General features: G+C 61.2%; 189 protein-coding genes, 2 tRNA genes, 6 pseudogenes and 1 riboswitch (1 of these 198 running past the window's edge). Of the genes and pseudogenes, 90 read left to right on the forward strand and 107 right to left on the reverse strand.

Going from position 1 to position 230,686, the window contains the following annotated elements:
* Positions 1-45: 45 nt before the first annotated feature.
* The 7 genes from dnaB to rnr form a co-directional block, all read right to left on the reverse strand.
* On the reverse strand, positions 46-1,443 hold the full coding sequence (dnaB, locus tag AC4PS6_RS14965; protein ID WP_003188079.1) for a replicative DNA helicase: 1,398 nt from the start codon (positions 1,441-1,443) through the stop codon (positions 46-48).
* 110 nt (positions 1,444-1,553) lie between these two features.
* Positions 1,554-2,000, reverse strand: coding sequence for a 50S ribosomal protein L9 (gene rplI, locus AC4PS6_RS14970; RefSeq protein ID WP_003171376.1), 447 nt, complete (start codon positions 1,998-2,000; stop codon positions 1,554-1,556).
* A gap of 18 nt (positions 2,001-2,018) precedes the next feature.
* Positions 2,019-2,912 (reverse strand): YybS family protein, encoded by an 894-nt coding sequence (locus tag AC4PS6_RS14975; protein ID WP_019818302.1) that lies wholly within the window; start codon positions 2,910-2,912, stop codon positions 2,019-2,021.
* A gap of 36 nt (positions 2,913-2,948) precedes the next feature.
* The gene (rpsR, locus tag AC4PS6_RS14980; protein ID WP_002551829.1) at positions 2,949-3,179 is read right to left on the reverse strand and encodes a 30S ribosomal protein S18; all 231 of its coding nucleotides are present in this window, start codon (positions 3,177-3,179) and stop codon (positions 2,949-2,951) included.
* A gap of 29 nt (positions 3,180-3,208) precedes the next feature.
* Positions 3,209-3,628 (reverse strand): 30S ribosomal protein S6, encoded by a 420-nt coding sequence (gene rpsF, locus AC4PS6_RS14985; RefSeq protein ID WP_003188075.1) that lies wholly within the window; start codon positions 3,626-3,628, stop codon positions 3,209-3,211.
* 294 nt (positions 3,629-3,922) lie between these two features.
* The gene (rlmB, locus tag AC4PS6_RS14990; RefSeq protein ID WP_003188074.1) at positions 3,923-4,684 is read right to left on the reverse strand and encodes a 23S rRNA (guanosine(2251)-2'-O)-methyltransferase RlmB; all 762 of its coding nucleotides are present in this window, start codon (positions 4,682-4,684) and stop codon (positions 3,923-3,925) included.
* Positions 4,681-7,308: a ribonuclease R gene (gene rnr / locus AC4PS6_RS14995; protein ID WP_333958332.1), complete on the reverse strand. Its 2,628-nt coding sequence runs from the start codon at positions 7,306-7,308 to the stop codon at positions 4,681-4,683. Before rnr ends, rlmB begins: the two co-directional genes overlap by 4 nt.
* A gap of 224 nt (positions 7,309-7,532) precedes the next feature.
* Here rnr and AC4PS6_RS15000 point away from each other — a divergent pair.
* From AC4PS6_RS15000 to AC4PS6_RS15015, 4 genes are all read left to right on the forward strand, one after another.
* Positions 7,533-7,619, forward strand: a tRNA-Leu gene (locus AC4PS6_RS15000).
* A gap of 154 nt (positions 7,620-7,773) precedes the next feature.
* Positions 7,774-7,860: transfer RNA gene (locus AC4PS6_RS15005), tRNA-Leu, on the forward strand.
* 144 nt (positions 7,861-8,004) lie between these two features.
* Entirely contained in the window at positions 8,005-9,030 is a 1,026-nt protein-coding gene (locus AC4PS6_RS15010) for an extracellular solute-binding protein (protein ID WP_492180871.1), read from the forward strand.
* Entirely contained in the window at positions 9,030-10,583 is a 1,554-nt protein-coding gene (locus AC4PS6_RS15015) for an ABC transporter permease (protein WP_014716671.1), read from the forward strand. The genes AC4PS6_RS15010 and AC4PS6_RS15015 overlap by 1 nt, the downstream gene beginning before the upstream one ends.
* Before the next feature lie 107 nt (positions 10,584-10,690).
* Here the strand turns inward: AC4PS6_RS15015 and AC4PS6_RS15020 are convergent, their stop codons facing one another.
* The 12 genes from AC4PS6_RS15020 to AC4PS6_RS15075 form a co-directional block, all read right to left on the reverse strand.
* On the reverse strand, positions 10,691-12,625 hold the full coding sequence (locus tag AC4PS6_RS15020; protein WP_014716670.1) for a methyl-accepting chemotaxis protein: 1,935 nt from the start codon (positions 12,623-12,625) through the stop codon (positions 10,691-10,693).
* A 139-nt stretch (positions 12,626-12,764) separates the two neighbouring features.
* Positions 12,765-14,054 carry an adenylosuccinate synthase gene (locus tag AC4PS6_RS15025; protein WP_020301628.1) on the reverse strand — a complete coding sequence of 430 codons (1,290 nt, stop codon included), beginning with the start codon at positions 14,052-14,054 and terminating at the stop codon, positions 12,765-12,767.
* Positions 14,055-14,108: 54 nt separating this feature from the next.
* Positions 14,109-15,296, reverse strand: a complete 1,188-nt coding sequence (locus AC4PS6_RS15030) for an ATP phosphoribosyltransferase regulatory subunit (RefSeq protein ID WP_003188066.1) — start codon at positions 15,294-15,296, stop codon at positions 14,109-14,111.
* A 293-nt stretch (positions 15,297-15,589) separates the two neighbouring features.
* Positions 15,590-16,456, reverse strand: coding sequence for a protease modulator HflC (gene hflC / locus AC4PS6_RS15035; protein ID WP_003188064.1), 867 nt, complete (start codon positions 16,454-16,456; stop codon positions 15,590-15,592).
* Complete coding sequence (gene hflK, locus AC4PS6_RS15040; RefSeq protein ID WP_003188062.1) at positions 16,456-17,631, reverse strand: FtsH protease activity modulator HflK; 1,176 nt, start codon at positions 17,629-17,631, stop codon at positions 16,456-16,458. Before hflK ends, hflC begins: the two co-directional genes overlap by 1 nt.
* A gap of 96 nt (positions 17,632-17,727) precedes the next feature.
* Positions 17,728-19,029, reverse strand: coding sequence for a ribosome rescue GTPase HflX (gene hflX, locus AC4PS6_RS15045; protein ID WP_003188061.1), 1,302 nt, complete (start codon positions 19,027-19,029; stop codon positions 17,728-17,730).
* 12 nt (positions 19,030-19,041) lie between these two features.
* Positions 19,042-19,302, reverse strand: coding sequence for an RNA chaperone Hfq (gene hfq, locus AC4PS6_RS15050; protein WP_003188059.1), 261 nt, complete (start codon positions 19,300-19,302; stop codon positions 19,042-19,044).
* 94 nt (positions 19,303-19,396) lie between these two features.
* A complete protein-coding gene (miaA, locus tag AC4PS6_RS15055) occupies positions 19,397-20,368 on the reverse strand; it encodes a tRNA (adenosine(37)-N6)-dimethylallyltransferase MiaA (protein WP_032904044.1) in 972 nt (323 codons plus the stop codon).
* Positions 20,368-22,284, reverse strand: coding sequence for a DNA mismatch repair endonuclease MutL (mutL, locus tag AC4PS6_RS15060; RefSeq protein ID WP_069868915.1), 1,917 nt, complete (start codon positions 22,282-22,284; stop codon positions 20,368-20,370). The genes miaA and mutL overlap by 1 nt, the downstream gene beginning before the upstream one ends.
* Complete coding sequence (locus AC4PS6_RS15065) at positions 22,284-23,705, reverse strand: N-acetylmuramoyl-L-alanine amidase (protein ID WP_003188054.1); 1,422 nt, start codon at positions 23,703-23,705, stop codon at positions 22,284-22,286. Before AC4PS6_RS15065 ends, mutL begins: the two co-directional genes overlap by 1 nt.
* A 15-nt stretch (positions 23,706-23,720) precedes the next feature.
* Positions 23,721-24,191, reverse strand: coding sequence for a tRNA (adenosine(37)-N6)-threonylcarbamoyltransferase complex ATPase subunit type 1 TsaE (gene tsaE / locus AC4PS6_RS15070; RefSeq protein ID WP_014716665.1), 471 nt, complete (start codon positions 24,189-24,191; stop codon positions 23,721-23,723).
* Positions 24,179-25,039 carry an NAD(P)H-hydrate dehydratase gene (locus AC4PS6_RS15075; protein ID WP_336826790.1) on the reverse strand — a complete coding sequence of 287 codons (861 nt, stop codon included), beginning with the start codon at positions 25,037-25,039 and terminating at the stop codon, positions 24,179-24,181. Before AC4PS6_RS15075 ends, tsaE begins: the two co-directional genes overlap by 13 nt.
* A gap of 63 nt (positions 25,040-25,102) precedes the next feature.
* On the opposite strand from AC4PS6_RS15075, the gene queG reads away from it, so the two are divergent.
* Positions 25,103-26,167 carry a tRNA epoxyqueuosine(34) reductase QueG gene (gene queG / locus AC4PS6_RS15080; protein ID WP_038448633.1) on the forward strand — a complete coding sequence of 355 codons (1,065 nt, stop codon included), beginning with the start codon at positions 25,103-25,105 and terminating at the stop codon, positions 26,165-26,167.
* Here the strand turns inward: queG and AC4PS6_RS15085 are convergent.
* Both AC4PS6_RS15085 and orn read right to left on the reverse strand, forming a co-directional pair.
* Positions 26,164-26,781, reverse strand: a complete 618-nt coding sequence (locus AC4PS6_RS15085) for a trimeric intracellular cation channel family protein (protein WP_169918769.1) — start codon at positions 26,779-26,781, stop codon at positions 26,164-26,166. The two genes, queG and AC4PS6_RS15085, sit on opposite strands and share 4 nt — an antisense overlap.
* A 182-nt stretch (positions 26,782-26,963) precedes the next feature.
* Positions 26,964-27,506 carry an oligoribonuclease gene (gene orn / locus AC4PS6_RS15090; protein WP_003171343.1) on the reverse strand — a complete coding sequence of 181 codons (543 nt, stop codon included), beginning with the start codon at positions 27,504-27,506 and terminating at the stop codon, positions 26,964-26,966.
* Positions 27,507-27,614: 108 nt separating this feature from the next.
* Between orn and rsgA the strand changes: the two genes are divergently transcribed.
* Together rsgA and AC4PS6_RS15100 are read left to right on the forward strand one after the other, a co-directional pair.
* Complete coding sequence (rsgA, locus tag AC4PS6_RS15095) at positions 27,615-28,646, forward strand: small ribosomal subunit biogenesis GTPase RsgA (protein ID WP_003188044.1); 1,032 nt, start codon at positions 27,615-27,617, stop codon at positions 28,644-28,646.
* A gap of 286 nt (positions 28,647-28,932) precedes the next feature.
* Positions 28,933-29,328: a type II toxin-antitoxin system PemK/MazF family toxin gene (locus tag AC4PS6_RS15100; RefSeq protein WP_014716661.1), complete on the forward strand. Its 396-nt coding sequence runs from the start codon at positions 28,933-28,935 to the stop codon at positions 29,326-29,328.
* A 58-nt stretch (positions 29,329-29,386) separates the two neighbouring features.
* Here AC4PS6_RS15100 and motB read toward each other — a convergent pair whose 3' ends face one another.
* Complete coding sequence (gene motB / locus AC4PS6_RS15105) at positions 29,387-30,406, reverse strand: flagellar motor protein MotB (RefSeq protein ID WP_014716660.1); 1,020 nt, start codon at positions 30,404-30,406, stop codon at positions 29,387-29,389.
* 3 nt (positions 30,407-30,409) lie between these two features.
* Positions 30,410-31,261, reverse strand: a complete 852-nt coding sequence (gene motA, locus AC4PS6_RS15110; protein WP_003188041.1) for a flagellar motor stator protein MotA — start codon at positions 31,259-31,261, stop codon at positions 30,410-30,412.
* A gap of 166 nt (positions 31,262-31,427) precedes the next feature.
* Here motA and AC4PS6_RS15115 point away from each other — a divergent pair, with 166 nt between their 5' ends.
* From AC4PS6_RS15115 to asd, 3 genes are read left to right on the forward strand one after another with little or no spacing between them, the layout of a single operon-like run.
* Positions 31,428-32,963: an HDOD domain-containing protein gene (locus tag AC4PS6_RS15115; protein WP_336826789.1), complete on the forward strand. Its 1,536-nt coding sequence runs from the start codon at positions 31,428-31,430 to the stop codon at positions 32,961-32,963.
* A gap of 57 nt (positions 32,964-33,020) precedes the next feature.
* Positions 33,021-33,836 (forward strand): rhodanese-like domain-containing protein, encoded by an 816-nt coding sequence (locus AC4PS6_RS15120; RefSeq protein ID WP_014716657.1) that lies wholly within the window; start codon positions 33,021-33,023, stop codon positions 33,834-33,836.
* 15 nt (positions 33,837-33,851) lie between these two features.
* Positions 33,852-34,712, forward strand: coding sequence for an archaetidylserine decarboxylase (asd, locus tag AC4PS6_RS15125; RefSeq protein WP_336826788.1), 861 nt, complete (start codon positions 33,852-33,854; stop codon positions 34,710-34,712).
* A gap of 134 nt (positions 34,713-34,846) precedes the next feature.
* On the opposite strand, the gene serB is transcribed toward asd, so the two are convergent.
* The gene (gene serB / locus AC4PS6_RS15130; protein WP_336826787.1) at positions 34,847-36,061 is read right to left on the reverse strand and encodes a phosphoserine phosphatase SerB; all 1,215 of its coding nucleotides are present in this window, start codon (positions 36,059-36,061) and stop codon (positions 34,847-34,849) included.
* Between the two features lie 133 nt (positions 36,062-36,194).
* Here serB and AC4PS6_RS15135 point away from each other — a divergent pair, with 133 nt between their 5' ends.
* Entirely contained in the window at positions 36,195-37,727 is a 1,533-nt protein-coding gene (locus AC4PS6_RS15135) for a histidine kinase (RefSeq protein ID WP_336826786.1), read from the forward strand.
* Between the two features lie 221 nt (positions 37,728-37,948).
* On the opposite strand, the gene AC4PS6_RS15140 is transcribed toward AC4PS6_RS15135, so the two are convergent.
* The 8 genes from AC4PS6_RS15140 to AC4PS6_RS15175 form a co-directional block, all read right to left on the reverse strand.
* Positions 37,949-38,662: a PqiC family protein gene (locus tag AC4PS6_RS15140; RefSeq protein WP_032873461.1), complete on the reverse strand. Its 714-nt coding sequence runs from the start codon at positions 38,660-38,662 to the stop codon at positions 37,949-37,951.
* Positions 38,663-38,835: 173 nt separating this feature from the next.
* Positions 38,836-41,100 (reverse strand): DNA topoisomerase IV subunit A, encoded by a 2,265-nt coding sequence (gene parC, locus AC4PS6_RS15145; protein ID WP_020301636.1) that lies wholly within the window; start codon positions 41,098-41,100, stop codon positions 38,836-38,838.
* 70 nt (positions 41,101-41,170) lie between these two features.
* The gene (locus tag AC4PS6_RS15150) at positions 41,171-42,166 is read right to left on the reverse strand and encodes an esterase-like activity of phytase family protein (protein ID WP_020301637.1); all 996 of its coding nucleotides are present in this window, start codon (positions 42,164-42,166) and stop codon (positions 41,171-41,173) included.
* Positions 42,166-44,070, reverse strand: a complete 1,905-nt coding sequence (parE, locus tag AC4PS6_RS15155; RefSeq protein ID WP_003188026.1) for a DNA topoisomerase IV subunit B — start codon at positions 44,068-44,070, stop codon at positions 42,166-42,168. The genes AC4PS6_RS15150 and parE overlap by 1 nt, the downstream gene beginning before the upstream one ends.
* A 46-nt stretch (positions 44,071-44,116) precedes the next feature.
* Positions 44,117-44,725 (reverse strand): YqiA/YcfP family alpha/beta fold hydrolase, encoded by a 609-nt coding sequence (locus AC4PS6_RS15160; protein WP_014716651.1) that lies wholly within the window; start codon positions 44,723-44,725, stop codon positions 44,117-44,119.
* Positions 44,726-44,903: 178 nt separating this feature from the next.
* Positions 44,904-45,716, reverse strand: coding sequence for a 3',5'-cyclic-AMP phosphodiesterase (gene cpdA / locus AC4PS6_RS15165; protein ID WP_014716650.1), 813 nt, complete (start codon positions 45,714-45,716; stop codon positions 44,904-44,906).
* 97 nt (positions 45,717-45,813) lie between these two features.
* On the reverse strand, positions 45,814-46,263 hold the full coding sequence (locus tag AC4PS6_RS15170) for a DUF1249 domain-containing protein (protein WP_003188022.1): 450 nt from the start codon (positions 46,261-46,263) through the stop codon (positions 45,814-45,816).
* Entirely contained in the window at positions 46,254-46,871 is a 618-nt protein-coding gene (locus AC4PS6_RS15175; protein ID WP_032893869.1) for an NUDIX domain-containing protein, read from the reverse strand. Before AC4PS6_RS15175 ends, AC4PS6_RS15170 begins: the two co-directional genes overlap by 10 nt.
* 193 nt (positions 46,872-47,064) lie before the next feature.
* On the opposite strand from AC4PS6_RS15175, the gene AC4PS6_RS15180 reads away from it, so the two are divergent.
* A complete protein-coding gene (locus AC4PS6_RS15180; protein WP_072434853.1) occupies positions 47,065-47,811 on the forward strand; it encodes an RsiV family protein in 747 nt (248 codons plus the stop codon).
* Positions 47,812-47,979: 168 nt separating this feature from the next.
* Here AC4PS6_RS15180 and thiC read toward each other — a convergent pair whose 3' ends face one another.
* A complete protein-coding gene (gene thiC / locus AC4PS6_RS15185; RefSeq protein ID WP_014716647.1) occupies positions 47,980-49,869 on the reverse strand; it encodes a phosphomethylpyrimidine synthase ThiC in 1,890 nt (629 codons plus the stop codon).
* Between the two features lie 149 nt (positions 49,870-50,018).
* Positions 50,019-50,124, reverse strand: a riboswitch (TPP riboswitch).
* 196 nt (positions 50,125-50,320) lie between these two features.
* Here thiC and AC4PS6_RS15190 point away from each other — a divergent pair.
* The gene (locus AC4PS6_RS15190) at positions 50,321-51,760 is read left to right on the forward strand and encodes a TolC family outer membrane protein (protein WP_014716646.1); all 1,440 of its coding nucleotides are present in this window, start codon (positions 50,321-50,323) and stop codon (positions 51,758-51,760) included.
* Between the two features lie 103 nt (positions 51,761-51,863).
* On the opposite strand, the gene waaA is transcribed toward AC4PS6_RS15190, so the two are convergent.
* Positions 51,864-53,141: a lipid IV(A) 3-deoxy-D-manno-octulosonic acid transferase gene (gene waaA / locus AC4PS6_RS15195; protein ID WP_014716645.1), complete on the reverse strand. Its 1,278-nt coding sequence runs from the start codon at positions 53,139-53,141 to the stop codon at positions 51,864-51,866.
* 23 nt (positions 53,142-53,164) lie between these two features.
* The gene (locus tag AC4PS6_RS15200) at positions 53,165-54,055 is read right to left on the reverse strand and encodes a LysR family transcriptional regulator (protein WP_014716644.1); all 891 of its coding nucleotides are present in this window, start codon (positions 54,053-54,055) and stop codon (positions 53,165-53,167) included.
* Between the two features lie 103 nt (positions 54,056-54,158).
* Between AC4PS6_RS15200 and AC4PS6_RS15205 the strand changes: the two genes are divergently transcribed.
* Genes AC4PS6_RS15205 through AC4PS6_RS15220 form a run of 4 tightly spaced genes read left to right on the forward strand, consistent with a single transcriptional unit; the run spans position 54,159 to position 57,535 of the window.
* Positions 54,159-54,494 carry a DMT family transporter gene (locus AC4PS6_RS15205; RefSeq protein ID WP_003188013.1) on the forward strand — a complete coding sequence of 112 codons (336 nt, stop codon included), beginning with the start codon at positions 54,159-54,161 and terminating at the stop codon, positions 54,492-54,494.
* 55 nt (positions 54,495-54,549) lie between these two features.
* Complete coding sequence (locus AC4PS6_RS15210; RefSeq protein ID WP_072434851.1) at positions 54,550-55,725, forward strand: NAD(P)/FAD-dependent oxidoreductase; 1,176 nt, start codon at positions 54,550-54,552, stop codon at positions 55,723-55,725.
* A complete protein-coding gene (locus AC4PS6_RS15215; RefSeq protein ID WP_336826785.1) occupies positions 55,722-56,534 on the forward strand; it encodes an aldo/keto reductase in 813 nt (270 codons plus the stop codon). The genes AC4PS6_RS15210 and AC4PS6_RS15215 overlap by 4 nt, the downstream gene beginning before the upstream one ends.
* A gap of 41 nt (positions 56,535-56,575) precedes the next feature.
* Entirely contained in the window at positions 56,576-57,535 is a 960-nt protein-coding gene (locus AC4PS6_RS15220) for a hypothetical protein (RefSeq protein WP_003188010.1), read from the forward strand.
* Between the two features lie 27 nt (positions 57,536-57,562).
* Here AC4PS6_RS15220 and hldE read toward each other — a convergent pair whose 3' ends face one another.
* Complete coding sequence (gene hldE / locus AC4PS6_RS15225) at positions 57,563-58,987, reverse strand: bifunctional D-glycero-beta-D-manno-heptose-7-phosphate kinase/D-glycero-beta-D-manno-heptose 1-phosphate adenylyltransferase HldE (RefSeq protein ID WP_014716641.1); 1,425 nt, start codon at positions 58,985-58,987, stop codon at positions 57,563-57,565.
* Positions 58,988-59,144: 157 nt separating this feature from the next.
* Positions 59,145-60,950 (reverse strand): lipid A export permease/ATP-binding protein MsbA, encoded by a 1,806-nt coding sequence (gene msbA / locus AC4PS6_RS15230; protein WP_014716640.1) that lies wholly within the window; start codon positions 60,948-60,950, stop codon positions 59,145-59,147.
* A gap of 158 nt (positions 60,951-61,108) precedes the next feature.
* On the opposite strand from msbA, the gene AC4PS6_RS15235 reads away from it, so the two are divergent.
* On the forward strand, positions 61,109-62,950 hold the full coding sequence (locus AC4PS6_RS15235; RefSeq protein ID WP_020301643.1) for a bifunctional O-antigen ligase/aminoglycoside phosphotransferase family protein: 1,842 nt from the start codon (positions 61,109-61,111) through the stop codon (positions 62,948-62,950).
* Positions 62,951-62,998: 48 nt separating this feature from the next.
* Here AC4PS6_RS15235 and AC4PS6_RS15240 read toward each other — a convergent pair whose 3' ends face one another.
* The 7 genes from AC4PS6_RS15240 to AC4PS6_RS15270 all read right to left on the reverse strand — a co-directional run bounded on the left by AC4PS6_RS15240 (position 62,999) and on the right by AC4PS6_RS15270 (position 70,053).
* On the reverse strand, positions 62,999-63,883 hold the full coding sequence (locus AC4PS6_RS15240; protein ID WP_019818309.1) for a glycosyltransferase: 885 nt from the start codon (positions 63,881-63,883) through the stop codon (positions 62,999-63,001).
* On the reverse strand, positions 63,880-65,028 hold the full coding sequence (locus AC4PS6_RS15245; protein WP_020301644.1) for a glycosyltransferase family 4 protein: 1,149 nt from the start codon (positions 65,026-65,028) through the stop codon (positions 63,880-63,882). Before AC4PS6_RS15245 ends, AC4PS6_RS15240 begins: the two co-directional genes overlap by 4 nt.
* A gap of 85 nt (positions 65,029-65,113) precedes the next feature.
* Positions 65,114-66,520, reverse strand: a complete 1,407-nt coding sequence (locus AC4PS6_RS15250) for a PIG-L family deacetylase (RefSeq protein WP_060767938.1) — start codon at positions 66,518-66,520, stop codon at positions 65,114-65,116.
* Complete coding sequence (locus AC4PS6_RS15255) at positions 66,517-67,413, reverse strand: GNAT family N-acetyltransferase (protein ID WP_014716635.1); 897 nt, start codon at positions 67,411-67,413, stop codon at positions 66,517-66,519. Before AC4PS6_RS15255 ends, AC4PS6_RS15250 begins: the two co-directional genes overlap by 4 nt.
* Positions 67,414-69,171, reverse strand: a complete 1,758-nt coding sequence (locus AC4PS6_RS15260; protein ID WP_014716634.1) for a carbamoyltransferase family protein — start codon at positions 69,169-69,171, stop codon at positions 67,414-67,416.
* A gap of 142 nt (positions 69,172-69,313) precedes the next feature.
* Positions 69,314-69,670: a YceK/YidQ family lipoprotein gene (locus tag AC4PS6_RS15265; RefSeq protein ID WP_014716633.1), complete on the reverse strand. Its 357-nt coding sequence runs from the start codon at positions 69,668-69,670 to the stop codon at positions 69,314-69,316.
* 56 nt (positions 69,671-69,726) lie between these two features.
* Positions 69,727-70,053 carry a YceK/YidQ family lipoprotein gene (locus AC4PS6_RS15270; RefSeq protein ID WP_020301647.1) on the reverse strand — a complete coding sequence of 109 codons (327 nt, stop codon included), beginning with the start codon at positions 70,051-70,053 and terminating at the stop codon, positions 69,727-69,729.
* Positions 70,054-70,242: 189 nt separating this feature from the next.
* Here AC4PS6_RS15270 and AC4PS6_RS15275 point away from each other — a divergent pair, with 189 nt between their 5' ends.
* Complete coding sequence (locus AC4PS6_RS15275) at positions 70,243-72,330, forward strand: TonB-dependent receptor family protein (RefSeq protein ID WP_058410301.1); 2,088 nt, start codon at positions 70,243-70,245, stop codon at positions 72,328-72,330.
* A 98-nt stretch (positions 72,331-72,428) separates the two neighbouring features.
* Here AC4PS6_RS15275 and AC4PS6_RS15280 read toward each other — a convergent pair whose 3' ends face one another.
* From AC4PS6_RS15280 to glnE, 8 genes are all read right to left on the reverse strand, one after another.
* On the reverse strand, positions 72,429-73,880 hold the full coding sequence (locus tag AC4PS6_RS15280) for a lipopolysaccharide kinase InaA family protein (RefSeq protein ID WP_020301648.1): 1,452 nt from the start codon (positions 73,878-73,880) through the stop codon (positions 72,429-72,431).
* Entirely contained in the window at positions 73,880-74,632 is a 753-nt protein-coding gene (locus AC4PS6_RS15285; protein WP_020301649.1) for a lipopolysaccharide kinase InaA family protein, read from the reverse strand. Before AC4PS6_RS15285 ends, AC4PS6_RS15280 begins: the two co-directional genes overlap by 1 nt.
* Positions 74,629-75,363: a lipopolysaccharide kinase InaA family protein gene (locus AC4PS6_RS15290; protein ID WP_003187993.1), complete on the reverse strand. Its 735-nt coding sequence runs from the start codon at positions 75,361-75,363 to the stop codon at positions 74,629-74,631. The genes AC4PS6_RS15285 and AC4PS6_RS15290 overlap by 4 nt, the downstream gene beginning before the upstream one ends.
* Entirely contained in the window at positions 75,363-76,169 is an 807-nt protein-coding gene (gene rfaP, locus AC4PS6_RS15295) for a lipopolysaccharide core heptose(I) kinase RfaP (protein ID WP_014716628.1), read from the reverse strand. The genes AC4PS6_RS15290 and rfaP overlap by 1 nt, the downstream gene beginning before the upstream one ends.
* Positions 76,166-77,290, reverse strand: coding sequence for a glycosyltransferase family 4 protein (locus tag AC4PS6_RS15300; protein ID WP_014716627.1), 1,125 nt, complete (start codon positions 77,288-77,290; stop codon positions 76,166-76,168). The genes rfaP and AC4PS6_RS15300 overlap by 4 nt, the downstream gene beginning before the upstream one ends.
* Positions 77,290-78,351: a lipopolysaccharide heptosyltransferase I gene (gene waaC / locus AC4PS6_RS15305; RefSeq protein WP_014716626.1), complete on the reverse strand. Its 1,062-nt coding sequence runs from the start codon at positions 78,349-78,351 to the stop codon at positions 77,290-77,292. The genes AC4PS6_RS15300 and waaC overlap by 1 nt, the downstream gene beginning before the upstream one ends.
* 1 nt (position 78,352) lies before the next feature.
* Positions 78,353-79,387 carry a lipopolysaccharide heptosyltransferase II gene (gene waaF, locus AC4PS6_RS15310; protein WP_019818313.1) on the reverse strand — a complete coding sequence of 345 codons (1,035 nt, stop codon included), beginning with the start codon at positions 79,385-79,387 and terminating at the stop codon, positions 78,353-78,355.
* A 221-nt stretch (positions 79,388-79,608) separates the two neighbouring features.
* A complete protein-coding gene (glnE, locus tag AC4PS6_RS15315; RefSeq protein WP_032904065.1) occupies positions 79,609-82,548 on the reverse strand; it encodes a bifunctional [glutamate--ammonia ligase]-adenylyl-L-tyrosine phosphorylase/[glutamate--ammonia-ligase] adenylyltransferase in 2,940 nt (979 codons plus the stop codon).
* A 383-nt stretch (positions 82,549-82,931) separates the two neighbouring features.
* Between glnE and aceE the strand changes: the two genes are divergently transcribed.
* The 4 genes from aceE (at position 82,932) to msrA (ending at position 91,065) form a co-directional block, all read left to right on the forward strand.
* Positions 82,932-85,577, forward strand: a complete 2,646-nt coding sequence (gene aceE / locus AC4PS6_RS15320) for a pyruvate dehydrogenase (acetyl-transferring), homodimeric type (protein ID WP_014716623.1) — start codon at positions 82,932-82,934, stop codon at positions 85,575-85,577.
* Between the two features lie 11 nt (positions 85,578-85,588).
* On the forward strand, positions 85,589-87,235 hold the full coding sequence (gene aceF, locus AC4PS6_RS15325) for a dihydrolipoyllysine-residue acetyltransferase (protein ID WP_014716622.1): 1,647 nt from the start codon (positions 85,589-85,591) through the stop codon (positions 87,233-87,235).
* Positions 87,236-87,651: 416 nt separating this feature from the next.
* Entirely contained in the window at positions 87,652-90,345 is a 2,694-nt protein-coding gene (locus tag AC4PS6_RS15330; RefSeq protein WP_020301653.1) for a putative bifunctional diguanylate cyclase/phosphodiesterase, read from the forward strand.
* A gap of 72 nt (positions 90,346-90,417) precedes the next feature.
* Positions 90,418-91,065: a peptide-methionine (S)-S-oxide reductase MsrA gene (gene msrA / locus AC4PS6_RS15335; RefSeq protein WP_014716620.1), complete on the forward strand. Its 648-nt coding sequence runs from the start codon at positions 90,418-90,420 to the stop codon at positions 91,063-91,065.
* A gap of 127 nt (positions 91,066-91,192) precedes the next feature.
* Here msrA and AC4PS6_RS15340 read toward each other — a convergent pair whose 3' ends face one another.
* From AC4PS6_RS15340 to putP, 4 genes are all read right to left on the reverse strand, one after another.
* Entirely contained in the window at positions 91,193-92,029 is an 837-nt protein-coding gene (locus AC4PS6_RS15340) for a 23S rRNA (adenine(2030)-N(6))-methyltransferase RlmJ (protein ID WP_014716619.1), read from the reverse strand.
* 97 nt (positions 92,030-92,126) lie between these two features.
* A complete protein-coding gene (locus tag AC4PS6_RS15345) occupies positions 92,127-92,852 on the reverse strand; it encodes a DUF4123 domain-containing protein (protein WP_058410298.1) in 726 nt (241 codons plus the stop codon).
* Positions 92,852-94,873, reverse strand: coding sequence for a type VI secretion system tip protein TssI/VgrG (locus AC4PS6_RS15350; protein WP_198833508.1), 2,022 nt, complete (start codon positions 94,871-94,873; stop codon positions 92,852-92,854). Before AC4PS6_RS15350 ends, AC4PS6_RS15345 begins: the two co-directional genes overlap by 1 nt.
* A 216-nt stretch (positions 94,874-95,089) precedes the next feature.
* The gene (putP, locus tag AC4PS6_RS15355) at positions 95,090-96,574 is read right to left on the reverse strand and encodes a sodium/proline symporter PutP (protein ID WP_105225518.1); all 1,485 of its coding nucleotides are present in this window, start codon (positions 96,572-96,574) and stop codon (positions 95,090-95,092) included.
* 461 nt (positions 96,575-97,035) lie between these two features.
* Here putP and putA point away from each other — a divergent pair, with 461 nt between their 5' ends.
* The gene (gene putA / locus AC4PS6_RS15360) at positions 97,036-100,989 is read left to right on the forward strand and encodes a trifunctional transcriptional regulator/proline dehydrogenase/L-glutamate gamma-semialdehyde dehydrogenase (protein WP_019818318.1); all 3,954 of its coding nucleotides are present in this window, start codon (positions 97,036-97,038) and stop codon (positions 100,987-100,989) included.
* Positions 100,990-101,230: 241 nt separating this feature from the next.
* Entirely contained in the window at positions 101,231-103,033 is a 1,803-nt protein-coding gene (locus AC4PS6_RS15365) for an acyl-CoA dehydrogenase (RefSeq protein ID WP_336826784.1), read from the forward strand.
* 3 nt (positions 103,034-103,036) lie between these two features.
* On the opposite strand, the gene AC4PS6_RS15370 is transcribed toward AC4PS6_RS15365, so the two are convergent.
* Together AC4PS6_RS15370 and AC4PS6_RS15375 are read right to left on the reverse strand one after the other, a co-directional pair.
* A complete protein-coding gene (locus tag AC4PS6_RS15370) occupies positions 103,037-103,330 on the reverse strand; it encodes a cell division protein ZapA (RefSeq protein WP_003187971.1) in 294 nt (97 codons plus the stop codon).
* The gene (locus AC4PS6_RS15375) at positions 103,327-103,557 is read right to left on the reverse strand and encodes a hypothetical protein (RefSeq protein WP_003187970.1); all 231 of its coding nucleotides are present in this window, start codon (positions 103,555-103,557) and stop codon (positions 103,327-103,329) included. The genes AC4PS6_RS15370 and AC4PS6_RS15375 overlap by 4 nt, the downstream gene beginning before the upstream one ends.
* A 344-nt stretch (positions 103,558-103,901) precedes the next feature.
* Between AC4PS6_RS15375 and AC4PS6_RS15380 the strand changes: the two are divergent.
* From AC4PS6_RS15380 to selO, 5 genes and pseudogenes are all read left to right on the forward strand, one after another.
* Positions 103,902-104,558 (forward strand): annotated as a pseudogene (locus AC4PS6_RS15380) (MCP four helix bundle domain-containing protein); the annotation flags it as partial.
* 303 nt (positions 104,559-104,861) lie between these two features.
* Positions 104,862-105,461 (forward strand): annotated as a pseudogene (locus AC4PS6_RS15385) (methyl-accepting chemotaxis protein); the annotation flags it as partial.
* A 241-nt stretch (positions 105,462-105,702) separates the two neighbouring features.
* Positions 105,703-107,445, forward strand: a complete 1,743-nt coding sequence (locus AC4PS6_RS15390) for a potassium/proton antiporter (RefSeq protein WP_014716612.1) — start codon at positions 105,703-105,705, stop codon at positions 107,443-107,445.
* Positions 107,446-107,494: 49 nt separating this feature from the next.
* A complete protein-coding gene (mscK, locus tag AC4PS6_RS15395; RefSeq protein WP_014716611.1) occupies positions 107,495-110,878 on the forward strand; it encodes a mechanosensitive channel MscK in 3,384 nt (1,127 codons plus the stop codon).
* 48 nt (positions 110,879-110,926) lie between these two features.
* On the forward strand, positions 110,927-112,390 hold the full coding sequence (gene selO / locus AC4PS6_RS15400; RefSeq protein ID WP_060767928.1) for a protein adenylyltransferase SelO: 1,464 nt from the start codon (positions 110,927-110,929) through the stop codon (positions 112,388-112,390).
* Between the two features lie 41 nt (positions 112,391-112,431).
* Here the strand turns inward: selO and AC4PS6_RS15405 are convergent, their stop codons facing one another.
* A complete protein-coding gene (locus AC4PS6_RS15405; protein ID WP_032904074.1) occupies positions 112,432-112,656 on the reverse strand; it encodes a hypothetical protein in 225 nt (74 codons plus the stop codon).
* Between the two features lie 81 nt (positions 112,657-112,737).
* Between AC4PS6_RS15405 and trxC the strand changes: the two genes are divergently transcribed.
* On the forward strand, positions 112,738-113,172 hold the full coding sequence (gene trxC, locus AC4PS6_RS15410; RefSeq protein WP_336826783.1) for a thioredoxin TrxC: 435 nt from the start codon (positions 112,738-112,740) through the stop codon (positions 113,170-113,172).
* Positions 113,173-113,303: 131 nt separating this feature from the next.
* Here the strand turns inward: trxC and AC4PS6_RS15415 are convergent, their stop codons facing one another.
* Both AC4PS6_RS15415 and AC4PS6_RS15420 read right to left on the reverse strand, forming a co-directional pair.
* Positions 113,304-113,522 carry a DUF6124 family protein gene (locus AC4PS6_RS15415; protein WP_336826782.1) on the reverse strand — a complete coding sequence of 73 codons (219 nt, stop codon included), beginning with the start codon at positions 113,520-113,522 and terminating at the stop codon, positions 113,304-113,306.
* Between the two features lie 485 nt (positions 113,523-114,007).
* On the reverse strand, positions 114,008-114,778 hold the full coding sequence (locus tag AC4PS6_RS15420) for a ParA family protein (RefSeq protein WP_020301660.1): 771 nt from the start codon (positions 114,776-114,778) through the stop codon (positions 114,008-114,010).
* 316 nt (positions 114,779-115,094) lie between these two features.
* On the opposite strand from AC4PS6_RS15420, the gene AC4PS6_RS15425 reads away from it, so the two are divergent.
* From AC4PS6_RS15425 to AC4PS6_RS15520, 20 genes are all read left to right on the forward strand, one after another.
* Entirely contained in the window at positions 115,095-115,814 is a 720-nt protein-coding gene (locus AC4PS6_RS15425) for a beta-ketoacyl synthase chain length factor (protein ID WP_336826781.1), read from the forward strand.
* A complete protein-coding gene (locus AC4PS6_RS15430; RefSeq protein WP_020301661.1) occupies positions 115,790-116,602 on the forward strand; it encodes a lysophospholipid acyltransferase family protein in 813 nt (270 codons plus the stop codon). Before AC4PS6_RS15425 ends, AC4PS6_RS15430 begins: the two co-directional genes overlap by 25 nt.
* Positions 116,580-116,849: a phosphopantetheine-binding protein gene (locus AC4PS6_RS15435; protein ID WP_032904077.1), complete on the forward strand. Its 270-nt coding sequence runs from the start codon at positions 116,580-116,582 to the stop codon at positions 116,847-116,849. The genes AC4PS6_RS15430 and AC4PS6_RS15435 overlap by 23 nt, the downstream gene beginning before the upstream one ends.
* A gap of 9 nt (positions 116,850-116,858) precedes the next feature.
* Complete coding sequence (locus tag AC4PS6_RS15440) at positions 116,859-117,113, forward strand: acyl carrier protein (protein WP_003187949.1); 255 nt, start codon at positions 116,859-116,861, stop codon at positions 117,111-117,113.
* Positions 117,110-117,655, forward strand: a complete 546-nt coding sequence (locus tag AC4PS6_RS15445; RefSeq protein WP_336826780.1) for a COG4648 family protein — start codon at positions 117,110-117,112, stop codon at positions 117,653-117,655. The genes AC4PS6_RS15440 and AC4PS6_RS15445 overlap by 4 nt, the downstream gene beginning before the upstream one ends.
* Positions 117,652-119,322 (forward strand): acyl-CoA synthetase family protein, encoded by a 1,671-nt coding sequence (locus AC4PS6_RS15450; RefSeq protein WP_106111097.1) that lies wholly within the window; start codon positions 117,652-117,654, stop codon positions 119,320-119,322. The genes AC4PS6_RS15445 and AC4PS6_RS15450 overlap by 4 nt, the downstream gene beginning before the upstream one ends.
* A 149-nt stretch (positions 119,323-119,471) precedes the next feature.
* Positions 119,472-120,206, forward strand: a complete 735-nt coding sequence (locus tag AC4PS6_RS15455; RefSeq protein WP_014716600.1) for a glycosyltransferase family 2 protein — start codon at positions 119,472-119,474, stop codon at positions 120,204-120,206.
* Positions 120,203-121,138 carry a lysophospholipid acyltransferase family protein gene (locus AC4PS6_RS15460; RefSeq protein ID WP_014716599.1) on the forward strand — a complete coding sequence of 312 codons (936 nt, stop codon included), beginning with the start codon at positions 120,203-120,205 and terminating at the stop codon, positions 121,136-121,138. Before AC4PS6_RS15455 ends, AC4PS6_RS15460 begins: the two co-directional genes overlap by 4 nt.
* Positions 121,122-122,663: an HAL/PAL/TAL family ammonia-lyase gene (locus AC4PS6_RS15465; protein ID WP_336826779.1), complete on the forward strand. Its 1,542-nt coding sequence runs from the start codon at positions 121,122-121,124 to the stop codon at positions 122,661-122,663. Before AC4PS6_RS15460 ends, AC4PS6_RS15465 begins: the two co-directional genes overlap by 17 nt.
* Positions 122,656-123,081: an acyl-CoA thioesterase gene (locus tag AC4PS6_RS15470; RefSeq protein ID WP_003187940.1), complete on the forward strand. Its 426-nt coding sequence runs from the start codon at positions 122,656-122,658 to the stop codon at positions 123,079-123,081. Before AC4PS6_RS15465 ends, AC4PS6_RS15470 begins: the two co-directional genes overlap by 8 nt.
* Entirely contained in the window at positions 123,078-123,761 is a 684-nt protein-coding gene (locus AC4PS6_RS15475; protein WP_014716596.1) for an outer membrane lipoprotein carrier protein LolA, read from the forward strand. Before AC4PS6_RS15470 ends, AC4PS6_RS15475 begins: the two co-directional genes overlap by 4 nt.
* A complete protein-coding gene (locus tag AC4PS6_RS15480; protein WP_014716595.1) occupies positions 123,733-126,063 on the forward strand; it encodes an MMPL family transporter in 2,331 nt (776 codons plus the stop codon). Before AC4PS6_RS15475 ends, AC4PS6_RS15480 begins: the two co-directional genes overlap by 29 nt.
* 33 nt (positions 126,064-126,096) lie before the next feature.
* Positions 126,097-127,344 carry an NAD(P)/FAD-dependent oxidoreductase gene (locus tag AC4PS6_RS15485; protein WP_103451929.1) on the forward strand — a complete coding sequence of 416 codons (1,248 nt, stop codon included), beginning with the start codon at positions 126,097-126,099 and terminating at the stop codon, positions 127,342-127,344.
* A complete protein-coding gene (locus AC4PS6_RS15490; protein WP_103451931.1) occupies positions 127,341-128,090 on the forward strand; it encodes a class I SAM-dependent methyltransferase in 750 nt (249 codons plus the stop codon). Before AC4PS6_RS15485 ends, AC4PS6_RS15490 begins: the two co-directional genes overlap by 4 nt.
* Complete coding sequence (locus tag AC4PS6_RS15495; protein WP_336826777.1) at positions 128,087-128,569, forward strand: hypothetical protein; 483 nt, start codon at positions 128,087-128,089, stop codon at positions 128,567-128,569. The genes AC4PS6_RS15490 and AC4PS6_RS15495 overlap by 4 nt, the downstream gene beginning before the upstream one ends.
* Positions 128,566-129,732 (forward strand): beta-ketoacyl-[acyl-carrier-protein] synthase family protein, encoded by a 1,167-nt coding sequence (locus tag AC4PS6_RS15500; protein WP_103451935.1) that lies wholly within the window; start codon positions 128,566-128,568, stop codon positions 129,730-129,732. Before AC4PS6_RS15495 ends, AC4PS6_RS15500 begins: the two co-directional genes overlap by 4 nt.
* A complete protein-coding gene (locus tag AC4PS6_RS15505; RefSeq protein ID WP_103451937.1) occupies positions 129,729-130,190 on the forward strand; it encodes a hotdog family protein in 462 nt (153 codons plus the stop codon). Before AC4PS6_RS15500 ends, AC4PS6_RS15505 begins: the two co-directional genes overlap by 4 nt.
* Complete coding sequence (fabG, locus tag AC4PS6_RS15510) at positions 130,187-130,915, forward strand: 3-oxoacyl-ACP reductase FabG (protein ID WP_014716589.1); 729 nt, start codon at positions 130,187-130,189, stop codon at positions 130,913-130,915. The genes AC4PS6_RS15505 and fabG overlap by 4 nt, the downstream gene beginning before the upstream one ends.
* Positions 130,915-132,141, forward strand: a complete 1,227-nt coding sequence (locus AC4PS6_RS15515) for a beta-ketoacyl-ACP synthase (protein ID WP_014716588.1) — start codon at positions 130,915-130,917, stop codon at positions 132,139-132,141. Before fabG ends, AC4PS6_RS15515 begins: the two co-directional genes overlap by 1 nt.
* A gap of 26 nt (positions 132,142-132,167) precedes the next feature.
* Positions 132,168-132,587, forward strand: a complete 420-nt coding sequence (locus tag AC4PS6_RS15520; RefSeq protein ID WP_020301670.1) for a hypothetical protein — start codon at positions 132,168-132,170, stop codon at positions 132,585-132,587.
* 101 nt (positions 132,588-132,688) lie between these two features.
* Here the strand turns inward: AC4PS6_RS15520 and AC4PS6_RS15525 are convergent, their stop codons facing one another.
* Positions 132,689-133,582 (reverse strand): LysR family transcriptional regulator, encoded by an 894-nt coding sequence (locus AC4PS6_RS15525; RefSeq protein WP_336826776.1) that lies wholly within the window; start codon positions 133,580-133,582, stop codon positions 132,689-132,691.
* 184 nt (positions 133,583-133,766) lie between these two features.
* On the opposite strand from AC4PS6_RS15525, the gene AC4PS6_RS15530 reads away from it, so the two are divergent.
* Positions 133,767-134,981: an MFS transporter gene (locus AC4PS6_RS15530; protein ID WP_019818333.1), complete on the forward strand. Its 1,215-nt coding sequence runs from the start codon at positions 133,767-133,769 to the stop codon at positions 134,979-134,981.
* A 100-nt stretch (positions 134,982-135,081) separates the two neighbouring features.
* On the opposite strand, the gene hemE is transcribed toward AC4PS6_RS15530, so the two are convergent.
* The 10 genes and pseudogenes from hemE to pilM all read right to left on the reverse strand — a co-directional run bounded on the left by hemE (position 135,082) and on the right by pilM (position 149,523).
* Positions 135,082-136,149, reverse strand: a complete 1,068-nt coding sequence (hemE, locus tag AC4PS6_RS15535; RefSeq protein WP_058410936.1) for a uroporphyrinogen decarboxylase — start codon at positions 136,147-136,149, stop codon at positions 135,082-135,084.
* Positions 136,150-136,372: 223 nt separating this feature from the next.
* On the reverse strand, positions 136,373-137,791 hold the full coding sequence (locus AC4PS6_RS15540; RefSeq protein ID WP_003187920.1) for an FAD-dependent oxidoreductase: 1,419 nt from the start codon (positions 137,789-137,791) through the stop codon (positions 136,373-136,375).
* A gap of 32 nt (positions 137,792-137,823) precedes the next feature.
* Positions 137,824-142,269 (reverse strand): glutamate synthase large subunit, encoded by a 4,446-nt coding sequence (gltB, locus tag AC4PS6_RS15545; protein ID WP_019818335.1) that lies wholly within the window; start codon positions 142,267-142,269, stop codon positions 137,824-137,826.
* Between the two features lie 352 nt (positions 142,270-142,621).
* Positions 142,622-144,196, reverse strand: coding sequence for an SPOR domain-containing protein (locus tag AC4PS6_RS15550; RefSeq protein WP_014716583.1), 1,575 nt, complete (start codon positions 144,194-144,196; stop codon positions 142,622-142,624).
* 9 nt (positions 144,197-144,205) lie between these two features.
* Positions 144,206-145,306 carry a 3-dehydroquinate synthase gene (gene aroB, locus AC4PS6_RS15555; protein ID WP_014716582.1) on the reverse strand — a complete coding sequence of 367 codons (1,101 nt, stop codon included), beginning with the start codon at positions 145,304-145,306 and terminating at the stop codon, positions 144,206-144,208.
* Between the two features lie 126 nt (positions 145,307-145,432).
* Positions 145,433-145,951 carry a shikimate kinase AroK gene (aroK, locus tag AC4PS6_RS15560; protein WP_003187914.1) on the reverse strand — a complete coding sequence of 173 codons (519 nt, stop codon included), beginning with the start codon at positions 145,949-145,951 and terminating at the stop codon, positions 145,433-145,435.
* Between the two features lie 4 nt (positions 145,952-145,955).
* Positions 145,956-147,212 (reverse strand): annotated as a pseudogene (locus AC4PS6_RS15565) (type IV pilus secretin PilQ); the annotation flags it as partial.
* Positions 147,213-147,350: 138 nt separating this feature from the next.
* On the reverse strand, positions 147,351-148,322 hold the full coding sequence (locus AC4PS6_RS15570; RefSeq protein WP_060767919.1) for a pilus assembly protein PilP: 972 nt from the start codon (positions 148,320-148,322) through the stop codon (positions 147,351-147,353).
* Entirely contained in the window at positions 148,319-148,870 is a 552-nt protein-coding gene (locus tag AC4PS6_RS15575; RefSeq protein ID WP_014716579.1) for a PilN domain-containing protein, read from the reverse strand. The genes AC4PS6_RS15570 and AC4PS6_RS15575 overlap by 4 nt, the downstream gene beginning before the upstream one ends.
* Complete coding sequence (gene pilM / locus AC4PS6_RS15580) at positions 148,867-149,523, reverse strand: type IV pilus assembly protein PilM (RefSeq protein ID WP_336826775.1); 657 nt, start codon at positions 149,521-149,523, stop codon at positions 148,867-148,869. The genes AC4PS6_RS15575 and pilM overlap by 4 nt, the downstream gene beginning before the upstream one ends.
* A gap of 233 nt (positions 149,524-149,756) precedes the next feature.
* On the opposite strand from pilM, the gene AC4PS6_RS15585 reads away from it, so the two are divergent.
* A complete protein-coding gene (locus AC4PS6_RS15585; RefSeq protein WP_370706139.1) occupies positions 149,757-152,219 on the forward strand; it encodes a penicillin-binding protein 1A in 2,463 nt (820 codons plus the stop codon).
* Positions 152,220-152,438: 219 nt separating this feature from the next.
* On the opposite strand, the gene AC4PS6_RS15590 is transcribed toward AC4PS6_RS15585, so the two are convergent.
* The 3 genes from AC4PS6_RS15590 to rpmE all read right to left on the reverse strand — a co-directional run bounded on the left by AC4PS6_RS15590 (position 152,439) and on the right by rpmE (position 154,941).
* Complete coding sequence (locus tag AC4PS6_RS15590; protein WP_014716577.1) at positions 152,439-153,707, reverse strand: malic enzyme-like NAD(P)-binding protein; 1,269 nt, start codon at positions 153,705-153,707, stop codon at positions 152,439-152,441.
* A 182-nt stretch (positions 153,708-153,889) separates the two neighbouring features.
* Complete coding sequence (locus AC4PS6_RS15595; protein ID WP_014716576.1) at positions 153,890-154,696, reverse strand: thermonuclease family protein; 807 nt, start codon at positions 154,694-154,696, stop codon at positions 153,890-153,892.
* Positions 154,697-154,710: 14 nt separating this feature from the next.
* On the reverse strand, positions 154,711-154,941 hold the full coding sequence (rpmE, locus tag AC4PS6_RS15600) for a 50S ribosomal protein L31 (protein WP_014716575.1): 231 nt from the start codon (positions 154,939-154,941) through the stop codon (positions 154,711-154,713).
* A 337-nt stretch (positions 154,942-155,278) separates the two neighbouring features.
* Here rpmE and AC4PS6_RS15605 point away from each other — a divergent pair, with 337 nt between their 5' ends.
* From AC4PS6_RS15605 to AC4PS6_RS15650, 10 genes are all read left to right on the forward strand, one after another.
* On the forward strand, positions 155,279-157,498 hold the full coding sequence (locus AC4PS6_RS15605) for a primosomal protein N' (RefSeq protein ID WP_492180872.1): 2,220 nt from the start codon (positions 155,279-155,281) through the stop codon (positions 157,496-157,498).
* A 204-nt stretch (positions 157,499-157,702) separates the two neighbouring features.
* Positions 157,703-159,439: an arginine--tRNA ligase gene (argS, locus tag AC4PS6_RS15610; RefSeq protein WP_014716573.1), complete on the forward strand. Its 1,737-nt coding sequence runs from the start codon at positions 157,703-157,705 to the stop codon at positions 159,437-159,439.
* Between the two features lies 1 nt (position 159,440).
* The gene (locus tag AC4PS6_RS15615; RefSeq protein ID WP_003187899.1) at positions 159,441-160,142 is read left to right on the forward strand and encodes an SPOR domain-containing protein; all 702 of its coding nucleotides are present in this window, start codon (positions 159,441-159,443) and stop codon (positions 160,140-160,142) included.
* A gap of 220 nt (positions 160,143-160,362) precedes the next feature.
* Positions 160,363-160,893 carry an ATP-dependent protease subunit HslV gene (gene hslV, locus AC4PS6_RS15620; RefSeq protein ID WP_003171209.1) on the forward strand — a complete coding sequence of 177 codons (531 nt, stop codon included), beginning with the start codon at positions 160,363-160,365 and terminating at the stop codon, positions 160,891-160,893.
* Positions 160,894-160,930: 37 nt separating this feature from the next.
* A complete protein-coding gene (hslU, locus tag AC4PS6_RS15625; protein ID WP_003171208.1) occupies positions 160,931-162,268 on the forward strand; it encodes an ATP-dependent protease ATPase subunit HslU in 1,338 nt (445 codons plus the stop codon).
* 160 nt (positions 162,269-162,428) lie between these two features.
* Positions 162,429-162,806, forward strand: a complete 378-nt coding sequence (locus tag AC4PS6_RS15630; RefSeq protein WP_019820036.1) for a gamma-butyrobetaine hydroxylase family protein — start codon at positions 162,429-162,431, stop codon at positions 162,804-162,806.
* Positions 162,807-163,055: 249 nt separating this feature from the next.
* Positions 163,056-164,735 (forward strand): class II poly(R)-hydroxyalkanoic acid synthase, encoded by a 1,680-nt coding sequence (gene phaC, locus AC4PS6_RS15635; protein ID WP_014716570.1) that lies wholly within the window; start codon positions 163,056-163,058, stop codon positions 164,733-164,735.
* Positions 164,736-164,900: 165 nt separating this feature from the next.
* Complete coding sequence (gene phaZ, locus AC4PS6_RS15640; protein WP_019820034.1) at positions 164,901-165,746, forward strand: poly(3-hydroxyalkanoate) depolymerase; 846 nt, start codon at positions 164,901-164,903, stop codon at positions 165,744-165,746.
* 90 nt (positions 165,747-165,836) lie between these two features.
* The gene (gene phaC, locus AC4PS6_RS15645; protein ID WP_019820033.1) at positions 165,837-167,519 is read left to right on the forward strand and encodes a class II poly(R)-hydroxyalkanoic acid synthase; all 1,683 of its coding nucleotides are present in this window, start codon (positions 165,837-165,839) and stop codon (positions 167,517-167,519) included.
* A 27-nt stretch (positions 167,520-167,546) separates the two neighbouring features.
* Entirely contained in the window at positions 167,547-168,167 is a 621-nt protein-coding gene (locus AC4PS6_RS15650) for a TetR/AcrR family transcriptional regulator (protein ID WP_019820031.1), read from the forward strand.
* Positions 168,168-168,174: 7 nt separating this feature from the next.
* Here the strand turns inward: AC4PS6_RS15650 and AC4PS6_RS15655 are convergent, their stop codons facing one another.
* Positions 168,175-168,870: a response regulator transcription factor gene (locus AC4PS6_RS15655; protein ID WP_014716566.1), complete on the reverse strand. Its 696-nt coding sequence runs from the start codon at positions 168,868-168,870 to the stop codon at positions 168,175-168,177.
* Positions 168,871-169,209: 339 nt separating this feature from the next.
* Here AC4PS6_RS15655 and AC4PS6_RS15660 point away from each other — a divergent pair, with 339 nt between their 5' ends.
* From AC4PS6_RS15660 to AC4PS6_RS15685, 6 genes are all read left to right on the forward strand, one after another.
* Complete coding sequence (locus AC4PS6_RS15660) at positions 169,210-169,788, forward strand: fimbrial protein (RefSeq protein WP_014716565.1); 579 nt, start codon at positions 169,210-169,212, stop codon at positions 169,786-169,788.
* 53 nt (positions 169,789-169,841) lie between these two features.
* Entirely contained in the window at positions 169,842-170,615 is a 774-nt protein-coding gene (locus AC4PS6_RS15665; protein WP_032901829.1) for a fimbrial biogenesis chaperone, read from the forward strand.
* Positions 170,616-170,621: 6 nt separating this feature from the next.
* Positions 170,622-171,380, forward strand: coding sequence for a fimbrial biogenesis chaperone (locus tag AC4PS6_RS15670; protein ID WP_073451950.1), 759 nt, complete (start codon positions 170,622-170,624; stop codon positions 171,378-171,380).
* Between the two features lie 144 nt (positions 171,381-171,524).
* Complete coding sequence (locus tag AC4PS6_RS15675; protein ID WP_492180873.1) at positions 171,525-174,224, forward strand: fimbria/pilus outer membrane usher protein; 2,700 nt, start codon at positions 171,525-171,527, stop codon at positions 174,222-174,224.
* On the forward strand, positions 174,221-175,177 hold the full coding sequence (locus AC4PS6_RS15680) for a fimbrial protein (RefSeq protein ID WP_336826773.1): 957 nt from the start codon (positions 174,221-174,223) through the stop codon (positions 175,175-175,177). The genes AC4PS6_RS15675 and AC4PS6_RS15680 overlap by 4 nt, the downstream gene beginning before the upstream one ends.
* Before the next feature lie 17 nt (positions 175,178-175,194).
* On the forward strand, positions 175,195-175,710 hold the full coding sequence (locus tag AC4PS6_RS15685; RefSeq protein WP_168223965.1) for a fimbrial protein: 516 nt from the start codon (positions 175,195-175,197) through the stop codon (positions 175,708-175,710).
* 93 nt (positions 175,711-175,803) lie between these two features.
* On the opposite strand, the gene AC4PS6_RS15690 is transcribed toward AC4PS6_RS15685, so the two are convergent.
* From AC4PS6_RS15690 to AC4PS6_RS15700, 3 genes are all read right to left on the reverse strand, one after another.
* Complete coding sequence (locus tag AC4PS6_RS15690; protein WP_014716559.1) at positions 175,804-176,745, reverse strand: phasin family protein; 942 nt, start codon at positions 176,743-176,745, stop codon at positions 175,804-175,806.
* 12 nt (positions 176,746-176,757) lie between these two features.
* Positions 176,758-177,180 carry a phasin family protein gene (locus AC4PS6_RS15695; protein WP_014716558.1) on the reverse strand — a complete coding sequence of 141 codons (423 nt, stop codon included), beginning with the start codon at positions 177,178-177,180 and terminating at the stop codon, positions 176,758-176,760.
* 104 nt (positions 177,181-177,284) lie between these two features.
* Positions 177,285-177,560, reverse strand: coding sequence for a polyhydroxyalkanoic acid system family protein (locus AC4PS6_RS15700; RefSeq protein ID WP_014716557.1), 276 nt, complete (start codon positions 177,558-177,560; stop codon positions 177,285-177,287).
* Positions 177,561-177,705: 145 nt separating this feature from the next.
* Here AC4PS6_RS15700 and ubiE point away from each other — a divergent pair, with 145 nt between their 5' ends.
* The 12 genes and pseudogenes from ubiE to AC4PS6_RS15760 all read left to right on the forward strand — a co-directional run bounded on the left by ubiE (position 177,706) and on the right by AC4PS6_RS15760 (position 187,882).
* Positions 177,706-178,476: a bifunctional demethylmenaquinone methyltransferase/2-methoxy-6-polyprenyl-1,4-benzoquinol methylase UbiE gene (gene ubiE, locus AC4PS6_RS15705; protein ID WP_003171186.1), complete on the forward strand. Its 771-nt coding sequence runs from the start codon at positions 177,706-177,708 to the stop codon at positions 178,474-178,476.
* Positions 178,476-179,099 carry a ubiquinone biosynthesis accessory factor UbiJ gene (locus AC4PS6_RS15710; RefSeq protein WP_019820017.1) on the forward strand — a complete coding sequence of 208 codons (624 nt, stop codon included), beginning with the start codon at positions 178,476-178,478 and terminating at the stop codon, positions 179,097-179,099. Before ubiE ends, AC4PS6_RS15710 begins: the two co-directional genes overlap by 1 nt.
* On the forward strand, positions 179,096-180,700 hold the full coding sequence (gene ubiB, locus AC4PS6_RS15715; protein ID WP_492180874.1) for a ubiquinone biosynthesis regulatory protein kinase UbiB: 1,605 nt from the start codon (positions 179,096-179,098) through the stop codon (positions 180,698-180,700). The genes AC4PS6_RS15710 and ubiB overlap by 4 nt, the downstream gene beginning before the upstream one ends.
* Positions 180,701-180,741: 41 nt before the next feature.
* The gene (hisI, locus tag AC4PS6_RS15720) at positions 180,742-181,134 is read left to right on the forward strand and encodes a phosphoribosyl-AMP cyclohydrolase (RefSeq protein WP_073451960.1); all 393 of its coding nucleotides are present in this window, start codon (positions 180,742-180,744) and stop codon (positions 181,132-181,134) included.
* Positions 181,135-181,136: 2 nt separating this feature from the next.
* Complete coding sequence (locus AC4PS6_RS15725; RefSeq protein ID WP_003187881.1) at positions 181,137-181,469, forward strand: phosphoribosyl-ATP diphosphatase; 333 nt, start codon at positions 181,137-181,139, stop codon at positions 181,467-181,469.
* Between the two features lie 27 nt (positions 181,470-181,496).
* Positions 181,497-181,775: a twin-arginine translocase TatA/TatE family subunit gene (locus tag AC4PS6_RS15730; RefSeq protein WP_003187877.1), complete on the forward strand. Its 279-nt coding sequence runs from the start codon at positions 181,497-181,499 to the stop codon at positions 181,773-181,775.
* Positions 181,776-181,785: 10 nt separating this feature from the next.
* A complete protein-coding gene (gene tatB, locus AC4PS6_RS15735) occupies positions 181,786-182,193 on the forward strand; it encodes a Sec-independent protein translocase protein TatB (protein WP_003187876.1) in 408 nt (135 codons plus the stop codon).
* Positions 182,190-182,981 (forward strand): twin-arginine translocase subunit TatC, encoded by a 792-nt coding sequence (gene tatC, locus AC4PS6_RS15740; protein WP_003187874.1) that lies wholly within the window; start codon positions 182,190-182,192, stop codon positions 182,979-182,981. Before tatB ends, tatC begins: the two co-directional genes overlap by 4 nt.
* A complete protein-coding gene (locus tag AC4PS6_RS15745; RefSeq protein ID WP_014716554.1) occupies positions 182,978-183,685 on the forward strand; it encodes a 16S rRNA (uracil(1498)-N(3))-methyltransferase in 708 nt (235 codons plus the stop codon). The genes tatC and AC4PS6_RS15745 overlap by 4 nt, the downstream gene beginning before the upstream one ends.
* 237 nt (positions 183,686-183,922) lie before the next feature.
* Positions 183,923-184,981: pseudogene (locus tag AC4PS6_RS15750) on the forward strand (methyl-accepting chemotaxis protein); the annotation flags it as partial.
* 144 nt (positions 184,982-185,125) lie between these two features.
* Positions 185,126-185,839 carry a methyl-accepting chemotaxis protein gene (locus AC4PS6_RS15755; protein WP_370712509.1) on the forward strand — a complete coding sequence of 238 codons (714 nt, stop codon included), beginning with the start codon at positions 185,126-185,128 and terminating at the stop codon, positions 185,837-185,839.
* 135 nt (positions 185,840-185,974) lie between these two features.
* The gene (locus AC4PS6_RS15760) at positions 185,975-187,882 is read left to right on the forward strand and encodes a methyl-accepting chemotaxis protein (RefSeq protein ID WP_137270855.1); all 1,908 of its coding nucleotides are present in this window, start codon (positions 185,975-185,977) and stop codon (positions 187,880-187,882) included.
* Between the two features lie 109 nt (positions 187,883-187,991).
* On the opposite strand, the gene AC4PS6_RS15765 is transcribed toward AC4PS6_RS15760, so the two are convergent.
* The 21 genes and pseudogenes from AC4PS6_RS15765 to hutC all read right to left on the reverse strand — a co-directional run bounded on the left by AC4PS6_RS15765 (position 187,992) and on the right by hutC (position 212,692).
* Positions 187,992-188,726 (reverse strand): amino acid ABC transporter ATP-binding protein, encoded by a 735-nt coding sequence (locus tag AC4PS6_RS15765; RefSeq protein ID WP_020302382.1) that lies wholly within the window; start codon positions 188,724-188,726, stop codon positions 187,992-187,994.
* A complete protein-coding gene (locus AC4PS6_RS15770; protein WP_014716550.1) occupies positions 188,719-189,678 on the reverse strand; it encodes an amino acid ABC transporter permease in 960 nt (319 codons plus the stop codon). Before AC4PS6_RS15770 ends, AC4PS6_RS15765 begins: the two co-directional genes overlap by 8 nt.
* A gap of 130 nt (positions 189,679-189,808) precedes the next feature.
* On the reverse strand, positions 189,809-190,606 hold the full coding sequence (locus AC4PS6_RS15775; RefSeq protein ID WP_032901820.1) for a transporter substrate-binding domain-containing protein: 798 nt from the start codon (positions 190,604-190,606) through the stop codon (positions 189,809-189,811).
* A gap of 219 nt (positions 190,607-190,825) precedes the next feature.
* Complete coding sequence (locus tag AC4PS6_RS15780) at positions 190,826-191,626, reverse strand: transporter substrate-binding domain-containing protein (protein ID WP_032901819.1); 801 nt, start codon at positions 191,624-191,626, stop codon at positions 190,826-190,828.
* A 178-nt stretch (positions 191,627-191,804) separates the two neighbouring features.
* Positions 191,805-194,383, reverse strand: a pseudogene (gene mdoH / locus AC4PS6_RS15785) (glucans biosynthesis glucosyltransferase MdoH); the annotation flags it as partial.
* Entirely contained in the window at positions 194,376-196,112 is a 1,737-nt protein-coding gene (locus tag AC4PS6_RS15790; RefSeq protein ID WP_014716546.1) for a glucan biosynthesis protein G, read from the reverse strand. The pseudogene mdoH and the gene AC4PS6_RS15790, both read right to left, overlap by 8 nt.
* A gap of 267 nt (positions 196,113-196,379) precedes the next feature.
* The gene (gene dtd / locus AC4PS6_RS15795; RefSeq protein ID WP_060764872.1) at positions 196,380-196,817 is read right to left on the reverse strand and encodes a D-aminoacyl-tRNA deacylase; all 438 of its coding nucleotides are present in this window, start codon (positions 196,815-196,817) and stop codon (positions 196,380-196,382) included.
* Positions 196,814-197,785 carry a prolyl aminopeptidase gene (gene pip / locus AC4PS6_RS15800; RefSeq protein ID WP_034125552.1) on the reverse strand — a complete coding sequence of 324 codons (972 nt, stop codon included), beginning with the start codon at positions 197,783-197,785 and terminating at the stop codon, positions 196,814-196,816. The genes dtd and pip overlap by 4 nt, the downstream gene beginning before the upstream one ends.
* Positions 197,786-197,888: 103 nt before the next feature.
* A pseudogene (locus AC4PS6_RS15805) lies at positions 197,889-198,008 on the reverse strand (alpha/beta hydrolase); the annotation flags it as partial.
* Positions 198,009-198,146: 138 nt separating this feature from the next.
* The gene (gene hutG, locus AC4PS6_RS15810; protein WP_019820006.1) at positions 198,147-198,947 is read right to left on the reverse strand and encodes an N-formylglutamate deformylase; all 801 of its coding nucleotides are present in this window, start codon (positions 198,945-198,947) and stop codon (positions 198,147-198,149) included.
* Between the two features lie 12 nt (positions 198,948-198,959).
* The gene (gene hutI, locus AC4PS6_RS15815) at positions 198,960-200,165 is read right to left on the reverse strand and encodes an imidazolonepropionase (protein WP_014716541.1); all 1,206 of its coding nucleotides are present in this window, start codon (positions 200,163-200,165) and stop codon (positions 198,960-198,962) included.
* A gap of 15 nt (positions 200,166-200,180) precedes the next feature.
* A complete protein-coding gene (locus tag AC4PS6_RS15820) occupies positions 200,181-201,590 on the reverse strand; it encodes an amino acid permease (RefSeq protein ID WP_014716540.1) in 1,410 nt (469 codons plus the stop codon).
* Between the two features lie 164 nt (positions 201,591-201,754).
* Positions 201,755-203,293 carry a histidine ammonia-lyase gene (gene hutH / locus AC4PS6_RS15825; protein WP_336826762.1) on the reverse strand — a complete coding sequence of 513 codons (1,539 nt, stop codon included), beginning with the start codon at positions 203,291-203,293 and terminating at the stop codon, positions 201,755-201,757.
* A gap of 26 nt (positions 203,294-203,319) precedes the next feature.
* Positions 203,320-204,828 (reverse strand): histidine ammonia-lyase, encoded by a 1,509-nt coding sequence (hutH, locus tag AC4PS6_RS15830; protein ID WP_058410923.1) that lies wholly within the window; start codon positions 204,826-204,828, stop codon positions 203,320-203,322.
* Between the two features lie 121 nt (positions 204,829-204,949).
* The gene (locus AC4PS6_RS15835; RefSeq protein WP_014716537.1) at positions 204,950-205,774 is read right to left on the reverse strand and encodes a quaternary amine ABC transporter ATP-binding protein; all 825 of its coding nucleotides are present in this window, start codon (positions 205,772-205,774) and stop codon (positions 204,950-204,952) included.
* Positions 205,771-206,622 carry an ABC transporter permease gene (locus AC4PS6_RS15840; RefSeq protein ID WP_020302389.1) on the reverse strand — a complete coding sequence of 284 codons (852 nt, stop codon included), beginning with the start codon at positions 206,620-206,622 and terminating at the stop codon, positions 205,771-205,773. Before AC4PS6_RS15840 ends, AC4PS6_RS15835 begins: the two co-directional genes overlap by 4 nt.
* A 71-nt stretch (positions 206,623-206,693) precedes the next feature.
* Positions 206,694-207,659 (reverse strand): ABC transporter substrate-binding protein, encoded by a 966-nt coding sequence (locus tag AC4PS6_RS15845; RefSeq protein ID WP_014716535.1) that lies wholly within the window; start codon positions 207,657-207,659, stop codon positions 206,694-206,696.
* Between the two features lie 69 nt (positions 207,660-207,728).
* Positions 207,729-209,174 carry a purine-cytosine permease family protein gene (locus AC4PS6_RS15850; protein WP_014716534.1) on the reverse strand — a complete coding sequence of 482 codons (1,446 nt, stop codon included), beginning with the start codon at positions 209,172-209,174 and terminating at the stop codon, positions 207,729-207,731.
* A 178-nt stretch (positions 209,175-209,352) separates the two neighbouring features.
* A complete protein-coding gene (hutU, locus tag AC4PS6_RS15855; RefSeq protein WP_336826757.1) occupies positions 209,353-211,023 on the reverse strand; it encodes a urocanate hydratase in 1,671 nt (556 codons plus the stop codon).
* A gap of 401 nt (positions 211,024-211,424) precedes the next feature.
* A complete protein-coding gene (locus tag AC4PS6_RS15860; protein ID WP_014716532.1) occupies positions 211,425-211,985 on the reverse strand; it encodes a HutD/Ves family protein in 561 nt (186 codons plus the stop codon).
* Positions 211,982-212,692 carry a histidine utilization transcriptional repressor HutC gene (gene hutC / locus AC4PS6_RS15865; protein WP_224796965.1) on the reverse strand — a complete coding sequence of 237 codons (711 nt, stop codon included), beginning with the start codon at positions 212,690-212,692 and terminating at the stop codon, positions 211,982-211,984. The genes AC4PS6_RS15860 and hutC overlap by 4 nt, the downstream gene beginning before the upstream one ends.
* 147 nt (positions 212,693-212,839) lie before the next feature.
* On the opposite strand from hutC, the gene AC4PS6_RS15870 reads away from it, so the two are divergent.
* Positions 212,840-214,204 carry a formimidoylglutamate deiminase gene (locus AC4PS6_RS15870; RefSeq protein ID WP_032901814.1) on the forward strand — a complete coding sequence of 455 codons (1,365 nt, stop codon included), beginning with the start codon at positions 212,840-212,842 and terminating at the stop codon, positions 214,202-214,204.
* A gap of 126 nt (positions 214,205-214,330) precedes the next feature.
* On the opposite strand, the gene AC4PS6_RS15875 is transcribed toward AC4PS6_RS15870, so the two are convergent.
* Both AC4PS6_RS15875 and AC4PS6_RS15880 read right to left on the reverse strand, forming a co-directional pair.
* On the reverse strand, positions 214,331-214,900 hold the full coding sequence (locus AC4PS6_RS15875; RefSeq protein ID WP_014716529.1) for a lipocalin family protein: 570 nt from the start codon (positions 214,898-214,900) through the stop codon (positions 214,331-214,333).
* Positions 214,901-214,930: 30 nt separating this feature from the next.
* Positions 214,931-215,185, reverse strand: coding sequence for a hypothetical protein (locus AC4PS6_RS15880; RefSeq protein WP_003187823.1), 255 nt, complete (start codon positions 215,183-215,185; stop codon positions 214,931-214,933).
* Between the two features lie 220 nt (positions 215,186-215,405).
* Between AC4PS6_RS15880 and AC4PS6_RS15885 the strand changes: the two genes are divergently transcribed.
* Entirely contained in the window at positions 215,406-215,678 is a 273-nt protein-coding gene (locus AC4PS6_RS15885; RefSeq protein ID WP_003171142.1) for a type II toxin-antitoxin system Phd/YefM family antitoxin, read from the forward strand.
* On the forward strand, positions 215,675-215,998 hold the full coding sequence (locus tag AC4PS6_RS15890) for a type II toxin-antitoxin system RelE/ParE family toxin (RefSeq protein WP_014716528.1): 324 nt from the start codon (positions 215,675-215,677) through the stop codon (positions 215,996-215,998). Before AC4PS6_RS15885 ends, AC4PS6_RS15890 begins: the two co-directional genes overlap by 4 nt.
* Positions 215,999-216,055: 57 nt before the next feature.
* Here the strand turns inward: AC4PS6_RS15890 and AC4PS6_RS15895 are convergent, their stop codons facing one another.
* Both AC4PS6_RS15895 and AC4PS6_RS15900 read right to left on the reverse strand, forming a co-directional pair.
* Complete coding sequence (locus tag AC4PS6_RS15895) at positions 216,056-217,066, reverse strand: class 1 fructose-bisphosphatase (protein ID WP_003187818.1); 1,011 nt, start codon at positions 217,064-217,066, stop codon at positions 216,056-216,058.
* Between the two features lie 216 nt (positions 217,067-217,282).
* Positions 217,283-219,733, reverse strand: a complete 2,451-nt coding sequence (locus tag AC4PS6_RS15900) for a glycogen/starch/alpha-glucan phosphorylase (RefSeq protein WP_020302392.1) — start codon at positions 219,731-219,733, stop codon at positions 217,283-217,285.
* Between the two features lie 237 nt (positions 219,734-219,970).
* Here AC4PS6_RS15900 and AC4PS6_RS15905 point away from each other — a divergent pair, with 237 nt between their 5' ends.
* Entirely contained in the window at positions 219,971-220,405 is a 435-nt protein-coding gene (locus AC4PS6_RS15905; RefSeq protein WP_003187815.1) for a YkgJ family cysteine cluster protein, read from the forward strand.
* Positions 220,406-220,614: 209 nt separating this feature from the next.
* On the opposite strand, the gene typA is transcribed toward AC4PS6_RS15905, so the two are convergent.
* The gene (gene typA / locus AC4PS6_RS15910) at positions 220,615-222,435 is read right to left on the reverse strand and encodes a translational GTPase TypA (protein WP_014716526.1); all 1,821 of its coding nucleotides are present in this window, start codon (positions 222,433-222,435) and stop codon (positions 220,615-220,617) included.
* A gap of 139 nt (positions 222,436-222,574) precedes the next feature.
* Positions 222,575-224,029, reverse strand: coding sequence for a tRNA uracil 4-sulfurtransferase ThiI (thiI, locus tag AC4PS6_RS15915; protein ID WP_014716525.1), 1,455 nt, complete (start codon positions 224,027-224,029; stop codon positions 222,575-222,577).
* Between the two features lie 334 nt (positions 224,030-224,363).
* On the opposite strand from thiI, the gene glnA reads away from it, so the two are divergent.
* From glnA to ntrC, 4 genes are all read left to right on the forward strand, one after another.
* Positions 224,364-225,770 carry a type I glutamate--ammonia ligase gene (gene glnA, locus AC4PS6_RS15920; protein WP_003187811.1) on the forward strand — a complete coding sequence of 469 codons (1,407 nt, stop codon included), beginning with the start codon at positions 224,364-224,366 and terminating at the stop codon, positions 225,768-225,770.
* 205 nt (positions 225,771-225,975) lie between these two features.
* Complete coding sequence (locus AC4PS6_RS15925; protein WP_014716524.1) at positions 225,976-226,512, forward strand: chorismate mutase; 537 nt, start codon at positions 225,976-225,978, stop codon at positions 226,510-226,512.
* 363 nt (positions 226,513-226,875) lie between these two features.
* Positions 226,876-227,961 carry a nitrogen regulation protein NR(II) gene (glnL, locus tag AC4PS6_RS15930; RefSeq protein ID WP_014716523.1) on the forward strand — a complete coding sequence of 362 codons (1,086 nt, stop codon included), beginning with the start codon at positions 226,876-226,878 and terminating at the stop codon, positions 227,959-227,961.
* A complete protein-coding gene (gene ntrC / locus AC4PS6_RS15935) occupies positions 227,958-229,394 on the forward strand; it encodes a nitrogen regulation protein NR(I) (RefSeq protein WP_003187806.1) in 1,437 nt (478 codons plus the stop codon). Before glnL ends, ntrC begins: the two co-directional genes overlap by 4 nt.
* 445 nt (positions 229,395-229,839) lie before the next feature.
* On the opposite strand, the gene AC4PS6_RS15940 is transcribed toward ntrC, so the two are convergent.
* Positions 229,840-230,280, reverse strand: a complete 441-nt coding sequence (locus AC4PS6_RS15940; protein WP_019819992.1) for a hypothetical protein — start codon at positions 230,278-230,280, stop codon at positions 229,840-229,842.
* Here AC4PS6_RS15940 and AC4PS6_RS15945 point away from each other — a divergent pair.
* On the forward strand, positions 230,279-230,686 hold the 5' portion of the coding sequence (locus AC4PS6_RS15945) for a tRNA (cytidine(34)-2'-O)-methyltransferase (protein WP_003171120.1). 48 nt of this gene lie beyond the right edge of the window; only the first 408 of its 456 coding nucleotides appear in the window; its start codon is at positions 230,279-230,281; the stop codon falls past the right edge of the window. The two genes, AC4PS6_RS15940 and AC4PS6_RS15945, sit on opposite strands and share 2 nt — an antisense overlap.

Here is a 230,686-nt window from a genome sequence, read left to right on the forward strand (position 1 = left end):
TGGGAGCTGGCTTGCCTGCGATGAGGCCCTTACAAGTGCTTGAAACTACTCGTCGTCGTCGAAGTTGTAGCTACCCGGCGCCAGGTTCTCGAAACGCGTGTACTTGCCGATGAACGCCAACCGGATAAACCCGATCGGGCCGTTCCGCTGTTTGCCGATGATGATTTCGGCAATGCCCTTGTGTTCCGTCTCGGGGTGGTACACCTCGTCGCGGTAAACGAACATGATCACGTCGGCGTCCTGCTCGATCGCTCCGGATTCCCGCAAGTCGGAGTTCACCGGACGCTTGTTGGGACGTTGTTCCAGGGAACGGTTGAGCTGGGACAACGCCACCACCGGGCAGTTGAATTCCTTGGCCAGCGCCTTCAAGGAACGAGAGATTTCAGAAATCTCGTTGGTACGGTTGTCACCACTGGAACCGGGGATCTGCATCAACTGCAGGTAGTCGATCATGATCAGGGCGATGTCGCCATGCTCACGCACCAGGCGCCGGGTACGCGCGCGCATTTCGGACGGGCTGATACCGGCGGTGTCATCGATAAACAGCTTGCGGTCGTTGAGCAGGTTGACCGCCGAGGTCAGGCGCGGCCAGTCGTCATCCTCAAGTTGACCGGAACGCACCTTGGTCTGGTCGATACGGCCAAGAGACGAGAGCATACGCATGATCAGCGATTCACCTGGCATCTCGAGGGAGTACACCAGCACCGCCTTGTCGCTGCGCAGAACGGCGTTTTCCACCAGGTTCATCGCAAAGGTGGTCTTACCCATCGACGGACGGCCGGCGACGATGATCAAGTCGGACGGCTGCAGGCCGCTGGTCTTTTCGTCGAGGTCGGTGTAGCCGGTGGAAATACCGGTAATAGCCGCGTCGGTGTTGAACAGGGTGTCGATGCGGTCGATGGCTTTGGTCAACAGGTCGTTGACGCTGACCGGGCCGCCGGTCTTGGGCCGTGCTTCTGCAATCTGGAAGATCTGCCGCTCGGCTTCGTCAAGGATCTCGGCAGCAGTGCGGCCTTCGGGGTTGAAGGCGCTGTCGGCGATTTCAGTGCTGATGCCGATCAACTGGCGCAGGGTGGCGCGCTCGCGGACGATCTGGGCATAGGCCTTGATGTTGGCGACGGACGGCGTGTTTTTCGCCAGCTCACCGAGGTAGCCCAGGCCACCCACTTGGGAGGTCTGGCCTTCCTTGTCCAACTGCTCGGCCAGGGTTACCACGTCGATCGGTGAGTTCTGGTCGGCCAGCTTGGCGATGGCGCGGAAGATCAGGCGGTGGTCATGACGATAGAAGTCACCGTCCGAGACTTGATCCAGCACGCGTTCCCAGGCGTTGTTGTCCAGCATCAAGCCACCGAGCACGGCCTGTTCGGCCTCGATGGAATGCGGCGGCACCTTCAGGGCAGCGGTTTGCAGATCGTATTGCTCAGGAGCGGAGATTTCGTTCATGGCCACTTGGAATTTGGGGTGTGTAGAAAAACAAAAGGCACGACCTGTAAACAGGATCGTGCCCGATGTTAACCGGCTGGCACGCGAGGTGCCAGTCAGTTAGGTGCGACTTAAGCTGCTACCACGACAACGCGTACGGTGGCTTCAACTTCGGCGTGCAGGTGCACGGCTACGTCGAATTCGCCTACGTTGCGGATGGTGCCGTTCGGCAGACGAACTTCGCTCTTCTGCACTTCAACGCCGGAGGCGGTCAGTGCATCAGCGATGTCGTGGGTGCCGATCGAACCGAACAGCTTGCCTTCGTCACCAGCGGTGGCAGTGATAGTCACTTCCAGCTCAGCCAGTTGGGCAGCGCGAGTTTCGGCCGACGCTTTTTTGTCTGCTGCGGCTTTTTCCAGCTCAGCACGACGCTCTTCAAACGCAGCCAGGTTGGCAGCGGTTGCAGCGGTGGCTTTGCCGTATGGCAGCAGGTAGTTACGACCGTAGCCGGCCTTAACGTTCACTTTGTCGCCCAGGTTGCCCAGGTTGGCGACTTTTTCCAGAAGGATCAGTTGCATGTGAAAATCCTCTAACTTTTAACCTTCACCGTTCGCGTTATCGGCGTCTTTCGACGCCAGACGACCGCGAAAATCAATCAGGCTGTCAACAATGGCCAAGACCACGAGTAACGGATAGATCAGCTGCATGAACAGCAACAGCGTGACGTACAACCCCACCAGCCAGAACCTGGCCAGGCGCTTTCGCGCAACCAGCCCATGAATCAGGGCCAGCCCGGCAAACACCAGCGGTACGCTGCAAATCGGCGCCAGCAAGGCCATCTGTGGGCCGAAGTTCGGCCCGACAACCATGCACGCCAGCAGCAACATCGCCGGCCCCGCTGGGATTCTGATACTGCGAAACTCGCGACCAAAACCACCCGGGTTGTACAACAACGCCTGCCAATAACGCCCAAGAATCAGGCTCAGCACGCTGACGACCTGCAACAAAGCCGCAATCAGGCCAGTCAGGACCGGGGCAATCAGTGACGCAAACCGCGCTCGCTCATCTACCGACAACTGCTGGTAGAGATCCCCGAGGGCCAACGGCAGGATCTTGACGATCTCCTGCGCCAGCGCCTCGATCTGCGGGCGGAAAGCCGCGCCAAGCATCACTGAGTACACCAACCCCAATGCCACGCTGACCAGCAGCGTACGGACCCAGGACTCACTTGCGCGCAAAACCAACGCAAGGCTCGATGACCCCAGCAGTACCAGAAGTACCCGTGGATCACCCATTTGCAGCCACCAGATCAAGGCCGGCAACAAACCCAGGGCAAGAACGCCAAGGGCGTCCTTCAAACCGCGCCGCAGCAGCACAAGGCAACCTGCGGCAGCACCCAACCAATAAAGCAACGGCAATGCCGCACATCCAGCCACTACCAGAGTGGCCTGCACGCGACCGCGCATGATGAACTCAGCTAAGGCGCGCATGCATTCAATCCCTTACTACTTGTCGACTGCCCGGTCTCAGCGGCCGTGGCTGTCGGTGTAGGCCAGCAGGGCCAGGAAGCGGGCGCGCTTGATAGCGGTGGCCAGCTGACGCTGATAACGTGCTTTGGTACCGGTGATACGGCTTGGAACGATTTTGCCGGTCTCGGATACGTAGGCTTTCAGAGTGTTGAGATCTTTGTAATCGATCTCTTTCACGTCTTCAGCGGTGAAGCGGCAGAATTTACGACGACGGAAGAAACGTGCCATTTGATAGGCTCCTTAATAAGGTCCGTGGATTACTCGTCAGCGTTATCGCTGTCGTTCTCTTCGCCTTCAGCGCTTTCAGCGCCTTCGTGCTCAGGACGATCGCGACGCTCACGGCGCTCACTGCGGTTTTCTTCAGCCTTGAGCATCTCGGATTGGCCGGTAACGGCTTCTTCGCGACGGATGACCAGGTTACGGATCACTGCATCGTTGTAGCGGAAGTTGTCTTCCAGCTCGGCCAGGGCCTTGCCAGTGCACTCAACGTTCAGCATCACGTAGTGAGCCTTGTGAACATTGTTGATTGCGTAGGCCAGTTGACGACGGCCCCAATCTTCCAGACGGTGGATTTTGCCGCCGTCTTCTTCGATCAGCTTGGTGTAACGCTCAACCATGCCGCCGACTTGCTCGCTTTGATCCGGGTGGACCAAAAAGATGATTTCGTAATGACGCATGAATGCTCCTTACGGGTTGTAGCCTGCCGCTCAAAAACGGTCAGACAAGGAGTGAATGACACTTATGGATCTTGCCGCAGGGGAGGCACATCGGTGCCTGCCAGGAAGGCAAGGGGCGCAATTGTAGAGAAGGGGGAGAAGCGGCGCAAGGCAATTGGTGATTATTTGAACAATCCTGAATAAACACCACAAAACCAATGTGGGAGCGGGCTTGCCTGCGATGACCATGGCACCGGCAACATCTCTGCTGACTGACACTCCGTCATCGCGGGCAAGCCCGCTCCCACATTTTGATCACTTCTTGGGCTTGGCCTTGGCTTTCGCACCACGCTGACGCTGGGCTTCAAACAGGCAAACACCCGTCGCAACCGACACATTGAGGCTGCTGACGCTACCAGCCATCGGCAGGTGCACCAGGTAATCGCAATGCTCACGGGTCAACCGGCGCATGCCTTTGCCTTCGGCGCCCATGATCAGGATGGTAGGGCCGGTAAGGTCTTGGTCATAAATGCTGACCTCAGCCTCCCCCGCCGTGCCCACGACCCACAGGCCGCGCTGCTGGAGCTTCTCCAGGGTACGCGCAAGGTTGGTCACGGCCACCAGCGGAATCACTTCCGCCGCACCGCAGGCGACCTTGCGCACCACCGGCGTCAGGGTCGCGGACTTGTCCTTGGGCACGATCACCGCCAGCGCACCGGCAGCATCCGCCGAACGTAGGCAGGCGCCGAGGTTGTGCGGGTCGGTCACGCCGTCCAGCACCAAGAGCAACGGCGCACCTTCGGTACGGTCGAGCAGCTCGTCGAGCATCGCCTCGCCCCACACCTGGCTCGGACTGACGTCAGCCACCACACCTTGGTGAACGCCTTCGACCCACACGTCCATTTCACGACGCTCGGCCTGGCCGATGGCAACCTTATTCTGCGTAGCCAACTCGACCAGCGCCTGTACGCGCGGCTCGCTGCGACCTTCGGCCAACCACACCTGCTTGACGCGCTTGGGATGGTGACGCAGCAGTGCTTCTACGGCGTGCACGCCGTAGATTTTTTCCAGACTCATGACTTGGCCTTAGGTTTGCGCGACCCGCCGCTTTTTGCGGGAGCCGAACCCGCTTTTGGCGGGCCTTTACGGTGTTTACTTGGCTTGCTCGACGGCTTTTCCGCCCCGTGAGACTTTCCCCCAGACGCCGCTTTACCACCGCTTTTGGCTTCGTTGAGCAACTGCTGCTTCAACTCGCGGCTCTTGCGCAGCTCGGCGTTTTTCGCCGCAGCGTCGCTTGGGCGGTAGGCTTCAGGGGCCTTGTCCTTGGCGGAAGAACGACGACCGGCCTTGGCAGGTGCAGGCTCGGCCGTGGTTTTTGCAGTGGTCGCTTTGCCTTTGGACGCAGGCGCTGTGGTTTCACCACGTTTTTTACGACCCGCAGGCTCTGCCGGCTTGTCAGGCATGCCGAAGTCGATCTTGCGCTCGTCGAGGTCGACACGCATGACCTGCACTTCAACGGTATCGCCCAGACGGAAGCTGCGACCGGTGCGCTCGCCCGCCAGGCGGTGATGCACAGGATCGAAGTGGTAGTAATCACCCGGCAAGGCGGTGACGTGCACCAGGCCCTCGACGTAGATGTCGGTCAGCTCGACGAACAGGCCAAAGCCGGTCACGGCGGTGATGACACCAGGGAACGACTCGCCCACGCGATCCTTCATGAACTCGCACTTGAGCCAGTTCACCACGTCGCGGGTGGCCTCGTCAGCGCGGCGCTCGCTCATGGAGCACTGCTCACCCAGCTGTTCCAGGGCCGCTTCGTCGTACGGGTAGATCCGTGCTTTCGGAATGGTCATGGCACCGGCGCGCTTGACGTGCGGGGTGTTCTGCTTGGAATGGATCACGCTGCGGATCGCCCGGTGCGTGAGCAAGTCCGGGTAGCGGCGAATCGGCGAAGTGAAGTGGGTGTACGCCTCGTAATTCAGGCCGAAGTGGCCCTGGTTATCGGCGCTGTACACCGCCTGGCTCAGGGATCGCAGCATCACGGTCTGGATCACGTGGTAATCCGGACGGTCCTTGATGCTGGCCAGCAGGGCCTGGTAATCCTTAGGCGTAGGACCATCCTTGCCTTTGTGCAGGGACAGGCCGAGTTCGCCGAGGAAGGCGCGAAGTTTTTCCAGGCGCTCCGGCGGCGGGCCGTCGTGCACACGGTACAACGCAGGAATTTCGTGCTTCTTGAGGAACTCGGCAGTGGCCACGTTGGCCGCCAGCATGCACTCCTCGATCAGCTTGTGCGCGTCGTTACGGGTGGTCGGGGTGATCGCCGCAATCTTGCGCTCGGAGCCGAAGACAATCCGGGTTTCCTGGGTTTCGAAATCGATCGCGCCACGGGTATGACGGGCACCCAGCAACACCTTGTACAGCGAGTACAGCTGCTTGAGGTGCGGCACCACGCCAGCGTACTCGGTACGCAGAGCCTTGGCTTCGCTGGTCTTCGGCGTTTCCAGGATGGTGCTGACCTTGTTGTAGGTCAGACGCGCCTGGGAGTGGATCACCGCTTCGTAGAACTGGTAGTCGGTCATTTCGCCGGTTTTGGAGATGGTCATCTCGCACACCATGGCCAAACGGTCGACTTTCGGATTCAGGGAGCACAGGCCGTTGGACAGCTGCTCAGGCAGCATCGGGATCACGCGCTCTGGGAAGTACACGGAGTTGCCGCGCACCTGAGCCTCGTTATCCAGGGCCGAACCGATCTTCACGTAACTGGAGACGTCGGCAATCGCGACGTACAACCTCCAACCGCCGGAGAACAGGCGCAGCTTGCCAGGCTTGGCTTCGCAGTAGACCGCATCGTCGAAGTCGCGGGCATCTTCGCCGTCAATAGTGACGAACGGCAGATGGCGCAGGTCGATACGTTTTTCTTTGTCTTTCTCTTCGACTTCCGGCTTGAGCTTGGCGGCTTCCTTGAGCACGGCATCAGGCCAGACGTGAGGAATATCGTAGGTGCGCAAGGCAACGTCGATTTCCATGCCCGGCGCCATATAGTTGCCGACCACCTCCACGATATCGCCCTGGGGCTGGAAGCGCGCAGTAGGCCAGTGGGTGATTTTCACCTCGACGAACTGGCCGACCTTGGCGGCGCCATTGCGGCCCGGGGTGATCAGCACTTCCTGCTGGACCTTGGGGTTATCCGGCACAACGAAGCCGATGCCGCCTTCTTCAAAGTAACGGCCGACGATAGATTCGTGGGCACGGGACACCACTTCGACGATCACGCCTTCACGACGACCACGGCGGTCGAGGCCAGAAACCCGCGCCAGGGCACGGTCGCCATCGAACACCAGACGCATTTGCGCCGGGCTCATGAACAGGTCGTCGCTGCCATCGTCCGGTATCAGGAAGCCGAAGCCGTCGCGGTGGCCGGCAATGCGGCCCAGGATCAGGTCGAGCTTGTCTACCGGCGCGTAAGTGCCACGACGGGTGTAGATCAATTGAGCATCGCGCTCCATCGCACGCAAACGGCGGCGCAGGGCTTCGAGCTGGTCTTCGGTGGTCAGACCGAATTCTTCGACCAACTGCTCGCGGCTAGCAGGCGAACCACGATCGGCGAGGTGCGCCAGGATCAGTTCGCGGCTAGGAATAGGGTTTTCATATTTTTCCGCTTCACGAGCGGCCTCGGGATCGAGGGACTGCCAATCGGCCATTAGAGAGTTTTCACCTTGTCTATATGTGGGTTAGTTTGGCATACGCGTATTGAAACGGGAAATTTCAGGTATCAACAAGCGTTTAAAAGACCTTTACGACCCCCGCCACGCACCTTGCACGACCGCTGGTGAAATTTTCCAGGCTTTTTTCATGGCAGGGGTTTACAGCTCAAATATCGCTCCGTATAGTGCGCGCCATCGACGACGGCAACGTTGTTGATGCTGCCCAGGTGGTGAAATTGGTAGACACGCCAGCTTCAGGTGCTGGTGATCGCAAGGTCGTGGAAGTTCGAGTCTTCTCCTGGGCACCAAATTCAGATCAAACCCGCGAAAGCGGGTTTTTTCGTTTCAGACCTTTGATTTTTAACGGAAAAATTGATTTATATTTTTCGAATCAGGGGTTTACAGATTAAAAACCCCGCCGTATAGTTCGCCCCATCAACAGCGGCAACGTTGTTAGATAATGCCCAGGTGGTGAAATTGGTAGACACGCCAGCTTCAGGTGCTGGTGATCGCAAGGTCGTGGAAGTTCGAGTCTTCTCCTGGGCACCAAATTCAGATCAAACCCGCGAAAGCGGGTTTTTTCGTTTCCGGGGTTTGAAAACTTCCCCAGTGATTTCCCCCTCATCCGCACTTGAGAAGATTTATCGTTTATCCTTGCAATGATTTGTTGCATATAAGCGAGGAACACTTCGGATGATGATCCGTGACAACCGACTCAAGACATCCCTTCTGCGCGGCCTGACCCTCACCCTACTCAGCCTGACCCTGCTCTCGTCCGCCGCCCATTCTGCCGACAAGGTCTCCCTGACCTTATACAACGGCCAACACAAAGAAGTCGGCGATGAACTCGCCAAGGCCTTCGAAGCCAAGACCGGCATCCACGTCAACGTGCGCAAAGGCAGCAGCAACCAGTTGGCCAGCCAAGTCGTCGAAGAAGGTGAGCGCTCCCCTGCCGACGTCATCTACACCGAAGAATCACCGCCCCTGAACAAACTCGGCGAGCAAGGCCTGTTGGCAAAAATCGATGCCAGCACCCTCAATGTGCTGCCCAAGGATTACGTGGGTAAAAACGGCGACTGGATGGGCGTGACCGCACGCACCCGCGTCGTAGCCTTCAACCCCAAATTGATTGCGGAAAAAAACTTGCCCAAGTCGGTACTGGATTTCGCCGGCCCCGAATGGCAAGGCAAGGTCGGTTTCGTGCCCACCAGCGGCGCGTTCCAGGAACAAGCCGTGGCAATCATCAAGCTGCACGGTCGCGAAGCCGCGGAAGAATGGCTGACCGGCCTGCGCGCCTTCGGCAAGGTGTACAGCAACAATATGGTCGCCCTCAAGGCCGTGGAAAACGGCGAAGTGGCTACCGTGCTGGTAAACAACTACTACTGGTTCGCCCTGAAAAAGGAAAAAACCAACCTGGACTCCCAGCTGCATTACTTCACCGATGGTGATGCTGGCGGCCTGATCACCGTGTCCTCCGCTGCCGCACTCAAATCCAGCAAGCATCCCAAAGAAGCTCAGCAATTGCTGGCATTCATGGCCAGCGAAGAGGGCCAGCGCGTGATCACCAACACGTCGGCCGAGTACCCGCTGCGCAAGGGCATGGAATCGAACCGCGGCCTCAAGCCATTTAGCGAGCTGCAGCCACCAAAGGTCACCCCCGCAGACCTGGGTAACGCCGAAGAAGCCCTGGAGCTGGAACGTGACGTTGGCCTGAACTGATGAACCCATCGCTTTCCGTCACGGGGTTCACCCCCCGTCGCAAACGCCCGTCAATCTGGCTGCTGCTGCCTGTGCTATTGCTGGTTGGCCTGAGCCTGTTGCCGCTCGCCTATGTCGGGCTCAAAGCCTGGCAGGCGGGCTGGACGGAGGCGGTGCATCTACTGTGGCGACCTTATGTGTTCGGGCTGCTGCGCAACACGCTGGCATTGATGGTCGGCGTGACCCTGACCTGCGGCGTGATCGGCCTGTCCCTGGCCTGGCTACTGGAACGCAGCAACCTGCCAGGACGGCGCATCTGGGGCGTGATCCTGTGCCTGCCGTTTGCGGTGCCGGCGTTTGTCAGCAGCTTTACCTGGGTGTCGCTGAGCGCTCAGTTCGAGGGGCTCGGTGGCGCGATCCTGGTGATGAGCCTGTCCAAATACCCGCTGGTGTTTTTGCCGGTGGCGGCAACACTGCGCAATCTAGACCCCTCCCTGGAAGAATCGGCCCGCACGCTGGGGCTCAACCGCTGGGGCGTGTTCTTTCGCATCACACTCCCGCTGCTGTGGCCATCGCTGCTGGCCGGCTCACTATTGATCGCACTGCACATGCTGGTGGAATTCGGCGCGCTGTCGATTATCGGGTTGCAGACCTTCACCACCGCGATCTACCAGCAGTTCGAACTGGAATTCAGCAATGCCAATGCGGCAATGCTCTCGGCAGTGCTGCTGGTGATGTGCCTGACCCTGCTGTGGCTGGAGCTGCGCGCACGCGGCAAAGGCCGGCATGTGCGCATTGGCCAGGGCGCGGCGCGGCACGCCGAGCAGGTTCGACTCGGCAAGTGGGCGCCATTGGGCCAGGTGTATTGCCTGGCATTGGCGATCATCGGCAGCGGCATCCCGCTGGGCATGCTCGGCTATTGGTTGGCCGTCGGTTCGTCAGCGGCGTTTCCGATGGCCGAGATCAGCGAGGCGCTGCTGTCATCCCTGGCGCTCTCCCTGGGCGGCGCCGCACTGTGCCTGGTACTGGCAGTGCCGGTTGGGCTGCTGGTGGTGCGCTACAAAGGACAGTTGGCAATCTGGGCCGAACGCTTGCCGTATCTACTGCATGCCCTGCCCGGCCTGGTGATTGCGCTGACCCTGGTGTATTTCGCCCTGCATTACATCCCCGCGCTGTACCAGACCTCTGCGTTATTGCTGATTGCTTATGCGCTGCTGTTTTTGCCGTTGGCACAGGCGCCGATTCGTACAGCACTGAACAAGGCGGCGCCACAGCTGGAAGAGGCTGCGCGCACGTTAGGCGCATCGTCCTTCAGTGCGTTTTGCCGGGTGACGTTGCCAATCATCTTTCCGGCGCTGGGGGCGGCGTTTGCCTTGGTATTCCTGGATGCGATGAAGGAATTGACGGCGACGTTGCTGCTCAGCCCGACCGGGTTGAATACCTTGGCGACGGCCGTCTGGGCACATACCTCGAATGTGGAATTTGCGGCGGCGGCGCCGTATGCGGCGTTGTTGATAGTGGTGTCGGGGTTGCCGGTGTATCTGCTCACGACTCGGATGTATCTGAGTCGCTGAAACAGCTATCGCAGGCAAGCCAGCCCCCACAGTGACCGAGTTCCAACTTTGGAATGCAGTTGAATGTGGGAGCTGGCTTGCCTGCGATGAGGCCAGTCCAGACAACCTCACGCCCTGAACTGCCCCAAACTCGCCTTCAACTGCGCCGCCAACCCATCCAACACCTTGCCACTGGCCGTCGTCTCCACCACCGCTTGCGCCGCACGCTCGGCCTGGGCATGAATCACCTCGACGCGCCCACGCACCGCATGCGCGCCCTGGGCTTGATGCTCGGCCGCGCGCGTCGCCAGGCCAATCGCCGCATGCACCTGCTCCACAGAAGCCTGCACCGTCTGCTGCAAGCGCACGCTATCGCGCAGCACCAGCAAGCCCTCACTGGCCTGGCGCCCCGCCTTGCCGATGGTTTCTACGGCCTCGCGCGCGCCCTGCTGCAACGCAACAATATGCGCCTGGATATCGCCAGTGGAGCTTTGAGTCTTGCTGGCCAGCGCACGCACTTCATCGGCCACCACCGCAAAGCCGCGCCCAGTCTCGCCAGCCCGTGCCGCTTCGATGGCCGCGTTGAGAGCGAGCAGGTTGGTTTGCTCGGCGATACCGTGAATCACGGTCAACACCACTTCAATTTGTTCGCTTTGCTGCGCCAGCCGTTCGATCACCTGGGAACCGGCCTGCACCTGCCCCGCCAACGCCTCGATCAAGCTGCCAACTTCGGCCGAGGTCCGTGAGTTTTCATCCGTGGCCTGGCGAATATCCACCACCTGCTGCAGGGCCGCCTGCATGGCGTGGCTTTCGGCCTGGGCCTCATCGGCCATTTGCGACAAAGCGCGCAAACTCTCGGCCACTTCATCACGCTGCAAGCCCGCCGCCGCATCGGCGCCAGCATTGCGCAACGTCATGGCGCCGATTTCCACACCAGTACGCTGGGCCACGTCGCCTGCCTCCCGCACGATGGGCTGCAACTTATCCACAAAGCGATTGACCGCCGAGGCCATATCACCGATTTCATCCTTGCTGTTGATCTGCACGCGCTTGGTGAGGTCGCCTTCGCCGGCCGCCAGGTCATCCATCGCGGCAATCAGCAGCTTCAGACGATTGACCACGCGCCGGCCCAGCACAATAGCGATCAGCAGCAAGACCCCAAGCCCCACCAGCGCCAGACCCATGCCGATACGCCAGCGCAGGGTGCCCGCCGCGTCTTGCACAGCGGCGGCCGTGTTGGCCGTCATTTGCGTGGCAGTGGCTTGCGCCGATTGCAGCCGGGCGCCCATGGCGTTGGCGCTGTCAGCAGCGGCTCCCTTGAGGCTGTCACCCACCAGCTGATCACCGCTGGCGATCAGCGCGGCAAAGCGCTTATCCAAGGCTTGCAGGTCGGCTTCAACCGTCGCGGTCGACACGCCCATGCGCACCTTGCCGATTTCCACACCGTTGGGGCTGATGGAGGCTTCGACGTAATACACGGAGGGGTCTGTCTTGGCCGCGTCCAGCACCTTGTCCAGGGCACGTTCCCCTGCGCCCTTTGCCAGCAGGGCTTGGTTGATCGGGTTTTCGCGGTTCAGGTATCGGGTCAGGTGCTCGCCTGCGGCGTCGTCATATACCACAAACAGCACATTGGGGTTGCGCTGGGCCCGGCGGGCAAACTCAGAAAGGGTCGGCACGTCACTGTCCCACATGGCACGGGGCGCGACCGAGGCCAGCAGTTGCGCCATGTCGTTGGCGGAGTCCTGCAGGTCTTTTTCCAGCGTCGCACGCAACTGCTTTTGCTCTTCCTGCAAGCGCGTGGAAAGCCCGGCTGTGAGGCGCTGGCGCGTGCTGGCGGAGAGGCTGTCCAGGCTGGACGTGACTTCCTTGCCAGCCTGGGCCAGTTCGCCAGACAACTTCTGGCTATCTATGCCCAGACGATTGCCCAAATCGGCTTCCAGCGCCGTCACCGTGCTCCGCGTCAGCGCGACGGCCACCAGCACTTGCACCAAAAGAGCGATACCAAGGGTAACGAACACCGGCCGCAACAGACGGCTTTGTAACAACGAGAGAACGGCAGACACTGGAAATCCCTCCACCACGGGTGCCACTAATTTGATAGCACCTCGAAAGAGGGAAACACAGCAAGGGTCGTGCCGTTTGCCAGGCAGAAACGACAAAGGGCTCCCGAAGGAGCCCTTTGCTTTTTACATCAACAGCTTATTACGCGAACGGGTGACGCAGAACGATGGTCTCGTTGCGGTCCGGGCCGGTCGAAATAATGTCGATCGGTGCACCGATCAGCTCTTCCACACGCTTGATGTAGGCGCGGGCGTTGGCTGGCAGTTCTTCCAGGGTCTTGGCGCCCACGGTCGATTCGGTCCAGCCTGGCACTTCTTCGTACACAGGCTGCAGGCCCACGTAGCTGTCAGCGTCAGTCGGGGCAACATCGTTGCCTTGGGCGTCTTTGTAGCCGACGCAGATGTTGATGGCTTCCAGGCCGTCGAGTACATCCAGCTTGGTCAGGCAGATGCCCGAGATGCTGTTCACATCGATAGCGCGACGCAGGATAACGGCGTCGAACCAGCCGCAACGACGAGCACGGCCAGTGGTGGCGCCGAATTCGTGACCTTGCTTGGCCAGGTGTGCGCCAACGTCGTCGAACAGCTCAGTCGGGAACGGACCGGAACCTACACGGGTGGTGTAAGCCTTGGTGATGCCCAGGATGTAGTCCAGGAACATCGGGCCAACGCCCGAGCCGGTGGCAACGCCGCCAGCAGTAGTGTTGGAGCTGGTCACGTACGGGTAGGTACCGTGGTCGATGTCCAGCAACGAACCCTGGGCACCTTCGAACATGATGTCCTTGCCAGCGCGACGCAGCTCGTGCAGCTCGGCCGTCACGTCCAGCATCAGCGGCTTGAGCAGCTCAGCGTATTCCTTGCACTCGGCCAGGGTCTTTTCAAACTCGATGGCTGGCTCTTTGTAGTAACCGACCAGCATGAAGTTGTGGTAATCCACCAGTTCACGCAGCTTGTCTTCAAAGCGCGGCATGTTGAGCAGGTCGCCCACACGCAGGCCACGACGTGCAACCTTGTCTTCGTAGGCCGGGCCGATGCCGCGACCGGTGGTGCCGATCTTCAGCTCGCCACGCGCCTTTTCACGGGCCTGGTCCAGCGCAACGTGGAAGGACAGGATCAGCGGGCAGGACGGGCTGATACGCAGGCGCTCGCGCACCGGTACGCCTTTTTCTTCCAGCTTGGTGATCTCGCGCAGCAGGGCGTCAGGTGCAACCACAACGCCATTGCCGATCAGGCACTGCACGCCTTCGCGCAGGACACCCGACGGGATCAGGTGCAAGACAGTTTTTTCGCCATCGATGACCAGGGTGTGGCCAGCGTTGTGACCACCTTGGTAGCGCACTACGGCGGCAGCATGTTCGGTCAGCAGATCAACGATCTTGCCTTTGCCCTCATCACCCCATTGGGTGCCCAGGACTACGACATTCTTACCCATAACACTTGTCCTCATTCGCGCAAACTTGGTGCCGGCGATGGCCGGCAGGAAAACTCAAGAAGCCAGTGGCGATACTTGCCAAAGCCCGTTCTGCTGAATCAATTGCCGGTCGCAGTCCGCTTCACGGGCGGCGGCCAATGGCTGCCCAGGCAAGGCCTGGACTACACGCTGACCCTCACGGCGTAACTGGCAAACCTGCTGCCAGAGCGCTGCGTCCGTACTGTCGGGCATCCAGATGCCACCAGACGGCAGCTCGACCTCAGCACGCCCCAGGGTCACCAGGGTTTTCAAATCGGTGGAAAAACCAGTGGCCGGACGCGCACGGCCGAAGTCGGCGCCGATATCGTCATAGCGACCACCTTGGGCGATGGCCTGGCCAACACCCGGGACGAATACCGCGAACACCACACCGGTGTGGTAGTGGTAGCCGCGCAATTCACCCAGATCAAAATACAGCGGCAGCTCCGGGAACCGTGCCGACAGGCGCTCGGCAATTGCCAGCACATCGTCCAGTGCTGCCAATACCGGTGCCGGCGCATTCGCCAGGCGCTCACGCGCAGCCACCAGCACTTCACGGCCGCCGCACAGGTCTACCAGCGCCCGCAGCATGCCAGCCAGCTCAGCAGGCACACCCTCGGTGAGAGCGATCACTTCATCGATCGCCTTGCGCTGCAGGGCATCGAACAACTGCTGCTCCACTTCACCGGACAACCCGGCAGCGCGCGCCAAGCCACGGTAGATACCGACATGGCCCAGGTCCATGTGCACATCCGGCACATCCGCCAGTTGCAGCATGGCCAGCATCAGGCTGATCACTTCAACATCGCTGCTCGGGCTGGCATCGCCGTACAACTCGGCGCCCAACTGGATCGGGCTACGGGAAGACGACAACGCACGCGGCTGGGCATGCAGTACGCTACCGGCGTAGCACAGGCGGCTCGGGCCTTCGCGCCGCAGGGTGTGCGCATCGATGCGCGCCACTTGCGGCGTGATGTCGGCACGGAACCCCATTTGCCGGCCCGATTGCGGGTCGATGACCTTGAAGGTGCGCAGATCCAGGTCCTGGCCCGCGCCGGTCAGCAGGGATTCCAGGTACTCGATATGGGGAGTCACGACAAACTCGTAACCCCAGCTCTGGAACAGATCCAACACCTGGCGACGCGCTACTTCAATGCGCGCAGCTTCTGGTGGCAGTACTTCTTCGATGCCATCTGGCAGCAGCCAGCGGTCTACCGTTGCCATTACGCCATTCCCCTTTGATCCGGGCGGCCAGCCCTCGGCCGAGCCTTGAGTGAAGCAGAAAATACCCGCCCCTTGCATAAACCACGCGCAAGAGCGACGTGACGAATGGCCTGCAAACGGCCTCGTCGGGCACTTTCCTCGAAAAACCTGTCACGCCTGCCGAATCAAACATGCAGACGCAAAAAAGCCGGGAATTTCCCGGCTGCCGCATCATACACCCGTTTTCTGAAAGGATCACCCCGCCAGGCATTTTAGCCGCCCGACGGAGTGCGCCTTACAGAATCACGGGCTGGTTACTTGGACTTTTCCAGGTAGCGGAAGAAGTCGCTGCTTGGGTCCAGCACCAGTACATCGGTTTTGTTCGCGAAGCTTTCACGGTAGGCACGCAGGCTACGGTAGAACGCGTAGAACTCCTGATCCTGGCCATAGGCCTTGGCGTAAATCGCCGCGGCTTGAGCATCACCGTCACCACGAGCCTCTTCAGACTCACGATAGGCTTCTGCCAGCAGTACACGACGCTGACGGTCGGCATCGGCACGGATACCTTCAGCCAACTCGTTACCCTTGGCGCGGTGCTCACGCGCTTCACGCTCACGCTCGGTGCTCATACGCTCGAACACGCTGCGGTTTACTTCCTTGGGCAGGTCAATGGCCTTGACGCGAACGTCAACCACTTCAATACCCAGCTCTTTTTCCGCCATGGTGTTCAGTGAGCGGGTGATGTCAGCCATCAGCGCATCACGCTCACCGGATACCACCTCGTGCAGGGTGCGCTTACCAAACTGGTCACGCAGCCCCGATTCCAGACGACGGGACAAACGCTCGTCGGCAATCTGCTTGAGGCCGGAAGTCGCGGTATAGAAGCGCTCGGCATCCTTGACGCGCCACTTGGCGTAGGCGTCAACCATCACGGCTTTCTTTTCCAGGGTCAGGAAGCGCTGTGTCGGTGCATCCAGGGTCATCAGGCGGGCGTCGAACTTGCGCACCTGGTTGACGTAGGGGACTTTCACATGCAGGCCCGGCTGGACATCCGCCTGGACCACGCGACCGAATTGCAGCAGCACCGCACGCTCGGTCTGAGCGACGATGTAGAAGCAGTTCCAGGCAGCGATGACCACGACGACGCCCACAATCAGGGCGGTCAGCGATTTATTGCTCATCAACGACTCTCCCTGGTACGTGTTTGCTGTTGCAGCAAGTCAGCGGCCGCACGGGCACTCGCTTCGTTGGCAGCGGCATTCGAACCGGTGGACGGTGCACTGGCGCCGCTACGACCACCTTCGATCATCTTGTCCAGCGGCAGGTACAGCAGGTTGTTCTGCCCACCTTTGCTGCCGGTCACGAGAACCTTGCTGGTGTTGCTGAAGACTTCCTGCATGGTGTCCAGGTACAGACGCTCGCGGGTCACTTCAGGAGCCTTGCGGTACTCGGCGACCAGCTTGGTGAAACGATCTGCCTCACCCTTGGCGCGGGAGACCACTTCATCGCGGTAACCGTTGGCATCTTCAAGGATGCGCTGGGCCTGACCACGGGCTTCCGGCACAACGCCGTTGGCATAGGTTTCAGCCTGGTTGCGCGAACGCTGCTCGTCTTCACGGGCACGGATCACGTCGTCAAAGGCTTCCTGCACTTCACGCGGTGCCGCTGCGCTCTGTACGTTCACCTGAGTGACGGTAATACCAGTGCGATAGGTATCGAGGAACCGTTGCAGACGCTCCTTGATTTCGCTGGCCATCAACTCACGACCTTCGGTCAGCACCTGATCCATGGCGGTGGAACCCACCACGTGGCGCAGGGCACTTTCGGTTGCGTGTTGCAGGCTGATTTCCGGCTGATCAACGTTCAGCACGAAGTCCTGCAGGTTGCTGATCTTGTACTGCACGGTCAGCGGCACTTCGACGATGTTCTCGTCTTCGGTCAGCATCTGGCCCTGCTTGGTGTACGCACGCTCACGCGTCACGTTCTCCATGTACTTCTTGTCGATCGGCGGGAAATAGATGTTCAGGCCTGGCCCGACAGTCTCGTAGTACTTGCCGAAGCGCAGCACCACGGCTTGCTCCTGCTCGTCCACCACGTAGACCGCGCTGTACAGCCATACGGCCGCGAGCACGACAAGACCCAGGCCCAGCAGGCCATAGCCACCGCCCTTGCTTGTGCGACCGCCGTCGTCACCACCACGTTTTTTTCCACCACCGAACAACCCATTCAGGCTTTCCTGCAGCTTTCGGAAGGCCTCGTCGAGATCCGGTGGCCCCTTGCGGTCGCCGTTATTGCGGCGCTTACCACCCCAAGGATCCTGATTATTCGAGTTGCCACCCGGCTCATTCCAAGCCATAGCGCTCTCCATCTGATAAAGCAAAGACGCACCCACGGCGCGCCGACCAATGCTACAGAATGCCTGCTACTGCGGCACAACCGCTTTCTCAGGCTTTTATTGCAAAGTGTGTTGTTCGATAAACTCTGCCGGTACAACACCCTCTCGGCTGACCAGCCGATTGAGTTCCGAGCGTGGCAATCGAACGGCCAGCAAGCTGACACCTTCTTCGTCGTGTTCTTCTTTCTGTACAGCGCCCAACTCGAAAAACTGTGCACGCAGTCGAGCAAAACGCTGCGGCAAGCGCAAGGTGCCGACGAACAAATCGCTGCCGAGCAATTCGGCAATGGCTTGTTCCAGCAACTCCAAGCCACTGCCATCTCGCGCCGACAACCAGACCCGCTGGGGCTTGCCGTTCTCGTCGCGCTGGATCTGTGGCTCAACGCCTTCAAGCAAATCGAGTTTGTTATAGACCTCGAGGATCGGCAAGTCCTGGGCACCAATCTCGCCCAGCACCACCATGACCTGTTCAATCTGCAACATGCGATCCGGTTCGGCCGCATCGATCACGTGCAACAGCAAGTCGGAATTGCTCGACTCTTCGAGCGTAGACCGAAATGCCTCGACGAGCTTGTGGGGCAGGTGACGAATGAAACCCACGGTATCGGCCAGCACAATCGGCCCCAGGTCGTCGATGTCCAGACGCCGCAGGGTCGGATCGAGGGTGGCGAACAGTTGGTCGGCCGCGTACACATCCGACTTGGTCACGTTATTGAACAGCGTGGATTTGCCGGCGTTGGTGTAGCCCACCAACGACACTGTAGGGATATCCGCACGGGAACGGCCACGTCGCGACTGCTCGCGCTGGCTGCGCACTTTTTCCAGGCGGCCCTTGATCTGGCGCAGGCGAACCCGCAGCAGACGCCGGTCGGTTTCCAACTGGGTTTCACCCGGGCCACGCATGCCGATACCGCCACCCTGACGCTCAAGGTGAGTCCAGCCGCGAACCAGGCGGGTGCTCATGTGATCAAGCTGGGCCAGTTCGACCTGGAGCTTGCCTTCATGGGTACGGGCGCGCTGGGCGAAAATGTCGAGAATCAGGCCGGTACGGTCGATCACGCGACACTCGAAAACACGTTCGAGGTTACGTTCCTGACTGGGCGTGAGGGTGTGATTGAAGATCACCAGATCGGCTTCTTCGGCATGAACCAGGTCGCGCAGTTCCTCGACCTTGCCGCTGCCAATCAGGTATTTGGCGGTTGGCCGATGACGCGGTACGTTAAAAAACGCAACGGTCTCGGCGCCGGCCGAATTTGCCAACTCCTGAAACTCCTGCGGATCTTCGCGCGCCTCAGGGTCCTGTCCATCCAAGTGAACGAGGATTACTCGCTCACCACCACCGTGGCGCTCAAAGAACAAAGGAGACTCCTATCAGGCGTTACCTGGCTCAGCGTCACCCTGTTCATCACCGGCTGCGCTAGGCAGACGGATTGGACGAACTGGAACGACTGTCGAGATAGCGTGCTTGTAAACCATCTGGCTGACGGTGTTTTTCAGCAGGATAACGAATTGGTCGAACGACTCGATCGTACCTTGCAGCTTGATGCCGTTGACCAGATAGATGGAAACCCCAACTTTCTCTTTACGTAAAGTATTCAAGTAAGGGTCTTGTAGCGAATGCCCTTTTGACATGTGCCGCACTCCTTTAAGGATCAATAATAAAAAATCGGAAAATAGATAGCTTATGGCCGTCACACCCCCAAGGATAGACGGCAATTGCAAGGACTCAGCTCAATATGGAGACCGTTCCCAAGTATTTCAAGGCGCGTGACAGATTGTCGCTGTCCAGGCTGTCCAACCAGTGCAAATCGCTCCAGCTGCGCAGCCAGGTGAACTGGCGCTTCGCCAACTGGCGCGTGGCGATGATGCCGCGCTCCTGCATTTCGGCTGACGTCAGCTTGCCATCCAGATGATCCCAGACTTGGCGGTAGCCTACAGCACGTATCGAAGGCAGCCCTGCATGCAGGTCACCTCTTGAACGCAGTGCTACGACCTCGTCCACAAACCCCTGTTCCAACATAATTGTGAATCTTTGTGCAATTCGTTCATGCAGCACCTGGCGATCTGCCGGAGCGATGGCCAGATTCGCCACAGTATAGGGCAATTGTGACTGTCCAGATGCGCCTGCATCAGTACTTTGCGCACTTTGTTTCAGCCGATGTTCAGTCATGGTCTGGCCACTGACGCGCCAGACTTCCAGGGCGCGTGTGAGCCGCTGGGGGTCATTGGGGTGAATACGTGCCGCAGACACCGGATCTACCGCCGCCAACTGGTCATGAAGGGCCTGCCAGCCAAGGCGCGCAGCCTCTTCTTCAAGTTCGGCGCGCACCTGGGTATCGGCAGGCGGCATATCGGCCAGGCCTTCCTGCAACGCCTTGTAGTAGAGCATGGTGCCGCCCACCAGCAGCGGGATATTGCCGCGCGCGGTGATCTCGGCCATGGCCGCCAGGGCGTCGGTGCGAAAATCCGCCGCCGAATAGCTCTGCGCCGGATCGATGATGTCGATCAACTTGTGCGGATACTGGGCTAACAGCGCCTTCGACGGCTTGGCCGTACCGATATCCATGTCCCGGTAAACCAGGGCAGAGTCGACGCTGATCAACTCGCAGGGCAGCACCTTGGTCAGCTCGATGGCCAGGTCGGTCTTGCCGGCGGCCGTGGGGCCCATCAGGAAAATGGCGGGGGGCAAGGCACTCATCAGCGGCCGCGCAAGAACAGTTTGTCCAAATCATCCAGGCCCATCTGGGTCCAGGTCGGTCGGCCATGGTTGCATTGGCCGCTGCGCTCGGTGTTTTCCATGTCGCGCAGCAGGCCGTTCATTTCCGGCAGGGCCAGGCGGCGGTTGGCGCGGATGGCGCCGTGGCAGGCCATGGTGCCGAGCAATTCGTTGATATGCGCCTGGATACGGTCACTGGTGCCGTACTCCATCAGGTCTGCCAGCACGTCGGCCACCAGGCGGTTGGCCTCGGCCTGCTTGAGCAGCGCGGGAATCTGGCGGATCGCCAGGGTTTCCGGGCCCAGGCGTTGCAGTTCGAAGCCCAGCTTCTGGAACACACTGTGATGTTCTTCTGCGCAGTCGGCTTCACGCTGGCTCACCGCCAGGGATTCGGGCACCAGCAGCGGCTGGCCGCTGAGGCCTTCGCTGGCCATGGCGATCTTCAGGCGCTCGTACATGATCCGTTCATGGGCAGCGTGCATGTCCACCAGCACTAGGCCATGGGCGTTTTCGGCAAGGATATAAATGCCTTTGAGCTGCGCCAGGGCATAACCCAGCGGCGGAATATCACCACCGCCTTCGGGCAACGCCACAGCAGCACCCGGCTCGGCACCCGGCAACGGCGCGAAAAACTCACGGTACGCCGCCTGGGCTTCGGCCACCGGCGCCGTCGATTGCGGGCGCGGTGTGTATTGGTACTGATAACCCGCACCGGCACCCGAATTCGGCGCCGTGTAGGCTGGCTGCGCCTGCGGCGATTGCAGCAGGTTGGCCGCCAGGCTCATTTCACCTTGCGGCCCGAACTCACCGGCCTCGGGACCGCTCGGGCGCACCACCGCGGTGACGATCGGCGCCGACAATTGATCATCCGGGCGCACATCACCCAGGGCACGGTGCAGCGTGCCATACAGGAAGTCATGCACCATGCGCCCGTCACGGAAGCGCACCTCGTGTTTGGTCGGGTGCACGTTGACGTCGACCACCGAAGGGTCAACCTCAAAGAACAGCACAAAAGTCGGGTGTCGCCCGTTGAACAGCACATCGCGATAAGCCTGGCGCACCGCATGGGCCACCAGTTTGTCGCGGACCGCCCGGCCGTTCACAAAGAAATACTGCAAATCGGCCTGGCTGCGGGAGAACGTCGGCAACCCGACCCAGCCCCACAACCTCAAGCCATTGCGCTCGATCTCAATCGGCAGCGCCTGCTCCAGGAACCCGCTGCCACACACCGCCGCCACCCGCCGAGCACGGGCGGCGTCGTCGTTGGCTTCGTGCAGGCTGAGGATGGTCTTGCCATTGTGGCGCAGGTGAAAGGCCACGTCGAAACGGGCCAGGGCCAGGCGCTTGATGACTTCTTGCAGGTGATCGAATTCGGTTTTCTCGGCTTTGAGGAATTTGCGCCGCGCCGGGGTATTGAAAAACAGGTCGCGCACTTCCACTGAGGTACCCACCGGGTGCGCCGCCGGCTGGACCCGAGGCGCCATGTCGCGGCCTTCGGTTTCCACCTGCCAGGCTTGCTCGGCGCTGCGGGTGCGGGAGGTCAGGGTCAGGCGGGCCACGGAGCTGATGGAGGCGAGGGCCTCACCACGAAAGCCCAGGCTCATGACCCGCTCCAGGTCCTCCAAGTCGCGGATCTTGCTGGTGGCGTGGCGGGCCAGGGCCAGGGGCAGGTCATCCGAAGAGATGCCACTGCCATCGTCACGTACCCGCAGCAGCTTGACGCCGCCCTGCTCCACATCGACATCAATGCGTTTGGCGCCGGAGTCGATGCTGTTTTCCAGCAACTCCTTGATTACCGACGCCGGGCGTTCAACCACCTCACCCGCGGCGATCTGGTTGGCAAGGCGCGGGCTGAGCAATTCAATGCGTGAGCCGCTGTTCAAGGTGGATTCGCTCATCACTGCGCCGCCAATGAAGTACCGGGGATGGTCAACACCTGGCCGATCTTCAACTCATCGGTTTTCAGGTTATTGGCGCTGCGCAAGGCTGCAGGCGTGACCTGGAAACGCACGGCCAGCATGGCAACGGTATCACCGGGCTGCACACGATGGTCACGCGGGCCCTGGGCGATTTTGCCGGAGTCGCGCAGCCAGGCGATATAGGTGCCCGGCGGCGGGTTCTGCTGGAAGAACTGGCGCACACCGGCGCTGATGGAGCGCGCCAGCGCTTGCTGGTGGCTGGCGCTGGCCAGTTTCGACGCTTCGTTGGCGTTGGAGATAAACCCGGTTTCCACCAGGATCGACGGGATATCCGGCGATTTCAACACCATGAACCCGGCTTGTTCTACGCGCTGCTTGTGCAGCGAGGTCACGCGGCCGATATTGCTCAGGACTTTCTGGCCCACGTTGAGGCTGGAGGTCAGCGAGGCGGTCATCGACAGGTCGAGCAGTACGCCTGCGAGCATCTTGTCCTTGTCATCAAGGGAGACGTTGCCGGCCCCGCCGATCAAGTCGGAACGGTTTTCACTGTCGGCCAGCCAGCGCGCAGTCTCGGAGGTAGCGCCGCGATCCGACAGGGCAAATACCGAGGCGCCAAAGGCAGCGGTTGAAGGCGCGGCGTCGGCGTGAATGGACACGAACAGGTCAGCGCCCTTCTTACGGGCAATTTCGGTACGGCCACGCAACGGAATGAAGTAGTCACCGGTACGGGTAAGCTCGGCGCGGTAGCCTTTCATGCCATTGACCTGGCGCTGCAGTTCACGGGCGATGGCGAGCACCACGTCTTTCTCATGCTGGCCGCGGGAGCCGGAAGCCCCAGGGTCTTCGCCACCATGGCCGGCGTCGATCACCACGATAATGTCGCGCTTGCCTGCAGGGGCAGGCGGCGGCGGTGGCAGCTTGACCTGGGGTTGCGAAGGGTTGACCGGCACCGCAGGCACCGTCGCCACGCTCGGCGTTGGCGCAGGCGGCGGTGCGGCGTCGGCGGGGTTGTCGAACAGGTCGACCACCAGGCGGTTGCCGTACTGGGCGTTGGGGGCCAGGGAGAAGCTTTTGGGGGTCACGGCCTTTTTCAGGTCGATGACCACACGCAGGTCGGTCGGCGTACGCTGGGCCGAGCGCATGGCGGTGATGGGCGTGTTGGCGGTGGAGACTTTCAGCGGCGCGGCCAGGCTGGCACCGTTGATATCGATCACCAGGCGATCAGGCGCCGTCAAGGTAAAGACGCTGTGCTGGACCGGGCCAGACAGGTCGAACACCAGTCGCGTGTTATCCGGCGCTCGCCACAGGCGAACACTTTTCACCTGTGAAGCAGCCAGAGCATTGACAGTCATTGCCGCAAGCAACACCCCCACGACAGCAACCAACGCGCGAAAGCGCATACCTAACCCCACCAATTATTTGAATTCCAATGCCAGAGCAGCACACCACGACTCAGCGCGTGGGCTCTGGGGCAACAACTTCAGCTGACGTCCGTGCTCATGCGGCGTAATGGTAATGGTCAGGTCCGGCTTTGGCAAAAAGCCTGTGCCTTTATTTGGCCACTCGATCAGGCACAGCGCATCATCGTCGAAGTAATCACGGATGCCCATGAACTCCAACTCTTCCGGATCGACCAGGCGATAGAGGTCGAAGTGGAAAGCACGCACGTCGCCGATCTCGTAGGGCTCGACCAACGTGAAGGTCGGGCTTTTTACCGCGCCGGTATGGCCAAGGCCGCGAATAATCCCTCGGGACAGTGTGGTTTTGCCTGCGCCCAGGTCACCCTCGAGAAAGATCAACCCGGCCCCTTGCGTGACCTGTGAAATACGCTGGCCCAACGCGACCATGGCCTCTTCATCTGCCAGGAAAAGAATTACTTCAGGCACGGCGACTGCTCCTCCAGCAATTGACGAATGGCGGGGATCAGGTCGCTGGCAGCCAAGCCGCGACCAAAACTGCCCTGGCGGTCTCCGGCGGTCGCGTGCAACCACACGGCCAGGCAGCTCGCTTCGTACGCGGGCATCCCCTGAGCCAATAGTGCGCCGACCAGGCCGGCCAAGACATCACCGAGCCCCGCTGTTGCCATCGCCGGGTGGCCTTGATCACACCGCGACACACTCCCATCAGGGCTGGCAATCAAACTGCCAGCACCCTTGAGGATAGTCACGGCATTGAATTTCTGACTCAACGCGCGCGCCACCTTACGGCGATCTGCCTGAACCTCGGCTGTCGATAGCCCCAACAAACGCGCAGCTTCGCCCGGATGAGGGGTAATCACACAGTTGGCCGGCAGCTCGACGCTGCCAGTGGCCAGTTGATTGAGCGCGTCGGCATCCCACACCTGCGGCACGCTGGCATTGGCCGCGACCGACAACAGGCTCTTGCCCCAGGCGTCATCGCCCAGGCCTGGGCCAATGACGATCACCGAGATTTTTTCCAGCAGGCCCATCAACTGGTTAGCCGAGCTCACGCCGACGGCCATGACCTCCGGCAGCCGAGCCAGAGCGGCCGGCACGTGTTCCGGCCGCGTCGCCAGCGAGACCATGCCGGCGCCGCTGCGCAAGGCACTTTCGCTGCTCAGCAACGCCGCGCCGCCAACGCCACGGTCACCACCGATGACCAGCAGGTGGCCGAACTGGCCCTTATGGGCGTCCGGGGAACGCGCAGCCAGTTGCGGCAAATGGCCGGGCAACAACAGCTGCACGTCGGTAATTGGGTGTTTTGTCTGAGGCATGCGTCTTCAAGCTCCGATGTCTGGCAGAATTATACGCATCTAACCTGTGGTTTCCCGTGTCTCATGCCTGCTATTACCTCCGATCTGCCCGCTCTCGCCCAATCGATCAAAGACTGGGGTCGCGAGCTGGGCTTTCAACAAGTGGGCATCAGCGGCCTCGACCTGGCTGAGCATGAACAGCACCTTCAACGCTGGCTCGACGCGGGTTACCACGGCGAGATGGAGTACATGGGCGCCCACGGCAGCAAACGCTCCCACCCGGACGAGCTGGTGCCCGGTACCTTGCGCGTGGTGTCACTGCGCATGGACTACCTGCCCGGCGACACCCAGATGGCGCAACTGCTCGGCCAGCCGGAAAAAGCCTACATCTCGCGCTACGCCCTGGGCCGCGATTACCACAAGCTGATCCGCAAGCGCGTGCAGCAACTGGCCGACCGCATCCAGGCGCAGATCGGGCCGTTCGGCTTTCGCGCCTTCGTCGACAGCGCGCCCGTGCTGGAAAAAGCAATCGCCGAACAAGCCGGTCTGGGCTGGATCGGTAAAAACACCTTGGTACTCAACCGCAAGGCCGGCAGTTATTTCTTCCTGAGCGAACTGTTTGTCGATTTACCGTTGCCGGTAGACCCACCCCACGCCACAGAACACTGCGGCCGCTGCACGGCGTGCCTGGACATCTGCCCCACCAACGCCTTCGTTGGCCCTTACGTGCTGGACGCGCGACGCTGCATTTCGTACCTGACCATCGAACTCAAGAGTGCCATCCCCGAAGATCTGCGCCCACTGATTGGTAACCGGGTATTTGGCTGCGATGACTGTCAGATCGTTTGCCCGTGGAATCGTTTCGCTCGACCTACCGCCGAAAGCGATTTCAAGCCACGGCACAATCTGGATAACGCAGAACTGGCCGAATTGTTTATGTGGGACGAGGATAAATTCCTCAGCAGCACCGAGGGCTCGCCCCTGCGCCGCGCCGGTTACGAGCGCTGGTTACGCAACCTGGCGGTGGGCCTGGGTAATGCGCCCTCCAGCATTCCAGTGCTGGAAGCCTTGAAGGCGCGGCGGGACTACCCGTCGGAGTTGGTACGCGAACACGTGGAATGGGCGCTGGAGCAACACGCTGCGCGCTAGTGCACATCGTCGTTGTAGACGAACTTGGGCATTTCCCAGTGAAACCGGATCGCCAGCAGGCGTAACAGGAAGCCACTGAACAGCGTCAGCAGAATCGCTTGCTCGCTGGGCAGCTTCAGGTACAGGCACAGCAAGTAGAACCAGGCAGCCAGGAACGACACGCTGGCATACAGCTCGCGACGGAAGATCAGCGGGATATCGTTACAGAAGATATCCCGCAGGATGCCGCCGAATACCCCGGTGATGACCCCGCTGACCGACGCCACCAACATACCGTGGCCCATTTCCAGGGCGGTCATGCAGCCGATCAGGGTGAAGGCCACCAACCCCACCGCATCCAGCGCCAGGAACAGCGAGCGCAGGTGGCGCATCAGCGGTGCGATAAAGATCGTCACCAGCGCCGCAACAGAGGTCAGCACCAAGTATTCCGGGTGTTTGACCCAGGTCAGCGGGTAGTGGCCGAGCAACACATCGCGCACCGAACCGCCGCCCAGGGCTGTCACGCAAGCGATCAGTACCACGCCAAACCAGTCCATGCCACGCCGACCCGCGGACAGGGCGCCAGTCATGGCTTCGGCGGTGATGGCGACGAGGTAGAGCATCAGCAACATGATGGCGATCCTGACAGAGAGGCCGGCAGTCTAATCATTTGCCGAGGGCACCAAAAGGGGGCACTTGGCGATAAACCGCGTCGCCTGTATCGCAGGCAAGCCAGCTCCCACACTTTGAATTTACGAATGCAGCCAAATGTGGGAGCTGGCTTGCCTGCGATGGCGCATTCACTGGCGCCGTAGAATCAAGCCTTGATGAAATGCTTGCGGTAATGCTGCAACTCGGCAATCGACTCGCGAATATCATCCAGCGCCAGGTGCGTGCTGCCTTTATGGAAGCTGTCTTTGACTTCCGGGGCCCAACGCGCAGCCAGTTCCTTCAAGGTCGACACGTCCAGGTTGCGGTAATGGAAGTAACTTTCCAGCCCCTTCATGTGCGTATAAAGGAAGCGACGGTCCTGGCAGATGCTGTTGCCGCAGATCGGCGATTTGCCCTTGGGCACCCATTTTTCCAGGAAGGCAATGGTTTCGGCCTCGGCTTCGGCCATGCTGATGCGGCTGTCGCGCACGCGCTGGGTCAGCCCGGAGTTACCGTGGGTGCGGGTGTTCCACTCGTCCATGGTGGCGAGTACGGCGTCGCTGTGGTGGATGGCGATCACCGGGCCTTCGGCCAAGGTGTTGAGGTTGCTGTCGGTGACAATGGTCGCCATCTCGATGATGACGTCGGTGTCGGGGTTCAGACCGGTCATTTCCAGATCGATCCAAATCAGGTTCTGTGGGTTTTGCATGGCTTGATTCTCTTGGCACCTTGGCGTAGCCGGGCAGTTTAGCAGGCGGGGGCGTGCTAGACTCGCGACCGTTTTACCCAACTTTTGCATTATCGACACGGAACACCAATGGCCAAACGCCAGCTCAACCGTCGCCAAAACTGGCGCATCGAAAAGATTCAAGGTGAACGCGCCGCCCGCGCCGCCAAACGTGAATCCTCCGCCGTGGAAGCGCTCGAGGGCGGCGACCTGGGGCCCGAACAAACCGGCTTGGTGATCGCGCACTTTGGTGTGCAGGTCGAAGTCGAGGCGCTCGAAGGCGAACTCGCGGGCCAGGTGTTCCGTTGCCACTTGCGCGCCAACCTGCCCGCGCTGGTCACCGGCGACAAGGTGGTGTGGCGTGCCGGCAACCAGGGCATCGGCGTCATCGTCGCCCAGTTGCCGCGCAGTACCGAGCTGCGCCGCCCCGACAGCCGTGGGCAGCTCAAGCCGGTGGCGGCCAACGTCGACATGATCGTGATCGTGTTCGCGCCACTGCCCGAGCCCCATGCCAACCTGATCGACCGCTACTTGGTCGCGGCCGAGCATGCTGGCATCCGCCCGTTGCTGCTGCTGAACAAATTCGACCTGATCGACGAGCAAAACGCCCCGGCGCTCAATGCGTTGCTGGCGGTCTACCGCACCCTGGGCTACCCGGTGCTGGAAGTGTCGGCTCACCACGGCAACGGCATGGAACAACTGCAACAGCAGTTGGACGGGCGGATCAGCGTGTTCGTCGGCCAGTCAGGCGTGGGCAAGTCGTCGCTGGTCAACAGCCTGTTGCCTGAAGTCGAAACCCGCGTGGGCCCGCTGTCGGAACTGTCCGGCCAGGGCACCCACACCACCACCACCGCGCGGTTGTTCCACTTCCCGGGCGGCGGCGAGTTGATCGACTCACCGGGTATCCGTGAATTCGGCTTGGGCCACGTCAGCCGCAGCGATGTGGAAGCGGGCTTCATCGAGTTCAACGACCTGATCGGCACCTGCCGCTTCCGCGACTGCAAACACGACCGCGAGCCGGGTTGTGCGTTGCTCAAGGCACTGGAAGATGGGCGCGTGCAGCAGCAGCGGATGAACAGCTATCGGTCGATTATTGCGAGCTTGCCTGAGAGCAGCTATTGACGGTCAATTTCTTGATACACATAAACCAGCGGGCTGAAAGCCCTAGCCCATTGATTTAGCAGGAGCAGGCATCAAGAATTCGAGTCAACTGGGTGGCTGATACGCACATGCCAGCTTGTATTCGGATTTCCTGATGCTCATAATTGCTCCGTCACCAGCGAAAGCTGGCAGGAGTCTGGATCCTTTTCGGAGTTGATCCAGCGGCGCAGAAGGGGCGAAGCAAGCTCCGCTGCGTGTCGAATGAAGCCGCCTTCGGGCGGCTTTGCTTTTTGTGGGGAATTAACATTTGGCTCTCTACTATCACCCCAAACAAGGCGACGTTTTGCTGTGTGACTTCACCCGAGGCTTTGTCGCCCCGGAAATGCTGAAGATCCGCAAAGTCGTAGTGATATCTCCTACCGCGACCCACAGTCGCAAGCTCTGCACCGTGGTGCCAATCTCCTCTACTGCACCAGCGACCCAATACGACTGGCACCATTTGCTACGCACCAATCCACTTCAATCCGATGGCTATAAAGAGCTATGGGTGAAGTGCGACATGATTTATACCGTCAGCTTTGAGCGCCTCGACAAGTTGCATAGAAAGACTCGCTCCAAAGGTCGAGAGTACTTCGTCCCACGCCTGTGCGCCGACGACATGCGAGGCGTAGTCAGTGGTGTCAAAGCATACCTCCCACTTTGAACACACATGAAAACGCCCCGAATGATCGGGGCGTTTACGTTTCCAGCGCTTAGATCAACTATGACCCCGGTGCAGGCGCCGTAGGATCCTTGACGCCCCCGTCATCAAACAGGTTCAGCTTCTGGCGCAGCTCATGGGCTGGCAGCGGTTCCTGCTCCGGAGGCAGCGCGTTCGGGTCGGCCGGCACTTCGCCTGGCGCACCGTCGCCCTGGGTCGGTGCCGGTAGCGGTGGTTGATCGCCCTCAATCGCACGCTGGGCTTTTTTGGTCAGCACCACGATGTCGATACGGCGGTTGACCGGGTTGTACGGGTCTTTGGGATCAAACAGCTGCGAGGAGGCAAAGCCCACCACCCGCGCCACTTGCGGGTCCGGGTAGCTGCCGGCCACTAGCGCACGCCGGGCAGCATTGGCGCGGTTGGCCGAGAGCTCCCAGTTGCCGAAATCACCCTGGCCCGCGTAGGGTTTGGCGTCGGTGTGCCCGCTGATGCTGATCTTGTTGGGCACCGCCTTGATGGTGTCAGCCATGGCCAGCAGGATGTCTTCAAAGTACGGCTTCAAGCGCGCACTGCCCGAGTCGAACATCGGCCGGTTGGCGGCATCGGTAATCTGGATGCGCAGCCCCTCGGGGGTGATCTCGAAGGAAATCTGGTCCTTGAACTTCAGCAACTGTGGGTTTTCTTCAACCTTGTTCTGCAATTCCTGCAGCAACAGTTCCAGTCGCTCCTGTTCGACCTGCTCGGCCATGGATTCGACAGTGTCGCGCTCGATCGGGATTTTTTCCTGAGGCGATTCAGTTTGCACTTCCGGGTTGATGGTGCGCTCGGGCGCCAGTTCCGGCGAGCCGCCCAGGTCAATGACAAACGGCGTACCGCTTTCAGAAAAGCCAATCGGGTCTTTGAAGTAGCCGGCGATGGCGATTTTCTGTTCTGGCGTAGCGGTGGACATCAGCCACAACACCAGGAAGAACGCCATCATCGCCGTGGCAAAGTCGGCGAAGGCGATTTTCCAGGCGCCGCCATGGTGCCCCGCAGCGAAGCGCTTGACGCGCTTGATGATGATCGGCTGGTTGTTTTCCATGGCTTAGCGACCGCGAACCGCTTGTTCCAGCTCGGAGAAACTTGGGCGGTGTTTCGGGTACAACACCTTGCGCCCGAACTCCACAGCCAGCGACGGCGGCATGCCCGAGGCCGATGCCACCAGGCACGCCTTAATCGCTTCGTAGAGGTTGATTTCTTCCTTGGCATCGTGGGCCAGGGAGGTGGCGAGCGGGCCGAAGAAACCATAGGCGGCGAGAATACCGAAGAAGGTCCCCACCAGCGCCGCACCTACGTGCATGCCGATGGCCGCCTGATCGCCTTCGCCCAGGGACGCCATGGTCACCACGATACCCAGTACCGCTGCGACAATACCGAAACCGGGCATGCCGTCGGCGATGCCGGTCACGGCGTGGGAAGGATGCTCCAGCTCTTCCTTGAGGCTGAACAACTCCATGTCGAACAGGCCTTCCAGCTCGTGGGGCGCCATGTTGCCGGAGGACATGATGCGCAGGTAATCACAGATATACGCGGTCATGCGCTCGTCTTTGAGCACGGCCGGGTACTTGGCAAAAATCGGGCTGGCCGCGGCGTCTTCGATATCGCCTTCGATCGCCATCATGCCTTCGCGGCGGCTTTTGTTGAGGATCTCGTAGATCAGCCCCAGCACTTCCAGATAAAACGTGTGGGAGAAGCGCGAGCTGAACATGCCCAGGGACTTCTTGACCACGTGCATGGTCATATAGCCTGGGTTGGCCTGCAAAAATGCGCCGAACGCTGCACCGCCGATAATCAGCACTTCGAAAGGCTGGATCAGTGCGGCGATTTTACCGTGGGAGAGGACGTACCCTCCGAGCACACTTGCGATGACGACAATGATGCCGATAATTTTAGCCATAGGAGAGGGGTACTTGCGCCGTCGGGTTCATGGACATATTGGGTGCAGCAGAAAACTCTTGTTCTACTTATCGGCAAAACTGCGCCAGACTATAGCCCGTTAAGGCGAAAAGCCAATTCGGCCCGTTCCGGGCGTGTTGAACGCAAGTGATGATCGCGCCCCAATCATGGCAATTGAAACGACAACCCCAACAAACCGCCCCAATACCCTCGCCGCTTGGATCAAGTGCCTGGACGACGTGCTGCTGCCCGTGCCCCAGGCCAGCCACGAACGCGTGTGCAAAGCTATTCGCGATAGCCGCAGTTCATTGCGAGATATTGCTGAGTTGATGCAAAACAGTCCGGCCCTGGTGCTGAGTGTGATGCGCGAAGCCAACAGCCAAGCCCACGGCAGCCTGGCCGAACCTGCGGAAAACCTTGAAGTCGCACTTAACCGTCTTGGCCTCAAACGTGCCGAAGAGCTGTTGGCGCGCCTGCCTTCGGTACCCGCCCGGGAAATCCCCGTGGCCTTGCGTCAACTGTTGCTAATCAGCCAGCACGCATCCCAGCAAGCTAACGGTTTGTTCGGCAGTCGCCTGGCGCGGTTGTGGCAGGACATCCACTGGGGCAGCCTGCTGTTTTTGTCGCCACTGTGGCCGATGGCCGTCGCCTACCCCAAGCTTTTGGAAGAGTGGGAGTTGCGGGTGATCCATAAAGGCCAATCGGCACGCCAGGTCGAGCAACAGCTGTTCGGCGTGCGCTTGCTCGACCTGTGCCTGGGCCTGACCGAAGCCTGGCACCTGCCGATCTGGGTTTCACAGGGCTACAAGTTGCTGTTGGCCGAGCAACGCCTGCTGGTCAAGGCGCTGCACATTGCCCGTCAAGACGATGCCCTGCGTCACCAGCAATTGCTCGATGCCGAGCCCAACCTGCGACGCTGGCTGAACCAGCCGGCCAATACCGTGTTGCTGGCCAATGGCTTGGCGATGTCGGCCCAGGAATCCTGGACCTGCCCGCACACAGAGCGCTGGCAATACCTGACGGCGCTGTACCTGCAAACGCCATTGAGCGATGTGCAACAGCAAGCCCACCAGCAAGCGGTGACCAGCGCGCGTACCACCTTGATGCCCGACCTCTGGCACCCGGCGCTATCGCTGATCTGGCCGTGGCATGTGCACAAAGTCCATCGCGGCTTGCTGCCTGCACCACCGCCCACGGCCGAAGCCTTGGCCGTGTGGCGCACGCGCTGCACCGAGTTGCTGGTGGAGCCGAGCCGCTTTGCCAACGCCATGCACCTGACCACTTGCGCCAAGGAAGCCCTGGTCGCCAGTGGCATGCAGCGGGTACTGATATTCATGGCAGATCGCGCCTTGAGTACCTTGCGTGTACACCAGGCCGACGGCCTGCCCAAGGACGCGGCTCACCTGAGCCTGGATGTGGTGAACAGCACATTGCTGCAACGCCTGCTGGAAAAGTCCGCCCAGGTACGCCTGAACCCCGACAACCATGCGCAGTTTTCCGCATTGCTGCCACCGATCCTGCGTCGTCTGTTTATTGGCGAGCATCTGCTACTGCGCTCACTGAGCTGCAACGGCCGTGTGGTCATGCTGATCGTGGCGGACCAGGGCGGCGGGCCGTTCTCGGAAACCACCGTGCAAGCGTTCGGCAAAACCGCCCAATGCATCGAGAAAGCCCTGCACAGCTTTACCAACCGCAGCGCCTGATGCTTGCGCTACAATCACCGGCCTTTATCGCCAACATTTGTGCCCAGGAGACCTCACATGCCTGACTTCTCTGGCTTGCCGCTGGTGATCGAATCCGCCGACCTGTTGGGTCGCCTCGATTCCAAGCACTTGATACTGGTAGACCTCACCAGTGTCGCCCGCTACGCCGAAGGGCATATCCCCGGCGCGCATTTCGTTGACCCCAAGCGCACCCAACTGGGACAGCCACCGGCACCCGGCCTGCTACCAAGCAAGGCCGACCTGGAAAAACTGTTCGGCGAACTGGGCCACACCCCGGACGCCACCTATGTGGTCTACGACGACGAAGGCGGCGGTTGGGCCGGGCGTTTTATCTGGATGCTCGACGTGATCGGCCACCAGAAATATCACTACCTCGACGGTGGCCTGCTGGCTTGGCTGGAGGAAGGGCACCCGCTTTCCACCGATGTGCCCCCAGCAGCCGGCGGCCCGGTCAGCCTTACGCTGCACGACGGCCCTACCGCCACCCGTGAATACCTGCAAAGCCGTCTCGGCGCGGCCGACCTGGGGATCTGGGACGCTCGTGGCCCGCTGGAGTATTCCGGCGAGAAAGTGCTCGCAGCCAAGGGCGGCCACATTCCCGGCGCGGTGAACTTCGAATGGACTGCCGGCATGGACAAGGCGCGCAACCTGCGTATCCGCCGTGACATGCCGCAAATCCTCGAAGACCTCGGGCTGACCAAAGACAAAGAAATCATCACCCACTGCCAGACTCACCACCGCTCTGGCTTCACCTACCTGGTGGCCAAGGCGCTCGGTTATCCGCGAGTCAAAGGTTATGCCGGTTCCTGGGGCGAATGGGGCAATCACCCCGACACCCCCGTTGAGATTTAAGGTTTAAGGACAGTTATGAAAAAGCAGTTGTTTATCCTCAGCCAGTACTTGCTGCCGCACCACTTGCTGTCGCGCCTGGCCGGTTGTATCGCCGAGTGCCGCGTGCGCTGGTTCAAGAACGCCTTCACTGCCTGGTTCGCCAAGCGCTACCAGGTGGACATGTCCCAGGCCCTGGTGGAAGACCTGACCGCCTACGAGCACTTCAACGCCTTCTTCACCCGTGCGTTGAAAGACGGCGCCCGCCCGTTGGATCCAACCCCAGGTGCCGTGTTGAGCCCTGCCGATGGCGCGGTCAGCCAGCTAGGCCCGATCGAACATGGCCGTATCTTCCAGGCCAAGGGCCACAGCTTCAGCGTGCTGGAACTGCTCGGTGGCGATGCCGCAATGGCTGCGCCGTTCATGGGCGGCGAGTTCGCGACAATTTACCTGTCGCCCAAGGACTACCACCGGGTGCACATGCCACTGGCCGGTACCCTGCGCGAGATGGTGTATGTGCCAGGGCGGATTTTCTCGGTCAACCAGACCACCGCCGAAAACGTGCCGGAACTGTTCGCCCGTAACGAGCGCGTTGTCTGCTTGTTCGACACCGAACGCGGCCCGATGGCCGTGGTGTTGGTAGGTGCGATGATCGTTGCGTCGATTGAAACCGTGTGGGCCGGTTTGGTAACGCCGCCGAAACGCGAGCTGAAAACCTTCCGCTACGACGAAGCGGCCCGCGCGCCGATTCATCTGGACAAGGGTGCGGAACTGGGTCGTTTCAAACTGGGCTCCACTGCCATCGTGCTGTTCGGGCCGGACCAGGTGAAGTGGGCTGAAGAACTGGCAGCGGGTACGCCGGTGCAGATGGGCCAGGGTATCGCCGCCGCTAAAGCCTGATATTGCAGTTGATCGTTCCCACGCTCCGCGTGGGAATGCAGCCCGAGGCGCTCTGCGCCCAAAGCGTGACGCAGAGCGTCACTGGAGGCGTTCCCACGCAGAGCGTGGGAACGATCAGTGACAGTGAGATCGGCTTATAGCTGACCGTCGCGGTCACGCAAGCCCAGCAGATACAGCACGCCATCCAGCCCCAGTGTCGAAATCGCCTGCTTGGCCGATTGCTTGACCAACGGTTTGGCACGGAACGCTACGCCCAACCCGGCAATCGCCAGCATCGGCAAGTCATTGGCGCCGTCGCCGACCGCAATGGTCTGCTCCAGGCGCAAGCCTTCCTTATGGGCCAATTCCTTGAGCAGGTCGGCCTTGCGCTGGGCGTCGACAATCGGCTCCACCGCGACGCCAGTCACTTTGCCATCCACCACTTCCAGCTCGTTGGCGAATACATAGTCAATGCCCAGCTTGGCCTGCAACTGCTTGGCGAAGTACGTGAAGCCGCCGGACAGGATGGCGGTCTTGTAGCCCAGTCGCTTGAGTTCGGCGAACAGGGTTTCGGCGCCTTCAGTCAGGCGCAGCGACGCGCCGATCGAATCCAGCACACCCACATCCAGGCCTTTGAGCAGCGCCAGACGCTCCTTGAAGCTGGCACGAAAATCCAGCTCGCCGGCCATCGCGCGCTCGGTAATCTCAGAAACTTGCTCGCCCACACCGGCCGCCTTGGCCAGCTCATCGATGACTTCGGCTTCGATCAAGGTGGAGTCCATGTCGAACACCGCCAAGCGGCGGTTGCGACGGAACAGGGAGTCTTCTTGGAAGGCGATATCGACATTCAGTTCCTGGGCCACGCTCAGGAAGTCGGCGCGCAGCGCTTGCGCGTCAGCCGGTTCACCGCGCACGGAGAACTCGATGCAGCCCTTGCCTTTGTCAGCCGGGGTGTCCAATGGCATGCGACCCGACAGACGGTCAATATGGTCGATATTCAATCCGTATTGCGCGGTGATCGAACTGACGCGCTGCAGCTGCTCAGCCGTTACCTTGCGGGTCAACAGGGTGACGATATGGCGTTTTTTACCCTGGCCTTCGACCCAGTGCTGGTAGTCAGCTTCGGACACCGGGGTGAAACGTACCTGTTGATCGAGCTTATACGCCGTAAACAGGATGTCCTTGAGTACCGAGGAGGCCTGCTCGGTGCTGGGGATCTCCACCAGGATGCCGAACGACAAGGTGTCGTGGATCACTGCCTGGCCGATGTCGAGAATGTTCACACCACCCTGGACCAGGACGCCGGTAATGGCTGCGGTGAGACCCGGTCGGTCTTCACCCGTGATGTTGATCAGGACAATTTCGCGCAAAGCGCACCCCCAGGCTGGAAAAAAACCGCATTCTACCCACTTTCAGTGACCATCGGGCACAGGCAGCGCTTTGCCGGCCAGGGGCCTGTCGCTATACTGCGCGTCAACTTCACGGACCAAGAGCCGAGCGCAAGTGAACCGGCCCACGCCAGTAAAAACCGATAACTTCTTCCTGCTGATCTTCCGGGCACTGCGCCATCGCCGTGTACCGATTGCATTGCGCATCGCCAGCCATAACGTGATCCTGGTCGCTCTGGCCCTGGTGATCTACGCCTGCGTGATGGGTTTGCAGTTCAAGCAGGCCATGCACGAGCAAGCTGACGCCCTGGGCGCGAGCCTGACAACCCAGACTGCCACTTCGGCGACTGAGTTGCTGGTGTCCAACGACATCCTCAGCCTCAACGTATTGCTCAACAACCTGACCAAGAACCCGCTGGTGGCCCACGCCGCCATCTATAGCGTGGACAACCGGATCATGGCCGAGGCCGGGCAGCGCCCGAAAAACGGCCTGCTCGGTGAGGCCGAGGGCCTGTATCAGAGCAATATCACGTTCCAGGACGTGAAGGCCGGCCAACTGCGTATCAGCCTTGATATGCAACAGTTCCAGCAGCCGATGACCATCAGCCTGCAAAGCATGGGCATCCTGAGCGCGATCCTGCTGGCCTTGGCCCTGGCCTTGAGTCTGCGCCTTGGTCGGCATATCTCCACGCCGTTGATGCAACTGCGCATCTGGCTGCGGGATATCGACGAACACACCCCGGCCACCGATCGCCAGGACGAAATCGGCGACCTCGCGCGCCAGCTCCACACCAGCTTTGCCCCGGAGCCGAAAGCGCCTGAAGTCGAACCTGAGCCTGAGTACGACGACACCGAGGACTACAACGACGTGCCTGAGTTTGAAGTGCGCGACCTGCGCGACCCAGGCTTCGACGAAAGCGCCCCGGTGGCCGGCCTCAAGCCTGCGCCGCGCCATGTGATCAAGGCCGAGGAAGACGAGCTGGACGACGAAGACCCGTTCGCCGACCTGCGCGACACCTCGGCAGCCGCCCCAGTCGCTGCGCCCAAACCGGTTGCGGTCAAGAACGCCGAGCCACAGCACAGTGCTGTACTCGCCGTGCAACTGGGTGCCCAGGAGCAACTGCGCCGCCTGCCCCGCGCCCGCCTGACCGAACTGCTCGAACGCTACCGTGACTGCCTCGACCAGGCCGCTTCGCTCTACCAGAGCGAACTGCACACCCTGAACGATGGCAGCACGCTGATGCTGTTCCACAGCGAAGACAGCGGCGAGGACTACCTGACCAATGCCATCTGCTGCGGCGAGCTGTTGCGCGCCCTGGGCCATGCCCTGCAGATCGAAGTAGCCGACAGCGGCATTACCCTGCAACTGCAGCTGGGTCTAACCGTGGGTGACGACCTGTTTGGCATCAGCCAGATCGACCTGCTGCTGACCGAAATCGCCCAGGATGCCCTGGCCTTGTCCCAGCACAGCCGTAACCTGCTGCTGGTGGAGCGCAAGATCAGTGAGGACACGCTGATCCGCCAACGCGCACGTATCCGCCCGATTGCCAGCCCTGAAGGGGCCAGTTGTGTGGAGCGGTTGATGGAGCCGTATCCGTCGATGCTGGAGCGTCAGTTGGCGCGGATGCATGAGACCCGTAAGCCCTGAGGCATAGCGTTATACCTACTGTGGAGCTGGGCTTATGTGGGAGCGGGCTTGCTCGCGAAGGCGGCGTGTCAGTCAGCTGATGCGCCCCTGACACACCTGATTCTCGAGCAAGCCCGCTCACACACAAGCCCCCCCCCATTTGGGTTGTGGTGCAGCTTAAATCGCAGCCCAACAAAAAGGCCCGCTTATTCAGCGGGCCTTTTGTTTGTGCGCCATTCAGATCAGAATCTGAACACTTCCAAGTCCGTACGAATCGGCGTGGCCATCGGCATCTTCGGTTTTTCCGGGGCCGCAGGCTTGGCCTGGGCGGGGGCCTGCTTACGCGGTTGCGCTTCGGCAATCGGCGGCTGGTTGGCCAATGGTTTGAGCGCCACCGACAACTGCTGTGCCAAGTGCTGCAACAGCACACCCTGGGCCTGGACCTGGGACGCAGTGGTGCCGGCGTGCTCTTCCTGCAGATGCACAATGCGGTTGTCCCGCACCTGCCCGCGACGGTCGATCAGGCGCCACTGTGCATCCAGGATCGCCGGTTGCGACTTGCCGGAATCCAGCCGCGTAATGGTCAGCAACACCTGTACATCCGGGGTGAACCCGGAGGGTCCCGGTGCCAGGACCACACGCTGGCTGTCCAGCTGGCCGGCGACCTGACGCAACATCAACTGGTTGATATCCGACGACAGGCTACCGGCCCAACGACCATCTGTGGAACCTTGCAGGCTGCCGTCGTTCTGACGTTGAAGCAGGGTTTCGCGTTGCAGGTAATCGGCAACCACTACCGGCCCCAGCAATACGGCCATGCCAGCGGTTTGGGCAGGCTGAGCCGGACTTCCGCTGTCCAGCTGGTACAGCGACACCGGTTGATGTGTGCTGCAACCCGCCAACCCCAAAAGGCCAGCGAGCATCAAAAATAGAGGAAGGCGTGGAGCAGTCATCATCCCATCCAAGTGGCTGCCACAAGGCGAACCACAATGTAATACTAAAAATAACCTGAACACGCTCGGCCACGCCGGCGCTGGAAAGGCCATATCATCCGTGAATATGCGCCATGACTCCAGCGCGAAAGCATCGATCTACGCGTTAAATCGTAGATCGAGGCCTCTAGTACCGCTTAAACCGGCGTTTCGACCAGCAAGGCATCCACTCGCTGGAAGCCTCGTGGCAGTTTGTTACCTCGCCGGCCACGCTCACCCTTGTAGTGTTCAAGGTCGTCAGGGCGCAATGACAACGTGCGCTTGCCGGCCTGGAGCACCAGGGTAGAACCTTCCGGGACCACGGCGATGTCAGTCACATACTCCTCGCGACTGGCCACCCGGTCACCGGGAATCCCGATGATCTTGTTGCCTTTACCCTTGCCCAGCTGCGGCAAGTCGCTGATCTTGAACACCAGCAAGCGCCCTTCGGTGGTCACCGACGCCAGCCAGTTACTCTCCCGATCCTCCACCGGCCTTGGCAGGATCACCTTGGCATTGTTCGGCAGGCTCAACAGCGCCTTGCCCGCCTTGTTCTTGGCCTGCAGGTCTTCACCCTTGACCACGAAACCGTAACCGGCGTCGGAGGCGATGACATACAGCGAATCATCGTCCGGCAACAGCACGCACTCGAAATTCGCCCCCGGTGGCGGCGTGAGGCGCCCGGTCAACGGCTCGCCCTGCCCCCGTGCAGACGGCAGGGTGTGGGCCGGCACCGAATAACTGCGCCCGGTCGAGTCGATAAACACCGCGAATTGATTGGAACGCCCGGCGGCAGCGGTCTTGAAGCCATCACCGGCTTTGTACGAAAGGCCGGTGGCGTCAATATCATGCCCTTTGGCGGAGCGAACCCAACCCTTTTCCGACAGAACGACGGTAATTTTCTCGTTGGGCAACAGCTCGGTTTCGGTCAGCGCCTTGGCTTCAGCGCGCTCGACGATAGGCGAGCGACGGTCATCGCCATAGGTTTCGGCGTCTTTGATCAGTTCGCTGCGCACCAGCTTCTTGAGCTTGGCTTCGCTGCCCAGCAGGGCTTGCAGCTTGGCTTGTTCCTTGAGCAGGGCATCCTGCTCGTCGCGCAGCTTCATTTCTTCCAGGCGAGCCAACTGGCGCAAGCGGGTGTCGAGGATGTAGTCCGCCTGGATTTCGCTCAGCTCGAAACGCGCGATCAGCTCGGCCTTCGGATGCTCGGCGGTACGGATGATATGGATCACTTCATCCAGGTTGAGGTAGGCGATCAGCAAGCCGTCCAACAGGTGCAAGCGGCGCTCGACCTTGTCGAGGCGAAATTGCAGGCGGCGACGCACGGTCTGCACGCGGAATTCCAGCCATTCCACCAGCAGATTGCGCAGGTTCTTCAACTGGGGCTTGCCGTCCAGGCCGATGATATTGACGTTGACCCGGTAGCTGGACTCCAGGTCGGTGCTGGCAAACAAGTGCTGCATCAGCACTTCATGATCCACCCGGCTGTTGGTCGGGATGATCACGATGCGGCATGGGTTCTCATGGTCGGACTCGTCACGCAGGTCGGCCACTTGTGGCAATTTCGACGGCTTGGCCTGCATCAACGCGGCGATCTGCTCCAGCACCTTGGCACCCGATACCTGGTGCGGCAGCGCGGTCACAATAATGTCGCCGTCCTCGATGTGGTACACCGCGCGCATACGCACCGAGCCCTTGCCCGTTTCGTACATCTTCAGCAGGTCCGCGCGCGGCGTGATGATTTCTGCTTCGGTCGGGTAATCCGGGCCCTGGATATGCTCGCAGAGCTGCTCGACCGTAGCTTTGGGCTCATCCAGCAAGCGCACGCAGGCAGTGGCGACTTCGCGCAGGTTGTGCGGCGGCACATCGGTGGCCATGCCGACCGCAATACCGGTGGTGCCGTTGAGCAGGATATTCGGCAAACGCGCCGGCAACACCAGGGGTTCGTCGAGGGTGCCGTCAAAGTTCGGCCCCCAGTCGGCAGTGCCCTGGCCCAGCTCGCTGAGCAGCACTTCGGAATAACGCGACAGCCGCGCCTCGGTGTAACGCATGGCGGCGAAGGATTTGGGGTCATCCGGTGCACCCCAGTTACCCTGCCCGTCCACCAGGGTATAGCGGTAGCTGAACGGCTGGGCCATCAGCACCATGGCTTCATAGCACGCCGAATCACCGTGGGGGTGGAATTTACCCAGCACGTCACCGACGGTACGCGCCGATTTCTTGTGCTTGGAATCGGCGTCCAGGCCCAACTCACTCATGGCGTAGATGATGCGCCGTTGCACGGGCTTCAGGCCGTCGCCGATATGCGGCAAGGCACGGTCCATGATCACGTACATGGAGTAGTTGAGGTAGGCATTTTCGGTGAATTCAGCCAGCGACCGGCGTTCTACGCCATCTAAGCTGTCTGCGAGGATGTCACTCATGCGGGCCTCATCATGGGGTAAGGCGCAGCGGAACTGCCGCTGCGCTGATTCAATTCAAAAAAATCTCGACTCATGGCTGGGCACTCCAGCCACCATCCGGAGCGGCAAAACGATAGACCATCGGACGCTTTTCACCATCGGCACGCGGGCCGAAATTGTTGTCGATCCCGACCCAGGCACCGTCGGCATCCACCAACAGGGCTTCAGCCAGGCCATACGACTGTGGGTAACGTCGCTGCGGCGTCAGGGCTTCGTCGGCAAACGACCAGCACAGCTCAACCTTGGCCGTGAGCGGGTCGCGCCGGCAGATCTGAAACGCATTGCGCTCCAGGGTAAACAGCTTGCCGTTGAACAGCGACAGGTCAGCAAAGTCCTTGGACACGGCCTTGGCGTTGGGGAACTGCGCCGGTTGCACTTCCTGGCCGGCCTCGCTCAACAATACACAACGGCCATCGCAATCCCATACGCTCTGCCCACGCTTGATCGAGACCAGGCCACGGCGTTCGCGCTCGGCAGCCAGCCAGATCTGATTGCCTTCAGGGTTTACCGCCAGGCCTTCGAACAAGGCATTAAAGTGCAGCAACATGCCACTGGCCCTGGCTTCACGCACCATGCCCGGCGCGATTTTCAACCACTCGGGTGCGCCCGTTGCGGGTACCTGCAACACCGCGGCATGGGCTTCGCTGACAATGTAGCGGTTGCCTGCGGCATCACAACTGATGCCTTCAAAGTCCAGGTCACCACCACGTATGAACGAAGCGGCCTTGGTGCGCGAACGCAAGCCCCAAGGCAGGCCGGACTCGGGCACGGGCGGCACGTCGATCGTCAGCGCTTGCGCGCTCCAGGTCGGCGCACGGGTATCCAGGCGGTAGATCTGGTCGTCATCGCGGTCCGAAACCGTCCACAGCTCGTTGCCACACAACGCCAGGCCCGACAGGTTCCCACCGCGCATGCCGTCAACCGGGTGTTCCGAGACCAGTTTGAGCTCTGCCACGCTGGCTGCGGCCACCTGGGTGACCGCCAGCCCGCTCAACATCAGGATCGCCAGGGCGACGCCTGTGCGCATCAGCCCAGTACCTCGGCCAGGTTGCCTTTGGATTCAAGCCAGGTCTTGCGGTCGCCGGCGCGTTTCTTCGCCAGCAGCATGTCCATCATTTCCGAGGTGGCGGCGAAGTCTTCCAGGGTCAACTGCACCAGGCGCCGGGTGTTCGGGTCCATGGTGGTTTCGCGCAGTTGCGGCGGGTTCATTTCACCCAGGCCCTTGAATCGCGTGACCTGTGGCTTGCCGCGTTTCTTCTCGGCCACCAGGCGGTCAAGGATGCCATCGCGCTCGGCTTCGTCCAGGGCGTAGAAAATTTCCTTGCCCAGGTCGATGCGGTACAGCGGCGGCATGGCGACGTAGACGTGACCGGCATCCACCAACGGGCGGAAATGCTGGACGAACAACGCGCACAGCAAGGTAGCAATGTGCAGGCCGTCAGAGTCGGCGTCGGCGAGGATGCAGATCTTGCCGTAGCGCAACTGGCTCATGTCTGCCGCGCCCGGATCGACGCCGATGGCGACCGCGATGTTATGCACTTCCTGGCTGGCCAGCACTTCGCTGCCATCGACTTCCCAGGTGTTGAGGATCTTGCCGCGCAACGGCAGGATCGCCTGGAACTCCTTGTCCCGCGCTTGCTTGGCGGAACCGCCGGCGGAGTCACCTTCCACCAGGAACAGCTCGGAACGCATCGGGTCTTGCCCGGCGCAATCGGCCAGTTTGCCCGGCAGTGCCGGGCCCTGGGTGATGCGCTTGCGCTCGACCTTTTTGCTCGCCTTCAAGCGCCGGCCGGCGTTGTTGATCGCCAGCTCCGCCAGGGCCAGGCCCAGTTCCGGATGCTCGTTGAGCCACAGGCTGAAGGCGTCCTTGACCACGCCAGAGACAAACGCCGCTGCCTCGCGGGACGACAGGCGCTCCTTGGTCTGCCCGGAAAATTGCGGTTCCTGCATCTTCATCGACAGCACGAACGCGATGCGCTCCCACACGTCTTCCGGCGCCAGTTTGACGCCGCGCGGCAACAGGCTGCGGTATTCGCAGAACTCACGCATGGCATCCAGCAAGCCTTGGCGCAAACCGTTGACGTGGGTGCCGCCCTGGGCCGTGGGGATCAGGTTGACGTAGCTTTCCTGCACGCTGTCGCCACCTTCGGGCAACCACAGCAGCGCCCAGTCCACCGCTTCTTTATTACCCGACAGGCTGCCGCAGAACGGCTCGTTTGGCAGGCGTTCGAAGTCGCTGACCGAGTCTTCCAGGTAAGAGCGCAGGCCGTCTTCGTAGTGCCACTCGACCTTCTCGCCGGTACCTTTGTCTTCAAAGCTGACCAGCAGCCCCGGGCACAACACAGCCTTGGCCTTGAGCACGTGCTTGAGGCGGCTGATGGAGAATTTGGGCGAATCGAAATACTTGGGGTCCGGCGCAAAGTACACGCTGGTGCCGGTGTTGCGCTTGCCCACGGTGCCGATCACTTCCAGGTCGGTGGCTTTGTAGCCATCGGCGAAAGTCATCTGGTACTCGTTGCCATCGCGCTTGACCTTGACCCGCACCAGGGTCGACAGCGCGTTGACCACGGAAATACCCACGCCGTGCAAACCGCCGGAGAACTGGTAGTTCTTGTTGGAGAACTTGCCGCCGGCATGCAGCTTGGTAAGGATCAGCTCGACGCCCGGCACACCCTCTTCGGGGTGAATGTCCACCGGCATGCCACGACCGTCGTCGGACACTTCCAGGGAATGGTCGGCGTGAAGGATGACTTGCACCGACTTGGCGTGCCCGGCCAAGGCTTCGTCGACGCTGTTGTCGATGACTTCCTGGGCAAGGTGGTTCGGCCGACTGGTGTCGGTGTACATGCCGGGGCGTTTGCGCACCGGGTCGAGGCCCGAGAGGACTTCGATGGCGTCGGCGTTATAAGAGCTAGCGCTGGGAGTGGCCATGGGGTCTCGTCGTGAGTCGTTCGATTAAAAAGTGACCTGCGATTTTCTACAGTGACGAAAAATCGAAGGATTGAAACTGATCTGCGCCAATGCCGGCAAAGCACAACAGTGCCGGCAATTGCTGGGCGAACCCCTGGTAACCATGGTCGCCACCGGCCTGGATGCGCAAGGCGCAGGCCCGGTAATACTGTTGGGCCAGGCGATAATCCAGGGTTTCGTCCCCGGTCTGCAACCACACCTGATAACGCGCGGCATCCTGGGGCGCCGGTACTTCCAGCTCGGCCAAGGCCGTGACGTGGTCCTGTGTCAACTCCCAGGTCTCATCGGTGTAGAGGTTCTTCTGGGTGCCCAGGTAACCGTCGAACATCCGATGGGGACTGACCGCCGGGTTGACCAGCAACGCCTTGAGGCCATGGCGTTCGGCAAGATGGGTTGCATAGTAGCCGCCGAGTGAGCTGCCGACCAGCAGTGGCCGGCCCAGTTGCGCAATCGCTTGCTCCAATTGAAGAATTGCCTGACGAGGGTGGTGATGCAGCGCCGGTACGCGTAACTGGTCGGACAGGCCGAGGGTGCCCATCACGGTGGTCAACTGGCTGGCCTTATTGGAAGCCGGCGCACTGTTGAAGCCGTGGATATACAGGATCGAAGCGGACATGCCGGGCTCTCCGTGCTGGGGCCAAAGAGGCGCAGTTTACAGGGAATGCAGGCAGAAGCGGACCCAATGTGGGAGCTGGCTTGCCTGCGATGGCGGCGATTGAGTCAACGAGTCAGCGCCAGGTACACCGTCATGGCAGGCAAGCCAGCTCCCACCTTTTGATCAGTGTTTGCAGGCCTTAATAGCCGTTGCTGCCGTAATCGACCGTAAAAGCGAAGCCTTTGACCCGCTCCACCCCCGTTTCCAACCGTCCGTCGCCATGCAAGCGCAACCAGCGATAACCCGGCGCTTGCTCGCTGACCTGGAAATCCTCACTTCCCGGCGCAAACTGGATACAGGTGGACGGCGAAGCCAGCAGTCGCACACCGTTGCGCTCGCCGTCGATTTCCTGATGCACATGGCCCCAAAGCAATGCCTTGGTCTGCGGGAAGCGCTCAAGCACGGCAAACAGAGCCTCGGGGTTGCGCAGGCCAATCGGCTCCATCCATGCACAGCCGATGGGCACCGGATGATGGTGGAAACACACCAGGTGATGGCGATCCGGCGCTTCGCTCAAGGCCTGCGCCAGCCGTTGCAGTTGCTCGTCTTGCAAGTAACCCGGCACCGACCCGGGTACCGCCGAATCCAGCAGGGTGATACGCCAGTTGCCGATATCCACCACCGGTTCGAGCAAATCACTGTGCATGGCAGCCTGGGCCATGACCTGCGGTTCGTCGTGGTTGCCGGGAATCCAGCGCGCCGGGGCGCCAAGGGGAGCGGTCAAATCGCGAAACTGTTGATAGGACGCCAGCGTGCCGTCCTGGGACAAGTCGCCGGTCGCCAGTATCAGGTCGATGGCCGGCTGTTGCGCACGCACCAGCTCGACCACCCGCTGCAGGCTTTCACGGGTGTTCATGCCCAGCAGCGTGGCGTCAGCGTCGGCAAACAGATGGCTGTCGGACAACTGCACCAGCAACACGGCATCAGGATTCACGGCGGATACGCTCGGCAAGGCGCTCTCCCTGGCAACTACAGGAATGGACATTTGGCGCGATTATGCTGGGGCAGGACACAAAGAGGAAACCCAAGGAAGCAGACGCAGTTCACCTCTACCGCACCACTTCAAACTCATGGCCCAAGGCCAGGCAGTGGCTGAGCCATTCACCGAGGAACACATTGAGCTGTGCTTTCTCATCGGGCTGGTGCATGAACACATTCGGGTAAGGATAGATGCTGCGAAAGCGTCGCGCATGCTCGGCGCTGATCACTTCGGCCATACGGGCGTCGTGGTAGACCTGTACTTCCAGTTGCGGCACCGGCAACCACGGCAGGCTGTGTTCCTGGCGCACCCGCAGGGTGGTGGTGTACGGGCAGGTGAGAATGACTTCCAGGGTCAGCACGCCGAGCATCTGGTCGCCATGGGTGACAGCAATGCGCCGCGCCTGGGGGGCGTGGCGCATGTCCGGGAGCAGGCGCATCAGCCGCGCATAGTTGGCCTCGCAGGCCGCTTGCAGCCCGATCAGGTCTACTCGATAACGTTCCCGTGCCTTTACTGCCATAACCCCCTCACTTCCGCGCGATTAAGCGCAAGCCATTGCAGGGCGATAATGCTGGCTGCGTTGGAAATCTTGCCATCGCGCACTGCCTGCAAGGCATCTTCGAAGGCCCAGGCGGTGACGCGGATATCTTCTGCTTCTTCTTCCAATCCATGGACGCCACCCGCGCCCGAGCTGTCGCAACGGCCCAGGTACAGGTGGACAAATTCGGTGCTGCCGCCCGGCGATGGAAAATACTTGGTGATCGGCCACAGCGCGGAGAATGTCAGCCCAGCTTCCTCCTCGGCCTCGCGGTGTGCAACCTCCTCGGGTTGCTCATCCTTGTCAATCAGGCCGGCGACCATCTCCACCAGCCAGGGGTTATCGGCGCGGCCCATGGCGCCGACGCGGAACTGTTCGATCAGCACCACCTCATCGCGCAGCGGGTCGTAGGGCAGCACGCATACGGCGTCATGACGCACGAACACCTCGCGGTTGATCACCCGGCTCATGCCGCCGTCGAATTTTTCGTGGCGCAGTTGCACGCGATCGAGCTTGTAGAAGCCTTTATAGGCATTGTCACGCTGAACAATCTCGATTTTGTTCGGCGTCGACTTCGCGATGTCCGTCATGGTGTCCCTCGTTAAGCTCGTGCAATGGGCGCCATCCTAACGCGCCGACGCCCGTTGATGCAGCCCCTTTGCGGTTGCCGGGAGAGGCGGCGAGCGTCAAACTCACTGCAATCAGTTTAGTGGCGAACTGGCGGCCACGTTGGCAGTCCAAGCGCTACTCTTTTCGCTTTCCATCGATTTACGAAGGACACACATGTCGCTTTTAAAAATCGCCTCCATGGCCTGTATTGCCTTGACCCTGGGTGCTTGCCAGAGCCTGTTCCAACCTGCCTATCTCAAGCCGCTGGACGTTACTACCGACAAATCGGAGCAGATCAAGCCCGGCTGTGATAGCCCGGCCTGCCCGCTGGTGAACATCGACACCGTGCATTTCCCCACCGAGCCACAACTCGACAGCCTGGTGGAACAGCGTTTGCTGCAAATGACCCGCACCACGCCTGGCGCCAGCGTACCGGCGAGCCTGACCGCCTACCGGAACACCTTCCTGCGTGAGTCGCCTGACCGCCACGGCATGTACTTGCAAGCCAAGGTACGTGACCAGCATGACGGACTGGTGATCGTTGAAGTGTCCAGCTACCTGGACACCGGCGTCGCCCACGGCGAGCCAGGCCGCGGGTTTATCAACTATTCACGGATTCTGCATAAGGAACTGACCCTGGCCGACATGCTGCTGCCCGGCCAGGAGCAGGCGTTCTGGAATACCGCTAAAGTTGCCCACAACAGCTGGTTGATCAGCACCAAGATGGATCGCGATCCGGAGTTCGTGAAGAGCTGGCCGTTTCAGAAAACCCCGAACGTGGCCCTGACCAGCGGCGGCGTGGTGCTCAAGTACAACGTCAGCACCATCGCCCCTTACGCACAGGGGCTGATCGAAATCACCCTGCCCTATACGCGCCTCACCGGCGTGATCAAGCCTGAGCTGATGCCGGCACGCCGCTGATCGGTTGTTATTGCAGGGGGAGATTGGGTGTTTGTCAGATCGCTATCGCGGGCAAGCCCGACTCCCACAGGGGACCGGCTGTGAACACAAAATCTGTGTCCACTTAGGCCAACTGTGGGAGCCGGGCTTGCCCGCGATGACGGCGGTGCAGGCACCGCCGCCTATGGATCAGACCTTTTTGTAGAGCTGGCTACCTTCCTGCTTGAACCGCTCAGCCTGCTCGGCCAAGCCCTTGGCCACATCCACATCCACCGCATCGATGCGCTGGTTGGCCGCGTACTCACGCACCTCCTGGGTGATTTTCATCGAGCAGAACTTAGGCCCGCACATCGAACAGAAATGCGCGACCTTGGCCGAATCCTTCGGCAAGGTTTCATCGTGATATGAACGTGCGGTATCCGGGTCCAGGCCGAGGTTGAACTGGTCTTCCCAGCGGAACTCGAAGCGCGCCTTGCTCAAGGCGTTATCGCGAATCTGCGCGCCGGGGTGGCCTTTGGCGAGGTCGGCCGCGTGGGCCGCGATCTTGTAGGTAATGATCCCGGTCTTCACGTCATCCTTGTTCGGCAAGCCCAGGTGCTCCTTGGGCGTGACGTAGCAGAGCATGGCACAACCGAACCAGCCGATCATTGCCGCGCCGATACCCGAAGTGATGTGATCATAGCCGGGCGCAATGTCGGTGGTCAGCGGGCCTAGGGTGTAGAACGGTGCCTCGTCGCAGCACTCCAGTTGCTTGTCCATGTTCTCCTTGATCAACTGCATCGGCACATGGCCGGGGCCTTCGATCATGGTTTGCACGTCGTGCTTCCAGGCGGTCTTGGTCAGTTCGCCCAGGGTTTCCAGTTCGCCGAATTGCGCGGCGTCGTTGGCATCGGCAATCGAACCCGGGCGCAAGCCATCGCCAAGGGAGAAGCTGACGTCATAGGCCTTCATGATTTCGCAGATTTCGTCGAAATGCGTGTAGGTGAAGTTCTCTTTGTGGTGGGCCAGGCACCACTTGGCCATGATCGAACCACCACGGGAGACGATGCCGGTCACGCGCTTGGCAGTCAGCGGCACATACCGCAGCAATACCCCAGCGTGGATGGTGAAGTAGTCGACGCCCTGCTCGGCCTGTTCGATCAAGGTGTCGCGGAACAGCTCCCAGGTCAGGTCTTCGGCGGCGCCCCCGACTTTTTCCAGGGCCTGGTAGATCGGCACGGTCCCGATTGGCACTGGCGAGTTGCGGATGATCCACTCGCGGGTTTCGTGGATGTGTTTACCGGTGGACAGGTCCATCACCGTGTCCGAGCCCCAGCGAATGCCCCAGGTGAGCTTCGCCACTTCCTCTTCGATGGACGAACCCAGGGCGCTGTTGCCAATGTTGCCGTTGATCTTCACCAGGAAGTTACGGCCGATGATCATCGGTTCCAGCTCGGTGTGGTTGATGTTGGCCGGGATGATCGCGCGGCCCCGGGCGATTTCTTCGCGTACGAATTCAGGCGTGATGATTTTCGGCACGCTGGCGCCGAAGCTGTGGCCGGCGTGCTGCTGATCCAGCAAGCCACTGGCACGGGCTTCTTCAAGCTTCATGTTTTCGCGGATGGCGACGTATTCCATCTCGGCCGTGATGATGCCTTTGCGCGCGTAATGCATTTGCGTGACGTTGGCACCGGCCTTGGCGCGGCGCGGGTTCTTTACATGGGCAAAACGCAGGGCAGTCAGTTCGGCGTCGCTCAAGCGCTGCTGGCCGAAGTGCGATGTGAGACCGGGCAGGCGCTCGGTGTCGTCGCGTACTTCGATCCACGGCGAGCGCACGTCGGCCAGGCCTTTGCGCACGTCGATAATCACATTCGGGTCGGTGTAGGGGCCTGAGGTGTCGTAGACGGTAACCGGCGCGTTGATTTCGCCGCCGAAATCGGTAGGCGTGACGTCCAGGCTGATCTCGCGCATCGGCACGCGAATATCCGGGCGGGAGCCCTGCACGTAGATTTTTTGCGAGCGGGTAAACGGCTGCACGGAGCCGGAGTCGACCTTGGCCGATTCACTCAGGTGCACGGTATTTTTTAGTTTTGTACTCATCACGGGCTCTCCAACTTATCCAGGCGGTGGATTTTTGTCGGAGCGAACCTGTGACGGACGGACGCACTGTAACCAGTGCTGTGCTTGGCGCACGAGGGCTGTTCGATTGTCGAACAACATCCCGGACGAAGCACAAGAGGACTCGCCGGGTGACGAGAAATCTTGTTCCCTACGCAGGCGCTAACCTGATCAGGTTCAACGGGATCCGGTATTTACCGATCTCAGCCTTCCAACAAGGCACCCCGACAAGAACGCGGCCAGTCTAGACCATGGCGTGGGCAAATTGCCAATAGCGGTGCATTCAGCGTGATGAATGGCGCGATCGTGGGATTGTTGTGCGCAGGTCCGGCCACTACACTCGGGCACTGCTTCAAGGCTTGACGCCAGGAATGGCCAGCCTTAGCCTTGAGCGCTAAATTATAGTCGTAATATTAAAATTAGGGATCGCCTCATGCTGCGCAAACTCTCACTGGCTGTTGCCGTGTCTTGTGCGACCAACGGACTGGTCTGGGCAGCTGAAGCGCCCTTGTCCGCCAACACCGACCTGGTCAGCGTCTATCAGGAAGCGGCGCACAACAACGCCGACCTGGCCGCTGCCCGTGCGCAGTACGGCGCGCAAAAAGAAGTGGTGCCCCAGGCCCGCGCAGGTTTGCTGCCGAATCTGTCGGCCGGTGCCGACAGCAATAACGTGCGCACCCAGATCGATCAACCGGCCGCCACGGCCAACCGTGACGCCCACTCCTGGCGCGCCACCCTGAGCCAGCCGCTGTTTCGCGCCGACCGCTGGTTCCAGCTGCAAGCCGCCCAAGCGGTCAACGAGCAAGCCTCGCTGCAACTGTCGGCCTCCGAGCAGAACCTGATTTTGCAAAGTGCCGAGAGCTACTTCGCCGTGCTGCGTGCCCAGGACAACCTGGCGTCGACCAAAGCCGAAGAAAATGCCTTCAAGCGCCAGCTCGACCAGTCCAACGAACGCTTCGATGTGGGCCTGTCGGACAAGACCGATGTGCTGCAATCCCAGGCCAGCTACGACACTGCCCGGGCCAACCGCATCCTGGCCCAGCGCCAGGTGGACGACGCTTTCGAAGCGCTGATCACCCTGACCAACCGCCAATACAATTCGATCCAGGGCATCGTTCATACGCTGCCGGTGCTGCCGCCGGCGCCGAACGACGCCAAGGCCTGGGTCGAAACTGCCGGGCGCCAGAACCTCAACCTGCTCGCCAGCAATTACGCGGTAACCGCCGCCGAAGAAACCCTTCGGCAGCGCAAGGCCGGCCACTTGCCGACCCTCGATGCGGTTGCGCAATACGAAAAAGGCGACAACGACGCCCTGGGTTTCAGCAACCCGAATCAGTTGCCCATCCCGTACGGTGGCGATGTGTCGCAACGCACCGTCGGCCTGCGCTTGAACATCCCGATCTATAGCGGCGGCCTCACCAGCTCGCAAGTGCGCGAATCCTATTCGCGCCTCGACCAGACCGAGCAACAACGTGAAGGCCTGCGCCGCCAAGTGGTGGAAAACACCCGCAACCTGCACCGTGCAGTCAACACCGATGTGGAGCAGGTGCAAGCGCGCCGCCAGTCGATCATCTCCAACCAGAGCGCGGTGGAAGCCACGGAAATCGGCTATCAGGTGGGTACGCGCAACATCGTCGACGTGCTGGACTCACAGCGCCAGCTGTACGCGTCGGTGCGCAACTACAACAACAGCCGCTACGATTACATCCTCGACAACCTGCGCTTGAAGCAGGCGGCCGGCACGCTCAACCCGGGGGATTTGCAAGATCTGGCGCGCTATCTCAAGGCTGACTACAACCCGGACAAAGACTTCCTGCCGCCGGACCTGGCCAAAGCCGCTGCCGAACAGCTCAAGGCCCGCCCCGGCTATTAAAATGTGGGAGCTGGCTTGCCTGCGATGCAGACACCTCGGTACATCAGGTACACCGAGGTGATGCTATCGCAGGCAAGCCAGCTCCCACATTGGGTTGGTGTTGTCAGTGTTTGATCAGTTTGTCCAAACCGTCCAGTAAACGCTTGAGCGCGCCCTGATTGGCCTGCATCACCTTGAGCCCCGCCTGCGCCATCTTGCGTGCGTCCTGGGGCAACTCAAACAACTGTCGCACCGCTTCGGCCAGCCCATCGGCATCGTCCACCTCTCGCAACGCCCCGGCGTCGCGCATCATCGCGGTGATGTCGAGGAAATTGAAGACATGCGGGCCCATGATCACCGGTTTACCCAGCGCCGCCGGTTCCAGCGGGTTGTGCCCGCCGGTCGGCACCAGGCTGCCGCCGACGAATGCGCTGTCGGCCAGGGCGTAAAGAAACAGCAATTCGCCCATGGTGTCGCCGAGCAGCACCGAGGTGTGCTCGGTAACCGGCTCGCCGCTGGAGCGACGCACGGTGGCAAACCCTTGCTGCACGCAGCGCTCAAACGTAGGGCCAAAGCGCTCCTGATGACGGGGCACCAGAATCAGCAGTGCATTGGGATAGTTCGCCAGCAACTGGCGATGAGCGGCCAGCACCACGTCGTCTTCACCTTCGTGGGTACTGGCGGCGATCCAGACCGGACGCTCGCTGGCGCCCCATTGTTCACGCAGGGCAGCGGCGCGGGCCGTCAACTGCGGGTCGATGCTCAGGTCGAACTTGATCGAGCCGGTCACTTCCACGGTTTCAGGACGTGCACCCAGGCTGCGCAAGCGTTCGGCCTCGGTCTCGGTCTGTACGGCGAACAGGCTCATTTCTGCCAGCATCGGCGCCGTCAGCTTGGCAAATCGCGCGTACCCCTTGGCCGAACGCGCCGACAACCGTGCATTGGCCAGCGCCACCGGGATACCGCGCTGGGCACAGGCGTGGATATGGTTGGGCCACAGCTCGGTTTCCATGATCACCGCCAGCGTAGGCTGCACGCGGTCGAGAAAACGCTTGGCGGCGCACGGTAAGTCGTACGGCAAATAGCAGTGCTGGATGCGCGGTTCGTTGGCGAACAACGCCTGGATCCGCTCGGAACCGGTGGGCGTCATGCAGGTGACGGTAATCGGCAGCTGTGGATAACGCTCCAACAAGCCGCGAACCATCGGGGCGGCGGCAATGCTTTCGCCGACCGACACCGCGTGCACCCAGATCCCGCCGGGCCGCATCACCGGAAAGCCATAGGAAAACCGCTCGCCCACCCGCTTGGCATAGGCCGGCGCTTTGCGCGCACGCAACCACAAGCGTAAAGCCACCAACGGCAGCGCCAGGTAAAACAGACAGCTGTAGAGAGTTCTATTCATGGCGGCGGAGTTTATCGGCTTTTTCAGTCGATCGCCTGCAAGCACTCGGCAAAACGTTTGGCCAGGAAGCGCGCGGCAGGCCCAAGGTGCTCGTCGCGGCGCCACACCAGTTCCACCACCAGGGCGGGCGGGGTCCACTCGCTGGCCAATTCGACCATCTGTTGCTGGTAGGTCGGGTATTGCACGATATGCCGAGGCAGCCAGGCCCAGCCCAGGCCACTCATCAGCCATTCGGCCAATACGTAGAAGCTGTCGGCGCGCCACACCAGGGGGCTGGCCGCCTCGCTGCCGGGGTAGACGCTGGTCTGGGTCGACATCAGCAACTGCCGAAACTGGGCCAGGTGTTGGCACGTCACGTACTGCTCCTTGGCCAACGGGTGATTGACTCCGCACACCGTGACCATTTCCACGCTGCCCACCACCCTTCGCTCCAGGGCTTCGGGAATCTGGTCGTGATAGAACAACAGCCCCAGGTCCGCCTTGCGCTCCACCAGCTTGCGCGCCACATCGCCCTGGGCCGCGCTGGACAACTGCACCTCCAGCAGCGGGTAGTGCACGGCCAGCGCCTCCAGGCTGTCGAGCACAGGCTGGAACAACATCGCCTCATCCTGAGCCAGGCGCAGGCAGGCTTCCTCGCCGCGGGTCAACGACAACGCCCGGCCCGTGAGGCGCTCACACTGGCGCAGCACCTCACGCGCTTCCTCCAACAACACACTGCCGGCCTCGGTCAGGCGCGGTTGCCGGCCGCTGCTACGTTCGAACAGGACAACGCCCAAGTCAGCCTCCAGCAGGGCAATACCACTGCTGACCGCCGATTGCGCCTTGCGCTGCCCACGCGCCACGGCAGAAAACGAGCGCTGCTCGGCGACGCTGACAAACAGGCGCATCTGCTCCAGATCCCATTGCACGCTCATGGCTCAACCCATCTCAATTCCAGATAGGTAATGACTTTACCCCATCTGGCGAACCTCTAGAATGCCGACCTTATCAAATGCGCATCACCTCGAGGATTGCCCCATGAATGCCGCCTACTACTACTTGGCCATCGCCATCTGCTCGGAAGTGATCGCCACCGTTTCCATGAAAGCCATCAAAGGCTGGAGCACCCCTATTCCGTTGTTGCTGGTGATCGTCGGTTACGGCGTGGCGTTCTGGATGCTGACTCTGGTGGTGCGCACCGTGCCGGTCGGCGTGGCATACGCGGTATGGGCCGGGATGGGCATCGTCATGGTCAGCATCGCGGCGCTGTTCATCTACGGGCAGAAGTTGGATGTGCCGGCGATGCTGGGGATGGGCCTGATTGTGCTGGGCGTGGTGGTGATTCAGCTGTTCTCGAAAACCGCCGGACACTGACCGCCACTCAACAGCCTGTATACTGCGCCTCTTGTCTTGAACACTGAGGTCGCCGATGCCATCCGTTATTTCCACCGACGTTCTGATTGTCGGCGCCGGGGTTGCCGGCCTCTGGCTCAATGCGCGCCTGCGCGGCCAGGGGTTTTCCACGGTACTGGTGGAAAGCGCCACCCTGGGCGGCGGGCAAAGCCTGAAGTCCCAGGGCATCATCCACGGCGGTGCGAAATACGCCCTGCATGGCGCCCTCACCGGCGCCTCCGAAGCCATTGCCGATATGCCGCGCCGCTGGCGTGAAGCCCTGGCCGGCAACGGCGAGCTGGACCTGTCCGGTGTGCGCGTGCTGTCCCAGGCACATTACTTGTGGTCGCCCGGGACGATTGCCGGCAACCTCACCAGCTTTTTCGCCAGCAAGGCCGTGCGTGGCCGCGTCGATCAGGTCAAGGGCGACGAACTGCCCCTGGCGCTGCAGGACCGTCGCTTCAAAGGCAAGGTCTACCGCCTGGCCGAGCTGGTGGTGGACGTGCCCAGCCTGATCAATCGCTTGGCGCAACTGGCCGGTGACAGTCTGCTCGCAGGTGTGCACATCGAACCGTTGCTGGAGGGCGACACCCTGGTGGGCTTGAAAGTCGATGGCCGTGAGATCCGCGCCCAGCGCATAGTCCTGAGCGCTGGCGGCGGCACGGCAGACTTGCTCGCCGCCCTGGGCCATAGCCAGCCGGCCATGCAAAAACGCCCGCTGCACATGATCATCGCCAAAGGCCCCGGCCTCAAGCCGCTGTACGCCCACTGCCTGGGCGGCGGCACCAAGCCACGGATTACCGTGACCACCCACCCGGCCGCGGATGGCAACTGGGTGTGGTACATGGGCGGTGATATCGCCGAGGCTGACGGCGTGGCGCGTACGCCGCAAGAACAGATCGCCACCGCGCAGAAAGAGCTGGCGCAACTGCTGCCCTGGATCGACATGAGCCAGACCCAGTGGGCCACCCTGCGGGTGGATCGCGCCGAGCCGCTGCAATCGGGGCTGAGCCGTCCCGATAACGCGTTCCTTGCCGAAGACGGCCGCCTGCTGGTCGGCTGGCCCACCAAACTGGCCCTGGCGCCGGACTTCGCCGACCGCGTACTGCACGCTCTGGAGCGCGACGGCATCCGCCCAGGCGCCAATACCCCGCTGCCCGAGCTGCCAGCACCGGCAATCGGCCAACCCGTCTGGGAGCACCTGTTGCCATGAGCCTGCCAACCCTGCACGACCTGCATCGCCCCCTGGGCAGCACCGGCCTGATGGTGTCGCCCCTGGGCCTGGGCACCGTCAAGTTGGGCCGCGACCAAGGGGTGAAATACCCCAACGGCTTTCAGATCCCTGGCGACGACGAGGCCCGCATGCTGTTGCGCCAGGCCCGCGAACTGGGCATCAACCTGATCGACACCGCACCGGCCTATGGCATGAGCGAAGAGCGCCTGGGGCCGCTGCTGCGTGACCAGCGCAAGGACTGGGTCATCGTCAGCAAGGTTGGCGAAGAGTTTGCCAATGGCGTGTCCCATCACGATTTCAGCGCGGCCCATACGCGGATGTCGATCGAACGCAGTCTGAAACGACTTGAAACGGATTTTATCGACCTGGTGCTGGTGCACTCCGACGGCAACGACTTGCATATCCTCAACGATTGCGAGGTTTACCAGACCCTGGCGCAGTTGAAGAAAGACGGCAAGATTCGCGGTTTCGGCTTCTCCGGCAAAACCGTCGAGGGCGGCGTGAAAGCGCTGGAACAGGGCGACTGCGCGATGGTCACCTACAACCTCAACGAACAGGCTGAGAAGGCCGTGATCGACTATGCGGCCGCCCAAGGCAAGGGCATCCTGGTGAAAAAGGCGCTGGCCAGCGGCCACGTATGCCTGGAACCGGGAATGGATCCAATTCAGGCCAGTTTCACCTTGTTGTTCGCGCAAACGGGCGTCGCCAGTGCTATTGTCGGGACCATTAATCCGCTGCACCTGGCCCATAACGTAGCAACTGCTGCCCGGGTCATTCGTCAACTCTGATGCCGCCCACGCGGCCGACCCCGTCGCAAGAAGGAGCCGACATGCCGCGTACGCTCATAAGAAAGAACCCCAGCAACTTCAAGACACTGCCGCTGCACGTCGAAGCCACCCCCGAAGGCCTGAGCTACCAGAGCGTCGGCATGCCGCTCAACTTCGCCCAGACCCTGCAACGGCGCAAGCCGGTCGAGGTACCAGATGCCGAACGCTTCGCCCTGGAACTGGCGAACCTCGGCGTCTCGGTACGCCTGACCCTGCACTGGCAAAACAAGGACTACTGGGTGCTGGTGCGCCAACGCCGCCAGGACCGTGGCGACGTGGTGCTCAAGCTGATCTCCGGCTACGTCCCGGCCCATGAACTGAACCTGCCGCTGCACACCGCCATCCAGGAAATTGCCGAAGAGTGCCTGCTCGAAACACCCGAAGGCTGGCTCGGCGGGCGCTTCAACGACACCTGGCTGCCGGCGCCCTACTCCGCCGCCCTGCATTACCGCGAAGCCCTACCGTTTCGGCTCAGCCCCTTGTCCGGCGCCGCACGCCCGGTACGCTGCGCCACCATGCAACTGATCGAGCGCCCACGGGCCTACGTGCACCTGCCGACCGCCTCGCTGCAATTGATTTATGACCTGCGCCTGGAAGTGCCGAAGGAGGCCAAGTCCCTCAGTTTGTTTCATGTGGATGAGCGTTTGGAGGGCGACCAACTGGTGGCACGCCTGGATCGTCAGCGTCCGGACCTGTACTTGATGCCGCTCAAAGACGGCGAGCCGCTTGCAGAGTTGTATACCGTCAAGAAGGATCAGCTGTACCCGGCCAGCACGCGCGGCCTGTATCTGGCGGAAAGTTTTGCCCAGCAAGAAGGCTGGCTGGTGCGCGATGAGCGCATTCGCTGGAAGGACTGGCTCAGGCAGCAGGGCCTGGCAGAGCCGGAAAAAGACTCCAAGCTCAAGCGCTTGACCGGCAAGGCGCGGCAGATGCTGCGCAAGATCGTGCCGAAGAAAAGCTAGGGGCGAGCAGGCTCGCCCCACGGGGTATCACTCGTTGTTGCGGATCTTCTCGACAATCGCGGTGGTGGAGCTGTTTTCAACCAACCCCAGCACTTTGACCGTGCCACCGTAGGCACTGACGATGTCCGCACCGACCACTTGGTCGACGCTGTAGTCACCGCCCTTGACCAGCACGTCGGGCTTGACCTGGGCCAACAGGTTTTCCGGCGTGCCTTCAGAGAAGCTGATCACCCAGTCCACCGCACCCAGGCCCGCGAGTACCGCCATGCGCCGGTCAACGCTGTTGATCGGGCGGCCAGGGCCTTTCAAGCGGCTGACCGACGCGTCATCGTTGACCGCGACGATCAAACGGTCGCCTTGGGCACTCGCCTGCTCCAGGTACGTCACATGCCCGGCGTGCAGGATGTCAAAGCAACCGTTGGTGAACACAATGCTTTCGTTGTGAGCCCGGGCATCGTCAATCGCCAGCAGCAATTGCTCCAAGCCTAGCACACCGCGCTCCGAGCCTTCCGAGCGCTGAATCGCACGGCGCAACTCCGGTGCGCTGATGGCGGCGGTACCCAGCTTGCCCACCACAATGCCCGCCGCCAGGTTGGCCAGGGCCACGGCGTGGGGCAGTTCTTCACCGGCAGCAATGGAGGCTGCCAGGGTAGAAATCACGGTATCACCGGCGCCGGTGACGTCGAACACTTCACGGGCACGCGCTGGCAGGTGCATCGCCGGATGGCCCGGACGCAGCAGGGTCATGCCGTGCTCGCCACGGGTCACCAGCAAGGCGCCCAAGTCGAGATCGGCCATCAGCGCCGCGCCCTTGCTCACCAGTTCGTGCTCATCAGCGCAACCGCCGACGATGGTCTCGAACTCACTGAGGTTGGGCGTGAGCAGGCTGGCGCCTCGGTAAACCGAAAAGTCCTTGCCCTTGGGATCGGCCAGCACCGGAATGTTGCGGGCCTTGGCGGCCTGGATCAACACCTGGTGATTCTGCAAGGCGCCTTTGCCGTAGTCGGACAACACCAGCACCTTGATACCTTCGAGCAGTGCCTCGACCTGGTCGCCAAGGGCCAGGGCGTCGGTGGCGAAGGGTTCTTCAAAATCGATACGCAGCAACTGCTGATGACGGCTCATGACCCGCAGCTTGACGATGGTCGGCTGATAGGCGATGCGCTGAAACAACGCACGCACGCCGGCGCCCTGCAGGCTGTTGGCCAGGCTTTCGGCCGCTTCGTCGTCGCCGGTCACCCCCACCAGGGAGGCCGGGGCGCCGAGGGCGGCAATATTGAGCGCGACGTTGGCAGCGCCACCTGGGCGGTCTTCGATTTGCTCGACCTTGACGACCGGTACCGGAGCCTCAGGGGAAATCCGTGAGGTACCACCATGCCAGTAACGGTCGAGCATGACATCGCCGACCACCAAGACAGCGGCTTGATTGAATCGCGGCATGGACAACTTCATGGAGCAACCCACATACAAAATGAACAGGGGCGCGATATTAGCACAGGGTTTGCGATGGCTTGCGACCGCCGCAGGGCAAATGTGGGAGGGGATTTGCTCTCTGTAGGAGCGAGCAAGCTCGCTCCTACATTTCATTTACCCCGTGATGCCGGGTGGATCAGGTGATATCAGCCTGCACCGGTGCATCCAGGCCCATGGCATGCAGGCGGGCGTAATAGCCGTTCTGCGCCAACAACTCGCCATGGGTACCACGTTCGACAATCCGCCCGTCGTCCATCACCAGAATCAGGTCAGCCTTCTCGATGGTGGACAGCCGGTGTGCGATCACCAGAGTCGTGCGGCCTTGCATGACCTTATCGAGTGCCGCCTGAATATGCCGCTCGGACTCGGTGTCGAGAGCGGAGGTGGCCTCGTCGAGAATCAGCAGCGGCGCATTCTTGAGCAAGGCGCGCGCAATCGCCAGGCGCTGGCGCTGGCCGCCCGACAACAGCACACCGTTCTCACCCACCTGAGTATCGAAGCCCTTGGGCAACTGATCGATGAAGTCCTTGGCATTGGCATCCGCCGCCGCCGCTTCGACGTCGGCGCGAGGCGCACCGGCCAGGTCGCCATAGGCAATGTTGTTGGTCACGGTGTCGCTGAACAGGGTCACATGCTGGGTGACCTGGGCAATATGCTTGCGCAGGTTGAGCAGCTTGTAGTCTTCGATCTCGATGCCATCGAGCAGAATTTCACCGCTTTCATGGTGGTAGAAGCGCGGGATCAGGCTGGCCAGGGTCGACTTGCCACTGCCCGAACGCCCCACCAGCGCAATCATCTGCCCAGGCTCGGCGGTGAAGCTGATGTCCTTGAGCACATGGCGATCGGTGCCAGGGTAGGTGAAGTTCAGGTGACGCACTTCCAGACGACCGCTGACCTTGTCGCGTTCGAGAGTGCCGTGGTCGACCTCAACGTCTTCGTCCAGTTGTTCGAAGATGCTTTCGGCGCCCGCCACGCCTTTCTGGATGGTCGAGCTGACTTCCGAAAGTTGGCGGATCGGCTTGGGCAGCAAGCCCGCCAGGGTGATGTAGGCCACCATGTCACCCGCCGAGGCGTCGCCACGCAGGTACAGCACCAGGAACATCAGCACGGCCATGGCGGAGTAGATCACCAATTGCAGCGCCGGGGTGTAGATCGCCCCGGTGCGGGTCATGCGCAGTTGCTTGTTGGTGTTGCTCTGGCTGGCCTTGAAAAAGCGCTTCTGTTCGTAGACTTCGCCGCCGAAGCTGCGCACCACGCGGTAGCCCTGGATGGTCTCCGAGGCCACGTGGGTCACGTCGCCCATGGCCACCTGGATCTTCTTGCTCTGCTTGCGAAATTTCTTGCTGGCGGTACTGACCATCACGGCAATCAACGGCAGGATCGCGATCATTACCAAGGTGAGGCGCCAGTTCATGTACAGCAAGGAAGCGAACAGGAAGATCACCGTCATGCCTTCGCGAATCACCACCTTGATGGCATCGGTCGCGGCACCCGTGACCATGGTCACGTTGAAGGTAATGCGGGAAATAAGGTGCCCGGAGTTGTGGTTATCGAAGTAACGGTTGGGCAGCGTCAGCAGGTTGTTGAACAGTTGCACCCGCAGGTCGTGGACCAAACCCAGGGAGACCTTGGCCAACAGGTAGTTGCCCAGGAATGAACCCAGGCCCTGCCAGGCCGCGATCAGGATAATCAGCAGCGGCACCGCCTGCAGCAATTGCAGGTCGCGCAAAAAGGGCACGGTCGGGAACAGCACAGCTTCCGGATTGGAAAGACCGTCGACAAAGTACTTGAGGATGTAACCCAGCATCGGTTGGGTCGACGCGAAAATCAGAAATCCAAGGATACTCAACGCGAACAAGCCCATATAGGGCTTAACGTAACTGAGCAGGCGGAAGTATATTTTCAAGCTCGAAGGGCTTGCGCTCGGACTGGAGTCGGTCATATCACGCGGCGTTTTGAAAAAGGAGGCTGACTTTAGCACAGCTTCTCTGTTGTACTTGCACCCGGCGTAAGCCGCGGCCCGGTTGGATCCTACCGGCGACATTACTTAGCCACTAGCTTAAGATGGTCGGCTTTCTCTTTCTGGAATGGCTTTACTGTATGCACTCCAAGCGCCTTACCTATGGCTCAAATCGCGTTTTCGACTTCCTGGTCCTATGGATTTTGCCTGTTGGCTTGTTGCTGCTCCTGAGTGCACTGTTCTTTGTCGGCAATCGCAATGTACTGCACCGAATTGTCTACATCCTGTTCAGCGTACCGACCTTGTTTCTGTTGTGCATGCGTCCTCGGGAGTTCAAGGACCTGCTGCGCGAACCCCTGGCGATCGCGTTCCTGGCGTTCTCCGCCTGGGCGTTGACCAGTCTGCTCTGGAGCCCCGCGCCCAGTTCCGATACCGACCTGTTCAAGCGACCGCTGAATACCTTCATGCTGTTTGGTGGCTGCGGGCTGTTGCTGCATTACCGCAACGAATTGTTCAAACCGATCTTCTTCAGCGCTGCGGTGATTGCGCTGGTGGTGAGCCTGGGTAATCTGGTGGCGTTCGCCAAGGGCTATCAACCTGGCATGCGCATGATCGGTGGTCTGGGCGCCCTCGACAACCCGCTGCTCAGCTCGCACCTGTTTGGCTTTTTCACGGTGTACTGGCTATACGTCTGCATGACCACCCAGCGTCTCAACGTGCTGTGGTTCAGCGTACCGTCCCTGGCGATCATGACCGCTGCGGTGCTGGCGACCGGCTCACGCACGCCGCTGGTGGCGCTGACGCTGGCCATACTTTGGATGAGTTTTGTCAGCCGTAACCGCCGTGCGGCATTGCTACTCAGTGGGATGTTCCTAGGAGCTGTCGCGCTACTACTGTTTTACCCTGAATTGATCACCGAGCGGGGCACCTCATTTCGGCTCGAGCTGTGGAGTATTTCATTGCAGCTTATCGCCGAGCACCCCTGGATCGGACATAGCTACGACTCCGAGCTGTACCTGACCCTGGCAGAAGGCTATCAACTGCGCGAACCCCACAGCTTCGCACTCGGCGTGCTCTATTACGTCGGCATCATCGGTTTCATCCCGTGGGCCTTCATGCTCGGCTGGGGCTTGTATAAAGGCCTGCAGCAACGTGCACAGCCGCTGTTCATTCTGGCATCGTCGCTGCTGGCTTACGGCATCGGCGCAGGCCTGACCGAAGGCGGCGGCATATTGTCGCGCCCCAAGGAACACTGGTTCCTGCTGTGGATTCCCCTGGCAATTATCACTGGCCTGAGCCTCGCCCAACGCCACCGCAGCCTGCTGCGCATGAAGGTGCAGAACCTCAAGCCCGCGGCGTTTGAACAGCTGTGCAGCAACGCCCACGTGATTGAAGCCGATGGCCTGGGGCCCAAAGTCCTGCGCCTGGAGGACGGCAGTTTCCTCAAACTGTTCCGCCCACGCCGCTGGTACACCTCCGGCAGTTTCAACCCGTACTCCGAGCGCTTTGCCAGCAACAGCGAGCAACTGCGCACCCTGGGCATTCCCACGCCGCACATCCTTGGGCTCTATCGCCTCAGCGATGCCAGCAGCGCCGTGACCTACACACCACTGCCCGGCCTGACGTTGCGCCAAGCGCTGCAAAGCCTGGACAGCAGTCTGCGTGAGTCACTGGTGGAGCGCTTTGGCCGGTTCATGGCGCAACTGCACGAGCGCGGCGTGTACTTCCGCTCGCTGCACCTGGGTAACGTGTTGTTGATGGACGACGGTGAGTTTGCCCTGATCGACGTGGCTGACCTGCGCATCTACCCGTCTTCACTGCGTCACGCCTTGCGCCAACGTAACCTGCGCCACATGCAGCGTTATCCGCAGGACCGCAGCTGGCTGTTCGAAACGCACTTCGAACAACTGCTCAAAGGTTACGCCTCGGTGGCAAGCCCAACCGCCACTGCGAAAATCCGCGAGCAGGTCCAAAGCCTGTAAACACCTGTAGGAGCGAGCTTGCTCGCTCCTACAGGGTGCGGTGCCGGTTCAGCTCTTCTTGAGCGGCGCCAGATACAACCGCACCAGCCCCCGCAAGGTCTTGCGCCCCCAGAACTTCATAGGGATCTGCTTGAGAATCTCCCGCGCCAACGGGCGGTCGCGGTCGGCGGTCTTGAGGAACATCGAGTTCAGGAAGTTGTAGCGAACCGCGTCATAGGCCGGGTGCTCGCTGAACTTCGCGTAGGTCTTGAGGATGTTCTGGATCATGTAGCGGTGGTTCTTGTACGTGTTGTTAGCGTGCTGGCGATACTTGGCCATCACCACGTCAAGGGCGTCGATGGTATAGCCCGCCGCCGTGATCTTCAGTTGGATCAGCAAGTCTTCCAGGGGAATCTGTGGGTCGAAACCACCGACCTCCTCCAGCACTTCGCGACGTATCAGCATGGTCGGCGCCGGTGGAAACGGCTTGCGGTCCAGGAACAGGTCGTCGAAATCCAGACAGCGAAACGGCACGTCGCGACGCTGTTTCTTCTCCGGGTGCAGGTTGCCATCCCCGTCGATCAGCTCGATATTGCCAGCACACATGCCCACCTTCGGCTTGCCGTCCATATACGCCACCTGGGTGGCAATACGGTCCGGCAACATGATGTCATCCGAGCCGAACGGTGCGATCAGGCTGCCCTTGGCGCGAGCAATCGCACCGTTCAAGGTGGCGCTGAGCCCTTGATTCTGCTGCACCTGGAAATCAAAGCCGTGCTCGGCCTGCAAGCGCTGGATGCGTTCGACGCTGTCATCCTTGGAGCCGTCGTCGACCACCAACAGCTCGATATTGGGGTAGGTCTGCCCCAGCACACTGAGAATACTTTGCTCGATGTACTGACCATGGTTGTAGGAAGCGATGATCACAGAGACCAGGGGTTGTGGCTGATTCATGCTCTACCTACTTCACGCAAACCGGTTTCAATCAGGGTCAGGTACTTGTGCTTGAACTCGTCGAGGGTGTGATTGGCCTCCAGATAGCGGAACACCCCCTCCCCCTTGGCGCGCAATTGTTCATCGCTCAAGGCCAGGTAAGTATCCAGGGCCGCAGCCAGTTGTTCGACATTGCCCGGGTCGTGGGACAAGCCGCCCGCGCCCTGCACCAGCGGCAGCATCGCCGGGCCGTTGGAGGCAATCACCGGCAGATGGCCGCTCATGCCTTCCAGCAAGGCCAGGCCCAGACCTTCGAACAGCGACGGCATGGTCCAGATATCGAAGCCACGCACGTACTTCATGCCGTCTTCGCGAAAACCCAGCAAGTGCGCACGGCCGGTCAGGCCCAGGCGCTCGATGTCGGCGCGCAGGTCGGCTTCGGCACGGCCGGAACCAATGATGCCCACCTGCGCCTCAGGGTATTTGTCCTTGAGCGTGGCGAAGGCTTGCAGCAGATGGGTATGACCCTTGATCGGCACGAGGCGGCCCAGGGCACCAATCATCCGTGCATCCATGGGCAGGCCCAAGGCCTTGCGTGCGTCTTCACGGGACAGCTGCAAAGCCTCTGCCTGGGGAATGTCGATCGCGTTGGTGACGTAGGTGGTGTTCTCACGGGTGAAACCGCAGTTGAGGTCTACCAGGTAGTCCTTGACCGCTTCGGACACACCGACAAAGCGCCACGCCGGGCTGACCCAGCGCTGGGTCTGACGTCGACGGTAACCACGGGCGTACTCGCCAAAGCCGTGGGAGATGCCGATGCACAGCGGGATCTTCAACCAGCGGTTGAGCGACAGCATCATGTTCACCGACTTGAACCGGTTACAGATGACCACGTCGAACTTCTGCTCACGGCAGTATTTGTAGATCTGCCACATGGCGCCAAAGCGAATACCCTTGAGAGACTTCTCCGGCAGCTCGAAATAGTGGGAGTGCTCGGCCACGCTCAGGGGCTGGCCGGGCAGCGGGCGCCCACTGAGAAATCCGGAGGTCACCTCGAAACGCTCAGCCGGCAGGGATTTGACGATTTGCTCACCCAAGTCCGCGAAGTCATGGGTCTTGACGTTGTAGTCCGGCTGTAACTGCAAAACCTTGAAACGAGGCTTCATAACTCTCCATGCAGCGATCTGGCTACGGGCACGCAGCCCGGTAAAAAGGGCGGCAGGCGCATAACGGCCCGCCTTCAATCGGCTCTCAGTCCTGCTTCAGGACCCACAACAGCTCGTGGCGGCGCACGGCCTTGCGAAAGAATTCGTTCTCGCCATAGGGCGATGGACTACGGCCCGCCAGCAGTTGCTGCAACCACCTACGCACTCGACGCTTGAACGGCGCTGGCGGCTGCAGGTCGTGCATCATGCCCAAGGCCATGGCCTTGTCCTGCTGCTGGCTCAAGGCGAGGGCGAAACTGCACGGCACCAGCTCCACAGCGCCATCGAAACGCGGCGGCAATGCTACGCCAGCGCCGGAATCGCCCATGGGCCAACGGTCGTTATCATGCAGGTGATTGGCGTAGCCGAGCAATGTGTCGGGCTGCCACGCCAGGCCCTGCAAGGCTTCCAGCACTGCCGCATGGGCGCAGATATGGTCGGCGTGGGGGTCCAGCAACGGCGTGGGCAACACGATGACCTGGGGCCGCGCCTTGAGCAGCAGCGCCCGCAGATCGGCGATCAGGTTGTGCCAAGTCGGCGCGCCATCAGCATCGCCAGGCAGGGCAAAACCATTGAACTGGCGAAACAGCCGCGTATCGGCCAAATCGGCTTCGCGCGAGGCTTGAGGCTGATCCGGCGCGACCTGCATGGCTTGCAACTGCATGCAAAAGTAGCCCAATTGCACGCACTGCGCCTCGGGCACGCCCGCCCAGCGGGGCACGGCGACGCTGTCCCAGGCGCGCAAACGGCCCTTGAGGCGCGCAGCTTCAGCCTTGGGCAGGCCCATGTGCTGATAATGCTCGGCTTCGATTTCACCGGCGGTCAGCGTGACGATCCAGCTTTCAGTCGCCTGGCTGTAAAGGCTGAACGCAGCCAGCTCGGCATCGTCGGCATGGGGCGCGATCACCATCACACGTTGCTGGCGATAGTCGGGCTGGCGAAAGCGCCACAGCGTCGGCTGCCCCTTGATCCGGCAAAAACGCCCGCGCAAGTGGAGCTTGCCCGCCGCCAAGTCTTCGGCGGCGCCGGTCAGGTTCAGATAACGCCGCCCAGCGACGCCGCGTTCGAAGGTTTGCCGGTCCGGGCTTGCCAGGCCCGACAGGTCTACCGCAGGGTCGAAGAAACGCCCCAGCCAGGTACTTTTCAACTCAATGCCGACGATCAGGGTTTCCTCCGCCGCCAACGGCGCATCCAGCAACAGTCGGCCCGCCTCCAGGCGCAAGCCGGGTTGTTCGCTGCCGGCCGGGAACGCGTACTCATAGCTGTCTTTGGGCGAGTAAAACAGGTGATCGGCAAACCAGGCCTCATGGGCGGCCCACAACAGCACCGCAAGGATCAGCGGCAACCACCAGGCAACCAGTACGCCGGTCGCGACCAACACCAGCACGCCGATCAGCAGCGCAATACGTTTGTTACGCCGATGGCGCTTGAGCAGTTGCTGTTTGCGGCTCATACGCTGAACACCGGCACCGGGTTGCACCAGCGCTCCTTGTATTCACGGTCGGAACGCCCGAAGGAGAAGCGCAGTGACTTGTTCGCCGCCCGCGCCTGTTCCCAGGCACTTTGGGTATTGAGGAAACTCAGCACACTGCCAGGGCTGAATGCACGGGTTTCAGGGTCGACGCCGCCGTTGACATACTCGGCGCTGAACCACTCGTTGGACTGCACCTGATACACCAATTGCACTGCAATCGGCGCGTCGTTCAGAAACAGCACCGAGCCGAACAGGAATTCCTTGAGCAACTCCAGCACCTCGGCCAGACGCGCCGCGCCCGCCGCCGGGAAGCCCCAACGACGCTGGAACAGGTCGCAATAAATCGCCGCCAGTTCTACGCTGGAAAACTCACTGACCGCCCGTACCACGCCGCCCGCCTCTTCCAACAGGCGCAGTTCACGCCGCTGGTTATAGCGAAACTTCTTCGACAGGTCTTCGGGCGTACGCGCCATGGCCAATTGCTCGGCCTGAGGCTTGAGGGTGCTCACGCGCCCCTCGTTCAGCGCCGAGAGGTAGCGCGCACGGTGCCGTAACGGTACCTGCGCATCGGCGGCAATCGGCAGGATGATCTCGGCGTTGCCCAGGTCAAACAGGCCTTTCTTGCCGCTGCGCTTGAGCACGTCCTTGGACAGCGCCAGGTCGCGCCCCCAGGTGGCGATCGCCCCCTTGAACTCACCCCCTTGCTCCCAGCCCAGGTAGCGCACGGGTATCTGCGCCAGGCCGGCCAGCCGCTCGATCACCTGGGGATGGGTCGCCACGCTGCCGCCGTAACGCTGCCAGGCCTGGGCGTAAACCTCGGCCTCGACAGGCGCCCAGCCACGTTCACGCCAGCCCTGGAAGCGGTTCAGCATTTAAACCACGGCGTCATAAGGGTCCACGCCGTCCTTGACCACCAGGATGTCTTCCATGATCAGGTACTGCAGGTCCGAGCCGAAGAACATGTTCAGCGCGTCGGTCGGCGAGCAGATCATCGCTTCGCCACGACGGTTGAGCGAGGTGTTCAGGGACACGCCGTTACCGGTCAGCACTTCCAGCTCTTTCATCATGTCGTAGTAGCGCGGGTTGTATTCGCGCTTGAGCACCTGGGCACGGGAAGTACCGTCTTCGTGCACCACTTCCGGTACACGGGTCTTCCACTCTTCGGCGACTTCAAAAGTGAAGGTCATGAACGGCGCCGGGTGATCGACCTTGATCATCTGTGGGGCCACGGTGTCGAGCATCGACGGGCAGAAAGGCCTCCAGCGCTCGCGGAACTTGATCTGGTGGTTGATGCGATCCGCCACGCCGGTTGCACTTGGGCAACCGATGATCGAACGACCGCCCAACGCACGCGGGCCAAACTCCATGCGGCCCTGGAACCAGGCTACCGGATTGCCGTCGACCATGATCTTGGCAATGCGCTTAGGCATGTTCTCGATCTTGCGCCAGTTCGGCTTGCTCTCGTGCTTGGCGCACGCGGCAATCACGTCTTCGTTGCTGTAGGACGGGCCGAGGTAGACGTGTTCCATCTTCTCGACCGGTACACCACGAGCATGGGACACGTAGGCCGCCGCACCGACGGCGGTGCCGGCATCGCCGGAAGCCGGCTGTACGAACAGCTCTTTGACGTCGTCACGGGCAATGATCTTCTGGTTCAGCTTGACGTTCAGCGCACAGCCGCCGGCGAAGGCCAGCTTGCCGGTGTCCTTGAGGATGTCGCCCAGGTAGTGGTCGATCATCTGCAAGGCCAGTTTCTCGAACAGCGCCTGCATGCTGGCCGCGTAGTGGATGTACGGCTCGTCGGCGATGTCGCCTTCGCGTTTCGGCCCCAGCCACTCGATCAGTTTCGGCGAGAAGTAGAAACCCTTGCCCTTCTCTTTGTAGCGGCGCAGGCCGATGACATTGGCGTAGTCGGTGTTGATCACCAGCTCGCCGTTTTCAAAGGAGGCCAGGCGCGAGAAATCGTACTTGCTGGCATCGCCGTACGGCGCCATGCCCATGACCTTGAACTCACCGTCGAGCATCTCGAAACCGAGGAACTCGGTGATTGCGCCGTACAGGCCGCCGAGGGAGTCCGGATCGTAGAATTCCTTGATCTTGTGGATCTTGCCGTTTTCGCCGTAGCCGAAGAAGGTGGTGGCGTACTCGCCCTTGCCATCGATGCCCAGGATCGCGGTTTTTTCCTGGAAGCCCGAGCAGTGGTAGGCGCTGGAAGCGTGAGCCAGGTGGTGTTCAACCGGTTCGATCTTGATTTTCTTAGGATCGAAGCCCAGTTGCTCCAGGCACCAGACGATCTTGTTGCGATAGCGTTTGTAACGACGGTTGCCCATCAAGATCGCGTCGAGGGCGCGGTCCGGGGCGTACCAGTAACGCTTGGCGTAGTGCCAGCGCGCCTCGCCGAACAGGCTGATCGGGGCGAACGGGATCGCCACCACGTCAACGTCCGAAGGCTTGATGCCAGCCTGCTCCAGGCAGAACTTCGCCGACTCGTAGGGCATGCGGTTCTTTGCATGTTTGTCGCGTACGAAGCGCTCTTCTTCGGCGGCCGCAATCAGCTTGCCGTCGATATACAGGGCTGCGGAAGGATCATGGCTAAGGGCGCCGGACAGGCCAAGAATCGTCAATGCCACTGGGGTCTAGCCTCTTTTAGTCTGCATGCAGGCGCATCGCGCCTGAAAAAAGTGTGCCTCTCGCCTGGGCGAGAAACAGCTAAAGGGCGGGATTATAGCTTAAAAGCAGAGGGAAGCTGTTAGCGGCAAGCGCCGAGAGGGGCTAGCGGAAGATCTCGATGCTGCCGTCCTTGTTCTGGCGGTAGATCGTGTAAGGCAGCATCAGGGTGTCCATGACACCAGAGGCGACAAATTCAATCGCGATGATCGGGAAAGCATTGCCTTGGCGATCCAGCAGGCTTTGGTCCTTCAGGCTTTTGTCCGGTGCGGGCTCGCCATTGAGGGTACAAAAGCCGTAGATCACCCCACTGTAGATACGCGGCACGTTTTCGCAGTGACTGCGCGACTCCTTGAGATTCTGGCTGGCCACGGCATCCGGACGCAAGACGGTATTGATCGTTCCGCAACCGGAGGCCATTAACAAGGTTGAAACCAGCAGTACTTTGAAACCACGACTCACGGACTACTCCTTTCGCCCAGTAAATGGGCTGGGCAGGTGCTTTTATACCCATAGGCTTATGAACGGCCTGGACGCCAATAGATGCTGATATTACCGTCGGCCGATTGTCGATAAATCGTATAGGGCAAAACCACCGTATCGGCAACCGCGGACACCGCAATATCTACGAGCACGAAGGGTATGAGGAACCCGGTGGGGTCCGGGGCCGCGTGCAGCATGCAGAAATCAAACGCCACGCCGCTGTAAGCGCGGGGAATGGATTGGCAATAGGTTTTTACGAGCCTGAGTTCACGCGCCGTGTCGCCCTCTTTGCGCATGACGCTATTAACGGTTCCACAACCGCTTAATAACAGCGCAACGACAGTTATACCCAGCGCAGCCATTCTTTTTCTTTTCATATCCGAGCCTCGCAAACGGTCAGCCACGCTAGCACCGAGAGATTGGCTCATTCATGCGAGAAGCACCGCCACATTGCGTGGGAAAAATCCGAAATGGTAAAACTTACCTGACTGTTTAAACTTGCGCACTTTTTGCGCGCCTTCACTATGCGTGCCCGAGACTCTGGCTGCCTCATGAAAAAAACGCACGCTCGCTTTTCCCTCTTGCTGCCTGGCCTGCTGGCCTTGAGCACCACAGCGCAAGGCGAGGACTCGCCACTGATACTTGACCCCAGCGTGGTCACCGGTTCGCGCAGCGCCAGCCCAACGTTTGATTTGCCCTACTCCGTGGACGGCATCAGCCGCGAACAGATCAGTGACGGCCAACTCGGCATCAACGCCTCCGAAGCCCTGTCCCGCGTGCCCGGCCTGGTGGTGCAGAACCGCCAGAACTATGCGCAGGACCTGCAAATTTCTTCCCGAGGCTTCGGCGCCCGTTCAGCATTCGGCGTGCGCGGCATCAAGCTGGTCGCCGACGGCATTCCCGCCAGTACCCCGGACGGTCAGGGTCAAGCCGCCACCTTCAACCTCGACACCGCCGAGCGCATCGAAGTGCTGCGCGGCCCGGCGGCGACGCTGTATGGCAGCAACGCCGGGGGCGTGATCCAGATGTTCTCCCGCGACGGCGAGGGCCCGCCGCGCATCGGCGCCGAAACCCTGGTGGGCAGCGACGGGCTGAACAAGAACCACCTGAGCGCCGAGGGCGCGGCGAATGGCGCCGGGTTTGTGCTCGACGCCTCGCGCATGGACACCAACGGCTACCGCGATCACAGCAGCGCGCGCCGCGACCAGACCTTCGCCAAGCTCAATTTCCAGCCCGATGACGACAGCAAGCTGGCGCTGATCTACAGCAGCCTGGAGCAGAACGGTACGCAGGATCCGCTGGGGCAGAAATGGGATGCATATAAGGCAGACCCTCGCTCGGTAGACACAGCTGCGTTGCAATACAACACGCGTAAAAGTATCGATCATCAGCAATTGGGGATGAATTACGAGCGGTATTTCGGTGGCGCCACCTTGCAGGTCAATGCCTACACTGGGCGCCGTAGTGTGATTCAGTACCTGTCGATCCCCAAGGGCACGCCCGCCAACGAACGCGGCGGAGGCGTGGTGCAATTTGATCGAAAGTTCTACGGCGGCAGCGTGCGCTGGATGCAGCCCATCGAAAGCGCGCCTGGCGAGCTGATGATCATTACCGGCCTGGACTTCGACCAAAGCGAGGACAGCCGCCATGGCTATCAGAACTACAGCGGCAATGCCCTGGGCGTGAAAGGCCAACTACGCCGCGACGAAATCGACACGGCTCGCAGCCTCGACCCGTATATCCAAGCCAACTGGGCCCTCGACCGCTGGACCCTGCAAGCCGGCGTACGCCACAGCACGATGCAGATGGACGTTGACGACCAGTTCCTCAGCAATGGCGACGCCAGCGGCAACAAGACCTACCAGAAAAACACACCGTCGATGAGCGTGATGTATGCGTTCACCCCCGACCTGCATGGCTACATCAGCGCAGGCAAAGGCTTTGAAACCCCGACCCAGGCCGAGCTGGCCTATGCACCGGGCAACGCCGAGGGCTTCAACTTCGGCTTGAAGCCGTCTGAAAGTACGCAATATGAAATGGGTGTGAAAGCGCAACTGAACAACACGCGGATCAACGCCGCCGTTTTCCAGATCACCACCGAGGACGAACTGGTGGTGCAGCAATCCATCGGCGGCCGTACCAGCTACCAGAACGCCGGTCGCACATTGCGCCGCGGCTTCGAACTGGGCGTTGAAAGCCAACTGAGCGAGCACTGGAGCACCAGCCTCGCCTACACCCGCCTGCACGCCACCTACGACAGCGACTTTGCCAGCGGCGCCAACACCATCGACAAAGGCAACTACCTCCCCGGCGTGCCACAAACTACCCTGTTCGCCGAACTGAACTGGAAACCACGGGACTGGGTCAGCACCGCCATCGAGGGCCTGTACCGCAGCAAAGTCTACGTAGAAGACACCAACCAGCAACATGCCGCACCGGCCTACAGCGTCTTCAACTGGCGCGCACGGTTTGAGCAGAAGGTAGAGCACTGGACCTTTCACCAGACCTTGCGCCTGGATAACCTGCTGGATCGCCAGTATGTGGGGTCGGTAATTGTGGGCGACGGCAATGGTCGCTATTACGAAGCCGCGCCGGGGCGGTCGTGGTATGCGGGGGCTGGGGCGCAGTACCAGTTCTGAATGCAGCGCCTGGACGGGCGCCATCGCGGGCAAGCCCGCTCCCACATTTTGACCGCGTTCACAGATCAACTGTGGGAGCGGGCTTGCCCGCGATAGATTTAACTGCCGACACCCGCCTCTTTGGGCAAGCGCTGGTCAATCACCTGGTACAGCGCACTGCCCTGCGGCCAGTTACGCATAAATCGCGCACGGTCTTTGGCATACGCAGGGGCGAAGCTGGACAGCGAACCGTGCTGGCACATCGCATCCAGGTCAATCATCGCCCAGCGCCCGTCGCTCCAGAACAGGTTATGGCCCTTGAAATCCCCATGGCTGATGCGCTCGCGGATCAGCTCGGCAAACAACTGGTCCAGCGCCTGCAATTCGCTCTCGGGCGCATCGCCGCTTTCAACATACGGCGCAAAGCGCTCGATGATGTCTGGCCCAGGCAGGTATTCGGTGACCAGGTAGGCACGGCTGCGCAACCACAGGAACCGTTTCTCCAGCACCGCCAGCGGCTTGGGCGTGGCGAAGCCCAGGAAGGCCAGGCGGTTGCCTTCGCGCCAGGAGTGCCAGGCGCGGCTCGGGCGCCAGAAGCGCTTGAGCCAATGGGCAAAGCCCTTGATGTTGTAGCGTTTGATAACCAGCGGCCGGCCAGCCACGTCGACCTTGGCCACGCTCGCCGCGCCACCGGTCTTGTACAGGTGACCCTGGTCGAGCAACGCATCGGCCTGCTCCAGCACCGGCACCATGGTGGCTTCTTCTTCGCGGCGGATCGCACGCAAGCCAAAAGCGCCGCGCACCACGCTGAACAGCGTGCATTCGCGGCCGGTCTTGTCCAGGTAGTCTCTCAAACGCCAGGCGCTGACTTTACGCACCTGCTTTTCCAAGGCTTGCATTGGCAAGGCGTGTTCGCCGTTGGCCAGCAAGTAATACACCAGCAACTCTTCGGTAAAGGGCTCGAGGTTCTTGGGCAGTTGGGCGAAGAACACACCGAGGTTCTCCAGCACTCGATTGCGCGACAACGGCTTGCCCGCCTCTTCGACACGAATACCGGCGCCATCGATCAAATACAGCTTGCCATCCTTGCGCAGCAGGTTGTCCAGGTGCAGGTCTTCTTGCCACAGGCCCTTGGCATGCATCTGGGCAATCGCGCCCAGCGCTTCGGCGAGCACAGCGGTTTGTTCGTCCGCCAACGGCGGCAGGTTTTCGACGGCGAGCCAAGCGTCGGACAGGCTTTGGGCCCCCTCGATAAATTCAAACAGCAGCCAACCGCCCTCGCCGTCCTGCAAGCCATCGGCCAGCAGCAACGGCGTGGTCAGGCCCTGCTCAGCCAACAGGCGCACCCCCGTAAGCTCACGCTGAAAATGCCGCGCCGCCTTGTTGCCCACCAACAACTTGGCCAACACCGGGCGACCCCGCCACACGGCGGCGCCCACATAGCGCTGCCCCGGCAACACCCGCAAAAGGCTCAGCAATTGCAATTGCCCAGGGCCGGCGGCATCCGCCAGGTCGAGGGTCAGTGGCAGGCCGGGGGTACGCCCAGCCGATTTCAGCTCGGATAAACGCATCAGCGGTTCTCCTTGTGGCTGCGGCGCGCGGTCAGGCGCTGGTGCCAAGTGGACACCAGGGCACCGTCCTCGGGCTGCTCAAGGTACGCCGCCAGCAATTGGCGCACCTGCGCGTCCGACCATTGCGGCGCGCGGCGCAGCAGCGGTTCCAGGTCCTTGACCCGGTCACGCCAGCCAAACAGCAGCGGGCGGGTTTTCTCCAGGTCGATCAACTGCGCGGCATAACCCTCACCGGCAGGCTGCAGGAAAATATGCTTGGGGTAAAAACAGCCATGCACTTGCCCGACGCTGTGCAGATGACGCGCCAGCTTGCCGCACGCCAACAGGATCGCACTGTGCTGGGCTGCGCTCAATTGCGACCACTGCTCCAGCAACGAGTCCAGGTCATTCCAGCCATCCAGCGCACGGGTGAGCAGCATCGCCCGGCGCTCGCCCTTGACCTTGCGTTCACCGAAGAACGCCGCTTGCAGGGCCGGTATACCGAGCTTTCGATACAGGCTGATGTTGCGAAACTCGCGGGCAAAACTCGGCTCGCCGAACGGGCGGTGCAAGGTGCGCGTGAGGTAGTTGCTCTGGCGCTTGAGGTAGTAACCCTGCCCCTCAAGCTCCAGGCGATACACACTGCTCCAACCGTCGCCGCTGGTGTTCGGCTCGTCCACTGCATCCAGTTGCTTGGCCCACAGCGCGTCGAAGGTCGCCAGGCCGTTGCGCTCAAGCAGAGCGCGGTCTTCGGCCGCCAGGAAGTCACTCATTCGCGTCCCTCGAAAAACTTCACCACATGGCGAATTCGCTGTTTGTCCGACGCGGTCAGGTGCGCGCGCTGACGATATTGCAGGTAGAAGCGCAGGCGCTGGGTGGCCGACAAGTGATACTTGGCGACTTTGTCCAGGCAGGCCAGGTCTTTGGTGATGCGGTACTTGAGCCAGAAACCGCGCCAGAAATCACCGTTGGGGCAGTCGATCAGGTACAGGGTGCGTTGGTCGTCCACCAGCAGATTGCGCCACTTCAAGTCGTTATGGGTGAAGCGGTGATCGTGCATGGTGCGCGTGTATTCGGCGAGCTGGCGGCTGATGCCATCGACCCACCTGGGGTCTTTGAGGCGCTCATCGTGACGCTCGGCCAGCACCGACAGATCTTCGGTCTTGGGCAGTTCGCGGGTGATCATGGCGCCACGGTTATAGGCCAGGCCCTTACGGTCCAGGCCCCAGGCCACCACGTCGGCGGTAGGGATGCCCCACTTGGCGAAGCGCTTGAGGTTCTGCCATTCGGACTTCACCCGCGGCCTGCCCAGGTAACGACGCAGGCCCTTGCCGGCACCTACGTAGCGCTTGACGTAATAATTGACCCCGCCACGCTCCACCCGGATCACTTCCGACAACGGGTCGCGGGTCAGCCGCTCGCCTTGCAGGGCGAACACCGCGTCCAGGCTTCCAAAGTCATCCGCCAGGGCGGCGTAGGCAGGTTCCAGATTCCAACCCGCCATCAGATCGCATCCCCATATCGCTGTTTACGCGCATACAGCTTTGCTGCCATGCGTTCCAGCGCAGACAACAGCGCGGTTTGCTCTGCCAGGATCTGGCGCAGCGGCTGCTGGAAGTAGGCCTTGAGAAAACGCAGCTTGTCGCGCTGGGTCAAGCCGATCTCCAACGCGGAGTAATACAGGCCGGCCAGGTCTTTGTTGCGCCAACGCACGGGGATCGTCGCACGTACCTGGGCACGGTGCAGGTCGATCACCGACAGCTTGAGGTTGTCGACGCTGATAGGCCGGTCGGTGTGCAGCAGGAAATGGCACAGGTAGCAGTCACGGTGGTTGACGCCGCCGCGGTGCATCGCGCCCACGGTACGCGCCAGCTCAAGGGTCAAGGCATGCTTGATGGCCGGCACGGGCGGTTGCTTGACCCAGTCCAGAGTCAGGTCTTCCAGGCTGATGATGGGGGTCAGTTCCTGGGTGATGATGAACGAATGCTGGTCGGCCGGGTTGCTGCCTTTTTCACCGAACGCCACGGCGGTCATGGTCGGTACGCCAAGCGCCTGCAAGCGCTGGATCGCCACCCACTCCTGGCCCGCGCCCAACACCGGTAATTTGGCGGTGACCAGGTTCTTGAGGATTTCGCCCCAGCCGATCCCACGGTGGATCTTCACAAAATAAGGCTGGCCCTCGACCACCGTACGCAACGTACGGCGAGCGGCCAGCTCGCGGAACACCTGGCCTTCCAGCTTCTCGACCTCGGCGAACGCATCGCGTCCGGCCCAGAGGGTCTTGAAGGGTTCGGCTAGAATCAACTTCATCGGTTTGGCTCCGCCAGAATCAGGTCCGCAGCGTACTGCGGCATGCTAAAGAGGTCGGCCGTCTCGGCGAAGGCCAGACCATTGCGACTCCAGGTCGCACGCGCTTGTGGGTCGTCGAGCATATCGACCAGATACTGGTTGAGCTGGGTTTGCTCGAACGGCTCGTCCAACACCCGGCCGCTCTGGGCCTTGTCGATGTAGAACGCATAGCCGCACACCTGGCTCACCAGTACAGGGAGGCCGGCGACCACCGCTTCGACCAGCACCATGCCGGCCGCCTCGTTGTACGCAGGGTGAATCAACAGGTCCGCCCCCAGCAGGAAACGCGGAATATCATTGCGGCCCTTGAAGAACTGCACCTGGTCGCCCAGGCCCAGCGCCGCGCTCTGCAATTGGAATACTTTGGGGTCGTCCTGGCCGATTACAAATAGCCGGGTGCGTTTCTTCAGCCGCGAAGGCAGAGCGGCCAGCGCCTTGAGGCTGCGGTCGACGCCCTTGGTCTTGAACCCCGAACCGATCTGCACCAACAGCAGATCATCCTCGGCCAAGCCAAATTCAGCGCGGAACTCGGCGCGGATTTCGGCGGCGTTCGGCGGGGCGCGGCGGTCGCGGGCAATACCCGGTGGCAACAGGTGAAAACGCTCGGCCTGGGTGCCGTAATACTGGGTAAACAGCTGCTGCTGATGCTCAGACAACACCATGATCTGCGTCTTGGCGTTTTTATCGAACACGGCGCGCTCGTATTCGGCAAAGTGCTTGTAGCGCCCGAACCAGCGATACATCGGGTTGCGCAGGGTCTGGGCCTTGTCCTCGAACACACCGTCGGCGGCAAAGTACAGATCCAGCCCCGGCATCTTGTTGAAGCCCACCACGCGGTCCACTGGGCGCTTGGCCAGGTCGGCCTGGATCCAGGCGTAGAGCTTTTCGTTGCGACGGTGGTTGACCAAGGCCTTGACCGGCGCCACCAGCACTTCAAAGCCTGGCGGGATATCACCTTCCCAGATCAGGGTGTACACCCGAATGCTGTGGCCGCGCTGCTGGCATTCCAGGGCGATGCGCATGAAGTCGCGCTGCAGGCCACCGAAAGGGAAGTACTTGTACAGAACAAAAGCCAGTTGCATCAGTGCTGCTCCTCGGCCAGTAACAACGTGCTCAGCCGGCTTGCAACACGCTCAGGGTTCAAGCGCGTGAAGCACAGGGGCGACTCGCGGGCGATGTCGAACCGCCGCAGGTCGTCGGCAGTGGGTTGATAAGTGCACTGTTTTTGCAGGCAAGGCGCACACGGCCAGTCGCTGGCCAAGTGAATCTGGCCTTTGCCGTAGGCACCGGTAAGGCCTGGGTTGGTGGGGCCAAACAGGGAAATGGTCGGCACGTCCAATGCCGCCGCCAAGTGGCCAAGGCCGGTGTCGACGGCCACGCAGGCACGGGCGCTCGCCAAGACACGGGCAACGCCCGCCAGGTTGAGCTTGGGCAACACTTCGGTGTTGGGCAGGCCGAGGGCCAGGCGTTCGGCCCGCGCCTTTTCGGCGGCGTTGCCCCACGGCAGCTTTACGTCCACGCCCAGGCGGCCCATGCGTTCGGCCAGCTCGCGCCAATAGGCTTCGGGCCAGTGCTTGGTGTCCCAAGTGGTGCCATGCAACAGCAATACGAACGGTTTTTTCGGCGGCAGGCCGAGCAGCTTTTCAACGCTCAGGCCGTAGTCGCCCAGGCGTTGGGGCAGGTCGTAGCCCAGGGCCACGGCAAACAGCTGGCGCAAGCGCTCCACCGCATGCTGCCCACGGGCCACGGCCAGGCGCCGGGAATAAAAGCGCGCAGCCAGGGGTTCACGCGCAGAGTCTTTGTCGAAGCCAGCGATGGGCGCCCGCACATAGCGCGTCAGCCAGGCGCTTTTGAGCAAGCCCTGGGCGTCGATCACCAGGTCATATTTGGTCGACTGCACCGCCTGCTTGAAGCGCCGCCATTCACCGCTCTTGACGGTTTGCCAGAGGTTCTTGCGCCAGCGGCGAATCGCCACCGGAATCACCTTGTCGACCGCCGGGTGCCAGGTGGGGATTTCGGCAAAGCCTTCTTCCACCACCCAGTCGAACCGAATGCCGGGAATCGCCCGCGCTGCGTCGGTGAGGGCCGGCAAGGCATGGATCACGTCGCCCAGGGATGAGGTCTTGATTACCAGAACCCGCAACTCAATGAACCTCGACCACGTCGCCCTGCAAACGCTGCAGGGCATCGGTTACCGGCTGGGGCAGCAACTGGCGCAGGCAGTTGTAGTGGCCGAAGCGGCAAGTACGGTCAAAGCACGGGCTGCAATCCAGGCCCAGGCGCACCACTTCGACCTTGTCGGCTAACGGCGGAGTGAAGCCTGGGGATGTGGAGCCGTACACGGCCACCAGCGGACGGTTCAGCGCCGCCGCCACATGCATCAGGCCGGAGTCGTTGGACACCACCGAATCGGCGCACGACAACAGGTCGATGGCCTCGGCCAGGGACGTGTCGCCACTGAGGTTCACCGCCTCTTCACGCAGGCCGGGGATCAAGCGCTGACGAATGTCTTCACCCACCGAATGATCGTTCTTGGAGCCGAACAACCACACCTGCCAGCCTTCGCGGATCTTGGTTTCGGCGACTTTGGCGTAATGCTCCGACGGCCAACGCTTGGACTCGCCAAATTCGGCGCCCGGGCACAAGGCCAATACGGGCCGATCCAGGGTCAGGCCGAACTTGGCCAGCGCCGCGTCGCGGGTCACCGGGTCGATCTGCAAGCTGGGGCGCGGGTACGGCTTGGGCAGTTCAGTGCCCGGCTCGTAGGCCAAAGCCATAAAGCGTTCGATCATCAACGGGTAACGGGCTTTATCCAGGGTGCGCACGTCGTTGAGCAGCACATAGCGAAACTCGCCGCGCCAGCCGGTGCGCTTGGGGATACCGGCAAAGTACGGCACCAGCGCCGACTTCAGCGAGTTAGGCAGCAGGATCGCCTGGTCGTACTGGCCCGCCATGGACTTGCCGATACGTCGGCGGGTCGCCAACTCAAGGGCGCCGTGGCCGAGCGGGAAGCTCAAGGCCTTACGCACCTCTGGCATGCGCTCGAGGATCGGCCGGCTCCACTCAGGGGCGAGCACGTCGATCTGGCAGTCTGGATAGCGCAGGCGCAGGCACTGAAACAGTGTCTGTGCCATCACCATGTCACCGACCCAACTGGGCCCAACGATCAGAATATTCATGTAGTTTCCACAAACGATGCGGGGAGGCCTATGCCTCCCCGCCTCGATAATAACTGTAGATCGCGGTGCGCCAGGGAGCATCTTTATGTGGGAGCTGGCTTGCCTGCGATCGCATCACCTCGGTATCCCTGATAAACCGAGGCGCCTGCATCGCGGGCAAGCCCGGCTCCCACATTAATCCGCATCCCATATAAAAATTGGCGTCGCCAATCAGTCGAGTTTCAATTTAAGCCCAGCGCCTGCCAGATTCGCATCACCTGTCGCCGCTCGTCGGCGAACTGGTCCCCGGCTACCGTACCGGCCTCGTTCTGCAAAGCCTGGCGGTGCGCGGCTGAGCGATAAGCCTTGTACACTTCACGCAGCAAATGGGCATCGGCGGCGGGCATCAGCCCGACCTGCTCCAGGCCCTCCAGAATGCGGATATTGTCGGTGTAGCGCAGCAACGATGGATGTTGCGCAGACCACGCCAAAGCCGCGTATTGCACCATAAATTCAATATCGACGATACCTCCGGCGTCCTGCTTGAGGTCGAACAGCGCCGTGGCCTCGAAGGCATTGGCGCCCCTGCCGGCAGTCGTGGCCTTGGTGCCCAGGTTGTCACGCATCTTGGCACGCATCTCGCTGACCTCCTGGCGCAGCTTCTCCAAGTCCCGCTCACGCCCCAACACGTTAGCCCGTACCTGCTCGAACGCCTGGCCCACATCCTGGCTGCCCACCAGTACCCGCGCACGAATCAGGGCCTGATGTTCCCAGGTCCAGGCTTCATTTTGTTGATAGCGATCAAACGCCCCCAGGGAACTCACCAACAAGCCGGATGCGCCGGAAGGTCGCAGGCGCATGTCCACTTCATACAGCTGGCCAGAGTTGGTCTGGGTGGTCAGCAGGTGAATGATGCGCTGGCCCAGGCGTGTAAAGAATTGTGCGCCATCGATCGGCTTGGCACCGTCCGTCTCGGCCTGGGGGTCGCCGTCATGGATAAACACCAAGTCCAGGTCCGAACCATGCCCCAGTTCGATGCCGCCGACTTTCCCATAACCGACAATGATGAACCCAGGATCGCACAGGGTGCCGTCCAGGCGCTGCGGCGAACCGTGGCGGGCGACCGTCTGGCGCCAGGCCAGGGCCAGCACTTGTTCAAGAATGGCTTCGGCCAGCCAGGTGAGGTAGTCGCTGACTTTCATCAACGGCAGGCTGCCGGCGATTTCGGAAGCGGCCACCCGCAGGCGGTGCGCCAGTTTGAAATGGCGCAAGGCCTCCATCTGCTGCTCAAGGTCATCTTCGGGAATGCGCGTGAGGCGCTCGCGCAACTCAGCGGCCAGTTCCGGCGCCAGCGGCGGCTTGAACAAGCGGCCTTCGTTGAGCAATTCATCCAGCAACAGCGGGAAACGGGTGATCTGTTCGGCGATCCACGGGCTGGCTGCGCACAATGTCAGCAGGCGACGCAGGGCGTCGGGGTTCTCGGTCAGCAACACCAGGTAGGCCGAACGCCGGGCCACGGCTTCCACCAGCGGCAACACGCGCTCCAGCACCAGGTCTGGGTTGGCATGTTCAACGGCCTGGGCCAGCAGGCGTGGGATGAACGCATCCAGGCGCTCACGCCCCAGGCGCTGCATGGCGCGCAACTGCGGGCTGGCGCGCAGGCTGGCCAAGGCCTTGAGGGCCTTGGGGGCATCGGCGAAACCGCCTTCACTCAGTTGGCGGCACGCGGCATCGTCATCCTGGGATTCCTCCCACAGTGGCAACCATTCACCGCCGACCACCAATTCGCTTTCTTCGCCCTCTTCTTCATCAGGGTCGGCAATCACTTGGCGAAAGTGCCAGTCCACACGGCCACGCCAGTACATCAGGCGCTCATGGAACGCGGCCCAGTCACTAAAGCCCAGCATAAAGGCAATGCGTGCCTGGTCTTCGGGGCCGTCCGGCAGCATTTGCGTCTGGCGGTCGGCAATCGCCTGGATCGCATGTTCGGTGTAGCGCAGGAACTCGTAACCGCTGCGCAGCTCGCTGATCACCGCCGCGGGCAAATAACCCTGGCCTTCCAGCGTGCCCAGCACGTTCAACAGCGGGCGTTGCTGCAGGCTGAGGTCGCGGCCGCCATGGATCAGCTGGAATGCCTGGGCGATAAATTCCACCTCACGAATGCCGCCCGCGCCCAGCTTGATATTGTCGGCCATGCCCTTGCGCCGCACTTCCTGCTGGATCAGTTGCTTCATGGTGCGCAGCGCTTCGATGGCCGAGAAGTCCAGATAACGGCGATAGACAAACGGGCGCAGCATGTCGAGCAGTTGCGCGCCAGCCGCCTGGTCGCCGGCCACCACCCGCGCCTTGATCATGGCGTAGCGCTCCCAGTCCCGGCCCTGGTCCTGGTAGTACTGCTCCAGCGCGTTGAAGCTGAGCACCAGGGCGCCGGCCGAACCGTAGGGACGCAGGCGCATGTCGACGCGGAAGACAAAACCGTCGACGGTCATCGGGTCCAGGGCCTTGATCAGTTTTTGACCCAGGCGAATAAAGAATTCCTGATTATCCAGGGCGCGCTTCACGCCCACCGTCTCGCCGCCTTCGGGGTAGGCGAAGATCAGGTCGATATCCGACGACAGGTTCAGCTCCACCGCACCGAGCTTGCCCATGCCGAGGATGACCATGTGCTGCGCCTCGCCACTGCGTGCGCCGGTCGGCGTGCCGAACTGGGCGCAGTGGCGTTGGTACAGCCATTGATAGGACTGGTCGATGCAGGCGTCGGCCATGTCGGACAGATCGCGACAGGTTTGCACCAGGTCGGCCTGGCGTGTGAGGTCGCGCCAGATGATGCGCACCTGCTGGCGCGTGCGTTGGCGGCGTAGCGCACGGCCCAGTTCATCTTCTGTTTCGGCCTGTTGCACGGCACCGGCTATCTGGCTGCACAGCTCGCCGGGCGCAAAGCCGCGGTCCAGCTCGCCCCAGGCCACCAGCTCCAGCAACATCAAAGGGTCACGAACACTCTGTTCAATGACGAAATCACTGGCGGCGCACACGCGGGCGAAGTCGGCCCACCGTTGCGGCGTCCACGCAGAAAGGCCATGATCGTCATCCAGCGCGGCCACCGCGTCACGAAATGACTGTTCGGCCCGGTTGGCGTAAGGCAACAGAATGGCCGGCAGTTCGGCCAGCGTTGGAAGGCTCATGGTCTATCCTTGATCGGCGTGTAAATGGCGTGTAGTTGTGAAGGCAAGAGCCATGCTCGGTGAAGGACTGTCGAACAAAGGTTAGAAATAGCTGAAATTAAATTAATCTTGGCAGGCAACATCAAAGTTTCACCTTTTCTTGTTCGCAATAGACCAACAATAACGATTATGCTCACCAGCAAGACCGAGCCATACGCTCAGTCTTGTGTAGTTTTACTACTCGTATATACATTCGAAAGGCTGAAATGGCCGACGATTTGTAGTAAAACTACAGGACGCCGAAGCAACCTTCGGCCATCCAAGAATTTATGTCGTCTGCCCACAAGGCCAGTCGCAAACTTCAGGCAACCGATTCTGGTAGCCTTTCCGCCCTGGAGCAAGCCATGCAAGACCTCGATCCCGTCGAAACCCAGGAATGGCTGGACGCCCTGGAATCGGTTCTCGACAAAGAAGGCGAAGACCGTGCTCACTACCTGATGACCCGTATGGGCGAACTCGCGACCCGCAGCGGCTCGCAACTGCCTTACGCCATCACTACGCCATACCGCAACACCATCCCCGTTACCCACGAAGCACGCATGCCTGGCGACCTGTTCATGGAACGCCGCATTCGCTCGCTGGTACGTTGGAACGCCATGGCGATGGTAATGCGCACGAACTTGAAAGATTCGGACCTGGGCGGTCACATCTCCAGCTTCGCTTCCAGCGCAACCCTGTATGACATCGGCTTCAACTACTTCTTCCAGGCCCCGACCGACGAACACGGCGGCGACCTGATCTACTTCCAGGGCCACACCTCGCCAGGCGTCTACGCCCGTGCGTTCATGGAAGGTCGCATCAGCGAAGAACAAATGAACAACTTCCGCCAGGAAGTCGACGGTCAGGGCCTGTCGTCCTACCCGCACCCTTGGCTGATGCCTGATTTCTGGCAATTCCCGACCGTTTCCATGGGTCTGGGCCCGATCCAGGCAATCTACCAGGCACGCTTCATGAAGTACCTGGAAGCCCGTGGCTTCATCCCCGAAGGCAAGCAGAAAGTCTGGTGCTTCCTCGGCGACGGCGAGTGCGACGAGCCGGAATCCCTGGGTGCCATTTCCCTGGCCGGCCGCGAGAAGCTCGACAACCTGATCTTCGTCATCAACTGCAACCTGCAGCGCCTCGACGGCCCGGTTCGCGGCAATGGCAAGATCATCCAGGAACTCGAAGGCGTGTTCCGCGGTGCTCAGTGGAACGTGACCAAAGTCATCTGGGGCCGCTTCTGGGACCCACTGCTGGCCAAGGACGTCGACGGTATCCTGCAGCGTCGCATGGACGAAGTCATCGACGGCGAGTACCAGAACTACAAAGCCAAAGACGGCGCGTTCGTTCGCGAGCACTTCTTCAACACGCCTGAACTCAAGGCGATGGTTGCCGACCTGTCCGACGACGAGATCTGGAAGCTCAACCGTGGCGGCCACGACCCGTACAAGGTCTACGCGGCGTACCACGAAGCGGTCAACCACAAAGAACAACCCACCGTCATCCTGGCCAAGACCATCAAGGGTTATGGCACTGGTGCCGGCGAAGCGAAGAACACCGCGCACAACACCAAGAAAGTCGATGTCGACAGCCTGAAGTTGTTCCGCGACCGCTTCGACATCCCGGTCAAGGACGAAGAGCTGGAGAACCTGCCGTTCTTCAAGCCGGAGCCAAACAGCGCCGAAGCCCGCTACCTGAGCGAGCGCCGCACTGCACTGGGCGGTTTCGTGCCACAGCGCCGCGCCAACAGCTTCAGCGTACCGACGCCAGACCTGAGCACCCTCAAGGCTATCCTTGACGGCTCGGGCGACCGTGAAATCTCCACCACCATGGCCTTCGTGCGTATCCTCGCGCAATTGGTCAAGGACAAGGACATCGGCCCGCGCATCGTCCCGATCATCCCGGACGAAGCCCGTACCTTCGGTATGGAAGGCATGTTCCGTCAGTTGGGCATCTACTCCTCCGTCGGCCAGCTCTACGAGCCAGTCGATAAAGACCAGGTGATGTTCTACAAGGAAGACAAGAAGGGCCAGATCCTCGAAGAAGGCATCAACGAAGCGGGCGCCATGAGCTCCTTCATCGCTGCCGGTACTTCGTACTCCAGCCACAACCAGCCAATGCTGCCGTTCTACATCTTCTACTCGATGTTCGGCTTCCAGCGTATCGGCGACCTGGCCTGGGCAGCAGGCGACAGCCGTACCCGTGGCTTCCTGATCGGCGGTACCGCCGGCCGCACCACGCTGAACGGCGAAGGCCTGCAACACGAAGACGGTCACAGCCACATCCTGGCTGCCACCATCCCGAACTGCCGCACCTTTGATCCAACCTACGGCTATGAGCTGGCGGTGATCATCCAGGACGGCATGAAGAAGATGACCGAAGAGCAGCAGGACGTTTTCTACTACATCACCGTGATGAACGAGTCCTACCAGCAGCCAGCCATGCCGGCCGGTGTGGAAGAAGGCATCATCAAGGGCATGTACCTGCTCGAAGAAGACACCAAGGAAGCGGCGCACCACGTACAGCTGATGGGCTCCGGCACCATCCTGCGTGAAGTGCGTGAAGCGGCGAAGATCCTGCGCGACGAGTTCAACGTCGGTGCCGACGTATGGAGCGTCACCAGCTTCAACGAACTGCGCCGCGACGGCCTGGCCGTGGAGCGCAGCAACCGTCTGCACCCTGGCCAGAAGCCAGCCAAGAGCTACGTCGAAGAGTGCCTGGCCGGCCGTAAGGGTCCAGTCATTGCCTCTACCGACTACATGAAACTGTTTGCTGAACAAATTCGCCAGTGGGTCCCGTCCAAGGAATTCAAAGTCCTGGGCACCGATGGTTTCGGCCGCAGTGACAGCCGCAAGAAGCTGCGTCACTTCTTCGAAGTCGACCGTCACTTCGTGGTGTTGGCAGCCCTGGAAGCCTTGGCTGACCGTGGTGAGATCGAACCTAAGGTGGTGGCTGACGCTATCGTCAAGTTCGGGATCAACCCGGAAAAACGCAACCCACTGGACTGCTGAGGAGATTTTTTGTGAGCGAACTCATTCGCGTACCTGACATCGGCAGCGGTGAAGGTGAAGTAATCGAGCTGTTTGTGAAAGTCGGCGACACCGTCGAAGCCGACCAGAGCATCCTGACCCTGGAGTCGGACAAAGCGAGCATGGAAATCCCTGCTCCCAAGGCCGGCGTGGTCAAGAGCCTGAAAGTGAAGCTGGGCGACCGCCTGAAAGAAGGCGACGAACTGCTGGAACTGGAAATCGAAGGCGCTGCTGATGCAGCCCCTGCGGCCGCGGCTCCGGCCGCCGCTGCACCTGCACCTGCTGCTGAAAAGCCTGCCGCTGCCGAGGCTGCTCCAGCCCCGGCCGCCGCACCTGCCGCCGCGACCGTCCAGGACATTCACGTCCCGGACATCGGCTCGTCGGGCAAGGCCAAGATCATCGAGCTGCTGGTCAAGGTCGGCGACACCGTCGAGGCCGACCAGTCGCTGATCACCCTGGAGTCCGACAAGGCCTCCATGGAGATCCCATCGCCGGCTGCCGGCGTAGTGGAAAGCATCGCGGTCAAGCTGGAAGACGAAGTCGGCACCGGTGACTTCATCCTCAAGCTCAAAGTACAAGGTGCTGCGCCAGCCGCCGCACCAGCACCGGCTGCTGCTCCGGCGGCCAAGGCTGAAGCGGCACCTGCCGCTGCTGCCCCTGCGCCGGCCGCAAAAGCCGAAGCTGCGCCAGCCCCTGCGGCGGCTGCACCTGCGCCAAGCGGTGCCAAGGTTCACGCCGGCCCAGCCGTGCGTCAGTTGGCCCGTGAATTCGGCGTCGAGCTGAGCGCTGTTGCAGCCAGCGGCCCGCACGGCCGTGTGCTGAAGGAAGACGTGCAGGTTTACGTCAAAACCATGATGCAAAAAGCCAAGGAAGCTCCGGCTGCCGGCGGCGCTACCGGTGGTTCGGGCATTCCGCCGATCCGTACCGTGGACTTCAGCCGCTTCGGCGAAACCGAAGAAGTGCCGATGACCCGCCTGATGCAAATCGGCGCGGCAGGCCTGCATGCCAGCTGGTTGAACATCCCGCACGTGACCCAATTCGACCAGGCCGATATCACCGACCTGGAAGCGTTCCGCGTTGCGCAGAAAGCCGTGGCCGAGAAGGCCGGCGTGAAGCTGACCGTACTGCCACTGCTGCTCAAGGCCTGTGCACACCTGCTCAAGGAACTGCCGGACTTCAACAGCTCGCTGGCGCCAAGCGGCAAGGCGATCATTCGCAAGAAGTACGTGCACATCGGCTTTGCGGTCGACACCCCGGATGGCCTGCTGGTACCGGTCATCAAGAACGTCGACCAGAAGAGCCTGCTGCAGCTCGCTGGCGAAGCGGCTGCGCTGGCTGCCAAGGCCCGCGACAAGAAGCTCACCCCGGACGACATGCAGGGCGCCTGCTTCACCATCTCCAGCCTCGGCCACATTGGCGGTACTGGCTTCACGCCAATCGTCAACGCGCCGGAAGTGGCGATCCTGGGTGTGTCCAAGGCCACCATCCAGCCTGTGTGGGACGGTAAAGCGTTCCAACCCAAGCTGATGCTGCCACTGTCGCTGTCCTACGATCACCGCGTGATCAACGGCGCCGCGGCTGCGCGCTTCACCCAGCGCCTGAGCCAGTTGCTGAACGACATCCGCACCATCCTGCTGTAAGTCGCAGGGCCTTCCTGTTACCGGGAAGGCCCCTGCCACACCGATTTCCGAGCGCCACGCTCGTACCTCAACCCCGCCACTTGGCGGGGCTTTTTTTGCCTGTATTTTGTAGGAGCGAGCTTGCTGTGGCGAGGGAGCTTGCTCCCGCTGGAGTGCGAAGCGCTCCCAAGATTTTGGGGCCGCTGCGCAGCCCAGCGCAAGCAAGCTTGCTCGCCACACGCAAGCACCCTACCTGCGTCAACGCACCACCGATCACCCCAATTACAGAAATCCCTCGCGCGGCCGATAACAGGCTTATAGCACTTAGCCTTCATCCTCTCTTGTCACTGCGTCCTGCATGATGCAACCTTGCCGCAGTCGACAGTCAAGAGGGCGTGAGCCCAGCGCAGTGCGCATTTTCCCAAGCGAGTTTCCCCATGAAAAGCCAACCCGATGTCGCCCGTATGGCGGCCGAGGTAGTGACGCAATTACCGGTGCCTTCGCGCCTCGGTATGCTGCGTTTCGAGCGGCTTAATGAGGCAAGCTGGGCCCTGCTCTACCTCGATCCCAATTGCGAACGCCAGTTCGGCCTGCCGGCGGTTGAACTCTGCGCCTTGATCGGCACGCCCTACGCCAGCCTGATGGAACCCCAGGCGCGCTACCAGTTGCACGATGCGATCCAGCAACAACTGGCCCACAGCCCCCATTATCTGGTGCGCTATACCCTGCACACCCATGACGGCCCGCTGAGCGTGCTGGAAATGGGCGAGGCCTACAAACAACACAACCGCCACCTGGTGCGCGGCTACCTGATGGTGGTCGAGGGGCTGTTCAGCGAGAACAGCGCACCCGCCCCGACGGTCGACCTGGAAAACCAGAACAGCCGCCTGCAAATTGCCCTGGAGCTCAATCAGCGAGCACAGCAGGAACAGTTGCAGCATCTGGAGCGAGTGCGCGCCCAGCAGGAACTGATCCTGCTGCTGGCGCGCCAACGCTACACCACGCCAAACTCCCTGCAAGAAGCCGCTGAACTGATCACGCGCAGCGCCTGCGACATTTACCAGATCGACTGCGCCAGCATCTGGAACCTCGAAGGCCATCACTTGGTACCGATCTCCGCCTATCACCGCGCCGATCAACAACACCACCTGCCTGAAGCCATCGATGCCAGCGGCTTCCCGGATTACCTGGAAGCCCTGCACTCCAGCCGCGCCATCGACGCCACCCACGCCATGCGCGACCCACGCACCCGGGAAATGGCTGAAAGCCTGCGCGCCAAGGACATCCACGCGATGCTCGACGCCAGCATCCGTGTCGACGGCCAGGTGGTCGGCGTGCTGTGCCTGGAACAAGGTGGCAGCCCGCGCGCCTGGCAGTCCGATGAAATCGCGTTCGCCGGCGAGTTGGCAGACCAGTTCGCCCAGGTCATCAACAACCACAACCGCCGCACTGCCACCAGCGCCTTGCACCTGTTCCAGCGCGCGGTAGAGCAAAGCGCCAACGCGTTCTTGCTGGTCAATTGCGACGGCGTGGTGGAGTACGTCAACCCCAGCTTCACCGCGATCACCCAGTACAGCGCCGAAGAAGTCCACGGCCATCGCCTGGCCCAACTGCCAGCCCTGGAGAACCTCAGCGAATTGCTGTTCGACGCGCCCTCGGCCCTGGCCAAAAGCAACAGCTGGCAAGGCGAGTTCAAGAGCCGCCGCAAGAACCTGGAACCCTACTGGGGCCAGCTGTCGATTTCCAAAGTGTATGGCGACAACCGCGAGTTGACCCACTACATCGGCATCTACGAAGACATCACCCAGACCAAGCTGGCGCAGCAGCGCATCGAACGCCTGGCCTACACCGACAACCTGACCAACCTGGGCAATCGCCCCGCGTTCATTCGCAACCTCGACGAGCGCTTTGCCCGCGACAGCGACAGCCCGATCAGCCTGCTGTTGGTGGACATCGACAACTTCAAGCGCATCAACGACAGCCTCGGCCACCAGACCGGCGACAAGTTGCTGATCAGCCTGGCGCGCCGCCTGCGCAACAGCTTGAGCAGCGGCGGCAGCCTGGCGCGTTTTGCCAGCAACGAATTCGCGGTGCTGTTGGACGACGCCGACCTTGAGACCGGCCAGCAGGTGGCCAGCCAGTTGCTGACCACCCTCGACAAGCCGATGTTCGTCGACAACCAATTGATCAGCGTCACCGGCTCCGTGGGCCTGGCCTGTGCGCCGCTGCATGGTCGCGACCCACAGACCTTGATGCGCAACGCCGGCCTGGCCCTGCACAAGGCCAAGGCCAACGGTAAACACCAGGTGCAGGTGTTCACCGAAGCCCTGAATGCCGAGGCCAGCTACAAGCTGTTCGTGGAAAACAATCTGCGCCGTGCCCTGACCCAGAACGAGCTGGACGTGTTCTACCAGCCCAAGCTATGCCTGCGCAGCGGTCGCCTGCTGGGCATGGAAGCACTGTTGCGCTGGAACCACCCGGAAAAAGGCATGATCCGCCCCGACCAGTTCATCAGCGTGGCTGAAGAAACCGGGCTGATCATCCCCATCGGTAAATGGATCGCGCGCCAGGCCTGCCGCATGAGCCGCCAATTGACGGCCGCAGGCCTGGGCAACTTGCAGGTGGCCATCAACCTGTCGCCCAAGCAATTCTCCGACCCGGACCTGGTGGCCTCGATTGCCACCATCCTCAAGGAGGAACAGCTGCCGGCCAACCTGCTGGAACTGGAACTGACCGAAGGCTTGCTGCTGGAAGCCACCGAAGATACGCGCCTGCAACTGGACCAGCTCAAGAGCTTTGGCCTGACCCTGGCGATGGACGACTTCGGTACCGGTTACTCGTCGCTGAGCTACTTGAAAAAATTCCCCATCGACATCATTAAGATTGATCGCAGCTTTATCCATGAAATCCCGGACAACCAGGACGACATGGAAATCACCTCGGCGGTGATCGCCATGGCCCACAACCTCAAGCTCAAGGTCGTGGCCGAAGGCATCGAGACCGCTGAGCAGTTGGCGTTCCTGCGTCGGCACCGTTGCGACGTGGGCCAGGGCTATCTGTTCGACCGCCCGATCCCCGGTGCCGAGCTGATGCAGAGGCTTAAACGCTACCCGCGCGGGCCAATCGCCTGACAGCGCTGTAACACTCGGGCACACTGGCTGTCTGACAATTTACTGTTACTCAACCTGACGAGAGGACTGATCATGGTCTTGCGCTCGGAAATTCTGGTGAACAAAAACGTGCTGCCTACTCAAGAACAAGCGTTGCCTGGTCGTGAAACCCCGATGAAGTTGCCCGAGACGCACTTCGTCAACGGCAACCCACTGCTGGGCCCGTTCCTGGATGACGTCGGCTTTGCGATCTTCGGCCTGGGCTGCTTCTGGGGCGCGGAACGCAAGTTCTGGCAACGCGACGGCGTGGTCAGCACCGTGGTCGGCTACGCCGGCGGCTTCACGCCTAACCCGACTTACGAAGAAGTCTGCTCGGGCCTGACCGGCCACAGCGAAGTGGTGCTGGTGGTGTATGACCAGGCCAAGGTGAAATACGAAGACCTGTTGAAGATGTTCTGGGAACTGCACAACCCGACCCAGGGCATGCGCCAGGGCAACGACATCGGCAGCCAGTACCGCTCGGTGATCTACGCCACCACGCCGGAGCAATTGGCGGCGGCCAAAGCCAGTGCCGAGGCTTATCAGCAAGAGCTGAGCAAGGCCGGCCTGGGTGAGATCACCACGGAAATCGAAGAGGCCCCGACGGTGTACTTCGCCGAGGCGTATCACCAGCAGTACCTGGCGAAGAATCCCCAGGGTTACTGTGGGATCGGCGGCACAGGCGTGACGTGCCCGATCTGACCCTTGTGCCATGATCATTCCCACGCTCCGCGTGGGAATGCCGCCCTGGACGCTCCGCGTCCGCTTTTAACATCGTGACGCGGAGCGTCACAGGCTGCGTTACCACGCGGAGCGCGGGAACGATCGGTTACTCGGCGATCAGCCAATCCATCTGCCAGCCACCCTGGGTCTGGCCCAGTTGCTTGGACAACCATGGCAGCAACTCACGCAATTCCTCTTCCAGGCCCCACGGCGGGTTGGCAATCGCCAGGCCCGAGCCGGTGAGGGTGTTGGGCGTGTCCAGCGGATGCACCAGCAACTCCACACGCAGCAGCTTCGGCGCACCGGTACCGGCCAGGTCCTGGTAGAAACGGCGCAACATGCGCTGGTCTTTCACCGGGTACCAGATCGCCGCGACCGTCTGGCGCATACGGCTGACGGCTTCCTTGAGGGACGCCGCGCAACGCTGCATTTCGTCGAGTTTTTCAAACGGCGGGTCGATCAGCATCAGCCCGCGCTTTTCCGGCACCGGCAGCAAGGCCCGTGGCACATGCCAGCCCTCGCCCAGATGCACTTTGACGCGGCGATCACCCTTCATGTTGTCCTTGAGCAGCACGCCATCTTCCGGGTGCTTCTCATTGAGCAGCACACGGTCCTGGGGCCGTGTGAGGCGGCGCGCCAGTTCCGGCGAGCCCGGGTAGTAGCGCAACTGGCCATCCGGGTTCATCTCGTGCAGCACGCGCATGTAGTCGGCGGTGAGCGGAGGCAGGTCGCTTGCGCCCCACAGGCGAGCGATGCCTTCCAGGTACTCACCGGTGCGGTTGGCCTGGTCGCCCTGCAAGTCGTACAAGCCAATGCCTGCGTGAGTGTCGAGGTAGGCGAACGGCTGTTCCTTGCGCGACATAAGGGCGATGAGGCGGGTCAAGGTCAGGTGTTTGAAGACATCGGCGTGGTTGCCGGCGTGAAAGGCGTGACGATAATTCATGGTTGCTCCTGCGCAGGGGGCGAAGTTTACCTCCTACCGACGCAAAGGTGCAGGGCCGCACGGCAGGCGGCACGGATGTCACGCTATCGCCAGGGGCTCAACTGAGTTGCGAGGCAAGGTAATCAGCCAACGCGCCATGGCTGACTTGCGGCCTGCGTACGAAGTAGGCGACCTTGTGCTGCAAGGTCGCTGGCGTAAACGCGGTGTAGAGGTCAGGGCGCTGTTCCTGGAGCCATTGCAACAGGTTGTCGACCAGCACCTGCGGTGACTGCTGGGCCATATGCATCAGCAACGATGCCGGTACCTGCCACCACGGGCTGGTTGGGGCCGCAGTGACTGATTTGGGCGCCACCGACAGCGGTTGGCCGTTGACCAGGTAGCGCTGGAACACCGGCAACACGCGCGCCGCCTCGTCGCCTAATGACTGCAACATCGGCAAAAGGTGCGCGCCGTCCCAGAAGCGCAAAAACACCGGCTGGCTTTCCGGCAGGTACACCTGGGTCAACCCCTTCAAATGCGCGATCACCACCTCCAGCGGGCTGGATGAGACCGCCAGCCAGCCCCAATCCGCCGCTTGGGTGGCGGCTATCCACTCGAGAAAAGCACTGCTCGGCTCAACGACGCCAACGTAGGGCATGACCTCATCCCAGTCGGCGTAGGCCGTGCCCACCCAGATCGGTCGCGGCATCTTCCCCGCAGCCGTGGCTTGCCAGGCGGCGAGCGGCTTGGCGTCGCTGGCATTGCCCAGCACGGCGTACAGCTGTTCATCTGGCTGCAACGGGTAGTGCGCCAGCCAGGCATTGGGCGTCAAGGGCGCGGGCATCAGGACGCACTCCGTGCATGGGCGCCGATGTCACACTGGCCGTTCTTGCAGCGCTCGCATTCTTCGCAGAACGGCGCGCTGCGTTTCAGGCTGACCACTTGTGCGCGGCTTAACGGCGCGGGAACCACGGTCAATAAAGTCTCGTTCAATCCAGGCATCAACGGTGCAGGTGTCGGAGCAGGCGCGCTGCCGAGCTGGATCGGCACACTGCTGAATATCCCGCCCGCTGACAACGTGATCGACTGCCCACCCGCCTGGATCGTCACGCTGGCACCCGCATCAATAATGATGTTTTGCCCGGCCCCCAACGCAATGGTCTGCCCGGCACGCATGTGCTGCGAACCGCCAACCACCAGATGGTCATCCTGCTTGAGCTGCGTCAAACGGTTGCCGTGGGTGATGCGCTGCTCTTCGCCCCGCAGCTCATGGCGCGACTCGCCGCCCACCTGCACGCGACGCTGGTTATCGACCTGTACCTGCTGGTCGTGCAACACATGCTGGGTCCAGTCCCGCTGGGCGCGCAGGTAGATTTCCTCAGCGCCCTTGCGGTCCTCGATACGCAGTTCGTTGTAGCCACCACCGCCAGGGCTGCTCTGGCTACGCCAGAGACTGCGGGTCTTGTCTGCGGGCAGGTCGAGGGGCACTGGCGTGGCGGCGTTGGGCAGGCACCCCACCACCAGCGGCATGTCCATGTCGCCATTGACGAACCCCACCAGCACCTCCATACCGACCCGGGGGATCAGCACCACGCCATAACGGTCATGGGCCCAGCCGCTGGCTACCCGCAGCCAGCAACTGGAATGGTCGTTGTGCTCACCGACACGATCCCAGGCCAGTTGCACCTTGACCCGGCCGTACTCGTCACAGTGGACCTCACTGTCAACCGGGCCGGTAACCACCGCGCTTTGATACCCCGACACCGTCGGGCGCGGCTGCTCTGGCAAGGGCGGACGAAACACCGCCTCCCATGGCGCGGCCACAAATGCGTTGCGATACCCCTGGTGCAGCTCCCCACCTTCTTCCTCGGTAACCGCCTCCTCCAGCACCTGAGGCTGTTTGCCTTCATGGCGCACCTGCGTCACCAGCCACAAATCATTCCAGTCCTCGCGGGGGTGCTCGCGCAACTGCAAAAACCGGCCACTGGCCAATGTCGGCTCATCGCCCTGGCCATGGGCACTGCGGTAGTCGCTGCGGTGCCGCTCCAAGCCACGCTGGGCGAGGTATCGGCCATGGGCTCGGTCGGAAAAATTGCCGGGGTAGTGCTGCGCTTCAAGCTTGGGCAAAGACTCATCGACGGCTGCGCTTTCCAGCTCGACATGGGGTTTGCGAAAGTCGTAATCGCGCAGGTTCAACGCCGTGGTCCGGGTCGCCAATTGCAAGGTGAAGCGCTTGATCCCAGGGGTATCGGCCACCATTCCCGAACCTGGCCGGTAAGGCGTAGGCTGATCCATCTGGGCAAACACCGTCTGGTCATCGCCAAACACCAGCAGATGCCCTTCGGGGGAATGCTGGAAGTGATAGTGAATCCCCAGTTCGGCACACAGGCGCTGAATGAACGCCAGGTCGCTCTCGCCGAACTGCACGCAATATTCACGCTCCGGGTAATCACCGCTCAACCGGAACTCAAAGCGATCACTGTGAATCCCCTGCCCGGCCAGCACCTGAGCAACAATCTGCGGCACCGTCTTATGCTGAAAAATACGCTGATGGCTGCTGTGCGCCAGGTACGCCAAATGCGGCGCAAGACTGAGTTGGTAACGCGTCAAGCGCCGGCCCGAGTCGCCCTGGGCTACCCGATACACCAGGCCATGAACGCCATGCCCCTGATCATCGAAGCCCAAGTACACCTGGCGATGCAGCAAGCCCTCCAGATCGATATCCGGTTGCTCGCAGACCAGCTCAAGTTCAAACCGGTAAGGCTGGCTGATGGCCTCGGTGCCGTTGAACGCGAACACCTTGAAGTCACTGGGCGACCCATCCAGGGCCAGGGTAAATGCGGGTTGGTTGGCAGGAGCGAACATCCGGTGTTTCTCTGCGAAGGGTGGGCGGCCGATTCTGCACCAGCCGTTCGCCTGGCCGAGCGCTGCCTCGGCAAATAAGTAAGGTCCTACGTGAGTACCGCTGGAATCCACGGGCATCGGCGGCTATTGCACCAATCAGCCCAGCAAAAAAAGGCCCAGCGTCCTTCGGACGTGGGCCTTTCTTGTTCGCTCAGCAGGCGTTAAACGCCCAGCGAATTACTTGTTCAAGTTGTAATCTTTTTCCGCCGCGTCAAAACGCTCGACCATACCCACCGTCGGTGCGCCCATCTTGCTCACGAAGTAGATCGCCAGGCTGGCGAAGATGAAGCCTGGGATGATTTCGTACAGGCCCAGCAATTCGAAGTGCTTCCACACGATCACGGTGATTGCGCCGACCAGGATGCCGGCCAGCGCGCCGTTGCGGGTCATGTGTTTCCAGATTACCGAGATCAGTACCACAGGGCCGAAGGCTGCACCGAAACCGGCCCAGGCGTAGCTGACCAGGCCCAGTACGCGGTTTTCCGGGTTGGCTGCCATGGCGATGGCGATCAAGGCCACGACCAGCACCATCAGGCGACCGACCCATACCAGCTCAAGCTGGGACGCGCCCTTGCGCAGGAACGCCTTGTAGAAGTCTTCGGTCAGGGCGCTGGAGCACACCAGCAATTGGCAGCTCAGGGTGCTCATCACAGCCGCCAGAATGGCCGACAGCAACACACCGGCAACCCATGGGTTGAACAGGATTTTGGCCAGTTCGATAAACACACGCTCTGGGTTTTCAGTCACCGGGCCTGCTACTTCCGGGTGCGCCGAGAAGTAAGCGATACCGAAGAAGCCCACTGCCACGGTGCCGCCCAGGCACAGGATCATCCAGGTCATGGAAATACGACGCGCCTTGGCGATCGATTTCACCGAGTCCGCCGCCATGAAACGCGCAAGGATGTGCGGTTGGCCGAAGTAGCCCAGGCCCCAGCCCATCAGCGAAATAACGCCGATGAAGGTGGTGTTTTTCAGCATGTCGAAGCTGGTCGGGTCCTTGGCTTCAATGGCCAGGAAGGTGGTGTCTACGCCGCCGGTGGCCAGCAGCACGATGATCGGCGTAAGGATCAGCGCGAAGATCATCAGCGTGGCTTGTACGGTGTCGGTCCAACTGACTGCCAGGAAACCACCGATGAAGGTGTAGGCAATGGTCGCTGCAGCACCGGCCCACAGCGCGGTCTCGTAGGACATGCCGAAGGTGCTTTCGAACAGGCGGGCGCCGGCGACGATTCCGGAGGCGCAGTAGATGGTGAAGAACACCAGGATCACCACGGCGGAGATGATCCGCAGCAGGCCGCTCTTATCTTCGAAGCGGCTGGAGAAGTAATCCGGCAGGGTCAGGGCGTCGCCGTTGTGTTCGGTCTGCACCCGCAGGCGGCCGGCCACGAACAACCAGTTGAGGTAAGCACCGACGATCAGGCCGATGGCAATCCAGCTTTCCGACAGACCGGACATGTAGATCGCGCCCGGCAAGCCCATCAACAGCCAGCCACTCATGTCGGAAGCACCGGCGGACAAGGCTGTCACCACGCTACCGAGGCTGCGACCGCCCAGGATGTAATCGGAAAGGTTGTTGGTGGAGCGATAGGCCATCAGGCCGATCAGCACCATTGCTGCGATGTAGATCACGAACGTGATCAGGGTTGGATTGCTAACGCTCATAGGAGTGACGCCCTGGCTTTGTTTTTATGTAGCGACGGTCATGGGGACGGCCACCCGTGGATAACCGGATAGACGAACCTGCATGCCGCGCATTTATGACTGGCGTTTCCCCAGGAAAGCCGCCAGCCGATGAACCCACCCTGAGGGTTGGTTGCACCTTGGTGCGCGAATGCTATTCAACAAAGCAAATAAGGTGCAACCAGTTTCTGCCGATTAAGTTGCACCCAAGTATGTTTTAGGACAAACGCGCTTTTTTTGCTCCTTTTCGGAGCAAGAACAGCCGATCTCAGAAGCAAATGCACCAGCGCGGAGCGGATTCGGTCGCCTGTTTATTTTTTTCCGATCAAGCGTCGAACATTTAACCAACAAAAGGGTTGCACCCGGTTGCACCTCGGGATGGGCAAAGCTAATCTTGCCGCCAGCAGATGCCACTCGGTAGTGGCACCCATGAGGATAAAAAAATGGCAACGACCACCCTTGGGGTCAAACTCGACGACCCGACCCGCGAACGCCTGAAGGCCGCCGCGACCTCCATTGATCGTACGCCACACTGGCTGATCAAGCAGGCGATTTTCAATTACCTGGAGAAACTCGAGGGTGGTGCAACCCTGTCCGAGCTCAATGGCTTGAGCAGCAAGGAGGCCGATGATGCCGGCGAGGTCCAGGCCGACCACGCCCACCAGTGCTTCCTTGAGTTCGCCGAGAGCATCCTGCCGCAATCGGTATTGCGTGCCGCAATCACCGCCGCTTACCGGCGCCCCGAGCCGGAAGTGGTGCCGATGCTGATCGAACAGGCGCGCCTGCCGGCGCCGATGGCCGAAGCCACCAACAAGCTGGCCGCGAGCATTGCCGAAAAACTGCGCAATCAGAAGAGTGCCGGCGGCCGTGCCGGTATTGTTCAGGGCCTGCTGCAAGAATTCTCCCTGTCGTCCCAGGAAGGCGTGGCGCTGATGTGCCTGGCCGAAGCGCTGCTGCGTATCCCGGACAAAGGCACCCGCGATGCGCTGATCCGCGACAAGATCAGCACCGGCAACTGGCAGCCACACCTGGGCAACAGCCCTTCGCTGTTCGTCAACGCCGCCACCTGGGGCCTGCTGCTGACTGGCAAGCTGGTGTCGACCCACAACGAAGCGGGCCTGACCTCGTCCCTGAGCCGCATCATCGGCAAGAGCGGCGAGCCGATGATCCGCAAGGGCGTCGACATGGCCATGCGCCTGATGGGCGAGCAGTTCGTTACCGGCGAAACCATCGCCGAAGCCCTGGCCAATGCGAGCAAGTTCGAAGCCAAGGGCTTCCGCTATTCCTACGACATGCTCGGTGAAGCCGCCCTCACCGAACACGACGCCCAGAAGTACCTGGCCTCGTACGAACAAGCCATTCATTCCATCGGCAAAGCCTCCCATGGCCGTGGGATCTATGAAGGCCCGGGCATCTCCATCAAGCTCTCCGCCCTGCACCCGCGCTACAGCCGTGCGCAGTACGAGCGTGTGATGGACGAGTTGTACCCGCGCCTGCTGTCGCTGACCTTGCTGGCCAAGCAGTACGACATCGGCCTGAACATCGACGCCGAAGAAGCCGACCGCCTGGAGCTGTCCCTGGACCTGCTCGAGCGCCTGTGCTTCGAGCCGCAATTGACTGGCTGGAACGGCATCGGCTTTGTGATCCAGGCGTACCAGAAGCGTTGCCCGTATGTGATCGACTACGTCATCGACCTGGCCCGCCGCAGCCGCCATCGCCTGATGATCCGCCTGGTAAAAGGCGCGTACTGGGACAGCGAAATCAAGCGCGCCCAGGTCGAAGGCCTGGAAGGCTACCCGGTGTACACCCGTAAGGTGTACACCGACGTTTCCTACATTGCCTGCGCGCGCAAACTGCTGTCGGTGCCGGAAGTCATCTACCCGCAGTTCGCCACGCACAACGCCCACACCCTGTCGGCTATCTACCACATCGCCGGTCAGAACTATTACCCCGGCCAGTACGAGTTCCAGTGCCTGCACGGCATGGGTGAACCGCTGTACGAACAGGTTGTAGGCAAGGTTTCCGAAGGTAAGTTGAACCGTCCGTGCCGTGTGTACGCGCCGGTCGGTACCCACGAAACGCTGCTGGCCTACCTGGTACGCCGCCTGCTGGAAAACGGCGCCAACACCTCGTTCGTCAACCGCATCGCTGACCAGTCCATCTCGATCCAGGAACTGGTAGCCGACCCGGTGGCCAGCATCGAGCAAATGGCAACCCAGGAAGGCGGTTTCGGCCTGCCGCACCCGCGCATCCCTTTGCCGCGTGACCTGTACGGCAGCGACCGCGCCAACTCGGCCGGTATCGACCTGGCCAACGAACATCGCCTGGCCTCGTTGTCCTGCGCCCTGCTGGCCACTGCTCACAACAACTGGAAAGCCGCGCCGATGCTCGGTTGCGCCGCCAGCAATGAAGCGGCACAACCGGTTCTGAACCCATCCGACCTGCGTGACGTGGTCGGCCAGGTACAGGAAGCCACCGTCGAAGACGTCGACAACGCCATCCAGTGCGCCATCAGCGCCGCGCCGATCTGGCAGGCCACCCCGCCCGCCGAACGTGCTGCCATCCTGGAACGCGCCGCCGACCTGATGGAAGGCGAGATCCAGCCGCTGATGGGCCTGCTGGCCCGTGAAGCCGGCAAGACCTTCGCCAACGCCATCGCCGAAGTGCGTGAAGCCGTGGACTTCCTGCGTTACTACGCGGTGCAGGCGCGCAACGACTTTACCAATGACGCCCACCGCCCATTGGGCCCGGTGGTGTGCATCAGCCCGTGGAACTTCCCCCTCGCCATCTTCAGCGGTCAGGTAGCTGCAGCGCTGGCTGCCGGTAACCCGGTGCTGGCCAAGCCTGCCGAGCAGACGCCGCTGGTGGCTGCCCAGGCCGTACGTATTCTGCTTGAAGCCGGTATTCCGGAAGGTGTGCTGCAATTGCTGCCAGGCCAGGGCGAAAGCGTCGGTGCCCGTCTGGTGGGTGATGATCGCGTCAAAGGCGTGATGTTCACCGGTTCCACCGAAGTGGCGCGCCTGCTGCAACGCAATGTCGCCGGTCGCCTGGATGCCCAGGGTCGCCCGATTCCACTGATCGCCGAAACCGGTGGCCAGAACGCGATGATCGTCGATTCCTCGGCGCTGACCGAACAAGTGGTGATCGACGTCGTGTCGTCGGCCTTCGACAGCGCCGGTCAACGTTGCTCGGCACTGCGCGTACTGTGCCTGCAGGAAGATTCGGCAGACCGTGTGGTCGAAATGCTCAAGGGCGCCATGGCTGAATGCCGCCTGGGTAACCCGGAACGCCTGTCGGTCGACATCGGCCCGGTGATCGACGCCGAAGCCAAGGCCGGTATCGAGAAACACATCCAGGCCATGCGTGACAAAGGCCGCAACGTTTACCAGGTGGCGATTGCCGACGGTGAAGAGATCAAGCGCGGCACCTTCGTGATGCCGACCCTGATCGAGCTGGAAAGCTTCGACGAACTGCAACGCGAGATCTTCGGCCCGGTGCTGCACGTAGTGCGCTACAAGCGCAAAGAGATCGACCAGCTCATCGGCCAGATCAACGCTTCCGGCTACGGCCTGACCCTGGGCGTGCACACGCGCATCGACGAGACCATCGCCAAGGTGATCGACAACGTCAATGCCGGTAACGTCTACGTCAACCGCAACATTGTTGGCGCCGTGGTCGGCGTGCAGCCGTTCGGCGGCGAAGGCCTGTCGGGCACTGGCCCGAAAGCCGGTGGCCCGCTGTACCTGTACCGCTTGTTGTCGACTCGTCCTACCGATGCAATCGAGCAATCCTTCGTACGCGGCGACAAGTTGGCCGCGCCGGATGTGCGCCTGCGTGATGCCATGAGCCAATCGCTGACCGCCCTGAAAACCTGGGCCGACGGCAATAAGTTCAGTGAACTGAGCGCCCTGTGCACGCAGTTCGCCGCCCAGTCGCAAAGCGGTATCACCCGCCAACTGGCCGGCCCGACCGGCGAGCGCAACAGCTACGCCATCCTGCCGCGCGAGCACGTACTGTGCCTGGCCGAAGTGGAAGGCGACCTGCTGACCCAACTGGCGGCGGTATTGGCCGTCGGTGGTTCGGCGGTATGGCCGGAAACCGAGCTGACCAAGGCCTTGTTCCCACGCCTGCCTAAAGAGATTCAGGCGAAGATCAAGCGCGTGGCTGACTGGACCAAGGACGACGTGGTGTTTGACGCCGTGCTGCATCACGGTGATTCCGACCAACTGCGTGCGGTGTGCCAGCAAGTGGCGCAGCGCGGTGGGGCGATTGTTGGGGTGCATGGCCTGTCGCAAGGCGAAACGGCGATTGCGCTGGAGCGTCTGGTGATCGAGCGTGCGTTGAGCGTAAACACCGCCGCGGCGGGTGGTAACGCCAGCCTGATGACCATCGGCTAACTGACACACCGCGGCTGATCGCGGCTGATCGTTCCCACGCTCCGCGTGGGAATGCAGCTTAAGGACGCTCTGCGTCCAGAAGCGTGACGCGGAGCGTCAAAAGAGGCGTTCCCACGCAGAGCGTGGGAACGATCTCGATGCCTCGCCAGCGTTCTGCCCTTCTATCACTTAAATCAATCTTGCTAGCCACCCTACATTCGCGCACTTAGACTCAGGCCAATTCCTTCAAAGGTACGCCGCCATGTCCGAGACGCTGCTCAGTTCCCGCAATCTGGCTTTCGAGCTGTATGAAGTCCTCGATGCCGAGGGCCTGACCCAGCGCGAGCGGTTTGCCGAGCACAACCGCGAAACTTTCGACGCTGCAATCAGCACGGCGCGCAGCATCGCCGAAAAGTACTTCGCCCCCCACAACCGCAAGAACGACGAAAACGAACCGCGTTATGAGAACGGCCAAGCGATCCTGATCCCGGAAGTCAAACCCGCCGTAGACGCCTTCCTGGAGGCCGGCTTCCTCAACGCAGCACGTAGCTTTGAAGCAGGTGGCATGCAACTGCCGACCCTGTTGTCCCAGGCCTGTTTCGCGCACTTCCAATCGGCCAACGCCGCCTCGACGTCCTACCCGTTCCTGACCATGGGCGCCGCCAACCTGATCGAAAGCTTCGGCACCGAGGAGCAGAAACAACGCTTCCTGCAGCCAATGATCGACGGGCGCTTCTTCGGCACCATGGCCCTGACCGAGCCCCATGCCGGTTCTTCCCTGTCGGACATTCGTACCCGTGCAGAACCCGCGGCTGACGGCAGTTATCGGCTCAAGGGCAACAAGATCTTTATCTCCGGTGGCGACCATTCGCTGTCGGAAAACATCGTGCATATGGTGCTGGCAAAATTGCCGGACGCTCCCGCAGGCGTGAAGGGCATTTCGCTGTTTATCGTGCCCAAGTTCCTGGTCAACGAGGACGGCAGCCTGGGCGCTCGCAACGATGTGCTGCTGGCAGGGCTGTTCCACAAGATGGGCTGGCGCGGCACCACGTCCACGGCGCTTAACTTTGGCGATAACGGCAACTGTGTCGGCTATCTGGTGGGCAAGCCGCACCAGGGGCTGAGCTGCATGTTCCAGATGATGAACGAGGCACGCATCGGCGTGGGCATGGGCGCGGTGATGCTCGGTTACGCCGGCTACCTCTACTCCCTGGACTACGCCCGCGAACGGCCCCAGGGGCGCCTGCCTGATAGTAAAGACCCGAGCACCGCACCGGTGGCGATCATCCAGCACGCCGACATCAAGCGCATGCTACTGACCCAGAAAGCCTATGTGGAAGGCGCCTTTGACCTCGGACTCTACGCGGCGCGGCTATTCGACGACACCACCACCCTGCAAACCGACACCGAGCGCAAGCAAGCCCACGAACTGCTCGACCTGCTCACGCCCATCGTCAAATCCTGGCCGTCGGAGTTCTGCCTCAAGGCCAACGAGCTGGCGATCCAGATTCTCGGCGGCCACGGCTACACCCGCGAATACCCGGTGGAGCAGTACTACCGCGACAACCGCCTGAACCCCATCCATGAAGGCACCCACGGCATCCAGTCCCTGGACCTGCTCGGGCGCAAATTGGCGCAGAACGGCGGCGCCGGTTTAAAGCAGTTGATTCGCCTGATCGCCGAAACCGGAGCCCGGGCGCAAAAGCACGCTTCACTCACGGCACTGCGAGAGCCTCTGGAGCAACTGGTAAACCGGCTGCAAAGCGTCACGATTGGCCTGCTGACCGATCTCGCCCAAGGCAAGGTCAACAGCAGCCTGGCGAACTCGGCGCTGTACTTGAAAGTGTTCGGGCACACGGTGATTGGCTGGCGCTGGCTGGAACAGGCGATCCGCGCCGAAGAAGGGCTGGCCAAGGGGGAAGCGGCTGACGCGGCCTTTTATAAGGGCAAGCTCCAGGCCGCCCGGTACTTCCTGACCTGGGAAGTACCGAGCTGCCATCATGAACTGGCGATTCTGGAAGCACGCGACGATACGTGCCTGGGCATGCAAGAGGAATGGTTCTAGCCCTCAGGGCTGACCGATCACCTTAGAGATCACATCGACCGTGGCGCTGACTTGCTCTTGGTAACGGTCGAGTTCCTGCTGGTGCGCCTGTTGCATTTCAATCTGCTCGGCGCACAGGTTCAGCGCGGCCAGTACCAATAGCTTGTCACCGATCAGGGTCGGGTACTTTTTCTTGGTAACCGCCAGGGAGGCTTTGAGCATGGTCACTGCATGCATCAGGGTCTGATCTTCGCCGGCCGGTGCCTTGATCGAGTAATCCTCTCCGAGAATCGAAACGACCTTTATGCCCTCACTCATGCGCTGACAGGCCCTGCACTTACACGCTCAACCAGCGCCTGGATGCGGGCGGCGGTGGCGCCGTGCTTTTCTTCCTGTTCCATCAGGTTCAGTTGCAGGCTGTCGTTTTCGTCCTTGGCGCGGGCCAGCTCGGCCTTGAGGGATTCGTTGCTGCCCAGCAGTTCTTGATTCTGCTGTACGAGGTCGCTGACCAGTTGTTCCAATTGGCTGAGGGATGCTTCTAACATTTTGATTTCTCGGGCGTTTAAAAAGGGCGGTGACGATAAAGAAAATTCACCTCGGATGCCAGGGTTATCCCCGGCCGCGCAGCCCGATGTTGCAAGGCCGGGCCGCACTTTCGAGCCTTAGTGACTGCATTTACCCGATCTGGTTCCTGAACTCACCCAACCCCTGGTCCGATGCGACAAAAGCGCGCGCCCCCCTTAAGACTTTAGTCGCATGGCCGATAAGGCGGGCACACCTCGTCTCATGGCCGCATGGATAGCGCCTCCCCCAGGACTCCAGCATGTCTCTTCGTAATATGAATATCGCCCCGAGGGCCTTCCTCGGCTTCGCGTTTATTGGCGCCTTGATGTTGTTGCTCGGTGTGTTCGCCCTGAACCAGATGAGCAAAATTCGTGCAGCCACCGAAGACATCACCTCGGCCAGCGTGCCCAGCATTCGCGCCCTGGATGAATTCACCCAACTGACCCTGCGCCTGCGCGTGCTGTCGTACCGCTTGCTGACCAACCGCGAGCCGGATGTACAGCAAAAGACCCTGGAAGCCTTTGAACTGCGCAATCAGCAGATTCGCACAGCCCAGGACATCTACGAAAAACTGATCACCAGCACCGAAGAGCGCAACGCTTACAACGAGTACGTGCGCTTGCTGGGTCAGTACCGCCAGATTGAAGAGCGCATGAAGAGCCTGTCTCGCGCCAATCAGGTCAACGAGCTGCGCAGCCTGCTCAACACCGAGTTGCTGGACAACTCCGAGCAGGTCAATGCGGTCTTGACCCGCTTGCTGGATATCAATAACGACGACGCCAACGCCACCAACCAGCGCGCCAAAGACCAATACGACATGGCCTTTGACCTGGTGGTAGGCCTGCTGGTGGTTGCCACGGCGCTGACCTTGCTGTTCGCCTGGCTGCTGACCCGCAGCATCACCCTGCCCATCGCACAGGCGCTAGAAGCCGCCGAAGAAGTGGCCGAAGGCAACCTGACGCGCCCGATCACCGTGGACGGCAACGACGAAGCCGGACGCCTGCTCGCGGCCATGGCCAAGATGCAACACAAACTGCGCGACACCCTGCAACGTATCGCCGGCTCCGCTACCCAGCTGGCGTCTGCCGCTGAAGAGCTGAATGCGGTCACCGACGAAAGCGCCCGTGGCCTGACCCAGCAGAACAACGAAATCGAACAGGCCGCCACTGCCGTCAACGAGATGACCAGCGCGGTGGAAGAAGTCGCACGCAACGCGGTGAGCACCTCCGAAGCCTCGCGCAACGCCACCACCTCTGCCGGCGACGGCCGCGACCTGGTGCAGGAAACCGTTAGCGCCATCGAACGCATGAGTACCGATGTGCAGGCCACAGCGTCCCTGATTGGCGATCTGGCCAATGAATCGCGGGATATCGGCAAAGTGCTGGACGTGATCCGTGGCCTGGCTGACCAGACCAACCTGCTGGCCCTGAACGCCGCGATCGAAGCAGCGCGAGCCGGGGAAGCCGGGCGTGGTTTCGCCGTGGTGGCTGATGAAGTGCGGGCGCTGGCCCATCGCACCCAGCAGTCCACCAGCGAAATCGAGCGCATGATCGGCAGCATCCAGACAGGCACTGAGCACGCGGTGGATTCGATGCGCAACAGCACCGAGCGCGCCGAATCGACACTTAACATCGCACGAGGCGCGGGCCTGTCGCTGGACACCATCAACACGGCGATTGTGGAGATCAACGAGCGCAACCTGGTGATCGCCAGCGCGGCGGAAGAACAGGCCCAGGTGGCGCGGGAAGTGGACCGCAACCTGGTGAATATCCGTGACCTGTCGGTGCAATCGGCCACCGGCGCCAGCCAGACCAGTGCGGCGAGCGGCGAATTGTCGCGGTTGGCGGTGGACCTGAACGGGATGGTCGGAAGGTTCCGCCTCTGAAATAAGCCTTTGCTCACACCGCATACCCTGTGGGAGCTGGCTTGCCTGCGACAGCAATCTATCAGCTAACGCCCCTGGCGCCTGGCACACCGCAATCGCAGGCAAGCCAGCTCCCACATTTGATCGATGCGCAGCCACAAAAGCTTTTTGACAGCGCAGCAATTCAACAGGTTAGAATCCCTGGCACGCAGACTGCATGGTCAGTTTGCGTCCTGTCTTCCCCTGCCCTGGAGTACTGCCTTTGAATGCGACGACCATCAACAGCCTGTTCTTGATCGGCGCGTTGCTGGTGACTGCGAGCATTCTGGTGAGTTCGCTTTCGTCACGCCTGGGGATCCCCATCCTGGTGATTATCCTGGCCGTGGGCATGACCGCCGGGGTCGATGGCGGTGGCATCATTTTCGATAACTACCCGACCGCCTACCTGGTGGGCAACCTCGCCCTCGCCGTGATCCTGCTCGACGGCGGTTTGCGCACCCGGGTGGCGAGTTTCCGCGTGGCGCTGTGGCCGGCATTGTCCCTGGCCACGGTGGGGGTGTTGATTACCACCGGCCTCACCGGCATGGCCGCGGCCTGGCTGTTCGACCTCAATATCATCCAGGGCCTGCTGATTGGTGCCATTGTCGGCTCCACGGACGCCGCGGCGGTGTTCTCACTGCTGGGCGGCAAGGGCCTCAACGAGCGGGTCAGCGCCAGCCTGGAGATCGAATCCGGCAGTAACGATCCGATGGCGGTGTTCCTCACCGTCACCCTGATCGACATGCTCGCCAGCGGCCAGACCGGCCTGCACTGGAGCCTGCTCACGCACCTGATCCGCGAATTCGGCATCGGTGGCCTGGTAGGCCTGGGTGGCGGCTGGCTGATGTTGCAGCTGGTCAACCGTATCAACCTGGCCAACGGCCTGTACCCGATCCTGGTGATCGCCGGCGGCCTGTTCGTGTTTGCCCTGACCAACGCCCTGCACGGCAGCGGCTTCCTCGCCGTGTACCTGTGCGGGCTGGTGATCGGCAACCGCCCGGTGCGCAGCCGCCATGGCATTTTGCATATGCTCGACGGCATGGCTTGGCTGGCGCAGATCGGGATGTTCTTGGTGCTGGGCCTGCTGGTCACGCCTCACGATTTGCTGCCCATCGCCCTGCCCGCCCTGGGCCTGGCGCTGTGGATGATCCTGTTTGCCCGGCCGCTGTCGGTGATGGTTGGCTTGCTGCCATTCAAAGCGTTCCACGGGCGCGAAAAGGCCTTTATCGCCTGGGTCGGCCTGCGCGGCGCGGTACCGATCATCCTCGCGGTGTTCCCGCTGATGGCCGGTCTGCCCCATGCACAGCTGTACTTCAACCTGGCGTTCTTTATCGTGCTGGTCTCGCTGTTGGTGCAGGGCACCAGCCTGCCGTGGGTGGCCAAGTTGCTTAAAGTCACCGTACCGCCGGACCCGGCGCCGATTTCCCGGGCAGCGCTGGAAGTGCACGTTACCAGCGAGTGGGAGCTGTTCGTCTACCGCCTGGGCGCAGAAAAATGGTGCATCGGCGCGGCCCTGCGCGAGCTGAAAATGCCCGAAGGCACGCGCATCGCCGCGCTGTTTCGTGGCCAGCAACTGCTCCATCCGTCGGGTAGTACGGTGCTGGAAGTCGACGATTTGCTCTGTGTGATCGGCCACGAACACAACCTGCCGGCTCTGGGCAAACTGTTCAGCCAGGCACCGCAACGGGGCCTCGATTTGCGCTTCTTCGGCGACTTCGTCCTCGAAGGCGACGCCCAGCTGGGCGCGGTTTCCGCCTTGTACGGGCTCAAGCTTGAGGGTATCGACCCGGACATGCCGCTGAGCCGTTTCATCACCCAGAAGGTGGGCGGTGCACCGGTAGTCGGCGACCAGGTGGAGTGGAACAACACCATCTGGACCGTCGCGGTCATGGACGGGAACAAGATTGGCAAAGTCGGCGTCAGATTCCCCGAAGGAAGTCGCCCGGGCCCCGGACTCTTCCTCTAAACTGCGGGACAACGACGCCCCGATTCTTCACTTTGCAAGACCGGTCTCTATGCCAACCCTGCGTACTTTTCTCGCCACTGCCCTGCTGGGCCTGACCCTTTGTGTTGGCAGCGTATACGCCGCCGACCCGCCCAGCGCCGAAGCCGTCCAGCAAAGCCTGGATAAACTGCCCGACCGCAAGCTGCCTGACGCCGACATGAAGGCGCTGCAGGCGACCCTGCAACAGACCCTGACCTACTTGGGCAATCAGCAGGACTACGAGCAGCGCCTGGCCGACCTCAAGCGCCAGCTGGAAGAGGCCCCGCGCCAGACCAATGAGAACCAGCGTGAGCTGGCGCGCCTCAAGGCCACCAAAATCATTCCGGTGGCCCAACGCTACGCCAGCCTGCCGGTGCCGCAGCTTGAGCAGTTATTGGTGCAACGCAGCACCCAGCAAGGCGACCTGCAAAAAGAACTGGCCGACGCCAACAGCCTGACCATCGCCGCCCAGACCCGCCCCGAGCGCGCTCAGACCGAAATCAGCAGCAGCCAGACGCGCATCCAGCAAATCAACGCGACGCTCAAGCTTGGCAAAGACAACGGCAAGCCCCTCAGCAGCGACCAGCGCAACCAGCTCAACGCCGAACTGGCGGCCCTGAATGCCTTGATTCCCCTGCGCCGCCAGGAATTGGCCGGCAACAGCCAGCTGCAAGATTTGGGCAACAGCCAGCATGACCTGATCCAGGAAAAAACCGCACGCCTGGAGCAGGAAATCCAGGACCTGCAAACCCTGATCAACCAGAAACGCCTGGCCCAGTCCCAGCAGACGGTGACCCAACAGTCCATCGAAGCGCAGAAAGCCGGCGGCAGCAGCATCCTGGCCAAGGAAAGCGCAGACAACCTGAAGCTGTCCGACTACCTGCTCAAAAGCACCGACCGCCTCAACGACCTGACCCAGAAAAACCTGCAGACCAAGCAGCAACTGGACACCGTGACCCAAAGCGATTCGGCCCTGGACGAGCAGATCAACGTGCTCAAGGGCAGCCTGCTGCTGTCCAAGATTCTCTATAAACAAAAGCAGGCCCTGCCGCGTCTGACCGTGGACAAAGACCTGGCCGACGACATCGCCAACATTCGCCTGTACCAGTTCGAGGTCAACCAACAGCGAGAGCTGATCACCTCCCCCAGCGCCTATGTGGACAACCTGCTGGCCAACCAGCCGCCAGATGAAGTCACCCCGCAACTGCGCCGCACCCTGCTGGAAGTGGCGATCACCCGCAGCGACCTGCTGGAACGCCTGAGCCGCGAACTGAGCGCACTGCTCAACGAATCCATCACCCTGCAACTGAACCAGAAACAACTGCTCAGCACCGCCAGCACCCTGCGCGCCACGCTCGACGAGCAAATGTTCTGGATCCCCAGCAACAAGCCGCTGGACACCGAATGGCTGGAAACCGTACCGGCGCACCTGAGCAAGCAGGTCACCACCCTGCCCTGGGCGTCCAGCGTCAGCGAGCTGTATGACGGCCTGACCCAACGCCCGCTGCTGTTCCTGCCGTTGCTGTTGCTGATCGGCGCGCTGCTGTGGCGGCGCAATGCGCTGTATGTGCGCCTGAAAAAGGTTCACCAGGACATCGGCCACTTCAAGCGCGACAGCCAGTGGCATACGCCGCAGGCCATCCTGATCAACATCCTGCTGGCGATGCCCGTGGCCCTGGGCCTGGCGCTGTGCGGCTACGCGTTGCAGATCGACGCCCGCGGGCAAAACGCCAACCTGGGCGCGGCCTTGCTGCAGATCGCCCAAGCCTGGCTGGTGTTCTACACCGCCTACCGCATCCTCGCGCCGGGCGGCGTGGCGGAGCTGCACTTTCGCTGGGAGAGGCCGCAGGTCGAATTCCTGCAAGGCTGGATACGCAAGCTCGGGCTGGTGGTACTGGCGTTGGTGGCCGTGGTCGCAATTGCCGAACATCAACCGGCCGCGCTGGCTGACGACGTGTTGGGTATCGCCGTGGTATTGACCTGTTACGGGCTGATGGCCTGGCTGCTGGGCCGCCTGCTGCTGAACAGCCCAACCCACGAAAAGGCCTCATTGTTTCGCAAAGCGATCGGGGTGGTGTTCACCGCCCTGCCCATCGCGCTGTTTATTGCCGTGTGCTTTGGCTATTACTACACCGCGCTGAAACTCAGTGACCGGCTGATCAACACCCTGTACCTGCTGATGTTCTGGCTGGTGATCGAAGCCACCTTCGTGCGCGGCCTGGGTGTTGCCGCACGGCGCCTGGCCTACGCCCGCGCCCTGGCCAAACGCCAGGCAGCCAAGGAGGCCGGTGACGGCGAAGCGGTGATCGAAGAGCCGACCCTGGACATCGAGCAGGTCAACGAACAGTCCATGCGCCTGATCCGCCTGGCCCTGCTCGGTGGCTTTATCGCGGCGTTGTATTGGGTGTGGTCGGACCTGATCTCGGTATTTTCCTACCTGGACAACGTCACGCTGTACGAATACACCAGCGGTACCGGTGCGAATATCAGCATGGTGCCCATCAGCATCGGCGACCTGCTGGGGGCGTCGATTATCATCGGTATCACCTTCGCCCTGGCGCGCAACCTGCCCGGCCTGCTGGAAGTGCTGGTGCTGTCCAAGCTGGACTTGGCCCAGGGCAGCGCCTACGCCACCACCACCTTGCTGTCCTACATCATTGCCGGCGTGGGGTTTGTCACCACGCTGTCTACCCTCGGCGTGAGCTGGGACAAGCTGCAGTGGCTGGTGGCGGCGCTGTCGGTGGGCCTGGGTTTCGGTATGCAGGAGATCTTCGCCAACTTCATCTCCGGCATCATGATTTTGTTCGAACGCCCGGTGCGCATCGGCGACACCATTACCATCGGCAACCTGTCGGGTACGGTGAGCAAGATCCGTATTCGTGCCACCACCATTACCGACTTCGACAATAAAGACATCATTGTCCCCAACAAGACCTTCATTACCGGGCAGTTGATCAACTGGTCGCTGACCGACACCATCACTCGGGTGACCCTCAAACTCGGCGTGGACTACGGCTCCGACCTCGACTTGGTAAAGGAACTGTTACTGAAGGCCGCTCGGGAAAACCCTCGGGTCCTGAAAGAACCGGAACCCCATGTGTACTTCCTCAACTTCGGCGAAAGCACACTGGACCACGAGCTGCGCATGCACGTGCGCGACCTGGGCGACCGCAACCCGGTGCTCGACGAGGTCAACCGCTTTATCAACCGTGAGTTCAAGAAACAGCACATCAACATCTCGTTCCGGCAGATGGAGATCTACCTGAAAAACCTCCACGGCCAGGAATACAAACTGGTGCCGGCCGAGGATGAGCGCAAGACCATCGTGCAGCCCGTCGACCAGCCCGACGCCCCAGAGCCACCTGCGGGCAAAGTAGTGGATGCGCCGGAGCCGCCACCCAGCAAACTCGACTAAATGCCCTATCCCCAGCAGAATGCTCGGACATTCTGCTGGAGATGGCCGGTGAAAGCCCTCGACGAACTGACCTTCGACAATCGCTTCGCACGCCTGGGCGATGCGTTCTCAACCCACGTTCTGCCCGAACCCCTGGACGAACCGCGCCTGGTGGTAGCGAGCAAGGCCGCCATGGCGCTGCTCGACCTCGACCCGGCCGTGGCCGAAACCTCCGTGTTTGCCGAACTGTTTGGCGGCCACAAACTGTGGGCCGAAGCCGAGCCACGGGCGATGGTGTATTCCGGGCATCAATTCGGCGGCTACACCCCGCAGTTGGGCGATGGCCGCGGGTTATTGCTGGGCGAGGTCTATAACGAGGCCGGCGAGCATTGGGATTTACACCTCAAGGGCGCCGGGATGACGCCTTACTCGCGCATGGGCGACGGGCGTGCCGTGTTGCGCTCTTCGATTCGTGAATTCCTCGCCTCCGAGGCCCTGCATGCGCTAGGCATCCCCACCAGCCGCGCCCTGTGCGTGATCGGTTCCAGCACGCCGGTATGGCGGGAGAAACAGGAACGCGGGGCGATGGTTTTACGCCTGGCCCACAGCCATATTCGCTTCGGGCACTTCGAATATTTCTATTACACCAAGAAGCCTGAGCAACAGGCCGAACTGGCCGAGCACGTGCTGAACCTGCACTACCCCGAATGCCGCGAGCAACCCGAGCCTTACCTGGCGATGTTCCGCGAGATCGTCGAGCGCAACGCCGAAATGATCGCCAAGTGGCAGGCTTATGGTTTTTGCCACGGCGTGATGAACACCGACAACATGTCGATCCTGGGCATTACCTTCGACTTCGGGCCCTTCGCGTTTCTCGATGATTTTGACGCGCACTTCATCTGCAACCATTCCGATCATGAAGGCCGCTACTCCTTCAGCAATCAGGTGCCGATCGGGCAATGGAACCTCAGCGCCTTGGCCCAGGCGCTCACGCCGTTTATCAGCGTTGACGCACTCAAAGAAGCCCTCGGCCTGTACCTGCCGCTGTACCAAGCGCACTACCTGGACTTGATGCGCCGCCGCCTGGGCCTGACCACCGCCGAAGACGCCGACCAGCAGTTGGTGGAGCGCTTGCTCAAGCTGATGCAGAACAGCGGCGTGGACTACACGCTGTTCTTGCGCCACCTGGGCGATGAACCCGCTGCTCTGGCCGTGGCGCGGCTACGTGATGACTTTGTCGACCTGGCCGGGTTCGACGCCTGGGCCGAGCAGTACAAGGCCCGCGTGGCGCGGGACGGGGATTACACCCAGGAACAGCGCCGTGAGCGCATGCACGCGGTCAACCCGCTATATATCCTGCGCAACTACCTGGCCCAAAACGCCATCGCCGCCGCCGAATCAGGCGACTACAGCGAAGTCCGGCGGCTGCATGAAGTGTTGACCAGGCCGTTTGAGGAGCAAGCAGGGATGGAGCAGTACGCGCAACGGCCGCCGGATTGGGGCAAGCATTTGGAGATTAGTTGTTCGTCGTAAGTCCTAAAGACGGTCGGATTATTCTGCGGTGAGTAGGCTCATCAGATCTGAGGCATACGCTGATGCTCCAGATCATAGGCCTCCACCCAGTCAGAAATGATGTCAAGTAGCCCACTCATTGGATGGTCTTCATCTTCTCCTGTGATATCGAGCAGCTCATCAATCGCCTCGACCAGGACGCCATAATCATCCTCGGTTTGGGGTTTGCGCAGCAGCGTTGCAACGTAAGGCCAATGTTCAATGGCCAGTTTTAGAGCGTGGTTCATGCTTTGTCCTTTTTTCGCGTGTTGATAAACCGCGTCGCCGACACCAGATTGAAGCCAATAGCCGCCCCCAAGGAGCCCCCGATGTCCGAATCTCTTGTAATCCCCTGCCCACATTGCAACGGCCTCAACCGCATCCCCGGCGAACGCCTGGCTGATGCGCCCAAGTGCGGGCGTTGCAAGCAGTCGGTGTTGCTGAACAAACCCTTTGATTTGAAACAGGGTGACTATGCCAACCAGATCAAGGGCGACCTGCCGCTGCTGGTCGATGTGTGGGCCGACTGGTGCGGGCCGTGCAAGTCGTTTGCTCCGATATTCGAACAGGCCGCCGGGCAGTTGGAAGGCAAGTGCCGGCTGGCGAAGCTGGACAGTGAGGCTAACCAGCAGCTGTCGGCTCAGCTGGGGATTCGCTCGATTCCCAGCTTGATCCTGTTCAAGAACGGCCGCGAAGTGGCGCGCCAGAGTGGGGCGTTTCCGTTGCCGCAGTTGATGAGTTGGTTGCGTAGCCAGGGGGTGTAAACATCCCCCTCCATCAACTCGGTCAATGTGGGAGCTGGCTTGCCTGCGATGCAGGCGACTCGGTCGGCCTGATACACCGAGGTGATGCCATCGCAGGCAAGCCAGCTCCCACATTAGATGCATTTCATGCGTTAGGTCAGCGGGGCTTCGCGGTCCATCATCTGGCTGACCAGCATGACGCCCAGTTCGCTTAACTGGTGGATGGCCAGCGCTACGTCGCGGTGTTCGCCGGTGAGGTCGTTGGACAGGTTGAGCAGCAAGGTGCGCACCGAGGAGAAGGTTTCGTAGCTGTTGAATACGAGGGTTTCGGTGGGGAGGTTGGGTGAAACATTGAAAAGACGGATAGACATGCATTTGTTCCCTGATAGGGCCACTACCGTTTCGCTACTAAACGAAGGGTGGAAGCTGTACGCAGGTTAGTAGACCGGGGAACAAAGCAAAGACCGGCGCACCCGAAGGTGCCCTGCGCACAGCCACCATCAGATAGGCGATAAACGCCATGCTTTTGGAGCAGGTGCACATGCTTTGGTCGGTCGGGCTACTAAACCCGATCACTGAACATTCAGCGACCGGCAAACCTTAGAGACGCCCATCCAGACGCACAAGCCGGCGGATTCTGGCGTAGCTGTAGGCAAGGTTACAAGGCACAAGCCCCATTGCCAGCCCCTTCCTACATACCTTGTGGGACAAATCCAACTCACCTGCCGACATGCAATCCAAACTGTGGGAGCTGGCTTGCCTGCGATAACGGTGTTCCAGGCGACACATTGACTCAATGTGCCGCCCTCATCGCGGGCAAGCCCGGCTCCCACAGTGTTCGGTGTTGCCTGTGGGGTCAGGCGTTCTCAAGTAAGTTATGCAACTCCACAAACTGCTGCGTCAGCTTATGCCGTGGGTCCAGATGAATCAGCGGCTTGCTCTCCTGGTGCGACTCGCGCATACGCACGGAGCTGGCCAGGTACACCGGCAGTACCGGCAGCCCTTCGGCAATCAACTCATCGAGAATCTGCTGCGGCAGGCTCGCCCGTGCCTGGAATTGGTTGACCACGATGCCTTCCACTTCCAGGCCTTCGTTATGGTCGTCCTTCAATTCTTCGATCTCTGCTAGCAGGCCATACAAAGCCTGGCGCGAGAAGCTGTCGCAGTCGAAGGGGATCAGCACCCGATCAGCGGCAATCAGCGCCGAAACCGCATAGAAGTTCAAGGCCGGAGGCGTATCCAGGTAAATGCGGTCGTAATCCTCGCTCAGCTCATCCAGCAGCTTTCGCAGCTTGTTGATTTTGTGCTTGGCTTCGAGCTTGGGCTGCAGGTCTGCCAGCTCGGCGGTGGCGGTGATCACGTGCAGGTTGTCGAACGGCGTTTCGTAGATATCCACCTTGTTCTTCTTCGAAAACGGCCCGGAAGACAACGTCTGCTTGAAAAAATCCGCGATCCCCATGGGGATGTCGTCACCCGTCAGCCCGGTGAGGTACTGGGTTGAGTTGGCCTGTGCATCGAGGTCCACCAACAGGGTTCGATAACCTTCGCTGGCGCTGACCGCCGCCAGGTTGCAGGCGATGCTGGACTTGCCCACACCGCCTTTTTGATTGAACACCACGCGCCGCATGGAAAAACCTCCGTGTATCAATGAATCCCCCGAGTGTAGAGCGCAAAAGCGCCGGTTAGCTACCTTGTTCATCCTTGCGCGCTGTCTGGCTCACAAATGAATGGAAACCGCGTAACGATCGAGTCCGGCCTTTGATCGCCGATAATCTGCAAATTCTTCCAACTTATTTGTGATCAATAGTGAACAAACTTTCACCACTATTTGCTAGAACCCCACGGCACCGGGATAATGCGCGCCATACGGCCATTGCTCCCTGTCCCGGAATCCGGGGCCATTGGCCGCACATGGAAGCCCGCAGGGGCGGGATAACTTCTCAGTGATCAACTTCAGCATCGCCCAATGGCGCGCCTGGGCTCCTGGCCTTGCGAGTGCGGACGACTGGTACGCCTGGTGCCGGGACCCGGTGTTGCCGCCTGTCAGCGAAGCGTCCCCCGATGTGTCATTTTTGCCAGCCATGCAGCGCCGCCGTCTGAGCCGGCTGGCGCGCATGGCGTTCAGCGTCGGCTGGCCGCTGGCCGAGGGCCTTGAAGACCTGCCACTGGTGTTTATTTCCCGCCACGGCGAAACCCCGCGCACCCTGGACATCCTCAGTGACCTGGCCAACGAGCAGCCGCTGTCGCCCACTCAGTTCAGCCTGTCGGTGCATAACGCGGTGATTGGCCTGTGGTCGATCCTGCGCAATGAAACCAGCGAGATGACCGCCCTCGCCGCCGCCGGCGATGGCCTCGAACACGGCCTGCTCGAAGCCGCCGCATTGCTCAACGAAGGCGCCGCCGCCGTATTGCTGGTGATCACCGAAGAACAACCGCCCCACGCCTACGCCAGCTGGATTAGGGATGTGCCCTTCCCCTACGCCCTCGGCCTGTTGCTCACGCCGGGCGACGAGTGGCAACTGGAACTCACCACCGGCACTGTCCAACTCACTCAAACCCAGTGGCCCCACGCCCTGAACCTGCTGCGCACCCTGCTGACCGAACAGGGCGCCTGCCAACATGCCTGGAAGAACCGAGTATGGAACTGGCAACGCAAGCCCTGACCCACAAGCCACGGCAGGCCTATTATTGGCGCCTGTTCGCCACGGCCCTCAGCTTTTGCCTGTTTGGCATCGGCGGGCTGTGCCTGCGTTTGCTGGTATTTCCGTTGCTCAGTTGCCTGCCGGGCGACGCCAGCCAGCATCAACGGCGCGCACGCCACACCATCAGTTGCCTGTTCTGGTTTTTCATTCGCCTGATGAAGGGCCTGGGCATTCTCACGTACCGCGTCGAGGGTGCCGAAAAGCTTGGCCGCCCTGGCCAGATGATCGTCGCCAACCACCCGTCGCTGATCGACGTGGTGTTCCTGATCGGCCTGATGCGCCAGACCAACTGCGTGGTCAAGCAGAGCCTGTTCCAGAACCCGTTCACCCGCAGCCCGGTGCGCGATGCCGGCTATATCAGCAATGACGGCAGTGCCGACATGCTCGATGCCGCAGCCGACGCCCTGCGCGCCGGCCAGACGCTGATCATCTTTCCCGAAGGCACCCGCACCACGCCGGGCGCGGCGCCGGCCTTTCATCGCGGCGGTGCGGCCATTGCGCTGCGTGGTGCGACAATCATCACGCCAGTGGTGATCAAGGTCAGCCCCACCACCCTGACCAAGGCCGAACCCTGGTATCGCATCCCCCACCGTCGATTTCACTTCAGTTTGCGCGTGGGCGCCGATATAGAGCCACAAGCGTTTGCCGCAGTCGGGCCCGCGCCCCAGGCTTCACGCAAGCTCAACGATCACCTGCATCACTATTTCATTAAGGAGCTCGCCGAAGATGAGCGACCAACACCGCCTTGAGCACGACATAAAGACGCTGATCATCGAGGCCCTGGGCCTGGAAGACATCAGCGTCGACGATATTGGCAGCGACCAGACCCTGTTTGGCGAAGGCCTGGGCCTGGATTCGGTCGATGCGCTGGAATTGGGCCTGGCGATCCAGAAAAAATACGGCATCAAAATCGATGCCGACGCCAAGGACACCCGCAATCACTTCACCAACGTGGCCAGCCTTGCGGCGTTCGTCACGGCCCGACAGGCAGCTTGAGACCGTACCATGCAAACTCGTGACGATATCTTCAACACCCTGCGCGACGCCTTGGTGGAACTGTTTGAACTGCCCCCGGAACGCGTCACCCTCGACGCCAACCTGTACCAGGACCTGGAAATCGACAGCATCGACGCCGTGGACCTGATCGACCACATCAAGCGCCAGACCGGCAAGAAAATTGCCGCCGAAGAGTTCAAGGCGGTACGCACGGTGAACGACGTGGTAGAGGCGGTGTACCGTCTGGTCCAGCCCGCCGCATGAGCCGGCTGATCGGCCTTGGCCTGTTATTGGCGGGGCTGCTGTACCCCTTCGCCGTGTATTACGGCACCGAGCATTTTGCACCCTGGCAGTTCGGCTTGCTGCTGGGCAGCCTGTGGCTGTTGCGCGCGCTCACCGCTGCGCGGCGCCCGGGCAGCCGTTGGATGGCGGTGGTGGTGATCGTGTTTTGCCTGGCACTGGCATGGTTCGATAACCCGCAGTGGCTGCGCTGGTACCCGAGCCTGGTCAGCGGGTTCATGCTGGCGCTGTTCGGCCTGAGCCTGAAATACGGCCCGCCGATGGTCGAGCGCCTGGCACGCATGACCGACCCGCACCTGCCGCCCCACGGGGTGGTGTATACCCGCCGGGTCACCCTGGTGTGGAGTGTGTTTTTTCTCTGTAATGGCCTGCTCGCCGCCGCGCTCACCCTGTGGGCGCCGCTGAGCTGGTGGACGTTGTACAACGGCCTGATCGCCTACGGGCTGATGGGGCTGTTGTTTGCCGTGGAATGGCTGGTACGACAAAGGGTTCGAGGCCGCGTATGAAAGGGTTGAAACTTGAGCATTTGCTGCTTGAGCCACTGCAAGATCGCGGGGTGACCACCGAGCCCCTCATGAACCACGCGCAACTGTGGGAGCAGTCGCTGAGCCTGGCGGCGGGCCTGCAAGCCCGGGGTATCCGGCGCCTGGCCGTGCACCTGGAAGACGCCGGGCTGCTGGCGATTGCGCTGCTGGGCGCCTGGCGCGCAGGCGCGAGCGTGCTGCTGCCCGCCGACCTGCAACCCCAGACGCGCCAACGCTGGGCCACTGCCGTGGATGCCTGGCTGGTCGAAGCCAGCGACCTGGACGCGCTGTATCAAGTGCCCTTGAGCGCCGCCGCCCTCGACCTGGACACTTGCCAACTGAGCCTGTGCACCTCCGGCTCCAGCGGCGAGCCCAAGCGCATCGACAAGTCCCTGCGCCAGTTGGCCAATGAAGTAGAGGCGCTGGAGGCCCTGTGGGGCAAAGACCTCAAGGACGCCTGCATCATCGGCAGTGTCGCCACCCAGCATATCTACGGCTTGCTGTTTCGCGTGCTGTGGCCGCTGTGCGCAGGTCGCACCTTTGTGCGCAAACAACTGGCGTTCCCCGAAGACATGCAGCGCGCCAGCCGAGAGCACCGGCAATTTGCCTGGGTGGCCAGCCCGGCGTTGCTCAAGCGCATGGGCGACAACCTCGACTGGCCGGCACTGAGCCAGGTTGCGCGAGTGTTTTCCTCCGGCGGTGCATTGCCGATTGAAGCTGCCGGCAGCCTCTACGACCGTTTACAGCAATGGCCGACGGAAATCCTCGGCAGCTCGGAAACCGGCGGCATCGCCTGGCGCCAGGGTGCGCAACCCTGGCAGCCGTTTGCCGATGTACAACTGAGCCAGGATGCCGACGGCGCTCTGCGTATCGCATCAAAATACCTGCCCGAAGGGCACATCGAACAGACTGCCGACGCTGCACGCATCCATGCCGATGGCCGTTTTGAGTTGCTGGGCCGCCTGGACCGTATCGTCAAGCTGGAAGAGAAACGCATCTCCCTGCCGATGCTCGAACAGGCGTTGATGACCCACCCGTGGGTCGCCGAAACCCGCTTGGGCGTGGTGCAGGAAAACCGCGCCTCCCTCGGCGCGCTGGTGGTGCTCAGCAGCGATGGCTTGCATGCCCTGCGCAACCAGGGCCGCCGCACGCTCACCCAAACCTTGCGCCAGCACTTGAGCCAACATTGCGAGGCCCTGGCCTTGCCGCGCCGCTGGCGCTTGCTGCGCCAACTGCCGCTGAACAGCCAGGGCAAGCTGCCTCAGGCCGATGTCGAAGCCTTGTTGCTGGCGCCTCGCCCCAAGGGCCCAGAGGTGTTGGCGCAAGTCGAAACCGAAGGTGAATGGACCTTGCAACTGAGCATCCCACCGGACCTGGCCTATTTCAGCGGGCACTTCCCGGTCACCCCAGTATTGCCGGGGGTGGTGCAGGTGGAATGGGCGTTCAACCTGGGCCAGCAATTGCTCGACCTGCCAACCCGGTTCGCCGGCATGGAAGTGCTCAAGTTCCAGCAACTGGTGCGCCCGGGCGATCACATCGAACTGCACCTGCGCTTTGATCGGGAGCGTAGCAAACTGTACTTCGCCTATCGCAATGGGGTTGCGGCGTGCTCAAGCGGGCGGATCGTGCTGGAGGCCGCGCATGCATAAGCCGGGTGAGCACTTCGTGCTCAATCGCGGGCAAACCCGCTCCCACACTGGATCAGTGTCGGCCAACAATCTTGTGTGCACAGCAAATCCAATGTGGGAGCTGGCTTGCCTGCGATGCAGGCGGCGCGGTGTATCGGTTGCCCCCCATCATGCATAACCCCTGCGCTTTAATCCCGGTGTACAACCACGAAGCCGCCGTGCCGGCCGTGGTCCACAGTGTGCTGAAAAGCGGCCTGCCCTGCCTCTTGGTGGACGATGGCAGCAGCGCCGCCTGCGCAGCCGTGCTGGCGCACCTGGCGACGCTGGACAACGTCACCCTGCTGACCCTGCCCAGCAACCAGGGCAAGGGCGCCGCCGTGATGGCCGGCTTTCGCGAGGCAGCGCGCCTGGGCTACACCCACGCCCTGCAAGTGGACGCCGATGGTCAGCACGACCTGCGCGAAGTCGAGACCTTTATCCACACCTCACGCCAGCATCCCGACGCCGTTATCTGCGGCTACCCCGAATACGACGACAGCGTGCCCAAGGGTCGCCTGTACGCACGTTACCTGACCCACGTGTGGGTGTGGATCAATACCCTGTCGCTTGAGATTCGCGACTCGATGTGCGGCTTTCGCGTGTACCCGCTGGCGCCGACCCTGGCGCTGATGGACTCGGCCTACATCGGCACGCACATGGATTTCGACTCGGACATCCTGGTACGCCTGGCCTGGCGCAACCAGCCTATGCGCTGGCTGCCCACCCAGGTGCACTACCCCGCCGACGGCCTGTCGCACTTTCGCTTGTTGCGTGACAACCTACGCATCAGCGCCATGCACACACGGTTGTTCTTCGGCATGCTCGTGCGTGCGCCGATGATCCTGTGGCGACGGTGGCAAGCATGAACGACAGCACCAAACATTGGGCCGACCGCGAGGAACGCGGCAGCTTCTGGCTGATGAAATTCACCGCGGTCGCGGTCAAAGTCCTCGGCCGTCGCCTATTGAGCCCGTTGCTCTACAGCATCGTCTTTTACTTCTTCCTGTTCGGCCGCACCGCACGCCACAGCGCGTGGCAATACCAGCAGCGGCTGGCGCAATGGAGCGGGCGCGATGACTTGCTGCCGAGCCACCGCACCGTCTTTGCCCAGTTCATGGCCTTCGCCGATTCGCTGCTGGACAAGCTGGACGTGTGGAACGGCAAGCTGCGCCTGGAGCAAATCGAGATCAACGACCCGGCGCAGTTGCGCAGTCAACTGCGTGGCGAGCGCGGGCAGATGTTGGTGGGTGCGCACCTGGGTAACCTGGAAGTGTGCCGCGCCCTCGCGGAGATTGGTGAGCAGGTCACCATGAATGTGCTGGTGCACACCAAGCACGCCGAGCGTTTCAACCGCCTGCTGGGCGAGGCCGGCGCGACCCATTTGCGCCTGATTCAGGTGAGCGAACTGGACCCGGCCACCATGCTGCTGCTCAGCCAGCGCCTGGACGATGGCGAGTGGCTGGCGATTGCCGGCGACCGCATCCCGCTGCACGGCGGGCGTACGGTGCGCGTGGACTTCCTCGGCCATACGGCGGCATTTCCCCAAGGCCCATGGCTGCTGGCGGGCTTGCTCAAGTGCCCGGTCAATCTGCTGATGTGTCTTAAGCACCAGGGCCGCTATCGCCTGACTATCGAGCCCTTTGCCGATTTGATCGAGTGGAAGCGCAGTACCCGCGAGCAGGTCATCGCCCTGTGGACCGCCCGCTACGCCGCACGCTTGGGCCAGTTCTGCCTGCAAGCGCCCCAACAATGGTTCAACTTTTACCCTTTCTGGAAGACCGATGACGACGCCTCTTGAGCCCATCACCTTTGGTGAACGCCCCCTGCGCATCGAAGACGTGCTGGCCCTGGCCAACCGCCAGGTACCCACTCGCCTGCAGGACGATGCCGCGTACCGCCAACGCATCGCCAAGGGCGCGCAGTTCCTCGACTCGCTGCTGGACAAGGAAGGCGTGATCTACGGCGTGACCACCGGCTACGGCGACTCCTGCGTAGTGGCGGTGCCGCTGGAGCACGTCGAAGCCTTGCCGCGTCATCTGTACACCTTTCACGGTTGCGGCCTGGGCACGTTGCTCGACGCCCAAGCCACCCGTGCCGTGCTGGCGGCGCGTTTGCAGTCGCTGTGCCATGGCGTATCGGGCGTACGCGTGGAGCTGCTGGAGCGCTTGCACGCCTTCCTCGAACACGATGTGCTGCCACTGATCCCGGAAGAAGGCTCGGTGGGTGCCAGTGGTGATCTGACGCCGCTGTCCTACGTGGCCGCGACCTTGTCCGGCGAGCGCGAGGTGCTATTCCGTGGTGAACGCCGTCCGGCGGCCGACGTGCACCGCGAGCTGGGCTGGGAGCCGTTGGTCCTGCGCCCCAAGGAAGCCCTGGCACTGATGAACGGCACCGCGGTGATGACCGGCCTGGCCTGCCTGGCCTTCGCCCGCGCCGACTATCTGTTGCAACTGGCCACGCGCATCACCGCGCTCAATGTGGTGGCCCTGCAAGGCAACCCGGAACACTTCGACGAGCGCCTGTTCGCCGCCAAGCCACACCCTGGGCAGATGCAAGTGGCCGCGTGGCTGCGCAAGGACCTGGCCATCGACGCGCCCACCGCCCCCCTGCATCGCCTGCAAGACCGTTATTCTTTGCGCTGCGCGCCCCACGTGCTCGGCGTATTGGCGGACAGCCTGAACTGGCTGCGCGCGTTCATCGAGATCGAACTGAACAGCGCCAACGACAACCCGATCATCGACGCCGAAGAAGAACGTGTGCTGCATGGCGGGCACTTCTACGGCGGGCATATCGCCTTCGCCATGGACAGCCTCAAGACCTTGGTCGCCAACGTTGCCGACCTGCTCGACCGCCAGCTCGCACTGTTGGTGGATGTGCGCTACAACCATGGCCTGCCGAGTAACCTGTCGGGCGCCCCGGCTGATCGTGCAATGATCAACCATGGCTTCAAGGCCGTGCAGATCGGCACCAGCGCCTGGACCGCCGAAGCGCTGAAAAACACCATGCCGGCCAGCGTGTTCTCACGCTCTACCGAGTGCCACAACCAGGACAAGGTGAGCATGGGCACCATCGCTGCCCGCGATGCGATCCGCGTGCTGGAGTTGACCGAACAGGTGGCCGCCGCGACCCTGCTCGCCGCCAACCAGGGCGTGTGGCTGCGCGCCCAGGCCGAGGATGCCCGCCCACTGCCACCGGCACTGGCCGCGATGCACGCGGAACTGGCCCAGGATTTTGCGCCGGTCATCGAAGACCGCGCCTTGGAAGGCGAACTGCGCCTGTGCCTGCAACGCATCGCCGCGCAACACTGGAGGCTGCATGCGTAGCCCCGGCGTGTTGCACAGCGACACTGAAATCCTCGTGCCGTTTTTCGACATCGACACCATGAACGTGGTGTGGCACGGGCACTACGTGAAGTACCTGGAAGTGGCGCGCTGTGCGTTGCTGGACAAGATCGGCCATAACTACACGGCGATGCTCGAAGCCGGCTACGCCTGGCCAGTGATCGACATGCAGCTACGCTATGTACGCGGCGCGACCTTCGGCCAGACCATCAATGTGCGCGCCAGCCTGGTGGAATGGGAGAACCGTTTGAAGGTGAACTACCTGATTACCGACCTGGCCAGCGGCGAACGCTTGACCCGCGCCAGCACCGTGCAAGTAGCGGTGGAAATCGCCAGCCGCGAAATGCAGCTGGCCTCGCCCAAAGTCTTCACCGACGCCGTAGAGAGAGCCTTGAAATGAGATCCCCTGTGGGAGCGGGCTTGCCCGCGATGGACGTTAACGATAACGCAGGTCGCCTGACGCTGCGCAGCGCCCTCAGGTTCTTCGCGGGCAAGCCCGCTCCCACATTGATCGCGTTGTTGCTGAGCTTCAGCGCCCACGCCTTCGACCTCCAGCAGTTGAGCGATCAGCTTGCCAAACCCTCCGTGATCCACGGCAACTTCATCCAGGAAAAACACCTGCGTGCCCTGCCCCAGCCACTGGTGAGCAAAGGCACCTTCGTGCTCGCCAAGGATCACGGCCTGCTGTGGCTGTTGAAAACCCCGCTGCAACAGGACTACCGCATTACAGCCCAGGGCATTGCCCGCCGCGATGCCAATGGCTGGCAACTACTGCCAAACAAGAGTGCCGGCGCCGAACAGAATCGTTTGTTCCTGGCAGTACTGCAGGGCGACAGCAGTGGCCTGCAGCGCGACTTCGACCTGCAACTGCAAGGCGAGGCCCAACAATGGAAGCTCACGCTGACCCCACGCTCACTGCTGCTCAAGCAAGTCTTCACCCAGATCAATATCGACGGCGGCGCACTGGTGCGCACCATTGAACTGCTGGAAACCCAAGGCGACAGCACGCTGTTGCGCATGCAGGACAATACCGCCGACCAGCCGTTGAGCAATGCGGAGCAACACGACTTTGCCCAGTGAGCGCCTGCTGCCGCGCCTGTTCCTGACCTTGCTGGTGGCCGTGCTGGCCCTGGCAGGCTGGCAGTGGCGTGATGGCGCGCCGTTGTCGGCCAACCTGATGGAACTGGTGCCCGGCAGCACGCCGGACGCCTTGGAACTGCAAGCCGAACAGCGCATGCAAGAGCCGCTCAACCGCGAAATGCTGGTACTGGTGGGGCATGCCGACCGCCAGCAAGCGGTGGCCGTGGCGCAGCAACTGGGTGAGCGTTGGCAGGCCAGCGGCCTGTTTGAAAAGGTGCAGTGGAACCTGCAAGCCGACTTGCCAGCGTTGCGCGAACAACTGCTGCGTGGGCGTTTGTCGATGCTCTCGTCCAAGGACCGCGAACAACTGATCCAGCAGCCTGAGGCGTTCATCCAGCAACGCGTGCAATCGCTGTTCGACCCCTTCACCGGCTTCAGCCTGGTGTCAAGCCAGGACGATTGGCTCGGCCTGACCGGGCGCATCCAGAACAGCCAGCCGCAACACGGTGCGGTGCAAATGGACATCGGCAGCGGCGCCTTGATCGCCGATGCCGACGGCAAGAGTTGGGTGCTACTGCGAGCGCGCACTACCGGCAACGCCTTCGACATGAAGCTGCCGCTGCAAGTGGCGGACTTGCTGAAGGCCAGCCGCGAGCAAGCCAGCGCACACGGCGCGCAACTGCTCGCCGCCAGCGGTTTGCTCTATGCGGCCAACGGGCAACAGCAGGCCACGCGGGAAATGACCTGGGTCGGCGGCGGCGCCACCCTGGGCATCCTGTTATTGCTGCTGCTGGCGTTCCGACGCTGGCGGGTGCTGCTGGCGTTCGTGCCGGTACTGGTGGGCATGCTGTTTGGCGCGGTGGCATGTGTGGCGCTGTTTGGGCATATGCATGTGATGACCCTGGTGCTGGGTTCCAGCCTGATCGGCGTGGCGGTGGATTACCCACTGCACTACCTGTCCAAAAGCTGGAGCCTGCAGCCGTGGCGCAGTTGGCCGGCGTTGCGCCTGACCCTGCCAGGGCTGAGCCTGAGCCTGGCCACCAGCGCTATCGGCTACCTGGCGCTGGCCTGGACGCCGTTCCCGGCGCTGACCCAGATTGCGGTGTTTTCGGCTGCCGGTTTGGTCGGTGCCTATTTGTGTGCCGTGTGCCTGTTGCCCGCGCTGCTCAAGGGCGTGGAACTGCGCCCGGCGCAATGGCCGCTGCGTGTCGCCCAAAGCCTATGGCAGCTGCGCACGGCCTTGCTCAAACGCGTGCCCAGTTCGGTACTGCTGGTGGGGGTGCTGCTGTTCTGCGCGGCGGGCCTCTGGCAACTGAACACTAAAAACGATATCCGCCAATGGATCGGTGCGCCGCCGCAGTTGCTGCAGGAAGCCCAGGCCGTGGCGCGCATCACCGGGTTCCAGCCCACCAGCCAGTTTTTCCTGGTGCGGGCGGACAATCAGCAGCAGTTGCTGGAACGCCAGGCCGCCCTGGGCAAACGCTTGGACCAGTTGGTGCAGATGGACAAGCTTCAGGGCTACCTGGCGCTCAATCAACTGGTCAACCTCCCCGCAGAACAACAACAGTTGCGCGAGGCGCTGAACAACCTGGCGCTACACTGGCAACCGCTACTGGACCTCGGCGTGCCCCTCAGTGCCCTGCAAGCCGAAGTGGCGCAATTGCAGGCGCTGCCTACCGCAGACATCGACGCCGCACTGCAAGGCCCGCTGGCCGAGCCGTGGCGCACGCTGTGGCTGGGCCCGGTGGACGGTGGCGTAGCGGCCATGGTCAGCCTGCAAGGCTTGAACAACCCGGCGCTGCTGCGGGTGCAGGCGCTGGACTTGCCCGGTGTGCAACTGGTCGACCGCCTGGGCGACTTGAACCGCGTATTTGCCGACACGCAGATCAGCGCTGCCGAATTGAAGTTGCTGTCTTGCGTGCTGATCGTGCTATTGCTGATTGCGCCCTTCGGCGTTGGCGGCGCCTTGCGTATCGTCGCCCTGCCGCTGCTGGCCGCGCTGTGCAGCCTGGCGAGCCTCGGTTGGCTGGGCCAGCCACTGACCCTGTTCAGCCTGTTTGGCCTGTTGCTGGTGACGGCCATCAGCGTCGACTATGCGATTTTGATGCGCGAGCAGATCGGCGGCCCTGCCGTCAGCCTGTTGGGAACACTGCTGGCAGCGCTGACGACTTGGTTGTCGTTCGGCCTGCTGGCGGTCTCCAGTACACCGGCCGTGAGTAATTTCGGCTTGTCGGTCAGCCTGGGCCTGGCGTTCAGCTTTATGCTGGCGCCCTGGGCCGGCCGGCAGAAACACGCCTTATGAATGTGATTAGCGCCTATGCGGCAAGGAGCCCTCGTGCCCACAGTTGAAATGGAACGTCGCCAGGTAGTGGTGATCGGTGCCGGGCCTTCCGGTGCCATCGCGGCCGCGCTGTTAAAGCGCAAAGGGCATGATGTATTGATCATCGAGCGCGAGCATTTCCCGCGTTTCTCGATTGGCGAAAGCCTGCTGTCGCACTGCATCGACTTTATCGAAGAAGCCGGCATGCTCGACGCTGTGCAAGCTGCAGGCTTCCAGGTAAAAACCGGCGCGGCCTTCGCCTGGGGCGAGCGCTACAGTGCCTTTGATTTCAGCGACACCTTCAGCAACGGCAAGCCCACCACCTTCCAGGTGCAGCGCGGCGAGTTCGACAAATTGCTGGCCGACCAGGCGGCACTGCAAGGCGTGGAAATCCGCTATGGCCAAACCATTGTCGGCGTGGATTTTTCTGCCGAGAGCCGGTATTTGCATGTGCGCCGCCAGAATGGCAGCGAGTACCACCTCAAGGCGAGGTTCGTGCTCGATGCCAGTGGCTATGGCCGTGTGTTGCCACGCCTGCTGGACCTGGAAGCACCGTCGAATTTCCCGCTGCGCCAGGCCGTATTCACCCACGTCGAGGACCGTATCGAACACCCAGGCTTTGACCGCAGCAAAATCCTGGTGACCACTCACCCGACCCAGCGCGACATCTGGTTCTGGACCATCCCGTTCAGTAACGGCCGTTGCTCGGTGGGCGTGGTCGCGGCCAAGGAGCATTTCGAGGGTGCCGACAGCGACCTCGACGCCTGCCTGCGCGACTTTATCGAGCAAACCCCAAGCCTGTCCGGCGTGCTGCAAAATGCCGTCTGGGACACCCCGGCGCGCACCATCGGCGGCTACTCGGCCAACGTCAAATCCCTGCACGGCCCAGGCTTTGCGCTACTGGGCAATGCGGCCGAATTCCTCGACCCGGTGTTCTCTTCCGGCGTGACCATTGCCATGCGTTCGGCGAGCATGGCCGCAGGGGTGCTGCACCGCCAATTGAGCGGCGAAACGGTGGACTGGCAAACCGAGTTCGCCGAACCGCTCAAGCGCGGTGTCGATACCTTCCGTTGCTACGTCGAGGGTTGGTATGCGGGCACGTTCCAGGACGTGATTTTCCATCCTGGCAGTTCACCGGAGATTCGCCGCATGATCAGCTCTATCCTGGCCGGTTACGCCTGGGATGAACGCAACCCGTTTGTCAGCGAGCCGAAACGGCGCTTGCGGATGTTGTCGGATATTTGTGCGAGTGAAGCGGTATGAGCAGCCCGGGCGTCGAAAAAAACTACCTGAGTCAAAACTACGTCGAAGAAACCAAGTTCGGTTTCTGGTTCCTGCGCAGCCATACCTGGCAGCATCACGTGTTGCGCGTGGCGATCAATGACCTGCGCAGCCTGTTCAGCGAGCCGCTGCCGGTGGCGCCGGTGTTGCTGGATGCCGGTTGCGGCCAAGGCAAATCCTTCCAGTTGCTGCATCAGGTATTTGCGCCTTCGCGCCTGATCGGCCTGGATGCGGACCCTCACAGCCTGGCACTGAGCCGCGAAGAAGCCGCGCGGCTGGGCCTGGACGTCGAGCTGATCGGCAGCGACTGCGCGACCCTCAACCTAGCGGATGCCAGCGTCGATATCCTGTTCTGCCACCAGACCTTCCATCATCTGGTGGAACAACATCGCGCACTCAAGGAGTTCTATCGGGTGCTCAAGCCGGGCGGCTATCTGCTGTTTGCCGAATCCACCGAAGCTTACATCGACACCTGGGTGATTCGCTGGCTGTTCCGCCACCCGATGCATGTGCAAAAGAGCGCCGAAGAATACCTGGAGATGCTGCGCGAGCAGGGCTTTGAGTTCGCTGCACAGAACATTTCGTACCCTTACTTGTGGTGGAGCCGTTCCAGTGACTTCGGCCTGCTGGAACGCTGGGGCCTGCGCAAGGCACCGCCTGTGGGCCAGCGCGAGGAAACCCTGGTCAATTGCGTGGCCCGTAAACCTGTGGAGAATGCGGTCCCATGATGCGCCTGCTGTTGATAAGTTGCCTGTTGCTGCTCGGTGCCTGTGCCAGCCAGGCGCCGCTGCCGGAAAAAATGCCGGCCCTGGCCTTGCCGATGCAATTGCATGTGCAGCGCCTGGCAGACGGCCAGAGTCAGGACTGGCTGCTGGTGATCCAGCGCGAAGGCCGCACGATTCGCTGGTCGATGATGGACCCGCTGGGCATTCCCCTGGCCCGGCAAAAACTGCTTGATGGGCAGTGGCAGGCAGACGGCTTGCTGCCGCCCAACCCCCAGGCGCGCACGCTATTTGCCGCGCTGCTGTTTGCCCTGACCGCGCCCGGTGACGTACCAGCGTTGTATCCCACGGCCCAGGCCATGGACCTGACGCGCACGCTGCCGGGCCACTGGCAGATCGTCTATCAGTCTTCGGAGGTGTTCACTGTGAACATAGCCGACCCGCCATTGAGTTACCGCATCACCCCGTTGGGTGTGAGCCGATGACCGCCTACCTCAATGCCCTTGGCGTGATCTGCGCCCTTGGCCGTGGCCAGCCGCAAGTCAGCCGCAAGCTGTTTGCCGGCGACTGCTCGGGCATGCGTGCCGAAAGCGGCTGGGTGCCGGAGCGCGTCGTGCCGGTGGCCGCCGTACACGGCGAACTGGCGAGCCTGCCCCCGGAACTGGCCAAGCAAAGCAGTCGCAATAACCAGTTGCTGTTGGAAGCGGCGCTGCAAATTGAAGATCAGATTCGTCAGGCCATCCAAACCTACGGCCCTGGCCGGGTCGGGGTTGTGCTCGGCACCAGCACCTCGGGCATTGACGAAGCCAGCCGTGGCATTGCCCATTACCTGCAAAACACGCAGTTCCCCGCCGACTACGATTACCAGCAACAGGAACTCAGCGCCCCGGCCAACTTCCTCGCTGACTGGTTGAACGTGAGCGGCCCGGCCTATGTGATTTCCACCGCCTGCACCTCCAGCGCCCGAGCATTGATGAGCGCCCAGCGCCTGTTGGACCTGGGGGTGTGCGATGCGGTGATCTGCGGCGGCGTGGACAGCCTGTGCAAGCTGACGCTGAACGGGTTTACCGCGCTGGAAGCCGTGTCTGCGGAGCGCTGTAATCCGTTCTCGGTGAACCGCAACGGCATCAATATCGGTGAAGCGGCGGTGCTGTTCCTGATGAGCCGCGAGCCGGCCCCCATCGCCTTGCTGGGCAGCGGCGCCAGTTGCGACGCGCACCATATCTCTGCGCCCGAGCCCAGCGGCAAGGGCGCGTTGCTGGCCATGCGCAAGGCCCTGGCCAGTGCAAAGCTTTCGCCCGAGCAGATCGGCTACCTGAACCTGCACGGCACCGCAACCCAACACAACGACGCCATGGAAAGCCTGGCGGTCGCCAGCCTGTTTCCAGGCGGCGTCGCCTGCTCATCGACCAAGCCCATGACCGGCCACACCCTCGGCGCTGCCGGGGCACTGGAAGCCGCGTTCTGCTGGCTGAGCCTGACCCATCGCCTGCTGCCACCCCACGTATGGGACGGCCACCCCGACCCGGCGCTGCCCGCGTTGCAATGGGCGCGCAGCGGCGACAGCTTGAAAAAACCCTGCCTGATGAGCAACTCGTTTGCCTTCGGCGGTAACAATGTCAGCCTGATAATCGCAGAGGCCCCATGATCGATTGGCCACTTGCCGAACTGCTGCCCCATGCGGGCGACATGATCCTGATCGACCAGGTGCTGTCGTTCGATGAAGAGCAGATCCACACCCGCGTCACCGTCAAGCCCGGCGGCCTGTTCAACCGTGCTGACGGTAGCCTGCCCGCCTGGGTCGGCATCGAGCTGATGGCGCAAAGCGTCGCCGCCTATGCCGGTTGCCATGCACGCCAGCAAGGCAAGGCCGTGGAACTCGGTTTCCTGTTGGGCACACGTAAGTTCGAGTGCAACGTGGAGCACTTCCCGGCCGGTGCCGAGCTGAATATCCACGGCCTGCGCTCCCTGGAAGACGACAACGGCATGGGCGTGTTCGAATGCCACCTCACCGGCGACGGTATCCAGGCCAGCGCGCGCTTGAACGTATTTCGACCGCCCCAGGCGGCCAACTATTTAGATGAATCGAAGGACGAAACGCCATGACTGAATCCGTACTGGTCACCGGCTCCAGCCGTGGCATCGGCCGCGCCATTGCCCTGCGCCTGGCTCAGGCCGGCCATGACATCGTGCTGCATTGCCGCAGCGGCCGTGCCGAAGCCGACGCGGTACAGCTCGAGGTCCAAGCCCTGGGGCGCGAGGCACGCGTGCTGCAGTTCGACGTGGCCGATCGCGCTGCGTGCAAAGAGATCCTTGAGGCCGATGTGGAGCAGCATGGCGCCTATTACGGCGTGGTGCTCAATGCCGGCCTGACCCGCGACGGCGCCTTTCCTGCGCTGTCGGAAGACGATTGGGATGTGGTGATGCGCACCAACCTGGATGGTTTCTACAACGTGCTGCACCCGGTGATGATGCCGATGATTCGGCGCCGCGCCGCCGGGCGTATCGTGTGTATCACCTCGGTGTCCGGGCTGATCGGCAACCGCGGCCAGGTCAACTACAGCGCCTCCAAAGCCGGCTTGATCGGTGCGGCCAAGGCGCTGGCCATTGAATTGGGCAAGCGCAAGATCACCGTCAACTGCGTGGCGCCGGGCCTGATCGACACCGCGATGCTGGATGAAAACGTGCCGGTAGAAGAACTGATGAAAATGATCCCGGCCCAACGCATGGGCACGCCGGAAGAAGTCGCTGGCGCCGTGAACTTCCTGATGTCGGCCGAAGCCGGCTACATCACGCGCCAGGTGCTGGCCGTGAACGGGGGCCTGTGCTGATGAAGCGCGTTGTCGTCACCGGCATGGCCGGCGTGACCTCCCTGGGCAGCGACTGGGACACCATCGCCGCGAACTTTCGCGCCAACCGCAGCGGCATTCGGCGCATGGATGAGTGGGACCGTTTCACCGAACTGAACACGCGCCTGGCCGGCCCTATCGACGATTTCGTCGTGCCCGCTCACTGGACGCGCAAACAACTGCGCAGCATGGGCCGCGTCTCGCGCCTGGCGGTGTGGGCGGCGGAGCAGGCGTTGCGGGACGCCGGCTTGCTGGGTGACGAGTCGATCAAGGACGGGCGCATGGGCGTGGCCTGTGGCTCGTCCACCGGCAGCACCGATGAGATCAAGGCGTTCGGCAATATGCTGCTCAACTCGGTGGCCGAGGGGCTCAATGCCAACTCCTATGTGCGCATGATGCCGCACACCACGGCGGCAAATATCAGCATCTTCTTTGGCCTCACGGGCCGGCTGATTCCTACCTCCAGCGCCTGCACCAGCGGCAGCCAGGGCATCGGCTACGCCTATGAGGCAATCAAGTTCGGGCGCCTGCCGTTGATGCTTGCGGGCGGCGCAGAAGAACTGTGCCCCACCGAAGCCATGGTGTTTGATGCGCTGTACGCCACCAGCCTGAAAAACGATGCGCCGCAAACCAGCCCTCGTCCCTACGACAGCGGCCGCGACGGCCTGGTGATCGGTGAAGGTGGCGGCATGTTGGTGCTCGAAGAGTTGGAACACGCACTCGCGCGAGGCGCGCATATTCATGCGGAGCTGGTCGGCTTCGGCAGCAACGCCGACGGCCAGCACACCACCCGCCCGGAACAGAAAACCATGCGCCGCGCCATGGAGCTGGCCCTGGAAGACGCAGGTCTTGAACCGTCCGCCATCGGCTACGTGAACGGCCACGGCACGGCTACCGACCAGGGCGACATCGCTGAAACCCTGGCCACCAGCAGCCTGTTTGGCAGCCGTATGCCGATCAGTTCGCAGAAAAGTTTCCTGGGGCACACCTTGGGCGCGTGCGGGGCGTTGGAATCGTGGTTCAGCATCGAGATGATGAACCGCGACCAGTACGTGCACACCTTCAACCTGGACGCGGTCGACCCGCAATGCGGCGAGCTGGACTACCTGCAAGGTGGCTTTCGCCAGATGCACAACGACTACGTGATGAACAACAACTTTGCCTTCGGCGGGGTCAACACCTCGTTGATCTTCCGCCGCTGGGCCTGACTTTTTAATCGATTGGAGAAAACGGAATGTCTTCCCTGCTACGCGCTGCCCTGATCACCCTGGCCCTGCTGACCACGGCTGGCTGCACCAGCAAACCCGTGCTCAACACCCAGCATGAGTTACCGGCCACAAGCCAGGTCAGCGAAGAAAAAATGAAGCAAGTGATCGTCGCCGCCCTGCAAAAACGCGAGTGGACGGTACAACGCCTGAGCCCACAACTGGTGCAGGCCGAGATCACCGTGCGCGGCCAGTTCTACGCCGCCATCGACATCCGCTACACCCGCAACAGCTACGCCATCACCTACCGCGACAGCCGCGACCTGGGCTACAAGGACGGTAAGATCCATCGCAACTACAACCGCTGGGTGAGCATGCTGGATCGGGATATTCTGGCGGGGTTGCGTACGTACAGCGTGAATGAAGCAAATACTTCGCCCCAAAACTGACCCCCTTGTGGCGAGGGAGCTTGCTCCCGCTGGACTGCGCAGCAGGCCCATTTTTTAGGGCCGCTACGCGACCCAGTGGGAGCAAGCTCCCTCGCCACAGGTTATTGAGCGGCCTTACGCGTCAACAACTCCACAAACCCTTTCGCCATCGGCGTTTGCGCGCCCTTACGCTGCACCAGCCACACCGCCGTCACCGCCTGTGGGTCGAGCAAGGTGCGATAGACCACGCCATCAATGCGGATGCGCTGGTAAGACGCCGGCAGCACCGATACCCCCAACCCCGCCGCCACCAGGCCGATGATGGTCATTGCTTCCCCTGCTTCCTGGGCAAAGTGCGGGCTGAACCCGGCGTCGCGGGCCAGGTTGAGCAACTGCGCGTACAAGCCGCTGCCGTAACTGCGCGGGAAGAACACAAAAGGCTCCTCGGCCAATTGCTCCAGATACAAGCCGCGCTCGCTGCCTTGCGCCAACGGGTGGCCGGCGCTCAGTACCGCTACCAAGGGTTCGCGCATCAACTCGACCACGCTCAGTGAGTCGGGCAAGGGCAAAGGCCGCATCAGCCCCACCTGAATCGACTCATCCACCAGCGACTCGGCCACTTGGGTGCTACTCATTTCTTGCAAGTTCAGATGCACCGCCGGGAATGCCTGGCGGAAGGCAAAGATCGCCTGGGGAATGCTGGCGTTGAACGGCGCAGACGAGGTAAAGCCGATCTTCAATTCACCCAGTTCCCCCAACTGCGCACGCCGCGCCACATCTGCCGCCTTGTCGACCTGGGCCAGCACCAGCCGTGCCTCTTGCAAGAACAAGCGCCCGGCCTCGCTCAGCTCGACCCGACGATTGGTACGCTCGAACAAGCGTGCGCCCAGCTCGTGTTCCAGCGCCTGTATCTGCTGGCTCAGGGGCGGCTGCGAGATGCCCAGCACCTGCGCGGCGCGGCCGAAGTGCAGCTCTTCGGCAACGGCGATGAAGTAGCGCAAATGGCGAAATTCCATGCAAGCCTCATTAGGTCGTAAAAGCTATCAAACAGGTCGAACAATATATTGGAAAGAATCATTAGCCAGCTATATTCTTTTTCGTATTGTCAGTCCTGGCAGACTTTCCTCCCCGAGGTCCCCCGTGAATCCTGCTGTTGCCCCACTTGCCCAACACACCTCGCCCTCAGCCCTTGATGACGTAGTGGCGCAGCTCAACGACGCGTACATCGAAAAAGGCACGCCGATGTTCATGCGCACCGTGCTGGCGCTGTTCTCCGGCGGGTTCGCCACCTTTGCGCTGTTGTATTGCGTGCAGCCGATGATGCCGGCGCTGTCCCACGAGTTTTCCATCAATGCCGCGCAGAGCAGCCTGATTCTATCCGTCGCCACCGCGATGCTCGCCTGCGGCCTGCTGATCACCGGGCCGATATCCGACAGGCTGGGGCGCAAGCCGGTGATGGTTGCCGCGTTGTTCTGTGCGGCGCTGGCCACCATCGCCAGCGGCCTGATGCCGAGCTGGGAGGGCATCCTGTTGATGCGCGCACTGGTGGGCCTGTCCTTGAGCGGCCTGGCCGCCGTGGCCATGACCTACCTGAGCGAAGAGATCCACCCACAACACATTGGCCTGGCCATGGGTTTGTACATCGGTGGCAACGCGATTGGCGGCATGAGCGGGCGCCTGATCATCGGCGTGTTGATCGACTTCGTCAGCTGGCACACCGCAATGCTGATCATCGGTGCCCTGGCATTGATCGCCGCCACAGTGTTCTGGAGGATCCTCCCCGAGTCGCGCAACTTCCGCGCCAGCAGCCTCAAGCCGCGCAACCTGGTGGACGGCTTCGTCATGCACTTCAAGGACGCCGGCCTGCCGTGGCTGTTCCTTGAAGCCTTCCTGCTGATGGGCGCCTTCGTGACGATGTTCAACTACATCGGCTATCGCCTGCTGGCCTCACCCTATGAGCTGAGCCAGGCGGTGGTTGGCCTGTTGTCAGTGGTGTACCTGTCGGGCATCTACAGCTCGGCCAAGATCGGCTCCCTGGCCGACCGCCTCGGCCGCCGCCGAGTGCTGTGGGGCACCATCGTGCTGATGCTCGCCGGCATGGCGCTGACACTGTTCACCCCGCTGTGGTTGGTGGTGCCGGGCATGCTGATCTTCACCTTCGGCTTTTTCGGCGCCCACTCGGTCGCCAGCAGCTGGATCGGGCGCCGTGCGGTGAAAGCCAAGGGGCAAGCGTCGTCGCTGTACCTATTCTGCTACTACGTGGGGTCGAGCATTGCCGGGACGGCGGGTGGGTTCTTCTGGCACTTTGCCGGGTGGAACGGGATTGGCGGGTTTATCGTCGCGCTGCTGATTGGCGCGTTGCTGGTGGCGTTGAAGCTGGCGAAGTTGCCGCCACTGGGAAATATGCAGACCTGACGCGATTGGCTTTATGTGGGAGCTGGCTTGCCTGCGATGGCGGTGTTGAATTCGCCGCCGCCATCGCAGGCAAGCCAGCTCCCACAGTTTGTTTTGCGTTTTACTCGTGGTACTGCGCCGACAGTTCGTGCACTGCGCGCAAGAACGCTCCCGCGTGCTCCGGGTTCACTTCCGGGGTGATACCGTGGCCAAGGTTGAACACGTGGCCACTGCCCTTGCCATAGCTGGCCAGGATGCGTCCGACTTCGGCACGGATCGCTTCCGGCTTGGCGTAAAGCACGGTGGGGTCCATGTTGCCTTGCAGCGCGACCTGGTTGCCCACGCGACGGCGGGCTTCGCCGATATCGCAGGTCCAGTCCAGGCCCAGGGCATCGGCCCCGGCATCGGCGATGCTTTCCAGCCACAGGCCGCCGCCCTTGGTGAACATGATCACCGGCACTTTACGGCCTTCGTGTTCGCGGATCAGGCCGCTGACGATCTTGCGCATGTAGGCCAGGGAGAACTCCTGGTACGCCGCCGCCGACAGGTTGCCGCCCCAGGTGTCGAAAATCTGTACCGCTTGGGCGCCCGCCATGATCTGGCCGTTGAGGTAGGAGGTGACCGACTGCGCCAGCTTGTCCAGCAACAGGTGCATGGCTTGCGGGTTGTCGTAGAGCATGGCCTTGGTCTTGCGGAAGTCTTTCGACGAGCCGCCTTCGACCATGTAGGTGGCCAGGGTCCATGGGCTGCCAGAAAAGCCGATCAGCGGCACACGGCCGTTAAGCTCGCGGCGGATGGTGCTCACGGCGTCCATCACGTAGCCCAGGTCTTTGTGTGGATCAGGGATCGGCAGGGCTTCGATATCGGCCAGGGTGCTGACGACTTTCTTGAAGCGCGGGCCTTCGCCGGTTTCGAAGTACAGGCCTTGGCCCATGGCGTCGGGGATGGTGAGGATATCGGAGAAGAGGATGGCCGCGTCCAGTTGTGGGTAGCGGTCCAGCGGCTGCATCGTGACTTCGCAGGCGAACTCCGGGTTCATGCACAGGCTCATGAAATCGCCCGCATTGGCGCGACTGGCGCGGTATTCCGGCAGGTAGCGACCGGCTTGACGCATCATCCACACCGGGGTGACGTCTACGGGTTGCTTGAGCAGGGCACGAAGGAAACGGTCGTTCTTGAGGGCAGTCATGTCGGCATCCGCAAAAAAAGTGCGGGCATTTTCTCAGAGCGCGACGCAAAAGGCACGGAATGCACCGTGCCTTTTGTCTATCGGGTCAATTTGTCGCGGCAATGCCGCCGCAGGATCGTTCCCACGCTCCGCGTGGTAACGCCTCCTGTGACGCTCCGCGTCATGCTGTTCGGGACGCGGAGCGTCCCTGGCGGCATTCCCACGCGGAGCGTGGGAACGATCATCAGACTTGCAGGTAGTCCAGGATACCTTCGGCGGCGTTACGGCCTTCGAAGATCGCGGTGACCACTAGGTCCGACCCACGCACCATGTCGCCACCGGCGAAGATCTTCGGGTTGCTGGTCTGGTGCTTGTACTGGCCTTGCTCCGGGGCGACGACGCGGCCCTGGCTGTCGGTCTGGATCTCGAACTGCTCGAACCACGGTGCCGGGCTTGGGCGGAAACCGAAGGCGATGACCACGGCGTCAGCCGGGATGATTTCTTCGGAACCCGGGATCGGCTCGGGGCTGCGACGGCCACGGGCATCCGGCTCGCCGAGACGGGTCTCGACCACCTTCACACCTTCGACGCGGTCTTCACCGACGATGGCGATCGGCTGGCGGTTGTAGAGGAATTTCACGCCTTCTTCCTTGGCGTTCTTCACCTCTTTGCGCGAGCCGGGCATGTTGGCTTCGTCACGGCGATACGCGCAAGTCACCGACTTGGCGCCCTGGCGGATCGAGGTGCGGTTGCAGTCCATCGCGGTGTCGCCACCGCCCAGCACCACGACCTTCTTGCCCTTCATATCGACGAAATCTTCCGGCGACTTTTCAAAGCCCAGGTTGCGGTTGACGTTGGCGATCAGGAAGTCGAGCGCGTCATACACGCCTGGCAAGTCCTCACCGGCAAAGCCGCCCTTCATGTAGGTGTAGGTGCCCATGCCCATGAACACCGCATCGTATTCGGCGAGCAGTTGCTCCATGGTGATGTCTTTGCCGATTTCGGTATTGAGACGGAACTCGATACCCATGCCGGTGAACACTTCACGACGGTGGCTCAGTACGGTTTTTTCCAGCTTGAACTCGGGAATGCCGAAGGTCAGCAAGCCACCGATTTCCGGATTCTTGTCGAACACCACCGGAGTCACGCCGCCACGCACCAACACGTCGGCACACCCTAGGCCAGCAGGGCCCGCACCGATGATCGCGACGCGCTTGCCGGTTGGCTTGACCTTGGACATGTCCGGGCGCCAGCCCATGGCGAACGCGGTGTCGGTGATGTACTTCTCCACCGAACCGATGGTCACCGCGCCGAAGCCGTCGTTGAGGGTGCAGGCCCCTTCACACAGCCGGTCTTGCGGACACACCCGGCCGCAGACTTCCGGCAGGGTATTGGTCTGGTGAGACAGCTCGGCGGCGGCGAGGATGTTGCCCTCGGCCACCAGCTTGAGCCAGTTGGGAATGAAGTTGTGCACCGGGCACTTCCATTCGCAATACGGGTTACCGCAACCCAGGCAGCGATGGGCCTGGTCGGCCGAGTGCTGGGGTTTGAAGGGTTCGTAGATTTCCACGAACTCTTTCTTGCGTTGACGCAACAGTTTCTTCTTCGGATCTTTGCGCCCGACATCGATGAACTGGAAGTCGTTATTCAGACGTTCAGCCATGTTAAAACCTCATCAAACTGTTCAGGCGCATATCACTGCGGGTTGGCACGGATGCTGGAAAGCAACGATTTCAGGTTGGCAGCCTTGGGCTTGACCAGCCAGAAACGACGCAGGTAATCATCGAGGTTTTCGGCGAGGTTACGACCCCATTCGCTGCCGGTTTCCTCGACGTACTCGTCCAGCACGTGCTGCAAGTGGTTCCGGTAGGACTCCATGGCTTCGCCGCTGATGCGCTGGATCTCGACCAACTCGTGGTTGACCTTGTCGACGAAGGTGTTGTCCTGGTCGAGCACGTAGGCGAAACCGCCGGTCATGCCCGAACCGAAGTTGTAACCGGTCTTGCCCAGTACCGCGACAAAGCCTCCGGTCATGTACTCGCAGCAGTGATCGCCAGTACCTTCCACCACGGTGTGGGCACCGGAGTTACGCACGGCGAAACGCTCACCGGCGGTACCTGCGGCAAACAGCTTGCCACCGGTGGCGCCGTACAAGCAGGTGTTGCCAATGATGGCGCTGTCCTGGGTCTTGTACACGCTGCCAGCCGGCGGGACGATGACCAGCTTGCCGCCGGTCATGCCCTTGCCCACGTAGTCGTTGGCGTCGCCTTCCAGGTACATGTGCAGGCCGCCGGCGTTCCACACGCCGAAGCTTTGGCCCGCAGTGCCCTTGAAGCGGAAGGTGATCGGCGCTTTCGCCATGCCCTGGTTGCCGTGCTTGCGCGCGATTTCACCGGAAATGCGAGCACCGATGGAACGGTCGCAGTTGCAGATATCCAGCGCGAATTCGCCACCGCTGGCGTCGTTGATCGAGGAGCCGGCCATTTCGACCATTTTCTCGGCCAGCAGGCCTTTGTCGAACGGTGGGTTGCGGTCCACCTGGCAGAACTGTGGCTTGTCTGCCGGGATGTGATCGCTGCCCAACAGCGGGGTGAGGTCCAAATGTTGTTGCTTGGCGGTCTGGCCTTCGAGGATATCCAACAGGTCGGTGCGACCGATCAGCTCTTCCAGCGAACGTACGCCCAGCTTGGCCAGCCACTCACGGGTTTCTTCGGCGACGTAGGTGAAGAAATTCACCACCATGTCGACGGTGCCGATGTAGTGATCCTTGCGCAGTTTTTCGTTCTGAGTCGCTACGCCGGTAGCGCAGTTGTTCAAGTGGCAAATGCGCAGGTATTTGCAGCCCAGGGCGATCATGGGCGCGGTGCCGAAGCCGAAGCTCTCGGCGCCGAGGATCGCGGCCTTGATCACGTCGAGGCCGGTTTTCAGGCCGCCGTCGGTCTGTACTCGCACCTTGCCGCGCAGATCGTTGCCGCGCAGGGTCTGGTGGGTTTCGGCCAGGCCGAGTTCCCACGGTGCACCGGCGTACTTGATCGAGGTCAGCGGCGACGCGCCAGTGCCGCCGTCGTAGCCGGAGATGGTGATCAGGTCGGCATAGGCCTTGGCCACGCCAGCGGCAATGGTGCCGACGCCGGCTTCTGCCACCAGTTTCACCGAGACCAGGGCCTGAGGGTTGACTTGTTTGAGGTCGAAGATCAGCTGCGACAAGTCTTCAATCGAGTAGATGTCATGGTGCGGCGGTGGCGAGATCAACGTCACACCCGGTACGGCGTAACGCAGCTTGGCGATCAGGCCGTTGACTTTGCCGCCGGGCAATTGCCCCCCCTCACCCGGCTTGGCGCCTTGGGCCACCTTGATCTGCAGCACTTCGGCGTTGACCAGGTACTCGGGGGTCACACCAAAGCGGCCGGTGGCCACCTGCTTGATTTTCGAGCTTTTGAGCGTGCCGTAGCGCGCCGGGTCTTCACCACCTTCGCCGGAGTTGGAACGCGCACCCAGGCGGTTCATGGCTTCGGCCAGGGCTTCGTGAGCTTCCGGCGACAAGGCACCCAGGGAAATACCGGCGGAGTCGAAACGCTTGAGGATCGATTCCAGCGGCTCGACTTGGCTGATGTCCATCGGCGTGTCCAGGGTCTTCACCTTGAACAAGTCGCGGATCATCGACACCGGGCGGTTATCCACCAGGCTCGTGTATTCCTTGAACTTGGCGTAGTCGCCCTGCTGCACAGCGGCTTGCAGAGTGTTGACCACGTCGGGGTTATAGGCATGGTATTCGCCACCGTGCACGAACTTGAGCAGGCCACCTTGCTGGATCGGCTTGCGCGCGCTCCAGGCCTCCAAGGCCAGGGCTTTTTGCTCGGCTTCGATGTCGACGAAACGCGCACCTTTGATGCGGCTCGGTACGCCACGGAAGCTCAGCTCGCAGACTTCTTCGGACAGGCCGATGGCTTCGAACAACTGAGCGCCACGGTACGAGGTGACCGTAGAGATGCCCATCTTCGACAGGATCTTCAGCAGGCCCTTGGTGATGCCCTTGCGGTAGTTCTTGAACACTTCATAGAGGTCGCCCAGCACTTCACCGGTACGGATCAGGTCACCCAGCACTTCGTACGCGAGGAACGGGTACACCGCCGAGGCGCCGAAACCGATCAGCACCGCAAAGTGGTGCGGGTCGCGGGCGGTGGCGGTTTCCACGAGGATATTGGAGTCGCAGCGCAGGCCTTTTTCGGTCAGGCGATGGTGAACCGCGCCGGTCGCCAGGGACGCGTGGATCGGCAACTTGCCCGGCGCGATGTGGCGGTCGGTCAGTACGATCTGGGTACGGCCGGCGCGCACGGCTTCTTCAGCCTGGTCAGCAACGTTACGTACAGCCGCTTCAAGGCCGAGGCTCTCGTCGTAGTTCAGGTCGATGATCTGGCGGTCGAAGCCTGGACGCTCCAGGGTCATCAGCGAGCGCCATTTGGCCGGAGAAATGACCGGCGAGCTGAGGATCACGCGGGACGCATGCTCAGGCGATTCCTGGAAGATGTTGCGCTCGGCACCGAGGCACACTTCCAGGGACATCACAATGGCTTCGCGCAGCGGGTCGATCGGTGGGTTGGTCACCTGGGCGAACTGCTGGCGGAAATAGTCGTACGGCGTGCGCACGCGCTGGGACAGCACGGCCATTGGCGTGTCGTCACCCATGGAGCCTACGGCTTCGTAGCCTTGCTCACCGAGTGGGCGCAGCACCTGGTCGCGCTCTTCGAACGTGACCTGATACATCTTCATGTACTGCTTGAGCTGGTCGATGTCGTAGAAAGCCGAACCGTGGTCGTTGTCTTCCATGGTCGCCTGGATGCGCAGGGCGTTCTTGCGCAGCCATTGCTTGTACGGGTGACGCGACTTCAAACGGTTGTCGATGGCGTCGGTGTCGAGGATCTGCCCGGTCTCGGTGTCCACGGCCAGGATCTGGCCAGGGCCCACACGGCCTTTGGCGATCACGTCTTCAGGCTTGTAGTCCCACACGCCGATTTCCGAGGCGAGGGTGATGAAACCGTTGGTGGTGGTCACCCAACGCGCCGGGCGCAGGCCGTTACGGTCGAGCAGGCACACCGCATAGCGGCCGTCGGTCATGACCACGCCGGCCGGGCCGTCCCACGGTTCCATGTGCATCGAGTTGTACTCGTAGAACGCACGCAGGTCCGGGTCCATGGTCTCGACGTTCTGCCACGCTGGCGGAATGATCATGCGCACGCCACGGAACAGGTCGATGCCGCCGGTGACCATCAGTTCGAGCATGTTGTCCATGCTGGAGGAGTCGGAACCCACGCGATTGACCAGCGGGCCGAGCTCTTCGAGGTCCATCAAATCGTTGGCGAACTTGGTGCGACGGGCCTGGGCCCAGTTGCGGTTGCCAGTGATGGTATTGATCTCGCCGTTGTGGGCGAGGAAGCGGAATGGCTGGGCCAGTGGCCATTTCGGCAGGGTATTGGTGGAGAAGCGCTGGTGGAACACGCAGATTGCGGTTTGCAGGCGCTCATCGCTCAGGTCTGGATAGAAGGCGGTGAGGTCCGCCGGCATCATCAGGCCTTTATAAATGATGGTCTTGTGGGAAAAGCTGCAGATGTAATGGTCGGTGTCGGCGGCGTTGAGCACCGACGAACGACGACGGGAGGTGAACAGCTTGATCGCCATGTCCTGGTCGCTCAGGCCATCGCCGGCGATGAACACTTGTTCGATCTGCGGCAGGCGCTCCAGGGCCAGACGGCCGAGTACGCTGGTGTCGATGGGCACTTTGCGCCAGCCGACGATCTGCAGGCCGGCGGCAACGATCTCGCGGTTCATGTTCTCGCGAGCGGCCTCGGCTTTTACCGGGTCCTGGTTGAAAAACACCATGCCCACGGCGTACTGCTTGGGCAGTTCGACCGCAAATTGCTCTTTGGCGACAGCACGCAGGAACTGGTCGGGCTTTTGAATCAGCAAGCCACAGCCGTCACCGGTCTTGCCGTCGGCGTTGATCCCACCGCGGTGGGTCATGCAGGTCAGGGCCTCGATGGCCGTTTGCAAAAGGGTATGACTGGGTTCGCCCTGCATGTGGGCTATCAGGCCGAAACCGCAGTTATCCTTGAATTCATCGGGTTGGTACAGACCTGCTTTCATAGACACTTTCTCACCAGGCTGCCTCTTATATCGAGGCAAATTTCTTTTCAATTCAACCGGTTACCTTCCACGCCGAACGTACGCCGGCTTAGCGGGGGCAAAAGGGAGGTCATTGTACACACCGACACAGACGCTCACAAATTTAGCGACGAAATGTCGCAAATCTATGTCGCATTTATGAAAGGTTTAAAGCGATATGCTGTGCTAGTCAAAACTTTTTTAATTCTGACCGCTACGACTCAAAAGCCACTGTGACGCAGACACCACAAAGCGCGCGGTCTCGGAAGACTGCACGCACTTGCGGATTTTTTTGAGGTGCCGGGAGGGCGGCCTGGGTAAGGCCGCCGGATCTTCAGCGAGTTGCTGCCAGTTCTTGTTGAACGCTGGCAACAGTGCGAGGCCAAGGTTTACCAGCCTGAACCTTCGCTGGCAAGGCTTTGATAGCAGAATCGGCTGCGGCGCGGCTTGGGAAGCTGCCGTAGGTGATCACGTAGAGAGGCTTGCCGTTGAGCACTTTCTTGAAATAACGGTACTGACCGCCCTGCTCTTTGACGAACGCCTGGGCGTTGGCTTCGGAGCTGGTGCCGAGGATCTGTACCACAAAGTTGCCGGTAGGCTGGCTGCTGTACCAGCTGCTGCCGGCGGCACCGGCCTTGGCCACGGTGGCGGCTGGTTTTTCAGCAGGCTTGGCGGCTGGCGCTGGAGCCGGCGCTGGTTTTGCTACCGGTGCCGGCTTGGCGGTGGCAACGGTCGGCGCAGGCGTTGGCTTGGCCGCTGGCGCTACCGGTGTGACTGGCGCTACCGGAGTGGCTGGCGTGCCAGCCGGTACGCCCGCAGGTGGCGCGGTGGTGGTCACAGTCGGCGGCGTGGCGCTGGAGCCTTCCACCGGCACTCCGTCGTCGCCTTCGGAGATGCCACCGGCTTCTTCTGCCAGCGGGCCGCGCATCACCGGTTGGCCGACCATCGGCAGGTTGGTCGGTTGGCCGGAGTTGGCAAATTCGACGTTTGGCGTGGGCTTGCCCAATGGCAACTGCGCCTGCTCAGTTGGCGCGCCGGTGGTTGTCGGTGCCTTGTTGCGACCCGGGATCAACCAGGCGGCGGCTACAGCGACCACGACAACGGCGGAAATAGCCAATACGTGCTTCTTAGGCATAGTGAACCCCATCTTTGGACGCTTGACCGCAGAGCGGCTGGCAATCATGGCTTCGATCATCGCATCGCGGGCAACCTGGTTGATGTTTCCAGGCCAGCCATCGGAGCTTTCGTGAATATCAGAGATCTGCGCAGCGGTGAAAAGTTCGATACCCGCCCCGGCGCCTTCAAGGCGTTGTGCCAGGTATTCGCGGGTTTCTTCCTCTTCGTACGGCTGCAACTCGATGACGTGGAACAGCTCCTGCTCACCACTGATCTGCTCCAGATCGGCGATCAGCGACGACTCACCGAACAGGAACACATGCGGGCGACCTTCCGGCGTGCCCGCCGCGAGCGCCAGCAGCGCTTCGAGGGCGGATTCGTCGAGCTGCTCGGCGTCATCTACCAGCAGGTAGACTTCCTGGCCGGTCAGGCCCAACTGCACCACTTGCTTGAGAATCGCGTTCGGCTCGGCATTGGAGACGTCCAACGCCTGCGCTACCTGGCGCAATACGCCGGCCGCATCACCGGCACCGCGGGCCGATACCACCACGCTCTGCACCGATTGCTTGTTGGTGCTGGCCACCAGCGCCTGGCGCAGCAAGGTCTTGCCGCTGCCCAGAGGGCCGGTGACCACCAGCAGCAACTGGCTGTAGCGCGCGAGGTGATGCAACTGCCCCAGTACCGGCTTGCGCTGGGCGGGGAAGAATTTGAAACCCGGCACCCGTGGAGCAAAGGGGTCGTGGCTCAAGTGGTAATGGCCGAGGAACGCCTCGTCGGCATGCAAACTAGTCATCGGGTCTTATTAACCTTTGAGCTGGGCCAGGGCGCGGTAATCCGCTCCCAGCGTGGCCTGTAGAATCTCTTTTGGATAATCGTCGGTCACCACGGCTTCGCCGATGTGGCGCAGCAGTACCAGTCGAAGTCGACCGTCGATCACTTTCTTGTCTATCGCCATATGTTCAAGGAAATCCGCCTCGGTCATATCCGTGGGCGGAATAACCGGCAAACCGGCGCGCTGGAACAGGCGGATACCGCGATCACGCTCTTGGGCGCTGATCCAGCCCAGGCGCTGCGACATGTCCAATGCCATCACCGTGCCAGCCGCTACGGCTTCCCCATGCAACCACACACCATAGCCCATGTGCGTTTCGATCGCATGGCCGAAGGTGTGGCCCAGGTTCAGTGTGGCCCGCACACCGGACTCGCGCTCGTCGGCATTGACTACCAGCGCCTTGGCCGCGCATGAGCGGGAAATCGCCTCGGTAAGCGCCACCTGGTCGAGGCCGCGCAAGGCGTCCATGTGCTCTTCCAGCCAGGTCAGGAACGGCTCATCGCAGATCAGCCCGTACTTGATGACTTCCGCCAGGCCGGCCGACAGCTCACGCGGTGGCAGGGTGTTGAGGGTAGCAGTGTCGATCAGCACAGCTTGGGGCTGATAGAACGCGCCGACCATGTTCTTGCCCAGCGGGTGGTTGATACCGGTCTTGCCGCCCACCGACGAATCGACCTGGGACAGCAAGGTGGTCGGCACCTGGATAAAATCCACGCCGCGCTGGTAGCAGGCCGCGGCAAAACCGGCCATGTCGCCAATCACACCGCCGCCCAGGGCGACCACAGTGGTTCGACGGTCATGGCGTGCGGTCAGCAGGCCATCAAAGATCAGCTGCAGGGTTTCCCAGTTTTTGTGGGCCTCGCCGTCAGGCAACACCACGGAGATCACCGAGTACGCCGCCAGGCTGCGGCTCAAACGCTCAAGATACAGCGGCGCGACCGTTTCGTTGGAGATGATCGCCACCTGTCGGCCGGCAATATGCGGCGCAAGCAGTTCGGGCTGGTCCAACAGACCTGCGCCAATGTGGATCGGGTAGCTGCGCTCGCCTAGATCGACCTTAAGTGTCTGCATGTGTCCCCGCGTTGAAGATGTATTGACGACCGGCACTGTCGATATCTCGACACCGCCTAGTGGCTCTACGCCATACCTTACAGGGTGATGGCGCGCCGCCGAGAATAGCGCATTTCGGGCCAGGCTTTAACGGGGTGGCAACCGTTGCAAGCGCTCGAGGATGTCGAGCACGACCATCCGAGGTGGCCGCTCATCGGTTTCCACCACTAGATCGGCGATTTCCCGGTACAGCGGATCGCGCAGCGCCAGCAGGTCACGCAGGGTTTTGGCCGGGTCGGCAGTGCGCAACAACGGGCGATTGCGATCACGGGCGGTACGGCCCACCTGCTGCTCGACCGACGCGTGCAAATACACCACTCGACCACCGGCATGCAGCGCCCGACGGTTTTCATCGCGCATGACAGCGCCACCACCGGTCGCCAATACCACGCCATCGCAGCCGCACAGCTCGGCAATCATCGCCTGCTCGCGGTCACGAAAGCCCAGCTCGCCTTCTTTATCGAAGATCCATGGGATATTGGCACCCGTGCGCAATTCAATTTCCTTGTCGGAATCTTTGAACGGCAGGCGCAGCTCTTTGGCCAGCAAACGGCCGATGGTGCTTTTTCCAGCCCCCATCGGCCCTACAAGAATCAAATTTCGCACAGAATCAACGACTCACAGCAATCGCCTGGTTATTCATGATACGCGGAGTCAGGAATACCAGCAGCTCGGATTTTTTCTCCGCCAGCACATCGCGCCGGAAAAGGCGGCCAAGATACGGCACATCGCCCAAAAATGGCACTTTATCTACCACTTTGCTCTGGGTGTTGGAGAAAACCCCGCCAATGACGATGGTCTCGCCATCCCTGACCAGAACCTTGGCGTTGACCTCGTTTTTCTTGATCGGCGGCACGTCATTGAGGCGATTCAGGTAGTCAGGCTCATCCTTGGTGACCTTGACCGCCATGATCACATGGTCGTCGGGGGTGATTTGCGGCGTGACTTCAAGCGACAGCGAAGCCTCTTTGAACGACACCGAGGTGGCGCCCTGGGAGGTGGATTCCTGGTAAGGAATCTCGGTGCCCTTGAGGATGCGTGCAGTCTCTTTGTCGGAGGTGACGACCTTGGGCTGCGAGACGATCTCACCGTTGCCGGTTTTTTCCATGGCGGTCAGCTCAAGGTCCAGCAACAGGTTGTCGGTGATATAGGCGATCCCCAGGCCCGAGGTTCCGGCCAGCGCCCCCAAGTCGACAAAGGGTGAACTGGGTGGGTTTTGCGGCGGCTCGGCACCCTCCGCCGGCGGCTTGGCAATACCGCCAACGCCGCCGTTGCCGCGGGTGAGCCGCCCACCCCAGCGCACACCCAGGCTTTTGTCGTAGTCGACATTGGCCTCCACAATCCGCGCCTCGATCATGACCTGGCGTAACGGGATATCCAGCTGCGCCACGATGCGCCGCAGCTCTTCGAGCCGCTCGCCAGTCTGGTAGGCGATGATGTTGTTGGTGCGGTCATCCACCGCCACCGAACCGCGCTCATCGGTGGCGCCCTCAAAGCCGGTCACCGACTGAAACAGCTTGGCCAGGTCGGCGGCCTTGGCGTAATTGACCTGCAGCAGCTCCCGACGCAAGGGCGCCAGCTCGGCCATCTGCTTGCGCGACTCCAGCATCAACAGCTCTCGGGCAGCCAATTCATCGGCGGGCGCCACCAGCAGCACGCCCGCCTTGACTCGCTTGTCCAAGCCCTTGGTTTGCAGTACCAGGTCCAGAGCCTGGTCCCAGGGCACATCCTTGAGCCGCAGGGTGATCGAGCCCTGCACCTCATCGCTGGTCACCAGGTTGAGCCCGGCGACATCGGCGATTTGCTGCAATACCGCACGCAAGTCGATGTCTTGGAAATTCAGGGTCAGTTTGGCGCCTGTATAGCTGACCGGCGGGGCGCTGTCGGGCGGCGGCAGTTGGATAAGGTCGAGGCGATTGGGCACAGCAGCAGCCATCGGTGCCGTGAACGCTATCCATAGCGCCACACCGAAGGACGAGAAGGTCCTTTTCATTGTTTGGTTCCGTTATGAGTTGACGTTCAGCACAAGGGTTCGCGGGCGTTCCAGCCAGGCACCCTGTCCATCGGGAAACAGCTCCACCAGCTCGACAGCAGCGTCTTGAATGGCCGTGACCTGGCCATGGTCCAGCCCCAGGTAATCACCCACCGCCAGCCGATACACCCTGGCCCCAGCCCGCAACAAGGCAAAGGCCTGCGCACCACGGGACAACGTGCCGACCATTTCGAACTGATCGAGGCGCATACCCTCCAACAGTCCCCGTGGCCGGGTGAAATCCGGGGCATGGGCCGGGCGGCCCGGAACGTGGGCTGCCTGCAAGGCGGGCGGCGTGAACGGGTCGCGCAAGGACGAGGGCTCGTAGACAAACAGCGGCCCTGGGTCGAGCACCGGACGGGCCTTGCCGTTTTGCAGGGTGCTGCGATAGGTCTTGGCGAGCATGCTCAGCCGTAACAAGGCGCCCTGATGCCCAAGCGTAACGTCCTGCACGGTGACTACCCGCGGCAGCCCACCCAAGGCACTGACAAACGTCGCCAGGTCGTGGTAAGCCCCGGAGGCGCTTACCTGCATGGGTTGTTCGATATAAAGCTGCCGAGGCGCTTCATCCAGCACGGTGATGCCGTCGACCCACACCCCATGGGCAGCCGCCAGCCGGGCAATGTCTTCCAGCACGGCAGGCACCTCGGACTCGCCGGGTAAATGCCCTAGAAGGCTGGCAAGGTTGTCTTCCATGCTCCGGACTTGCCGGGTGCGCAGCTCAAGGCTCGCGGCCAGGTCGGACTTTTCTGTGAGTTGCTGCTGCAGCGCCTGCTCCCGCGCCTCAAGCCCGTGCAATCGCTCCCGCTGCGGCCCCCCATGCGAAACCTCGCCCAGCACCAGCACCAGGCCGGCCAGCGCACAGCCAAGCAGCACCTTGCCCGGCAGGGACCATTTAGCAGCGTTGTAAGAGAGCGTGGAAAAATCGAGCCTGGGCAGGCTCATGGTTGCGCCTCGCTGGATTCTCCCTGGCGCACCATCAGCTGAAATTCGCTTTCGCCGCGCGCACCTTCGGCCTGCACGCGCTGCAGACGGGTCGAACTGGAACCCTGGGTTGGCTTGAGCTGCTGCATCAAACGGGCGATATCCTGGTTGCTTTCAGCCGTGCCGCGAATGCTGATGGTGTCGCCGTTTGCGACCACCTCATGCAGATGGACACCTTCAGGCACCGCACGCGCCAATTGCTCGAACAATCGAGCCCCGGAAGAGCGGGCATCGTGCAGGTCCTGAACCACCTTCATGCGTTCGGCCAGTTGCTGGCTTCGCTCCTGAAGATCGTCGATCGTCTTGATGCGCGAGTCCTGGGTGGCGATGTGCTCTTCCAGGCGGCTGTTGCGGCTTACCTGCCGGTCTATCGCCTGGTCGATCACTTGATCAGCCAACCACAATGCCGCGAGCGCCATGCAGGCAAACGCCAGCAATAGCACCAACAGGTATTTGCGCCTGCGCTCCGCCAGGGCCTGGCGCCAAGGCAAAAGATTGATTCGTGTCATCCAGCGAAACTCCTCAGGGCCAGCCCGCAAGCCACTCCCATCCCTTGGGCATCCAAGGCCCATTGTGCACCATCGACTCTGTGACCCGGCGTGAAGCTGGCAAAATCCTGAAGGCAAGCGCGCTGCAATGCAAACCCTTCTACATCAACCACCCGCGGCACCAGCCCCGCCAGGGCCAAAACCGCCTCGCGCGCTTCGACCTGCTCGCGCAGGCACGCCGCCAGCATCACCTTCACCCACTGTGGGCCTTGAGCCGATGGCCCTTGAACCTGAAAGTCGATGGCCACTTCATCCAATGGATAAGGGATGAACTGGTCGGCTTCCATCTGGATCTTCCAGGCCATTTCCTCGTCGCTGAGGCCTGCGTCCATGTCAATCAGCCGGGTAATTACCGACGGGCCCGCAACCGCCACGGCGGCGTACCGGGCCGAGGTACCCAGGCGCGACAGCGCCTGTTGCAGCCCCCGGCCCACACCCTCAAGGTCCAGCAGGGTGCCGTCGACCACCGCGTGGGGCGCCAGCACTTGCGTGGCGTAGCCCTGGACGCTGAAACCGCCGGATGAACGGCCCAGTTCGATCAGCTTGATGCCACTGTCATTGATATCGACCCCCAACACCGTGTCGACTTTTCGCCTGAAAAATCCCTTTCCCATAAAACTCCCCAAAACTTTCCCTGTCATACCGGCTGTCATCTCGCCTGATTGCTGCCAGGCACCTTGCATTCGGTCGGCTTGTTCAAGGCTCGCGAATGACGCCCCAAGCCGAAAAATGCTTTAATGCCCAGCGTTTTTTCCCGCTTTTTATCTGCTGCCCGGGTCGATCCATCGTTTGCCATGCATGCCCCGACGCGTAACTCTTTCTTTTCTCTGGAAATCCAAAAGCCTTGATTCGTCTGCTGAAGTTTTTCGGGTACTCCATTGTCGCCATCGTCTGCGGGCTGCTGCTCGTGTTCAGCGGGGCCTACCTCTACCTTAGTCCGGGTTTGCCCTCCGTAGAGGCCCTCAGAAGTATCCAGTTGCAGATTCCTTTGCGGGTCTACAGCAGCGATGACAAGTTAATCGCGGAGTTCGGCGAAATGCGCCGCACACCGATCCGTTTCGCCGATATTCCACCCAATTTCATCAGCGCATTGCTGTCCGCCGAAGACGATAATTTCGCCAACCACTACGGCGTAGACCCCAGCAGCCTGGTGCGTGCAGCCACACAACTGGTAAAAAGCGGACACATTCAATCGGGCGGCAGCACCATCACCATGCAGGTGGCGAAGAACTTCTTCCTCACCAGCGAGCGCAGCTTTTCCCGCAAGGCCACCGAAATCCTGTTGGCGCTGCAGATCGAACGCCAGCTGACCAAGGATGAAATCCTCGAGCTGTACGTCAACAAAATCTACTTGGGCAACCGCGCCTACGGCATCGAGGCCGCGTCCCAGGTCTATTACGGCAAGTCGATTCGTGACGCCAGCCTGGCGCAGATGGCCATGATTGCTGGCCTGCCCAAGGCACCTTCGCGCTTCAACCCGCTGGCCAACCCGGCGCGCAGCAAAGAACGCCGCGACTGGATCCTGGGCCGCATGTACAAGCTGGGCAAGATCGACCAGGCCGCTTATGAAAGCGCCGTGGCCGAGCCGCTGAATGCCAGCTATCACGTGCCGACGCCCGAAGTGAATGCACCCTATATCGCTGAAATGGCCCGCGCCGAGATGGTTGGCCGTTATGGCAGCGAGGCCTACACCGAAGGTTTCCGCGTCACCACGACGGTGCCGAGCAACTTGCAGGAAATCGCCAACCATTCGGTACATGAAGGCCTGATTACTTATGACCAGCGTCACGGCTACCGCGGTCCCGAGTCGCGCCTGCCGGGCAAGACCCTGAGTGCCTGGACCACCGAATTGAGCAAACAGCGTTCGATCAGCGGCCTGGACCCGGCCATCGTTACCCAGGTATCGAAAGACGGCATCCAAGTGCTGACCCGTTCTGGCGAAGCCCATGTAGCCTGGGACAGCATGAAGTGGGCGCGCCCGTTCCTGAACACCAACAGCATGGGCGCGATGCCCAAGCAGCCCTCCGACGTGGCCCAGGTGGGTGATCTGATCCGCGTGCAACGCCAGAAGGATGACAGCCTCAAATTCAGCCAGGTGCCGCTCGCCCAGGGCGCCCTGGTGTCCCTGGACCCGCAGAACGGTGCGATCCGTGCGCTGGTCGGCGGTTTTGCCTTTGAGCAGAGCAACTACAACCGCGCTACCCAGGCCAAGCGCCAGCCAGGCTCCAGCTTCAAGCCGTTCGTCTACAGTGCGGCACTGGACAACGGCTACACCGCCGCCAGCCTGGTCAACGACGCGCCAATCGTGTTTGTCGACGAATACCTGGACAAGGTCTGGCGCCCGAAAAATGACACCAACACGTTCCTCGGCCCGATCCGTATCCGCGAGGCGCTGTACAAGTCGCGCAACCTGGTGTCGATTCGCCTGTTGCAGGCGATGGGCGTAGGCAAGACCATCGACTACATGACGCGCTTTGGCTTCGCCAAGTCGGACCTGCCGCCGAACCTGTCCCTGGCCCTGGGTACCGCAACCCTCACGCCGATGGAAATCGCCACCGGCTGGAGCACCTTTGCCAACGGCGGCTACAAGATCGCGCCTTACCTGATCGACAAGATCGAAAGCCGCAATGGCGACACCCTGTTTACTGCCAATCCGCCACGGGTACCGGGTGATGTGGTCAATGGCGTGGCGGCAACCGACGGCCTTGCGGCACCGAGCAACGGCGGTATCACCATCGAGCCGACGCCAGGCACGCCGTCGGCCGCAAACGCCAGCGCACCGGCCGAACCGCAAGCGCCAGCGGTTGCCGAGCGCATCGTGGATGGCCGTACTACCTACATCCTCAACAGCATCCTGCAAGACGTGATCAAGAAGGGCACCGGCCGCCGCGCACTGGCCCTGGGCCGCGCGGATATCGCTGGCAAGACCGGTACCACCAACGAATCCAAGGACGCCTGGTTCTCCGGCTACAACGGCGACTACGTGACCACCGTGTGGACCGGCTATGACCAGCCTGAAAGCCTGGGCCGCCGCGAGTTTGGTGGCACCGTCGCCCTGCCGATCTGGATGAGCTACATGGGCGCAGCGCTCAAGGACAAGCCGCTGCATACCCAGCCAGAGCCGGAAGGCATCCTCAGCCTGCGCATCGACCCGATCAGTGGCCGCGCAGCTTCACCGAGCACGCCGAATGCGTACTTCGAGCTGTTCAAGAGCGAAGACACACCGCCGTCGGTCAACGAACTGGGCAACGGCGCAGTGCCGGGCAGCCCACTGCCGGCGGATGAAGGCGCGCCGATCGATTTGTTCTGACCTGATCACGCTGATCGGCCGATCGTTCCCACGCTCCGCGTGGGAATGCATCCTGTGACGCTCTGCGTCACGACCTCAAAAGCAGACGCGGAGCGTCCAGGTGGGCATTCCCACGCAGAGCGTGGGAATGATCAGCCAAAGCCTCTCGTGAATCGCTACCCACAAAAAAGCCCCGACTGATCACTCAGCCGGGGCTTTTTGTTGGTGCGCTATAACGGCTTAGCCGTTGAACACATCATCCACGCTCTGCAGCGGGTAGTTCTTTGGATACGGCAGGGTAGCCACACCAGTCTCGATCGCGGCCTTGGCCACGGCATCGGAGATCAGGGTGATCAGGCGCTTATCCATTGGTTTTGGAATGATGTACTCACGACCGAATTCCAGCTTGGCGCCACCGTAGGCGTCGCACACGTCCTGAGGTACCGGCAGCTTGGCCAGTTCACGCAGGGCGTTGGCAGCGGCCACTTTCATTTCTTCGTTGATACGCTTGGCGCGAACGTCCAGGGCACCACGGAAGATGAACGGGAAGCCCAATACGTTGTTGACCTGGTTCGGGTAGTCCGAACGGCCGGTGGCCATGATCACGTCGCTGCGAGTGGCGTGGGCCAGCTCAGGAGAAATTTCCGGATCCGGGTTGGAGCAGGCGAACACGATAGGGTTCGGCGCCATGGATTTCAGGCCTTCAGCGCTCAGCAAGTTCGGGCCGGACAGGCCAACGAACACGTCGGCACCGTCGAGGGCGTCAGCCAGGGTGCGCTTGGAGGACGGATGGGCAAACATCGCCTTGTACTGGTTCAGGTCGGTACGCTCGGACTGGATCACGCCCTTGCTGTCGACCATATAGATGTTTTCCAGCTTGGCGCCCATGCTGATGATCAGCTTCATGCAGGAAATGGCCGCGGCACCGGCGCCCAGGCAGACGATTTTCGCCTCGCCCAGGGTTTTGCCAGCGATTTCCAGGGCGTTGATCATGCCGGCTGCGGTAACGATCGCGGTGCCGTGCTGGTCATCGTGGAATACCGGAATGTCGCACTGCTCGATCAGGGCCTTTTCGATCTCGAAGCACTCAGGTGCCTTGATGTCTTCCAGGTTGATGCCACCGAATGTGATGGAAATGCGCTTGACGGTGTCGATGAACGCCTGCGGGCTTTCGGAATCGACTTCGATGTCGAAAACGTCGATGCCGGCAAAGCGCTTGAACAGCACGCCCTTGCCTTCCATGACTGGCTTGGAAGCCAATGGGCCGAGGTTACCCAGGCCCAGAATCGCGGTGCCATCGGAAATCACTGCAACCAGGTTGCCTTTGCCGGTGTACTTGTACGCCAGCTCTGGGTCACGGGCGATTTCACGTACGGGTTCGGCAACACCAGGGCTGTAGGCCAGCGACAGGTCGCGGGCAGTGGCAGTGGCTTTGGTGAGCTCTACACTCAGCTTTCCTGGACGAGGATTGGCATGGTATTCGAGAGCGGCAGTTTTCAAATCAGACATATCGGCATTCCGCTTTTACTGTTGGTCGACGGACCGCCGAGGATACGCGTGTCGTAAAGTCCCTACAAGACTGGGCAGTCACAGGTGTCAAGGGTCCTGGGCTACGACTTTTGGCCAAGAGCCACGGGATACAAGGGCTCAACTGTTCACAATCGAAATAAAAAATGTCTACAATTTTTTATTCAAAGCGTCGATTTCAGCATGCGAGAGTCGGTTATTGGCAACAGCCAGCGTGCTTGGCCTTTTTTCAGGCCGCCACGGCGGGAACGATCCTGCACCCAGCCACGCGCCTCAAGGGTGCGGCCTTGCAGACCATTGAGCATGGCCGTATCGAACTGGCTGATCAGCTCGGGCGCAATGCGTAATACCAGTGAACCCTGCAGTTCAATCCAGATTCCGCCGCGATTGCGCTCGATCTTGCTGACCCGACCAGCCACCAGGGCAAACCCGGAGCGCTTGAGATTGGCCACGTTTTGCACCGGCGATTGGCGCCACAGGCCGAGCCGTGACTGGCGGGCGCTGTTTTCGGCCGCCTGCTGGCAGGCCACCAGGTCCACGTTCGGCGCCACGCCCACCTGGTACCCCAGGCCCTCGGCCAGCAGTTGCGCCTCCAGGTTCTCGCCATTGGCGCCGTAGAGGTAAGCCAGGGTGCGCCCGTAATGATCTTTGCCTTCGCGCCCCGGCACCAGGCCGACACGCCCATCACTGGCCTTGACCAACGCCTGCAGGCGCTGGCGTGCGGCGACGGCAAATGGCTCGTCTGGACGGCCCTTCTTGCCGGTTTCCGGCGCATTGAGGCCGATCATACGTACGCTGCGACCATCCTTGAGGCGTACTGTGTCGCCATCCACCACACGCTGCACCTCAACGCGGGCGATAGCTGCCGGGGCGGGGCAGAATGCATCGGCCTCAGCGGTCACCAGCCAAATTCCAGGCACAAAAAAGGCGCCCACAAGGGACGCCTTTTTCAACAGCGGGTAAAAGCCCATAAGGCTCTTGAACCTTACTCTGCTGGAGTAGCAGGCTTCTTGCCGAAAGCACCAAAGCGATCTGCGAAGCGCTGTACGCGGCCGCCGGTGTCCAGAGTTTTCTGCTTACCGGTGTAGAACGGGTGGCACTCGTTGCATACGTCAGTACCCAGTGGCTTGCACAGGTTCGAACGAGTTTCGAACTTGTTGCCGCAGCTGCAGGTGACTTGGATGGTTTCGTACGCTGGATGGATATCGGCTTTCATGGCACTTCCTCAGGCTAGCGTGCCGCCACTCGACACTATTGTCGAATACCGCACGTAATTAGGCCGCGGATTCTACCAGACCTTTTTAATCGCGCAAGCGGCGGTAATGGCCGAAAGCTCCCTTTCATCAGATATTCCTGACACACCGCCGTCAATGTGGGAGCCGGGCTTGCCCGCGAAGGCGGTGTGTCAGTCACTGCATCTGTTACTGCACTAGCGCTTTCGCAGGCAAGCCAGCTCCCACAAGATCCGGTTCCAGTACTGGAGACGTGACAACCCCGGTCTGCTAGGCTCCCGCCCCTGCGCCACCGCTGCCTTAATAGATGAGACTCCTCGCGTGCCCGACGCCATTTTGCGCCTAGCCCTGCCCTCGCCCCTGCGCCGCCTGTTCGATTACCGGGCCCCGCCCGGCGTGTCGCGTGCGCAGTTGCAGCCAGGCATGCGCGTGCGCGTGCCGTTCGGGCGCAGGGAAATGATCGGCATTCTGGTGGAAGTTACCGACCACAGCGAAGTGCCTGCCGAAAAGCTCAAGCCGGCTATTGCCCTGCTCGACGCCACACCGCCGCTGCCGCCCGCGCTGTTCAAGCTGTGCCTGTGGACCGCGCAGTATTACCAACACAGCCTGGGCGATACCTTGAGCTGGGCGCTGCCGGTGCTGCTGCGCCAGGGCGAACTGGCTGAAGCGCGTCAGGAGCGTTTCTGGTCGATGGCGCCCGGCGCACGCCTCGAAGACCCGCGCATCGCCCGCGCCCCGCGCCAGCGTGAGGCCCTGGCCACCTTGGCGCAGCATCCACACGGCGTGGCCCATCAGCTATTAAGCAAGCTGATGCTGAGCAAAGACAGCCTCGACCTGCTGCTGGCCAAGGGCCTGGTGCAGGTGGAAATCCGCAAGCACGCCCCGGACCCGCGCCACGAACACTGGCTGGCCCAGCCGGAGTTGCCGCTGAACCCCGAGCAACGCGCCGCGTATGAGGCGATTCGCGCCGGCTTCGACAGTTTCCACGCGTTCCTGCTAGCCGGCGTCACCGGCAGCGGCAAGACCGAAGTCTATTTGCAACTGATCCGCGAAACCCTGCAGGCGGGCAAGCAGGCACTGGTGCTGATCCCCGAGATCAATCTGGGCCCGCAGACCGTGGCGCGTTTCGAGCAACGCTTCAATGCCCGGATCGCCCTGGTGCACTCAGCGGTCAATGACCGTGAACGCCTGGAGTCGTGGCTGGCGGCGCGGGACGGCGAGGCCGACATTATTATCGGCACGCGCTCAGCACTGTTCACGCCGATGAAAAACCCCGGGCTGATCATCGTCGACGAGGAGCACGATGGCTCCTATAAACAGCAGGAAGGTTTGCGCTACCACGCCCGCGACCTCGCGCTGGTGCGCGCCCGCCAGGAAGACATCCCGATTGTGCTGGGCTCGGCCACGCCGTCCCTGGAAAGCCTGCACAACGCCTACACCGGCCGTTACGGGCTGCTGCGCCTGAACGAGCGTGCTGGCGGCGCCAAACTACCGCGCTTCCTGCGCCTGGACGTGAAAAGCCGTCCGCTGGACAGCGGTATTTCCGGCCCGATGCAACAGGCCATTGGCCAGACCCTGGCCGCCGGCCAGCAGGTATTGGTATTTCTCAACCGCCGCGGCTTTGCCCCGACGCTGCTGTGCCATGACTGCGGCTGGATGTCCGGCTGCGAGCGCTGCGATGCGCGCATGACCGTGCACCAGCGCCACGGCGAGTTACGCTGCCATCACTGCGGCCATGTGGAACGGGTACCGCGCCATTGCCCGCAGTGCGGCAAGGTGGACCTGCGGCCCGTGGGCGCCGGCACCGAGCGCGCCGAAGAACGCCTGGGCATTCTGTTCCCGGATTACCCGGTGCTGCGGGTCGACCGCGACAGCACGTCGCGCAAAGACGCTATGAACCAACTGTTCACCACCATCCACAAGGGCCAACCGTGCATTCTGGTGGGCACGCAGATGCTTGCCAAAGGGCATCACTTCCCACGGGTGACCCTGGTGTCGATCCTGGATGCCGATGGCGGGCTGTTCTCCGGGGATTTTCGCGCCAGCGAACGCATGGCGCAGTTGATCGTGCAGGTGGCAGGGCGCGCCGGGCGGGCCGAAGAGCCAGGCAGGGTGATTATCCAGACGCACCTGGCCGACCACCCGCTGCTGATTCAACTGACGGAACAAGGCTACTTTGCCTTCGCCGAGCAGGCCTTGAGCGAACGCCGCGCCGCCGGCCTGCCGCCCTTTGCGCACCTGGCGCTGCTGCGTGCCGAAGCCCACAAACCCGGGCAGGCCGAGGGCTTTCTTGATGAGGCCTGCAGCGCCGCCGAACGTTTATTGGGCGAACTGGCCCTCAGTGGCATCGAACTACTCGGCCCGGTGCCAGCGCCCATGGAGCGGCGCGCCGGGCGTTATCGCGCTCAGCTACTCTTGCAGGCAACCTCCCGCGCGCCGCTGCATCGGCTATTAAGTCGCTGGATGCTTGAGCTGGAGCAACTGCCCAGCGGTCGGCAGGTGCGATGGTCGTTGGATGTAGACCCGGTAGATTTGTATTGAGGGTAATTACGTCATCGCAGGCAAGCCAGCTCGCACATTATGAAATGTGAATACCCTTAAATGTGGGAGCGGGCTTGCCCGCGAAGAGGCCCGCAGGTCCGCCATATAGTCTGAACGGTTGGCAAGCCCGCCCTCGCCACGGATAATGCCCAGTTTTTCCACCTGCGCATCGCGCGCCGCCGCTTGCGGTCGAAAGAGAACACCATGAAAGACACCATTCGCCAGCTGATCCAACAAGCCCTCACCCAACTCGTCCACGAAGGTGTGTTGCCTGAAGGCCTGTCGCCGGCGATCCAGGTGGAGAACACCCGCGACAAGACCCATGGCGACTTCGCCAGCAACATCGCGATGATGCTGTCCAAGCCGGCCGGCATGAAGCCGCGTGACCTGGCAGAAAAAATCATCGCAGCCCTGCCGGCTGACGCCAGTGTCACCAAGGCCGAAATTGCCGGCCCAGGCTTTATCAACTTCTTCCAGAACACCCAGGCCCTGGCGTCGCGCCTGGATGCCGCCCTGGCCGATGCGCGCATCGGTGCACGCAAGGCCGGCGACAGCCAGCGCGTGGTCATCGACCTGTCGGCGCCGAACCTGGCCAAGGAAATGCACGTGGGCCACCTGCGCTCCACCATCATTGGCGACGGCGTGGCACGGGTGCTGGAATTCCTCGGCGACACCGTGATCCGCCAGAATCACGTGGGCGACTGGGGTACCCAGTTCGGCATGCTGATGGCCTACCTGCAGGAAAACCCGATCACCAGCAACGAGCTGGCCGACCTGGAAAACTTCTACCGCGCCGCCAAAAAGCGGTTTGACGAGTCTGAAGAGTTCGCCGACCGCGCACGGGGCCTGGTGGTCAAGCTGCAAGCCGGCGACGAAGAGTGCCTGGCGCTGTGGAACCGCTTCCGTGAAATTTCCCTGTCCCATTGCCAGGAAATCTACGAGCTGCTCAACGTGAAACTGACCATGGCCGACGTGATGGGCGAAAGCGCCTATAACGACGACCTGATCAACGTGGTCAACGACCTCAAGGCCAAAGGCCTGCTGGTCGAAAGCAACGGCGCCCAGTGCGTGTTCCTCGAAGAATTCAAGACCGCCGACGGCGAGCCGCTGCCGGTGATCATCGTCAAGGCCGATGGCGGCTACCTCTACGCCACCACTGACCTGGCCGCCGTGCGTTACCGCAGTGGCGTGCTCAAGGCTGACCGTGCGCTGTACTTCGTCGATCAGCGCCAGGCCCTGCACTTCCAGCAGGTGTTCGAAGTGGCCCGTCGCGCCGGTTTCGTCACCCACCCGATGCATATGGAGCACATGGGCTTTGGCACCATGAACGGCGCCGATGGCCGCCCCTTCAAGACCCGCGACGGCGGCACCGTGAAGCTGATCGACCTGCTGACCGAAGCCCAGGAACGTGCCTACAACCTGGTGAAGGAAAAGAACCCGGAGCTGGCCGAGGCCGACCTGCGTAATATTGCCCGCGTGGTGGGCATTGGCGCGGTGAAATACGCCGACCTGTCCAAGCACCGCACCAGCGACTACAGCTTCAACTTCGACCTGATGCTCAACTTCGAAGGCAACACCGCGCCGTACCTGCTGTACGCCTACACCCGCGTGGCCGGGGTATTTCGCAAGCTGGGCAAGGACTTCAGCGAAGTCGAGGGCCAGATCGCGCTGGACGCCGCCCACGAACAGGAACTGGCGGCCAAGCTCGCGCAATTTGGCGAAGTGCTCAACAGCGTTGGCGAAAAAGGCACGCCGCACATCCTGTGCACCTATTTGTACGAAGTGGCCGGCCTGTTCTCCAGCTTCTACGAGAACTGCCCGATCCTGACCGCCGACGACGAAGCCCAGAAACAAAGTCGCCTGCGCCTTGCCGCATTGGCTGGACGCACCCTCAAGCAAGGCCTGGAACTCTTGGGCCTGGAAACTCTGGAGCGTATGTAAGTTGGCTGCCAAGAAAAAACCTGCACCCAAGCGCGGCGCCAGCCGCTACCAGGCCCCGGCGAAGCAACCGATTCCGGGTTGGTTGTGGATGGCCATCGGCCTGACGGTCGGCGCATTTATCGTGTTTCTGATGAAGCTGGAGCCCGGCCAGGGCGATGACGTCAAGCGCGTCAAACAGGAGCAGCAAAAGGCCACGAAAATCGCCGAAGCCAACAAGACCGCGCCGAGCCCGACCGCACCGGTAAAGCCCAAGTACGACTTCTACACGCTGCTGCCGGAATCGGAAGTGATCGTGCCGCCTGACGCCGTGCCGGAAAAAACCCTGCCGACGCCACAAGTGCCGACCACGCCGGTAACCCCAGCGGAAGCGGCGAAAATCGACACGGCGCGCGCCCAGGCCGCGCTGGCCGGTATCACGCCGCCGCCAGCACCGCCGGTGGCTGCAACCAAGGCGGCGCCGGTGACCAAGTTCTTCCTGCAAGCGGGCTCGTTCCCGAAACAGGCGGATGCGGACCGTGTACGCGCACAGATCATTCTGTTGGGCCAATCGGTATCGGTTGAGTCCGGCACGGTGAAGGACGCGACCTGGTATCGCGTATTGGTGGGGCCGTTCAGCAACCGCGAACAGCTGACCGTGGCGCAAAAGCAATTGGCCGGCGCCGGGTTTAGCAACCTGTTGTTACAACAACGCCAGAGCCGCTGACGCATACCCACTGATCGTTCCCACGCTCCGCGTGGGAACGTGCCCCTTGACGCTTTGCGTCACAGAGCAGGCGCAGAGCGCCCAAGGAGGCATTACCACGCGGAGCGTGGGAACGATCACCACTCGTCCGCACTGCCTCCCTACGGTTGAAATCCCCCTCGCCACCCCCATATGAGTTTCCATCAGGGCATTTTCGCCCCGCTGCGTGGAGACTCTCCCCTTGACCACCATCGTTTCAGTACGTCGCCACGGCAAAGTTGTCATGGGCGGCGACGGCCAGGTTTCCCTGGGCAACACCGTGATGAAAGGCAACGCCAAGAAAGTGCGCCGCCTGTACCACGGCCAGGTGCTTGCCGGCTTCGCAGGCGCAACCGCCGATGCCTTTACCCTGTTCGAACGCTTCGAAGGCCAGCTTGAGAAACACCAGGGCCACCTGGTGCGCGCCGCTGTAGAGCTTGCCAAAGAATGGCGCACCGACCGCTCCCTCAGCCGCCTGGAGGCTATGCTGGCGGTTGCGAACAAAGACGCTTCCCTGATCATCACCGGCAACGGCGACGTGGTTGAACCCGAGCATGGCTTGATCGCCATGGGTTCAGGTGGCGGCTACGCCCAGGCTGCGGCCAGCGCGCTGCTGAAGAAAACCGACCTGTCGGCCCGTGAAATCGTCGAGACCGCCCTGGGTATCGCTGGCGATATCTGCGTGTTCACCAACCACAATCAGACCATTGAGGAGCAGGACCTCGCCGAATAAGCCCTAGGCTTATTCAGGCTTGAGGCCGCCAAACACTATGTCCATGACTCCCCGCGAAATCGTCCATGAACTCAACCGCCATATCATCGGCCAGGACGATGCCAAGCGCGCCGTTGCCATTGCGCTGCGTAACCGCTGGCGCCGGATGCAACTGCCAGAAGAACTGCGCGTTGAAGTAACGCCCAAGAACATCCTGATGATCGGCCCTACCGGCGTCGGCAAAACCGAGATCGCTCGGCGGCTGGCCAAACTGGCCAATGCACCGTTCATCAAGGTCGAAGCGACCAAATTCACCGAAGTCGGTTATGTGGGCCGCGATGTCGAGTCGATCATTCGCGACCTGGCTGACGCCGCCCTGAAGATGCTGCGCGAACAGGAAGTGACCAAGGTCAGCCATCGCGCCGAAGACGCCGCTGAAGAGCGCATCCTCGACGCCCTGCTGCCACCGGCACGCATGGGTTTCAACGAAGACGCCGCACCTTCGTCGGATTCCAACACCCGCCAGCTGTTCCGCAAGCGCCTGCGTGAAGGCCAGTTGGATGACAAGGAAATCGAGATCGAAGTGGCCGAAGTGTCCGGCGTGGATATCTCTGCCCCGCCTGGCATGGAAGAAATGACCAGCCAGTTGCAGAACCTGTTCGCCAACATGGGCAAGGGCAAGAAGAAAAGCCGCAAGCTCAAGGTGAAAGAAGCGCTCAAGCTGGTGCGCGACGAAGAAGCCGGGCGCCTGGTCAATGAGGAAGAACTCAAGGCCAAGGCCCTGGAAGCGGTCGAGCAACATGGCATTGTGTTTATCGATGAGATCGACAAGGTGGCCAAGCGTGGCAACTCCGGCGGCGTGGATGTCTCCCGCGAAGGCGTGCAGCGCGATTTGCTGCCGCTGATCGAAGGCTGCACGGTCAACACCAAGCTGGGCATGGTCAAGACTGACCACATCCTGTTTATCGCCTCCGGTGCCTTCCACCTGAGCAAGCCGAGCGACCTGGTGCCCGAGCTGCAAGGCCGCCTGCCGATTCGGGTGGAGCTCAAGGCACTGACGCCGGGCGACTTCGAGCGCATCCTCAGCGAACCGCATGCCTCGCTCACCGAGCAGTACCGCGAGCTGCTGAAAACCGAAGGGCTGGGTATCGAATTCCAGGCAGACGGTATCAAGCGCCTGGCGGAGATCGCCTGGCAGGTCAATGAAAAGACCGAGAACATCGGTGCCCGTCGCCTGCATACCTTGCTTGAGCGCCTGCTTGAGGAAGTATCCTTCAGCGCCGGCGACATGGCCGGTGCGCAGAATGGCGAAGCGATCAAGATCGATGCCGATTATGTGAACAGCCACCTGGGCGAATTGGCGCAGAACGAAGATCTGTCTCGTTATATCCTGTAAGCCTCACTCAATGTGGGAGTGGCTTGTGTGGGCGCTGGCTTGCCTGCGATAGCATCACCTCAGTGTTCCTGAAACACCGAGGTGCCGGCATCGCGGGCAAGCCCGGCTCCCACATTGGTCCCTCCCACATTTGGGGCCGGTTCCTTCAGGGTTATCTCCAATGTCGAAATTTCCTACCGCAGTAAACCTGCATAAAACTTCCAACACCCTCGGCCTTACCTACGGGCCCGACGAGGTTTACCAACTACCCGCCGAATTCCTGCGGGTGCACTCCCCTTCCGCCGAGGTCCAGGGCCACGGCAAACCCATCCTGCAATTCGGCAAGCTCAACGTCCGGTTGATCAAGCTGGAACCGGCCGGCCAGTACGCACTGAAATTGACCTTCGACGACGGTCATGACAGCGGACTGTTCACCTGGGACTACCTCTATCAGTTGGCCGTACGTCAGGACGCTTTGTGGGCCGACTACCTGGCCGAGCTCAAAGCCGCTGGTAAAACCCGCGATCCGAGTGAGTCGGTCGTGCGGCTGATGCTCTAGCTCAACGGTCTTGCTGTTTAGAGCGCATTTTCTAATTTCATCTGCTTGAATGCCCTGTCGCGTGGCCAACGATTGGCCCGCTTGCGAAAAAAAATAAACTCGGGTAACCAATGGAGCTGGCAAGTTCCCTGCATTTGACGATGCGGTATCAACGGTCACCCGAGTCGCAGTACCAGGCTGGTGTCGTGTATCGAAATTGGGTGCGCAGCAATCGCCGGTACTCGTCTTTCGGACAATGGAGCGTCGTAGATGAGTAACAAGAATAACGATGACTTGAAACGCCAGGCCTCGGAAAACACCCTGGGGTTGAACCCGATCATCGCGTTACGCAAAAAGGATTTATTGGCCTCGGCCAAGATGGTGCTGACCCAAGCCATCAAGCAACCGTTGCACAGCGTCAAGCACGTCGCCCACTTTGGCGTTGAATTGAAGAATGTGATGTTCGGCAAATCCGCACTGGTGCCCGAGGGCGACGACCGTCGTTTCAACGACCCAGCCTGGAGCCAGAACCCGCTCTACAAACGTTATTTGCAGACTTACCTGGCATGGCGCAAGGAACTTCACGACTGGATCGACGACAGCAACCTGTCGGCACAAGACATCAGCCGGGGCCACTTCGTGATCAACCTGATGACCGAAGCCATGGCCCCCACCAACAGCGCGGCCAACCCGGCGGCGGTCAAACGCTTCTTTGAAACCGGCGGTAAAAGCCTGCTCGACGGTTTGTCTCACCTGGCCAAGGACATGGTGCACAACGGCGGCATGCCCAGCCAGGTCAACATGGGCGCCTTTGAAGTCGGCAAGACCCTGGGCACCAGCGAAGGCGCGGTGGTGTTTCGCAACGACGTGCTGGAGCTGATCCAGTACAAGCCCATTACCGAGCAGGTGCATGAGCGCCCGCTGCTGGTGGTGCCGCCGCAGATCAACAAATTCTACGTCTTCGACCTGTGCCCGGATAAAAGCCTGGCGCGCTTCTGCCTGCGTAATGGCCAGCAGACCTTTATCGTCAGTTGGCGCAACCCCACCAAGGCCCAGCGCGAATGGGGGCTATCCACCTATATCGAGGCGCTGAAGGAAGCGGTCGATGTGGTCACGGCGATTACCGGCAGCAAAGACGTGAATATGCTCGGTGCCTGCTCAGGCGGCATCACCTGCACGGCGCTGTTGGGCCACTACGCGGCGCTGGGGCAGAAGAAGGTCAACGCCCTGACTCTGCTGGTGAGCGTGCTGGATACCACCCTGGACACCCAGGTGGCGCTGTTTGTCGACGAGCAGACTCTGGAAGCGGCCAAGCGCCACTCCTATCAGGCCGGCGTGCTGGAAGGCCGCGACATGGCCAAGGTCTTTGCCTGGATGCGCCCCAACGACTTGATCTGGAACTATTGGGTCAACAACTACCTGCTGGGCAACGAGCCGCCGGTGTTCGACATCCTGTTCTGGAACAACGACACCACACGCTTGCCGGCCGCGTTCCATGGCGACCTGATCGAACTGTTCAAAAACAACCCACTGGTACGGGCCAACGCCCTGGAAGTGTGCGGCACGCCCATCGACCTCAAGCAGGTCACTGCCGATATCTATTCCCTGGCCGGCACCAACGACCACATCACGCCGTGGCAGTCCTGTTACAAGTCAGCGCAGTTGTTCGGCGGCAAGGTCGAGTTTGTACTGTCCAGCAGCGGGCATATCCAGAGCATCCTCAACCCGCCGGGCAACCCCAAAGCGCGCTACCAGACCAGCGAGGGTCTGGCCGGCAGTGCGCTGGAGTGGCAAGAAGATGCGACCAAGCACACCGATTCGTGGTGGCTGCATTGGCAGGTGTGGCAGGCGGAGCGGGCGGGAAAATTGAAAAAAGCCCCGACGACATTAGGCAATAAAACCTATGCAGCCGCTGAAGCGGCGCCGGGTACCTATGTACATGAACGCTAGGCATTCTTGTGATTGAAATGAGATCAGATGTGGGAGCTGGCTTGCCTGCGATAGCAATGGGCCTGCTCACTAATCGCGGCCTGAAAGAATGCCATCGCAGGCAAGCCAGCTCCCACACTGACCGAGTTCCTACAGACCAATAGCACCACTTCACAGGGCTTGAGCATGGCGCAACCGTTCATCTTCCGTACCATCGACCTGGATGGCCAGACCATCCGCACGGCGGTACGCCCGGGCAAGCCGCACTTGACCCCGCTGCTGATCTTCAACGGCATCGGCGCCAACCTTGAGCTGGTGTTTCCGTTCGTCCAGGCCCTGGACCCGGACCTGGAAGTGATCGCCTTCGACGTGCCCGGCGTGGGCGGTTCCTCGACGCCGAACCGGCCCTACCGCTTTCCCGGCCTGGCCAAGCTCACCGCCCGCATGCTCGATTACCTCGACTACGGCCAAGTGAACGCCGTGGGTGTGTCCTGGGGCGGAGCGCTGGCCCAGCAATTTGCGTATGACTACCCCGAGCGCTGCAAGAAATTGATCCTGGCGGCCACCGCAGCCGGGGCTTTCATGGTGCCGGGCAAGCCCAAGGTGTTGTGGCTGATGGCAAGCCCCAGGCGCTATATCCAGCCGTCCCACGTGGTGCGCATTGCACCGATGATTTATGGCGGTTCGTTCCGCCGAGATTCCAAACTGGCCGCCGAGCACGCCAGCAAAGTGCGCTCGGCCGGCAAGCTGGGTTACTACTGGCAACTGTTTGCCGGGCTGGGCTGGACCAGCATTCACTGGCTGCACAAGATCCGCCAGCCCACCCTGGTGCTGGCCGGGGACGATGACCCGCTGATCCCGCTGGTCAACATGCGCATGCTCGCCTGGCGCATCCCCAATGCGCAGTTGCACATCATCGACGACGGCCACCTGTTCCTGATCACCCGGGCCGAAGCCGTGGCGCCGATCATCATGAAGTTTCTGGAGGAGGAGCGCCTGCGCGCCGTGATACATCCGCGACCGGCGGTGTGAAGGACCACACCACCGCGCAACTTGCCAGGAACCGACTATGGTTCTGGATTGGCGTGCCTGCTTGATGACTTGACGAAGGAGTGTTGGCTCATGCGAGAAAGACCCGTGACGAACCCGGCGCCCACCCCCGCTGCGTTCATCAACGCGCAAAATGCGATCACCGGCCTGCGCGGCCGGGACTTGCTGTCGACCCTGCGTACCGTCGCCGCGCACGGCCTGCGCAACCCGGTGCACACCGCTCGCCACGCCCTGGCCCTGGGCGGCCAGCTGGGCCGTGTGCTGCTGGGTGAGACCGTGCACGAACCCAACCCCAGGGACCATCGCTTCAGCGACCCCACCTGGAAGCTCAACCCGCTGTACCGCCGCAGCTTGCAAGCCTATCTGAGCTGGCAAAAACAGACACGGCAGTGGATCGATGACAGCGCCCTCAGTGACGATGATCGCGCCCGCGCGCAGTTCGCCTTCGCCCTGCTCAACGATGCCGTGTCCCCTTCCAACACCCTGCTCAACCCGCTGGCGATCAAGGAGTTGCTCAACTCCGGCGGCAACAGCGTAGTGCGTGGCGTGAGTAATTTGTTCGAAGACCTGCTGCACAACAACGGTTTGCCGCGCCAGGTCAGCAAGCACGCTTTCGAAGTGGGCAAGACCGTGGCGACCACCCCCGGTTCGGTGGTGTTTCGCAATGAGCTGCTGGAGCTGATCCAATACAAGCCCATGAGCGAAAAACAGTACGCCAAGCCACTGCTGGTGGTGCCGCCGCAAATCAACAAGTACTACATTTTCGACCTGAGCCCGGCCAACAGCTTTGTGCAATACGCGCTCAAAAACGGCCTGCAGACCTTTATGGTCAGCTGGCGTAACCCGGACGTGCGGCATCGCGAATGGGGCCTGTCCACCTACGTGGCGGCGCTGGAAGAAGCGCTCAACGTGTGCCGGGCCATCACTGGCGCCCGCGAGGTCAACCTGATGGGCGCCTGCGCCGGGGGCCTGACCATCGCCGCGCTGCAAGGCCACCTGCAAGCCAAGCGCCAGTTGCGGCGCATCTCCAGCGCCAGTTACCTGGTAAGCCTGCTCGACAGCCAGATCGACAGCCCCGCAACCCTATTCGCCGATGAACAAACCCTGGAGGCCGCCAAGCGCCGCTCTTACCAGCAAGGCGTGCTGGATGGCCGCGACATGGCCAAGGTGTTTGCCTGGATGCGCCCCAACGACTTGATCTGGAACTACTGGATCAACAATTACCTGCTGGGCAAGGAACCGCCGGCGTTCGACATCCTGTACTGGAACAACGACAACACGCGCCTGCCCGCCGCATTGCACGGCGACCTGCTGGACTTCTTCAAGCACAACCCCCTGAGCCACCCTGGCGGCCTGGAGGTATGCGGCACGCCCATCGACTTGCGCAAGGTCGCGGTGGACAGCTTCAGCGTGGCCGGCATCAACGATCACATCACGCCGTGGGACGCGGTGTACCGCTCCACGCAACTGCTGGGTGGCGAGCGGCGCTTCGTGCTGTCCAACAGCGGGCATATCCAGAGCATCCTCAACCCACCGGGTAACCCCAAGGCCAACTACGTCGAGAACCTCAAGCTGAGCAGCGACCCGCGCGCCTGGTATTACGACGCCCAGCACGTCGAAGGCAGTTGGTGGCCGCAGTGGCTGGAGTGGGTGCAAAAACGCTCCGGTGTACAACGCGAAACCCTCACCGCTCTGGGCAACCAGAATTACCCACCGATGGAAGCGGCGCCGGGCACTTACGTGCGCGTGCGATGAGCTCAAACATCACATTAAGAAGACTGGATGAAGACCCGCGACCGTATCCTTGAATGTGCCTTGCAGTTGTTCAACCACAAGGGCGAACCGAACGTGTCGACCATGGAGGTGGCCAATGAAATGGGGATCAGCCCCGGTAACCTCTACTACCACTTCCATGGCAAGGAGCCGTTGGTACTGGGGCTGTTCGAGCGCTTTCAATGCGAGCTGGCGCCGCTGCTCGACCCGCCTGCCGATGCGCAACTGGAGGCTGAGGACTACTGGCTGTTTTTGCACCTGATTGTCGAGCGCATGGCCCACTATCGCTTCCTCTTCCAGGACCTGTCGAACCTGGCCGGGCGCCTGCCGAAGCTGGCCAAGGGGATCCGCAATCTGCTTACCGCGCTCAAACGTACCCTGGCCTCCTTGTTGGCGCGGTTGAAGGCTGCGGGGCACCTGGTCAGTGACACCCAGGCACTGGGGCAGTTGGTGGAACAGATCACCATGACTCTGCTGTTCTCCCTCGATTACCAACGCGTACTGGACCGTGAAGGCGAGGTACGAGTGGTGGTGTACCAGGTCATGATGCTGGTAGCGCCGCACCTGCTGTCACCTGCACGCCAGGCCACCGAACGCTGGGCCTTGCGCTACCTGGATGATCCGCTTTGACCGGTGCTTACTCAGGCCCGCCGAATTGCTGAATGAATTTGAAAAGTTCACTGTCATTGCGCACGCCCAACTTCCGATAAGCCGATTGTTTCTGCGTACTGATAGTACTTGCACTGCGGGAGAACTTTGCCGCAATCGAACTGACTGACATGCCATCGAGAAAACAGCGCAACACTTCGCGCTCTTTGGGTGTGAGCCCGGAAGTCAATGACAGCGTCGCTGAAACATTGACCGTCGACTTCACGGTGACGAGATCAAACGCAGAGTGTTTGCCCTGTAATGTCGCCAACATACAAGGTTGTATATAAAGCCGCCCTTGAGCGACAGTTCGGATAGCCGTGATCAGCTCGGTCAGATTCTGAGTCTTACCCAGAATGCCCCAACATCCAGCCTTGAGCGCCAGCGAGACTGTCGCAGGCGAATAATCCGAGGAAACGATCAATGCCCGGCACTGGCTGAAACGCCTGCCCAGCGTCTGGAGCAGACTGAGGCCGTCGATGTCTGACGGCGCCAGCACGAAGTCCATGACGACCACATCGACCCGCTGACGGGCCAGCGCCTCCAGCAGTTGCCGGCCCGTACCGTAGGAGCCGGTCACCTGAATGTCGGCCTCGGCATTCAATCCCAGTGCGATACCTTGGCGAACCATCTCGTGGTCATCCAGCAGCATGACGGTACAGATGGCCAATGGTGAAGTTGTCATAACGAGCCCCGCATAAATCAATGCAGTACTGCACGCTATAGACCAGCCTTATGCAGGGTTCAATAAGCGGACACAACAGTACTACATTTACTTACGGCAACTTCCTACAGAAACAACTGAGGAAACTTTACCCAACCAAAAATCCATACGAAAAAAACTAAACAAAACAAAACGCTTTCGAACAATCACGAACCAAAACTCGAGACTTCGCTATAGAGCGCATTCACTTTTAGATACAAATTACGCCAGCCCGCCCCATGAAAAAAATTCGACAAGAACCTCAGGCACTGCGCTTAAACCTGCGGCGGATAACTTCAATAACTCGAGATCGAAAACAGAATGAAAGCCAACGTTTTACCTGCCGTTGCAACCGCCCTGGCCTTGAGCGCCACGATGACGTCATCGGTGTACGCCGCGGACGGCGTGATCAACTTCAGTGGACTGGTGACCGACGTGACCTGCACCGTCGAAGGCGCGGCTCCGGGCACGGGGGCTGTGGTCAAGGACGTGAACCTGGGTGGCGTCTCTGCTGCACGCCTGGCCACGGCAGGCAGCCGTGCCAACCTGACCGGCTTCACCATTCGCATCGGCGCACCGGGTGAGGGCAGTTGCACCAACGGACGCACCGCCATGGTTGCCTTCGATCCGACCAGCCCGGCCATCGACGTGGCCACTGGGCGCTTGAACATTGATGGTTACGACGATCCATCGGATACCACCAACGCCAAAAACGTCCAGGTGGAGGTCACCAGCCGCAGCGGCACGCCGATCAACGTGTACACCGAAAAATCCGAAGGCGTGGTGATCGCCGATAACCAGGCAACCATCCCATTGGCTGCACAACTGTACGCCAGCGGCCCGGCCACCGAAGGCAAGGTCAACACCCGGGTCGGGTTCATGATCGAGTACGCCGAGTAAAGCGCGAGCGAGCCTGCGAAGGCGGGCTCCTCCCTGGGTAAAGAGACCAGACGATGAAAACGAAGGCCCGTCTTACATTTGTCGCCGGTGTGTCTGGTGCAATGCTGCTGTTCATACTTGCCGCCGAGGCAGGCGTCATCATCCACGGCACACGGGTGATCTACCCTGCCGAACGGCAGGAAGTGATCGTACGCCTGGAAAACAAGGGCAATCGCCCGGCATTGGTGCAAACCTGGCTGGACGACGGCGACCGATACTCAACAGCCGCCACTGCAAAAGCGCCGCTGAGTACGTCCCCCCCAATCTTCCGCATTGAGCCGCACCAGCAACAGGCGTTGCGCCTGCGCTACTCGGGCGAGCCTTTGCCTGCCGATCGTGAAAGCCTGTTTTGGCTCAACGTACTGGAAGTGCCGCCGAGTGCCGCAAAGGGTGACGAGAATAACCAGATCGAATTGGCATTTCGCACCCGCTTGCGCGTATTCCTGCGCCCGCAAGCGTTGCCTTATGCGGTGGCAAACGCAGCCTCGAAACTGCAATGGAAACTGATCGCCCACGATCGCGGCTACGCCCTGCAAGCCACTAACCCGACGCCCTATCACGTCTCGCTTGCCTCTATCGAACTGCTCAGCGCCGGCCAGCGTTTTGCCAAAGCGCCGAACCAGAGCGCCAACGACAGCCTGCTGCTGCCGGCCGGCGATGTAAAGCGCTTTGCGTTGCCGCTGTTGCGCGAATGTCCGCGTACCCCGGCCAAGGTTGAGTTCACCAGCGTCAGCGATTTCGGTGCCCGCGTACGGCATTCGGCAGCGCTGCCTGGCTGCACGGGATAAACCACCATGAATGTATTTTCGATTTTTGCGCAGACCACCTTGCTGACCTGCACGCTGGTGGGCGCAACGGCGCTGCAGGCGAGCGTGATCATCAACAGCACGCGCGTGGTTTATCCGCAGAACGACAAAGAGGTCACCGTCAGGCTGGAGAGCAAGAACCAGGCACCGGTATTGGTCCAGACCTGGCTGGATAATGGCGATGAGCAGTCGACGCCACAGGTGGGCGGCATTCCTTTTGTGGTGACCCCGCCCATCTTCCGTATGGAACCGGGCAAGCAACAGGTGGTGCGCGTGGCCTATACCGGCGAACCCTTGCCGACCGCACAGGAAAGCCTGTTCTGGTTCAACTTGCTGGAAGTGCCTGCGCAATCTCCAAATGCGCAACAGGGCAACCAACTGCAGCTGGCGTTTCGCTCGCGGATCAAACTGTTCTTCCGTCCGCATAACCTGCTCTACGGAGTCGAAACGGCACCCGGAAAACTGCAATGGCGACGCATCTCAAGCGCACAGGGCCAGGGCCTGGAAGTCTTCAACCCGACGCCCTATCACGTGACCTTTGAAGCCGTCGAGGTGCTGGAGTCCGGGCAACGACATGCGCGTAAAACCGCGTCGTCGGGCAGCGAAAACATGGTACTGCCCGGCGGCCGCCTGCGCTTTGAGCTGCCCACGCTCAAAGCATCGGCCAATACCGAGGCGACCGTAGAGTTCCAGACACTCGATGACTATGGCGTGAAGGCCGTCCATAGCGCCAAGGCCCCGCCATGACAGCCCCCAGAACAGACCTTCCAGCGTAGGGCGCCCTGACTGGCGCTACCACGCCCCTACTTTTTCATGTCGATGCCCACTGACGCGGGTAGGGACGCCCTATGCCGACAGTCGACCGACACCTGTTTTTCGAGAATGCTGAACATGAGTTTCAACACGCCAACCGGCGTAAAAGCACGTCATCGCTTCAAGCGGACCCTGCATAGCCTGCTGTTGATCAGCGGCGCTCAAGCCGTCAGCGCCCAGAGTGCCGAACAGGTCGAATTCAATCCGGCTTTCTTTCCGGGTGGCAAGGCGGGCTTGCAGGTCGATATCGCCAAGTTCAACCAAGGCAACGTCGTCCTGCCTGGCAGCTATCGCGCCGATGTGCACCTTAACGGCCAGTGGATCGGGCGTGAAACCCTGTCCTTTTCCAAGATCGCGGGCCATGACACCGCCCAGCTGTGCCTGGAGCCCCAGGCGCTGCTCAGGTTTGGCGTTATCGTCGATAGCGTCGAGGCAGCAGCCCTTTCCAGCTGTGCCGACATCGCCAGCTACCTGCCCGGCGCCAGCAGCCAGTTCGATTCGGGTGAAAGTCGCCTCGACCTGCAAGTTCCGCAGATATACCTGGCGCGCCAGCCACGCGGCTACGTCGACCCGCAACACTGGGATGGCGGCGTGGATGCCGCGTTTGTGCGTTACAACACCAATACCTTCACCACGCGGACCGGCGGGCGCACCCAGGGCTCCAGCTACCTCGGCCTGAACACCGGCCTCAACCTGGGGAACTGGCACTGGCGCCACAACGGCAGCTACAGCCGCACCCATACCGCCTCGGGGTACCAAAGCAGCGCCACCTATGTGCAGCGGGATTTGAGTGCCTTGAAGTCCCAACTGGTGCTTGGCGAACTCTATACCCCCGGCGAACTGTTCGACAGCGTGCGTCTGCGCGGCGCCAGCCTGTCTTCCGATGACCGGATGCTGCCCGATTCACTGACCGGCTTTGCCCCGGTAGTGCGCGGGGTTGCCGAGACCAACGCACGGGTCACTGTGCGCCAACGCGGTGTGTTGCTGGATGAAGTCTCCGTCGCGCCCGGCCCGTTCGTGCTCAAGGACCTGTTCCCCACCGGTTACGGCGGCGACCTGAATGTCACCGTCACCGAAGCCGACGGTCGTACCCGTGAGTTCATCGTACCGTTTGCCGCCAACGCCAACCTGCTGCGCCCCGGCTACAGCCGCTATTCGCTGAGTGCCGGCCTGCTCGATGAAGTCGGCCTGCACCACCCGCCCAGGCTGATGCAAGCGACTTACCAGCATGGCCTGAGTAATCTGCTGACCGGTTATACCGGTGCCGTGATGGGTGAGGATTACCGTTCACAGTTGCTGGGGGCCGCGTTCAACACGCCGTTGGGCGCACTTTCTCTGGACTTGACCCAGTCGAACGCGCATCTGCCAGGGCATGGTTCACGCGCGGGTCAAAGCGTACAGCTGCGCTACAGCAAGAACTTCGCGAATACGGGCACCCACTTCGCGCTGGGCGCCTACCGCTACTCCACCGAAGGCTTCTTGAGCGTGAGCGACGCAGCACACATCCGCGACCTTGCGCTGGACGGGCTCAAGCTCGACACCGTTTCGCGCCTGCGTGACCGAATGGACATCAGCCTCAACCAAAGCGTCGGCGACGGCTCGGTGTACCTGACCGGCTCCTCGCAAAACTATTGGAACCGCAACAATGGCAACCTGACGTTTACCGCCGGCTACAGCAGTACGTGGAAGGGTTTGCATTACACCGTCAGCGCGCAGCGCACCCGGGACTTGCTGAGCGAACGCGTCGACAAGCAATTGGACTTTACCGTCAGCCTGCCACTGGGCAGCGGCGCACGCTCGCCCACACTGACCACCACCGTCTACCGTGGCGATCAAAGCAGCGGCGAGCGCCTGAGCCTGGGCGGTACGCTTGGCGGGCGCAATGAATTGAGCTACGGCCTGAGCAGCAGCCGTGCTCAAGGCAGCGGCTATGCCACTAGCGCCGACATGAAATACCAGACCTCTCAAGGCGTGCTGTCGGCAAGCTACGGCCAAAGCAACGCGTACCAATCGACCTCCCTGGGCATGACCGGTGGCATCGTCGCCCACCGTGGCGGTGTGACCTTCGCCCCAGAGTTGGGCGACACCATCGGCATCGTCCAGGCTCCCGACGCCCTCGGCGCACGGATCAATGGCAACCACAGCGCGCAGATCGGCAAAAGCGGCTTCGCCGTGGTGCCGAATCTCACGCCTTACCGCCAGAACGTGGTCGAGTTGGACCCCAAGGATCTGTCCTCGGATGTCGAGCTCAAGACCGCCGCTCAGAACGTCGCGCCACGAGCCGGCTCGGTGGTGCAGTTGCAATTCGAGACCGTCAGCGGGCAGGCCATGTTGATCACGGCGCTGCGGGAGGATGGCACGCCATTGCCGTTCGGCGCGGATGTGTTCGATGAAAGCGGCGCCAGCGTCGGGATCGTTGGCCAGGGTGGCAAAGCCTTTGCGCGTGTGTCACGCGGGCAGGCCATGTTGATCACGGCGCTGCGGGAGGATGGCACGCCATTGCCGTTCGGCGCGGATGTGTTCGATGAAAGCGGCGCCAGCGTCGGGATCGTTGGCCAGGGTGGCAAAGCCTTTGCGCGTGTGTCACGCGGGCAGGGGCAGTTGACGGTCAAGTGGGGCCCGGACGCCACGACCCTGTGCACGCTGCGCTATGACGTGAGCACAGGTTTCACTGCCGAGAACACCAACCGCTTGCGCCACCTGAACGCAGGTGCCTGCCAGCATGCGCCGCAAGCGCCTACCGCCAAAAGCCCCATGACAATACGGAGTTCACAATGAAGCCGTCGATCTCGCGCCTCTTGACCCTGCTGGTGCTTGGCCTGCCCATCGCGGCCCAGGCGGAGTGCGATAGCTATATGGACTCCGAGCACGGCCTTTCCCTTCCGGCCACTATTACGGTACCGGCCAACCTGCCCGATGGCAGCATCATCACCCAGCAGCCATTCAGTGGAGTGGTTCCCGGCCGTTTCTTCAATTGCCACAGCTTGACCCTCAGACAGGTCACCTCCCGCAGGTACCCGCAACTATTGCCAAGCCTGATCTATTCCACTGAGGCTCCTGGCATCGGCATCCGCATAAAAATTACCGATGCCCGAGGAGTGACCAACTTCTACGCGCTTGAAAATATTACCAATCAGCTGCCCACTGGACGCCATCCCATCTTCACCAATGCCGAGGCGATCTTCTACAAAACCGGCCCGGTGACCGGAGGGGTAGTGCCGGCGGGAAGCATCTACAAATACACAATGATGACCCGTATAGGCCAGCGCCTGGGCCGCTTTGAGCTCAACCTCAACAACTCGGTCAGGTTCGTAAGCCCTGTTGCTACCTGCAACCTTGAGGCAGGCGACGTCAACCGCTCCATCGCCCTCGACCCGGTGCAGGTCAGTGCTTTCAACAGCAGCCCCTACGCTGGCGCACACAACTTTGAGCTGACGGCCAATTGCAGCGATGCCGCCAACGTCACCTTTCGTTTTTCCGGCCCGCCCTCGCCTGAAAATGACCTGCTCTTCGCCAATACAGGCACCGCTGGAGGCGTGGCGCTGTGGCTGTATTCACGTATCAACGGAACGAATCAAACGATCCCTGCCAATGGCAGCGACAACGAACGCACGCCGGTTGTGAGCGGCAATCGCGCGGTACTGCCACTCGGCGCTGCGTACCACAAAAGCGGCACGGTCGGCCAAGGCACGCTGATCAGTACCGCTACCGTCAACATCACCTACAACTGAAACCCTGAGGATTAACGATGCGTCTCTCAACACTGCCCCTGCTATTGGCGTTCACGGCCAGCCTGGGCGCTCCTGTCGCCTTCGCTGCTACCACCGGCACCCTGACCTTCCAAGGCGTGGTCAACGCGGGCACGTGCAACCTGATCGCCGGCGATGTAAACCGCACCATCACTCTACCGCCCGTCAAAGTGTCGGACTTCGATAGTGCCGACTCCGCTGGAGAACACGATTTCGAGCTTGCCGCCGACTGCGACTCTGACGTCAAGAACGTGATCTTTCAATTCGCTGGCACACCCTCCGCCGGCAACGCAGAGCTCTTTGCCAATACGGGAACTTCGGGCGGCACCGCTCTTTGGCTGGCCAGCGCAGGCATCATCCCCGCCAACGGTACTGAGGCCCAGCGTAGCCGTACGGTTGCAACGAGCAGCAGCAAGGCGGTACTGGCGCTCAAAGCGGCTTACCACAAAACCGGCGCGGCGATTTCCCACGGCACGCTGGCCAGTGCCGTCACCGTTTCTATCACTTATAACTGATGGGCTTGGTGTAGCGCCCGCGACGCCTGATTGCTGTGGCCCATAAAAAATGCCCGACCTTTATAGGCCGGGCATTTTCTGGTCCCGCAAAAATCAGGACTGACTGGATGGCGTCGGGGTTACCGGCGTTGCAGTCGGGGTAGCAGCGGTGGGCGACGGCGCGGACACCGAATTGGCTGCAGAAGCAGTCGGAGCCGGCTTGGCCGCCACGGCAGGCTTTGGCGCTGCTGGCTTTTTCGCCGCGGCAGGTTTTTTGGCCACCGCAGGTTTTACCGCCGGTTTGGCTGCTGCTGGTTTCGCGGCGGATTTTGCCGCAGCTGGCTTGGCAGCGGGTTTGGCGGAAGCTGGCTTGGCAGCGGATTTGGCAGCAGCCGGTTTAGCCGCAGGTTTCGCTGCTGCTTTAGCAGCCGCTGGCTTGGCGGCAGGTTTGCTGGCCGGTTTGGCAGCAGCTGTTTTGGCCGCTGGCTTGGCCGCAGGTTTCGTCGCGGCTTTGGCTGGCGCCTTGGCCGCAGATTTTGCAGCCGGTTTAGCGGCAGCTTTAACCAGAGGCTTGGCAGCGGCTTTGGCTGCTGGTTTTGCAGCTGCAGTTTTGGCCGCTGGTTTTGCCGCAGGTTTTGCCGCGGCAGTCTTGGCTGGAGCCGCTTTGGCGCCAGTGAGTTTTTCGATTTGCCTGGTCAAGGTATCGACCTTGCTGTGCAACGTCTTCAACTCAGCCTTGCTAGGCACGCCCAGTCGCGAAATAGCACTGTTGAGGCGCTTGTCGAAGGTTTCTTCCAACTTGCCCCACGTGTCAGAAATGCTCGACTTGGCGGAACCGGCCGTTGCCTTGGCCGCATCAACTTTTTTCCCCACTGTACTCTTGGTCAACTTCTCGGCCTTCTCGCCGTCCTTGACCAGAGTCTCGAAGTATTTACCGCCGTCACTGCTAACCTTCGAGTACACGCCTAAACCAGCAAGCCAGATTTTGCGGGAATATTTTTCAACTTCCCCGACCCACGAGCTGCCTTCTTTCTGAGTAGTCTTTTTAACAGCCATCCCGATGTCTCCTTAGTGTTTACGCGCGACACGTTCGAGCAATGCCGTCAGCTCTTCGAGCTTAGCAGAGAGTGTCTCCACGTCATGTTTAGACGCAATGCCGATTCGATTCAAGGCACTTGCAACACGCGTGTCAAAAGCTTTTTCAACTTTATCCAGCTGAACTTCAACCAGGCTCCTGACGCCGGAGACATTACTCTTTACCTGGTCAATCTGACTGTTGGCGGCATCAAGTTGTTCAACTACAACTTTTTTACCTTTACTTTCAACATGTTGGCCGCTCTTAACCAGCTCTTTGAAGTACTCGCTGCCCTCACTGCCGACCTTCGCATAGGCACCAAGACCCGCCAGCCAGATCTTGCGGGCATAGCTTTTAACCTCACTCAGGGGAGTGGTTTGAACGTCGATTTTTTTCTTCAAAATAACTTTGGCCATGGTGCACCTCACACAAAAAGGGGGGGAGGACGGCCCGCAGGAGTTGAGGGCTTGGGCACAAAGTAGGGTTTAAAATTAGAATCGGCACCCTAAGAGCAGCCAGGTCAGGCCAACGCTTTATCCAAGGCCTTTTCGATTTCGGACTTTATCGTGCCACTCATGGCCGACATCAACAGGCCGAGTTCGACATCGATGCGCAGTGAGTTGTCGGCCACCGCAACCGTGCCTTTAACCCCGGAGCGCTTGAGCTTCAGGGTGTCGCCAGCCCATGAAGACTCCACCCCATATTTATCCTCGAGTTTGCGCGCCAATTGCTCAGCCTTGGCCCGCGCCTGTTCTTTTCCCAGGGTATGTTCACGCTCAACGGTAATACGGGCCATTGCAATGACTCCTCTATATAACGACTCAGAACACCCGCCATGCGGCAAAAGGTCTCGATGAGCGCCTATCTTACCTGCAGCCTTGCCAAGACAAAGTAGGCCTTGGGGATTATCATGTCCCGCATTCTCTTTTGGTGACAGCGATATGACTGATCAGCGCAAAGGCAGCGATGCCGAACCCACCACTCACTTCGGCTTCAAGAACGTCCCGGAAAGCCAGAAAGCGGAAAAAGTCGCTGAGGTGTTCCACTCCGTGGCGGCCAAGTACGACCTGATGAACGATGTGCTCTCCGGCGGCATGCACCGCCTGTGGAAGCGCTTCACCATCGAGTTGTCGGGCGTACGCACCGGCAACCGGGTGCTGGACATCGCCGGTGGTACAGGCGACCTGGCGGCCAAGTTCTCCAAGCTGGTTGGCCCCACCGGCCAGGTGGTATTGGCCGATATCAACGGTTCGATGCTCAAGGTTGGCCGCGACCGCCTGCTCGACAAAGGCGTGGCCGGCAATATCGAGTTCGTTCAGGCCGATGCCGAGAAGCTGCCCTTCCCCGACAACCATTTCGACTGCGTGACCATCGCGTTCGGCCTGCGTAACGTGACTCACAAAGAAGACGCGATCCGCTCGATGCTGCGCGTACTCAAGCCGGGTGGCCGCCTGCTGGTGCTGGAATTCTCCAAGCCGACCAACGCGCTGATGTCCAAGGTCTACGACACCTATTCGTTCGCCTTCATGCCACTGATGGGCAAGCTGATCACCAACGACGCCGAGAGCTACCGCTACCTGGCCGAGTCGATCCGCATGCACCCGGACCAGGAAACCCTGAAGTCGATGATGGTGGAGGCCGGTTTCGACCGCGTGACCTACCACAACATGACGTCCGGCATCGTCGCCCTGCACCGCGGCATCAAGCCCTGATGCTGCTGCAAGGTCTTCTCGCCAGCGTCGAGCACGGCCTCAACCGTGTACTGCGCCTGGACAGCACCGCCCTGGCGCGGCTCGCGCACCTGACCGGCAAAGTCATTGCCGTCGACTGCCGAAGCCCCGCCTTGCAGCTGTTTATCCTGCCCAGCGATGAAGGCCTGTTGCTCGCCACTCAATGGGCCGCTGAGGCCGATTGCACTCTGCGTGCGCCAGCCTCAAGCCTGTTGCACCTGGCACTGAGCCGCAACAAGACCGCCATCCTCCACAGCCCCGAGGTGGAACTGGAAGGCGACAGTGCGGTGCTGATGGACCTGGCCGCCGTGCTGCAAGACCTGGAGCTGGACTGGGAATACGAACTGTCGCGCTGGATTGGCCCCGTCGCCACCCAGTTGATCAGCGGGCACCTGCGCAGCCGCTCGCGCTGGTACCAGCAAGGGTTCGCCAGCCTCAACCAGAACCTTGCCGAATACCTGAGCGAAGAATCGCGCACCCTGGTCGGGCAACGGGAAGCGCAAGCGCGCTTTCGCGAGCTCGACAAGGCCAAAATCGACCTGGAACGCCTCGAGGCCCGCTTCGAGCGCTTGAGCCGTTCCCTTGATCCAAGCGATAACGCATGAAGCTGCTCGCCGTCCGCCGTTTGTTTCGTATCCAGCGCGTCGTAATCCGCTACCGTCTCGATGACCTGCTGTTTGCCCTGCCTTTGCCATGGTTCCTGCTGGCGGTGCGTTATGTGCTGCCGTGGCGCTGGTTGCCGCGCAAACCGTCACCGTTGAGCCGTGGCGCCAGCCTGCGCCTGGCGTTGCAGGATTTGGGGCCGATCTTCATCAAGTTCGGGCAGATCCTCTCCACCCGCCGCGACCTGTTGCCCGAAGACATCGCCGACGAGCTGATGCTGCTGCAAGACCGCGTGCCGCCGTTCGATTCGCAGCAATCGATGGCGCTGATCGAAGAACAGCTGGGCCAGAAGATCAGCGAGGTGTTCAGCCGCTTCGACGTCGAGCCCCTGGCCTCGGCGTCGGTGGCGCAAGTGCACGCCGCGCAGCTCAAGACCGGCGAAGAAGTGGTGGTGAAAGTCATTCGCCCAGGCCTCAAGCCGATCATCGGCCAGGACCTGGCATGGCTGTTCATCCTGGCCCGCGCGGCCGAACGCTTCTCTGCCGATGCGCGCCTGCTGCACCCGGTGGACGTGGTCGCCGACTACGAAAAAACCATCTACGACGAACTCGACCTGCTGCGCGAAGCGGCCAACGCCAGCCAATTGCGACGCAACTTCGAAGGCTCGCAACTGTTGCACGTGCCGCAGGTGTATTGGGACTGGTGCCGGCCCAAAGTGCTGGTGATGGAGCGCATCTACGGCGTGCAGGTCACCGACCTTGCGACCCTGGCCGACCAACGCACCGACATGAAGATGCTGGCCGAGCGCGGTGTGGAAATCTTCTTCACCCAAGTGTTCCGCGACAGCTTCTTCCACGCCGACATGCACCCGGGCAACATCTTCGTCAGCACCGTCAACCCGTGGAGCCCGCAGTACATCGCCATCGACTGCGGCATCGTCGGCAGCCTCACCCCGGAAGACCAGGATTACCTGGCGCGCAACCTGTTTGCCTTCTTCAAGCGCGACTACCGTCGTGTGGCGCAGCTGCACATTGATTCGGGTTGGGTGCCGGCGGAAACCAAGCTCAACGAATTCGAAGCGGCGATCCGTACCGTCTGCGAGCCGATCTTTGAAAAACCGTTAAAAGATATTTCCTTCGGTCAGGTACTGATGCGTCTGTTCCAGACCGCGCGGCGTTTCAATATGGAAGTACAGCCGCAGTTGGTGTTGTTGCAGAAGACCCTGCTGAACATCGAAGGCCTGGGCCGCCAGCTGTACCCGGACCTCGACTTGTGGAACACCGCGCAACCCTTCCTGGAACGCTGGATGCGCGAGCGCATGAGCCCCAAAACCATGCTGGGCAACCTGCACAGCCAGTTCGAACAGCTGCCGCACCTGGCCAACATGACCCGCGACCTGCTGGAGCGCATGTCCCAGCCCCATGCCAAGGACCCTGAGCCACCGTGGCGCAAGCGCAAGGACGACTGGTTCCTGCGCCTGCTCGGCGCCGCGCACCTGGTGGGCGGTGTGATGCTGGCGATTGGTGGGCCATTGAACCAACTGGGCCACTGGCCAGCCGGCATCATGGTCGCCGTGGGTGTTTATCTGATCGTGCGTCGATAGCCCATCCGGTTATACACTGTCGCAAATTGCCGGAGCCGAACATGAAAGACTGGCTGGATGAGATCAAGTGGGACAGTGACGGCCTGGTGCCGGCCATTGCCCAGGACTACAAGACCGGGCGCGTGCTGATGATGGCCTGGATGAACCGCGAGGCCCTGAGCCTCACCGCCGCCGAGCAGCGCGCCATCTACTGGTCACGTTCGCGTGGCAAACTGTGGCGCAAGGGCGAAGAATCCGGGCACGTGCAGACCCTGCACGAGCTGCGCCTGGACTGCGATGCCGACGTGGTGATCCTCAAGGTCGAGCAGATCGGCGGCATTGCCTGCCACACTGGCCGCCACAGTTGCTTCTATCGCGTGTTCGAGAATGGCGAATGGAAGGTCGTGGAGCCGGTGCTCAAAGACCCGCACACCATCTACCCAGCAGGACACTGAACATGAGCGATACCCTGAACCGTGTGGCCCAGGTGCTGGAAGACCGCAAAGGCGCGGATGCCGACAGCTCCTACGTCGCCAGCCTGTACCACAAGGGTCTGAACAAGATTCTGGAAAAACTCGGCGAAGAATCCGTCGAGACCATCATTGCGGCCAAGGACGCGCAAATCAGCGGTGATTACAGCGATGTAATCTATGAGACCGCAGACTTGTGGTTCCATAGCCTGGTGATGCTCGCCCAACTGGGGCAGCACCCACAGGCCGTGCTGGATGAACTGGACCGTCGCTTCGGCTTGTCCGGGCACGCCGAGAAGGCCTCGCGCCCGTCCGCCTGAATAACGTAAGACTTGAGGATTTGAAGCATGGGCATTTTTGACTGGAAACACTGGATCGTCATTCTGGTGGTGGTGGTATTGGTGTTCGGCACCAAGAAGCTCAAGAACCTGGGCACCGATGTGGGCGAGTCGATCAAGGGCTTTCGCAAAGCCATGAACGATGATGAAAAGCCAGCCGAGCCAAGCGCCAACCCGGTGCCACCGGCCCAGCCTGTTCACCCGCAGGCCACCCAGCCGATCACCGAGCGCCGTACCTTCGACGTGCAGGCTGAAAAGGTCCAAGAGCCGACCCGCAAAGACTCGTGAGCACTGACTAATGTTTGGTATCAGCTTCTCTGAACTGCTGCTCGTCGGCCTGGTGGCCCTGCTGGTACTGGGGCCGGAACGCCTGCCCGGTGCCGCACGCACCGCCGGCTTGTGGATCGGGCGCCTCAAGCGCAGTTTCAACGCGATCAAACAGGAAGTTGAACGGGAAATCGGTGCCGACGAAATCCGTCGGCAATTGCACAACGAGCACATCCTCTCGTTGGAGCAGGAAGCCCGCAAGATTCTTTCCCCGGTGCAAGAGCCGGCCAAGCCGGTAACGCCGGTGGCCGAGCACAGCATCGCGCCAGCCCCTGTGGCCGACGCCGCACCGGCAGCGCCCGCTCCTACGACGCCCGCGCCGACGCCCGTTGCGTCGCCCGCACCCCATGACCCTACATTGCCGCCGCGAGCCCCATGAGCGCTGATAAACCGGAAAACGACCAGCATATGCCGCTGGTCTCGCACCTCACCGAGCTGCGTACCCGCCTGCTGCGTTGCGTGGCGGCGATCTTCATCATCTTTGCCGGGCTGTTCGCCTTTACCCAGCAGATCTACACCTTCGTCTCGACGCCCCTGCGCCAGTACCTGCCGGCCGGCGCGACGATGATCGCCACCGATGTGTCGTCGCCGTTCCTGACGCCCTTGAAGCTGACCATGATGGTCTCGCTGTTCCTGGCGATCCCGGTGATCCTGCATCAGATCTGGGGTTTTATCGCGCCAGGCCTCTACAAGCATGAGAAGCGCATCGCCGTGCCGTTGCTGGTGTCGAGCATCCTGCTGTTCTACACCGGCATGGCCTTCGCCTATTTCCTGGTGTTCCCACTGATCTTCAAGTTCTTCGCCGCCGCGACTCCAGCCGGTGTGGAAATGATGACCGATATCACCAGCTACCTCGATTTCGTGATGACGCTGTTCTTCGCCTTTGGCGTGGCGTTTGAAATTCCGGTAGCGGTAGTGTTGCTGGTGTGGATCGGCGTGGTCGACGTCAAGTACCTGAAGAAGATCCGCCCGTATGTGATCATCGGCTGCTTCGTGGTCGGCATGATCCTCACGCCACCGGACATCTTCTCCCAGACCTTGTTGGCCGTGCCGATGTGGATGCTGTTCGAAGTGGGCATCCTGTTCAGCGGCTTGATCAGCAAGCGTGGCGAACACCCGGATGACGCGCCTGTCGACGACGACCAGCCGCCTGCGACCCAGCCGTGAACCTGCTGCTGCTCGAAGAGGCCGACTTTATCGCGGCCGACCGCGTAGTGCTGCGTGATCGGCGCCTGGTGCATATGCAGGAGGTTCACCGCGCCGCCGTCGGTGACTCCCTGCGCGTGGGCCGGATTGGCGGGCTGATGGGCAATGCCCAACTGCTGCGCCTGGAAGCCGCTGAAGCCGAACTGCAAGTGAGCTTCGACCAACCGCCACCGAGCAAATTACCCCTGACCTTGCTGCTGGCCCTGCCCCGCCCGAAGATGCTGCGCCGGGTGTTGCAAACCGTGGCGGCCATGGGCGTGCCCAAGGTGGTGCTGGTCAACAGCTACCGGGTGGAAAAAAGCTTCTGGCAAACCCCGTTCCTGGAGCCGGAAGCGGTGCGCGAGCAATTGATCCTCGGCCTGGAACAAGCGCGGGACACGGTGCTGCCCGAGATCATTATCGAGAAACGCTTCAAGCCGTTTGTGGAAGATCGGCTGCCGGCCATGGCGGCTGGCACCCTGGGCCTGATCGGCCATCCGGGCGATTACCCAGCCTGCCCCCGAGCCCTCGAGGAACCGGTGACCCTGGCGATCGGCCCGGAAGGCGGCTGGATTCCCTATGAAGTGGACTTGCTGGCCAAGGCCGGTTTGCAGCCGGTGCAACTGGGTGCACGTATTTTGCGCGTCGAAACCGCCGTAACGGCCCTGCTCGCCCGCCTGTTCTAACCCCCCGACTGATCGTTCCCACGCTCTGCGTGGGAATGCCGCTCAGGACGCTCTGCGTCCGCCCTTGTGACGCAGAGCGTCACGCCATTCATTCCCACGCAGAGCGTGGGAACGATCAGCAGAGCGTGAGAATGATCAGCAGAGCGTGGGAACGATCATGTGCATAGCTACAGAATCTCGCGCCCGTGCCGATAGCCTTTGAATAAGTCCAAGCCTTGTTCCAGGGGAGTTCGCAGCATGTATCGTTGGTTAGCCGAGAAGTTGGGGAATGTAAGCGTCAACCGCAAGCTGAGCGTCGGCTTTGGCCTGGTATTGGTCCTGACGCTGTTGATCACCTTTACCGGCTGGACCGGCCTGGGGGATGTGATCAGCCGCGGCGACAAGCTGGGCTTCATTTCCAGCCTCAATGGCCTGACCAAAGACCTGCGCCTGGCACGTCTGGACTTCGATATGCGCCGTGGCGAGCAAGGCACGGACAAGGTCGACGGCCTGCTCGCCCACCTCGACAGCGGCCTGAAGACCGCCGCCGAGCTGATCGAGCAACCTGACGACAAAGCCCTGGTCGAGCAACAGCAGGAAGCCTTGAACCAATACAAAAAGGCCTTCGCGGCCATGGTCCAGGCGGGCCTCAAGCGTGAGGGTGCTCGCAGCAAGCTCGGCGACACTGCCGACAATGCTGTCGCCAAGATCAATGAAATCGAAAAAGCCCTGCTGCAAGGTGACAGCGTCACCCAGTTCAACAGCGTGGTGGAGCAGAGCAAGCTGATCCAGCAATCGCGCTTCCAAGTACGCGGCTACACCTACAGCGGCAAGGTCGAAGCCGAGCAACCGGCCCTGGATGCTATCGACAACGCCCTGAAGAAAATCACCGAACTGCAAGGCCAGCTGCCGGCCCAATACCAGGCCAACCTGCAAGAAGCCGGGGCTTCACTGCAAGCCTACCGCGCCGCCGTCAGCCAGTATCGCGATTCCCAGGTCGCCAGCGCGGCTGCGCTGAAAACCATGATCGCCCAAGGCGACATCCTGCTGGGCCACAGCGAAAAACTCACCGTCTCCCAGACCGCCGTGCGTGACGCAGATGCCGCGCAGGCCAAATACCTGTTGCTGCTTGCCACCGTGCTGGCGCTGATCGTCGGCATCTTCGCAGCCTGGGCCATCACCCGCCAGATCGTCATCCCCCTGAACCAGACCCTCAAAGTCGCCGAGCGTGTGGCCTCCGGCGATCTGAGCCACAACCTGGAATCGGGCCGCCAGGACGAACTGGGTCAATTGCAGCGTGCCATGCAAAGCATGACCGTAGGCCTGCGCGAGTTGATCGGCGGGATCAGCGACGGTGTCACCCAGATCGCCAGCGCCGCCGAGCAGTTGTCGGCCGTGACCGAACAAACCAGCGCCGGGGTCAACAGCCAGAAGGTCGAGACCGACCAGGTGGCCACCGCCATGAACGAGATGGCGGCCACCGTGCAGGAAGTGGCGCGCAATGCCGAAGAGGCCTCGGAAGCCGCCGTGGCTGCCGACCAGCAAGCCCGTGAAGGCGACCAGGTGGTGGGTGAAGCCATCGCCCAGATCGAGCGCCTGGCCACCGAGGTGGGTAATTCCACAGTGGCCATGGGTGAACTCAAGCGCGAGAGCGACAAGATCGGCAGTGTGCTCGACGTGATCAAATCCGTGGCCCAGCAAACCAACCTGCTGGCCCTTAACGCCGCCATTGAGGCCGCGCGTGCCGGTGAGGCCGGCCGTGGCTTTGCCGTGGTGGCCGACGAGGTGCGCAGCCTGGCCCAGCGCACGCAGAAGTCCACTGAAGAGATCGAAGAGCTGATCGTCGGCCTGCAAAGTGGTACCCAGCAGGTGGCAACCATCATGGACAACAGCCGCGGGCTGACCGAGAGCAGTGTTGAGCTGACGCGCCGCGCCGGCCACGCGCTGGGCAATATCACCCGCACCGTCTCGACCATTCAGGCCATGAACTCGCAGATCGCCACCGCCGCTGAGCAACAAAGCGCCGTGGCTGAAGAGATCAACCGCAGCGTGTTGAATGTGCGCGACATCTCCGAACAAACCTCGTCGGCCAGCGAAGAAACTGCGTCCTCCAGTGCCGAACTGGCGCGCCTGGGGATCTACCTGCAGACCCTGGTTGGGCGCTTCCGGGTCTGAATTACCCTACACGGCGGCTTACCAAAGCCGCCGTAACTTGTGAAATTTCCTACGCAGTTATCAGCCCTCCACGGCCCCGAATCGAATTAGCGTTTCATGTGTTGCGAAATGCTTTCTCTGATTCGGAGGTTCACCATGTTTTCTCGGCTAACCCGCGTGCTGGTCAATGCCAGCGTCCGCCTCAAGCTCGCCCTGGGTTTTGGCCAAGTGCTGATCCTCAGTTTCCTGATCGCCGCTACGGGCTGGCAAGCCTTGAACGCCGTGCTTTACCGATCCAATAGCCTGACGACCCTGGGTCAATTGGCCGTCGACGCCGAGGCCATGCGCGCCGACCGCATCGTGTACCGCACCCTGACAGACAGCGATAGCCTGAGCAAAATGGCCGCGAAGATTGAACGGATGGACCAGCACTTGGCCGACCTATCAAACCGCCTGAAAGACCCGGCTGACCTGCAGCGGCTTGAGGAAGCCAAGAGCCTTGCAAGCCACTTCAAGGCGGCCCTGACGCAACTTCCGCCCTTGGTCGAACAGCGTGAGCGCATCCGCCCGGTGCTGAAAAAAGTCGCCCTGCAAGCCAGCGATACCCTCGCCCAATTTGCCAGTGACCTGCCTGATCAGAACGACGAAAAGGCCCTTGATGCCATTGAGCAACTGCGGCAGGCCATGGAGCTGGCCGAAGATCGCGCCCAGAGCCCCGCCTGGGCCGCGCAATCGCTGGCAATGTATACAGAGGCCATCGGCAAGGCCCTTGACGCCCTGGAGACCGCGCAACTGGCAGTCACAGCGCTGCCCGTGGACTCAGCACTGCTCAAGACCGACCTGGCTAACTATCGCGAGCAGTTGATCGAGCTCAAGGAAGCCCAGCTCAACGTGGAGACCGTGCAAAACCGCTTCGAACAGCAACTCGATGACCTGCGCGACAACAGTAACCAGTTGAGCCAAAGCCAGAACACCAAGCGCAACAGCGAGGCAGACCACACCCGCACATTGCTGATGAGCGTGACAGTGGCCGCCCTGGCCCTGGGCGCGCTGGCCGCCTGGTGGATCGCCCGGCAGATTGCGGTACCACTGCGAGAGATCCTTGGCGCCGCACGCCGCATTGCCGAAGGCGACCTCAGCCACGACATGGCGGTCGACCGTCGCGATGAACTCGGCCAGTTGCAGCAAAGCATCGGGCAAATGACCCGCAGCCTGCGTAGCCTGATCAGCAGTATCGGTGACAGCGCCCGGCAGATCGCCGGAGCGGCCACGCAGTTATCCACCGTCACCGAGCAGACCCGCAGCGGGCTCAACGAGCAGAAAGATGAAACCGACCAGGTGGCGACGGCAATGAATGAAATGCTCGCCACTGCCCAGGAAGTGGCGCGCCACGCCGAACGCGCCTCGCTGGCGGCCCAAGAAGCCGACCATCAGGCCGGCGCCGGTGAGCAGGTGGTCACCCAGGCTATGGAGCAGATTGGCAACCTGGCCAGTGAAATGGCGCTGTCGGGCCGTGCGATGCTCGCGCTGCAACAGGAGAGCCAGAAGATCGCCAGTGTGCTGGATGTGATCAAGTCTGTTTCTCAGCAGACCAACCTGCTGGCCCTGAACGCAGCCATTGAAGCGGCGCGTGCGGGCGCTGCCGGCCAAGGCTTTGCGGTGGTCGCCGACGAAGTGCGCAGCCTGGCCCAACGCACTCAGGAATCGGCCGAGGAGATCGAAGGGCTGATCCTCGGCCTGCATAGCGGCACCCAGCAGGTGGCGGATATCATGGACAGCAGCCGTAACCTGACCGATAACAGCGTCACCCTGACCCGCGACGCCGGCGACGCCCTGATCGCCATTGCCCGCACGGTGTCGATCATCCAGGAAATGAACCCGCAGATCGCCGCCGCAGCGGAACAGCAAAGCGCTGTGGCCGAGGAGATCAACCGCAGTGTGCTGAAGGTACGGGACGTATCGGAACAAACCGCCGCCGCCAGCGAGGAAACGGCGGCGGCGAGTGTTCAGTTGGCGAGGTTGAGCCTGGACTTGCAGACGCTGGTCGACAAATTCAAGCTTTGACCTGTGGCGAGGGAGCTTGCTCCCGCTGGGCTGCGCAGCGGCCCCAAAATCTTGGGAGCGCTACGCACTCCAGCGCGAGCAAGCTCGCTCGCCACAGAGGCAAATATTTCTACAGGACTTGGCGCAGGAAGGCCTGGGCACGCGGGTCTTTTGGCGCATTGAAGAACTCCGCCGGCGCGGCGTCTTCCAGCAATTTGCCGTGATCGAAAAACAACACCCGGTCTGCCACTTCCCGGGCAAAGCCCATCTCGTGGGTGACGCACACCATGGTCATGCCTTCCAGGGCCAGGGTCTTCATCACGTCCAGCACTTCACCGACCATTTCCGGGTCGAGGGCCGAGGTGGGCTCGTCAAACAGCATCACCTTAGGCTCCATCGCCAGGGCCCGAGCAATGGCAACCCGCTGCTGCTGGCCGCCAGACAGGCGCGATGGAAACTCGCGGGCTTTCTGCGCTATACCGACCTTTTCCAGCAGCGCCAGGGCCTTGGCCTCCCGCTCTTGCTTGCCGCGCTTGCGCACGACCTTTTGCGCCAGGCACAGGTTTTCCAGCACGGTCATGTGAGGGAACAGGTTGAAGTGCTGGAACACCATGCCGACTTCACGGCGGTAGGCATTCACGTCGGTCTTCGGGTCGGCCAGTTGCAGGCCGTCGATGCTCACCGAACCCGAGTCGAATTCCTCCAAGCCGTTAAGGCAGCGCAGAAAGGTGGACTTGCCGGAACCCGAGGGACCGATCACCACCAGCACCTCGCCCTTGGCCACTTGGGTGGTGACATGATCCACCGCGCGCACCACCTGCCCACGGGTATCGAAGACCTTTACCAGATCGCGTACTTCAATCACTTTGGGCAAGCCTCCGCTCAAGCCGGCTGGCCATCTTCGACAGCGGCAGGTTGATCAGCAGGTACAAGCCCGCCACACAAAACAGGATTTCAAACGGCGAGAACGAGGTGGTGATCACTTCGCGGCCGCTCTTGAGCAACTCGGTAATCGCGATCACCGACACCAGGGACGTGTCCTTGACCAGGCTGATAAATTGCCCGGCCAGGGGCGGCAGCACGCGCTTGAAGGCCTGCGGCAGCACCACGTGGCGCATCGACTGGCTGGCACTCAAGCCCAGGGAGCGCGCCGCTTCGTCCTGGCCACGGGTGATGGACTGCACGCCGGCGCGCACGATTTCTGCCACGTAGGCACCCGTGAACAACGACAGCGCGGCAATCCCGGCAAACTCCCGGGACAGGTTGAGCACCGTGCCGATAAAGAAATAGAAAATGAAGATCTGCACCAGCAGCGGCGTGCCCCGCACCAGCTCGACGTAGATTGTCGACAGGTCGCGCAAGGTGGGGTTTTTCGACAGCCGGCACAGCCCGGTCGCCAAGCCAATCGCCAAGCCCAGGATGCCGGACACCACCGACAGCCACAGCGTGGTCCACAAGCCCCACATCAACGGCCCCAGTGCCCATTGCCGAGTCACGCCGACCACATCGCCTTCAGCCACATCATCGCCGCGCGCCACTTGCAGGCTGTTATCGGCGACTGTGAGCTTTTGTTCCACTCCGGCGTCGTTGCGCAGGGTGACTTCGGCCATATCGCCTTTGCGCACCAACTCGACCACGGTGGAAATATCCGCGGCGCGCTGGGAGGTTTCGGCTTGATAGGCGAAGTATTGGGGGACGCGGTTCCAGCGCCACTCGTAGGACATCAACGACGTGGCGTAGTACAAGGCACCCGCCAGGCCGACCAGCACCACCACCGTCAGCAGGTGCCAGGGCCATTGGGCTTTTTTATGTTTCATTTCACTTTCCGCATAGGTGTCGCCTGATAGGCCGCCATCGCGGGCAAGCCCGCTCCCACAGGTTGATGTGTGAATACAGTCAAATGTGGGAGCTGGCTTGCCTGCGATGCAGGCAACTCGGTGTCAGGCCTTATTCCATGTCCTTGAGCCACTCGGAGCTCTTGAACCACTTGTCATGGATGCGATCGTAGGTGCCGTCGTTACGGATCTGGTGCAGGAAGTTGTTGATGAAGTTGATGCTGTCGTAATCGCCTTTCTTCAAACCGAACGCCAGAGGTTCAAAGGTGAAGGGTTCTTCCAGGAACACCAGCTTGCCGTTCCCGACCTTCTTTTCGGCCACCACGTTGTACGGTGCGTCGTAGACGAACGCATCAGCCTTGCCGTTGACCACGTCGAGCACGCCTTCCTGCTCGTTGTCGTAGCCGTGGTACTTGGCCTTGGAGATCAGCTTCTTGGCAACCATCTCACCGGTGGTGCCGAGCTTGGAGGTCAGGCGGTATTTCTCGTCGTTCAGGTCTTTGTAGGACTTGATGGTGCCTTCCAGCTCCTTGCGGATCAGCAGCGTCTGGCCGACCACGATGAAGGGTTCGCTGAAGTTCAGGCGCAGGTTGCGTTCCTGGGTCAGGGTCATGCCGCTGCCAATCATGTCGAACTTGCCGGTCAGGAAGGCCGGGATGATGCCGTCGTACCCGGTGGACACCAGCTCCAGCTTGACGCCCATGGACTTGGCCATAGCCTTGAGGATGTCCACTTCGAAACCGATGATTTCGCCGCGCTTGTCGGTCATTTCGAACGGCATGTAGGTGGGGTCCATACCGACTTTCAACGTGCCGCGCTTGACCGCCTCATCAATGGCGCCGGCTTGGGCCGCAGTGGCGGCGACCAGCGCGGTGACACCGAGCATCAGCATCGAAAGATACTTTTTCATCATCAAGACCCCTGAACGATTCTTATAAGGTGGGCGCACAGAAGGGCTGCGCCATTTCGGGGTGCGATCCTAACCCACTCGTTGTCCGCCACAAAGGTTTCACCGGTAAATGTTATCGGCGTGTGTCGCAAAACACTGACAGCGAGCCGGCCAGGCACAGAGGCAGACGCTTGCGCGCGACCTCTCGATTAGGGATTGATGTGTAAGCAGTTATGACGATCAGTCGATCTCGGCTATCCAGGCCGTGTCCCTGAACCACTTGTCATGGAGGCGATCGTAGGTGCCGTCCTGGGCGATCTGGTTGAGAAAATGGTTGATCCAATTGAGGCTGTCGTAATCGCCTTTTTTCAGGCCAAACGCCAAAGGCTCAAAGGTGAAGGGTTGCTCCAGTACCAACAATGCACTGTTCTGCGGCCGACTCATCGCGATCAGGTTGTAGGGCGCATCATGGATAAAAGCATCGGCCTTGCCTTCAACGACCTGCCGCACGCCTTCTTCCGGGTTGGCCACACTGTTGAGCCGCGCTGATAGGAGAAAGCGCTGTGCCGCGGCTTCGCCGGTGGTGCCTTGGGTTGCAACGACGCGGTAACTGGGATCGTCCAGCTCTTCAATACTGGACACTTTCCCGCCCAGGCGCGGATGCAGTAGCACAGTCTGGCCCACCACGATAAACGAGTCACTGAAGTTGAGCTTGAGGTTGCGCTCCTGAGTGACCGTCATGCCGCTGCCAATCAGATCAAAGTTGTTCGCCATCAGCCCCGACAACAACTCCGTGTAGGGCACCGCTACCAATTCAAGCTCTACGCCCAGCGCGCGGCTCATGGCGTGGAGCAAGTCAATTTCAAAGCCGACGATGCGCCCCTGCTTATCGAGCATTTCGAAGGGCACGTTATTGGGGGTGGTGCCGACCTTAAGCACGCCGCGGTGCACAGCATTGTCCAGCGCGCCGGCGTAAAGCAGGCCTGCCTGTCCCCCCAGGAAAAAGCCCATCAGCAATGCCAAACAATACCTTTTGATCATGAATGCCCCCGTAGCGAGTCCAATTTGGGGGGCGATCCTAACCCAGCCGCAGGCACGGCAATACGCTTCGAACAAAGGTCTTTTGTTTCGAAATAACAAGGAGTTAGCGATAAAAGGAAGAGGCTAAAAACGCTGTAGGACCAACGTTTGAAACACCCCCGAAGTGAGCCTTCGGGGGTGCCTGAATCAGGCCGGCTGGGCCTGGGGCGACTGTGGTTGCAGGGGCAGCAATGGCGCGTGCGGATCGGCCTTGATCGAGGCACGCCAAGCGCCTAGCCACTCGGCGTGACCTTCGCTCCATACCTGCTCATGCAGACGAGCCAAGGCCACCGGATCGCTGAGCAAGGCCAGGCGTTCGCTGTTGTTGAGGCCAGCCGGGCCGACTTTCAACGCGTGGCGAACACGCTCCATGCGCAGGTACTCGATGGGCTCGGCCTCACGGTGCCGCGAGGTCGCCAAGGCGCAGGCCAGAGCGTTCTGCTGCGGGTCTACCACCGAACGCACAAAGCCGTCGTTGAGGGCGTGCCAACGGTTTTCGTGGGTGTACTTCTCGGTCGACAGCAGGGCCTGCGGCGGGTTGTATTCCTCAGGGATCAGGAACAGGCTCTCGTCGCGGGACTTGAGGCCCAACTTGACCCGGCTGGAAATCACCGACACCGGGATCGACAGCATCAGCGAGCCGACAATCGGCACCAGCCACCACAGGAAGCTGGGGTTCAGCCACACCACCAGCAGCGCCCACAGGAAGCCCAGCACGGTTTGCGGACCGTGGCGCTTGACCGCTTCGCTCCAGGGCGTGGAGTCGTCGTCACGTTGCGGCGAGTTCCAGGTAGCGGCCCAACCGAGGAACGCGGCGAGGACGAAACGGGTGTGGAAAATCATCCGCACCGGCGCCAGCAGCATGGAGAACAACATCTCCAGCAGCATCGACAGGGTTACCTTGAACTTGCCACCGAACTCTTTGGCGCCCTTGGCCCAGATCAAGATGATGCTGAGCAGTTTAGGCAGGAACAGCAGCACGATGGTGGTGGAGAACAGCGCCACCGCCTTGTCCGGGTGCCATTGTGGCCATAGCGGGTACAACTGGCGCGGGGCCATGAAGTACTGCGGCTCCATCAGCGTGTTCACCGCCAGCAAGGCCGTGGACAGCACCAGGAAGAAGAACCACAACGGCGCCGACAGATAAGACATCACGCCGGTCAGGAACACCGCACGGTGCACCGGGTGCATGCCTTTAACCAGGAACAGGCGGAAGTTCATCAGGTTACCGTGGCACCAGCGACGGTCACGCTTGAGTTCGTCCAGCAGGTTCGGCGGCAGTTCTTCGTAGCTGCCCGGCAGGTCGTAGGCAATCCACACGCCCCAGCCGGCACGGCGCATCAGCGCGGCTTCAACGAAGTCGTGGGAGAGAATCGCACCGGCAAACGCGCCTTTACCGGGCAGCGGCGCCAGGGCGCAGTGCTCGATAAACGGCTTCATACGGATAATGGCGTTGTGGCCCCAGTAGTGGGATTCACCCAACTGCCAGAAGTGCAGGCCGGCGGTAAACAGCGGGCCGTACACGCGAGTGGCGAACTGCTGCATGCGCGCATACAGGGTGTCCATGCCCGACGCACGCGGCGCGGTCTGGATAATCCCGGCATCCGGCGTGGCTTCCATCAGGCGCACCAGGCTGGTCAGGCACTCGCCGCTCATCACGCTATCGGCGTCGAGAACGACCATGTACTTGTAGTCACCGCCCCAACGACGGCAGAAGTCGTCGAGGTTGCCGCTCTTGCGCTTAACGCGGCGGCGGCGACGGCGGTAGAAGATCTTGCCGAAGCCACCGGCTTCGCGGCATACGTCGAGCCAGGCTTGCTGTTCGGCGATGCAGATGTCGGCGTCGTTACTGTCGCTGAGCACGAAAAAATCGAAGCGATCCAGGTCACCGGTCGCGGCCACCGATTCGAACGTTGCACGCAAGCCGGCGAATACACGCGGCACGTCTTCGTTACAGATCGGCATCACCAGGGCGGTGCGCGCATCTTTCGGAATCGGCTCGTCACCGGCACTTTTACCGGAAATACGGTATTTATCGTGACCGGTCAGCAGCTCCAGGAAGCCCATGAGCGCAGTCCAGAAACCGGCCGACACCCAGCAGAACAGAATCCCGAACATGATCAGGATGCTGGTTTGCAGCGCGTAAGGCAGTACCTGGGTAGCGGTTTGCAGCAGGGTCTGGTTGCGAATTTCGTCGAAGTCGACCAGCGACCAGCCCTGGTACGGCATGATGCCTTTCATGTACCAGCCGGCCACGATGGTCTGGCCCAGCATCAGCACCAGCAGGATGTAACGACGGATCGAGCCCACGGTACGCCAGCGCGCAGCCGGCAATACCCGCTCATCTTTCGGTGGCTTGGGCGGGTTGGTGCGGCCGGTCATCCGGCGCCAACCGCGCACCAGGATGTTGGTGCGCCAAGGCTCGGGCACCACTTTGGTCCGACGAATCGGCGGCGTGGCCTTGAGACACACACGACCGCTGGCATCGAGCGCCAGCATCTCGGCGTCTTGCAGCTCTTCGGCGCTGTTGAGGGTCAAGCGGCGGCCGACCGACGCTTGGGCAGCGTCGGTCGGTGCGTCGAAGGTCTTGGACGACAGACGTTCGTGCAACTCGCTGAAGGACTTGCAGCCCGCCAGCTCGGCGCGCTGCTCAGCCGTCATGGGTAGATGCGCCAGGTACTCGGACAGAGTCTCTGGCTTGACTTGAGAATTACTCATCGGCAGGCAACTGATAGCTCCAGGTTTCGGTCAGGACTTGCTCGGTCTTGATCGGCTCCGGTGTGGCTGGGGCAGCCTCAGGCTGTTTGGCTTCCTTGTCCTTGGCGTCTTTCTTGGCCTGCTTCTCATGCTGCTTGGCCAAGACTTTGTCGGCCTTGAGCACATGGTTGGAAACCGACTCAGGCTCAGGCTGCACGATATCCTGCACCAATGCCGCACGCATTTCGGTCGGTTTGCTTGCGTCCTTGATCTTCATACGCAGGGTCAGGCGCCAGCCTTTGGTGTGTTCGTTGTAGCGCACGCTGTTTTCAACCAGTTCAGCGTTATCACCCACGCTCACCTGGCTACGTACCGGAGCGTCCGGCAGCAGTTTCTTCAGGGACGGGCCCTCGAAATCTACCAGGTAGGCCACGCTGCCATCGGGCTGACGGATCAGGTTCGATTGCTTCACGTCACCGGTAGAACGCAGGGTCTGCTTGACCCAGGCACTGTCCGGCGAATGGAAGGCCGCGTCGTCCAATGTCCAGTGCAGACGGTAAGCCACGTCCAGCGGCTTGCCGACTTCCGGCAGCTCGGCCGGGCTCCAGAAGGCCACGATGTTGTCGTTGGTCTCATCGGCGGTCGGAATTTCGACCAGGTCGACGGAGCCTTTGCCCCAGTCACCTTCAGGCTCGATCCAGGCGCTTGGGCGCTTGTCGTAGTTGTCGTCCAGGTCTTCGTAGTGGCTGAAGTTGCGGCCACGCTGCAGCAGGCCGAACCCACGCGGGTTCTCGACGCTGAAGTTGCTGACCGACAGGTGTTTAGGGTTGTTCAGCGGACGCCAGATCCACTCGCCATTGCCGGCGTGAATCGACAGGCCGCTGGAATCGTGGAGCTCGCGACGGTAGTTGAGGACCTTGGACGGCTGGTTGGCGCCGAACAGGAACATCGAGGTCAACGGCGCAACGCCCAGCTTGCTGACCTTGTCACGCAGGTACATCTGGGATTTGACGTCCACCACGGTGTCGGTGCCAGGGCGCAGGATCAGACGATAAGCGCCAGTGGCGCGTGGCGAATCCAGTAGCGCGAAAATCACCAAATGCTTGTCACCCGGCTTTGGACGCTCGATCCAGAACTCGGTGAAACGCGGGAATTCTTCGCCAGACGGCAACGCGGTGTCGATTGCCATGCCACGGGCAGACAGGCCATACACTTGGTCCTTGCCTACGACGCGGAAATAGCTGGCGCCGAGCATGGTCATGATTTCGTCTTGCTTGTCGGCCTTGTTGATCGGGAAAAGCACACGGAAACCGGCGTAACCCAGCTGTTCGGTGGCTTTAGGATCAAATTTCACGTCGCCGAAATCGAAACGCGTCGGGTCGTACTTGATTTCGTGCACGCTATCGGCGGTGACTTCATTGATTTTCACCGGGGTGTCGAAATGCATCCCCTGGTGATAGAAGGACAGCTTGAACGGGGTGTTCTGATCGGCCCACTCGGCTTTTTCATTGCGGAAACGAATTTTCTGGTAATCCGCAAATTTCATTTCGCGGAATTCGTTCGGCAGATTGCTGCGCGGAGCTTCGTACTTCTGCCCAGCCAGCTCTTTTGCCTTGGCCGACACATCATCCAGACTGAACGCCCACAGTTGACCCGCGCCGAACAGGCAAAACAGGGCAGAGCCCGTCACCAGTGCGTTTCGTAACCGTTTGGCAGACAATTTTGGTGCATTACAGGGACTAACAATCACGAGCAACCCTCGCCGAAAACAGATCAAAAAACCAACGGCCAGCTATCTATATGCCAGGTTGGCGAGCAATGTTCCGACTCCTCTGGGGCAAAATGATTCCCCATGCGGTTGTCGGACAAGGCTCTACCTAAGTCAAAAATGGACCAAACAACGCTGATCCCCGTAGCGCGCGATTATCTAGTAGCCCGCGAGACAACGCATCAGGGACAGTGAAGTATTTGTAGCGAAACCCTGCGTTTTTAGGCATTAACGTCGTTTTTCATACATTCATGTCTGTAAGAGGAAGGTCACAGGGCCATCATTGACCAAGTGCACCTGCATATCCGCGCCAAAACGCCCCGAAGCCACCTTGCCATGCAATTGTTGCGCTTGTAACAACAAGTGCTCAAAAAGCGCCGCTCCCAGGGCCGGAGGAGCCGCTGTGGAGAAGCTGGGCCGTAGCCCGCTTTTGGTATCCGCCGCCAGGGTGAACTGCGACACCAGCAGCAAACCGCCGCCGATGTCCTTGAGGGACAGGTTCATCTTGCCCTCCTCGTCACTGAACACCCGATAGTTAAGCAGCTTGTGCAGCAGTTTGTCGGCGCTTTCGGGCGTATCTGAAGGCTCGACGGCCACCAGCACCAGCAAACCCTGGTCAATCGAGCCTACCACCTCCCCTGCGACCTCAACCCGGGCGCCACGCACCCGCTGCAACAGGCCCTTCATGCTTCTTCAGGCGGCAGGTCGAGCAGGCGCCGGGCCATTTCGCCGGTCGCACGCACCAGCGCGTCGGTAATGCCCGGCTCGGACGCCGCATGCCCGGCTTCGCGGATCACCTGCAACTCGCTGTTGGGCCAGGCCTGATGCAGCTCCCAAGCGTTATCCAGCGTGCAGATCATATCGTAGCGGCCATGGATGATGACGCCAGGCAGATGGGCGATCTTGTGCATATCGCGAATCAGCTGGTTGGGTTCCAGGAAGGAGTTGTTGGTGAAGTAATGGCACTCGATACGTGCGATGGACAAGGCGCGCTGCGGCTCGGAAAACCGTTCCACATGCTGCGGGCTCGGGCACAGGCCCAACATACGGCCTTCCCAGCCCGACCAGGCTTTGGCCGCATGCATCTGGGCGATCTGGTCGTTGCCGGTCAGGCGCTTGTGGTAAGCGGCAATCATATCGTGGCGCTCTTCCACCGGGATCGGTGCCACATAGTCCTGCCAGTAATCCGGGAACAGGCGGCTCGCGCCCTCCTGGTAGAACCAGCGAATATCCTGCGGGCGGGCGAGGAAGATGCCGCGCACGATCAGGCCATGCACACGCTCGGGGTGGGTTTGCGCGTAGGCCAGGGCCAGGGTCGAACCCCAGGAGCCGCCGAACAGCACCCACTTGTCGATGCCCAGGTGCTCGCGGATGCGTTCAAGGTCGGCGACCAGATCCCAGGTGGTGTTGTTCTCAAGGCTGGCCCTTGGCGTAGAGCGGCCGCAGCCACGCTGGTCGAAGGTGACAATATGGTAGAGGTTCGGGTCGAAATAGCAGCGGCTCTGGGCGTCGCAACCGGAGCCGGGACCTCCATGGATGAACACGACAGGCAAGCCTTCGGGGGAGCCACTTTCATCGACATACAGGGTGTGGGTGTCATCGACAGCCAGATCGTGCCGGGCGTAGGGTTTGATCTGCGGGTACCAAGTCTGCATTGCGTGCTCCGTAGGGTGTCGGGTTCATCCCTGGGGGGACGTCTATTATTTTGCCGTCTGGCATCATAAACCCGAATTGTGCAATGAGCATGTCCTTGAGCACTTAGACCTGTGTCAGCAGTTCGCACCTCAGATAACCGAGCAGATAGTCATACAGCCGATCCACCTCCGGCACCTGGCCGCGTGCCCGCAAACAACCGTGGGCCAGCCCTTTGCCGGGATGGCGGTGTGTCAGTTGATAAAAGTGTTGCTGAACCACCGTTATCGCAGGCAAGCCAGCTCCCACATTTCGAGCGCATTCTCATGATAGAGCGCGGTCAAGCGGGCTTGCTCGCGAAAGCTATTGCAGCAGCACCAACAATTACCGGTAGTGCTTCTGTCCCCAAGCCAACAGCCCTTCAAGCAACTGCCTCAACACCACCCGAGTCGGCTCGGCCAAATCCGGGCGATAACGGAACGGTTCGAACTCCTCCATATAGGTGCTCTGGCACAACTCCAGCTGCACCGCGTGGATATCCTGCGCGGGGTTGCCATAATGACGGGTGATATGGCCGCCCTTGAAGCGCCCGTTCAGCACATGGGTATATTGCGGATGCTGAGCGCAGATGGCTTCCAGCTGGCTGGCTAGCTGCGGGTCGCACGCAGCGCCGTTGAAGGTACCCAAATTGAAGTCCGGCAATTTGCCGTCAAACAGGTGTGGGATCACCGAGCGGATCGAGTGCGCGTCGAACAGCAGCGCATAGCCAAACTCGGCCTTGAGACGTGCCAGTTCTTCTTGCAGTTGACGGTGGTACGGCCCCCAGATTTTTTGCAGGTAACTGGCCCGCTCCTCCTCGGAGGGCGTTTGCCCTTCCCGGAACAACGGCACGCCATCGAACAGCGTCTCGGGGTACAGGCCCGTCGTAGCGCCGGCATACAGCGGCGTGTTGTCGGAGGGCCGGTTGAGGTCGATGACAAACCGCGAGTACTCCGCAGCCAGGGTGCTGGCGCCCAGTTCTTCGGCAAAGTCATACAACAGGGGGATATGCCAGTCGGTGTCCGGCAGGCTTTGCGCCTCGGGGATCAACCCAGTCTCCACCGCAGGGGTGAGGCGCAGGCCGGCGTGGGGCATGCTGATCAGCAGCGGTACGCGGCCTTGCTTGAATGTCAGAACCTTATCCACAACTGCATCCTCTCAAACAGTGACGTCGGCGCCGTGGCGCACAACGCGTTTATCCAGCTCGCCACCCAGCCAGTAGGCCAGGTCGGCGGGGCGGTCGATCTGCCAGGCGACAAAGTCCGCGACCTTGCCCACTTCCAGGGAACCATGGGTATCGCCCAGGCCCAACGCGGTGGCCGCGTGTTGCGTGGCACCGGCCAGGGCTTCTTCCGGGGTCATGCGAAACAGGGTGCAGGCCATGTTCAGCATCAGCCGTACCGACAGCGCCGGTGAAGTACCGGGGTTGAGGTCGCTGGCGATGGCGATCTTCACGCCGTGCTTGCGCAGGGCCTCCATCGGCGGCAGCTGGGTTTCACGCAGGAAGTAGAACGCGCCCGGCAATAGCACGGCGACGGTACCGGCCGCAGCCATGGCGATGGCGTCCTCTTCAGTCATGAATTCCAGGTGGTCGGCCGACAACGCGTGGTAGCGCGCCGCCAGGCTTGATCCATGCAACGACGAGAGTTGCTCGGCGTGCAGCTTCACCGGCAGGCCAAGTTGCTGGGCGACCTTGAATACCCGCTCAACCTGCTCGGGGGAAAACGCCAGGTATTCACAGAAGGCATCGACCGCATCCACCAACCCCTCAGCGGCCAGGGCCGGCAGCATCTGGCTGCAGATGTGCTCGATGTAATCGTCGGCGCGGTCCTTGTACTCCGGCGGTAACGCGTGGGCGGCCAGGCAGGTGGCGCGCACGCTGACCGGCAGTGCTTCACCCAGGCGTCGGGCCACACGCAGCATCTTGCGTTCGTTGGCCAGGTCCAGGCCGTAGCCGGACTTGATCTCCACCGTGGTCACGCCGTCACGCAGCAAACTGCGCAGGCGCTTTTCAGCGCTCGAGAACAGCTCATCTTCGCTCGCCGCACGGGTTGCGCGCACCGTGCTGGCAATGCCGCCGCCCTTGGCCGCGATCTCGGCGTAGCTGACACCTTCGAGGCGCTGCTCGAATTCGCCACTGCGATTGCCACCAAACACCGTATGAGTGTGACAGTCGATCAGCCCGGGGGTGACCCACGCGCCTTGCAGGTCATGCACCTGGGCGTAATCCGCGGTTGGCGCCTGGCTGCGGGGGCCGACCCACTCGATGAGCGAGCCGGCAGTCACCATGGCGGCATCCTCGATGATCGAGTATTTGCCGTTGGCCATGGTTGCGACGTGGCAGTGTTGCCAAAGCGTTTTCATCAACGCCTCCCTAAGTTATCGATGAGACAAAACCGGGTCGTAATCGACCTTGGCCGTTTGCCCGGCGGCAGGCTTGACCCACAGCCAGTAGGCGATGATCAGCAGCACGATCCACACGGCGCCCACCATCAACGCCGCCTGGGTATCCGGGAAGTAACCGAGTACACCAAACACAAACAGCATGAACACAATGGCCGCTGCCGGCGCATAGGGCCAGAACGGCACCGGGAATTTCAGTTCGGCGACCTGCGCCTTGGTCATCGAGCGGCGCATGGCGACCTGGGTAAACAGGATCATCAGCCATACCCACACCGTGGCGAAGGTGGCAATCGAAGCAATCAGCAGGAACACGTTTTCCGGGATCAGGTAGTTGAGCACCACACCGCCGAGCAAAGCGGCGCCCATGACCACCACGGTCATCCATGGCACGCCTTGTTTGGACAATTGCGCGAAGCCCTTGGGCGCCTGCCCTTGTTGAGCCAGGCCGTACATCATGCGGCCGGCGCCGAAAATGTCGCTGTTAATGGCCGACACCGCCGCCGAGATCACCACAATGTTGAGGATAGTCGCCGCCGAGCCAATCCCCAGGTTGCTGAAGATCTGCACGAACGGGCTGCCCTGGCTGCCAATCTGCGGCCACGGGTAGATGGCCATCAACACGAACAGGGTCAGTACGTAGAACAACAGGATACGCAGCGGCACCGCGTTGATCGCCTTGGGGATCACCCGCTGCGGGTCCTTGGCTTCACCGGCGGTGATGCCGATGATTTCGATGCCACCAAAGGCAAACATGACCACGGCAAACGAGGCGATCAGCCCACCGATGCCGTTGGGCATGAAGCCGCCATGGGCCCACAGGTTACTCAGTCCGCTGGCCTGGGTTTCGCCCGCCGAGTGAATGCCGAACAACATGATGCCAAAGCCGCCGAGGATCATCGCCACAATGGCACCGACCTTGAGCAACGACAGCCAGAACTCCATCTCGCCAAAGACTTTGACGTTGCACAGGTTCAGGCCGCCGATCAAAAACACGATGCCCAGCACCCAGACCCAACGGGCCACTTCGGGAAACCAGAAGCCCATGTAGATGCCGAACGCGGTGACGTCGGCGAGGCAGACGATGATCATTTCAAAGGCGTAGGTCCAGCCGAGGATAAACCCGGCCATGGGCCCCAGGTAGGTGCTGGCATAGTGGCCGAAGGAGCCAGACACTGGGTTGTGCACGGCCATCTCACCGAGGGCGCGCATCACCATGAATACAGCAGCGCCGCCGATCAGGTAGGCCAGCAGCACGGCAGGGCCAGCCATTTGGATGGCGGAGGCGGAGCCATAAAACAGCCCGGTGCCGATCGCGGAACCCAGGGCCATGAAGCGAATATGTCGGGCGTTGAGCCCGCGTTTCAAACCTTTTTCTGGCTGGTGCATTTCTCGTCCCTAATTATTCTTATGAGGAGAAGATCGTTCCCACGCTCGGCGTGGGAACTCCGACCTGGACGCTCCGCGTCCGCTTTAAGAGCGGTGACGCAGAGCGTCACAGGATGCATTCCCACGCGGAGCGTGGGAATGATCAGGCACAGACCGAGTCGCGGTCAGAGACTTGGCAGCAACTTGGCCGGCACCAGCTCATTCAGGCAGCGGCTGGCGAGCAGTTCGCTGGCGGCGTTGATGTCCGGGGCGAAGAAGCGGTCCTTGTCATAGAACGCCACCTTGTCGCGCAGGATGCCACGGGCTTTTTCCAGCTTGGGCGAGGTCTTCAGGCCGTCGCGCAGGTCCAGGCCCTGGCACGCCGCGAGCCATTCCACCGCGAGGATGCCCCGGGTGTTCTCGGCCATTTCCCACAAACGCTTGCCCGCAGCCGGGGCCATGGACACGTGGTCTTCCTGGTTGGCCGAAGTCGGCAAGCTGTCGACGCTATGGGGATGGGCCAGCGCCTTGTTCTCGCTGGCGAGCGCGGCGGCGGTCACCTGGGCGATCATGAAGCCGGAGTTCACCCCGCCATTGCCCACCAGAAACGGCGGCAGTTGCGACATATGCTTGTCCATCATCAACGAGATCCGGCGCTCGCTCAGGGAGCCGATTTCGGCAATGGCCAGCGCCATGTTGTCGGCGGCCATGGCCACGGGTTCGGCATGGAAGTTGCCACCGGAAATCACGTCACCCTCGGCGGCAAAGACCAGGGGGTTATCCGACACTGCGTTGGCTTCTACCACCAGCACCTCGGCGGCCTGGCGCAATTGAGTCAGGCACGCACCCATGACCTGCGGCTGGCAACGCAGGGAATACGGGTCTTGCACCTTGTCGCAGTTCTGGTGCGATTGGGACACCTGGCTGCTCTCACCGAGCAGGTCGCGATAGGCCGCTGCCGAGTCGATCTGGCCACGCTGGCCACGCGCTGCATGAATACGCGCATCGAACGGCGAACGCGAACCCAGTACCGCCTCCACAGTGAGGCCGCCGCAAGCGAGGGCGCCGGCGAACAGGTCTTCGCCTTCGAACAGGCCACGCAGGGCATAGGCCGTGGACACCTGGGTGCCGTTGAGCAGGGCCAGGCCTTCTTTGGCGGCCAGGGTCAGCGGCGTGAGGCCGGCGATTTTCAGCGCCTCGGTGGCTTCCAGCCATTGGCCCTTGTGGCGTGCCTTGCCTTCGCCAAGCAGTACCAGGGACATGTGCGCCAACGGCGCCAGGTCACCGGAAGCACCCACTGACCCCTTGAGTGGGATGTGCGGGTACACCTCGGCGTTGATCAGCGCGATCAACGCGTCGATCACCTGGCGACGAATCCCGGAGAAGCCACGGCTCAGGCTGTTGACCTTGAGCACCATGACCAGTCGCACCAGCGCATCGCTGATCGGCTCACCGACGCCGGCGGCGTGGGACAGCACCAGGGAACGCTGGAGGTTTTCCAGGTCTTCGCTGGCGATGCGGGTCGAGGCCAACAGGCCAAAACCGGTGTTGATGCCATAGGCGGTGCGGTTCTCGGCGAGAATCTGCTCCACGCAGGCAACGCTGGCTTCGATCTGGGCCGAGGCGCTGTCATCCAGGTTGAGGGTTACTGGCTGCTGGTAGATGGCACGCAGTTGGGCGAGGCTCAGTTGGCCTGGAATCAGGTTTAGCGCAGTCACATTCATTCTCCTTGTGAATTGTTCTTAGGTGTTCAGTGCAAATTCGGTAATGCGGTGTCTTTAAGCAGCTGGGCAGCGGCGGCAATATCCGGCGCCAGCCAGCGGTCCTGTTCATAAGCAGGGACCACTTCGCGCAGCAAACGCCAGGCGCGGTCGGTACCGGCACCGAAGCGCTGGTCCTTGAGAAACTCAAAAGCCTGGGCCGCCAGCAGGTACTCGATGGCAAGAATCTGGGTGACGTTGACCAGCACCTGGTGCAGCTTGAGCGCGGCGTTGGTGCCCATGCTCAAGTGGTCTTCCTGCAGGCCCGAGGTGACGAAATTGTCGAGCACCGCGGGTTGCGCCAACTGGCGGTTCTGCCCGCACAAGGACGCGGCGACGTACTGCACGATCATCATCCCGGAGTTGACCCCCGGGTTGCTCACCAGGAAGGCTGGCAGGCCGCTGACATGCGGGTTGACCAGGCGGTCCAGGCGACGCTCGGCCACCGAACCGATCTCGGCCATGGCGATGGCGAGCATGTCGGCCGCCATCGCGACGGACTGCCCGTGGGGGTTGGCCTGGGACACCACGCGGTAGCTGTCTGGCGTGCCCAGCACCAGCGGGTTGTCGGTGGCGCTGTTGAGTTCGGTCTCGATCTGGCGCGTGGCGTGTTCCACCTGATCGCGGGCCGCGCCGTGAATCTGCGGGATCGAGCGAATGCTCAAGGCATCCTGGGTGCGAATACCTTTACTGCTGGCAATCACCTCACTGCCGTCGAGCAAGGCACGCAGGTTGATACCCACTTGCTGCATGCCAGGATGCGGCTTGAGAGCAATGATTTCTTCGTCAAAGGCGTCGATCTGGCCGCGCTGGGCTTCGAAGCTCATGGCACCGATCACGTCGGCCCATTGCAGCAAGTGATGTGCATCGGCCAGGGCCAGGCAGCTCAGGCCGGTCATGCACGGCGTGCCATTGACCAGGCACAGGCCGTCCTTGGCGCCGAGCACCATCGGCTGCAAGCCTTCAGCCTGCAACGCGTGTTGCGCCGTGACGATCTGGCCGCGATAACTCACATTGCCGACGCCCAGCAGGGCCACGCCGATATGGGCCATGTGGGTCAGGTACCCCACCGAGCCTTGGGACGGCACTTGCGGTGTGATGCCGTGGTTGAGCAACGCCAGCAGCGCGTGCACCACCTGCGGATGCAGGCCGGACTTGCCATGGCTGTAGTTGATGATCGCCGCGCAGATGATCGCGCGGGTTTGCTCATCGCTGAGCACCGGGCCGACACCACAGGCATGGCTCAACAGCGTATTGCGCGACAGTTGGCTCAGTTGCTCGGTCTTGAGCGAGACGTTGCACAGCGCGCCCAGGCCGGTGTTGACACCATAGGCACGCTCGCCGCTGGTGACGATGCGCTGCACGATGGCTTGGGCATTGTCGATGCGCGCCCAGGCGTGGCCCGACAGTTCGAGCATGGCGCCGTGGCGGGCGACGGCGACCACGTCCTGCCAGCGCAGTGGGGTGTCGGCGATGATGATTGTTGTTGCCTGGGACATCGTTGACCTCTTCATAATCTCTACAGCATTGCCGGCGTCATCGGGGGCAAGCCCGGCTCCCACATTTGAACTGTGTGAACCCCATCAAATGTGGGAGCTGGCTTGCCTGCGATGGCGTCCGTCAGACCACCGCCGCCCGCCGCTGAACAAAGCGGTCCACATATTCATCCGCCGGCGAATGCAGGATCTCCCGCGGCGTGCCGACCTGGATCAGCTTGCCGTCCTTGAGGATCGCAATGCGATTGCCGATGCGCACGGCCTCGTCGAGGTCGTGGGTGATGAACACGATGGTCTTGTGCAGGGTCTTTTGCAGCTCGAGCAATTGGTCTTGCATCTCGGCGCGGATCAGCGGGTCGAGGGCGCTGAAGGCTTCGTCCATCAGGATGATATCGGTGTCGGCCGCCAAGGCGCGGGCCAGGCCCACGCGCTGGCGCATACCGCCAGAAAGCTGGTGGGGATATTTGTTTTCATAGCCTTTGAGGCCCACTGTTTCGATCCAGTGCAACGCACGTTCGGCGCAGACTTGCTTGGTTTCGCCACGCACTTTCAGGCCGTAGGCAACGTTGTCGAGCACGCTCTTGTGCGGCAGCAGGCCGAAGCTCTGGAACACCATGCTGATCTTGTGCCGACGGAATTGGCGCAGGGCTTCCATGTCCAGTTGCAGGATGTCTTCGCCGTCCACCAGGATCGCGCCGCTGGTGGGGTCGATCAGGCGGTTGAAGTGGCGCACCAGGGTGGATTTGCCCGAACCCGACAAGCCCATGATCACAAAGATCTCACCGGTGCCGATGCTCAGGGACAGGTCATTGACGCCGACCACGCAACCGGTCTCGGCCAGTACCTGGTCCTTGGTCTTGCCCTGGCCGACCATGGCCAGCGCATCCTTGGCGCGTGCGCCGAAAATCTTGAAGACGTTTTTGACTTCGATTTTGCTGACAGTCGTCATTTGCTCGCCTCATGCCGTGGGCGGCCATAAGCCTGGGTAATGCGGTCGATGACCACTGCGAGAATCACGATCGCCAGCCCGGCTTCAAGGCCGCGGCCGACGTTAAGGGTCTGGATGCCGACGAGCACGTCTTCACCCAAGCCACGGGCGCCGATCATCGAGGCGATCACCACCATCGACAGCGCCATCATGGTGGTCTGGTTAATCCCGGCCATGATGCTCGGCAACGCCAGCGGCAATTGCACGCCGAACAGTTGCTGCCAGCGGTTGGCGCCGAAGGCGTTGATGGCTTCCATGACTTCGCCATCGACTTGGCGAATACCCAGGTCTGTCAGGCGAATCAGCGGCGGCGCGGCGTAGATCACCGTGGCGAAAATCGCCGGGACCTTGCCCAGACCGAACAGCATCAGCACCGGGATGAGGTACACGAAGCTGGGCATGGTTTGCATGATGTCCAGCAGCGGCATCAACACTGAACGCAGGCGATTACTGCGCGCCGAGAGGATGCCCAGGGGGATGCCGATCAACACCGAAATCACCGTGGCCACCATCATCAATGCCAGGGTTTGCATCAGCTTGTCCCACAGGCCAACCGCGCCCACCAGGAACAGCAGACCGACAATCACCGCCGTGGTCACCACCTTGCGGGTGGCATGCCAGGCAATACCGCCGACGATGGCCAGCATCAGCCACCAGGGCGCTGCGCGCAGCAGGCCTTCCAGGTTGACGATGGCCCACAGCAGCGTATCGGAGATGTGCCGGAACACATCGCCGTAGTGGGTGACCAGTGCGTCCACCCAACCGTTGACCCAGTCGGCGATGGAAAAGGTAATGCTCTCAGGAAACATATCGTGCTCTCGATCCAGTGGGTTGTGGCCAGCCGCCCGGCCACCCTTGAGGGTAGCCGTGCACACTTGACCTACAAGGCCGCGTCGATTTTCTTGGCTGCGTCGTCGCTCACCCAGGCGTGCCAGACTTCAGGATGTTCCTTGAGGAATATTTTCGCCAGTTTCGGCGACTCGATCCGCTCCTTGGCCATGCGGCCCAGGTTCTGGTTCAGCAGGTCGATGGGCAGGTTGACCTTTTCCAGCACGGCCACCAGTTCCGGGGCTTGCTCGTGGAAAGTCTTGGAGAGGCCGACCTTGATGCTCACGGTTTTGTCCACGCCGGGCTTTTCTTCCAGCTTGACCAGATCGACCTGGCCCATCAGCGGTGTCGGTGACCAGTAGTAGAACAGGATCGGCTCGCCACGCTTGTAGCTCGACAGCACCGCTGCATCCAGCGCCGGGCCGGTGCCCGGGCGGAAGTTGGTGTAGGTGCTTTCCAGGCCGTAGCTCTTGAGCATTTCGCTGTTGTCCAGCTCGCAAGTCCAGCCGGCCGGGCAGTTGTAGAAGCGGCCCTTGGACGGCTCTTCCTGGTCCTTGAACACCGAGGCGTACTTGGCCAGGTCGGCGATGTTTTTCAGGTCCGGCGCCTTGGCTTCCAGCTTGCGCTTGGCGTCGCCTTCGATCACATAGCGCGGCACGTACCAGCCTTCGACCGCGCCGACCACCGGAGCACCGACGCCCACGACTTTGCCGGCCTTCTCGGCTTTGTTCCAGACCTCGCTGCGACCTACCCACTCCTCGGCGAACACTTGGATGTCGTTACTGCCCAGGGCGTTTTCCATGGTGATGGAATTGCCCGGCAAGCTGTCGGTTTTGCAGTCGTAGCCTTTTTCCAGCACGGTTTGCAGGATGTCGGTGAGCAACATGCCGCTTTCCCAATTCAGGCCGGCGAATTTCACCGGTTTACCCGACTCGCACCAACCAGCCGCCTGGGCGCCGGCACTTGCCAGCACGCCAGCTGCGAACAAAGTAGCCAGCAAGGTCTTATTCATAGTCATTGTTGTGACGCTCCCAATCATGAAATGGATTACGGCAGTCAGTAGGCGTCCTGCCCTGTCCACGTCCCATCAGGCTTGTGCAGCCAGCCCGTTTGTTGTGGGTGAAGCGCCCTGCTCTTTTGGCAGGATCAGGTGATCGGGTACCGTGCCGTGCCATTTTTTTGCACACACGTAATACAGGGCCGCCGGCAGTACCAGGCCGATGATCCAGGAGATATCTACATCCCCCAGCGCGGCCACCAGGGGGCCGGTGTAGAACTTGGTGGAGATGAACGGCAACTGCACCAGCACGCCGAATACGTAGACGCTGATGCCCAGCAGGTTCCAGCGGCCGTAGCGACCGTTCGGGTCGGCCAGCGCCGGCACGTCATAACGCTCGCGGGTGATGCAGTAGTAATCCACCAGGTTGATCGCGCTCCAGGGCGTAAAGAACGCCAGCAGGAACAGGATGAACGACTTGAATGCACCGAGGAACGAATGCTGGCCGAGCAACGCGATCAGCGTGGCCGTGCCGACGATCATCAGCACAAACACCAGACGCTGCAGACGCGTGACCTCCAGACGCCCACGAAAGCCGCTGATGATAGTGGCGATGCACATGAAGCTGCCGTAGGAGTTGAGCGTCGAGATGGTGACCTTGCCGAACGCGATGCTGAAGTACAGCAACGCAGCGGTAGCCCCCGTGCCGCTCAAGCCAACGATGTACGCCACCTCGTGGCCGGCAAACTGCCCGTTGGACATGGCCGCGGCAAACACGCCGAGGACCATCGCCACTTGGGCACCGATGACCGAACCTGCGCCAGCAGCGAGAAAGGTTTTCACCGATGACGTGTGGCTCGGCAGGTAACGCGAGTAATCCGCCACGTAAGGGCCGAACGCAATCTGCCAGGAGGCCGCCAGCGACACGGCCAGCAGGAAACTGCTCCAGCTGAAGTGGCGGATCTGCAGGAGCGCGCCAACGTCGGTCTGGCTCATCAAGCGGCTGAACAGGTACACAAAGGCAACCACGCCAATCAGGCTGGCGACCCGGCCGATGAAGTGGATCACCCGGTAACCCAGCACCGTGACCAGCACGATGACACTGGCGAAGATCAGGATGCCGACGCTGTCGCTGACCCCGAACAACTGGCCCAGCGCCTGGCCCGACAGCACGGTGCCGGTGGCGGTGAAGCCCAGGTACATCAAGCACACCAACACGATCGGAATGGCCGCGCCGTACACGCCGAACTGCACCCGGCTGGAAATCATCTGCGGCAGGCCAAGCTTGGGCCCTTGCGCCGCATGCAGCGCCATGACGCCACCGCCGATCAGTTGACCGATCAGCAAGCCGATCAACGACCAGAACACATCACCGCCCAGCACCACGGCCAACGCCCCGGTGACAATCGCAGTGATCTGCAGGTTGGCACCCATCCACAGGGTGAATTGACTGAATAGACGACCATGTCTTTCCGCTTCCGGGATGTAGTCGATCGAACGTTTCTCGATCAACGGGGTGGTGTCGTTTGCAGCCATGTTGTTCAACCTCTGATGGATTGTTTTGTATGCATCTTGCTCTTCCGTGGGCGCTGGCTTGCTGTGGCGAGGGAGCTTGCTCCCGTTCGACAGCGAAGCTGGAGCCGGCTTTTTGGGGCTGCTTCGCACCCCCAGCGCAAGCAAGCTTGCTCGCCACACAAGCCCACCCCACATTGAGTTACTTGATCATCGGCAGGTTCAGGCCTTGTTCCTTGGCGCAGTCGATAGCGATCTGGTAACCCGCATCCGCATGACGCATCACCCCGGTCGCCGGGTCGTTGTGCAGCACGCGGGCAATCCGCTCGGCCGCTTCGTCAGTACCGTCGCAGACAATCACCATCCCTGAGTGCTGGGAGAAGCCCATGCCCACGCCACCACCGTGGTGCAGCGACACCCAGGTCGCGCCGCTCGCGGTATTAAGCAAGGCGTTGAGCAGCGGCCAGTCGGACACAGCATCGGAGCCGTCCTGCATGGCTTCGGTTTCGCGGTTCGGGCTGGCGACCGAGCCGGAGTCCAGGTGGTCACGGCCGATCACGACCGGCGCGGACAGCTCGCCGCTGCGCACCATTTCGTTGAACGCCAGGCCCAACTTGGCACGCTGGCCCAGGCCGACCCAGCAGATACGTGCCGGCAGACCCTGGAAGCTGATGCGCTCGCGGGCCATGTCCAGCCAGTTGTGCAGGTGGGCGTCGTCCGGGATCAGTTCTTTGACTTTGGCGTCGGTCTTGTAGATGTCTTGCGGGTCACCGGACAGCGCCGCCCAACGGAACGGGCCGATGCCACGGCAGAACAATGGGCGGATGTAGGCCGGTACGAAACCTGGGAAGTCGAACGCGTTTTCCACGCCCTCTTCCTGGGCCATCTGGCGGATGTTGTTGCCGTAGTCGAAGGTCGGGATGCCTTGCTTCTGGAATTCGAGCATGGCTTTGACGTGGACGGCCATCGACTGCTTGGCGGCCTTGATCACGGCGGCCGGCTCGGTCTTGGCGCGAGCGCGGTATTCGTCCCAGGTCCAGCCGGCCGGCAGGTAACCGTTGAGTGGGTCGTGGGCGCTGGTCTGGTCGGTGACCATGTCCGGGCGCACGCCACGCTTGACCAGTTCTGGCAGGATCTCTGCGGCGTTGCCCAGCAGCGCGATGGAGATGGCCTTGCCTTCCTTGGTGTATTTGGCGATGCGCGCCAGGGCGTCGTCGAGGTCGGTGGCCTGCTCGTCGACGTAGCGGCTGTTCAGGCGGAAGTCGATGCTGACTTGCTGGCACTCGATGTTCAGCGAGCAGGCGCCGGCCAGGGTCGCGGCCAATGGCTGCGCGCCGCCCATGCCGCCGAGGCCGGCGGTGAGCACCCAACGACCGGTCAGGTCACTGTTGTAATGCTGGCGGCCGGCTTCGACGAAGGTTTCGTAGGTGCCTTGGACAATGCCTTGGCTGCCGATGTAGATCCAGCTGCCGGCAGTCATCTGGCCGTACATGACCAGGCCCTTGGCATCCAGTTCGTTGAAATGCTCCCAACTGGCCCAGTGCGGTACCAGATTGGAGTTGGCAATCAGCACGCGCGGGGCGTTGCTGTGGGTCTTGAACACGCCGACCGGCTTACCGGATTGCACCAGCAGGGTTTCGTCGTCGTTCAGATTAGTAAGGCTCTCGACGATCTGGTCGTAGCACTCCCAGTTGCGCGCCGCGCGGCCGATACCGCCGTACACCACCAGTTCTTTGGGGTTCTCGGCCACTTGTGGGTCGAGGTTGTTCATCAGCATGCGCAGCGGCGCTTCGGTCAGCCAGCTTTTGGCGGTGAGCTTGTTACCGCGGGCGGCGCGGATTTCGACGTCACGGTATTTTGTAGGCTTGGTCACAGCTAGGACTCCTCGGCGATCGATGCGCGAACAGGGATGGTGCAAAGTCTTACGCACACATCTTTACTTGTATGTACAAGCATATGCAATCGAGCGGCCAACTTTAGCCAGGAGTGGTTGGGTTTTTTTTGCACGGGGCGTGCGAGCCTTGTAAATCAAGGCTTCAAAGCTTGATGAAATTTCTTACGGAGGTTTGTTGCAGCGCGGGGAATTTGTCACGGCAGCGAAGCTTTGCGTCACGCTGGGGCATTCGGTAACAAATTGGTGCGCGGAGTGGAAACAGATTTTGTGAACAATGCAAAAACAAAGGTGGGAGCTGGCTTGTCTGCGATAGCGGTGTGTCAGTCAGCGCATCAGCTACTGATATACCGCTATCGCAGGCAAGGCAGCTCCCACAGTTTTTAATCGCGTGCGGTCAGTTCGATGATGCAGCAGCGGCCAGTGACAGAGATATCCAGCAGGCCCGTGTTACCGTCCACTTGCAGGCAATCATGGTGGCCGAGCTTCTCGCCCAGCACCTTCACCTCATCCGCCACGCTGAACACCAGCACCGTCTGCGCGGTGCTGAAAAACTGCTGCACGCCATCCACCCACTGCAAGCGTGCGTGGTAACGCTGTGGCGAGTAGATCAGGTTGAAGTCGCGAATCGGCCCCGTGATCAAACGGCATGACACCTGGCTTTCGCCGTTGAACGCGAACGGCTGCAACGGTAACAACCCGCGCTGCTCCTCACCGTCTACGGTCAACACCATGCCGGCGCCTTTGATCACCGTAATCACGCGCTGGTAGCCGGCGAAGGTGGAAAACCCACCCGATTCGGCGATATCGGCAATCGACAAACGCCAGCCAAAACCCTCCAGGCCGGTGCCGGCGTCGCGACTGATTTCTTCGGTACTGCCGCCGCCGTTCTTCCACGGCATGCGCACGTAGTCGGCGGCACGCCAGACGTTGATCTCACTCATTTACTGAAGCGTCCTTCGAGGCTGTGACGGGAACCGGGGTGGATCAACCGCGCCGCAGTCACCGGCTGGCGACCCGACCAGGTGCGTCGGCGAATCAACAGGCACGGCTCGCTCGGCTCGATCTGCAACAATTTGCACTCGGCGGCATCGGCGAGGATCGCCTCAACCACATGCTCGCCCTCAGTCAACGGCGCGACCTGGTTCAAATAGGCATACGGGGTTTGCTGGGTGAAGTCCTGCTGCAAGTATTCCGGCGCGACCAGGGCGTTGACGAAACGGTCTTCTATTTGCACAGGAATGTCGTTCTCGTAATGCACGATCAACGAGTGGAACACCCGCCCGCCTTCGCGCATTTCCAAGGCAACGGCGCGTTCGGAGCCGGCGGCCTCTTCGCCCAGGGTGATCACCTGGCAAGTGTGCCGATGCCCGCGGGAGGCGATTTCATCGGCGATGTTATGCACTTCAAACAGGGCTGACTGGCTTTTCGGCTCGGCAACAAACGTACCCACACCCTGCATACGCACTAGCAGGCCTTCGGCGGTCAGCTCGCGCAGGGCGCGGTTGATGGTCATGCGGCTGAAGCCCAACTGGCTGACCAGCTCGCTTTCCGACGGCACGCGGTAATGGGGCGGCCAGTTGCCGTTGAGGATCTGCTGGCTGATCATCTGTTTGACGCGGGCATACAAGGGCGCCGGACTTTCGTCCATGTGGGCAGCCAGCGAAGACTTGGCGGGCGGAGTCGGCACAGGGAATCCTTGCAGGGGAAAAAGATGCATAGATTGCCGGAGTTTACCGAGCAGGCAAACGTCTGTATATGTATATACAAATAAACACACGACCGGGGTGCCTTGATCATGTCCGCTTTCTTTGCCGAACGCGCACTGCTGCCTAATGGATGGGCCAATGATGTACGTCTTGAAGTCAGCACCGATGGCCTGCTGACAAAGGTTGAGCCCAATGCCAGTGCAGAAGGTGCGGAGCGGCTCAGGGGCCCGGTGTTGGCGGGCATGCCGAACCTGCATTCCCATGCCTTCCAGCGCGCCATGGCGGGCTTGGCCGAAGTGGCCGGCAACCCCAATGACAGCTTCTGGACCTGGCGCGACTTGATGTACCGCATGGTCGGCAAGATCAACCCCGAGCAGTTACAGATCATCGCCCGCCAGCTGTATATCGAAATGCTCAAGGCCGGCTACACCTCGGTGGCCGAGTTCCATTACGTGCACCACGATCTCAGCGGCCAGCCCTATGCCGACCGTACGGAACTGTCCCGCCAGATCAGCCAGGCGGCCGCCAGCAGCGGGATCGGCCTGACCTTGCTGCCGGTGCTCTACACCCACGCGGGCTTTGGTGGCCAAGCGCCGAATGAAGGCCAGCGACGGTTTATCAACAGCACGGAACACTACCTGGACTTGCAAGCGCGCCTGCAGCCCATTCTGGCGGCACAACCGGCGCAGCAACTGGGTCTGTGCTTCCACTCCCTGCGCGCCGTCACCCCCGAACAAATCCATACCGTGCTGGCCGCCAGTGACAAGAGCTGCCCGGTGCATATCCACATCGCCGAACAGCAAAAAGAAGTCGACGACTGCTTGGCCTGGAGCGGCAAGCGCCCGTTGCAATGGCTGTATGACAATGTCGAGGTGGATGAGCGCTGGTGCCTGGTGCACGCCACCCATGCCGATGCCGACGAAGTGACACGCATGGCCAACAGCCGAGCGATTGCCGGTTTGTGCCTGACCACGGAGGCCAACCTGGGCGATGGGATTTTTCCTGCGGTGGACTTCCTCGCCCAGGGCGGCCGCATGGGCATTGGTTCCGACAGCCATGTGTCACTGAGCGTGGTGGAAGAACTGCGTTGGCTGGAATACGGCCAGCGCCTGCGCGATCAACGGCGTAATCGGTTGTATCGCAGTGACCAACCGATGGTGGGTCGCACGCTGTTCGATGCTGCGCTGGACGGTGGCGCACAAGCGCTGGGCCAGCCGATTGGTCGACTGCAAGTGGGCAAGCGTGCGGACTGGATAGTGCTGGACGGTAGCGACCCGTACCTGGCGACGGCCAGTGAGGATGGGATTCTCAACCGCTGGCTATTTGCCGGTGGTGATCGGCAAGTGCGCGATGTACTGGTCAATGGCAAGTGGGTGGTGCGAGATGGGCATCATGCTGGCGAAGAAGACAGCAGCCGGGCATTCACCCAAGTGCTGAAGGACTTGCTGAACTAACGGCCAACCCATGACAACTGTGGGAGCTGGCTTGCCTGCGATAGCATCAACCCGGTGCAACTGATGCACCGAGGTGCCTGTATCGCAGGCAAGCCAGCTCCCACATTGGGTTGAGGGTACTCAGGATTACTGAGAGGACTTTGCCATCTGCTTGTCCGACGTACGCCAGATCAGCCGCGTGGTGTCATACCCTTGCTGTCGCGCCCTGCTCAGCAGGTCTTCGCGGGTATCGGCACTCACCGTCGGCGTGCGCGACAGGATCCACATATAGCGCCGGCTCGGGCTGCCGACGATGGCGGTCTTGTAGTCATCGCTGACATACAGCACCCAGTAGTCGCCCTTGGCAACGCCCGGCAACAGTGATGTAAACCAGTTATTGAATTCCACCCACAGCTTGTCGGTCTTGCCTGGTACCTGCGGCGTAGCCGTGCCTTTGGCCTCTTGCCACTTCCACTCAGGCGTCAGGCAGCGGTTGAACACCGACATGTCACCATCAGGCAGCAAGGTATAGCGGGCTTCGGATTGCGCACAGTTGCGCTGAAAGTACATCGGCAACCGGGCCAACTCATACCAGGTGCCCTGGTAACGCTTGAGGTTGACGTTGCTCGCAGTCTTGGGTTGCAGATCATCGCCAGAATGGCTGGCGCAGCCCGCCAAAAACAGGCTGGCGCAAAGGAACAAAACAAAACGCATCATTCTTCTTCTCCCGCAGGCTCGCGCCCCGGTTTACTTCAGGCCTTGCCCGGAAAACATCAGAACTTTGTCACCGGCGTACTGCACGCTGATAAAGCTGTTTTTATCGCCCCAGGTGCAGCTGGACATGCCCAGTGCGCCGGAACAATCGGTTGGCTTGCCCAGCAACGACTCCACCTCGGCCTTGGCCATGCCGGCTGAGAGCTTTTGGTAGTTTTCTTGGGTGACCTTGCTGCAAGCGGCTAAGAGCACGCAAAAAGCCAGCAGGGCGAGACGGCGTATAGACATGGAAAAGCTCCTGGAGAGACAAAGCAGCTGGGGTATCTGCCAGAAGCTTAGAAGGGAAAAGGGGTGTCTGGTTCCCGATGGGGGGTGCTATTTATTTTTTATGTGAACTGGCCCCTTGAACCGTGTTTTCGAGTGAAAAATCACCGCCTTTCATCAGTTGCTGTCTAGCAAAGACCAAATTAAGACTAAAATCAGTCACACCTTGAGCAGGGGTCATCCCATGAAATTTTCTTCGCAGATAAAGCCGATCAGCTACTTGAAAAGTCATACCGCCGAGATCGTCAAAACACTCACGGAAAGCCGCGAACCCCTGGTCATCACCCAAAATGGCGAAGCGAAGCTGGTGGTGATGGATGTGAAGAGTTTTGAGGAGCAGGCAGAAACCATGGCCTTGTTAAAGCTATTGGCCCTGGGCAACCGGCAGATTGAATTGGGGCAGTTTCAAGACATGGAGGACGTGTTCGCCGAGCTGGACAAGGACGACGCTCAATGACATTCAAGGTTGTGATTCTTCACTCGGCAAAACGCGACCTTAAAGATATCAAGTCATACCTCATCCGGCAGTTCTCGACATCGACCTGGCAGCAGTCCTACGACGCGATGAAACAGGCCATGCGACTGCTTGAGTCTCAACCCTATGCTGGCTCGATACCGCAAGAGATCGAGAAGTTGAATCTCAGCCAATATCGACAGGTTGTCTGTGGCATGAATCGGATCATCTACGAAATTCGAGACCCGATCATTTACGTCCACATCATCGCCGACACTCGGAAAAACCTGCAGGCGTTGCTGCTGAAAAACCTTATTCAATAAAAACAAAAGCCCCGAAGCGCTGAGCGCATTTCGGGGCTTTTTTGTTACCGCAAGCTCTTACTTCTTGTGATAAGCCGTCACGCGCTCAACTTCTTCCTTCGAACCCAGGAACACCGCCACACGCTGGTGCAGGCCTTCAGGCTGGATGTCGAGGATGCGCTGGTGGCCGTCGGTAGACGCACCGCCTGCCTGTTCAACCAAAAACGACATCGGGTTGGCTTCGTACATCAGGCGCAGCTTGCCTGGCTTGGACGGCTCGCGGCTGTCGCGTGGGTACATGAACAGGCCACCACGGGTCAGGATGCGGTGCACGTCGGCAACCATCGCGGCTACCCAGCGCATGTTGAAGTTCTTCTTCAACGGGCCTTCTTCGCCTTCCATCAGCTCGTTGACGTAGCGCTTCACCGGTTCTTCCCAGTGGCGCTGGTTGGACATGTTGATGGCAAATTCCTGGGTAGAAGCAGGAATCGAAATGTCTTCGTGGGTGAGTACGAAGCTGCCCATTTCACGGTCCAGGGTGAAGCCTTTGACGCCGTCGCCCAGGGTCAGCACCAGCATGGTCTGTGGGCCGTAGATCGCGTAGCCGGCAGCAACCTGCTCGGTGCCTGGTTGCAGGAAGGCCTTTTCGTTCAGGGCTTCGTTCTGGCTCAGGTATTCGTTGGGGCAACGCAGCACCGAGAAGATGGTGCCGACCGGTGCGTTAATGTCGATGTTGGACGAACCGTCCAGTGGGTCGAATACCAGCAGGTATGCGCCCTTCGGGTATTTGCCTGGGATCTGGTAGGCATTGTCCATTTCTTCGGACGCCATGCCGGCCAGGTGGCCACCCCATTCGTTGGCTTCGAGCAGGATTTCGTTGGACAGAACGTCCAGTTTCTTCTGCACTTCGCCCTGCACGTTTTCAGTGCCCATGCTGCCCAGGACACCGCCCAGTGCGCCTTTGGAAACGGCGTGGCTGATTTCCTTGCAAGCACGCGCCACCACTTCGATAAGGAAGCGCAGATCGGCAGGCGTGTTGTTGCTGCGGGTCTGCTCGATCAAATAGCGACTCAAGGTAACGCGGGACATGGACGGCTCCGGAGAATGGGGGGCTGAAAACCCGCGCAGTTTAGCGCGAGTCGAGGCTGATTTCCTCTAATCAGAGGATTTAACGCCAATAGAGTTCACGACCAGGCTTGATGTGGGAGGGGGCTTGCCCCCGATTGCGGTCATTCAGTCAATGCATGAGTGACTGATCAACCGCTATCGGGGGCAAGCCCCCTCCCACATTTTTAACCGCGGCCGTCAGTCGAGGGCTTTCCAGATCTCGGTGGCATATTCGCGGATGGTGCGGTCCGAGCTGAACCAGCCCATGCGCGCTGTGTTGAGCACGGCCGAGCGCCACCAGGCCTTGGAGTCGTGCCAATGCGCCTCGACCCGCGCCTGGGCGTCCCAGTAGGCGTCAAAGTCGGCACACACCAGGAACCGGTCGTAGTCGATCAGCCCATCGATCAGGCCCACATAGCGGCCCGGGTCGTCCGGCGAAAACACCCCGCCACGGATCGCTTGCAGCACATCATTCAAACGATGGGAGGCAGCGATATCCGGCCCGGCGTTGAACTCGCCGGCGTGTTTGCGGGCCTCCACCTGCTGGGCACTGAGGCCAAAGATAAACATGTGCTCGGCGCCGACACGCTCGTGCATCTCAACGTTGGCGCCGTCCATGGTGCCGATGGTCAGCGCGCCGTTGAGGCCGAACTTCATGTTGCTGGTGCCGGACGCTTCGAAACCGGCGGTGGAAATCTGCTCCGACAAATCCGCTGCCGGAATGATGCTTTCCGCCAGGCTGACGTTGTAGTTGGGCAGGAACACCACCTTGAGCAGGCCGCGCACGGTCGGGTCGTTGTTGACGGTGCGGGCGATGTCGTTGGTCAGCTTGATGATCAGCTTGGCCTGGTGGTAGCTGGCTGCCGCCTTGCCGGCAAAGATCTTGACCCGAGGCACCCAGTCGATGCCCGGCTCGGCACGGATCGCCTGGTACAGCGCCACGGTGTGCAGCAGGTTGAGCAGTTGGCGCTTGTATTCGTGGATGCGCTTGACCTGCACGTCGAACATCGCCGCCGGGTTGATCGCAATGCCCAGGCGCTCATGGATGATCTGCGCCAGGGCGCGCTTGCTGTGCAGGCGCTGCTCAGCAAATGCTTTGCGAAAGGCCGGTTTCTCGGCAAAGGGTTCCAACTCGATAAGACGCTGCTCGGGCTGGTCGAGAATATCCGGGCCCAGCGCTTCCACCAGCATATCGGTCAACTTGGGGTTGGCCTGATACAGCCAGCGACGGAAGGTAATGCCGTTGGTTTTGTTATTGATGCGTTCGGGGTAGAGCTTGTGCAGTTCGGAGAACACCGTGCTGCGCATCAGCTGGGTATGCAAACCGGACACGCCGTTGACGCTATGGGAGCCCAGGAACGCCAGGTTGCCCATGCGCACGCGGCGGCCGTTGTCTTCTTCGATCAGCGACACAGCGCGCAAAACATCGAAGTCGTGGATGCCTTTGGCACGCAGCGAGTCGATATGCTGGGCGTTGATCAGGTAGATGATCTGCATATGCCGGGGCAGCATGCGTTCCATCAAACCTACCGGCCAGGTTTCCAGCGCTTCGGGCAGCAGGGTGTGGTTGGTATACGAAAGGGTCTCGACGGTGACATCCCACGCGGCTTCCCAGGGAATGTCATGCAAATCGACCAGCTGGCGCATCAACTCGGCCACGGCGATGGACGGGTGGGTGTCGTTGAGTTGGATGGCGGCGTGCTCGCCCAGGCTCAATACCGAACCGTGCATGTTCTTGTGGCGGCGCAGCAAATCCTGCAGGGACGCGGAGACGAAGAAATATTCCTGGCGCAGGCGCAGTTCCTGCCCTGCTTCGGTGCTGTCGGCCGGGTAAAGCACTCGGGAGATGCTTTCGGCGCGGGCCACTTCGGCGACGGCGCCCAAATGGTCACCGGCATTAAAGCGCTCCAGGTGCAGGTCTTCTACGGCCCGTGCACGCCAGAGGCGCAGGGTGTTGACGCTGGCCCCGCGCCAGCCGACGACCGGCGTGTCATAGGCCACGGCACGTACGGTTTCGTTGGGCGACCACACCTGGATCATCTTGCCGGAGGCGTCCGCAATGGTTTCAACGCTCCCGCCAAACCCGATCGGGTAAATCACCTCGGCGCGCTCGAATTCCCAAGGGTTGCCGAAATCCAGCCAGCGTTCGGTCTGCTCCTGCTGCCAACCGTCGACAATGGCCTGGCGGAACAAGCCGTGTTCATAACGAATGCCGTAACCGTGGCCCGCAATGCCCAGCGTCGACATGCTTTCCATAAAGCACGCCGCCAGACGGCCCAGACCACCGTTGCCGAGCGCCGCGTCGGGCTCCAGCAGGCGGATGCGCTCCAGATCCACGCCCAGCTCCGACAGCGCTTCGCGAGCGATCTCCAGCACACCCAGGTTGCTCAGGCTGTCGTAGAGCAAGCGGCCGATGAGAAATTCCAAGGACAGGTAATAAACACGCTTCTGGCCTTTGCGATAAATACGCCGCGTGTGGTCCATCCAGTGGTCGACCATCTGGTCGCGGGCGGCCAGGGCAATGGCTTCGAACCAGTCATGATCGAAGGCGTGATCCGGGTCCTTGCCCACCGCGTAGGTGAGTTTGGTCAAGACAGCATCGCGGAATGCGGCTACCTCTGCTTCTCGTGCAAGCGGTTCCTGAGACATCGGTGCGACCTCGGGCGAGATTGAAGGAGTTGCTAGAGCCTAGTCGGTCTGACAGACGGTAGACGTGCTGGTTCGGCAGTTTTTTAACTCATTCGCCATGGACTGAATTTGATGCAGGGGTCGTGCCCGATCAGGCAGTGGCCAAACCTTTGAGCTGAAACCTGCAAAATATTGTTCAAAAAACCACCAATCCCGGTATGATCCCGCGCCCGTATACCGCCCCACCCTGGAACCCTGATGAAGCCTCAACTGATCGCCGCCGCGGAACTCGACCGTTTAGAGACCTGGCAGAAATATTCCGCCCACATGTGCGGCGGCTGCGTGTCCAGCTGCTGCACCCTGCCGGTTGAGGTGAAGATCAAGGACCTGATCCGCATTGGCATCGTCGATGAGTTCGAGCGCGGCGATCCGCCGAAGAACATCGCCAAGCGTTTGCAGAAAGAAGGCATCGTCGAGCGGTACAACAACAAGTCCGAAATTTTTACCCTGCAGCGCATGAGCAACAACGACTGCCTGTACCTGGATCGTAAGACGCGCTTTTGCACTATTTATGACAAGCGCCCGGATACGTGCCGCAACCACCCGAAAATCGGGCCGCGGCCGGGGTATTGCGCGTATAAGCCCAAGGAAGTGGTGCGCGAGACTAACTTCAAGACCCTCGACAAGTTCTAAGTTTTTGATCGTTCCCACGCTCTGCGTGGGAATGCAGCTGTGGACGCTCTGCGTCCGCTCTTGAAAGCAGGACGCGGAGCGTCCCACGCGGCGTTCCCACGCGGAGCGTGGGAACGATCACAACGGCACAGTCACCACAAAACCTGCAGGCATAAAAAAACGCCCCCGGCCTTTCGACCGGGGGCGTTTTTCATTCAGCCTGAGTTAACTCAGTTCTTGGCTTTCTTGGCAGCGCGGGTACGCTCGCCTTCGTCCAGGATCTTCTTACGCAGGCGGATCGACTTAGGCGTGACTTCGCACAGCTCGTCGTCCTGGATGAATTCCAGGGCCTGTTCCAGGGTGAAGCGAACAGGTGGAACCAGAGCGATGGTTTCGTCTTTGCCCGAAGCACGCATGTTGTCGAGCTTCTTGCCTTTGGTTGGGTTGACACCCATGTCGTTGTCACGGCTGTTCAGACCAACGATCTGGCCGTTGTAGATCTCTTGACCGTGTTCAACGAACAGCTTGCCACGCGCCTGGAGGGTTTCCAGGGAGTAGGTCAGCGCCTTGCCGGTTTCTACCGATACCAGAACACCGTTCTGACGGCCGGACATGTCGCCGGACTTCATGGTGTCGTAGCGATCGAAGATCGAGGTCAGGATGCCAGCACCGTTGGTCAGGGTCAGGAACTGGTTACGGAAACCGATCAGACCACGAGCAGGGATGTTGTATTCCAGACGCACACGGCCTTTGCCATCCGGCACCATGTTGGTCAGGTCGCCCTTACGCAGGCCCATCTCTTCCATGACCTTGCCCTGGGATTCTTCAGGGGTGTCAATGGTGACGTTTTCGAACGGTTCCTGCTTCACGCCGTCAACCTGACGGATGATCACTTCCGGACGACCAACACCCATTTCGAAGCCTTCGCGACGCATGGTTTCGATCAGTACCGAGAGGTGCAGCTCACCACGGCCGGAGACCTTGAACTTGTCAGCCGAGTCGCCTTCTTCAACGCGCAGAGCAACGTTGTACAGCAGCTCTTTGTCCAGACGCTCCTTGATGTTACGGGAGGTCACGAACTTGCCTTCTTTACCGCAGAAAGGCGAGTCGTTTACCTGGAAGGTCATGGAAACGGTTGGCTCGTCAACGGTCAGAGGCTTCATCGCCTCAACGTTGTCCGGCTGGCACAGGGTGTCGGAGATGAACAGCGAGTCCATACCGCTCACGCATACGATGTCGCCAGCGAAAGCTTCTTCAACGTCGATGCGGTGCAGGCCGTGGTGACCCATCAGCTTCAGGATACGACCGTTACGCTTCTTGCCGTCAGCGCCGATAGCAACAACCGGGGTGTTCGGCTTGACGCTACCACGAGCGATACGGCCAACGCCGATAACACCCAGGAAGCTGTTGTAGTCCAGTGCCGAGATTTGCATCTGGAACGGGCCTTCACGGTCGACTTTCGGTGCTGGTACGTTGTCGACGATCGACTGGTACAGCGGGGTCATGTCTTCAGCCATGTCGGTGTGGTCAAGACCAGCAATACCGTTCAGGGCCGAGGCGTAGATGACTTGGAAGTCCAGCTGTTCTTCGGTAGCACCCAGGTTGTCGAACAGGTCGAAGATCTGGTCCAGAACCCAGTCCGGACGCGCGCCTGGACGGTCAACCTTGTTGATGCACACGATCGGACGCAGGCCGGCTTCGAAAGCCTTCTTGGTCACGAAACGGGTTTGCGGCATAGGGCCGTCTTGAGCGTCAACCAGCAGCAGAACGGAGTCAACCATCGACATTACGCGTTCTACTTCGCCGCCGAAGTCGGCGTGGCCCGGGGTATCCACGATGTTGATGTGGTAGCCGTTCCAGTTGATAGCGGTGTTTTTAGCCAGGATGGTAATACCGCGCTCTTTTTCCTGGTCGTTGGAGTCCATCACGCGCTCGTCGTTGAGCTCGTTGCGCTCCAGGGTGCCGGATTGACGCAGGAGTTTGTCTACCAGGGTGGTTTTACCATGGTCAACGTGAGCAATGATGGCGATGTTACGTAGATTTTCGATCACTTGTGTATCTCGATCAGAGGATTCGGTGTGCTGACAGGTCGTGGCAGCGATTAACAGTAGAGTCAGGCCTTGCCGTTACAGCTTGACGGCAGAGTCGGGGGGCCGGTGACGCAGGCCACAGGCAAACAGCCCCGGGCTCTTAGCTCGGTCGATAAACGCGCACATTGGCATGCCCCTCACTGAGCAAATGGTGGGCATGCAGGCGACTCATCACGCCTTTGTCGCAATACAGCAGGTACTGACGGCTGTCATCCAGTTCCTTGAAACGCGCGTTCAATGCATAGAACGGCAGCGTTTGTACGTCGATGCCAGGAATCTCCAGCGGCTCGTCGTCGGCGGCATCCGGGTGACGGATGTCGATGATGATCTGGCCGGCCAGGGCTTCGCTGACTTCTTCGATCTGCACATCCTGGCCCAATTCGTCGATCACTCGATCGATTGGCACCAGCTTGGCGTTCTCGAGCGCACGCTCCAGAATCGCCATGTCGAATTCTTTTTCTTCATGCTCCACGCGGTGACGCTTGGCGTGGGTCTTGGGGTTCACCGAAATGACCCCGCAGTATTCAGGCATATGCTTGGCAAAGTCGGCGGTGCCGATTTGCTCGGCCAGGTCGATGATGTCCTGCTTGTGGCTGGCGATCAGCGGGCGCAGCACCAGCTTCTCGGTCACGCAATCAATGATCGACAGGTTCGGCAGCGTCTGGCTGGAAACCTGGGAAATCGCTTCGCCGGTCACCAGGGCGTCGATCTGCAATTGATCGGCGATTCGGGACGCAGCGCGCAACATCATACGCTTCAATACTACGCCCATATGACTGTTATCGACTTTGCCGAGAATTTCGCCCAGCACTTCCTCGAACGGCACGCTTACAAATAGCACGCGCTGGGAGCTGCCGTACTTCTTCCAGATAAAGTGCGCGACTTCCATCACGCCCAATTCGTGTGCACGCCCGCCCAGGTTGAAGAAGCAGAAATGGCTCATCAGGCCGCGACGCATGATCTGGTAGGCCGCCACCGTGGAATCGAAACCGCCGGACATCAATACCAGGGTCTGTTCCAAGGCACCCAGCGGGTAGCCGCCGATGCTGTTGTGCTGGCTGTGGATCACGAACAACCGTTGGTCGCGAATTTCCATGCGCACTTCAATTTGCGGCGCTTTGAGGGAAATTCCAGCGGCACCGCACTCGCGACGCAGCTTGCTGCCGACGTATTTCTCGACATCCATGGAGCTGAACGGGTGCTTGCCGGCACGCTTGCAACGCACCGAAAAAATCTTGCCTTCAAGCGCATTGCCGTAGTGCTGCTTGCACTTTTCGGTGATGTCGTCGAAGTCGCCCAGCGGGTACTCATCCACCTGCAGGAAATGCGCGATGCCCGGCATGCAGCTCAGGCGCTCGGTCATGTCCTTCAAGGCTTTGGCGTCGGTAATGCGGGTTTCCAGCTCGAGGTTGTCCCACACGCCGTTCACCACCACAGCCGGGTCCAGGTCACGGAGCACGGCACGGATGTTCTTGGCCAACTGACGGATGAAACGCGTCCGTACCGGTCGGCTTTTGATGGTGATCTCGGGGAAGACTTTAACGATTAATTTCATGGAAACAGCGCGCGCCGGGCCTGCTGAAAAAGGGGGGCGCGGATTATAGCGGAAATCGCTCAAGGTTTAACCAGTTAATATGCATTGCCTACGCAATGCACCAAAACGGGTCATTTACACAAATAAACGCTACATTGCAGTGCGCGATTTATGCCATTTTTGCCGATTGCACCGTTATAGGGGCTATTTTGAGGCAAAACGGCCATGTTGGCGCACTGGCATGCAATTTGCTCTCTTGTGAGGCAGGTTGCCTTGGCGGAGTATCCGCGCCGGCATCACCCAAATTCTAAGGGCTAACTCCACTACCCAAGCCCGAAGCCACCCGGAGGACACCATGTCGAAGTCGGTTCAACTCATCAAAGATCATGACGTTAAATGGATTGATCTGCGCTTCACGGACACAAAAGGCACTCAGCACCACGTGACCATGCCGGCTCGCGATGCGCTGGAAGATGACTTCTTCGAAGTCGGCAAGATGTTCGACGGTTCCTCCATCGCCGGCTGGAAAGGCATCGAAGCCTCCGACATGATCCTGCTGCCAGACGACAGCACCGCCGTACTCGACCCGTTCACCGAAGAGCCAACCCTGATCCTGGTGTGCGACATCATCGAGCCTTCGACCATGCAAGGCTATGACCGCGACCCACGCGCCATCGCCCACCGTGCCGAGGAATACCTGAAGTCCACCGGTATCGGCGACACCGCATTCTTCGGCCCTGAGCCAGAGTTCTTCATCTTCGACTCGGTGAAGTTCAAATCCGACATCTCCGGCTCCATGTTCAAGATTTTCTCCGAGCAAGGTTCGTGGATGTCCGACCAGGACGTGGAAGGCGGCAACAAAGGCCACCGTCCAGGCGTGAAAGGCGGCTACTTCCCAGTACCACCGTTCGACTTCGACCATGAAATCCGTACCTCCATGTGCAACGCACTGGAAGAAATGGGCCAGACCGTTGAAGTTCACCACCACGAAGTGGCGACTGCCGGCCAGAACGAAATCGGCGTGAAATTCAACACGCTGGTGAAGAAGGCTGACGAAGTTCAAACTCTGAAATACTGCGTGCACAACGTTGCCGATGCCTATGGCCGCACCGCTACCTTCATGCCTAAGCCGCTGTACGGCGATAACGGCTCAGGCATGCACGTTCACGTATCGATTTCCAAAGACGGCAAGAACACCTTCGCTGGCGAAGGCTATGCCGGCCTGTCCGATACCGCCCTGTACTTCATCGGCGGCATCATCAAGCACGGCAAGGCCCTGAACGGCTTCACCAACCCGTCGACCAACTCCTACAAGCGTCTGGTCCCAGGTTTTGAAGCGCCGGTGATGCTGGCCTACTCGGCACGCAACCGCTCCGCCTCGATCCGTATTCCTTACGTCAACAGCCCTAAAGGCCGTCGTATCGAAGCGCGCTTCCCAGACCCGGCTGCCAACCCTTACCTGGCCTTCGCCGCCCTGATGATGGCCGGCCTGGACGGTATCCAGAACAAGATCCACCCTGGCGACGCCGCCGACAAAAACTTGTACGACCTGCCGCCTGAAGAGGCCAAAGAGATCCCACAAGTGTGCGGCAGCCTGAAAGAAGCCCTGGAAGAGCTGGACAAGGGCCGTGCGTTCCTGACCAAAGGCGGCGTTTTCAGCGACGACTTCATCGACGCTTACATCGCCCTGAAAAGCGAAGAAGAAATCAAAGTACGCACCTTCGTACACCCACTGGAATACGAGCTGTACTACAGCTGCTGATCCGGTAGCGCTGCTTGAGGCAGCGTGATGAAAAAGACCTCTTTCGGGAGGTCTTTTTTTTTGCCTGGGCGTTACGCTACGCCAACTCTGCAAACCCAATCAAAGTGTGGGAGCTGGCTTGCCTGCGATAGCGCACTGCCGGCCACCTGCTGTATCACTGACACACCGCCATCGCGGGCAAGCCCGCTCCCACAGGAGATCACCTTTGAGATATCGACTTGTATTTGCCCTGCTGTTCATCAGTGCCAGTGCGAGCGCTGCGCCGCCTACGCTCGAACCCCTGCTCAACAGCATCGCCGAACGCCTTGAGATTGCCGACCAGGTAGCACTGAGCAAGTGGGACAGCCACAAGCCCGTGGAGGACAAGAAGCGCGAACAAGAGGTGATCGCCAGCGTCACTGCCCAGGCGCCGAGCTACAAGCTGGACCCGGCCGCTGCCGAGCAGTTCTTCGCCGCCCAGATCGAAGCCAACAAACTGGTGCAATATACCCACCTGTCCGACTGGCAGTTCCAGGGCAAAGCGCCCGACGACCCGCGCCCGGACCTGGTCCAGCAGATTCGCCCGCAATTGGACGCGCTGCAAAAAAGGCTGCTGCAGCAGCTGGCTGACTTCACGCCCCTGCGCACAGACCCCAAATGCCCCCAATGGCTGGCCGAGGCCGTGCACGAACCGCTGAATGATCCGCTGCGCCAGCTGGCGATGATCCGCGCCACCGCCGAGCTTTGCATCTATAAAGGTTAAAAGGACTGCAAATCCAATTAAAAATGTGGGAGCTGGCTTGCCTGCGATAACCGTGTTGAATGCACCACAGCTATCGCAGGCAAGCCAGCTCCCACACTGACTGCGATTTGCCTTCAATCTTCAGTGGCTGAACAACCTTCACAAAACCGCACTATATTGGTGCGATAGCCTGCACCCTTCTCAATTGCCCAGCCCATTTTGGTTCGAAACTTCCCGTTGAGGCTGGCAGAACGCCACAGTTTCGCGCCTGAACCCCTTATTTCAGGGCATTAGCGCTTCTTTTCGGAGCCTTGGTTTGGTTTTTGCATTTTCCTTGTATCAGCGTGTGCCTCAAGCCCGCGCCTTGCTCCAAAAGAGGTCCCGATGACCATCAGCGATGCACTGCACCGTTTGTTACTCGACAACCTGACCACCGCGACCATCCTGCTCAATGCCGACCTGCGCCTTGAGTACATGAACCCGGCGGCGGAGATGCTCCTGGCGATCAGCGGCCAGCGCAGCCATGGGCAGTTCATCAGCGAATTGTTCACCGAGTCGGCCGAAGCCTTGAGCTCGTTGCGCCAGGCCGTGGAGCAGGCACACCCGTTCACCAAGCGCGAAGCGATGCTCACCGCGCTCACCGGACAAACGTTGACCGTCGACTACGCCGTGACCCCAATCCTTAGCAATGGCGCGACCCTGCTGCTGCTCGAAGTCCACCCCCGCGACCGCCTGCTGCGTATCACCAAGGAGGAAGCACAGCTGTCCAAGCAAGAAACCAGCAAGATGCTGGTGCGCGGCCTCGCCCATGAAATCAAGAACCCGCTGGGCGGCATTCGCGGCGCGGCACAGTTGTTGTCCCGCGAGCTGCCGGACGAGCACCTCAAGGACTACACCAACGTCATCATCGAAGAAGCCGACCGCCTGCGTAACCTGGTGGATCGCATGCTCGGCTCCAACAAGCTGCCGTCCCTGGCGATGACCAATGTGCATGAGGTGCTGGAGCGGGTCTGCCAACTGGTCGAGGCCGAAAGCCAAGGTTGCATCACCTTGGTGCGCGACTACGACCCTAGCATTCCCGACGTGTTGATCGACCGCGAACAGATGATCCAGGCCGTGCTCAACATCGTACGCAACGCCATGCAGGCCATCAGCAGCCAGAATGAGCTGCGCCTGGGCCGCATCAGCCTGCGCACCCGCGCCCTGCGCCAGTTCACCATCGGCCATGTGCGCCACCGCCTGGTGACCAAGGTCGAGATCATCGACAACGGCCCCGGCATTCCTGCGGAGCTGCAGGAAACCATCTTCTTTCCCATGGTCAGCGGCCGCCCGGACGGTACCGGGCTGGGCCTGGCCATCACCCAGAACATCATCAGCCAGCACCAGGGCCTGATCGAATGTGAGAGCCACCCTGGCCACACCACGTTCTCGATCTTCCTGCCATTGGAACAAGGAGCCCCCACGACATGAGCCGTAGTGAAACTGTCTGGATCGTCGACGACGACCGTTCTATCCGCTGGGTCCTCGAAAAAGCCTTGCAACAAGAAGGCATGACCACCCAGAGCTTCGACAGCGCCGATGGGGTGATGAGCCGCCTGGCACGTCAGCAACCGGACGTGATCATTTCCGATATCCGCATGCCTGGGGCCAGTGGCCTGGACTTGCTGGCGCGCATTCGCGAGCAGCACCCGCGCTTGCCGGTGATCATCATGACCGCCCACTCGGACCTGGACAGCGCTGTCGCGTCCTATCAGGGCGGTGCCTTTGAATACCTGCCCAAGCCATTTGACGTGGATGAGGCGGTAGCGCTGGTCAAACGCGCCAACCAGCACGCCCAGGAACAACAGAACCAGGAAGCGCCGCCGACCCTGACCCGTACTCCGGAAATCATCGGGGAAGCGCCGGCGATGCAGGAAGTGTTTCGCGCCATCGGGCGCTTGAGCCATTCCAACATCACCGTGTTGATCAACGGCGAATCGGGGACCGGTAAAGAACTGGTGGCCCACGCCCTGCACCGCCACAGCCCTCGGGCGGCCTCGCCGTTTATCGCACTGAATATGGCGGCGATTCCCAAGGATTTGATGGAGTCCGAGCTGTTCGGCCATGAAAAAGGCGCGTTCACCGGGGCAGCCAACCTGCGTCGCGGACGCTTTGAACAGGCGGACGGCGGCACACTGTTCCTCGATGAAATCGGCGACATGCCGGCCGATACTCAGACTCGCTTGCTGCGGGTACTGGCTGACGGCGAGTTCTATCGTGTGGGCGGGCATACGCCGGTGAAGGTGGATGTGCGCATCATCGCGGCCACCCACCAGAACCTGGAAACACTGGTGCATGCGGGTAAATTCCGTGAGGACTTGTTCCACCGCCTCAACGTGATCCGCATCCACATTCCGCGCATGTCGGACCGCCGCGAAGATATCCCTACCCTCGCCCGCCATTTCCTCAGCCGCGCCGCCCTGGAGCTGGCGGTGGAGCCCAAGCTGCTCAAAAGCGAGACCGAGGAATACCTCAAGAATCTGCCGTGGCCCGGCAACGTGCGCCAGCTGGAGAACACCTGCCGCTGGATCACCGTAATGGCCTCCGGGCGCGAAGTGCACATCAGCGACCTGCCGCCGGAGCTGCTGAGCCTGCCGCAGGACTCGGCTCCCGTGACCAACTGGGAACAGGCGCTGCGCCAATGGGCCGACCAGGCCTTGGCACGCGGCCAGTCGAACCTGCTGGACAGCGCCGTGCCAGCGTTCGAGCGGATCATGATCGAGACCGCGCTCAAACACACCGCCGGCCGCCGCCGTGATGCCGCCGTGCTGCTGGGTTGGGGGCGCAATACCCTGACGCGCAAGATCAAGGAATTGGGGATGAAGGTGGATGGTGGGGATGATGACGAGGGTGATGAAGCCTGAACCCCAAGACCGCTGAAGGCCCCGTGTGGGAGCCGGGCTTGCCCGCGATGACGGTGTGTCAGTCACCCAGTATAGGGCTGACACGCCGTCATCGCAGGCAAGCCAGCTCCCACATTGGTTTTGTGCAATGCCTGCAGACTGTGCACCGCTTCAATGCACGATGAACCGGCATTGAGCACAGACCAGAAAACTCGCCTATCGCTTTCGCTACAAATTTCTTGGCAGCAGAAACAAACAAAGCCCCGTATTCCGGGGCTTTGCGCTTTTTGGCTGTTTTTTCAAGCAGCAATTGCAAGTTTTGGCACGCCCCCTGCAATAACCCCAGTACCACCCAGTTTCGGGGACCTTGGTACAGGCAGGCCGAGAATCCCCTCTTTAACACCGAAGCCTTAGGCTTCACCCCGTTTTGGGAGCCCTGGTACAGGCAGGCCGGGAACTCCCTCTTTTATTGCTCTTGGAGATGGATCTCCAGCCGCCAGCGGCCATCGACCTCTGCACCGCTCCACTCCCCACGCAACGGCCGAGCCGCCACCAGGTTCAGCAGCAGGCCAGCGTCGGTCTTGCGTATGCGCCAATTCACGTCCTTGTCATTGACCTTGAGCTGCCCGCTGGCAGCCTTGCCCTGGGCGTCAAACAGCAACGCCACGGTGCCGTCGATATGCTCGCCGTGCAGCTTGGGTTCGTCGTTGAACCACACCACCAAACCATCCGCCGCAGGTTCTACCTGTTGCAGCTCAAGCGGCTCGGGGGTGGTCAAGCGACCGATCATCAAGCCAATCATCAAGCCGACAATCGCCAATGAGCCCAACACCCTCGGCAATAGCTTCGGTCTCGGGTCGTCTTCGGGGGTAGAATGCAGCGCATCTTTGCCTTCGGAGCCGTGCATGTTTCACGTCATCCTTTTTCAACCAGAAATTCCGCCGAATACCGGCAACGTTATCAGGCTGTGCGCCAACAGTGGCTGCCACCTGCATTTGATCGAGCCTTTAGGCTTTGACATGGACGACAAGCGCCTGCGCCGTGCCGGGCTGGACTACCACGAGTACGCCACCCTCAAGCGCCATGCCGACCTGGCCAGTTGCCTGGAGAGCCTGGGCCACCCTCGGCTGTTCGCGTTCACCACCAAGGGCTCGCGGCCGTTTCATGATGCCAGCTTTGCCGAGGGCGACGCGTTCCTGTTCGGCCCGGAGAGCCGAGGCCTGCCGGCCGAGGTGCTTGACGCATTGCCCGATGGCCATCGCCTGCGCTTGCCGATGCGTGAAGGCTGCCGCAGCCTGAACCTGTCGAACACC

It is taken from the genome of Pseudomonas sp. DW-iso17, assembly GCF_058725345.1.

Excerpts from the sequence above, each read along its gene's own strand:
- dnaB (WP_003188079.1), bottom strand. The coding sequence starts at position 1,443 with ATGAACGAAATCTCCGCTCCTGAGCAATACGATCTGCAAACCGCTGCC.
- rplI (WP_003171376.1), bottom strand. The coding sequence starts at position 2,000 with ATGCAACTGATCCTTCTGGAAAAAGTCGCCAACCTGGGCAACCTGGGC.
- AC4PS6_RS14975 (WP_019818302.1), bottom strand. The coding sequence starts at position 2,912 with ATGCGCGCCTTAGCTGAGTTCATCATGCGCGGTCGCGTGCAGGCCACT.
- rpsR (WP_002551829.1), bottom strand. The coding sequence starts at position 3,179 with ATGGCACGTTTCTTCCGTCGTCGTAAATTCTGCCGCTTCACCGCTGAA.
- rpsF (WP_003188075.1), bottom strand. The coding sequence starts at position 3,628 with ATGCGTCATTACGAAATCATCTTTTTGGTCCACCCGGATCAAAGCGAG.
- rlmB (WP_003188074.1), bottom strand. The coding sequence starts at position 4,684 with ATGAGTCTGGAAAAAATCTACGGCGTGCACGCCGTAGAAGCACTGCTG.
- rnr (WP_333958332.1), bottom strand. The coding sequence starts at position 7,308 with ATGGCCGATTGGCAGTCCCTCGATCCCGAGGCCGCTCGTGAAGCGGAA.
- AC4PS6_RS15010 (WP_492180871.1), top strand. The coding sequence starts at position 8,005 with ATGATGATCCGTGACAACCGACTCAAGACATCCCTTCTGCGCGGCCTG.
- AC4PS6_RS15015 (WP_014716671.1), top strand. The coding sequence starts at position 9,030 with ATGAACCCATCGCTTTCCGTCACGGGGTTCACCCCCCGTCGCAAACGC.
- AC4PS6_RS15025 (WP_020301628.1), bottom strand. The coding sequence starts at position 14,054 with ATGGGTAAGAATGTCGTAGTCCTGGGCACCCAATGGGGTGATGAGGGC.
- AC4PS6_RS15030 (WP_003188066.1), bottom strand. The coding sequence starts at position 15,296 with ATGGCAACGGTAGACCGCTGGCTGCTGCCAGATGGCATCGAAGAAGTA.
- hflC (WP_003188064.1), bottom strand. The coding sequence starts at position 16,456 with ATGAGCAATAAATCGCTGACCGCCCTGATTGTGGGCGTCGTCGTGGTC.
- hflK (WP_003188062.1), bottom strand. The coding sequence starts at position 17,631 with ATGGCTTGGAATGAGCCGGGTGGCAACTCGAATAATCAGGATCCTTGG.
- hfq (WP_003188059.1), bottom strand. The coding sequence starts at position 19,302 with ATGTCAAAAGGGCATTCGCTACAAGACCCTTACTTGAATACTTTACGT.
- miaA (WP_032904044.1), bottom strand. The coding sequence starts at position 20,368 with ATGAGTGCCTTGCCCCCCGCCATTTTCCTGATGGGCCCCACGGCCGCC.
- mutL (WP_069868915.1), bottom strand. The coding sequence starts at position 22,284 with ATGAGCGAATCCACCTTGAACAGCGGCTCACGCATTGAATTGCTCAGC.
- AC4PS6_RS15065 (WP_003188054.1), bottom strand. The coding sequence starts at position 23,705 with ATGCGCTTTCGCGCGTTGGTTGCTGTCGTGGGGGTGTTGCTTGCGGCA.
- AC4PS6_RS15075 (WP_336826790.1), bottom strand. The coding sequence starts at position 25,039 with ATGCCTCAGACAAAACACCCAATTACCGACGTGCAGCTGTTGTTGCCC.
- queG (WP_038448633.1), top strand. The coding sequence starts at position 25,103 with ATGCCTGCTATTACCTCCGATCTGCCCGCTCTCGCCCAATCGATCAAA.
- orn (WP_003171343.1), bottom strand. The coding sequence starts at position 27,506 with ATGCAAAACCCACAGAACCTGATTTGGATCGATCTGGAAATGACCGGT.
- rsgA (WP_003188044.1), top strand. The coding sequence starts at position 27,615 with ATGGCCAAACGCCAGCTCAACCGTCGCCAAAACTGGCGCATCGAAAAG.
- motB (WP_014716660.1), bottom strand. The coding sequence starts at position 30,406 with ATGGAAAACAACCAGCCGATCATCATCAAGCGCGTCAAGCGCTTCGCT.
- motA (WP_003188041.1), bottom strand. The coding sequence starts at position 31,261 with ATGGCTAAAATTATCGGCATCATTGTCGTCATCGCAAGTGTGCTCGGA.
- AC4PS6_RS15115 (WP_336826789.1), top strand. The coding sequence starts at position 31,428 with ATGGCAATTGAAACGACAACCCCAACAAACCGCCCCAATACCCTCGCC.
- AC4PS6_RS15120 (WP_014716657.1), top strand. The coding sequence starts at position 33,021 with ATGCCTGACTTCTCTGGCTTGCCGCTGGTGATCGAATCCGCCGACCTG.
- asd (WP_336826788.1), top strand. The coding sequence starts at position 33,852 with ATGAAAAAGCAGTTGTTTATCCTCAGCCAGTACTTGCTGCCGCACCAC.
- AC4PS6_RS15140 (WP_032873461.1), bottom strand. The coding sequence starts at position 38,662 with ATGATGACTGCTCCACGCCTTCCTCTATTTTTGATGCTCGCTGGCCTT.
- parC (WP_020301636.1), bottom strand. The coding sequence starts at position 41,100 with ATGAGTGACATCCTCGCAGACAGCTTAGATGGCGTAGAACGCCGGTCG.
- AC4PS6_RS15150 (WP_020301637.1), bottom strand. The coding sequence starts at position 42,166 with ATGCGCACAGGCGTCGCCCTGGCGATCCTGATGTTGAGCGGGCTGGCG.
- parE (WP_003188026.1), bottom strand. The coding sequence starts at position 44,070 with ATGGCCACTCCCAGCGCTAGCTCTTATAACGCCGACGCCATCGAAGTC.
- AC4PS6_RS15160 (WP_014716651.1), bottom strand. The coding sequence starts at position 44,725 with ATGTCCGCTTCGATCCTGTATATCCACGGCTTCAACAGTGCGCCGGCT.
- AC4PS6_RS15170 (WP_003188022.1), bottom strand. The coding sequence starts at position 46,263 with ATGGCAGTAAAGGCACGGGAACGTTATCGAGTAGACCTGATCGGGCTG.
- AC4PS6_RS15175 (WP_032893869.1), bottom strand. The coding sequence starts at position 46,871 with ATGACGGACATCGCGAAGTCGACGCCGAACAAAATCGAGATTGTTCAG.
- AC4PS6_RS15180 (WP_072434853.1), top strand. The coding sequence starts at position 47,065 with ATGTCGCTTTTAAAAATCGCCTCCATGGCCTGTATTGCCTTGACCCTG.
- thiC (WP_014716647.1), bottom strand. The coding sequence starts at position 49,869 with ATGAGTACAAAACTAAAAAATACCGTGCACCTGAGTGAATCGGCCAAG.
- AC4PS6_RS15190 (WP_014716646.1), top strand. The coding sequence starts at position 50,321 with ATGCTGCGCAAACTCTCACTGGCTGTTGCCGTGTCTTGTGCGACCAAC.
- waaA (WP_014716645.1), bottom strand. The coding sequence starts at position 53,141 with ATGAATAGAACTCTCTACAGCTGTCTGTTTTACCTGGCGCTGCCGTTG.
- AC4PS6_RS15200 (WP_014716644.1), bottom strand. The coding sequence starts at position 54,055 with ATGAGCGTGCAATGGGATCTGGAGCAGATGCGCCTGTTTGTCAGCGTC.
- AC4PS6_RS15205 (WP_003188013.1), top strand. The coding sequence starts at position 54,159 with ATGAATGCCGCCTACTACTACTTGGCCATCGCCATCTGCTCGGAAGTG.
- AC4PS6_RS15210 (WP_072434851.1), top strand. The coding sequence starts at position 54,550 with ATGCCATCCGTTATTTCCACCGACGTTCTGATTGTCGGCGCCGGGGTT.
- AC4PS6_RS15215 (WP_336826785.1), top strand. The coding sequence starts at position 55,722 with ATGAGCCTGCCAACCCTGCACGACCTGCATCGCCCCCTGGGCAGCACC.
- AC4PS6_RS15220 (WP_003188010.1), top strand. The coding sequence starts at position 56,576 with ATGCCGCGTACGCTCATAAGAAAGAACCCCAGCAACTTCAAGACACTG.
- hldE (WP_014716641.1), bottom strand. The coding sequence starts at position 58,987 with ATGAAGTTGTCCATGCCGCGATTCAATCAAGCCGCTGTCTTGGTGGTC.
- msbA (WP_014716640.1), bottom strand. The coding sequence starts at position 60,950 with ATGACCGACTCCAGTCCGAGCGCAAGCCCTTCGAGCTTGAAAATATAC.
- AC4PS6_RS15235 (WP_020301643.1), top strand. The coding sequence starts at position 61,109 with ATGCACTCCAAGCGCCTTACCTATGGCTCAAATCGCGTTTTCGACTTC.
- AC4PS6_RS15240 (WP_019818309.1), bottom strand. The coding sequence starts at position 63,883 with ATGAATCAGCCACAACCCCTGGTCTCTGTGATCATCGCTTCCTACAAC.
- AC4PS6_RS15245 (WP_020301644.1), bottom strand. The coding sequence starts at position 65,028 with ATGAAGCCTCGTTTCAAGGTTTTGCAGTTACAGCCGGACTACAACGTC.
- AC4PS6_RS15250 (WP_060767938.1), bottom strand. The coding sequence starts at position 66,520 with ATGAGCCGCAAACAGCAACTGCTCAAGCGCCATCGGCGTAACAAACGT.
- AC4PS6_RS15255 (WP_014716635.1), bottom strand. The coding sequence starts at position 67,413 with ATGCTGAACCGCTTCCAGGGCTGGCGTGAACGTGGCTGGGCGCCTGTC.
- AC4PS6_RS15270 (WP_020301647.1), bottom strand. The coding sequence starts at position 70,053 with ATGGCTGCGCTGGGTATAACTGTCGTTGCGCTGTTATTAAGCGGTTGT.
- AC4PS6_RS15275 (WP_058410301.1), top strand. The coding sequence starts at position 70,243 with ATGAAAAAAACGCACGCTCGCTTTTCCCTCTTGCTGCCTGGCCTGCTG.
- AC4PS6_RS15280 (WP_020301648.1), bottom strand. The coding sequence starts at position 73,880 with ATGCGTTTATCCGAGCTGAAATCGGCTGGGCGTACCCCCGGCCTGCCA.
- AC4PS6_RS15285 (WP_020301649.1), bottom strand. The coding sequence starts at position 74,632 with ATGAGTGACTTCCTGGCGGCCGAAGACCGCGCTCTGCTTGAGCGCAAC.
- AC4PS6_RS15290 (WP_003187993.1), bottom strand. The coding sequence starts at position 75,363 with ATGGCGGGTTGGAATCTGGAACCTGCCTACGCCGCCCTGGCGGATGAC.
- rfaP (WP_014716628.1), bottom strand. The coding sequence starts at position 76,169 with ATGAAGTTGATTCTAGCCGAACCCTTCAAGACCCTCTGGGCCGGACGC.
- AC4PS6_RS15300 (WP_014716627.1), bottom strand. The coding sequence starts at position 77,290 with ATGCAACTGGCTTTTGTTCTGTACAAGTACTTCCCTTTCGGTGGCCTG.
- waaF (WP_019818313.1), bottom strand. The coding sequence starts at position 79,387 with ATGAATATTCTGATCGTTGGGCCCAGTTGGGTCGGTGACATGGTGATG.
- glnE (WP_032904065.1), bottom strand. The coding sequence starts at position 82,548 with ATGAGCCTTCCAACGCTGGCCGAACTGCCGGCCATTCTGTTGCCTTAC.
- aceE (WP_014716623.1), top strand. The coding sequence starts at position 82,932 with ATGCAAGACCTCGATCCCGTCGAAACCCAGGAATGGCTGGACGCCCTG.
- AC4PS6_RS15330 (WP_020301653.1), top strand. The coding sequence starts at position 87,652 with ATGAAAAGCCAACCCGATGTCGCCCGTATGGCGGCCGAGGTAGTGACG.
- msrA (WP_014716620.1), top strand. The coding sequence starts at position 90,418 with ATGGTCTTGCGCTCGGAAATTCTGGTGAACAAAAACGTGCTGCCTACT.
- AC4PS6_RS15340 (WP_014716619.1), bottom strand. The coding sequence starts at position 92,029 with ATGAATTATCGTCACGCCTTTCACGCCGGCAACCACGCCGATGTCTTC.
- AC4PS6_RS15345 (WP_058410298.1), bottom strand. The coding sequence starts at position 92,852 with ATGCCCGCGCCCTTGACGCCCAATGCCTGGCTGGCGCACTACCCGTTG.
- AC4PS6_RS15350 (WP_198833508.1), bottom strand. The coding sequence starts at position 94,873 with ATGTTCGCTCCTGCCAACCAACCCGCATTTACCCTGGCCCTGGATGGG.
- putP (WP_105225518.1), bottom strand. The coding sequence starts at position 96,574 with ATGAGCGTTAGCAATCCAACCCTGATCACGTTCGTGATCTACATCGCA.
- putA (WP_019818318.1), top strand. The coding sequence starts at position 97,036 with ATGGCAACGACCACCCTTGGGGTCAAACTCGACGACCCGACCCGCGAA.
- AC4PS6_RS15365 (WP_336826784.1), top strand. The coding sequence starts at position 101,231 with ATGTCCGAGACGCTGCTCAGTTCCCGCAATCTGGCTTTCGAGCTGTAT.
- AC4PS6_RS15370 (WP_003187971.1), bottom strand. The coding sequence starts at position 103,330 with ATGAGTGAGGGCATAAAGGTCGTTTCGATTCTCGGAGAGGATTACTCG.
- AC4PS6_RS15375 (WP_003187970.1), bottom strand. The coding sequence starts at position 103,557 with ATGTTAGAAGCATCCCTCAGCCAATTGGAACAACTGGTCAGCGACCTC.
- mscK (WP_014716611.1), top strand. The coding sequence starts at position 107,495 with ATGCCAACCCTGCGTACTTTTCTCGCCACTGCCCTGCTGGGCCTGACC.
- AC4PS6_RS15405 (WP_032904074.1), bottom strand. The coding sequence starts at position 112,656 with ATGAACCACGCTCTAAAACTGGCCATTGAACATTGGCCTTACGTTGCA.
- trxC (WP_336826783.1), top strand. The coding sequence starts at position 112,738 with ATGTCCGAATCTCTTGTAATCCCCTGCCCACATTGCAACGGCCTCAAC.
- AC4PS6_RS15415 (WP_336826782.1), bottom strand. The coding sequence starts at position 113,522 with ATGTCTATCCGTCTTTTCAATGTTTCACCCAACCTCCCCACCGAAACC.
- AC4PS6_RS15420 (WP_020301660.1), bottom strand. The coding sequence starts at position 114,778 with ATGCGGCGCGTGGTGTTCAATCAAAAAGGCGGTGTGGGCAAGTCCAGC.
- AC4PS6_RS15430 (WP_020301661.1), top strand. The coding sequence starts at position 115,790 with ATGGAACTGGCAACGCAAGCCCTGACCCACAAGCCACGGCAGGCCTAT.
- AC4PS6_RS15435 (WP_032904077.1), top strand. The coding sequence starts at position 116,580 with ATGAGCGACCAACACCGCCTTGAGCACGACATAAAGACGCTGATCATC.
- AC4PS6_RS15440 (WP_003187949.1), top strand. The coding sequence starts at position 116,859 with ATGCAAACTCGTGACGATATCTTCAACACCCTGCGCGACGCCTTGGTG.
- AC4PS6_RS15445 (WP_336826780.1), top strand. The coding sequence starts at position 117,110 with ATGAGCCGGCTGATCGGCCTTGGCCTGTTATTGGCGGGGCTGCTGTAC.
- AC4PS6_RS15450 (WP_106111097.1), top strand. The coding sequence starts at position 117,652 with ATGAAAGGGTTGAAACTTGAGCATTTGCTGCTTGAGCCACTGCAAGAT.
- AC4PS6_RS15455 (WP_014716600.1), top strand. The coding sequence starts at position 119,472 with ATGCATAACCCCTGCGCTTTAATCCCGGTGTACAACCACGAAGCCGCC.
- AC4PS6_RS15460 (WP_014716599.1), top strand. The coding sequence starts at position 120,203 with ATGAACGACAGCACCAAACATTGGGCCGACCGCGAGGAACGCGGCAGC.
- AC4PS6_RS15465 (WP_336826779.1), top strand. The coding sequence starts at position 121,122 with ATGACGACGCCTCTTGAGCCCATCACCTTTGGTGAACGCCCCCTGCGC.
- AC4PS6_RS15470 (WP_003187940.1), top strand. The coding sequence starts at position 122,656 with ATGCGTAGCCCCGGCGTGTTGCACAGCGACACTGAAATCCTCGTGCCG.
- AC4PS6_RS15475 (WP_014716596.1), top strand. The coding sequence starts at position 123,078 with ATGAGATCCCCTGTGGGAGCGGGCTTGCCCGCGATGGACGTTAACGAT.
- AC4PS6_RS15480 (WP_014716595.1), top strand. The coding sequence starts at position 123,733 with ATGCGGAGCAACACGACTTTGCCCAGTGAGCGCCTGCTGCCGCGCCTG.
- AC4PS6_RS15490 (WP_103451931.1), top strand. The coding sequence starts at position 127,341 with ATGAGCAGCCCGGGCGTCGAAAAAAACTACCTGAGTCAAAACTACGTC.
- AC4PS6_RS15495 (WP_336826777.1), top strand. The coding sequence starts at position 128,087 with ATGATGCGCCTGCTGTTGATAAGTTGCCTGTTGCTGCTCGGTGCCTGT.
- AC4PS6_RS15500 (WP_103451935.1), top strand. The coding sequence starts at position 128,566 with ATGACCGCCTACCTCAATGCCCTTGGCGTGATCTGCGCCCTTGGCCGT.
- AC4PS6_RS15505 (WP_103451937.1), top strand. The coding sequence starts at position 129,729 with ATGATCGATTGGCCACTTGCCGAACTGCTGCCCCATGCGGGCGACATG.
- fabG (WP_014716589.1), top strand. The coding sequence starts at position 130,187 with ATGACTGAATCCGTACTGGTCACCGGCTCCAGCCGTGGCATCGGCCGC.
- AC4PS6_RS15515 (WP_014716588.1), top strand. The coding sequence starts at position 130,915 with ATGAAGCGCGTTGTCGTCACCGGCATGGCCGGCGTGACCTCCCTGGGC.
- AC4PS6_RS15520 (WP_020301670.1), top strand. The coding sequence starts at position 132,168 with ATGTCTTCCCTGCTACGCGCTGCCCTGATCACCCTGGCCCTGCTGACC.
- AC4PS6_RS15525 (WP_336826776.1), bottom strand. The coding sequence starts at position 133,582 with ATGGAATTTCGCCATTTGCGCTACTTCATCGCCGTTGCCGAAGAGCTG.
- hemE (WP_058410936.1), bottom strand. The coding sequence starts at position 136,149 with ATGACTGCCCTCAAGAACGACCGTTTCCTTCGTGCCCTGCTCAAGCAA.
- AC4PS6_RS15540 (WP_003187920.1), bottom strand. The coding sequence starts at position 137,791 with ATGGCTGAACGTCTGAATAACGACTTCCAGTTCATCGATGTCGGGCGC.
- gltB (WP_019818335.1), bottom strand. The coding sequence starts at position 142,269 with ATGAAAGCAGGTCTGTACCAACCCGATGAATTCAAGGATAACTGCGGT.
- AC4PS6_RS15550 (WP_014716583.1), bottom strand. The coding sequence starts at position 144,196 with ATGACTAGTTTGCATGCCGACGAGGCGTTCCTCGGCCATTACCACTTG.
- aroB (WP_014716582.1), bottom strand. The coding sequence starts at position 145,306 with ATGCAGACACTTAAGGTCGATCTAGGCGAGCGCAGCTACCCGATCCAC.
- AC4PS6_RS15570 (WP_060767919.1), bottom strand. The coding sequence starts at position 148,322 with ATGAGCCTGCCCAGGCTCGATTTTTCCACGCTCTCTTACAACGCTGCT.
- AC4PS6_RS15575 (WP_014716579.1), bottom strand. The coding sequence starts at position 148,870 with ATGACACGAATCAATCTTTTGCCTTGGCGCCAGGCCCTGGCGGAGCGC.
- pilM (WP_336826775.1), bottom strand. The coding sequence starts at position 149,523 with ATGGGAAAGGGATTTTTCAGGCGAAAAGTCGACACGGTGTTGGGGGTC.
- AC4PS6_RS15590 (WP_014716577.1), bottom strand. The coding sequence starts at position 153,707 with ATGTCTGATTTGAAAACTGCCGCTCTCGAATACCATGCCAATCCTCGT.
- AC4PS6_RS15595 (WP_014716576.1), bottom strand. The coding sequence starts at position 154,696 with ATGGGCTTTTACCCGCTGTTGAAAAAGGCGTCCCTTGTGGGCGCCTTT.
- rpmE (WP_014716575.1), bottom strand. The coding sequence starts at position 154,941 with ATGAAAGCCGATATCCATCCAGCGTACGAAACCATCCAAGTCACCTGC.
- argS (WP_014716573.1), top strand. The coding sequence starts at position 157,703 with ATGAAAGACACCATTCGCCAGCTGATCCAACAAGCCCTCACCCAACTC.
- hslU (WP_003171208.1), top strand. The coding sequence starts at position 160,931 with ATGTCCATGACTCCCCGCGAAATCGTCCATGAACTCAACCGCCATATC.
- AC4PS6_RS15630 (WP_019820036.1), top strand. The coding sequence starts at position 162,429 with ATGTCGAAATTTCCTACCGCAGTAAACCTGCATAAAACTTCCAACACC.
- phaC (WP_014716570.1), top strand. The coding sequence starts at position 163,056 with ATGAGTAACAAGAATAACGATGACTTGAAACGCCAGGCCTCGGAAAAC.
- phaZ (WP_019820034.1), top strand. The coding sequence starts at position 164,901 with ATGGCGCAACCGTTCATCTTCCGTACCATCGACCTGGATGGCCAGACC.
- phaC (WP_019820033.1), top strand. The coding sequence starts at position 165,837 with ATGCGAGAAAGACCCGTGACGAACCCGGCGCCCACCCCCGCTGCGTTC.
- AC4PS6_RS15650 (WP_019820031.1), top strand. The coding sequence starts at position 167,547 with ATGAAGACCCGCGACCGTATCCTTGAATGTGCCTTGCAGTTGTTCAAC.
- AC4PS6_RS15655 (WP_014716566.1), bottom strand. The coding sequence starts at position 168,870 with ATGACAACTTCACCATTGGCCATCTGTACCGTCATGCTGCTGGATGAC.
- AC4PS6_RS15660 (WP_014716565.1), top strand. The coding sequence starts at position 169,210 with ATGAAAGCCAACGTTTTACCTGCCGTTGCAACCGCCCTGGCCTTGAGC.
- AC4PS6_RS15665 (WP_032901829.1), top strand. The coding sequence starts at position 169,842 with ATGAAAACGAAGGCCCGTCTTACATTTGTCGCCGGTGTGTCTGGTGCA.
- AC4PS6_RS15670 (WP_073451950.1), top strand. The coding sequence starts at position 170,622 with ATGAATGTATTTTCGATTTTTGCGCAGACCACCTTGCTGACCTGCACG.
- AC4PS6_RS15675 (WP_492180873.1), top strand. The coding sequence starts at position 171,525 with ATGAGTTTCAACACGCCAACCGGCGTAAAAGCACGTCATCGCTTCAAG.
- AC4PS6_RS15680 (WP_336826773.1), top strand. The coding sequence starts at position 174,221 with ATGAAGCCGTCGATCTCGCGCCTCTTGACCCTGCTGGTGCTTGGCCTG.
- AC4PS6_RS15685 (WP_168223965.1), top strand. The coding sequence starts at position 175,195 with ATGCGTCTCTCAACACTGCCCCTGCTATTGGCGTTCACGGCCAGCCTG.
- AC4PS6_RS15690 (WP_014716559.1), bottom strand. The coding sequence starts at position 176,745 with ATGGCTGTTAAAAAGACTACTCAGAAAGAAGGCAGCTCGTGGGTCGGG.
- AC4PS6_RS15695 (WP_014716558.1), bottom strand. The coding sequence starts at position 177,180 with ATGGCCAAAGTTATTTTGAAGAAAAAAATCGACGTTCAAACCACTCCC.
- AC4PS6_RS15700 (WP_014716557.1), bottom strand. The coding sequence starts at position 177,560 with ATGGCCCGTATTACCGTTGAGCGTGAACATACCCTGGGAAAAGAACAG.
- ubiE (WP_003171186.1), top strand. The coding sequence starts at position 177,706 with ATGACTGATCAGCGCAAAGGCAGCGATGCCGAACCCACCACTCACTTC.
- AC4PS6_RS15710 (WP_019820017.1), top strand. The coding sequence starts at position 178,476 with ATGCTGCTGCAAGGTCTTCTCGCCAGCGTCGAGCACGGCCTCAACCGT.
- ubiB (WP_492180874.1), top strand. The coding sequence starts at position 179,096 with ATGAAGCTGCTCGCCGTCCGCCGTTTGTTTCGTATCCAGCGCGTCGTA.
- hisI (WP_073451960.1), top strand. The coding sequence starts at position 180,742 with ATGAAAGACTGGCTGGATGAGATCAAGTGGGACAGTGACGGCCTGGTG.
- AC4PS6_RS15725 (WP_003187881.1), top strand. The coding sequence starts at position 181,137 with ATGAGCGATACCCTGAACCGTGTGGCCCAGGTGCTGGAAGACCGCAAA.
- AC4PS6_RS15730 (WP_003187877.1), top strand. The coding sequence starts at position 181,497 with ATGGGCATTTTTGACTGGAAACACTGGATCGTCATTCTGGTGGTGGTG.
- tatB (WP_003187876.1), top strand. The coding sequence starts at position 181,786 with ATGTTTGGTATCAGCTTCTCTGAACTGCTGCTCGTCGGCCTGGTGGCC.
- tatC (WP_003187874.1), top strand. The coding sequence starts at position 182,190 with ATGAGCGCTGATAAACCGGAAAACGACCAGCATATGCCGCTGGTCTCG.
- AC4PS6_RS15755 (WP_370712509.1), top strand. The coding sequence starts at position 185,126 with ATGAACGAGATGGCGGCCACCGTGCAGGAAGTGGCGCGCAATGCCGAA.
- AC4PS6_RS15760 (WP_137270855.1), top strand. The coding sequence starts at position 185,975 with ATGTTTTCTCGGCTAACCCGCGTGCTGGTCAATGCCAGCGTCCGCCTC.
- AC4PS6_RS15770 (WP_014716550.1), bottom strand. The coding sequence starts at position 189,678 with ATGAAACATAAAAAAGCCCAATGGCCCTGGCACCTGCTGACGGTGGTG.
- AC4PS6_RS15775 (WP_032901820.1), bottom strand. The coding sequence starts at position 190,606 with ATGAAAAAGTATCTTTCGATGCTGATGCTCGGTGTCACCGCGCTGGTC.
- AC4PS6_RS15780 (WP_032901819.1), bottom strand. The coding sequence starts at position 191,626 with ATGATCAAAAGGTATTGTTTGGCATTGCTGATGGGCTTTTTCCTGGGG.
- dtd (WP_060764872.1), bottom strand. The coding sequence starts at position 196,817 with ATGAAGGGCCTGTTGCAGCGGGTGCGTGGCGCCCGGGTTGAGGTCGCA.
- pip (WP_034125552.1), bottom strand. The coding sequence starts at position 197,785 with ATGCAGACTTGGTACCCGCAGATCAAACCCTACGCCCGGCACGATCTG.
- hutI (WP_014716541.1), bottom strand. The coding sequence starts at position 200,165 with ATGAAAACGCTTTGGCAACACTGCCACGTCGCAACCATGGCCAACGGC.
- AC4PS6_RS15820 (WP_014716540.1), bottom strand. The coding sequence starts at position 201,590 with ATGCACCAGCCAGAAAAAGGTTTGAAACGCGGGCTCAACGCCCGACAT.
- hutH (WP_336826762.1), bottom strand. The coding sequence starts at position 203,293 with ATGAATGTGACTGCGCTAAACCTGATTCCAGGCCAACTGAGCCTCGCC.
- hutH (WP_058410923.1), bottom strand. The coding sequence starts at position 204,828 with ATGTCCCAGGCAACAACAATCATCATCGCCGACACCCCACTGCGCTGG.
- AC4PS6_RS15835 (WP_014716537.1), bottom strand. The coding sequence starts at position 205,774 with ATGACGACTGTCAGCAAAATCGAAGTCAAAAACGTCTTCAAGATTTTC.
- AC4PS6_RS15840 (WP_020302389.1), bottom strand. The coding sequence starts at position 206,622 with ATGTTTCCTGAGAGCATTACCTTTTCCATCGCCGACTGGGTCAACGGT.
- AC4PS6_RS15845 (WP_014716535.1), bottom strand. The coding sequence starts at position 207,659 with ATGACTATGAATAAGACCTTGCTGGCTACTTTGTTCGCAGCTGGCGTG.
- AC4PS6_RS15850 (WP_014716534.1), bottom strand. The coding sequence starts at position 209,174 with ATGGCTGCAAACGACACCACCCCGTTGATCGAGAAACGTTCGATCGAC.
- AC4PS6_RS15860 (WP_014716532.1), bottom strand. The coding sequence starts at position 211,985 with ATGAGTGAGATCAACGTCTGGCGTGCCGCCGACTACGTGCGCATGCCG.
- hutC (WP_224796965.1), bottom strand. The coding sequence starts at position 212,692 with ATGGACGAAAGTCCGGCGCCCTTGTATGCCCGCGTCAAACAGATGATC.
- AC4PS6_RS15870 (WP_032901814.1), top strand. The coding sequence starts at position 212,840 with ATGTCCGCTTTCTTTGCCGAACGCGCACTGCTGCCTAATGGATGGGCC.
- AC4PS6_RS15875 (WP_014716529.1), bottom strand. The coding sequence starts at position 214,900 with ATGATGCGTTTTGTTTTGTTCCTTTGCGCCAGCCTGTTTTTGGCGGGC.
- AC4PS6_RS15880 (WP_003187823.1), bottom strand. The coding sequence starts at position 215,185 with ATGTCTATACGCCGTCTCGCCCTGCTGGCTTTTTGCGTGCTCTTAGCC.
- AC4PS6_RS15885 (WP_003171142.1), top strand. The coding sequence starts at position 215,406 with ATGAAATTTTCTTCGCAGATAAAGCCGATCAGCTACTTGAAAAGTCAT.
- AC4PS6_RS15890 (WP_014716528.1), top strand. The coding sequence starts at position 215,675 with ATGACATTCAAGGTTGTGATTCTTCACTCGGCAAAACGCGACCTTAAA.
- AC4PS6_RS15895 (WP_003187818.1), bottom strand. The coding sequence starts at position 217,066 with ATGTCCCGCGTTACCTTGAGTCGCTATTTGATCGAGCAGACCCGCAGC.
- AC4PS6_RS15900 (WP_020302392.1), bottom strand. The coding sequence starts at position 219,733 with ATGTCTCAGGAACCGCTTGCACGAGAAGCAGAGGTAGCCGCATTCCGC.
- AC4PS6_RS15905 (WP_003187815.1), top strand. The coding sequence starts at position 219,971 with ATGAAGCCTCAACTGATCGCCGCCGCGGAACTCGACCGTTTAGAGACC.
- thiI (WP_014716525.1), bottom strand. The coding sequence starts at position 224,029 with ATGAAATTAATCGTTAAAGTCTTCCCCGAGATCACCATCAAAAGCCGA.
- glnA (WP_003187811.1), top strand. The coding sequence starts at position 224,364 with ATGTCGAAGTCGGTTCAACTCATCAAAGATCATGACGTTAAATGGATT.
- glnL (WP_014716523.1), top strand. The coding sequence starts at position 226,876 with ATGACCATCAGCGATGCACTGCACCGTTTGTTACTCGACAACCTGACC.
- ntrC (WP_003187806.1), top strand. The coding sequence starts at position 227,958 with ATGAGCCGTAGTGAAACTGTCTGGATCGTCGACGACGACCGTTCTATC.
- AC4PS6_RS15940 (WP_019819992.1), bottom strand. The coding sequence starts at position 230,280 with ATGCACGGCTCCGAAGGCAAAGATGCGCTGCATTCTACCCCCGAAGAC.